This window comes from Micromonospora sp. NPDC007208 (genome assembly GCF_042869175.1).
GTDB classification, from domain to species: domain Bacteria; phylum Actinomycetota; class Actinomycetes; order Mycobacteriales; family Micromonosporaceae; genus Micromonospora; species Micromonospora foliorum.
Map to the genome: position 1 here is coordinate 1 of NZ_JBIAFG010000001.1, position 230686 is coordinate 230686.

Annotated in this window: 177 protein-coding genes and 3 pseudogenes (1 of these 180 cut by a window edge); 92 read left to right on the forward strand and 88 right to left on the reverse strand. The window is 71.8% G+C overall.

The genetic code is table 11. From position 1 onward, the window contains the following. Positions 1-143 precede the first annotated feature (143 nt). On the reverse strand, positions 144-908 hold the full coding sequence (locus ACFYL6_RS00005; RefSeq protein ID WP_387165472.1) for a FadR/GntR family transcriptional regulator: 765 nt from the start codon (positions 906-908) through the stop codon (positions 144-146). Between the two features lie 135 nt (positions 909-1043). On the opposite strand from ACFYL6_RS00005, the gene ACFYL6_RS00010 reads away from it, so the two are divergent. The 12 genes from ACFYL6_RS00010 (at position 1044) to ACFYL6_RS00065 (ending at position 14054) form a co-directional block, all read left to right on the forward strand. Further along, positions 1044-2330: an ABC transporter substrate-binding protein gene (locus tag ACFYL6_RS00010; protein WP_387165474.1), complete on the forward strand. Its 1287-nt coding sequence runs from the start codon at positions 1044-1046 to the stop codon at positions 2328-2330. 75 nt (positions 2331-2405) lie between these two features. Beyond that, on the forward strand, positions 2406-3359 hold the full coding sequence (locus ACFYL6_RS00015; protein WP_387165476.1) for a carbohydrate ABC transporter permease: 954 nt from the start codon (positions 2406-2408) through the stop codon (positions 3357-3359). After that, the gene (locus ACFYL6_RS00020) at positions 3356-4171 is read left to right on the forward strand and encodes a carbohydrate ABC transporter permease (RefSeq protein ID WP_387165478.1); all 816 of its coding nucleotides are present in this window, start codon (positions 3356-3358) and stop codon (positions 4169-4171) included. Before ACFYL6_RS00015 ends, ACFYL6_RS00020 begins: the two co-directional genes overlap by 4 nt. Before the next feature lie 6 nt (positions 4172-4177). After that, positions 4178-5326, forward strand: a complete 1149-nt coding sequence (dgoD, locus tag ACFYL6_RS00025) for a galactonate dehydratase (RefSeq protein ID WP_387165480.1) — start codon at positions 4178-4180, stop codon at positions 5324-5326. Positions 5327-5357: 31 nt separating this feature from the next. Next, a complete protein-coding gene (manD, locus tag ACFYL6_RS00030; protein ID WP_387165482.1) occupies positions 5358-6587 on the forward strand; it encodes a D-mannonate dehydratase ManD in 1230 nt (409 codons plus the stop codon). Beyond that, a complete protein-coding gene (locus tag ACFYL6_RS00035) occupies positions 6577-7167 on the forward strand; it encodes a gluconokinase (RefSeq protein ID WP_387165484.1) in 591 nt (196 codons plus the stop codon). Before manD ends, ACFYL6_RS00035 begins: the two co-directional genes overlap by 11 nt. Before the next feature lie 55 nt (positions 7168-7222). Further along, complete coding sequence (locus ACFYL6_RS00040; RefSeq protein WP_387165486.1) at positions 7223-8929, forward strand: ABC transporter transmembrane domain-containing protein; 1707 nt, start codon at positions 7223-7225, stop codon at positions 8927-8929. After that, positions 8926-10752, forward strand: coding sequence for an ABC transporter ATP-binding protein (locus tag ACFYL6_RS00045; RefSeq protein ID WP_387165488.1), 1827 nt, complete (start codon positions 8926-8928; stop codon positions 10750-10752). The genes ACFYL6_RS00040 and ACFYL6_RS00045 overlap by 4 nt, the downstream gene beginning before the upstream one ends. A 171-nt stretch (positions 10753-10923) precedes the next feature. After that, positions 10924-11502, forward strand: a complete 579-nt coding sequence (locus tag ACFYL6_RS00050; RefSeq protein ID WP_387165490.1) for a sigma-70 family RNA polymerase sigma factor — start codon at positions 10924-10926, stop codon at positions 11500-11502. Between the two features lie 17 nt (positions 11503-11519). Beyond that, positions 11520-12578 (forward strand): threonine aldolase family protein, encoded by a 1059-nt coding sequence (locus ACFYL6_RS00055; protein ID WP_387165492.1) that lies wholly within the window; start codon positions 11520-11522, stop codon positions 12576-12578. Positions 12579-12650: 72 nt separating this feature from the next. Continuing rightward, the gene (locus tag ACFYL6_RS00060) at positions 12651-13538 is read left to right on the forward strand and encodes a peptidoglycan DD-metalloendopeptidase family protein (protein WP_387165494.1); all 888 of its coding nucleotides are present in this window, start codon (positions 12651-12653) and stop codon (positions 13536-13538) included. A 54-nt stretch (positions 13539-13592) separates the two neighbouring features. Continuing rightward, positions 13593-14054 carry a hypothetical protein gene (locus ACFYL6_RS00065; protein ID WP_387165496.1) on the forward strand — a complete coding sequence of 154 codons (462 nt, stop codon included), beginning with the start codon at positions 13593-13595 and terminating at the stop codon, positions 14052-14054. A gap of 85 nt (positions 14055-14139) precedes the next feature. On the opposite strand, the gene ACFYL6_RS00070 is transcribed toward ACFYL6_RS00065, so the two are convergent. Next, the gene (locus ACFYL6_RS00070) at positions 14140-19602 is read right to left on the reverse strand and encodes a carboxyl transferase domain-containing protein (protein ID WP_387165498.1); all 5463 of its coding nucleotides are present in this window, start codon (positions 19600-19602) and stop codon (positions 14140-14142) included. A gap of 359 nt (positions 19603-19961) precedes the next feature. Here ACFYL6_RS00070 and ACFYL6_RS00075 point away from each other — a divergent pair, with 359 nt between their 5' ends. Beyond that, positions 19962-21218, forward strand: coding sequence for a phosphodiester glycosidase family protein (locus ACFYL6_RS00075; RefSeq protein WP_387165500.1), 1257 nt, complete (start codon positions 19962-19964; stop codon positions 21216-21218). Between the two features lie 162 nt (positions 21219-21380). Here ACFYL6_RS00075 and ACFYL6_RS00080 read toward each other — a convergent pair whose 3' ends face one another. Next, positions 21381-22454 carry a hypothetical protein gene (locus ACFYL6_RS00080; RefSeq protein ID WP_387165502.1) on the reverse strand — a complete coding sequence of 358 codons (1074 nt, stop codon included), beginning with the start codon at positions 22452-22454 and terminating at the stop codon, positions 21381-21383. A gap of 317 nt (positions 22455-22771) precedes the next feature. Here ACFYL6_RS00080 and ACFYL6_RS00085 point away from each other — a divergent pair, with 317 nt between their 5' ends. After that, positions 22772-23494, forward strand: coding sequence for a cellulose binding domain-containing protein (locus ACFYL6_RS00085; protein WP_387165504.1), 723 nt, complete (start codon positions 22772-22774; stop codon positions 23492-23494). Positions 23495-23549: 55 nt separating this feature from the next. Here the strand turns inward: ACFYL6_RS00085 and ACFYL6_RS00090 are convergent, their stop codons facing one another. Beyond that, the gene (locus ACFYL6_RS00090; protein ID WP_387165506.1) at positions 23550-24347 is read right to left on the reverse strand and encodes an SAM-dependent methyltransferase; all 798 of its coding nucleotides are present in this window, start codon (positions 24345-24347) and stop codon (positions 23550-23552) included. A gap of 366 nt (positions 24348-24713) precedes the next feature. Between ACFYL6_RS00090 and ACFYL6_RS00095 the strand changes: the two genes are divergently transcribed. The 12 genes from ACFYL6_RS00095 (at position 24714) to ACFYL6_RS00150 (ending at position 37884) form a co-directional block, all read left to right on the forward strand. Continuing rightward, a complete protein-coding gene (locus ACFYL6_RS00095) occupies positions 24714-25562 on the forward strand; it encodes a DUF1684 domain-containing protein (RefSeq protein WP_387165508.1) in 849 nt (282 codons plus the stop codon). 32 nt (positions 25563-25594) lie between these two features. Beyond that, positions 25595-26128 (forward strand): flavin reductase family protein, encoded by a 534-nt coding sequence (locus ACFYL6_RS00100; RefSeq protein ID WP_387165510.1) that lies wholly within the window; start codon positions 25595-25597, stop codon positions 26126-26128. Positions 26129-26169: 41 nt separating this feature from the next. Next, positions 26170-27078 carry a zinc-binding dehydrogenase gene (locus tag ACFYL6_RS00105; protein WP_387165512.1) on the forward strand — a complete coding sequence of 303 codons (909 nt, stop codon included), beginning with the start codon at positions 26170-26172 and terminating at the stop codon, positions 27076-27078. A 401-nt stretch (positions 27079-27479) separates the two neighbouring features. Then, positions 27480-29123: an ABC transporter substrate-binding protein gene (locus ACFYL6_RS00110; protein ID WP_387165514.1), complete on the forward strand. Its 1644-nt coding sequence runs from the start codon at positions 27480-27482 to the stop codon at positions 29121-29123. 1 nt (position 29124) lies between these two features. Next, positions 29125-30060, forward strand: a complete 936-nt coding sequence (locus tag ACFYL6_RS00115; RefSeq protein WP_387165516.1) for an ABC transporter permease — start codon at positions 29125-29127, stop codon at positions 30058-30060. A 5-nt stretch (positions 30061-30065) separates the two neighbouring features. Beyond that, on the forward strand, positions 30066-30953 hold the full coding sequence (locus tag ACFYL6_RS00120) for an ABC transporter permease (RefSeq protein WP_387165518.1): 888 nt from the start codon (positions 30066-30068) through the stop codon (positions 30951-30953). After that, positions 30953-32596, forward strand: coding sequence for a dipeptide ABC transporter ATP-binding protein (locus tag ACFYL6_RS00125; protein ID WP_387165520.1), 1644 nt, complete (start codon positions 30953-30955; stop codon positions 32594-32596). Before ACFYL6_RS00120 ends, ACFYL6_RS00125 begins: the two co-directional genes overlap by 1 nt. Beyond that, positions 32593-33798, forward strand: a complete 1206-nt coding sequence (locus tag ACFYL6_RS00130) for an LLM class flavin-dependent oxidoreductase (RefSeq protein ID WP_387165522.1) — start codon at positions 32593-32595, stop codon at positions 33796-33798. Before ACFYL6_RS00125 ends, ACFYL6_RS00130 begins: the two co-directional genes overlap by 4 nt. A 15-nt stretch (positions 33799-33813) precedes the next feature. Further along, a complete protein-coding gene (locus ACFYL6_RS00135; protein WP_387165524.1) occupies positions 33814-35169 on the forward strand; it encodes an NtaA/DmoA family FMN-dependent monooxygenase in 1356 nt (451 codons plus the stop codon). Beyond that, positions 35166-35681, forward strand: a complete 516-nt coding sequence (locus tag ACFYL6_RS00140) for a GNAT family N-acetyltransferase (protein WP_387165526.1) — start codon at positions 35166-35168, stop codon at positions 35679-35681. The genes ACFYL6_RS00135 and ACFYL6_RS00140 overlap by 4 nt, the downstream gene beginning before the upstream one ends. Beyond that, positions 35678-36742 carry an LLM class flavin-dependent oxidoreductase gene (locus tag ACFYL6_RS00145; protein WP_387165528.1) on the forward strand — a complete coding sequence of 355 codons (1065 nt, stop codon included), beginning with the start codon at positions 35678-35680 and terminating at the stop codon, positions 36740-36742. The genes ACFYL6_RS00140 and ACFYL6_RS00145 overlap by 4 nt, the downstream gene beginning before the upstream one ends. A gap of 17 nt (positions 36743-36759) precedes the next feature. After that, positions 36760-37884, forward strand: coding sequence for an LLM class flavin-dependent oxidoreductase (locus ACFYL6_RS00150; protein WP_387165530.1), 1125 nt, complete (start codon positions 36760-36762; stop codon positions 37882-37884). Positions 37885-37908: 24 nt separating this feature from the next. Here ACFYL6_RS00150 and ACFYL6_RS00155 read toward each other — a convergent pair whose 3' ends face one another. From ACFYL6_RS00155 to ACFYL6_RS00170, 4 genes are all read right to left on the reverse strand, one after another. After that, positions 37909-39027, reverse strand: a complete 1119-nt coding sequence (locus tag ACFYL6_RS00155; RefSeq protein WP_387165532.1) for a sulfite oxidase — start codon at positions 39025-39027, stop codon at positions 37909-37911. Positions 39028-39139: 112 nt separating this feature from the next. After that, positions 39140-39796 carry a response regulator gene (locus tag ACFYL6_RS00160; RefSeq protein WP_387165534.1) on the reverse strand — a complete coding sequence of 219 codons (657 nt, stop codon included), beginning with the start codon at positions 39794-39796 and terminating at the stop codon, positions 39140-39142. Beyond that, positions 39793-41088 carry a sensor histidine kinase gene (locus ACFYL6_RS00165; RefSeq protein WP_387165536.1) on the reverse strand — a complete coding sequence of 432 codons (1296 nt, stop codon included), beginning with the start codon at positions 41086-41088 and terminating at the stop codon, positions 39793-39795. Before ACFYL6_RS00165 ends, ACFYL6_RS00160 begins: the two co-directional genes overlap by 4 nt. Before the next feature lie 41 nt (positions 41089-41129). Then, entirely contained in the window at positions 41130-43094 is a 1965-nt protein-coding gene (locus ACFYL6_RS00170; protein ID WP_387165538.1) for a serine hydrolase domain-containing protein, read from the reverse strand. 349 nt (positions 43095-43443) lie between these two features. Here ACFYL6_RS00170 and ACFYL6_RS00175 point away from each other — a divergent pair, with 349 nt between their 5' ends. After that, on the forward strand, positions 43444-45525 hold the full coding sequence (locus tag ACFYL6_RS00175) for a PQQ-dependent sugar dehydrogenase (protein ID WP_387165540.1): 2082 nt from the start codon (positions 43444-43446) through the stop codon (positions 45523-45525). A gap of 51 nt (positions 45526-45576) precedes the next feature. Here ACFYL6_RS00175 and ACFYL6_RS00180 read toward each other — a convergent pair whose 3' ends face one another. Beyond that, positions 45577-47880, reverse strand: a complete 2304-nt coding sequence (locus ACFYL6_RS00180) for a BTAD domain-containing putative transcriptional regulator (RefSeq protein WP_387165542.1) — start codon at positions 47878-47880, stop codon at positions 45577-45579. A 299-nt stretch (positions 47881-48179) separates the two neighbouring features. On the opposite strand from ACFYL6_RS00180, the gene ACFYL6_RS00185 reads away from it, so the two are divergent. Genes ACFYL6_RS00185 through ACFYL6_RS00200 form a run of 4 tightly spaced genes read left to right on the forward strand, consistent with a single transcriptional unit; the run spans position 48180 to position 57301 of the window. After that, positions 48180-50726: an amino acid adenylation domain-containing protein gene (locus ACFYL6_RS00185; protein WP_387165544.1), complete on the forward strand. Its 2547-nt coding sequence runs from the start codon at positions 48180-48182 to the stop codon at positions 50724-50726. Continuing rightward, positions 50723-54019 (forward strand): amino acid adenylation domain-containing protein, encoded by a 3297-nt coding sequence (locus tag ACFYL6_RS00190; RefSeq protein ID WP_387165546.1) that lies wholly within the window; start codon positions 50723-50725, stop codon positions 54017-54019. The genes ACFYL6_RS00185 and ACFYL6_RS00190 overlap by 4 nt, the downstream gene beginning before the upstream one ends. Beyond that, positions 54016-57102 carry a type I polyketide synthase gene (locus ACFYL6_RS00195; protein ID WP_387165548.1) on the forward strand — a complete coding sequence of 1029 codons (3087 nt, stop codon included), beginning with the start codon at positions 54016-54018 and terminating at the stop codon, positions 57100-57102. Before ACFYL6_RS00190 ends, ACFYL6_RS00195 begins: the two co-directional genes overlap by 4 nt. Then, on the forward strand, positions 57095-57301 hold the full coding sequence (locus tag ACFYL6_RS00200; protein WP_387165550.1) for an MbtH family protein: 207 nt from the start codon (positions 57095-57097) through the stop codon (positions 57299-57301). Before ACFYL6_RS00195 ends, ACFYL6_RS00200 begins: the two co-directional genes overlap by 8 nt. A 58-nt stretch (positions 57302-57359) precedes the next feature. Here the strand turns inward: ACFYL6_RS00200 and ACFYL6_RS00205 are convergent, their stop codons facing one another. From ACFYL6_RS00205 to ACFYL6_RS00270, 14 genes are all read right to left on the reverse strand, one after another. After that, positions 57360-58127, reverse strand: a complete 768-nt coding sequence (locus ACFYL6_RS00205; protein WP_387165552.1) for a hypothetical protein — start codon at positions 58125-58127, stop codon at positions 57360-57362. A gap of 209 nt (positions 58128-58336) precedes the next feature. Continuing rightward, positions 58337-60472, reverse strand: coding sequence for an RNA polymerase recycling motor ATPase HelR (helR, locus tag ACFYL6_RS00210; protein WP_387165554.1), 2136 nt, complete (start codon positions 60470-60472; stop codon positions 58337-58339). A gap of 145 nt (positions 60473-60617) precedes the next feature. Further along, positions 60618-61826, reverse strand: coding sequence for a 2-oxo acid dehydrogenase subunit E2 (locus ACFYL6_RS00215; RefSeq protein ID WP_387165556.1), 1209 nt, complete (start codon positions 61824-61826; stop codon positions 60618-60620). Next, positions 61819-62832 carry an alpha-ketoacid dehydrogenase subunit beta gene (locus ACFYL6_RS00220; protein WP_387165558.1) on the reverse strand — a complete coding sequence of 338 codons (1014 nt, stop codon included), beginning with the start codon at positions 62830-62832 and terminating at the stop codon, positions 61819-61821. The genes ACFYL6_RS00215 and ACFYL6_RS00220 overlap by 8 nt, the downstream gene beginning before the upstream one ends. Then, entirely contained in the window at positions 62825-63763 is a 939-nt protein-coding gene (locus tag ACFYL6_RS00225) for a thiamine pyrophosphate-dependent dehydrogenase E1 component subunit alpha (RefSeq protein ID WP_387165560.1), read from the reverse strand. The genes ACFYL6_RS00220 and ACFYL6_RS00225 overlap by 8 nt, the downstream gene beginning before the upstream one ends. Next, positions 63760-64008, reverse strand: coding sequence for a phosphopantetheine-binding protein (locus ACFYL6_RS00230; RefSeq protein WP_238661465.1), 249 nt, complete (start codon positions 64006-64008; stop codon positions 63760-63762). The genes ACFYL6_RS00225 and ACFYL6_RS00230 overlap by 4 nt, the downstream gene beginning before the upstream one ends. Beyond that, positions 64001-65884, reverse strand: coding sequence for an HAD-IIIC family phosphatase (locus tag ACFYL6_RS00235; RefSeq protein ID WP_387165562.1), 1884 nt, complete (start codon positions 65882-65884; stop codon positions 64001-64003). Before ACFYL6_RS00235 ends, ACFYL6_RS00230 begins: the two co-directional genes overlap by 8 nt. A gap of 81 nt (positions 65885-65965) precedes the next feature. Continuing rightward, on the reverse strand, positions 65966-66997 hold the full coding sequence (locus ACFYL6_RS00240; RefSeq protein ID WP_387165564.1) for a 3-oxoacyl-ACP synthase III family protein: 1032 nt from the start codon (positions 66995-66997) through the stop codon (positions 65966-65968). Continuing rightward, positions 66994-68574, reverse strand: coding sequence for a hypothetical protein (locus tag ACFYL6_RS00245; RefSeq protein ID WP_387165566.1), 1581 nt, complete (start codon positions 68572-68574; stop codon positions 66994-66996). Before ACFYL6_RS00245 ends, ACFYL6_RS00240 begins: the two co-directional genes overlap by 4 nt. Beyond that, complete coding sequence (locus ACFYL6_RS00250) at positions 68571-68801, reverse strand: acyl carrier protein (RefSeq protein WP_328653637.1); 231 nt, start codon at positions 68799-68801, stop codon at positions 68571-68573. The genes ACFYL6_RS00245 and ACFYL6_RS00250 overlap by 4 nt, the downstream gene beginning before the upstream one ends. After that, positions 68798-70186 carry an MFS transporter gene (locus ACFYL6_RS00255; RefSeq protein WP_387165568.1) on the reverse strand — a complete coding sequence of 463 codons (1389 nt, stop codon included), beginning with the start codon at positions 70184-70186 and terminating at the stop codon, positions 68798-68800. Before ACFYL6_RS00255 ends, ACFYL6_RS00250 begins: the two co-directional genes overlap by 4 nt. An 11-nt stretch (positions 70187-70197) precedes the next feature. Then, on the reverse strand, positions 70198-76890 hold the full coding sequence (locus ACFYL6_RS00260) for a condensation domain-containing protein (protein WP_387165570.1): 6693 nt from the start codon (positions 76888-76890) through the stop codon (positions 70198-70200). Beyond that, positions 76887-77729 carry a thioesterase II family protein gene (locus ACFYL6_RS00265; RefSeq protein WP_387165572.1) on the reverse strand — a complete coding sequence of 281 codons (843 nt, stop codon included), beginning with the start codon at positions 77727-77729 and terminating at the stop codon, positions 76887-76889. Before ACFYL6_RS00265 ends, ACFYL6_RS00260 begins: the two co-directional genes overlap by 4 nt. 115 nt (positions 77730-77844) lie before the next feature. Then, on the reverse strand, positions 77845-78225 hold the full coding sequence (locus ACFYL6_RS00270) for a YccF domain-containing protein (RefSeq protein WP_387166802.1): 381 nt from the start codon (positions 78223-78225) through the stop codon (positions 77845-77847). Positions 78226-78384: 159 nt separating this feature from the next. Between ACFYL6_RS00270 and ACFYL6_RS00275 the strand changes: the two genes are divergently transcribed. The 3 genes from ACFYL6_RS00275 to ACFYL6_RS00285 all read left to right on the forward strand — a co-directional run bounded on the left by ACFYL6_RS00275 (position 78385) and on the right by ACFYL6_RS00285 (position 80414). Further along, entirely contained in the window at positions 78385-79152 is a 768-nt protein-coding gene (locus ACFYL6_RS00275; protein WP_387165574.1) for a glycerophosphodiester phosphodiesterase family protein, read from the forward strand. Position 79153: 1 nt separating this feature from the next. Then, positions 79154-79702, forward strand: coding sequence for an SLATT domain-containing protein (locus ACFYL6_RS00280; protein ID WP_387165576.1), 549 nt, complete (start codon positions 79154-79156; stop codon positions 79700-79702). Positions 79703-79826: 124 nt separating this feature from the next. After that, positions 79827-80414, forward strand: a complete 588-nt coding sequence (locus ACFYL6_RS00285) for a hypothetical protein (protein WP_387165578.1) — start codon at positions 79827-79829, stop codon at positions 80412-80414. A 40-nt stretch (positions 80415-80454) separates the two neighbouring features. Here the strand turns inward: ACFYL6_RS00285 and ACFYL6_RS00290 are convergent, their stop codons facing one another. The 11 genes from ACFYL6_RS00290 to ACFYL6_RS00340 all read right to left on the reverse strand — a co-directional run bounded on the left by ACFYL6_RS00290 (position 80455) and on the right by ACFYL6_RS00340 (position 95203). Next, positions 80455-82371, reverse strand: a complete 1917-nt coding sequence (locus tag ACFYL6_RS00290) for a glycerophosphodiester phosphodiesterase family protein (RefSeq protein ID WP_387165580.1) — start codon at positions 82369-82371, stop codon at positions 80455-80457. Between the two features lie 109 nt (positions 82372-82480). Next, complete coding sequence (locus ACFYL6_RS00295; protein WP_238659146.1) at positions 82481-83125, reverse strand: response regulator transcription factor; 645 nt, start codon at positions 83123-83125, stop codon at positions 82481-82483. After that, a complete protein-coding gene (locus tag ACFYL6_RS00300; RefSeq protein WP_387165582.1) occupies positions 83125-84342 on the reverse strand; it encodes a sensor histidine kinase in 1218 nt (405 codons plus the stop codon). Before ACFYL6_RS00300 ends, ACFYL6_RS00295 begins: the two co-directional genes overlap by 1 nt. 101 nt (positions 84343-84443) lie before the next feature. Continuing rightward, positions 84444-86984, reverse strand: a complete 2541-nt coding sequence (locus tag ACFYL6_RS00305; RefSeq protein WP_387165584.1) for an ABC transporter permease — start codon at positions 86982-86984, stop codon at positions 84444-84446. Continuing rightward, a complete protein-coding gene (locus tag ACFYL6_RS00310; RefSeq protein WP_387165586.1) occupies positions 86981-87733 on the reverse strand; it encodes an ABC transporter ATP-binding protein in 753 nt (250 codons plus the stop codon). Before ACFYL6_RS00310 ends, ACFYL6_RS00305 begins: the two co-directional genes overlap by 4 nt. 87 nt (positions 87734-87820) lie before the next feature. Continuing rightward, positions 87821-88498, reverse strand: a complete 678-nt coding sequence (locus ACFYL6_RS00315) for a cellulose binding domain-containing protein (protein ID WP_387165588.1) — start codon at positions 88496-88498, stop codon at positions 87821-87823. A gap of 134 nt (positions 88499-88632) precedes the next feature. Beyond that, a complete protein-coding gene (locus ACFYL6_RS00320; RefSeq protein ID WP_387165590.1) occupies positions 88633-89013 on the reverse strand; it encodes a DUF742 domain-containing protein in 381 nt (126 codons plus the stop codon). Beyond that, positions 88991-89440: a roadblock/LC7 domain-containing protein gene (locus ACFYL6_RS00325; RefSeq protein ID WP_238659150.1), complete on the reverse strand. Its 450-nt coding sequence runs from the start codon at positions 89438-89440 to the stop codon at positions 88991-88993. The genes ACFYL6_RS00320 and ACFYL6_RS00325 overlap by 23 nt, the downstream gene beginning before the upstream one ends. Further along, entirely contained in the window at positions 89437-91377 is a 1941-nt protein-coding gene (locus ACFYL6_RS00330; protein ID WP_387165592.1) for a nitrate- and nitrite sensing domain-containing protein, read from the reverse strand. The genes ACFYL6_RS00325 and ACFYL6_RS00330 overlap by 4 nt, the downstream gene beginning before the upstream one ends. Continuing rightward, on the reverse strand, positions 91374-93938 hold the full coding sequence (locus ACFYL6_RS00335; protein WP_387165594.1) for a LuxR C-terminal-related transcriptional regulator: 2565 nt from the start codon (positions 93936-93938) through the stop codon (positions 91374-91376). Before ACFYL6_RS00335 ends, ACFYL6_RS00330 begins: the two co-directional genes overlap by 4 nt. A gap of 5 nt (positions 93939-93943) precedes the next feature. Then, positions 93944-95203, reverse strand: a complete 1260-nt coding sequence (locus tag ACFYL6_RS00340; RefSeq protein ID WP_387165596.1) for an Hsp70 family protein — start codon at positions 95201-95203, stop codon at positions 93944-93946. Positions 95204-95504: 301 nt separating this feature from the next. Between ACFYL6_RS00340 and ACFYL6_RS00345 the strand changes: the two genes are divergently transcribed. From ACFYL6_RS00345 to ACFYL6_RS00355, 3 genes are all read left to right on the forward strand, one after another. After that, entirely contained in the window at positions 95505-96392 is an 888-nt protein-coding gene (locus tag ACFYL6_RS00345; protein ID WP_387165598.1) for an IniB N-terminal domain-containing protein, read from the forward strand. 115 nt (positions 96393-96507) lie between these two features. Continuing rightward, positions 96508-98364 carry a dynamin family protein gene (locus ACFYL6_RS00350; RefSeq protein WP_387166804.1) on the forward strand — a complete coding sequence of 619 codons (1857 nt, stop codon included), beginning with the start codon at positions 96508-96510 and terminating at the stop codon, positions 98362-98364. Continuing rightward, complete coding sequence (locus ACFYL6_RS00355) at positions 98361-99821, forward strand: hypothetical protein (protein ID WP_387165600.1); 1461 nt, start codon at positions 98361-98363, stop codon at positions 99819-99821. Before ACFYL6_RS00350 ends, ACFYL6_RS00355 begins: the two co-directional genes overlap by 4 nt. Before the next feature lie 115 nt (positions 99822-99936). On the opposite strand, the gene ACFYL6_RS00360 is transcribed toward ACFYL6_RS00355, so the two are convergent. After that, positions 99937-100227 carry a DUF1540 domain-containing protein gene (locus ACFYL6_RS00360; protein ID WP_387165602.1) on the reverse strand — a complete coding sequence of 97 codons (291 nt, stop codon included), beginning with the start codon at positions 100225-100227 and terminating at the stop codon, positions 99937-99939. 324 nt (positions 100228-100551) lie between these two features. Here ACFYL6_RS00360 and ACFYL6_RS00365 point away from each other — a divergent pair, with 324 nt between their 5' ends. Next, entirely contained in the window at positions 100552-104499 is a 3948-nt protein-coding gene (locus tag ACFYL6_RS00365) for a ThuA domain-containing protein (protein ID WP_387165604.1), read from the forward strand. A 110-nt stretch (positions 104500-104609) separates the two neighbouring features. Then, positions 104610-104927, forward strand: coding sequence for a hypothetical protein (locus tag ACFYL6_RS00370; protein WP_387165606.1), 318 nt, complete (start codon positions 104610-104612; stop codon positions 104925-104927). Between the two features lie 29 nt (positions 104928-104956). Here the strand turns inward: ACFYL6_RS00370 and ACFYL6_RS00375 are convergent, their stop codons facing one another. Then, positions 104957-105298: a hypothetical protein gene (locus tag ACFYL6_RS00375; protein WP_387165608.1), complete on the reverse strand. Its 342-nt coding sequence runs from the start codon at positions 105296-105298 to the stop codon at positions 104957-104959. Positions 105299-105351: 53 nt separating this feature from the next. Here ACFYL6_RS00375 and ACFYL6_RS00380 point away from each other — a divergent pair, with 53 nt between their 5' ends. Next, positions 105352-105804: a MarR family winged helix-turn-helix transcriptional regulator gene (locus tag ACFYL6_RS00380; RefSeq protein WP_387165610.1), complete on the forward strand. Its 453-nt coding sequence runs from the start codon at positions 105352-105354 to the stop codon at positions 105802-105804. 25 nt (positions 105805-105829) lie between these two features. On the opposite strand, the gene ACFYL6_RS00385 is transcribed toward ACFYL6_RS00380, so the two are convergent. Continuing rightward, positions 105830-106309 carry a septum formation initiator gene (locus ACFYL6_RS00385; protein ID WP_387165612.1) on the reverse strand — a complete coding sequence of 160 codons (480 nt, stop codon included), beginning with the start codon at positions 106307-106309 and terminating at the stop codon, positions 105830-105832. Positions 106310-106411: 102 nt separating this feature from the next. On the opposite strand from ACFYL6_RS00385, the gene ACFYL6_RS00390 reads away from it, so the two are divergent. From ACFYL6_RS00390 to ACFYL6_RS00405, 4 genes and pseudogenes are all read left to right on the forward strand, one after another. After that, positions 106412-107107, forward strand: coding sequence for a response regulator transcription factor (locus tag ACFYL6_RS00390; protein ID WP_387165614.1), 696 nt, complete (start codon positions 106412-106414; stop codon positions 107105-107107). After that, the gene (locus tag ACFYL6_RS00395) at positions 107104-108390 is read left to right on the forward strand and encodes an ATP-binding protein (protein ID WP_387165616.1); all 1287 of its coding nucleotides are present in this window, start codon (positions 107104-107106) and stop codon (positions 108388-108390) included. The genes ACFYL6_RS00390 and ACFYL6_RS00395 overlap by 4 nt, the downstream gene beginning before the upstream one ends. A gap of 28 nt (positions 108391-108418) precedes the next feature. Further along, positions 108419-108974, forward strand: a pseudogene (locus ACFYL6_RS00400) (DUF5872 domain-containing protein). 106 nt (positions 108975-109080) lie between these two features. Further along, a complete protein-coding gene (locus ACFYL6_RS00405) occupies positions 109081-109590 on the forward strand; it encodes a PepSY domain-containing protein (RefSeq protein WP_387165618.1) in 510 nt (169 codons plus the stop codon). A gap of 123 nt (positions 109591-109713) precedes the next feature. Here the strand turns inward: ACFYL6_RS00405 and ACFYL6_RS00410 are convergent, their stop codons facing one another. Next, on the reverse strand, positions 109714-111606 hold the full coding sequence (locus tag ACFYL6_RS00410) for an ABC transporter ATP-binding protein (RefSeq protein WP_387165620.1): 1893 nt from the start codon (positions 111604-111606) through the stop codon (positions 109714-109716). 159 nt (positions 111607-111765) lie between these two features. Further along, positions 111766-112404 (reverse strand): methyltransferase domain-containing protein, encoded by a 639-nt coding sequence (locus ACFYL6_RS00415; protein ID WP_387165622.1) that lies wholly within the window; start codon positions 112402-112404, stop codon positions 111766-111768. Between the two features lie 85 nt (positions 112405-112489). Between ACFYL6_RS00415 and ACFYL6_RS00420 the strand changes: the two genes are divergently transcribed. Beyond that, positions 112490-113740 (forward strand): DUF222 domain-containing protein, encoded by a 1251-nt coding sequence (locus ACFYL6_RS00420; protein WP_387165624.1) that lies wholly within the window; start codon positions 112490-112492, stop codon positions 113738-113740. Positions 113741-113855: 115 nt separating this feature from the next. Here the strand turns inward: ACFYL6_RS00420 and trxA are convergent, their stop codons facing one another. From trxA to ACFYL6_RS00435, 3 genes are all read right to left on the reverse strand, one after another. Next, the gene (gene trxA, locus ACFYL6_RS00425) at positions 113856-114203 is read right to left on the reverse strand and encodes a thioredoxin (protein ID WP_387165626.1); all 348 of its coding nucleotides are present in this window, start codon (positions 114201-114203) and stop codon (positions 113856-113858) included. Further along, entirely contained in the window at positions 114173-114565 is a 393-nt protein-coding gene (locus tag ACFYL6_RS00430) for a MerR family transcriptional regulator (RefSeq protein ID WP_366342129.1), read from the reverse strand. Before ACFYL6_RS00430 ends, trxA begins: the two co-directional genes overlap by 31 nt. A 123-nt stretch (positions 114566-114688) precedes the next feature. Further along, a complete protein-coding gene (locus ACFYL6_RS00435; protein ID WP_387165628.1) occupies positions 114689-115900 on the reverse strand; it encodes a chitosanase in 1212 nt (403 codons plus the stop codon). 268 nt (positions 115901-116168) lie between these two features. On the opposite strand from ACFYL6_RS00435, the gene ACFYL6_RS00440 reads away from it, so the two are divergent. Continuing rightward, on the forward strand, positions 116169-116657 hold the full coding sequence (locus tag ACFYL6_RS00440; RefSeq protein ID WP_387165630.1) for an RNA polymerase sigma factor: 489 nt from the start codon (positions 116169-116171) through the stop codon (positions 116655-116657). 47 nt (positions 116658-116704) lie between these two features. Here the strand turns inward: ACFYL6_RS00440 and ACFYL6_RS00445 are convergent, their stop codons facing one another. After that, positions 116705-118330, reverse strand: a complete 1626-nt coding sequence (locus ACFYL6_RS00445; RefSeq protein WP_387165632.1) for a glycoside hydrolase family 43 protein — start codon at positions 118328-118330, stop codon at positions 116705-116707. A gap of 323 nt (positions 118331-118653) precedes the next feature. Between ACFYL6_RS00445 and ACFYL6_RS00450 the strand changes: the two genes are divergently transcribed. Further along, positions 118654-119637, forward strand: coding sequence for a LacI family DNA-binding transcriptional regulator (locus tag ACFYL6_RS00450; protein WP_387166807.1), 984 nt, complete (start codon positions 118654-118656; stop codon positions 119635-119637). 20 nt (positions 119638-119657) lie between these two features. Here ACFYL6_RS00450 and ACFYL6_RS00455 read toward each other — a convergent pair whose 3' ends face one another. From ACFYL6_RS00455 to ACFYL6_RS00465, 3 genes are all read right to left on the reverse strand, one after another. Further along, positions 119658-120062: a YbaB/EbfC family nucleoid-associated protein gene (locus ACFYL6_RS00455; protein WP_387165634.1), complete on the reverse strand. Its 405-nt coding sequence runs from the start codon at positions 120060-120062 to the stop codon at positions 119658-119660. Between the two features lie 154 nt (positions 120063-120216). Beyond that, complete coding sequence (locus ACFYL6_RS00460) at positions 120217-120924, reverse strand: vancomycin high temperature exclusion protein (RefSeq protein ID WP_387165636.1); 708 nt, start codon at positions 120922-120924, stop codon at positions 120217-120219. A 351-nt stretch (positions 120925-121275) separates the two neighbouring features. Further along, a complete protein-coding gene (locus ACFYL6_RS00465) occupies positions 121276-122244 on the reverse strand; it encodes a ricin-type beta-trefoil lectin domain protein (RefSeq protein WP_387165638.1) in 969 nt (322 codons plus the stop codon). Positions 122245-122642: 398 nt separating this feature from the next. Between ACFYL6_RS00465 and ACFYL6_RS00470 the strand changes: the two genes are divergently transcribed. Further along, positions 122643-124703: a cellulose binding domain-containing protein gene (locus ACFYL6_RS00470; RefSeq protein ID WP_387165640.1), complete on the forward strand. Its 2061-nt coding sequence runs from the start codon at positions 122643-122645 to the stop codon at positions 124701-124703. Positions 124704-124849: 146 nt separating this feature from the next. On the opposite strand, the gene ACFYL6_RS00475 is transcribed toward ACFYL6_RS00470, so the two are convergent. Together ACFYL6_RS00475 and ACFYL6_RS00480 are read right to left on the reverse strand one after the other, a co-directional pair. Continuing rightward, complete coding sequence (locus ACFYL6_RS00475; protein WP_387165642.1) at positions 124850-127201, reverse strand: VWD domain-containing protein; 2352 nt, start codon at positions 127199-127201, stop codon at positions 124850-124852. Further along, positions 127198-127809: a hypothetical protein gene (locus ACFYL6_RS00480; protein ID WP_387165644.1), complete on the reverse strand. Its 612-nt coding sequence runs from the start codon at positions 127807-127809 to the stop codon at positions 127198-127200. The genes ACFYL6_RS00475 and ACFYL6_RS00480 overlap by 4 nt, the downstream gene beginning before the upstream one ends. 496 nt (positions 127810-128305) lie before the next feature. Here ACFYL6_RS00480 and ACFYL6_RS00485 point away from each other — a divergent pair, with 496 nt between their 5' ends. Beyond that, entirely contained in the window at positions 128306-129106 is an 801-nt protein-coding gene (locus tag ACFYL6_RS00485) for a helix-turn-helix transcriptional regulator (protein ID WP_387165646.1), read from the forward strand. Next, entirely contained in the window at positions 129097-129288 is a 192-nt protein-coding gene (locus ACFYL6_RS00490) for a DUF397 domain-containing protein (protein WP_387165648.1), read from the forward strand. Before ACFYL6_RS00485 ends, ACFYL6_RS00490 begins: the two co-directional genes overlap by 10 nt. A 70-nt stretch (positions 129289-129358) precedes the next feature. Here ACFYL6_RS00490 and ACFYL6_RS00495 read toward each other — a convergent pair whose 3' ends face one another. After that, positions 129359-132151 (reverse strand): M14 family zinc carboxypeptidase, encoded by a 2793-nt coding sequence (locus ACFYL6_RS00495; RefSeq protein WP_387165650.1) that lies wholly within the window; start codon positions 132149-132151, stop codon positions 129359-129361. A gap of 187 nt (positions 132152-132338) precedes the next feature. Here ACFYL6_RS00495 and ACFYL6_RS00500 point away from each other — a divergent pair, with 187 nt between their 5' ends. Further along, entirely contained in the window at positions 132339-132695 is a 357-nt protein-coding gene (locus ACFYL6_RS00500; RefSeq protein WP_387166810.1) for a hypothetical protein, read from the forward strand. A gap of 56 nt (positions 132696-132751) precedes the next feature. On the opposite strand, the gene ACFYL6_RS00505 is transcribed toward ACFYL6_RS00500, so the two are convergent. Both ACFYL6_RS00505 and ACFYL6_RS00510 read right to left on the reverse strand, forming a co-directional pair. Then, complete coding sequence (locus ACFYL6_RS00505) at positions 132752-134095, reverse strand: glycoside hydrolase family 18 protein (protein WP_387165652.1); 1344 nt, start codon at positions 134093-134095, stop codon at positions 132752-132754. A 147-nt stretch (positions 134096-134242) separates the two neighbouring features. Next, the gene (locus ACFYL6_RS00510; RefSeq protein ID WP_387165654.1) at positions 134243-134662 is read right to left on the reverse strand and encodes a PPOX class F420-dependent oxidoreductase; all 420 of its coding nucleotides are present in this window, start codon (positions 134660-134662) and stop codon (positions 134243-134245) included. Positions 134663-134802: 140 nt separating this feature from the next. Between ACFYL6_RS00510 and ACFYL6_RS00515 the strand changes: the two genes are divergently transcribed. Next, on the forward strand, positions 134803-135696 hold the full coding sequence (locus tag ACFYL6_RS00515) for an NAD-dependent epimerase/dehydratase family protein (RefSeq protein ID WP_387165656.1): 894 nt from the start codon (positions 134803-134805) through the stop codon (positions 135694-135696). A 1-nt stretch (position 135697) separates the two neighbouring features. On the opposite strand, the gene ACFYL6_RS00520 is transcribed toward ACFYL6_RS00515, so the two are convergent. From ACFYL6_RS00520 to ACFYL6_RS00530, 3 genes are all read right to left on the reverse strand, one after another. Beyond that, entirely contained in the window at positions 135698-136696 is a 999-nt protein-coding gene (locus tag ACFYL6_RS00520; protein ID WP_387165658.1) for a glycoside hydrolase family protein, read from the reverse strand. Between the two features lie 322 nt (positions 136697-137018). Next, positions 137019-139532 carry a right-handed parallel beta-helix repeat-containing protein gene (locus ACFYL6_RS00525; RefSeq protein WP_387165660.1) on the reverse strand — a complete coding sequence of 838 codons (2514 nt, stop codon included), beginning with the start codon at positions 139530-139532 and terminating at the stop codon, positions 137019-137021. A gap of 124 nt (positions 139533-139656) precedes the next feature. Beyond that, complete coding sequence (locus ACFYL6_RS00530; protein WP_387165662.1) at positions 139657-141273, reverse strand: family 16 glycoside hydrolase; 1617 nt, start codon at positions 141271-141273, stop codon at positions 139657-139659. Positions 141274-142107: 834 nt separating this feature from the next. On the opposite strand from ACFYL6_RS00530, the gene ACFYL6_RS00535 reads away from it, so the two are divergent. Continuing rightward, complete coding sequence (locus ACFYL6_RS00535) at positions 142108-144090, forward strand: polysaccharide lyase family 1 protein (RefSeq protein ID WP_387165664.1); 1983 nt, start codon at positions 142108-142110, stop codon at positions 144088-144090. 69 nt (positions 144091-144159) lie between these two features. Here ACFYL6_RS00535 and ACFYL6_RS00540 read toward each other — a convergent pair whose 3' ends face one another. Continuing rightward, on the reverse strand, positions 144160-145113 hold the full coding sequence (locus ACFYL6_RS00540) for an AraC family transcriptional regulator (protein WP_387165666.1): 954 nt from the start codon (positions 145111-145113) through the stop codon (positions 144160-144162). A gap of 224 nt (positions 145114-145337) precedes the next feature. Between ACFYL6_RS00540 and ACFYL6_RS00545 the strand changes: the two genes are divergently transcribed. The 4 genes from ACFYL6_RS00545 (at position 145338) to ACFYL6_RS00560 (ending at position 150321) form a co-directional block, all read left to right on the forward strand. Continuing rightward, entirely contained in the window at positions 145338-146882 is a 1545-nt protein-coding gene (locus ACFYL6_RS00545; RefSeq protein WP_387165668.1) for a flavin-containing monooxygenase, read from the forward strand. Between the two features lie 116 nt (positions 146883-146998). Continuing rightward, complete coding sequence (locus ACFYL6_RS00550; protein ID WP_387165670.1) at positions 146999-148198, forward strand: low temperature requirement protein A; 1200 nt, start codon at positions 146999-147001, stop codon at positions 148196-148198. Between the two features lie 158 nt (positions 148199-148356). Next, positions 148357-149253, forward strand: coding sequence for an acetyltransferase (locus tag ACFYL6_RS00555; RefSeq protein WP_387165672.1), 897 nt, complete (start codon positions 148357-148359; stop codon positions 149251-149253). A 75-nt stretch (positions 149254-149328) separates the two neighbouring features. After that, complete coding sequence (locus ACFYL6_RS00560) at positions 149329-150321, forward strand: alpha/beta hydrolase (RefSeq protein ID WP_387165674.1); 993 nt, start codon at positions 149329-149331, stop codon at positions 150319-150321. A 163-nt stretch (positions 150322-150484) separates the two neighbouring features. Here the strand turns inward: ACFYL6_RS00560 and ACFYL6_RS00565 are convergent, their stop codons facing one another. Further along, the gene (locus ACFYL6_RS00565; protein WP_387165676.1) at positions 150485-151573 is read right to left on the reverse strand and encodes an aldo/keto reductase; all 1089 of its coding nucleotides are present in this window, start codon (positions 151571-151573) and stop codon (positions 150485-150487) included. Between the two features lie 132 nt (positions 151574-151705). Between ACFYL6_RS00565 and ACFYL6_RS00570 the strand changes: the two genes are divergently transcribed. From ACFYL6_RS00570 to ACFYL6_RS00630, 13 genes are all read left to right on the forward strand, one after another. After that, positions 151706-152311 carry a TetR/AcrR family transcriptional regulator gene (locus ACFYL6_RS00570; protein ID WP_387165678.1) on the forward strand — a complete coding sequence of 202 codons (606 nt, stop codon included), beginning with the start codon at positions 151706-151708 and terminating at the stop codon, positions 152309-152311. Between the two features lie 223 nt (positions 152312-152534). Next, the gene (locus ACFYL6_RS00575) at positions 152535-154166 is read left to right on the forward strand and encodes an ABC-F family ATP-binding cassette domain-containing protein (protein ID WP_387165680.1); all 1632 of its coding nucleotides are present in this window, start codon (positions 152535-152537) and stop codon (positions 154164-154166) included. Between the two features lie 184 nt (positions 154167-154350). Continuing rightward, positions 154351-155454, forward strand: coding sequence for a LacI family DNA-binding transcriptional regulator (locus tag ACFYL6_RS00580; protein WP_387165682.1), 1104 nt, complete (start codon positions 154351-154353; stop codon positions 155452-155454). After that, entirely contained in the window at positions 155451-156386 is a 936-nt protein-coding gene (locus tag ACFYL6_RS00585; RefSeq protein WP_387165685.1) for a carbohydrate ABC transporter permease, read from the forward strand. Before ACFYL6_RS00580 ends, ACFYL6_RS00585 begins: the two co-directional genes overlap by 4 nt. A gap of 1 nt (position 156387) precedes the next feature. Next, on the forward strand, positions 156388-157227 hold the full coding sequence (locus ACFYL6_RS00590; protein ID WP_238667634.1) for a carbohydrate ABC transporter permease: 840 nt from the start codon (positions 156388-156390) through the stop codon (positions 157225-157227). A 40-nt stretch (positions 157228-157267) separates the two neighbouring features. Next, positions 157268-158560, forward strand: a complete 1293-nt coding sequence (locus ACFYL6_RS00595; RefSeq protein ID WP_387165687.1) for an ABC transporter substrate-binding protein — start codon at positions 157268-157270, stop codon at positions 158558-158560. Positions 158561-158564: 4 nt separating this feature from the next. Beyond that, on the forward strand, positions 158565-159734 hold the full coding sequence (locus ACFYL6_RS00600; RefSeq protein WP_387165689.1) for an ADP-ribosylglycohydrolase family protein: 1170 nt from the start codon (positions 158565-158567) through the stop codon (positions 159732-159734). After that, positions 159731-161098, forward strand: coding sequence for an ADP-ribosylglycohydrolase family protein (locus tag ACFYL6_RS00605; RefSeq protein ID WP_387165691.1), 1368 nt, complete (start codon positions 159731-159733; stop codon positions 161096-161098). The genes ACFYL6_RS00600 and ACFYL6_RS00605 overlap by 4 nt, the downstream gene beginning before the upstream one ends. Then, positions 161095-162033, forward strand: coding sequence for a ribokinase (locus ACFYL6_RS00610; RefSeq protein ID WP_387165693.1), 939 nt, complete (start codon positions 161095-161097; stop codon positions 162031-162033). The genes ACFYL6_RS00605 and ACFYL6_RS00610 overlap by 4 nt, the downstream gene beginning before the upstream one ends. Beyond that, complete coding sequence (locus ACFYL6_RS00615) at positions 162030-163988, forward strand: SUMF1/EgtB/PvdO family nonheme iron enzyme (RefSeq protein ID WP_387165696.1); 1959 nt, start codon at positions 162030-162032, stop codon at positions 163986-163988. The genes ACFYL6_RS00610 and ACFYL6_RS00615 overlap by 4 nt, the downstream gene beginning before the upstream one ends. Continuing rightward, positions 163985-165172: a CaiB/BaiF CoA transferase family protein gene (locus tag ACFYL6_RS00620; protein WP_387165698.1), complete on the forward strand. Its 1188-nt coding sequence runs from the start codon at positions 163985-163987 to the stop codon at positions 165170-165172. Before ACFYL6_RS00615 ends, ACFYL6_RS00620 begins: the two co-directional genes overlap by 4 nt. Further along, positions 165172-165993 (forward strand): HpcH/HpaI aldolase/citrate lyase family protein, encoded by an 822-nt coding sequence (locus ACFYL6_RS00625; protein WP_387165700.1) that lies wholly within the window; start codon positions 165172-165174, stop codon positions 165991-165993. Before ACFYL6_RS00620 ends, ACFYL6_RS00625 begins: the two co-directional genes overlap by 1 nt. 166 nt (positions 165994-166159) lie before the next feature. Next, positions 166160-166843, forward strand: a complete 684-nt coding sequence (locus tag ACFYL6_RS00630) for an alpha/beta fold hydrolase (protein WP_387165702.1) — start codon at positions 166160-166162, stop codon at positions 166841-166843. Positions 166844-166853: 10 nt separating this feature from the next. Here ACFYL6_RS00630 and ACFYL6_RS00635 read toward each other — a convergent pair whose 3' ends face one another. The 4 genes from ACFYL6_RS00635 to ACFYL6_RS00650 form a co-directional block, all read right to left on the reverse strand. Further along, on the reverse strand, positions 166854-167447 hold the full coding sequence (locus ACFYL6_RS00635) for a DUF305 domain-containing protein (RefSeq protein ID WP_387165704.1): 594 nt from the start codon (positions 167445-167447) through the stop codon (positions 166854-166856). A gap of 71 nt (positions 167448-167518) precedes the next feature. Continuing rightward, positions 167519-168433, reverse strand: a complete 915-nt coding sequence (locus ACFYL6_RS00640; RefSeq protein ID WP_387165706.1) for a DUF1996 domain-containing protein — start codon at positions 168431-168433, stop codon at positions 167519-167521. 233 nt (positions 168434-168666) lie between these two features. Continuing rightward, entirely contained in the window at positions 168667-169326 is a 660-nt protein-coding gene (locus tag ACFYL6_RS00645; RefSeq protein WP_387165708.1) for a C39 family peptidase, read from the reverse strand. An 887-nt stretch (positions 169327-170213) separates the two neighbouring features. Next, entirely contained in the window at positions 170214-172097 is a 1884-nt protein-coding gene (locus ACFYL6_RS00650; protein ID WP_387165710.1) for a Xaa-Pro dipeptidyl-peptidase, read from the reverse strand. 328 nt (positions 172098-172425) lie between these two features. On the opposite strand from ACFYL6_RS00650, the gene ACFYL6_RS00655 reads away from it, so the two are divergent. Next, the gene (locus ACFYL6_RS00655; RefSeq protein ID WP_387165712.1) at positions 172426-175767 is read left to right on the forward strand and encodes a S8 family peptidase; all 3342 of its coding nucleotides are present in this window, start codon (positions 172426-172428) and stop codon (positions 175765-175767) included. A 64-nt stretch (positions 175768-175831) separates the two neighbouring features. Here ACFYL6_RS00655 and ACFYL6_RS00660 read toward each other — a convergent pair whose 3' ends face one another. From ACFYL6_RS00660 to ACFYL6_RS00700, 9 genes are all read right to left on the reverse strand, one after another. Then, positions 175832-176314 (reverse strand): DUF2231 domain-containing protein, encoded by a 483-nt coding sequence (locus ACFYL6_RS00660; protein ID WP_387165714.1) that lies wholly within the window; start codon positions 176312-176314, stop codon positions 175832-175834. Between the two features lie 92 nt (positions 176315-176406). Continuing rightward, positions 176407-177633, reverse strand: coding sequence for an SGNH/GDSL hydrolase family protein (locus ACFYL6_RS00665; protein ID WP_387165716.1), 1227 nt, complete (start codon positions 177631-177633; stop codon positions 176407-176409). Next, a complete protein-coding gene (locus tag ACFYL6_RS00670; RefSeq protein WP_387165718.1) occupies positions 177633-180041 on the reverse strand; it encodes a glycoside hydrolase N-terminal domain-containing protein in 2409 nt (802 codons plus the stop codon). The genes ACFYL6_RS00665 and ACFYL6_RS00670 overlap by 1 nt, the downstream gene beginning before the upstream one ends. A gap of 80 nt (positions 180042-180121) precedes the next feature. Beyond that, entirely contained in the window at positions 180122-181948 is a 1827-nt protein-coding gene (locus ACFYL6_RS00675) for an alpha-galactosidase D (protein ID WP_387165720.1), read from the reverse strand. Between the two features lie 71 nt (positions 181949-182019). Next, positions 182020-183186 (reverse strand): ROK family protein, encoded by a 1167-nt coding sequence (locus ACFYL6_RS00680; protein WP_387165722.1) that lies wholly within the window; start codon positions 183184-183186, stop codon positions 182020-182022. Between the two features lie 93 nt (positions 183187-183279). Further along, positions 183280-183570 carry a LysE family translocator gene (locus tag ACFYL6_RS00685; RefSeq protein WP_387165724.1) on the reverse strand — a complete coding sequence of 97 codons (291 nt, stop codon included), beginning with the start codon at positions 183568-183570 and terminating at the stop codon, positions 183280-183282. Positions 183571-183703: 133 nt separating this feature from the next. Continuing rightward, positions 183704-184450, reverse strand: coding sequence for a metallophosphoesterase (locus ACFYL6_RS00690; protein ID WP_387165726.1), 747 nt, complete (start codon positions 184448-184450; stop codon positions 183704-183706). Between the two features lie 113 nt (positions 184451-184563). Then, a complete protein-coding gene (locus ACFYL6_RS00695) occupies positions 184564-185607 on the reverse strand; it encodes an SEC-C metal-binding domain-containing protein (RefSeq protein WP_387165728.1) in 1044 nt (347 codons plus the stop codon). Between the two features lie 82 nt (positions 185608-185689). Then, the gene (locus ACFYL6_RS00700) at positions 185690-186520 is read right to left on the reverse strand and encodes an NAD(P)H-binding protein (RefSeq protein ID WP_387165730.1); all 831 of its coding nucleotides are present in this window, start codon (positions 186518-186520) and stop codon (positions 185690-185692) included. A 103-nt stretch (positions 186521-186623) separates the two neighbouring features. Between ACFYL6_RS00700 and ACFYL6_RS00705 the strand changes: the two genes are divergently transcribed. Continuing rightward, complete coding sequence (locus ACFYL6_RS00705; RefSeq protein ID WP_387165732.1) at positions 186624-187550, forward strand: AraC family transcriptional regulator; 927 nt, start codon at positions 186624-186626, stop codon at positions 187548-187550. Between the two features lie 144 nt (positions 187551-187694). Continuing rightward, the gene (locus ACFYL6_RS00710) at positions 187695-189764 is read left to right on the forward strand and encodes a phosphocholine-specific phospholipase C (protein ID WP_387165734.1); all 2070 of its coding nucleotides are present in this window, start codon (positions 187695-187697) and stop codon (positions 189762-189764) included. 109 nt (positions 189765-189873) lie between these two features. Here the strand turns inward: ACFYL6_RS00710 and ACFYL6_RS00715 are convergent, their stop codons facing one another. After that, positions 189874-190866: a helix-turn-helix transcriptional regulator gene (locus ACFYL6_RS00715; protein WP_387165736.1), complete on the reverse strand. Its 993-nt coding sequence runs from the start codon at positions 190864-190866 to the stop codon at positions 189874-189876. A 104-nt stretch (positions 190867-190970) separates the two neighbouring features. Between ACFYL6_RS00715 and ACFYL6_RS00720 the strand changes: the two genes are divergently transcribed. Then, entirely contained in the window at positions 190971-191444 is a 474-nt protein-coding gene (locus ACFYL6_RS00720) for a VOC family protein (protein WP_387165738.1), read from the forward strand. A 45-nt stretch (positions 191445-191489) separates the two neighbouring features. Here ACFYL6_RS00720 and ACFYL6_RS00725 read toward each other — a convergent pair whose 3' ends face one another. The 10 genes from ACFYL6_RS00725 to ACFYL6_RS00770 form a co-directional block, all read right to left on the reverse strand. Continuing rightward, positions 191490-192731: a hypothetical protein gene (locus ACFYL6_RS00725; RefSeq protein ID WP_387165740.1), complete on the reverse strand. Its 1242-nt coding sequence runs from the start codon at positions 192729-192731 to the stop codon at positions 191490-191492. Between the two features lie 44 nt (positions 192732-192775). Further along, a complete protein-coding gene (locus ACFYL6_RS00730; protein ID WP_387165742.1) occupies positions 192776-193612 on the reverse strand; it encodes an aldo/keto reductase in 837 nt (278 codons plus the stop codon). Positions 193613-193622: 10 nt separating this feature from the next. Then, positions 193623-195413: a glycoside hydrolase family 15 protein gene (locus tag ACFYL6_RS00735; RefSeq protein ID WP_387165744.1), complete on the reverse strand. Its 1791-nt coding sequence runs from the start codon at positions 195411-195413 to the stop codon at positions 193623-193625. 69 nt (positions 195414-195482) lie between these two features. Continuing rightward, the gene (locus ACFYL6_RS00740; RefSeq protein WP_387165746.1) at positions 195483-195959 is read right to left on the reverse strand and encodes a hypothetical protein; all 477 of its coding nucleotides are present in this window, start codon (positions 195957-195959) and stop codon (positions 195483-195485) included. A gap of 360 nt (positions 195960-196319) precedes the next feature. After that, complete coding sequence (locus tag ACFYL6_RS00745) at positions 196320-196823, reverse strand: hypothetical protein (protein WP_387165748.1); 504 nt, start codon at positions 196821-196823, stop codon at positions 196320-196322. Between the two features lie 276 nt (positions 196824-197099). Further along, positions 197100-197303, reverse strand: a complete 204-nt coding sequence (locus ACFYL6_RS00750; protein WP_387165750.1) for a DUF397 domain-containing protein — start codon at positions 197301-197303, stop codon at positions 197100-197102. Between the two features lie 119 nt (positions 197304-197422). After that, positions 197423-197935: a Uma2 family endonuclease gene (locus ACFYL6_RS00755; RefSeq protein ID WP_387165752.1), complete on the reverse strand. Its 513-nt coding sequence runs from the start codon at positions 197933-197935 to the stop codon at positions 197423-197425. Positions 197936-198427: 492 nt separating this feature from the next. Further along, positions 198428-198820 carry a hypothetical protein gene (locus ACFYL6_RS00760; RefSeq protein ID WP_387165754.1) on the reverse strand — a complete coding sequence of 131 codons (393 nt, stop codon included), beginning with the start codon at positions 198818-198820 and terminating at the stop codon, positions 198428-198430. Beyond that, on the reverse strand, positions 198817-199998 hold the full coding sequence (locus ACFYL6_RS00765; protein ID WP_387165756.1) for a WXG100 family type VII secretion target: 1182 nt from the start codon (positions 199996-199998) through the stop codon (positions 198817-198819). The genes ACFYL6_RS00760 and ACFYL6_RS00765 overlap by 4 nt, the downstream gene beginning before the upstream one ends. A gap of 134 nt (positions 199999-200132) precedes the next feature. After that, positions 200133-200477 carry a type VII secretion target gene (locus ACFYL6_RS00770; RefSeq protein WP_387165758.1) on the reverse strand — a complete coding sequence of 115 codons (345 nt, stop codon included), beginning with the start codon at positions 200475-200477 and terminating at the stop codon, positions 200133-200135. A gap of 431 nt (positions 200478-200908) precedes the next feature. On the opposite strand from ACFYL6_RS00770, the gene ACFYL6_RS00775 reads away from it, so the two are divergent. Next, positions 200909-202843, forward strand: a complete 1935-nt coding sequence (locus tag ACFYL6_RS00775) for a Na+/H+ antiporter NhaA (protein ID WP_387165760.1) — start codon at positions 200909-200911, stop codon at positions 202841-202843. 92 nt (positions 202844-202935) lie between these two features. On the opposite strand, the gene ACFYL6_RS00780 is transcribed toward ACFYL6_RS00775, so the two are convergent. Beyond that, positions 202936-204336, reverse strand: coding sequence for an MFS transporter (locus ACFYL6_RS00780; RefSeq protein ID WP_387165762.1), 1401 nt, complete (start codon positions 204334-204336; stop codon positions 202936-202938). A gap of 112 nt (positions 204337-204448) precedes the next feature. Between ACFYL6_RS00780 and ACFYL6_RS00785 the strand changes: the two genes are divergently transcribed. Together ACFYL6_RS00785 and ACFYL6_RS00790 are read left to right on the forward strand one after the other, a co-directional pair. Next, positions 204449-205015 carry a TetR/AcrR family transcriptional regulator gene (locus ACFYL6_RS00785; RefSeq protein WP_387165764.1) on the forward strand — a complete coding sequence of 189 codons (567 nt, stop codon included), beginning with the start codon at positions 204449-204451 and terminating at the stop codon, positions 205013-205015. A gap of 169 nt (positions 205016-205184) precedes the next feature. Then, a complete protein-coding gene (locus tag ACFYL6_RS00790; protein WP_387165766.1) occupies positions 205185-209219 on the forward strand; it encodes a discoidin domain-containing protein in 4035 nt (1344 codons plus the stop codon). Positions 209220-209353: 134 nt separating this feature from the next. On the opposite strand, the gene ACFYL6_RS00795 is transcribed toward ACFYL6_RS00790, so the two are convergent. Continuing rightward, positions 209354-210049, reverse strand: a complete 696-nt coding sequence (locus tag ACFYL6_RS00795; protein WP_387165768.1) for an NAD(P)-dependent oxidoreductase — start codon at positions 210047-210049, stop codon at positions 209354-209356. 65 nt (positions 210050-210114) lie between these two features. On the opposite strand from ACFYL6_RS00795, the gene ACFYL6_RS00800 reads away from it, so the two are divergent. The 8 genes from ACFYL6_RS00800 (at position 210115) to ACFYL6_RS00835 (ending at position 219498) form a co-directional block, all read left to right on the forward strand. Beyond that, positions 210115-210696: a TetR family transcriptional regulator gene (locus tag ACFYL6_RS00800; protein ID WP_387165770.1), complete on the forward strand. Its 582-nt coding sequence runs from the start codon at positions 210115-210117 to the stop codon at positions 210694-210696. 151 nt (positions 210697-210847) lie between these two features. Next, positions 210848-212059, forward strand: a complete 1212-nt coding sequence (locus ACFYL6_RS00805) for an MFS transporter (RefSeq protein ID WP_387165772.1) — start codon at positions 210848-210850, stop codon at positions 212057-212059. A 117-nt stretch (positions 212060-212176) separates the two neighbouring features. Continuing rightward, positions 212177-213853 carry an ABC transporter substrate-binding protein gene (locus ACFYL6_RS00810; protein WP_387165774.1) on the forward strand — a complete coding sequence of 559 codons (1677 nt, stop codon included), beginning with the start codon at positions 212177-212179 and terminating at the stop codon, positions 213851-213853. Positions 213854-213859: 6 nt separating this feature from the next. After that, positions 213860-214816 (forward strand): ABC transporter permease, encoded by a 957-nt coding sequence (locus tag ACFYL6_RS00815; protein ID WP_091399352.1) that lies wholly within the window; start codon positions 213860-213862, stop codon positions 214814-214816. Next, positions 214813-215700 carry an ABC transporter permease gene (locus tag ACFYL6_RS00820; protein ID WP_387165776.1) on the forward strand — a complete coding sequence of 296 codons (888 nt, stop codon included), beginning with the start codon at positions 214813-214815 and terminating at the stop codon, positions 215698-215700. The genes ACFYL6_RS00815 and ACFYL6_RS00820 overlap by 4 nt, the downstream gene beginning before the upstream one ends. Beyond that, positions 215697-216713, forward strand: a complete 1017-nt coding sequence (locus ACFYL6_RS00825) for an ABC transporter ATP-binding protein (protein WP_387165778.1) — start codon at positions 215697-215699, stop codon at positions 216711-216713. The genes ACFYL6_RS00820 and ACFYL6_RS00825 overlap by 4 nt, the downstream gene beginning before the upstream one ends. Continuing rightward, positions 216710-217711: an ABC transporter ATP-binding protein gene (locus ACFYL6_RS00830; protein WP_387165780.1), complete on the forward strand. Its 1002-nt coding sequence runs from the start codon at positions 216710-216712 to the stop codon at positions 217709-217711. The genes ACFYL6_RS00825 and ACFYL6_RS00830 overlap by 4 nt, the downstream gene beginning before the upstream one ends. Then, positions 217708-219498, forward strand: a complete 1791-nt coding sequence (locus ACFYL6_RS00835) for a gamma-glutamyltransferase family protein (RefSeq protein WP_387165782.1) — start codon at positions 217708-217710, stop codon at positions 219496-219498. Before ACFYL6_RS00830 ends, ACFYL6_RS00835 begins: the two co-directional genes overlap by 4 nt. Here the strand turns inward: ACFYL6_RS00835 and ACFYL6_RS00840 are convergent. After that, positions 219495-220175: a GntR family transcriptional regulator gene (locus tag ACFYL6_RS00840; RefSeq protein WP_387165784.1), complete on the reverse strand. Its 681-nt coding sequence runs from the start codon at positions 220173-220175 to the stop codon at positions 219495-219497. The two genes, ACFYL6_RS00835 and ACFYL6_RS00840, sit on opposite strands and share 4 nt — an antisense overlap. A gap of 70 nt (positions 220176-220245) precedes the next feature. Here ACFYL6_RS00840 and ACFYL6_RS00845 point away from each other — a divergent pair, with 70 nt between their 5' ends. After that, positions 220246-220962, forward strand: a complete 717-nt coding sequence (locus ACFYL6_RS00845; RefSeq protein WP_387165786.1) for a YoaK family protein — start codon at positions 220246-220248, stop codon at positions 220960-220962. 3 nt (positions 220963-220965) lie between these two features. On the opposite strand, the gene ACFYL6_RS00850 is transcribed toward ACFYL6_RS00845, so the two are convergent. From ACFYL6_RS00850 to ACFYL6_RS00865, 4 genes are read right to left on the reverse strand one after another with little or no spacing between them, the layout of a single operon-like run. Next, positions 220966-221592 (reverse strand): response regulator, encoded by a 627-nt coding sequence (locus ACFYL6_RS00850; RefSeq protein WP_387165788.1) that lies wholly within the window; start codon positions 221590-221592, stop codon positions 220966-220968. After that, positions 221589-222839, reverse strand: coding sequence for a sensor histidine kinase (locus tag ACFYL6_RS00855; RefSeq protein WP_387165790.1), 1251 nt, complete (start codon positions 222837-222839; stop codon positions 221589-221591). Before ACFYL6_RS00855 ends, ACFYL6_RS00850 begins: the two co-directional genes overlap by 4 nt. 4 nt (positions 222840-222843) lie before the next feature. Then, positions 222844-223293, reverse strand: a complete 450-nt coding sequence (locus ACFYL6_RS00860) for an ABA4-like family protein (RefSeq protein WP_387165792.1) — start codon at positions 223291-223293, stop codon at positions 222844-222846. Continuing rightward, positions 223290-224216, reverse strand: a complete 927-nt coding sequence (locus ACFYL6_RS00865) for a hypothetical protein (RefSeq protein ID WP_387165794.1) — start codon at positions 224214-224216, stop codon at positions 223290-223292. Before ACFYL6_RS00865 ends, ACFYL6_RS00860 begins: the two co-directional genes overlap by 4 nt. A gap of 159 nt (positions 224217-224375) precedes the next feature. Between ACFYL6_RS00865 and ACFYL6_RS00870 the strand changes: the two genes are divergently transcribed. Together ACFYL6_RS00870 and ACFYL6_RS00875 are read left to right on the forward strand one after the other, a co-directional pair. Continuing rightward, positions 224376-224516, forward strand: coding sequence for a hypothetical protein (locus ACFYL6_RS00870; RefSeq protein WP_387165796.1), 141 nt, complete (start codon positions 224376-224378; stop codon positions 224514-224516). A 175-nt stretch (positions 224517-224691) separates the two neighbouring features. Continuing rightward, positions 224692-225864 (forward strand): lactonase family protein, encoded by a 1173-nt coding sequence (locus ACFYL6_RS00875; RefSeq protein WP_387165798.1) that lies wholly within the window; start codon positions 224692-224694, stop codon positions 225862-225864. Positions 225865-225960: 96 nt separating this feature from the next. Here the strand turns inward: ACFYL6_RS00875 and ACFYL6_RS00880 are convergent, their stop codons facing one another. Further along, positions 225961-226263: a helix-turn-helix transcriptional regulator gene (locus ACFYL6_RS00880; protein ID WP_387165800.1), complete on the reverse strand. Its 303-nt coding sequence runs from the start codon at positions 226261-226263 to the stop codon at positions 225961-225963. A 65-nt stretch (positions 226264-226328) separates the two neighbouring features. Here ACFYL6_RS00880 and map point away from each other — a divergent pair, with 65 nt between their 5' ends. The 4 genes and pseudogenes from map to ACFYL6_RS00900 all read left to right on the forward strand — a co-directional run. Further along, the gene (gene map / locus ACFYL6_RS00885) at positions 226329-227102 is read left to right on the forward strand and encodes a type I methionyl aminopeptidase (RefSeq protein ID WP_387165802.1); all 774 of its coding nucleotides are present in this window, start codon (positions 226329-226331) and stop codon (positions 227100-227102) included. A gap of 176 nt (positions 227103-227278) precedes the next feature. Continuing rightward, positions 227279-228016, forward strand: a pseudogene (locus ACFYL6_RS00890) (CDP-alcohol phosphatidyltransferase family protein); the annotation flags it as partial. A gap of 900 nt (positions 228017-228916) precedes the next feature. Next, a pseudogene (locus tag ACFYL6_RS00895) lies at positions 228917-229942 on the forward strand (sulfatase-like hydrolase/transferase); the annotation flags it as partial. Positions 229943-229977: 35 nt separating this feature from the next. After that, on the forward strand, positions 229978-230686 hold the 5' portion of the coding sequence (locus tag ACFYL6_RS00900) for an FkbM family methyltransferase (protein WP_387165804.1). It continues 92 nt past the right edge of the window; 709 of the gene's 801 nt are visible here — the first part of the coding sequence; the start codon lies at positions 229978-229980; the stop codon falls past the right edge of the window.

Here is a 230686-nt window from a genome sequence, read left to right on the forward strand (position 1 = left end):
CTGCGGGCCCCCGAATCGCGCCCCCCGGCCCCTCCTCCAAACCGGTTCCCGGCCCCCCCCCCCCCAACCCCCCGGGGGGGGGGGGCGCCCCCCCCCCCCCCCCCCCGGGGGGGCCCCCCCGGCGGGCCCCCCCCTCCTGTGGTCTACGCGCTTCGGTCGGGTAGGGCGGTCTGCTCCCACAGCGACTTCATCTCGTCGAAGGCCTGCTCCATCAGCTGCACCATCGCCTGCCGGGCACGCTCACCGTCGCGCCGCTGGATCGCCTGGGCGACGTCGGCGTGCATCTGGAGGGCCTGCTCGTGCGGGTGGTGTGGCATGAGGTGGTGCTTGTGCCGGCCGGTGAGCACCTCCGCGACCAGGTCCTGGAGCCGGACGAACATCTCGTTGCCGGAGGCGAGCAGGACGCGCCGGTGAAACTCGATGTCGAGGTGCAGGAAGCGCTCCTCGTCACCGGCCTCGCCGGCCGCCCACATCTTCGCCGCCAGCCCGACGAGGTCGCTCGCCTCGTCATGGCCGATCCGGCTGGCGGCCAGGAAGGCCGCGTGTGGCTCGACGGCGGTGCGCAGTTCGGTGATCGAGCGGAGCTGGGCCATCCGGCCGGCCGAGGCGAGGCGCCAGCGGATCACCTGCGGGTCGAAGACGTTCCACGCGCTCGCCGGCCGGATCATCACACCTACCCGTCGGCGCGCCTCGATGAACCCGATCGAGGCCAGCACCCGCAGCACCTCGCGGACGACCGAGCGGGACACGGCGTACCGGTCGACCAGCTCGTCGATGTTGAGGACCGATCCGGGTGCCACTTCGCCGCCGCAGATGGCGGTGCCGAGGTGTTCGAGGACGCGCGCGTGCAGCCCGGACTCGACGGGAAGGGCCGGGGCGGCTGCAACCTCTGGTGAGGACGGTTCCACCCAAAGATCATATCATTTGCATGTACCTCTTGAGGTAATCAGCTTATTCGGCCTAGCATCCCGATGTTAAGCGGATGTAACACCGAGGTAGCGGCTCTCTCGGGGGCGGCGGCCACGACAGAAGGAGAGACAAGCGTGCGACGTCGATCGATAATCGGCACTTCTCTGGCTGTGGTCGCCGCCATGGGCCTGGCCGCCTGCGGCGGCGATGGCGGCGGCGAGGACTCGAAGACCGTCCGCGTGACACTTGTCAACCACGTGTGGACAGAGAACATCAAGAAGGCCCTGCCGGAGTTCGAGAAGCAGTCCGGGCTCAAGGTCGAGGTCACCCAGCTCGGTGAGGACCAGCTCTCCGACCAGTACAACGTCAAGCTCAACGCCGGGTCCACCGACCTCGACGTGATGATGTACCGGCCCCTGCAGGAGGGGAAGCAGTTCGGCAAGAACAAGTACCTCGCCGACCTGAGCGAGAGGGTCAAGTCCGACAGCGCCTTCGAGTTCGGTGACTTCCAGGCCGGGCCGGTGCAGGCGACGACCTATGAGGACAAGGTCGTCGGGCTGCCGATCATCACCGAGCAGGAGGTTCTCTACTACCGCAAGGACCTGCTGACGAAGTCCGGCTTCACCGCGCCGCCCAAGACCCTCGACGAGCTCAAGGCGCAGGCCGCGAAGATCGAGGCCGACAACCCGGGCGTCGCCGGCTTCGTCGCCCGTACCGGCAAGGCCGCCGCCGTCACGCAGTTCTCCAGCTTCCTCTTCAGCTTCGGCGGCGACTTCGTGGACTCCAGCGGAAAGGCCACCGTCAACACCGAGCAGGCCAAGCAGGCGTACGCCTACTACGGCGGGCTGCTCCGGGACCACGGCCCGGAGAACATCAGCACCGACATGAGCTGGTCGGAGGCGATGGCGATCTTCACGCAGGGCAAGGCCGCCTTCTACACCGAGGCCAACTCGCTCTACAAGAACGCCACCGACCCGACCAAGTCCAAGGTCGTCGACTCCGTCGGCTTCGCCGCCTTCCCGGCCGGCCCGGCCGGGTCGAAGCCGTACAACATCCCGTCCTGGGCCCTCGGGGTGAACGACAGCTCGGAGAACAAGGACAACGCCTGGAAGTTCATCCAGTGGGCCGCCGGCAAGGAGCAGGCGCTGGCGCAGCAGACGGCCGGCGTACCCGGCGCCCGTACCTCGGTCTGGGCGAACCCGGCGGGTACCGCCTCCTACCCCAAGGATCTTGCCGAGGCCAACACGGTCAGCACCGCCAACGGCGTCGGGCACGACCGTCCGCTGGTGGTCAAGGTGGCCCAGGCGCGGGAGATCGTCGGCCAGCCGATCGTCGACGCGATCACCGGCAAGGACGCCGCCAGCTCGGCGGACACGGCAAACGCGGCGTTCCAGAAGTTCCTCGACGACGAGGCGAAGTAACCCACGCGCTGGGCGGCGGGGCCGACCGGCTCCGCCGCCTCGCCGGGACCTGACCCCTCCAACCCGGAGATCTCAATGTCAGCCGTTCTCACCCCCCGTACCGATTCGCCCGAGGCCCCCGCGGCGTCCCTGGACACGACGTCGGCCTGGTCGCGTTGGGCCAACGACCACCGCAAGTGGCTCTTCGCGGCACCCGCCATGGCGTTCGTCGCCGTGCTGATCATCTTTCCGGTGGCGTGGACCGGGTACCTGAGCCTGACCGACGCCGAGGGTTCGGTGCGCGCCGAGTCGGAGTTCATCGGCTTCCAGAACTACCTCGACGTGCTCACCGACACCGACCGGTTCTGGCCGGCGGTCTGGCGAACGGTCCTCTTCACCGGCGTCGTGTTGTTCTTCGAGGTCGTCCTCGGCATGGCGATCGCGCTACTGCTGTGGCGGCCCTTCCGCGGTGAGAAGTGGGTCCGCGTCGCGATCCTCCTGCCGCTGGTGGCCACTCCGGTGGCGGTCGGCATGATGTGGCGCCTGATCTTCGACCCGAACATCGGGATGGCGAACCAGCTGCTCGGCTGGATCGGCATCGGCCCCCAGCCCTGGCTGGCCGGGCAGCACTCGGCCCTGCCGACGACGATGTTCATCGACATCTGGCAGTGGACCCCGATGGTCGTGCTGATCCTGCTCGCCGGGCTCACCTCGCTCTCCGACGAGCCCCAGGAGGCCGCCCGGATCGACGGCGCCAGCAGCTGGCAGCGGTTCCGGCACGTCACCCTGCCGCTGCTGATGCCCACGGTGATCGTCGCCATCCTGCTGCGCGGCATCGACGCGCTGAAGACGTTCGACATCCTCTACGCCACCAAGGGGCGCGGCGGTGGGTCCTTCCACGAGGTCGAGACCCTCAACGTGTACGCGTACGGCCTCAGCTTCGACTACAACGACTACGGCGTCTCGTCGACAGTCCTCATCATCTTCTTCCTGATCATCATCGGGGTGATGTGGGCCCTCACCTATCGCAAGAAGGGGCTGGGCCGATGAAGCCGAGCAAGCCGTACCGGGTGTTCCGCACGTCGGCTCTGGTCGTCGTGGTCTTCGCGTTGATGGCGCCGTTGCTCTGGATGATCGCCGCGTCGTTCAAGACCAACGTGGACATCTACGACACCGCCAAGGCGTTCGCCTTCTCGCCCAGCCTGAAGAACTACGAGACAGTTCTCCAGCAGGCGAACTATCTCGAGTTCATCGGCAACAGCCTCTGGGTGGCGTTCGCGGCCACCACGCTCTCGCTCCTGCTCGGGGTGCCCGCCGCGTACTCGATGAGCCGGTTCAGCATGAAGAAGTCCGCGCTCGTCGTGCTCATGGCCCGGGTGATCCCCGGCGTCTCGCTCCTGGTGCCCTGGTACTACGTCTTCTCGAACCTGAAGATGGTCGGCGGCTTCACCGTGCTGATCCTGAGCCACATGTTCGTGTCGCTGCCGCTGATCGTCTACATCATGATGGGCTACTTCGACGGCCTGCCGGCCGAGTTGGAAGAGGCCGCGCTTGTCGACGGGCTGACCCACATCGGCGCGTTCCGGCGGATCACCCTGCCGCTGTCGGTGGCCGGCGTGGCGACCGCCGGGATCCTCTCCTTCATCTTCTCCTGGAACAACTTCATGTTCGCCCTGGTGCTCTCCGGCTCCGACACGAAGACGCTGCCCGTCGCGATCTTCGACTTCGTCGGCTACGCCAGCATCGACTGGGGCGGCCTGATGGCCGCGGCGACCGTGGTCACCCTGCCGATCATGCTGATCGCCCTGTTCGTGCAGAAGTACGTCGTCTCCGGTCTCACCGCCGGTGCCACGAAGGGCTGACCGGTCATGACGACGATCGCAAAGGTAGAGACTTTCCTGGTCGCGCCCCGCTGGCTGTTCGTCCGGATCGAGACGGAGTCCGGCATCGTCGGCTGGGGCGAGGCGACCTGCGAGGGCCGGTCCGAGACCGTGCGCACGGCCGTCCACCAGCTCAGCGAGCTGCTCACCGGTCGGGACGCGCTGCGCATAGAGGACCACTGGCAGGTGCTGACCAAGGGGTCCTTCTACCGGGGTGGCCCGATCCTGGCCAGCGCGGTCGCCGGTCTGGACCAGGCACTCTGGGACATCGCCGGCAAGCACTACGGCGCCCCCGTGCACCAGCTCCTCGGCGGGCCGGTCCGGGACCGGATCCGGGTCTACGGCTGGATCGGCGGTGACGAGCCCGCCGAGATCCGCGACCAGATCAGTGCCCGGATCGAGGCGGGCCTGACCGCGGTGAAGATGAACGCGTCCGGGCGGATGGGCCCGCTCGCCTCGGTCGCCGACCTCGACGCGGTGGTGCGACGGGTGGCCGTCGCCCGCGAGGTCCTCGGCGACGACCGCGACGTCGCGGTCGACTTCCACGGCCGGTTCACCCTCGCCAACGTCCGGCGGGTCGCCCCGCTGCTGGAGCCGTACCGGCCGTTCTTCCTGGAGGAACCGGTGGTGCCGGAGAACTCGCACCTGATCGGTGAGGTCGTCCGTTGCACGAGCACCCCCGTCTCGACGGGGGAGCGGCTCTACAGCCGGCAGGAGTTCCTGCCCGTGTTGCAGGCCGGCATCGCCGTGGCCCAGCCGGACCTCGCGCACGCCGGCGGCATCACCGAGGTTCGCAAGATCGCCACGTTGGCCGAGGTGTACGACGTACAGCTCGCCCCGCACTGCCCGCTCGGGCCGATCGCCCTCGCCGCCTGCCTGCAGGTCGGCTTCGCCACACCGAACTTCCTGATCCAGGAGCAGAGCATCGGCATCCACTACAACCAGGGCGCCGAGGTGCTCGACTACTGCCTCGACCAGACCCCGCTGACCTTCGTGGACGGGTACGTGCAGCGGTTGACCGCGCCTGGTCTCGGCATCGAGATCGACGAACACGCGGTGCGAACGGCCGACAAGCGCGGGCACGCCTGGCGCAGCCCGACCTGGCGGCACCCCGACGGCTCCTACGCGGAGTGGTGAGACCCCGACCGGTAAGAACGAAAGGCACCCCGTGAAGATCGTCGCAGCAGACGTCATCGTGTCCAGCCCCGACCGGAACTTCGTCACCCTCAAGATCACCACCGATGAGGGCATCACCGGCCTGGGCGACGCCACGCTCAACGGCCGTGAGCTCTCCGTCGCCTCGTACCTGCGCGACCACGTCGCCCCGCTGCTGATGGGGCGGGACCCGCACCGGATCGAGGACACCTGGCAGTTCCTGTACCGGTCGGCGTACTGGCGGCGCGGCCCGGTCACCATGGCGGCCATCGCCGCCGTGGACGTCGCGCTGTGGGACATCAAGGCCAAAGCCGCCGGCATGCCGCTGTACCAACTGCTGGGCGGCGCGTCCCGCACCGGCATCATGGCGTACGGGCACGCGTCGGGGCGGGACATCCCCGAGCTGTTCGACTCGATCCGCCGCCACCTCGACGAGGGCTTCCGGTCGATCCGCGTGCAGACCTCGGTGCCGGGGATCAACGCGGTCTACGGTGTGGCCGCGCAGCCCAGCTCCACCGGCCAGCGCTACGACTACGAGCCCGCCCAGCGCACCCCGCTGCCCGCCGAGGAGGACTGGGACACTCGCGCGTACCTGCGCCACCTGCCGTCGGTCTTCGAGGCGGTGCGTGGCGAGTTCGGCCCGGAACTGCCGCTGCTGCACGACGGTCACCACCGGATGACCCCGATCCAGGCCGCCAAGCTCGGCAAGGCCCTCGAACCGTACGACCTGTTCTGGCTGGAGGACTGCACCCCGGCCGAGAACCAGGAGGCGCTGCGGCTGGTCCGCCAGCACACCACCACCCCGCTGGCCATCGGTGAGGTCTTCAACACGGTCTGGGACTACCAGACCCTGATCCGCGAACAGTTGATCGACTACGTCCGGTCCGCGGTCACCCACACCGGCGGCATCACCGCCATGCGCAAGCTGCTCGACTTCGCCGCCCAGTACCAGATCAAGTCCGGCATCCACGGCCCCACCGACATCTCCCCGGTGGGTATGGCCGCGGCGCTGCACCTGGACCTGGCCATCCACAACTTCGGCATCCAGGAGTACATGAAGCACACGCCGCTGGCCAACGAGGTGTTCCGGCAGTCGTTCACCTTCACCGACGGCTACCTGCACCCCGGCGACCAACCGGGGCTCGGGGTGGAGCTCGACGAGGAGGTGGCGGCCCGGTTCCCGTACGAGCCGGCGTACCTGCCGTTCAACCGGCTCAAGGACGGCACGGTCCATGACTGGTGAGCGGCGCGGCCCCCGGCCCACCCGACACGTCGTGGTGATGGGCGTCTCCGGGGCCGGCAAGACCACTGTGGCGCGGGGGATCAGCGCCGCGACCGGGCTGACGTTCGCCGAGGCGGACGAGTTCCACTCCCCGGAGAACGTGGCGCGGATGCGCTCCGGCGTACCGCTGGACGACACCACCCGGTGGCCCTGGCTGCGGGACATCGCCGGGTGGATCGCCGATCGCAGCGCGGAGGGTCGCTCGACGGTGCTGGCCTGCTCGGCGTTGAAGCGGTCGTACCGGGACGTGCTCCGCCAGGGCCCGCTCCGGGTGGACTTCGTGCACCTGGACGGGCCGGCGGAGGTCATCCGAGCCCGGCTGGCCCGGCGCGAGGGGCACTACATGCCGGCCAGTCTGCTGGAGTCGCAGCTCGCCACGCTGGAACCGGCCGAGCCGGACGAGTCGGTGCTCGTCCTCGATGTCTCGTTGGCCCCGGAAGCCCTGGTCGCGGCGGCCGTCACGGGCCTCGGCCTGCCTGGTCCGGTGCCGGTGGGGGAGCACCGGGACCGCGCATCCGCAGGCGCTCCGGAGGCATGTTAGGTTAGCCTGCCCTAATCGTAAGTGGAGTCCCCGCCGTGCCCTCATCGATCCGAGCGTGACAGTCGCCGAGACCACCGGTGCTGTGGTGCTCCGTCGCGCGCTGCGTCGACAGCGCGCCCGGGTGGCCGCCGGCATCGCGCTGCTCTGCACCCACCAGGCCACCGAAGCCCTCGTCCCGGTGGCCATCGGCGTGGTCATCGACCGTGCGGTGGCCACCGGGGACGTCCGCGCCCTGCTGCTCTCGCTGGCCGGCCTGGCCGCCCTGTTCACCGTGCTCGCCTTCGCCTACCGGGCCGGCGCGCGACTGGCGTTCGCCGCCGTCGAACACGAGGCGCACGCCACGCGGGTCGAGATCGTCCGCAGCGCCCTCGACCCGCGTGGACGCCGGTCGGGCCTGCGCGACGGCGAGCTACTGTCCGTGACGGCCTCCGACGCCGAGCTGTCCGCGCTCGTCGTGCGGGTCGCGGGACTCACCGCCGCGGCGCTCACCGCCATCGTGGTCGCGGCCGTCGCGCTGCTCGTCGTCGACGTACCCCTCGGCCTCGGGGTGCTCATCGGCGTACCCCTGCTGGTCGTCGCCCTTCAGCGGATGGCGCCGCTGCTCACCCGGCGCAGCGCGTCGCAGCAGGAGGCGCTCGCCGCCACCACCGCCCTCGCCGTCGACCTCGTCACCGGCCTGCGCGTGCTGCGCGGCATCGGCGCACAGGACCACGCCGCCCGCCGGTACGCGGGGGCCAGCCGCCACGCGCTCGACGTCACCCTGCGCGCCGCCACCACCAAGGGCCTGCACCTCGGGCTCACCACCACCGTCAACGGACTCTTCCTCGCGACGGTCGCCGGAGCCGCGGGCTGGCTCGCGCTGCAGGGCCGGCTCACCATCGGTGAACTCGTCGCCGTGGTCGGGCTGGCCCAGTTCATCGCCGAGCCGGTGCAGACGCTCGGGTACTGCGTCCAGTTGTTCGCCATGGCCCGAGCCTCGGCGGGGAGGGTCGCCCGGGTCCTCGGCGCCGCTCCGGTGGTGCAGCCGGGTGACGCCGGACCGCCCGCCCCGAGCCCGTCCCGGCTCGCCCTCGACGGGGTCTCGTACGCGGGCCTCGACGACGTCAGCCTGCGCGTCCGCGCCGGGGAGATCCTGGGCGTGCTCGCCTACGACCCGAGTGAGGCCGAGGCGCTGGTCGCGCTGCTGGCCGGCCGGGTGCCCCGTGCGGAGCACCGGGGGACGCTCCGCGTCGACGGCGTTCCCGCCGACGAGTTGCACATCGACGCCGCGCGCGCCGTGGTCTTGGTCGAGCAGCATGACGTGGCGCTGTTCGAGGGGACGCTGCGCGCCAACCTCAGTGCCGGCGCCTCCGTCGACGACGAGGTCCTGCGTGCTGCCGTGCGGGCCGCCGCCGCGGAGGACGTGCTCGCCGCGCACCCGCACGGGTTGGACCGCCTGCTCACCGAACGCGGGGCGAACCTCTCCGGCGGGCAGCGGCAACGGATCGGGCTGGCGCGGGCGCTCGTCGCGGACCCGCCGGTGCTGGTGCTGCACAACCCCACCACGGCGGTCGACGCGGTGACCGAGGGGTTGCTCGCCACCAGGCTGACCGAGGCTCGCGGGGCGGGCACCCGCGGCACGGTGCTGATCACCACCAGCCCGGCGCTGCTGCGGATCACCGACCGGGTCGCGGTGATCGACCGGGGACGGGTCGTCGCCGAGGGTCCGCACGAGCGGTTGCTCGCCAGCGACGCCCGCTACCGGGAGGAGACCCTGCGATGACGTGCGAACCGATCACCCGGCACCTGCTGCCGACGGCCACCGGCCGGCAGACCTGGGCCGCCCTCCGTACCGAGCTGGCCCTCCTGCCCGGGCTCAGCGCCGTCGCCGGCACGTTGCTGGTCGCCGCCGCCGCGACCGGGCTGGTCGCCCCCTGGGTGCTCGGCCGCCTCGTCGACGACGTCATCGCCGGGACCGACACGCCACGGGTGATCGCCTGGGCCGGTGTGATCGCGGGCGCCGCCGTACTCGCGGGACTCCTCACCGCGGTCGGAGCGGCGGTCGCCGCGCGCCTCGGCGAGACCGTGCTGGCGAGACTCCGGGAGCGGGTCCTCGACCGTGCCCTGCACCTGCCGTCGGCCACCCTGGAACGGGCCGGGACCGGGGACCTGGTGGCCCGTGCCGGCGACGACGTGGCCGTGGTGACGAATGTGATCGCCACCAGCGGACCGGCCTTCCTCGGCGCGCTGCTGTCCGTCGTGTTGACCGCGGCGGGACTCTTCGCCCTCGACTGGCGACTCGGCGTCGCCGGGTTGGCCGCGGCCCCGGCGTACGCGGTGGCGCTGCGCTGGTATCTCAAGCGTTCGGTGCCCTACTACGCCCGCGAGCGGGTGGCGACCGGCGAGCGCGCGCAGGCGACGGCCGAGGCGTTGCGGGGCGCGGCGACCGTGCGCGCCTACCGGATGGAGGACGCCCACGTCGCGCGGATCGCGGAGCGCTCCGGCGTCGCCCGCGACCTGTCGCTGGAGATCTTCGGTCTCTACACCCGCTTCGGGCTGCGCATCAACCGCTCGGAGTTCGTGGGGCTCGCCGCCGTGCTGCTCGCCGGCTTCCTGCTGGTACGCGGCGACCTGGCCACCGTCGGAGCCGCCACCACGGCCGCGCTCTACTTCCACCGCCTCTTCAACCCCATCGGCCTGCTGCTGTTCGAGTCGGACTCGGTGTTGCAGGCCGGGGCCAGCCTGGCCCGACTCGTCGGGGTCACCACCCTGCCGGACACCGCGGCCCCCGCCGGCACCGAGCCCGCCCGTCCCGACCGGGCCGTACCGGCGGCACTGGAGGTGACCGTCGCGCAGCACCGCTACGACGACGGGCCGGTGGTGCTGCGGGACATCGCCCTGCGTCTCGCACCGGGGGAGCGCGTCGCCCTGGTCGGCGCGAGCGGCGCGGGCAAGAGCACCCTCGCCGGCATCATCGCCGGCATCATCGCGCCCACCGACGGCGCGGTGACCCTGCGCGGCGTGCCGCTGACACAGCTCGACGAGCACCGCCTCCGTCGCGAGATCGCCCTGATCAGCCAGGAGGTGCACGTCTTCGCCGGGCCGCTCGCCGACGACCTGCGCCTCGCCGACCCGGACGCCACCGACGCCGAGATCGCCGCCGCCCTCGACCTCGTCGGCGCCACCGAGTGGGTGCGGACCCTGCCGGACGGTCTCGCCACCGCGGTGGGGGAGGGTGGGCGGCAGCTCACCTCGGCCCAGGCCCAGCAGCTCGCGCTGGCCCGCCTCGCTCTCGCCGACCCGGCCGTCGCGGTCCTCGACGAGGCCACCGCCGAGGCGGGCAGCGCGGGGGCGCGCGACCTCGACCGCGCCGCCGTGGCGGCCACCGAGGGCCGTACCACGCTGATCGTGGCCCACCGACTCAGCCAGGCGGCCACCGCTGACCGCGTCGTCGTCCTCGACCAGGGGCGGGTCGCCGAGCACGGCACCCACGCCGAGCTGCTCAGGGCCGGGGGCGGGTACAGCCAGCTGTGGCGCTCGTGGAGCGTGCCCGACCTCGTGGTCCCGCGCGAACGCGAGAACGCGGACCAGCCCGTCCCGAGCTGAGCGGCCCCGGTTCCCGTCCCCTCGGACATCCGCGAAATCAGTCGAACGTGGGAACCCCGGGAACTTTTCCGGACCGGTCGGCGACCACCAGAGTGCGCGGCCGACCGGCGGCGTTCCGACGGCGGCATCTCGGCATCGAGGAGCGGCCCGTGGCACACAGGACGGTGGTCTGTGCGAAACGGCGTCGCTGACGACGACCAGGTGACCCGGTGGGCGCGGGAGGCGGGCCAGGGTGACCGGCAGGCCGCCACGGCGTTCATCCGGGCACTACAGGACCAGGTCTGGCGGTTCCTGTCACACCTGGCCGGGCCGGGGGAGGCCGACGACCTGACCCAGGAGACGTTCCTGCGGGCGATCCGCAACCTGCCCGGCTTCGCCGGCCGCTCGTCGGCCCGTACCTGGGTGTTCACCATCGCCCGGCGCGTTGCCGTGGACCACGTCCGGACGGCGGTGGCCCGGCCGAGGACGGCGTCGGTGCCGGACTGGCAGGCGGCGGCCGAGGCCGCCGGTGCGATCACCGGCGGTGCCGACGAGGGCGTGACCCTGCACCAGCTGATCGCCGGCCTGACCCGGGAGCGCCGCGAGGCGTTCGTCGCCACCCAGGTGCTCGGCCTGTCCTACGCCGAGGCGGCGGACGTCTGCCAGTGCCCCGTCGGCACGATCCGATCCCGGGTCGCCCGGGCGCGCGAGGATCTCGTCGCCGCCTGGCAGGCCGACACCGACCCGGGCCACGGGCGACGAACCGGCTGAAGGTGGATACTGCCGCAATGAGTGTGCGGCGTTCCCTGTTCCTGCACTCCGAGCTGCGCCGCCGACCGTACGACCTGCTGCGGTCGATGCTGGCCCAGGTCGACCCGGCCACGCCGCCGAACGGACCGGACGGGCCGGTGGCCGTCCTCGAACGGCGCGTGGCGTCCCTGCTCGGCACTGACGAAGCCCTCTTCTTCCCGTCCGGGACGATGGCGCAGCAGGTGGCCCTGCGCATCCACGCCGACCGCCGCGGCCGGCGGGCCTTCGCCGCCCATCCGCAGTGTCACCTGGAGGCCTGGGAGCAGCAGGGGTACGCCGTCGTGCACGGGTTGCGCTTCCAGCCCGTCGGCGACCGCCACCGGCTGATGACCCTGGCCGATCTCGCCTCCGTCGCCGAACCGCTCGCGGCGGCGGTCTGGGAGCTGCCGCAACGGGACATCGGTGGGCTGCTGCCGGAGTGGGACGACCTCGTCACGCAGACCGAAGCGATGCGTGAGCGCGGCGCGGCCGTTCACCTCGACGGCGCGCGCCTGTGGGAGGCCCAGACGTACTACCAGCGGCCGTTCGCCGAGATCGCCGCGCTGTTCGACACCGCGTACGTCTCGTTCTACAAGGGACTGCAGGGCGTCGGCGGTGCCGCGTTGGCCGGGGACGCCGCCCTGGTGGCCGAGGCCCGGGTGTGGCGCCGGCGGCTCGGCGGCGACGTCTACGACGCGTGGCCGCTGGCGCTCACCGCACTGCACGGCCTGGACACAGTGGTGCCCCGGCTGCCGGCGCACCGGGAGCATGCGGTGGCGATCGCGGCGGCCATCAACGCCGACGGGGTGGCCCGCGCCTTCCCGGACCCACCGCAGACGCCGATCTTCCACGTCCACCTCCCGGTCGGCCCGGACGCCGCGATGCGGGCCGCCGACGCCCTGCTCGCCGCGGACGGGGTGGAGTTGTTCGGGCGGGTACGGTCCGCGCCGGCCCCGGACAGGTGCTCGTTCGAGGTCAGCGTCGGGGAGAACGCCATGGACCTCGCCCCGGACGAGGTCGTCACGTTCCTCCACGAGCTGCTGCGCCACGCCACCTGACATTGATCCGTGCCACTGCGGCGGCTACCCTCGGCTGGTCCATGGTCAACTGCGACCGTACGGAGGCCGGCGATGAACCACGAACATCCACCCGTCTGCTGTGGCGGCGACGGGGAACGGCCGCCGACCGGGTTGAGCCGTCGCAGGCTGCTGCGCGGCACCGTGTTGACCACCGGTGCCCTGGCTGTCGGCGGTGTCGTCGGCCTGCCGGGGATCGCGTCCGCCGCACCCGTGATCTACAACCCGTTCGCCGGCTACCGGATCACCGGCACCTGGCAGGACCACCTCAACAGCGGTTCGCTCGGCGGTATCGACTTCGGGATGGGCGTCGGGACCAACCTGCCGGCCTGTGGCGCCGGCACGATCCAGAACATCCCGAACAACGGTACGGGCGGCCACACCGTCACCATCCAGCACGCGGACGGCTACCGCAGTCAGTACCTGCACCTGTCCCAGTTCCTGCTGGCCAACGGCACCGCCGTGAGCGCGGGCGCGATCGTCGGGCGGTCCGGTGGCGCGGTGGGCGCACCCGGATCAGGCAGCTCCACCGGCCCGCACCTGCACTGGCACATGATCAACCCGAGCGGCGTCCGCATCAACCCGCTGACCTACATCGGCCAGAACCCGGGTGGCGGCGGCCTGCCGAAGACGTCCACCGAACAGGACGGCATCCCCGGCACCGTCTTCTACAAGCGGATGCAGAACTGGTTGCGGATCACCTCCGGCTACACGGGCCCGATCGACGGCGTTCCCGGTGCGGGGACCTACGCGGCCCTGCAGCAGGCCATGCGCGGGTACGGCTACACCGGTCCTCTCGACGGCGTGCCGGGGACGAACACCTGGAAGGCCGTTCAGCGGCTCGCCTCGGGGTGGGGCTACACCGGCCCGATCGACGGGGCGATGGGGCCGAACTCGTGGCGGGGCTTCGCCCGGTTCCTCAACCAGAACCAGTGGGATTGACCCGCTCGATCAACGGAATGGACGAGGTGCGCCGCGCTTCCTAAGATCACGCCGGTGAACACCGAACCTCTGCACGTCGCGGGCGTAGCCGGCCCGATTGTCGTCACCACCAAAGCCTTCGGGGGGCGCCCTGCCGTCACCGTGGCCGGGGTGCCGGCCCCCAGGATTGGCAAACGCTACGCGTTGCCGACAGCGGACGGTGGTGTCGTCCAGGCCACGGTACGCACCGCCGTCGCCGACCCTTACCCGACCGTGGAGGTCAACGGTGTGCAGCACCGGACCGGGCCCTCGATACCGGTCCTCCTGCGCATCCTCGCCCTGCTACCGATCCTGCTGTTCACCGTCGGCGGGATCATCGGTGGACTGGTCGGGGCGTTCGGCGTCCTGGCGAACCTGACAGTTGCCCGCACCCGGATGGCACCCGCCGTCAAGGCGCTCGTCATGGTCGGCGTCGGTATCGCCACGGTCATCGTCTGGCTCGTCGTCGCCGTCGCGCTGAACGCGGCGCTCAGCTAGACCGCTCAGCGGACCACCCCCTAACGGTCAGCGCCACCGGTCGACGACCGGTGGCGCTGACGTTGGTGTGGGCGTACCGCCCGCGCTAACCCAGCCGGGTTTCGATGGCCTCGATGATGCGCGGACGCAGCTCGGCGGCGCGGATGACCGCGTCCACCGAGCCGACCTCGACGGCGCGGTGGATGTTGTGCACCCGGTCGAACTCCGCGGCCACCTCGCTGAGTTTCTCCGCGCGCACCGACGAGCGCAGCTCGTCGAGCTCCGCGGTCAGCGCGGCGCGTTCGGTGCCGGTCGCGGCGGCGGTGCGGGCCTCCAGGTCCCGTACCCGGGGGTCGGCCGCGGTACGGGCGTTGACGTCGGCGGAGAACACCACCGCGGCGGCGGGTGCTCCACCGAGCACCGAGGCGAACGAGCCCTCCAGCGCCAGCACCGTCATGTTCGGGTTCAACGCCTTCGAGAACACCACGAACGCACCGCCGTGGTAGCGCGAGATCACGCAGAAGACGATGGGTCCCCGGAAGTTGACGATCGCCCGGCCGATCTCGGCGCCGTACTCCAGTTGCAGCTTGCGCATCGACTCCGGTGAGCCGTCGAAGCCGGACAGGTTCGCCAGCACGACGAGCGGCCGGTTGCCGCTGGCCGCGTTGATCGCCCGCGCGGCCTTCTTCGACGAGCGGGGGAACAGCGTGCCCGCCGTGTACGTGTCCGGGCCGTCGGTGGGCGGGAAGCCGTGCCGCGGCACCGACCGGGACTCGATGCCGAGCAGGCAGACCGGAATGCCACCGAGGTGGACGTCCTGCACGACCGCGGTGTCCGCGTCCGCCATGCCGGCCCAGCGCTCCAGCACCGGGTGGTCCTGGTCGGAGAGGGCCCGCATCACCGTACGGATGTCGAACGGCTTCTTGCGGTCCGGGTTGGACTCGACGGAGAAGATCTCCCCGACGGTGGCGAAGGCGCTGCCCGCCACGTCGTGCGGGAAGTCGGAGATGTCGCGGTCGGTCGGGTCGGTGGTGACCGCCCGTCGGGGCGCGTCCTCGCCGGGCGCGACGTACGTGTGGTCGTAGTGCGCCATCACCACGTCCCGTGCGGCCGTCAGGTTCGGCGCCCAGTACTGCGCCTGCCCGTTCGGCCCCATCACCCGGTCGTAGCCGCCGATGCCGAAGTTGTCCTCGGCCGACACACCGCCGGAGAAGTCGAGCGACTGCTTGCCGGTGAGCACCATCGCCGAGTCGGGCGTCATCACCAGGATGCCCTTGGTGTGCATGAGCATCGTCGCCTCCGCGTTCCAGTACGGCTGCGCCCCGACGTTGATGCCCGCGACCACGATGTTGATCTCACCGCCGGCCTGGGTGAACTCGACGATCCGCTTGAGCGCCGCGGCCACCCAGTCCATGTTCTCCGTACCGGAGGTCATCGAGATCCGCGCGCCGGCGGAGAGCGCCCACCACTCCAGCGGCACCTGCATCCGCTCGGCCAGGTCCAGTGCGGCGATCACGCGCCGGCACTCCGGCTCGGACAGGGCGCCCAGCGACTTCGTCGGGTCGCCGAGCAGCACCACCCGGGTGACACCCTGCGGGTAGCGCTCGGTCGGCGTGGTGACCACCCCGGCCACGATGGCGGCGCCGTTGCGCCCCTTCGGCCGGTCCACCGGCACCAGCACGTGGTGGTCGTCGAGGTCGTACTCGACGAAGTCACCGAGCCGGCCGGTCAGCTCGTACGGGTACACGGTGTTGCGGCTGCTGGCCCGCAGCACCTTGAGCCGGTACTCGTCGAGGGGCTCGATCGGCTCGACCGGCGGCTCCCCGACGGCCAGCTCGGCGCCGCCCGCGGCGTCGAACGAGATCCGTACGGCGATCCTGGTCAGCTCGCCGGTCCGGCGGTCGCGCTGCCGCGCGATGAACAGGATCTCCTCCAGGCCGGCGCCCGCGGTCGTCGGGCGGACCCGCCCGGCGATCATCTCCATCTCCTCGCGGGTCAGCTCGCTCGGCGGCCACACGTAGACCACGATGCGGTTGGTGTTGAAGCGCGTCTTCGACGGCCGCCGCGACTGGGCGCGGCGGATCGAGTCGAGGCAGGTCGCGATGGCGTCCTCGGCCGTCGGCAGCGCGACCAGACGGCCGTCCTGCTCGCGAAGCTCGGTCAGGTCACGCACCTGCGCGAACGCGACGAGGCGCTCGTCGGCCCGGTTCTCCCGCGCCACGCACTGGAAGAGGTAGACCTCCTCGTCCGACGACGGCAGCCGGGTCAGGTCGAACTTGTGCAGCCGCTCCAGTTGCATCCGCTGCGCGATGTACGGGTGCAGCCCACGGATCAGTCGGTCCTCGGTCAACTGGGCGCCCGACGGGCGGAAGGTGAAGTGGTGGTGCATGACCGCCCCGCCGCGACCCGCGACGGTGGTGGTCACCCGACGGACCTGGGGCGGCAGCGGGTGCGCGGCGACGACCTCGGCCAGCGCCGCCGCCATCGCGTCGAAGTCCTCCGGCTGGTTCTCCCAGCCGAGGTAGATGTCGGCGTCCACGGAGTCCTCGCCGGTGGCCAGCTCGGCCAGCCCGCGCAGTGCGCTGCCCAGCGCGTCGAAGCTCACCGCGGCGGAGACCACGCTCGAGTCGGCGCGCTCGGCGACCACGAACGTGCAGTCGCCGACCGCGCGGGTACGCACGCTGGTGAGCGACCGGTTGCCGTAGTACCGCCGGGTCAGCACCTCCAACATCACCGCGTTGTCGAGGTGGTCGCGGACGAGCCGCTGCCCGAGCAGCCGGACCAGCGGCTCGGTGCTGCGCACCATCTCGGCGATGCGCTCGGCGCGGTCCGCCGCGTCCGGGTGCGCGTCCAGGTGCCGCAGGTGCCCACGGACCTCGGCGTAGACGCGGGCGCGGTTGCGGCGCAGCAGCGGCTGGGCGAACCAGGCGAACACCACGCCGCGGGCGAGGTCCGCGACCACGGGGAAGCGGACCTGCGTCGCGGCGATCAGCCGCTCCAGGGCGAGACCGGCCGGCTCGCGCAGCGTCTCGTCCGGCGGGGTCTCCCGCAGCCAGGCCCGCAACAGCGCCGCGACGACCTGCGCGTCCGCGGACGCACGCTGCTGGGCGAGGAAGATCCGGAAGACGGCGGCTTCGAGGGCGGGAGTGCGGTCCAGGTCGGTGACGCCGTACCGGCCGAGCGCCTTGCCGAGCCTGGTCTGGAAGGCCTCCGGCAGCCCGGCCCGCTCGACGTCGAGGCTCTGCAGGTAGGTGTGGAAGTACTCCCGGGCGCTGTGCACGTGCGCGGCGCCGCCGTCCTCGCCCGTCGGCCGGTTGCGGCTCAGCTCGGCGAGGTCGGCGAACACGTCGATGAGGTCGAGTTCGGCGGCCAGGGGCCGCTGACCGGCTTCGGTGGCCGCCCGCCGTGCGGTGAGGTAGTCGTCGAGCACCCGGCGGTCGTCGTGCGGGTCGACGTCGAAGCCGAGCAGCAGACCGCGAAGGTCCTCCTGACCGCGCCTGCTGCGCTCGTCCGCCGGGATGTCCGTGGTGGCGGTGGGCAGGTCCAGTTCGACGGTCTCGGTGCTCGGGTCGTCCGTGGTCTCCTCGGCGTCGTCCGCGAGCGGCTCCAGGCGCAGCAGCGGCGCACCGGCCTCCACCTGGCTGCCCACCGAGACGGCGCACTCCTTGAGCCGCGCCCGGAACGGCGCCCGCAGCACCGTCTCCATCTTCATCGCTTCCAGCACCAGCACCGGCGCGCCCGCCTCGACCTCGGCGCCGACCTCCAGTGGCGTGGCGACGACCAGCGCGGGCATCGGGGAGCGCAGGACGCCACCCTCGTCCCGGCTGACCCGGTGCGTCACGCCGTCCACCTCGACCAGGTGGGTCGGCCCGTACGTGCCGGTGAGCAGGCGGTAGCGGATGCCGTTGACGACGATCTGACCGGTGTGCCTGTCGAAGCGGTCGAGTTCGACGTCGGCGGTGCGCACCACCGGGCCGGTCTCGATGCCGACCCGGAACCGGTGCGCGCCGACGCGCGCCACCCGCGTGCGGTAGCCGACGCCGCGCAGCTTGAGGTCCAACGGTCGGCCGCTGGCGTGCTGCACCTGCGGGCGTCCGCCGGCCGCCGTCGACAGCAGCCGCTGCCGCTCGACGCGCTCCTCCTCCTCGTACGCCTCGATGGCGGCGGCGGCCAGGGCGACCGCGGAGTGGCGGTGCGTGACGAGCCGGCCCTCGCCGCGGACGCGGTCGATCCAGCCGGTGTCCGCGCTGGCGTCGATCACCTCGGGCTGGTCGAGCAGGTCGAGCACGAAGCTCTTGTTCGTCGCCCCACCCTCGATGATCACCGTGGTGTTCGCCATCGCCCGGCGCAGCTTGCCGAGCGCCTCGTCGCGGTCCCGGCCGTAGGCGATGATCTTCGCAATCATCGAGTCGAAGTCGGCCGGGATGGTGTCGCCCTCGCTGACGCCGGTGTCCACCCGGATGCCGGGGCCGCTGGGCAGGTCCAGCCGGGCGATACGGCCGGGCGACGGCGCGAAGTCGCGGTCGGGGTCCTCGGCGTTGAGCCGCGCCTCGATGGCGTGCCCGCGTTCGGCCGGCGGCGCACCTTCGAGCCGCCCGCCGGCGGCGACGTGCAGCTGTGCCTTGACCAGGTCGAACCCGGTGGTCAGCTCGGTGATCGGGTGCTCGACCTGCAGGCGGGTGTTGACCTCGAGGAACGCGAACAACCGGTCGCCGGGGTGGTAGAGGAACTCGACGGTCGCCGCGCCGCGGTAACCGACCGCCACGGCCAGCCGCTCGGCCGACGTCTTCAGCTCGGCGGCCTGCGCCGGGTCGAGCACCGGCGACGCCGACTCCTCGATGACCTTCTGGTTGCGTCGTTGCACCGAACAGTCGCGGACGCCGAGCGCCCACGCGGTGCCCTGTCCGTCGGCGATCACCTGGACCTCGACGTGCCGAGCCCCGGTGACCAGGCGCTCCAGGAACACGATGCCGCTGCCGAAGGCCCGCGCCGCCTCCTGGCTGGTGCGCTCGTACGCGTCGACCAGCTCGGCTTCGTTCCTGATCACGCGGATGCCGCGCCCGCCGCCGCCCGCGGTCGCCTTCAGCATCAGCGGGTAGCCGACCTCGGCCGCCGAGGCACGTGCGGCGTCCAGGGTCTCGACGGCGCCACGGCTCCACGGCGCGACCGGCACGCCGACCTCCTCGGCGATCAGCTTCGAGCCGATCTTGTCGCCGAGTTGGCGCATGGCGTGCGGGCTCGGCCCGACGAAGGTGACGCCGATCTTCTCGCACAGCTCGGCGAACGCCGGATCCTCGGCGACGAAGCCCCAACCGACCCACGCGGCGTCGGCCCCGGTCTCGGTCAGGGCGCGCTCCAGCACCGCCAGGTTCAGGTAGGGGCGGGCAGATGCCGGGCCGAGGTCGTAGGCGATGTCCGCTTCGCGGACGAACGTGGCGTTGCGGTCGACATCGGTGTAGAGAGCCACGGTTTCGAGCTGGATGCCGGTCTCCGCGGCCAGCTCGCGGACCGCGTGGATGAGCCGCATGGCGGCTTCACCACGGTTGACGATGGCGACACGGTTGAACACCCGAAGAACCCCTTAGCTAGACCTCGACCCTGCGTGCCGAGAGACGACGGCTCCCAGCAGTGATCACCTTTCCGCGTGGCGGCGGCCAGCGCTATGGCGCAACCACCGAACCCACCGTCCCTCAGTTGTAGGAAGTGCACAAAACTTTTTGGCACCCCCGGGACCGCGCCGACCTCCGTCGACCCGACCCGGCCGCTCCGGCAGTTGATCAGGACGGTGCGGGCGGTTCACGTCCGCAGCCTCCCGCGTTCACCCCCGGGTGATCGGCTGACCAGGAAGATCATCGCCGGCCCGGTCAACCGCCGGCCCGGCTCGACCATCCCGGCCCAGGCCAGGAACGCACCAGGAAAGGAGCGGCAATGAGGTCACCGCACCTCGTACGCCCACGTCTGGCGCTGCTGCTCGCGGCAGGGCTGACCACGCTCGTCACGCCGGCCGGCGTCGCCCACGCCGCGACCGCCACGGTACCCGCGACGGGCACCCCGATCACCATCACCTCGACCGAGCAGCTCGCCCCGGGCGTCACGTACGGCTCGTTCGAGGTGACCACGCCCCGGGGCGTGACCGTCGGTTACCTGCTCACGGCCGACCTGAAGAAGAACACGGTCTCCCTGGACCTGCTGCACCCCGACGCGGTGGCGCAGCGCACTGTCGTCTCGGCGATGACGAACCAGCAGGGTGCCGTCGCCGGTGTCAACGGCGACTTCTTCAACAACAGTGAGACGCACACCGGCGTCACCCCGACCTACTCGTCGTCCGGTCCGGAGATCGCCGACGGCGAGGAGTTGAAGTTCGCGGTGCCGACCGCGCAGCGTTTCGGCCCCGGCCTCGCCCCCGGCACCTCGACCCGCGACGTGTTCGGCGTCGGCGTGAACGGCAAGGCCCGCGTCGACACCCTGAGCCTGGACGGCGAGGTGCGCAGCGGGAAGGGCACGATCGCGCTGGGCGGCCTCAACCAGTACGCCCTCCCGGTCGGCGGCGTCGGCCTGTTCACCGCCGACTGGGGAACCGCCTCCCGGGTCCGGTCCACCTGCGGCACCGACACGAGCCGCAGCGACCCGTGCAGCACCCACACCTACGAGGTGACCGTCCGCGACGGTGTGGTGACCGCGGTGGGTCAGACGCCCGGCGCGGGCGCGATCCCGGCCGATACCCAGGTGCTCGTCGGTCGGGAGGGCGGCGCGGACGCGCTCGACGACCTCGCCGTCGGTGACCGGGTGCAGGTGCGCGAGAAGCTGGTCTCCGCCGGCAAACCGAAGCTGACCTTCGCTGTCGGTGGCGCGCCGATCCTGCGCGACGGTGCGCCGCTGGCCGGCCTGGACACCAAGACCGCCGCGGTACGCAGCGCGGCCGGAGTCAGCCCCGACGGTCGGACCGTCTACCTGGTCGCCCTGGCCGGCCGTGCCCCGGCCAGCGCCGGGTTCACGATCGCCGAACTGGCCGACCTGATGCGCTCGCTGGGCGCGGACGCCGCCGTGAACCTCGACGGCGGCGGTTCGAGCACGGTCGCCGTCCGCGAGCCGGGCCAGGCCGCGGCCACCGCCCGCAACAGCCCGTCCGACGGTACGGAGCGAATGGTCGCCAACGGCATCGGGATCTTCGTGGGCAAGCACTGATCGGTGCACCCGCTCGAATTCGCCCCGCCCGGTGGGCCGCCGTGACCGAGCTGGGGCAGGCGCTGGCGTCCTTCCTCTCCGACAACGAGAGCGATCGGGTGCGGGTGGGGTCGTCTCCCCGGTGACGGACCAGGACGGTCCGACCCCGGGGAGACGACGAGATCAGTCGACGGTCGGGGGTGCCGTCCTCGCCGCCTCGGCGAGCGCCGCAGCCGCCCCGGCGTACGGGTTGTAGCTGTAGGTGCGGGCCAGGCCGGTCGGCACCGTGAAGTACGCGGCCGACAGTTTCGCCGGGTCGCTGGCGATCTCACCCCGCGCCGGGGCGTCGTTGCCGTCGTCCCAGCCCCAGGGCGCGTTGGCCGAGTTGGTCGAACAGCTCCAGGTGCCGACGCCGCAGTCGCCGGACGTGTCACCGGCGAACGTGCCCAGACCGGCGAACAGGCTCGGGTTGGACCGCTGCGCCCACAGGCCGCCGGCGGCGAAGATGTCGATCAGCTGGTACCGCACGTCGCGGTCGTTGCCGCTGCTCGGCGTCTCGGCGACGGTGGACGGGTAGTAGACCAGGCCGTCGCCGTTGATGTCGTACTGCGGGTGTGCCTTGAGGCCGTGGCCCTGCGCCTCCTGCGCCGTCACCGGGTGCTGGAACGCGTCGTGCGGTGACGCCTGGAACCCCAGGGTGCCGTCGACGCTCTCCGCGCCGCTGGTCCAGGTGCTGCCGGTCGGCGTGTAGGAGAAGAAGTCGCTGTGCGCGACCGTGACGGCCGAGCGGAGAACGCCGTACGTGGAGCCGTCGCGCTCGATCGCGAACAGCGCGCCCTCACCGTCGTTCTCGTGCTCGGTCTCGAAGAAGGGGTGGTCGGTCCAGTCGCGAGGGTGGAAGAAGAAGTACGTGATGTACCAGTGGGTGCTCGTCTCCACGACGGAGTAGTACAAGTGCGCGGCGAGTGCCGTGCCGGCCTGGCCAGCCCGGTCCCAGTTGTTGCGTCCGTTCAGGTCGCCGTCGAAGTCGACCCGGGTGAGGTAGTCCGACTGCCCGCTGAGGGCGTGGCTGCCGGTGGCATCGACGTCCTGGTAGTGGATGGGCGCCCAGCGGAGGGCCAGCTCGGCCCGGCTGACGGCGGCACTGGCGGGGGTGGGTGCGGCCAGCGCGGCAGCCGCCAGCACCGCCGCAGCGCCTGCCGCGACCAGTGCCCTGACCACCCGGGGTCGCCGGGTCGCGTTGTTTGCGTCGAGCATGGTGTGCTCCCGTGTCCGAATGAATAGACCGTAATAGATCATTCGGGGCTCGGGGGCCCGGCGGGTGTCCCTGCGGCGACGAGAAAGCGGACGATGTTCGACGGGATCGGGATCGGGTTGTATCGATGCCCGCCGACTGCCATGCTGTGGTTCGGTCGTGCTCGGGGAGCCAGCGCGCACCAGATCTCCTCCGGCCCACGGGGCGCATGAGGTGGCCATGTCACCCGTGCCGGGCAGCCTCGTCGGCGACCGGAAACCCGAGCGCGGCACCGGCAACCACCTCGGTCATCGGTGCCCGGTAACCACGGAGGTACCGGATGCTTCGCATGTTCCTCGCTGTCACGACCATGGCGCTGGCCGCCTGGACCGGGACGACCACCGCCGCCGAGGCGACACCCACGCCCACGCCGTCGGCCACGCCGACACCGACCTGCCCACCAGCGATACCGATCAGCGCGAGCGTGGCCGGGGCCACCACCACCAGCCTGACCATCTCGTACGTCATCTTCTTCCGCCCGCCCTGCGGCTACGACCCGCCGATGACCGTCAGCCTGTTCACCAGCCGCGAGGACGCCCAACAGTGGCGGGCCCCGGTCGCCGAGGGCGTCTCCGGGCCGGAGCGCAACGGCTCGGTGACCATCGACGGGCTGACGCCCGGCACGGAGTACTGGTACCGCTTCACCGACGTCGAGGGCCGACGGGACCCGTACGTGATCGCCTCGGCCCGCACCACCTCGCTGACCTCGTGCCGGGCGACGGCCACGGTCGACGCCCACTGGGGCAGCGGCTTCGTCGCGACGGTCACGGTCCGCAACACCGGGTCGCTGCCGCTGGACCGGTGGCGCGTCTCCTGGCGGTGGTCCGGTGACGAGCGCATCCAGACGGTCTGGGGCGGGGCGGCCGAGACGGCCGGCGCCGACGTCACCGTTCGCAACGCCTCCTACAACGGGACGTTGGCGCTGGACGGGGCGACGACCTTCGGCCTGCTCGTGGCAAGCAGTGCGGTGCCCGAGGGCCTGACCCTGACCTGCGAGCGGTGAACGACGTCCGCCCCGCTCCGGCGCGATGGCGGGAGCGGGGCGGACGTCATGTCGGTCAGGGTTTGCGAGCCACCGCGCCGTAGGCGTCGATCCCGACGGCGTCGGACTCCTCCGGTCGCCACAGCGGAATCGGCACCAGGCCCGGCTCCACCATCGTCAGCCCGTCGAAGCAACTCTCGAGCTCCTCCGGGCTGCGCAGGATGTACGGGACTCCGCCGCTCTGCGCCAGCCGGTCGGCACCGGAGACCACCGCCGGGCTGGTGTTGGTGCCGTCCCAGAGCACCAGGTGGGAGCCGGACGGCACCACGTCCATCGTGCGCCCGACGATCGAGCGCACCACGTCCAGGTCGGGCTCGTAGCCCATCACGCCCATGTACATCACGGCGATGGGCTGGTCGAAGTCGAGCGTCTGCGCCGCCTCGGCGAGGATCTTCTCCGGGTCGTGGTAGTCGGCAGGTACGTAGGTGGTGACACCCTCCGACGTGGTGCTGGCCAGCAGCGCCCGCGCGTGCACCAGCACCATCGGGTCGTTGTCCACGTAGACGATTCGTGAGTCGGGCGCGATGCCCTGGGCGACCGCGTGCGTGTTCTGCATGGTGGGCAGTCCGGTGCCGATGTCCAGGAACTGCCGGATGCCCGCCTCGGCCGCGAGGTACCGCACGGCCCGCACCAGGAACACGCGCGACTGCTGCGCCATGAGGACGATCTCCGGGTAGACCTCGGCGACGGCGTCGCCGGCCGCCCGGTCGGACTGGAAGTTGTCCTTGCCGCCCATCCAGTAGTTCCAGATCCGTGCCGCGTGCGGCACGTCAGGCTGAAGCTTCGCGGAGAGTTCGGGGTCCGGGCCGGCCATGCCTGGCTCCTATCGGGGGGTCGTCAGCTGGAGGTCATCACAGCGGTATGCCCGGGATCGTACTCGGCCAAGGTCCACTGTCGACGTAGGGTCGGCGGCTGACGGCACTTCGCTCGACCGTGGGGCTTGAAATCCTACCTTCTTGGTAGGAAAATCGATCGCATGCCGCTCGTTCGGTTGTTCACCTCCCGCCGGGTCGTCGACCTGATGCGGGTCGCCGCGCAGCTCTGTCCAGGCGCGCCCATCCCCGCCTGAACGGGCTTTGGCCCTCGCCTGCCCGGTGTCCGCTGCCGGCTCCGCGACCGGCGCGCGACCGGTCATCCCGCACCCCGTGAGCGCGGAGGTGCACCCCGTCGAGGAGGACCTGTGACGATCAATGACGCCCCAACACCCACCGCCGTGGACCCGCGGCCCGAGTTCGACGAGGAATGGCGGCGGTGGCACCGACGCCACGAGGAGGCTCGTGCCGACCCGCACGGCTTCCTCGCCGTCACCGGTCTGCACTGGCTCACCTCGGAGCCTCAGCGTTTCCCCGACGTGCCGGGGGAGTGGCACACCGGCGAGGGCGGCCCGGTGGTGGTTCTCGGCGACGACGAGGAACTGACCGTCGACGACCAGCCGGTTCGGGGCCGGCACGTGTTCGGGCCGATCGCCGAGCGCGGTGGCGTCACCGTCGGCATCGAGGGTGGGGTGCTGGAGGTGGCCCGCCGGGGTGGGCACGACATCCTCCGTCCCCGGCGCCCGGATCACCCACTCCGTGTCGCCTACCGGGGCACTCCGACCTATCCGCCCAGCCGCCGCTGGGTCCTGAGCGGGCGCTTCGTGCCGTTCGACAACCCTCGGTCGACCACCGTCGGCGCGGCCGTGGAGGGGCTCAAGCACGTCTACGACGCCCCCGGTCGGATCGAGTTCGCCGTCGACGGGGTGCCGCTGAGCCTGACCGCGTTCGACGGCCACGTGCCCGGGAGCCTGTCGGTGCTGTTCACCGACGCCACCTCCGGCGTCACGACCTATCGGGCCAACCGGTCCCTGACGGTCGGCGCACCGGACGAGCAGGGGCGGCTCAGCCTCGACTTCAACCGGGCCACCAACCTGCCGTGCGCGTACACCGACTTCGCGACCTGCCCGCTGCCCCCGGCGGAGAACCGGCTGCCGATCGCCGTCGAGGCCGGCGAGAAGACCCCGTACGAGCGGCTGGCTGCCGACCGTTCGTAGGCCCAGTGGACCAACCCCTCGGGAGGATCGCCATGACCCAGTCCACCGACGCCCCGATCGACGCCGACGGCGACGCCCTACGGACGTTGCTGCGCCACCAGGCCAGCACCGTCACGGTGGTCACCGCTCCCGGCTCGCCGGCGGTCGGCTTCACCGCCACCTCGTTCACCTCGGTGTCGCTGGCGCCGCCGATCGTCTCGTTCTGCCTGAACCTCGGGTCGTCGAGTTGGCCCGCGGTCGCCCGTGCCCGCCACGTGGCCGTGCACCTGCTCGCCCACCATCAGCAGGAACTGGCCCGGACCTTCGCGACCAGCGGCATCGACCGGTTCGCGACACCCACCCGCTGGCGGGCCGGCCCGGAGGGGGTGCCGATCCTCGACGACACCCTGGCCTGGCTGTTCTGCCGGGTCGTCGACCGGGTGACCGTCGGCGACCACGCCGTGGTGCTGGCCGAGCCGGAGGTGCTCCGGCACGCCGACGTCGGTTCACCCCTGCTGTACCACCGGGGGCGCTACGCCGGGCTGGCCGGCGACCAGAACGCGGCGGTCCGCCGTCCCGCCGCCTGACCAGCGGTATCGCACCCGCTATCCACGATGAGGGGGAGGCCATGCGCGCGATCGTCGCCGCTCCGGACACGCCTGAGGGGTTCCGGCTGACGGAGGTGCCCGATCCCGTCCCCGGCCCCGGGCAGGTCCTGGTCGAGGTGCGGCACGCCGCCGTCAATGCCGGCGAGATCCGGCACCTCGGCGTCTGGCCGGCCGGGAGCGTGCTCGGGCACGACGCCGCGGGTTACGTGGCGTGCGGCGCGACCGACGGCTCCGGCCCCCGCGAGGGCGAGCGGGTGGTCGCCTTCGGGGCGGGCGCGTGGGCCCGCCTCGCGGTGTTCGACGTGGACAGCGTGGCGGTGGTCCCCGCCGTCGTCGACCTGGCGGAGGTGGCCGCACTGCCCATGGTCGGCCTGACCGCGCTGCGTACCTTGCGGTCGTCGGGCGCGCTCCTCGGTCGACGGGTGCTGATCACGGGGGCGTCCGGGGGCGTGGGTCGGGTCGCCGTCCAGCTTGCCCGGCACGGCGGCGCGTACGTGGTCGCGGCGGTGGGCTCTGCGGCTCGTGGCGCCGGGCTGGCGGCGCTGGGCGCGGACGAGGTGGTGGTCGGTCTCGGCGCGGTCGCCGACCCGGTCGACGTGGTGCTGGAGACGGTCGGCGGCCCCTCCCTGGTGACCGCCTGGGGTCTGCTGGCCCCGGGTGGGGTGCTGCACAGCATCGGCTGGGCGTCCGGCGAGCCGGCGGCCTTCCCGGTGAACTCCACGTTCGCTCCCGGCCCGGCACGGACGCTGCGGTCCTTCGGCGACGCCACCGCCGCGGGGCCGGATCTCGCGGTCCTGGCGGATCTCGTGGCACGTCAGGTGCTGCGCCCGCCGGTCGGCTGGCGCGGCTCGTGGCAGCGTCTCGGGGAGGCGGCCGACGCGCTGCGGGGACGCCGGGTGGCCGGCAAGGTCGTGCTCGACCTGGATTGAGGCCGGTGGCTCCCGGCCTTGACCCATCGGTCAGGCGCAATCCCTGCAAATCCTATAGCCTTAGTAGGTTATGCGTCAACGAATCGACGTCCACCCGTGCGATAGCCGACATCCGGCGCCGGATTCGTTGACACCGCGGGGCTCTGGAGGTGGACTCGGCTCATGTCCAGCGAGCTGCGGCTGACGATCCGCGGCCACATCGACTTCGGTCGAGTGTGGTCGAGTTCCTGTCTGGCCTGACCCGGCACCCTCGCCCGTAACCCGGCCCGCCGCACCGGCCCGCCGGGGTGGGGCGCACCGCCGCGCCGCCACCGCACCGACACCCGCACCGGCCCATGCCCCCTGCGCGGGGCCGGGTGTCGGCATCCCCGCATCCGCCTGCCTGGACAGGAGAACTCACCATGCCCGCACACCGTCTGCGAACCCTGGCCGCCCCCGCGCTCGCCGCACTGCTCGCCGTCGTCGCCGGCTGCTCCACCGGTGCCGCCCCGGCCGCCGAGGCCGCCGGCCAACCCCGCTCCGGCGGCACCCTCACCTGGGCCGTGGAGACCGAGCCGATCACCCTCAACCCCCACCAGTACGCCCAGGCCAAGGCCCGGCTGCTGGTCTGGAACACCTTCGAGTCCCTGCTCACCTACGACCAGCAGGGCAAGCTCGTGCCCTGGCTCGCGACCGGCTGGACGGTCGCGCCGGACGGGCTGACCTACACCCTGACGCTGCGCGACCGGGTCACCTTCTCCGACGGCACGCCCTTCGACTCGGCCGCCGTCAAGGCCAACATCGACAAGCTCCGGGAACCCGGGTACGCCCCGGCCGTCGCCGCCGTCCAACTGCGCAACCTCAAGGCCGTCGAAGCCGTCGACCCGCGCACCGTACGGCTCGTCCTCAGCGCGCCGGACGTGCTCATCCTCGACTTCCTGGCCTCGCCGCAGGGCGCGCAGATCTCCCCGACGTCGCTACGTCAGGCCAAGAACCTCAAGGCCGGCGGCACCGACGTGGTCGGCACCGGGCCGTTCGTGCTGGACCGCTACGTCCCCGGCCAGGAGCTGCGCTATCGGCGCAACGCCAGCTACGACTGGGCGCCGCCCACCGCGACGCACACCGGCCCGGCCTACCTCGACGGGATCACCTACCGGTTCCTCAAGGAGTCGTCGGTGCGCGTCGGCGCCCTCACGTCGAATCAGGTGCAGCTCATCGAGGGGGTGCCCGCCACGGATCAGCCGCTGATCACCGGCAACCGGACGCTGCGCCTGAGCCGCGAACTCAACTCCGGCTCCGCCTACTCGTACTACTTCAACACCTCGCACGCGCCCTTCGACGACCTGCGGGTCCGGCAGGCGTTCCGGGAGGCCGTCGACGTCGAGACCGTTCTCAGGTCCGTCTACCGCGACACCGCCACCCGCGCCTGGAGCGTGATCAGCCCGTCCAGTCCGCTCTACGACAAGCGCCTCGAAGGCGGCTACAGCGGCGACACCGCCACGGCGAACACCCTGCTCGACCAGGCCGGCTGGGCTGCCCGGGACGCCGACGGCTACCGGGTGAAGGCCGGCAAGCGGCTCACCGTACGGCTCGTGCAGTCGGCACCCTTCGTCCGGGACCGCCGCGACGTCCTGGCCCAGGCCGTGCAGGCCGCCGTCAAGCGGAGCGCGGGCATCGACCTCAAGGTGTCGCTTGTCGACCAGGGCACCGCCACCGACGCGTTCCAACGCAACGAGTACGAGGTCTTCGACAACTCCCGCGCCGACACCGACGCCGGCGCCGCGCTCAACCTGCTGCTGCACTCGAAGGGCGGCATCAACCGAACCCAGGTCAACGACCCGCGAATCGACCGGCTCCTGGAGGCCGGTCAGGCCGCCGCCGACCCGACGAAGCGCGCCGGCATCTACGCCGACCTGCAACAACAGGTCGTCGCCGACCAGGCCCTCCTGCTGCCCCTGTACGCGCCGGCCGACCAGATCGCCGCCAGCACCGGCGTCGGCGGAGTGCGCTTCGAGCCCACCGCCGGGGTGCCCGCCAGCGCGTACGACCTGTGGATCGGCAAGTGACATGAGCCGCCCACCCGTACGTGCCGTCGTTCGTCGGCTCGGTGCCGGCCTGGTGGTTCTCTGGGTCGCGGCCACCGCCGCCTACCTGGCGCTGCTGGCCGCCCCCGGCGACACCGTGGACAACATCGTCGGCGATGGTGCCGACACCCCGCAGATCCGTGCCGAGATCATCGCCGAGTGGGGCCTGCAGCGGCCGGCCGTCGTGCAGTACCTCGACTACCTCGGGCGACTCGGCGGCGGCGACCTGGGCCGCTCGTACCTGTTGCAACGCCCCGTCGCCGAGGTGATCGGGGAACAACTCGCCCCGACCCTCACCCTCGCGGTCGCCGCCGCCGGCCTCGGGGTGCTGCTCGCCCTGCTCGTCGCGGTGGCCACCGCCGGTGACCGGCGACCGTGGCTGCGCCGGGTCAGCTCCGGCACCGAACTGCTGCTGGTCTCCTCCCCACCGTTCCTGATCGGGCTCCTGCTGCTCAGTGTGCTGTCGTTCCGGTTCGGGCTCTTCCCGGTCTCCGGTGACCGGGGGATCGCCGCGTTGGTGCTCCCCGCCATCACCCTCGCGCTGCCCATCGCCGGACTGCTGGCCCAGGTGCTGCGCGACGGCATCGACAGAGCCCTCGACGAGCCCTTCGTGCTCACCGCCCGCTCCCGGGGCCTACGGGAACGAACGGTGTTGGTGCGACACGCGATGCGGCACGCCCTCCTGGCGGCCGTCAGCCTGGCCGGCTGGGTCTTCGGCATCGTGGTCGGTGGCACCGTCATCGTCGAACAGGTCTTCGGCAGGCCCGGCCTCGGCCAGGTCACCCTCACCGCGGTCACCACCCGGGACATGCCGGTGGTGCTGGCCGTGGTCACCCTCTCCGCCGCCGGCTACGTCGTGGTCAACACCGCGGCCGACCTGGCTTACCTGCTGGTCGACCCGCGTCTGCGAAGGAGCTGACCACGATGACCGTCACCCTGGGGCCCCCACTCACCGACGCCCCGGCGCCGACCCTCGCCGACCCGGCCAAGCGGGCCGTACGCCGACGACCCCGACCCCGGCCCGGCCTGCTCGCCGCCGGGGCGTACCTCACCCTGCTGGTCGTCGCCGCGGCCTGGCCGGCGGTGCTCGCCCCCGGCGACCCGCTCGCGGCCGACCCGCTCGCCGTGCTCAGCCCGCCCGAGGCAGCGCACTGGTTCGGCACCGACCACCTCGGCCGCGACGTCTGGACGCGGGTGGTGCACGGCGCCGGCCACTCGCTCACCATCGGTGTCGCCGCCACCGCCATCGCGGTGACCGGCGGGGTGCTGCTCGGCCTGCTCGCCGGTCTCACGCACCGGGTCGCCGACGAGGCGCTCAGCCGCACGTTCGACGCGCTGTCGGCATTTCCCATGCTGCTGCTGGCCCTGCTGTTCATCGCCATCGCGGGCCCCGGCACGGCCAGCCTGATCGTCGCCATCGGCATCGCCACCCTGCCGCACCACGCCCGCGTGGTCCGTGGTCAGACGCTCGTCGTCCGCCGTTCCGGCTATGTCGAACAGGCCGTCACCTTCGGCCGGTCCCGGCCCCGGCTGGTGCTGCGGCACGTGCTCCCCAACGTGGTCGGCCCGGTGCCGGTGCTCGCGGTGATCGGGCTCGGTGAGGCGATCCTGGCCGCCGCCGGGCTCAGCTTCCTCGGCATGGGTCCGCAGCCGCCGTCGCCGGAATGGGGCGCGATGCTCTCCGAGGGCCGCAACTACCTCCAGGTGGCCTGGTGGATCACCATCCTGCCCGGTCTGGCGGTCACCGCCACAGTGGTGTCGCTGACCGTCGTCGGCCGGCGCTGGCAGGCCCGCTTCGACGGGAGGCGCTGATGGCACCCCTGGTCACGGTCGAGGACCTGCACGTCGACTTCGACACCCCGACCGGCCCGGTGGCCGCGGTACGCGGGATCAGCTTCACCGTCGAACGGGGCGAGTGCGTGGCCGTCGTCGGGGAGTCCGGCTCCGGCAAGAGCGTCACCGCTCGTACCCTGGTCGGTCTCGCCGGCCCGGGCGCGCGGATCCGCGCCGCCCGGCTCGAACTGGCCGACCAGGACGTGCGGGGCCACCGGCCGCGGGACTGGCGGCGGGTCCGTGGCCGCCTCGCCGGGCTGGTGTCGCAGGACGCGCTGGTCTCCCTCGACCCGTTGCGCACCGTGGGCGCCGAGATCGGTGAGGTGCTCAGCACGCACGAGATCGTCGGTCGCCGGGAACGGGCCGGCCGGGTCACCCACCTGCTCGACGAGGTCCACCTGCCGGAGCCGGAGCGCCGGGCCCGGCAGTACCCGCACCAGCTCTCCGGTGGGCTGCGGCAGCGCGCGCTGATCGCCTCGGCGATCGCCGGGGAGCCGGCCCTGCTGATCGCCGACGAGCCCACCACCGCGCTGGACGTCACCGTGCAGGCGCAGATCCTGCGGCTGCTCGCCGAGCGGCGCGCCGCCGGGGTGAGTCTGCTGCTGATCAGCCACGATCTGGCGGTCGTCGCCCAGGTCGCCGACCGGGTCCTGGTGCTGCGTGACGGTCGGATCGTCGAGCACGGTCCCACCGAGCGGCTGCTGCGGGCACCGGCACACCCGTACACCCGGCAGTTGCTGGCCGCGGTGCCCTCCGCGACCTCGCGGGGCCGCCGGCTCGCCGCGACGTCGCCGGCCGGGGACGCACGGGCGGCGCTGCCCGCCCGGCCCCAGGTCCGCGCCGACGACACAGTGCTCGACGCGGCCGGCCTGACCAAGAGGTACGGCGAGCACACAGTCGTGCGGGACGTCTCCTTCACCATCGCGCGGGGCGAGACGCTCGGCCTGGTCGGGGAGTCCGGCTCCGGCAAGAGCACGGTCGCCCGGATCGTCGCCGGTCTGCTCGACGCCGACGCGGGCACCGTCACCTTCGAGGCGACGCCGTGGGCCGGCGTGCCGGAGCGGGCCCGCCGCCCGCTGCGGCGCAGGTTGCAGCTCATCTCGCAGGACCCGCTGAGCTCCTTCGACCCCCGCTACACGGTGGGGCGGGTCGTCGCGGAGAACCTCGACCCCGGCGTCGGTCACGCCGACCGTCGCGAGCACGTCGTCGACCTGCTGCGTCGCGTCGGTCTCGGCGCGGACCTGTTCGACAGGCATCCCCGGCAGCTCTCCGGCGGGCAGCGGCAGCGCGTCGCCATCGCCCGCGCCATCGCTCCCCGACCCAGCCTGATCGTCTGCGACGAACCGGTCTCCGCCCTCGACGTCTCCGTGCAGGCCCAGGTCCTCGACCTGCTGGCCGACCTGCGCGCCAGCGACGGCACCGCCCTGCTCTTCATCTCCCACGACCTGGGCGTGGTGCACCACCTCAGCGACCGGGTGCTGGTCATGCACCAGGGCGCGGTGGTCGAGCAGGGCCCGGTCGGCGACGTCTTCACCTACCCCCGACACGACTACACGCGGTCCCTGCTGAACGCGCTGCCCACGCTGGTCACCGCCGGCCGACCGGAAGAGAGACACCCATGACCGAGAAGAGCCTGCACCTGGCCGTGGCCCTCGACGGCCTCGGCTGGCACCCCGCCGCCTGGCGGCTCTCACACGCCGACGCGACCGCGCCGCTGACCGCCCGCTACTGGACCGCCCTCGCCGGCGAGGCCGAACACGCGGCACTGGACCTGCTCACCATCGAGGACAGCCTCGACCTCCAGTCGTCGCGGCCCGACGGCCCGGACGACCGCGTCGACGAGGTCCGGGGCCGCCTCGACGCGGTGCAGATCGCGTCCCGGCTCGCCCCGTTGACCCGGCACATCGGGCTGATCCCGACCACCAGCACCACCCACACCGAACCGTTCCACCTCTCCACGGCGATAGCCACCCTCGACCACATCAGCGGCGGGCGGGCCGGTTGGCGGCCCCGGGTCTCCGCGCGCAGGGCCGAGGCCGGGCACTTCGGTCGCCGTGACATCCCACCCCTGGACCTGGCCCGGCTCGACGAACCGGAAGCCGTACGGGTCATCGGTGACCTCTTCGCCGAAGCTGGCGACGCGGTGGAGGCCGTCCGCCGGCTCTGGGACAGCTGGCAGGACGACGCCGTGATCCGGGACGTGCCGACCGGCCGCTTCGTCGACCGGGAGCGGTTGCACTACGTCGACTTCACCGGCCGGTGGTTCTCCGTCAAGGGCCCGTCCATCGTGCCCCGGTCCCCGCAGGGGCAACCGCTCGTCGCCGCGCTCGCCCACTCGTCGGTGCCGTACGCGTTCGCCGCCCGGCACGCCGACATCGTCTTCGTCACCCCGACCGACCGGGAACACGCCGCCGCGATCGTGGCCGAGGTGCGGGCGACCGAGGAGACCGTCGGCCGGGCGGGCCCGCCGCTGCGGGTCCTCGCCGACCTGGTCGTGCTGCTCGACGAGACGTCGACGCTGGCCCGGCACCGCGGGACCCGCCTCGACGAGCTGCACGGCGCGGAGTTCACCTCCGACGCGTCCATCGTCACCGGCACGCCGGGCGAGTTGGCCGACCTACTCGCCGAGTGGCACCGCGCCGGAGTGGACGGTTTCCGGCTGCGGCCCGCCGTGCTCCCGGACGACCTGACCGCGATCACCCGCGCACTGGTGCCGGCGCTGCGCGACCGGGGCCTGTTCCGGGCCGGCTACCCCGCCGGGACGCTGCGCGACCTGCTCGGTCTGCCCCGACCGGCCAGCCGCTACGCCGTCGCGACCGCCTGAGCACTGGAGACCATCATGCCCAAGCAGATCATCCTGGCCGCGCACTTCCCCGGCGTGAACAACACCACCGTGTGGAGTGACCCCGCCTCCGGCAGTCAGATCGACTTCTCGTCCTTCGTCCACCTGGCCCGCACCGCCGAGCGCGGCAAGTTCGACTTCTTCTTCCTCGCCGAGGGGCTGCGACTGCGCGAGCAGCGGGGCCGCATCCACGACCTGGACGTGGTCGGGCGCCCGGACACGTTGACCGTGCTCGCCGCCCTCGCGGCGGTCACCACCCACCTCGGGCTGGCCGGCACCCTCAACGCCACCTTCCGGGAGCCGTACGAGCTGGCCCGGCAGTTGGCCAGCCTCGACCACCTCTCCGGCGGGCGGGCCGCCTGGAACGTCGTCACCACCTCCGACGCGTTCACAGGGGAGAACTTCCGTCGGGGCGGCTACCTCGACCGCGCGCTGCGCTACGACCGGGCCGCCGAGTTCGTGCGTACCGCGCGGCAGCTGTGGGAGTCGTGGCCGGCCGAGGCGATCGCCGGCGACCGGGACGGCGGCCGGTACGTCACCGAGGCCGCGCCCGGCGCCTTCGCCCACCACGGCGACCAGTTCGACATCGCCGGGCACTTCACGGTGCCCCGCAGCCCCCAGGTGCACCCGGTGATCCTGCAGGCCGGCGACTCTCCCGACGGTCGCGAGTTCGCCGCGTCCAGCGCCGACGCGATCTTCTCCCGGCACGGCACCCTGGAGGACGGCCAGGAGTTCTACCGGGACGTGAAGTCCCGGCTCGCCCGGTACGGCCGCCAACCCGACGACCTGTTGGTCATCCCCGGTGTCACGTTCGTGCTCGGCGACACCGACGCCGAGGCGCAGGAACGCGCCCACCACATCCGCCGGCAGCAGGTCAGCCCACAGACCGCGATCCTGCTGCTGGAACAGCTCTGGAACCGGGACCTGTCCGGGTACGACCCGGACGGCCCGCTGCCCGCCGAGGACCCGGACGTCTCCGGTGACGCGATCAGCCGAGGCCGGGCCGGCATGTATCCCGACCCGGTCGCCACCGCCCGGCAGTGGCGGGCACTGGCCGAGGAGAAGGGACTGGGCATCCGCGACCTGATCATCGAGGTGACCGGCCGGCAGTCCTTCATCGGCACCCCCCAGCAGGTCGCCGAGCGGATGAACCACTTCGTGCAGTCGGACGCCGCCGACGGGTTCATCCTGGTGCCGCACCTGACCCCGGGTGGGCTCGACGACTTCGTCGACCGGGTGGTTCCGCTGCTCCAGGAACGTGGCGTCTTCCGTGCCGAATACACCGGCACCACCCTGCGCGACAACCTGGGCCTCGGCCCTGCCCGCCCGGTCAGCCAGGTCGGTGCGGTGTGACCCCTCCGGCCACCGTCTGCCAGCGACGCTGGAACGACCCGGACGCCATCGCCCTGCGCGCCGCCATGACCGCGGAGATGCGCCAGCGGTACGCGGACCGACTCGCCGACCCGATCCACCTGCCGGACGCACAGGCGATCGCCCCGAGCTCGGTGGCCTGGACCGGCGTGGCGTACACCGCGGACGCCACCCCGGTCGGGCACGCCGCGCTGCGCTGGCACGGCGCCGACCTGGAGCTCAAACGGATGTACGTGCTGCCCGCGCACCGGGGGCGCGGCGTCGCCCAGGCGCTTCTCGACGCGATCCGGGAGACCGCCGGTCGGCTCGGCGCGGCGCGGATCGTGCTACAGACCGGTGACCGCCAACCCGACGCGGTCCGCCGGTACGAGATGGCCGGCTACCGGCCGATCCCGGTGTTCGCCCCGTACGACGTGTTGCCGTACTCCCGCTGCTTCGCCCTGGTGATGCGTCCGGCCCTGACCCTGCCCGCGAAAGTGACGGTCCCGGCGTGAAGTTCCTGCTGATAACGCTCATCACCCACCTGCCCGACCCGGTCACCGGCCACCAGAGGAGCACCACCGAGCGGTTCCGGGAGGTGGTCGACACGGCCGTCCTCGCCGAGGAACTCGGGTTCGACGGGTACGGCGTCGGCGAACGACACGAGCGCCCGTTCATCTCGTCGTCGCCGCCGGTGGTGCTGAGCCACATCGCGGCCCGCACCTCCACCATCCGGTTGTTCACCGCGGTCACCACGCTCAGTCTGCTGGACCCCGTGCGCGCGTACGAGGACTACGCCACCCTCGACCACCTCTCCGACGGCCGACTCGAACTGATCATCGGTAAGGGCAACGGCGCCGCGCAGGCGCAACTGTTCCACGTCACCGCCGAGGACCAGTGGGACCGCAACCGGGAGGGCTACGAGCTGTTCCGCCGGCTCTGGCGGGAGGAGAAGGTCACCTGGTCCGGGAGGTACCGACCGTCGCTCACCGAGGCCGAGACGTGGCCACGCCCGCTCCAGCAGCCCATCCGGGTCTGGCACGGCAGTGCCACCAGCCGAGACTCCGTCGACCTCGCCGCCCGGTACGGCGACCCGATCTTCTCCGCCAACGTCACCAACCCCATCGAGCCGTACGCCGAACTCATCCGCCACTACCGGGAACGGTGGTCGCACTACGGGCACGACCCGGCTGACGCCCTCGTCGGCGCCGGCACCGCGGGCTTCTACGTGGCCCGGACCTCGCAGGAGGCGATCGAGCGGTACCGGCCGATCTTCGACGCCCGGCTGGCGGCGTTCCGGCGGCTTGGCGTGCCGCCGGTCTTCGACACCCTGGAGGACGCCCTGGACCGCAGCTCGATCCTGGTCGGCAGCCCACAGCAGCTCGTCGACAAGGTGTTGCGCTACCACGAACAGTTCGGCCACGAGGTCATCCACCTTCAGGCCGACCACGACGGGCTGACCGACAAGCAGCACCGGGAGAGCCTGGAGTTGTTCCAGGCCGAGGTGGCGCCGGTGCTGCGCCGGGAGATCCCCAGCCGTCCCTTCCACCCGGTGACCGCGGCCGCCACGGCCTGACCAGAACGGGGACCACCATGCCCTCCACGCCTTTGTCCATTCTCGACCTCTCTCCGGTGCCCGCCGGCGGCACCGTCACCGACGCGCTCCGCAACACCGTCGACCTGGCCCGTCGGGCCGAGCAGTCCGGCTACCACCGCTACTGGCTGGCCGAGCACCACCTCGCCGCCGGGGTGGCCAGCTCCGCGCCGGCCGTGCTCATCGGGCAGGTCGCCGCGGCCACCAGCGCGATCCGCGTCGGGTCCGGGGCCGTGCAGGTCGGTCACCGCACCGCCCTGTCGGTGGTCGAGGAGTTTGGCACCCTCGCCGCGCTGTACCCCGACCGGATCGACCTCGGGCTCGGTCGATCCGGTCAGCGGCGCGTCGAGGCAGCCCGGGAGATCGCCGCCCCCACCCCCGCACCGGTCGAGGCCCGGGTGGTCGACGGACTGCTCATCCCGCCGCCGTTCTCGTACGCCCAGGTGCTCGCCTCACCACGCTTCGCCCTCAGCAGCGCCCTGCTGCATCAACCGGGTGCCCAGCCGCCACCCTTCGCCGAACAGGTGGCCGACGTGCTGGCCCTGCTGCGCGGCGACTACACCGACGCCGACGGTCTGGACGCGCACGCCGTGCCGGGGGAGGGCACCGATCTGCAGGTGTGGCTGCTGGGCAGCAGCGGAGGGGAGAGCGCCCAACTCGCTGGCGCGCTGGGCCTGCCCTTCGCGGCCAACTACCACGTCAGCCCCTCCTCGGTGCTCGACGCGGTCGCCGCGTACCGGGCCGCGTTCCAGCCTTCGGCCGCGCTCACCGAGCCGTACGTGGTGGTCTCCGCCGACGTGGTCGTGGGCGAGACGGACGACGCCGCACGACGGCTGGCCGCACCGTACGGCCCGTGGGTGCGCAGCATCCGCAGTGGCGAGGGAGCGATCCCGTTCCCGAGCCCGGAGCAGGCCGTCGCGTTGCCGTGGACCGACGACGACCGCGAGCTCGTCGCCGACCGGGTGGACACCCAGTTCGTCGGATCGCCCGCGACGGTGGCCGAGCGGCTACGGACCCTGCGGGACGTCACCGCTGCCGACGAGCTGCTCGTCACCACGATCACCCACTCCCACGCCGACCGGGTCAGCTCCTACGAGCTGCTCGCCAAGGAGTGGAACGACTGATCCGGACGGGTGGGGCGGCGGTGGTCAGTAGACCGTCACCGGGTGCCGGACGACACCGTCGAACAGGTACCCGAGCGCGTTGGGGCGGGCCTGGTCCGGTTGGCCGGCCCCGGTGACGTCGGTGGCCCGCGCCCGCAGGGTCCATCGGCCGGGCCGCGGCGGGCGCCAGAGCGTCGTCCAGCGCTGCCAGACGCCGCCCTCGTCGTCGGGGTCGAGGTCGGCGGGTCGCCAGGTCGCCCCGTCGTCGGTGCTGATGTCGACCATGCGGATCGGACCATTGCCGGACCAGGACCGGCCGGCGACCAGCACCTGCTCGCCGCTCGGGACGCGCACGTCCCACGGCAGCTCGAAGGCGCTCTTGACCACCGGGGTCGTCACGAGCCTGCCGTCGACCGGGTGGCCGGGCCCGAACATCCGGTAGAAGCGGGTGTTCCACGGTGAGGACAGGCGAGTCGCCGAGACCTCGATCGGGCCGACCCACTTGATCGAGGAGATGCCGATCCAGCCCGGCACCACCACCCGCACCGGGAAGCCGTGGTCGACCGGCAGCGTCTCCCCGTTCATCTCGTACGCCAGCAGCACGTCGTCGAGGGCCTTGGCGATCGGTATCGGGCGGCGCACCCGGCCGAGATTCTCCCCGCCGGTCACGAAGTCCGGGTCCAGGCCCTCGGGCTGCACGTCGACCGCGTCGTCGGTCAGCCCGGCATGGCGGAGGACGGTCGACAGCCGTACGCCCCGCCAGCGCGCCACCCCCACCGCGCCCAGACCCCACGGCACCCCCGGCGCGGGGTCGGACTGCTGGGAGGCGAAGAAGCGGCGACCGTTGCCCGCGCACTCCAGCAGGGCCGCGGTCTCCTCGGCGGGCATGGCGCGCAGGTCGCCGTAGTCGAACTCGACCGCGTCGGCGAGGGTCGGCGAGCCCCGCAGGCCGGTGCCGAACAGGCGCAGACGCCACGTGTCGACGTCCAGCAACGGACTCCGGGTGTGGTTGCGGACGAAGAACCGGTCGGTGGGGACCGCGAAACCCTGCCCCGCCAGGGCCTCCCACCGCATCTCGGCGTTGCCGTCGCGGAGGGTGAGCAGTCGGGGGGACAGCGGCTTGACGATCGTCGTGGCGGCGCGTGACGGGAGGGAAAGCGTCACCCGGGTCCTCCCTACGAATCGTTTGTTGGCAAGTCCTATTGAATCAATAGGACTTGCGGCCTGGCCAGCATGGCCTCGACGTGCGCGTGGCGAGACCTGTGCGGGGTCGCTGTCACCGGTGGACGACCCCGTTCTGGTACGCCCACACGACGGTCTGTAGCCGATCCCGTGCGCCGATCTTCGCCATGGCGCGCCCGAGGTGCGACTTGACCGTGCTGGTCTCGATGAAGAGCTGCTCGGCGATCTCGACGTTCGACAGGCCCTGCGCGAGCAACTCCACGATCTCGGTCTCCCGCGCGGTCAACTGGTGCGCCGCCGCCGCGTCCGAACGGGGAGCGGGCGTACGCCTGGCGAACTCCGAGATCACCCGACGGGTGACGGCCTGGTCGACGAGCCCGTACCCGCTCGCGAGGCGACGGATCGCCTCGATCAGCTCCTCGGGCTCACAGTCCTTGAGGATGAACCCGCTGGCGCCGGACTCCAACGCGCCGAATACGTACTCGTCGAGGTCGAAGGTCGTCACGACCAGCACCGCCGGTGGCGTCCCGGTCGCCTCGGCGACGATCTGCCGGGTCGCGGTGAGCCCGTCGCCGTGCGGCATCCGGACGTCCATGCAGATGACGTCCGGCTGCAGCCGGCGGGCCAGCTCGACGGCGGCGGACCCGTTCGACGCCTCGGCCACGACCTCGATCTCGCCGTCCTGCTCCAGGATGACGCGGAAGCCGGCGCGGACGACCGCCTGGTCGTCGACGAGCATCACTCTGATCATGCTGGTGCCTCTTCCTTCGGCCGGGATATGGCGGGGCCGTTCGTCGGGAGGGTGGCGGCGACCGACCAGCCACCGGCCGCCGTCGGGCCGGCGGTGAACGTCGCCCCGATCAACTGGGCGCGCTCGCGCATGCCCACCAGGCCGACGCCACCGGTCCGTGCCGCCGGTACGCGTCGCGGCGCGGCGGGTTCGTTCACCACCTCCAGCGACACCGAGCGGGGCTCGAAGCGGAGCACCACCCGCGCCGGCGCGCCCGGGGCGTGCTGGCGGGCGTTGCTGAGCGACTCCTGCGCGATCCGGTAGAGCGCGACGTCGGCGATCGGCGACACCTCGCGCTGCTCGCCCTCCCGGACGAACTCCACCGGGCCGGCGAGGTTGCCCGCGGTGCGGACGAGGTCGTCGAGCATGCCCAGCCCCGGCACCGGGGTGGCACCGTCGCCGCCATCGTGCCCCGGCCTGCCGCGCAGCACACCGACGACCAGCCGCAGGTTGTCCAGGGTCTCCTTGCCCTGGCTGCGGATCCAGGCCACACCGGCCTTCGCGGCCGCCGGATCCCGGTCGATCAGCCGCTCGACCGCCGCCGCCTGCACGACCATGCCGGAGAGGTGGTGGGCCGCCACGTCGTGCAACTCCCGGGCCATCCGGGAGCGCTCCGCGCCGATCGCCGCCTGGACCTTCGTGTGCTGCTCCCGGATCGCCTCGTCCGCCCGGACCCGGACCAACTCGACGTAGCGCCGGTAGGTGGCCACGTAGCCGCCGACGAAGGTCGCGCTGGCGTAGGTCAGGGCGCTCGCCGAGACGTACGCGACGGCCGTCAGCAGGTCCGGGGTCACCACGACGGCCGCCCCGACCGACTCCGCCACGACGACCGCGCCGACGGCCAGCAGCGCACGCCGAACCGGCAGCAACGACCCGACGGTGTACGCCACGACGAACGGGGCGAGGCCCCGGATGGTCGCCTCGGGCAGGGAGAAGCCGATGATGGGCAGTTGGAGGCCGACGACGAGCGCGAGGCAGAGCAGTGGCCGGACCCGACGCAGGCACAGCAGCATCGCCTGCGCGCAGCAGATGGCGACGAGCAGCCAGGCCCGCGCCGGGTCGAACGACACCCCGTCCTCAGGTGCCACGAACCAGAACAGCGCGGTCAGCAGGACGAACGTGAGGACGGTCAGCACCGCGGCCAGCAGGCAGTCCCGGGGGAACACTCCGGTCACCCCGAGCCGGGTGAGCCGTCCGTCGAGCCACTTCGTCAGTCGTGGTGTGCCGGGTTCGGTGTCGGCGTGGTCCCTCATGGGGTGCGCATCCTTGCTCCGGATCGTCCCGGGTCGGCGGGTCAGTAGGAGATGCTAGGCGCGAGCAGGTGGAACTCCACGGCGAACCAGCCCGCGCCGGCGAGAGCCAACAGGATCAGGCCGCTGGCGGTGATCCGCCGCCAGCCGAGGTGGCGTCGCACGTCGTCGACCAGCCGGACCGCGGCGGGCAGTACTCCGAGCAGACCGACCAGTTGCAGCACCTGAATGGTGCGCAGGACAGGCCCGGGAACGTCCTGCAAGCTCATGATGCTGCCGATGCTCAGCACCCAGCCGGCGAACGCGAGCAGCGTGCCGGCGACGGCGATCCGGCTCAGGATCCGCGCGGTGCGCCCCGCCCGCTCCCGGGGAGCACGGCCCAGCCGACGGCGGACGATCGCGCCGACCGGCCAGGACAGGACGGCGAGCAGCAGTACGACGGTGGACAGGGCCAGCACCGGAACGGCCACCATGGAGGCGCGGGCCGGCTCGACGGGCAGCAACGCGAACGCGGAGTCGAAACTGATCGCCTCGACCCGGTCGTCGGTCGCCCGCATGGCGATCGTGCGCTGCCCGCCGACCTCGCGCCAGACCCAGGGCGCCACCTCCTCGTAGAGGGCGGGGGAGTCCGACAGCGGGCCCGGCTCCACCAGCAACCGGTCACCGTCGGTGACGCTGACCGTGGTCCGACCCACCAGACCGATCGCCGTCAGGAAGTTGCTCTGAATCGCTCGCGAGGACTCGTACGTGCCGGCGGCCAGCGCGGCGTGCTTGGCGGTGGTCGTCGGGTCCACGCCGGCGGTCGGCTGGTCGTCGCGGGCGGGGAAGTAGCGGTCGGCGAAGCCGTTCACGACCGACTCGCGAAGCTCGTGGCTGTCCAGGGCGCCGGAGCCGTTGCTGTTGAGGGAGAGGAAGATGCCGGCCCGGTCGTCGGGGTAGATCTGCAGGTGGGAGTGGAAGTACTTGGTGTCGCCGCCGTGACCGAGGATCCGGTGGCCGTTGCGGTCCTCGGCGAAGAATCCGAGGGTCATCCGGGGCCCGTCGGCCAGCGTGCCCAGCGACGTCGCGTCGAGTGCCGGCCGCTGCATCAGCTCGCGGGTCGGTTGGTCCAGCAGGGGCGCGAAGCCCACCGGCTCGCCGAGCTGGGCGAGCATGAAACGCGCCATGTCCGTCGCCGGGGCGCTCAGCGCACCGGGCGGGGGCGTGCCGACGATCTCGAACGGCGCGGCGGGCCCGGCGGAGGTGTCGTACCCGTTGGACATCCGGTCGCGCAGCGCCGCCGGGAGGGGCTGCTCGAAGGTCGACGACGGCATGCCGGCGCGGTCCAGGATGTCGCGTTGGACGTACTCCTCGAAGCGTGTCCCGCTGACGCGTTCGACGACGTAGCCGGCGAGCGCGTTGCCGTAGTTGGAGTAGGCGGGGACGGTGCCGGGCTGGTAGATCTGCTCCGGTGGGTCGGTCATCAGGGCCCGACGCAGGTTGAGGTCGCCGCCGTGGGTGCCGATGAGGCCGGCGATCCGCTCCTCGAAGCCGGCGGTGTGGGTCAGCAGGTGCCGCAGGGTCACGGCCCGCTCGTAGTGGCGGGGCAGTTCGAAGTCGAGGTACGTCTCGACGTCGGCGTCGAGGTCGAGCTTCCCGCTCTGTACGAGTTGCAGCACCGCGGTGGCGGTGACCAGCTTCGACACTGATCCCATCCGGAACAGGTGCCGGTCCGGGTCGACCGGTACGGCCCCCTTGCCGCCGGCACCGGTGTCGGCGTACCCGTACCCCCGGGTCGTGATGATCTTGCCGTTGTTGACGACGGCGACCGTGGCCCCCGCGATGTCGGTGCGGTCGAGCGCGGCCGGCAGCAGCCCGTCGAGCCAGGCGTTGACGTCGGTGTCGGTCAGGGCGGAACCCGCCCCGCTCGCGACGGGCGCCGCCGGAGCGGCGATGGGCGGTGCGGGGTTGTGCTGCGGTGTGCCGCAGCCGGCGGCGCTCACGGCGAGGACGACAGCGGTCGCCAGCACCGCGCCGAGTCGGACGAGAGGCTGGTGTCGCCGGGATGCGAGAAGAAAGAGTGGGCGCATTGTCTGCCAGTGCCTTCCCAGGCGAACGGGTGTCCGGAGCAGGTCCGTACGGCGTCACCCGATGCCCTGGAACAAGCCTGTTCGAGGAATCGCGCTGATCCATCTGGCGCAGGACGGCACTGCGCCTACGACCTGAGGAGGAGAAGCGTCTGCACCGTTCGCCCCCCGATCGGGGGACATCGTTTGACATGTGCGCCGAACGCATCTTTGATGGTCGATGTACTTGTTCGGGGTGGTCGGACGCTTCGTCGTCCGGGTGGCCCGTCGACGCCCCGAGCCTGGAGGACGGATGCGAGTCGTCGCGCTGAGAAATTCTCGTCGCCCACGACGGCGGCTGTTGCCGGTGGCGATGGTTGCGGTGACGCTGCTGAGCCTGGCCGTCGGAGTGCCGGCGGCCGCCGCGGCACCGTCGACAGTCGTCGGTGTGGCCAGCGGTCGTTGCCTGGACGTGGTCGGCAACGTCAGGACCGCCGGTGCCGGCATCAACATCTACGACTGCAACGGGCAGGCCAACCAGGCGTGGACCCTCACCTCAAGTGGTGAACTACGGGTCTACGACGACACCATGTGCCTGGACGTCGTCGGCCAGGACACCACCGCCCCGGCGGCGCTGCAGATCAACGGCTGCAACGGCGGCGCCAACCAACGCTGGCGCATCACCACCTCCGGGACGATCGTCGGCGTCCAGTCCGCCCTGTGCCTGGACGTCAGCGGCGCGGGCACCGCCAACAGCACCACCGTCGGTCTCTGGACCTGCAACGGGCAGTCCAACCAGCGGTGGACGACGTCTCTCGGCAGCGCCGACAGCCAGCCGCCGACGGCGCCGGGCAGCCCGCGGGTCAGCGGCCTGACCTGCAACTCGGTGACGTTCGCGTGGAACGCCTCGACGGACAACGTGGCGGTGGCCTTCTACGACATCTACCACGACGGCCAGCTGATGACGTCGGTGAGTGGCACGACGCTCTCCACCAACCTGACGGTCGTGGCCGGGGCGACCTGGGGCCTGTACGTCAACGCCCGCGACGCCGCCGGCAACGTGTCGCAGGCGAGTGCCACCGTCTCGATCACTCCGCCGCCCTGCCAGGCCGACAGCCAACCACCGACGGCGCCGCAACAGCTCACCGGCACCGCGTCGGGCACCACTGTGACACTGCGCTGGACAGCGTCCACCGACAACATCGGCGTGCGGGCGTACGACATCTACCGGGCCGGCGCGAAGGTGGGCACGGTCACCGGCGCGCCGCCGGCGACCACGTTCACCGACAGCGGTCTGGCGGCGAACACCGCGTACCAGTACTACGTGGTGGCCCGGGACGCGCAGGACAACGCCTCGTCGCGAAGCGGCACCGCGACGGTGACCACCGGCGCGGCGTGCGCCAACCCGGTCTGCGGAGTGCGGCAGGTCACCACCGACACCGACATCCCGTGGGGTCTGGTGACGTTGCCGGACGGCAGCGTCCTCTACAACCGCCGCGACGCGCACGACATCATCCAGCTCAACCCGACCACCGGGGCCAAGACCAACCTGGGCACGGTGCCGAACGTGCAGAGCACCGACGGTGAGGGTGGCCTGCTGGGGCTCGCCATCTCGGCCAGCTACTCCAGCGACCGCTGGCTGTACATCATGCACACCTCGCCGAGCGACAACCGCATCGTCCGGATCAGGCTGGAGAACGGGCGACTCAACACCGCCAGCGAGCAGGTCCTCCTCACCGGTATCCGGCGGAACAAGTACCACGACGGTGGTCGCCTGCGGTTCGGCCCGGACGGCAAGCTGTACGCCAGCACCGGCGACGCCCAGAACGGCAACTACGCCCAGGACCGGTCCAGCCTCGAAGGCAAGATCCTGCGACTCAACCCGGACGGCACCGTCCCCTCGGACAACCCGTTCGGCAACTACGTCTGGAGCTACGGCCACCGCAACCCGCAGGGGCTGGCGTTCGACTCGCAGGGCCGGCTGTGGGAGCAGGAGTTCGGCAACTCGATCATGGACGAGACCAACCTGATCACCAAGGGCGGAAACTACGGCTGGCCGGCGTGCGAGGGCACCAGTGGCACCTGCGGTACCGCCGGGTTCATCGCGCCGGCGCGCACCTATCCCACCGCCGAAGGGTCCTGCTCCGGCATCACGATCGTGCGCGACGCGCTCTACGTGGCCTGTGCCCGGGGTGCTCGGATGTACCGCGCGGTGATCAGCGGCAGCAGCCTGACGAACGTGCAGACGTACTTCAGTGGCACCTACGGTCGGTTGCGGACGGTGGAGCCGGCTCCTGATGGAGGGTTGTGGCTGACCACCACCAACGTCGGCGACAAGGACAGCACCCCGAACAACAGCAACGAGAGGGTCCTCCACGTCACTCTCGGCAACTAGTTCCGACGTCCCCCGCGGGGCCGCCTCCGGGCGGCCCTGGTGGGGCGCGGGTCAGACCGGGTGCTTGCTCAGACTCTGGAAGCTCAGTGCCCGCTGGGTGGGGATCTCGGCATCCCCGAACTCCGTCGTCCAGGGCCGGGACAGCATGGCCGGCGCCCGCCACCGGGCCACCCGCGACCCCGGGCCGGCCGACGAGTCGGCGCGCGAACCGGACCCGGCCGACGTGCCCGGGGCGTCGGTGTGCGCCGGGTCGATGCCCAGCTCCCGCATCCGCTCGACGTACGCGCGGTAGCGCCGCTGTGCCTCACCGTGCCGGCCGGCGGCGCGTAACACCTCCACCAACTCCAGGTGCGCGTCCTCGTCGTACTGGTCCCGGTGCACGAGCCGCATCAGGTAGACGAGCTTCTGATCGGTGTCCGAGGTGTGTTGTGCCAGGGCCCGCAACACGCGGGTGTGCGCCACCTGTGCCTCCTCGCGCAGCGGTTGCGCCCAGTCCTCGTACGGGTCGTCGGCGAGGAAGTCCCCGCCGTACAGCTCGTCGGCGCGGATCAACATCCCGGCGGCGGTCGGGTGCCCGGCGCGCTGCGCGGCCTGCGCCTCCTCGGCGGCGGTGAGGAACGACTCGACGTCCACGTCGATCACGTCGAGGTCGATCGCCACCGAGCCCCGGTCGGCCAGCACCGCCCCCCGCCCGCTGGTGCGTTGCCCGGTGCCGAGCACGCGACGCAGGGTGGACAACAGCACCGAGAGCCGGTTCGCGGTCCGCGACGGCGACTCGTCCGGCCAGAGCAGCTCCATCAGCCGGGCGCGCGGCACCGCCCGGCCGCGATGTGCGACGAGGATCTTCAACAGGTCCCGGGCCTTCTTGGACTGCCATTCGCCGTACGGCACCACGGCACCGGCCCGGAACACCCGGAAGTCGCCGAGGGTGTGGATGACCACCGCCGGTACGCGCAGCGTGATGGCGGTGAGCCCGTCGGCGACGCCCGGGTCGAGGCGTACCCCGCAGCGGCGCAGCTTCTGCTCGGCCCCCTCCGCGCCGCGCCGAGCCTGCCGGCCCTGCAGTCGGGCCGCGATCAGTCGGACCGCGGCCTCCTGGGCCGGGTCGCCGAGATCCCGGCAGAGCGCGGCGGCGTCGTCGAGCAGGCCCGCGGCGGCCCGGGGGTCCTCCGCCGCCAGGACGGTGAGTTGCAGCGCCTCGATCAGGGTCGCTCGCCGCCGCCCGACGGTGGCGCCGGTACGGGCCTCGGCGGCGTCGAAGTGGGCCGCGTCGGTGTCGCCGCGCAGCAGCGCCACCCAGCCGCGGGCCAGCAGCGCGTACGGCCGGTCGGGTTCGCGGGCCATGGTGACCGCTCGTTCGGCCAGGTCCCGGGCGGCGCGCAGGTCGTCGGCGGCCCGGATCCGCGCCAACTCGGCGAGGATCAGGGCGCGGGACATCGGCCGGTGCTGCCCGTTGCCGAGGATGGCCAGGGCGCTCTCCAACGCCTTGCGGGCCTGGCGCGGCTCACGTCGGCGGCGGTGCACCATCCCGAGCGTGGTGAGGGAGAACGCCTCGTCGGCGCCGATCCCGGCCAGCTCCCGGAGGCGTTGGCCGGCGGCGCTGTCGGCGAGCGCCTCCTCCAGTCGGCCCAGCAGGCACTTCGCCGAGGCGGTGAGGGCCAGCGCGTAGGGCTCGTAACCGGTGTCCCCGGTCACCTCGGCCAGCCGGACGGCCGCCTCGGCGTGCCGCAGTGCGTCGGAGGCGTCACCGACACCGAGCAGGTAGCCGGCGAGGTCCAGATGGACCATCAGCCGGAACAGGCCGACGTCGGCGTGGCGCAGCCCCTCCGCCGGCTGCGCTCGCCGCCGTGCCGCCGACGCGTCGCCGGTCGCGGCGTCCAGCAGCATGGCCAGCCGGGCGTACGCCTCGTGGGCGGCGGGGGAGTCGCACCCGTGCGCGGCCTGGGCGGCCTCCTCGGCGTCGGTGGTGGCCCGTTCGATGTCGCCCTCGATCAGGTGGTGCACGGCGGCGTGGCAGTGCACCTGGACGGCGTGTGGGCCGGCCGCGTCGATCGGGATCATCGCCAACCGGGCGGCGGCCAACTGCGGTTCGCCGTCGAGGTGGTGCTGGAGCGCCACGCGCCAGATGTCAGCGAGCGGGGCGTCCGCCGGGTCGGGTGTGGCGGTGAGCAGGTCCGGCTGGATGGTGAGCCACAGGTGCGCGGCCGTGCGGTCGCCGATGTCGGCGAGGCGGCGCAGCGCACGCCCCGGATCACCGCCTCGGTGCGGTTGACCCGGTGCCGATGCCTCGCCCCCGCGGTGGTCGCGAATGGGCGTTGACGGGCGCAAGGCATGGTTGAGTCTGTCTCCGGACATCCACCACTCCTGTTTTCTCTCGTGGAGGCTCAGGTGAGTGAAGAGACAACCGGTCGTCCGTAGCCGACGCCCGGCGTGGCTTCCCCCCGGCACGATCATTGTCTTCATTGAGCATCATCGCCATAACCAAAAGAGTCGGTGTACTTACTGACTGCTATGCGGTATCGGCATAATGCCGCCCTCAGGATTCCCTCAGGCAGCCCCCACAGCACGTGCACGGCCCGTACAAGCAACCGGCACGGGTCCGCCGCAGAATTCCGGGCATTGCGTTTCGCCTGCCCGATCGGAGCTGAGATCCGATGTCCGAACAGATCGTCGCGCCCGACCTCGTCGCCTTCTGGCAGCGACAACTCGACGCCCTTCCGGAGCCACCGGACCTGCCCTTCCCGCCCGTGCCCGGAACGACGGCGGCCGGCGTGACGCTGCCGGGTGGCTCGTCCGAGGTGCTGGTCGACGCGCTGGCCGGTGTGTTCGGGTTGCTGCACCGCTGGACCGGGGGCGGCGACCTGCTCGCCGAGACACCGGCCGGCCCGGCCGCGCCGGGACGATGGCTGCCCGTGCGAGTGCGGGTCCCCGAGAATCCCACCTGGACGGAGCTGCGGAACCTGGTCCGGACGGCGTTGCGCGAGGCGCGGGCCCACGAGTCGGGGCTGCCCGCGACGGAGCATCGACCGGTGGTGTCGGTGGGCGTCGGGGCGCTGCCGCCGGGGGCGCGGGGCGTGCTGCGGCTGCTGGTCGACGACGCCGGATCGCCGACGGTCACCCTGACCCATCCGAACGCGGCGCTGATCGGGGCCACGCTGACCGTCCTGCTCGCACGGGCCGGGGAGCGGCCCGAGGCGCGCCTGTCCGACCTGCCGCTGCTCGACCCGGTGACGGAACGGCGGGTGCTGGCCGAGTGGAACGCCACCGACACCGCCTACCCCCGCGACCGGTCGGTGCCCGACCTGTTCGCCCAGTGGGCCCGGGAGACGCCGGACGCGCCGGCGCTGCGCCACGGCGACGAGGTGCTCAGCTACCGGGAACTGGACCGGCGTGCCAACCAGTTGGCGGGGCACCTGCGGCGACTGGGCATCGGCCCCGAGGCGCTTGTCGGACTCTGCCTCACCGACACCGCCGGGTGGGTGATCGCCGCCCTGGCGACGCTCAAGGTCGGTGCCGCGTACCTGCCGCTGGACCCCGGGTATCCGCCGCAACGGCTGGCACTGATGTGCCGCGACGCCGCGCCGGGAGCGATCCTGCACACCGCCGCGCTGGCCGACCGGCTGCCGGACGACGGGACACCGCGCATCGTCCTGGACCGGCTGCCGGCCGCCGCCGACCCGGCCGGTCCGCCGGAGGTGAGCATCCACCCCGACCAACTCGCGTACGTCATGTACACCTCCGGCTCGACCGGCCGGCCCAAGGGCACCGGGGTCAGCCACCGCAACATCGTCCGGTTGGTCCGCGACACGAACTTCGTCGACGTACGCCCCGACGACGTGATGGGGCAGGCCGCCACGATGTCCTTCGACGCCGCCACCCTGGAGGTGTGGGGGGCGCTGCTCAACGGCGCCTGCCTGGCCGACCTGGACATCAACGACGTGATCGTGCCGGACCGGCTGCGCGAGCGGCTACGCGCCACCGGCGTGACGATGATGTTCCTGGCCACCTCCGTGTCCCGACAGTTGGCGACGGAGGCCCCGGAAGCCCTGGCCGGGTTGCGTTACCTGACCTTCGGCGGGGAACAGGCCGACCGGGTGGCGGTCAGCCGGCTGCGGGCCGCCTGCCCGGACACGACACTTGTCAACGGGTACGGCCCGACCGAGGGCACCACCTACACCACGACGTACGACTGCGCCCGGCTCACCGCCGACGACCGGGTGGTGCCGATCGGTGGCCCGGTCGCGAACACTCGGGTGTACGTGCTGGACCGGTTCCTCCAGCCGGTGCCGCCCGGCGTGCTCGGTGAGCTGTTCATCGGTGGGGACGGGGTGGCTCGGGGGTATCTCGGCCGTCCGGAGGCCACCGCCGACCGGTTCGTGCCGGACCCGTTCGGGCCGCGCGGCGGGGGTCGGCTGTACCGCACCGGCGACCTGGTCCGGCAACGCGTCGACGGGTTGATCGAGTTCGTCGGGCGGTTGGACCACCAGGTCAAGATCCGTGGTTACCGGGTGGAGCCGGGCGAGGTGACCGAGGTGCTCCGCGGCAGCGGGCTGCTGCGCGACGCCATCGTGCGCGCCGACCGCGACGGGGCGGGCGACGCCCGACTGGTCGCGTACGTGGTGCCCGCCGACGGGGTGGACGTCGAGGCGGTCCGGGAACGTGCCCGGGAGCTGTTGCCCGATCACCTGGTGCCGGCCGTGTTCGTGGCGCTGCCCCGGCTGCCGCTCAACCGCAACGGCAAGGTGGACACCAAGGCGCTGCCCGCACCCGACGCGCTGGTCGTACCGGACGACAGGCCGGCCTCCGACGTGCCGCCCGCTCCCGAGGCGGCCCGGACCGACGACGAGGACGCCGGCCCGCGGGCCGGGACCGAGCGGACCGTGGCCGAGATCTGGCGGGAGGTGCTCGGTGTGCCGGTGCGTCGACGCGACGACGACTTCTTCGACCTCGGCGGCCGGTCGTTGAAGGCGACCCGGGTGCGGTCCCGGCTGTCCGCCGCGATCGGCGCGGAGGTGCCGTTGCGACTGATCTTCGACCACCCGACCGTCGCGGCTCTGGCCGCCGCGGCGGACGAGATCACCGGTGCCCGCGAGGCGGCGGTCCAGCCCTCCGGGCCGGTCGACGCGCTCCCGCCGGACGCCGCACCGCCCGCCGACCTCGCCGGCCTGCTCGACCAGTACGAGCACGGGAGCGCGAGATGAGTGCCGCCCTCACCCCGACCGGGCTGCGACAGCGCGTGGACGCGTTGCCGCCCGAGCGGCGGCGGGCCTTCCTCGCCGCTCTGCGCGCCGACGGTGACCGGTACGGGATCCACCCGCTCACCGCCGCCCAGGAGTGGATGCTGCTGCTGGCCCAACTCCACCCGGAGAGCCCGGCCTACCACGTCCCGTACCGGGTGGACCTGCGTGGCGACCTGGACGTGGCGGCCCTGCGCGCCGCGCTCGACCTGGTGGTGGCGCGGCACGAGGCGCTGCGCACGGTGTTCGTCCCGTTGGACGGGGAGCCGTACCAACTGGTCCTGCCGCCGAACGGCGTGCCCCTCGAGGTACGCGACGTCGCGGCCGACCGCATCGACGAGTACGCCGCCGCCGAGGCGGTCCGCCCGTTCGACCTGGCCCGGGGCCCGCTGCTGCGCGCCACGCTGTGCCGTACCGGCCCGGCCGACTGGTCGCTGCTGCTCTCCCTGCACCACGTGGTCTGCGACGGCTGGAGCATGGGCCTGCTCTTCGAGGAGTTGTCGGCGGCGTACGCGGCGGCGCGGGACGGACGGGTCGCGGCGCTGCCGCCGGTGCCGCGCGACGTGCCGGTCGCCCTGGCCCAGGACCGGCTGCTCGCCCCGGCCGAGCTGGCCCGGCGGCTGGGCTGGTGGCGCGACGCCCTCGCGGGTGCGCCGCCGGGACTCGACCTGCCCACCGACCGGCCCCGACCGGCGGAGCTGGAGGACGCCGGTCACGAGATCGAGTTCTCCTGGCCGCCTGAGCTGGCCGGCCGGGTCGCCGAGGCGGGGCGACGCACCGGCGCCACCCCGTACATGATCTTCGCGGCGGCCTGGGCGGCGCTGCTGCACCGGCACAGCCAACAGCCGGACCTGTTGCTCGCCACCCCGGTGGCGAACCGGCAGACCCTCGACAGCGAGACGGCGGTCGGCTTCTTCGTCAACACGCTGGTGCTGCGCAGCCGGGTCGACGGGGAGCTGACCTTCGCCGGGCTGCTGGACCAGCTGCGCGACACGGCGCTGACCGCGCTGACCGACCCGGTGCCCTTCGACGCGCTGGTGCAGGAGATCCGACCGGTCCGCGACCCCGGCCGGCACCCGCTCGCCCAGGTGATGTTCGCCGTCGAGGACGGCTGGGAGCAGCGCCTGACCCTGCCCGGGGCCACCGTGCTGGCCAGCGGCGAGACACACACCGGCACCTCCATGTTCGACCTGACGCTTACCGTCATCCCGTACGAGGGTCGGATCGACGGGCGGATCGAGTACCGGACCCGGCTCTTCGACGAGGCCACCGCCCGAGGGCTCGCCGACCAGCTCGCCACGCTGCTCACCGCCGCCCTCGCCGACCCGGACACCCCGGTGGCCGGGTTGCCGCTGCTGCACCCGGACGCCGGTCGGGACCTGGTCGACCGGTGGGCCGCCACCGCCACCGCGTCGGCACAGCAGCCACTGCTTCCCGAGTTGGTGACCCGGCAGGCCGTCGCCCGCCCCGACGCGGTTGCCGTGGCGTACCGGGAGCAGACGCTTACCTACCGGGAGCTGGACGTGCGGGCGGACCGGCTGGCCCGCGCCCTGGTGGCCCGGGGGGTACGGCCCGAGACCACGGTCGGGGTCTGCCTGCCCGCCGGCCCGGACTGGGTGGTCGCCCTGCTCGCCACGCTTCGGGCCGGCGCGGTCTACCTGCCCCTGGATCCACAGTTGCCGGCGGCCCGGCTGGCCTACCTGCTCACCGACTCCGACGCCGCCCTGGTGCTCACCGGGGCCGACGCGCAGCTCGCGCTGCCCGCCAGCGACGTGCCGCTGCTGCGACTCGACGAGCCGCTGCCGCCCACCGCCGGCCCGCTGCCGGGAACGGTCCACCCGGACGCCGCCGCCTACCTGATCTACACGTCCGGCTCGACGGGGCTGCCCAAGGGCGTCATCGGCACTCATCGCGGGCTGTGCAACCTCGCCGAGGCGCAGGCCCGGCTGGTCGGTGTCCGCGCCGACGACCGCGTCCTCCAGTTCCACTCGATCAGCTTCGACGTGTCACTGTCCGATGTGGTCACCGCGTTCACCGTGGGTGCGACGCTGCGCCTGCTCGGCCCGGACGAGCGCACCCCCGGCCCCGACCTGGCCGCCGCGCTCGTCCGGCACGGCGTCACCGTGGCCGACCTGCCCCCGGTGGTGCTCGACGCCCTGGACCCGGCCGGGGTGCCGGACCTGCGGGTGCTCACCGTCGGCGGCGAACCCTGCGCGCCGGACGTCGCCGCTGCCTGGTCGCGCGGCCGGCTCCTGATCAACGGGTACGGCCCGACCGAGGCCACGGTGACCGCCACCGCCGCGCGCTGCGCCCCGGACGGCACCGAACTGCCCATCGGCCGACCCCTGACCGGGGTACGCGCCTACGTGCTCGATGCCGAGCTGCGGCCGGTGCCTCCCGGCGTCCCCGGTGAACTGCACCTCGGCGGCGTCGGGGTTGCCCGTGGCTACCACGGCGACCCGGCCCTCACCGCGCGGCGCTTCCGGCCCGACCCGTACGCCCCGACGCGCGGGTCGCGGATGTACGCCACCGGCGACCTGGTCCGCTGGCGTGCCGACGGGCAACTGGTCTTCCTGGGCCGGGCCGACAACCAGGTCAAAATCAACGGCTACCGGATCGAGTTGGGCGAGGTGGAGGCCCGGCTGAGGCAGTGCGCCGGTGTGCGCCGCGCCGCCGCCGTGGTCCGCACCGACTCGCCCGGCGGGCGGCGGCTGGTCGGCTACCTCGTCGGTGACGACCTGCGGGTGGACGAGCTGCGCCAGGACCTGCTCCGGCAGCTGCCCCGATATCTGGTGCCGACGGCCTTCGTGGTGGTCGACGACCTGCCGGTGAACGCCAGCGGCAAACTCGACCCGTCCCGGCTGCCCGCCCCCGCCGTGACCCGCGCCGACCTCGGTGCCGCGTACGTGGCACCGAACGGGGACATCGAGCGGGCCGTCGCCGAGGTGTGGCGCGACGTGCTCGGGCTCGCCGACGTCGGCGTGCACGACAACTTCTTCGACCTGGGTGGCACCTCACTGCTGCTGGCCCGGGCCCAGGTCCGGCTCACCGACCGGCTGGGCCGCCCGGTGCCCGCCGTCGAGCTGTTCCGGTACCCGACCATCGCGCTGCTGGCCCGGTTCCTGGATGGCGGACCGTCGGTGGTCTCGCCACCCGCGGATCCGGCCGCCGGGCGCCGCCGCGACGAACGCAAGCAGGCCCTCGCCGAGCGGGCCCGACGTGCCCGTCCGGTGCCGGCAGGGGAGGGACGAGCATGACCGATCAGGAGACCGGACTGGAGATCGCCATCGTCGGGATGGGCGGCCGGTTCCCCGGCGCCGCCGACGTGGACGAGCTGTGGCGGCGGGTCCTCGCCGGTGCGGAGACCATCACCCGCTTCACCGACGCGGAACTGGCCGCCGCCGGGGTGCCCGAGGACGAGCGGCGCCACCCCGACCACGTACCGGCGCATGGCGCGCTGTCGGACGTCGACCGGTTCGACGCCGGCTTCTTCGGCTACTCGCCCCGCGACGCCCGGCTGCTCGACCCGCAACAACGACTCTTCCTGGAGTGCGCCTGGGCCGCGCTGGAGCGCTCCGGTCACCTCACCGGGGACCCGGACCGGCTGGTCGGGGTGTACGCCGCCGCCGCGGCCAGCGGCTACCTGCTGCACCACCTGTTCCGCAACCCGCACCTCGACTCGGTCAGCGAGTACGAGCTGATGCTCGCCAACGACAAGGATTCGCTGCCCACCCGGGTGGCGTACCACCTGGACCTGCGCGGCCCGGCCATGGCGGTGCAGACGGCCTGCTCGTCCTCGCTGGTCGCGGTGCACCTCGCCGCGCAGGCGCTGCTGGCCCGGGAGTGCGACGTCGCGCTCGCCGGCGGCGCGCACGTGCTGCTGCCGACCGGCACCGGCTACCGCCACGAGGTCGGCGGCATTATGTCCCGCGACGGGCACTGTCGACCGTTCGACGTGCGGGCCAGCGGAACCGTCGGCGGCGACGGCGTCGCAGTGGTCGTGCTGCGCCGGCTGGCGGACGCCCGCCGCGACGGCGACACCGTGTACGCGGTGATCCGCGGCTCGGCGATCAACAACGACGGCCGGGTGAAGGTCGGTTTCACCGCGCCCGGGGTGGACGGCCAGGTCGCGGTGATCCGGGCCGCCCAGGAGCTGGCCGAGGTCGAACCGGCGAGCATCGGGTACGTCGAGGCGCACGGCACCGGCACCGAGCTGGGCGACCAGATCGAGCTGCGGGCCCTCGCCGAGGCGTTCCGGGGCACCGCCGACGGCCGGTGCGCGCTCGGCTCGGTCAAGTCGATCCTCGGGCACCTCGACGTCGCGGCCGGGGTGACCGGCCTGATCAAGGCGGCGCTGGCGCTGCACCACCGCGTCGTGCCACCCAGCCCGTACTGCACCGAGCCGCATCCCGAGTTGACCGGCGGCCCGTTCCGGGTACCCATCGCCGCGCAGCCCTGGCCCGACCTCGACACGCCGCCCCGCGCCGCGGTCAGCTCCTTCGGCATCGGCGGGACCAACGCCCACGTGGTCCTCGAGGCCGTCGAGGCCGTCGAGCCCGTCGAGCCCGCCGACACCGACGCCTCCCACCTGCTGGTGCTCTCCGCCAGGGACGACGACGCGCTCGACCGCGCTCGCGCGCAGCTCGCGACCCACCTGGCCGAGGACCCCGACCTCCCGCTGGCCGACGTCGCGTACACCCTGCGCGGGTCCCGGCCGGAGCTCGGGCACCGGCTGGTCACCGTCGCCGCCACCGCGGCGGTCGCCGCCGCCCAACTCGCGGACCGGGACTCGGCGCTGGTCCGTACCGGCGTCGCCGCCGGCGCCCCGGCGGGAGTGGCGCTGCTCTTCCCCGGCCAGGGCGCGCAGTACGCCGGGATGGGCCGCACCCTGTACCGCACCGAACCCGTCTACCGGGCCGCCTTCGACCGCTGCGCGGACCTGCTCCGCCCGCACCTCGACGTGGACCTGCGTACCCTGCTCTGCCCACCCGGTGACCCGGTGCCCGCCGCGCCGGAGCTGGACGAGACCTGGCTCACCCAACCGGCCCTCTTCGCCGTCGAGTACGCGCTCGCCGAGCTTTTGCACCACCACGGCGTACGCCCGGCGGCCCTGGCCGGCCACAGCCTCGGCGAGTACGTGGCCGCGTGCCGGGCCGGCGTCTTCACCCTCCCGGACGCGCTCGCCACCGTCGCCGTACGCGGCCGGCTCATGCAGGCACAGGCGCCCGGGTCGATGCTCTCGGTGGACCTCCCCGCCGACGAGGTCGCGCCCCTGCTGCCCGCCGGGGTCGAGGTGGCCGCCGCCAACGCGCCCCGGCTCACCACCGTGTCCGGCACGACCGCCGCCGTCGCCGCGCTCGCCGTCGAACTGCGCGAGCGCGGGGTGGCCTGCCGGGAGGTACGCACCTCACACGCCTTCCACTCGGCCATGATGGAACCGGCCCTCGCCGGCTTCGCCGCGCACCTGCGCGAGGTGCCGCTGCGCCCGCCCACAGTGCCCGTGGTGTCGAACGTGACGGGCGGCTGGCTCACCGACGACGAGGCCACCGACCCCGCCTACTGGGTGCGGCAGCTGCGCCGACCGGTCAACTTCACCGCCGGCGCCGACCTGCTGCTGCGCCAGCGCTTCGCGTTGCTGGAGGTCGGCCCCGGACGCACCCTGGCCACCCTCGCCCGCCAACACGAGGCGGCGCGCGGCGTCCCGGTGTCGACCACCCTGCCCGCCGACCGCACACCGGCCGGCGAGGAGGCCATTGTCGCCCTGGCGGTCGGCCGGCTCTGGCTGGCCGGGGTGCCGGTGCGCTGGCCCGACGGCGGCAACGACGGACGACGGCGGGTGCCCCTGCCCACGTACCCGTTCGCCCGGCAACGGCACTGGGTCGAGCGGTTCCAGCCACAGCGGTCGGCACCCCTCGACACCGGCGACCTCGCGCCGGAGCCTACCCCGGCGGCCTCGCCACCCGCGCCGGTCGACGAGCCGTACGAGGTGGTGCGGCGGATCTGGATGGACCTGCTCGGGGTGGACGAGATCGGCCCGCACGACGACTTCTTCGAGCTGGGCGGGCACTCACTGCTCGGCACCCGGGTGGTGGCCCGGCTGCGCGACGCGCTCGGCGTGGACCTGCCACCGGCCGCGATCTTCGAGTCACCCACCCCTACCGCGCTGGCCCGTACCGTCGCCGCGCTGGCACGACCGACCGCCGACGTACCCCCGGCGGTTGCCCCACCCACGGACGGCGACCTGGCCGACCTGCTCGCGGAGATCCGGGCGTTGTCCCCGGAGAGTCTCGCCCGCGAGCTGCACCTGGCCCGACACGAGGAAGGAAACCGTGATGGCTGACGAGCAGCGCGTTCTGGTCAACGACGAGGAGCAGTACGCCCTCTGGCCCCGCCACAAGGAAATCCCGGACGGCTGGCGGGACGCCGGTTGCGCCGGCAGCCGCCAGGAGTGCCTGGACTTCGTGGCCCGGACCTGGACCGACATGCGCCCCCGCAGCGTCCGCGAACACCTGGCCGCCGAGACCGCCCGGCTGGGCTGAGCGGCAGCGCGGCCCGGTCCAGCGCCCGCCGGCCTGGGCTGCCTCGCCGAAACCCCGGTCAGTGGGTGTAGGTCGGCCAGTGCGGCTCGTCCCAGCGGGCCGGGTCCGGGATGCCGAGCAGCCTGATCCGGTGCAGTAGTTCCGGGTCGGTATCGACCATCCGCAGCCGGGCCGGGGCATGCTGGAGCAGCCAGGCGGTGAGCTCCGCGCGGAGGTTCTCCTCCTCGTCGTCCGTCAACTCCCAGGTGCTCCACGGCAGGTCGTCGCAGAGCAGGTCGTAGTCCCACTCTCCGAAAGCCTCGGCGAGCCGTTGATTCGCCACGGGGCTGTTCTCAGCCGCCCAGGCGCCAAGCCAACGGTCGAGCGCGCCGGAGGCTTCCGTGAGCATGGCCAGCACCGCGTACGCCGGGACTGCGGCGTCCGGGTCGGTGAGCGTGACGACCCACCAGGCGTCCAGGAACTCGCGAATCGCCGTCGACTGCTCGGCGGGCCACTGCTGCCAGCGGCCGAGCGCGAACGCCCGTCCGGCAAACTCCATGCTGCCCAGACGCTCCACCTCGCCGTTGACCAGCGCCGTGGCTAGTTGCGGCAGAATCCGGCGCAGCATGGCGGCGGGAAAGTCCCAGTCGCCGGCCCGGTAGGTACGGCGCAGCAGATCCGGGTCCAGCTCGACGTCCGGGGTCTTGAGCAGAGCAAGTTCCTCGGCGCTGCCCCAGTGGCACTCGCAGTTGCCGTCGTCGGGGTGGGCGGCCATGCCACGGAAGGTGGTGGCGAGATGGGCCAGTGCGGCGTCGAGCCGACGCCGTGGAGGCGTGGGTTGTGTCATGGAGACGCGCCTTCGCGGACTCCGGCGGCGCGCGGCAGCCGAAGAGCACGACGCTACCGGTTGAGTTGGCGACACGCCACAGTGATCCGGTCCACGCCCGGCGGGGCGCAGCCATGGCCTGGAGAGCGCTATACCACTGAGGTATAGATATTCCTCAGTGGTATAGCCGTCAAGAGCGAAACCCCGAAGCACCGCCGGGCTGAGCACCCTCAACCGCTGGTCAGCAGTACGAGTTGCTGGGTCGCCCGGGTCATCGCGACGTAGCGGTCGACAGCCCCTTCGATGCCGGTGCCGAAGGTCTCCGGGTCGATGAGGACGACCAGGTCGAACTCCAGCCCCTTGGCCTGCTCCGGGCTCAGTGACCGGACGCGGGCCGTGGGCGGGAACGTCGGGTCGCCGATGACGCAGGCGATCCCGTCGGTGTGCGCGGCGAGCCAGGTGTCGAGGATCGACCCCAGGTCGGCGACCGAGCCGTGGACGACGGGGAGCCCGTTGCCGCGGATCGAGGTCGGCACGTTGGCGTCGGGGAGCACGGCCCGGATGACCGGCTCGGCCTCCGCCATGACCTCCGCCGGCGTCCGGTAGTTGATGCTCAACGAGGCCACTGTGACCCGGTCCAGCCCGACCCGCTTGAGGCGTTCCTGCCACGACTCGGTGAACCCGTGCCGGGCCTGGGCGCGGTCTCCCACGATGGTGAAGCTGCGCGACGGGCAGCGCGCCAGCAGCATCTGCCACTGGGCGTCGGTCAGCTCCTGCGCCTCGTCGACGACGATGTGCGCGAACGGGCCGGCCAGCAGGTCCGGGTCGGCGTCCGGCAGCGCGGAGTCGTCGACCAGGACGTCGCGCAGGTCGGGTTGGCGCAGCATCGACAGCAGGCCCTCGCCGTCGTCGTAGGTGTCGGCGGCGAGCAGTTCGTCGACGACCCGGGCCATGTGCTCGCGTTCGACGGCGGCGGCCGGGTCGTGCCGACGGCTGCGCCCCGCGCGTTCCGCGTCGCCGAGTCGCTGCCGTGCCGCGTCCAGCAGCGGCAGGTCGGACACGGTCCAGGCCCGGGGCTCGTCGCGTTGCAGCGTGCGGACCTCCGCCGGGCTGAGCCACGGCGCGCACCTGCGCAGGTACGCGGGCACCGACCACAGGTCACCGACGAGTTCGGCCGCGTCGAGCAACGGCCAGGCGCGGTTGACAGTCGCCCGCAGTCCCCGGTTGCGCAGCAGCGAGTCGCGCAGCACGTCGTCCGGCTCCTCGCCGTCGTAGCGGTCGATGAGGATGGTGAGCAACTCCTCCCAGATCTCCTCGCGCGCCTCGTTGTGCGGGGTGCCCGGACCGGGCGCCCGGAACGCGTCAGCCCAGTCGTCGGCGCTCAGCCGGACGTCAGCGTCGCCGACCGTGATCGTCATCGGGGTGACCGGCGGTTCCTCGTAGAACCGGACGGCCGCGTCGACCGCCCGGACCAGCTCGGCCGAGGACTTCAGCCGGGCCACCTCCGGGTCGGTGTCGACGGTTGCCGTGGCCCCCTCGGGCACGAGGTCGCGCAGGGTGCAGGTCTGCACGTCCTCCTCTCCGAGGCTGGGCAGCACGTCGGAGACGTAGGCCAGGTAGGGCTGGTGCGGCCCCACGAAGAGCACCCCACCCCGGCGCTGACCGAGGCGCGGGTCGGAGTAGAGCAGGTACGCGGTGCGGTGCAGGGCGACGACCGTCTTACCGGTGCCCGGACCGCCGTCGACCACGAGGGCGCCAGCCGAACCCGCCCGGATGATGGCGTCCTGGTCCGCCTGGATCGTGCTGAGCACGTCGCGCATCCGGGCCGACCGGGCGCTGCCCAGGCTCGCGATGAACGCGGACTGGTCGTCGAGCGAGACGGCGTGCCCCACGAACCCGTCCGGGGTGAACACCTCGTCCCAGTAGTCGCTGATCCGGCCGCGGGTCCAGCGGTACCGGCGGCGGCTCGCCAGGCCCATCGGGTTGGCGTGGGTCGCGCCGAAGAACGGCTCGGCGGCGGGTGAGCGCCAGTCGAGCAGCAGCCGTCGGCCCGTGCTGTCGGTGAGGCCGCGACGTCCGACGTACACGGGCTCGGGGTTGTCCGCCTCGACCACGTGGCCGAGGCACAGGTCCAGCCCGTAGCGGCTCAGCGAGCGCAGGCGGGCGGTCAGCCGGCGGACCTCCTCGTCCCGGTCGACGGCCTGCCGGCCCTTGCCGCCGGGCGCCCGGCGCGCGGTGTCGAGGCGGTCGGACAGCTCCGCGGTCAGCTGCGCGAGACTCGCCGCCATGTCGGTGAAGTGCCGCTCGTCGTGGGCGATGAGCGCCGGGTCGGCCTTGGGGGCGAGGTGATCGGGAAGTGCGAACACGGAGGTAGGCAAAATATGACGTCCATTTCGGCAGAATCTGGCCTCGGCCGACGATTCTGCGTCATAAACGGGGTCTTGCCGCAAGCCCCCCAGTGCGGTATAAGTTAGAAGTGGCGGGAGACCAGGTGTCTCCCGTTTTTCGTGTTCACAACAGTTCGTCGGCCAGTTGGGCCGGCGCCTCCAACGCCGCCTTCACCGCCTGGAGGAAGGCCACCGCCTCCCGCCCGTTGACCACCCGGTGGTCGTAGACGGCGCTGAGGTTGACGAACCGGCGGGTGACGATCTGGCCGGCGCCGTCCAGGGCCAGCTCGTCCTGGGTGCCGCCGATCGCCACCACGCAGGTCTGGCCCGGGAAGACGATCGGCCCGGCGAGCACCACGTCCGGGTCGGTGTGCAGGGAGACCACGATGGTGCCACCGGCCAGCTCGCCGGCGCGGAAGCCGGTCCCGCCGGCCCGGGAGCGGAAGTCCATGAGCGTCTCGGCGATCTCCGCGCAGGTCAGCTCCTCCACGTCCCGGACCACCGGGATGAACAGCCCGGTGCCGACATCGATGGTGACGCCGACGTGCGCCGCCTCGGCGAGCCGTACGCTGCTGCCGTCGCCGGGGGCGGCAAACAGCAACGGGTGCTCCTCGCGCAGCTCACCGATCGCCTTCACCAGCAGTTCCGGCAAACCGACCAGGGTGCGGGTGGTACGGGTGAGCTGCCGGGCCACCGCGAGGGCGGCGTCGACGCGTACCTTGATGACGGCGAGTGCGGCCGGCACCTCCCGGTGCGACTCGGTGACCACCGCGGCCACCGCCCGTTGGGCCCGGGAGAGCGCGTGCACCGGGCGGGGGTCGTCCGGCTCCGGGCCGTCGCCGGCCGCGAGCGCGGCGGCCGCGGCCACCACCACCGGCTCGGTCGTCACCGCGGGCGCCGCCGACCGGTCGGCCAGCAGGCGTTCCACATCGGTACGCCGGACCACCGCCTTGCCGAGCGCGCGCAGCTCGTCGTCACCGAGACCGTGTGCGGCGGCCAATTCCCGGGCCGAGTCGGTGAGCACCGGCCCGCCCGGGTGGGCGTCGGGAGACTGCCCCGCCGGGGCGACCGTCGAGGCGAGGAAGCGCTGTCGGGCCTCCTCGCTGTCGAAGACGTGGCCGATGATGTCACCGGGGGCGCACTCCTGGTTGACCTCGGTGACCCGGTGCAGCACGCCGGTGTAGTCGCTGAGCAACTCCTCGGCCGCCTTGGAGGTCTCCACCTCGGCGATCGGCTCACCGGCCCGCACCTGCTCGCCGTCCGCGGCCAGCCAGTCGATCAGCACGTACGTCGTGTCGTTGTTGTTGAGCTTGGGAACGACCAGGTCAGTCACCGCTGACGACCTCCTTCACGGCCCGGTGGATGTCGGCGTCCTGCACCAGCACTGTGCGTTCGAGATGCGCGGCGGTCGGGATGACGCTGTCGGCGGAGTGCACGAGCCGCACCGGTGCCCGCAGGGCGCCCCAGAGCCGCTGGTGCACGACGTGCGCCAACTCCGCGCCCCAGGTGCCGCCGGCCGTGCTCTCCTCGGCCACCACCACCCGGCCGGCACGGGCGATCGGCGGCAGCAGGGTGTCCGCGTCCAGCGGCCAGAGGCGTGACGGCACCAGCACCTGGCAGACGATGTCGTCGCGCAGCAGCAGCTCCCGGGCCACCGACACGGCCCGCGCGGCCAACCCGCCGGGTACGACGAGCACGCAGTCGGCCTGCCCCGGGTCGTCCACCCAGACCCGGGCCACGTCGGCGTCCGGACCGATCAGGTCGTAGCGGAACAGCTCGTCGACCACGCCGTCGGCGTACATGCGGGTGGTGTAGAGAACCTTGTCCTCGAAGAGCAGCCCCGGCCGCCCGGCGGCGAGCATGCCGGCGAGGACCGTCCGGTTGTCGTGGAACGGCGACACCTCGTGCAGGCTCAGACCGGGGATGCCGACGAAGTGTTTCTGCGGGCTCTGGCTGTGCGTCGGGCCGTACCCCCGGTTGCCGCCGGTGGGGCAGCGCACCACCAGTCGGATCGGCACCCGCCGGCCGTACATGGCGGTCGACTTGCTGGCGAAGTTGAGGATCTGGTCGAACGCCAGCGCCACGAAGTCACTGAACATGATCTCGACGATCGCGCTCTGCCCCGCCAGCGCCAGGCCCCCGGCCACGCCGACGATGCCTCCCTCGCTCAACGGGGTGGACCGCACCCGGTCCGGCCAGCGCGTCGACAGCCCCCGGGTCACCTTGAACGCCCCGCCGTACGGGTCGACCACGTCCTCCCCGAGCAGTGTCAACCCGGGATCGTCGGCCAGCAACGCGTGCAACGCCTGGTTGAGGTTCTCCACCACCCGCTCAGCCACGGTCCGCCTCCGCCCAGCGACTCGCCGGTCGACCGGTGACCTCCCGGACCACCTGCGCCACGTACGCGCGTTGCCCCTCGTCGTGCGCGGTGAACTGCTCCGGGTACGCCTCGGCGTACCGGACGTACCAGTCGTGCGCCTTCGCGTACGCCAGCTCGTCGGGGCGGCGGTTGTCGTCGCCCTTGCTGTGCGGCCCCACGCGGTGGGTGAGCAGTTCCACCACGTACGGCGTGCAGCGTTCCCGGACCCGGCGCAGCACCGGCCCCAGCGCGGACCGGACCACCGCGGTGTCGGTGGAGGTGACCCGGAGGTGGTCCACCCCGAACGCCCGGGCCCGCCCGCCGATGCTGCCGGCGAGCTGCGCGGTGGTCGGCGTGGACTGGGCGATGCCGTTGTTCTCCACCACCAGCAGCAGCGGCAACCCCCACAGCGCCGCCATGTTCAGCGCCTCGTAGACCGCGCCCTCGCCCCAGGTGCCGTCGCCGAGGTAGACCAGCGCCAGCCGGCCCGGCTCGGCGCGCTTGAGGTGCAGCGCGACCCCGGCGGCCACCGGCGCGCTCTCGCCCTGCACCCCGGTCGACAGGTAACGGTCGCGTAGGATGTGCTGACTGCCGCCGACCCCGTGGCAGACCGCGCCCTCGCGTCCCATCACCTCGGCGAGCAGCCCGTGTGGGTCGTCGAACCGGGCCAGGTAGTGGCCGTGGCCCCGGTGGTTGCTGAACACGAAGTCGCCGTCGGTGAGCAGGGGACGCAGCGCGACCGGCACGTACTCCTGGCCGAGGCAGGTGTGCGTGGTGCCGTGCAGTTCGCCCCGGCCGAACATGTCCAGCAGCGCCAGCTCGAAGTGCCGGATCAGCAGCAGCAGGTCCAGGTCGACGTCGGCGAGCCGGGTCGGCGCGGTCGGCGGCGCCTCGGTGCGGGTGGCGGTCACCGGGCTGCCCCGTCCAGCTCGCCGGCGACCAGGCCGACCAGCTCGCCGACGGCGGTCACCGCCAGGTACGCCCGCAGGTCCAGCCGGACCCCGAGCTCGTCCTCCAGGGCTGCGAGCAGCCGCAGCGCCTCCAGGCTGGTCCAGTTGGTCAGCGTCGCGAACCGGACATCGGGCGAGAGCCGCTCGGCCGGTACGTCGGCGACCTGTTCGATGAGGTCCGCGACGGTGGTGAACAGATCAGGCACGGACGTCTCCCTCCTCCAGGGCGATCCACGCCGGCAACAGCCGGGGCGGTGGGTGCAGTGGCAGCACGTGCCGGGTGGTGCCGTCCTGTTCGGACGCCACGGTGAAACCGGCGGCGGGCCAGACCGCCCCGCCGGGCTTGTTGCGGGTGGTGGGTCGGAACAGCGCCTCCAACCGGGTGGCGCCGGTCGAGGCGGCCAGCTCCGCCACCCGGTGCAGCGCGGCCTGTTCGACGCCGCGGGAGAAGACCCGGCAACTGAGCACGAAGTTCTCGATCACCCAGGCGTCCGGGTCGCTCCGGTCGAGCCACACGCCGCCGACCAGCCCTTCGGCGCCGAACCGGTCGGTGACCTCGACGGTGAGCACCAGGTGGTCGGGTGAGGCGGCGCGCTGGCGGGTCTGCGCCTCGGTGTGCGCCCGTTCGGTCATGGTGAACTGGTTGGTGCGCAACCCGAGCTGGGTGACCCGGGGCAGGCTGAGGTCGTCCACCGGGCGGACGGTGACCCGCAGTTTCAGCTCGTGCAGGTAGTCCGTCGCCGAGTCGAAGGTGGCGGCGAAGCGTTCCCGGCCGCTGCGGGCCCGGTACAGCTCGGTGCGCTCGCGGTCGGTGGCGCCGGTTGCCAGCACGGTGAAGTGCCCCTCGGCGAGCAGTCTGCCGGAGAAGCCGGCCGGGTCGCCGGCCAGCTCCACCACCCGTACGGCGGGTAACTCGTGGCGTACCAGCTCGCACTCGAAGGGGCTGTCGTCGGCGAACACCACGGCGTCCAGGCCGAGGTTGAGGGTGCCGGCGAGCTGACGCAGGTTGTCGTCCTTACGCCCCCAGTTGACCGCCTGCGCCACGAAGTCGTCGGCCCGCAGCAGCAGATCCGGGTGCTGTGCGAACGCCTCGGTCACCAGGTCGGGGTCGTTCTTGCTGCACACCGCCAGCAGCACGCCCTGCCGGCGCAGCGCCAGGGCACGTCGCTGCACGTCCCGGTGGCAGTTGCCGGGGTAGTCGGTGCCCAGCATGATGCCGGCCAACCCGTCGTCGCCCAGCACGCCCGCCCAGAGCGTGTTGTCCAGATCCAGCGCGAGCACCTTCGCCGTCCGGCCTAGGACCGCCCGGCAGAAGGCGGCGGCCTCGTGGGCGTAGCGGCGTTCCACCGTGGGCGTCCAGGCCATGCTGGCGAACCGGTACAGGCGCTCGTCGCGCACCGGGCCGTCGTGGTCCACCAGCAACGTCTCCAGGTCGAGGGTGTACGCCGCGTCCCGTTCGCCCAGCTCCAGCAGTCGCCCGTTCAGCTCCCGCCAGACCCGTCCCAGCGCGGCCCGACCCCGGAAGCTGACCAGGCTGCGGTGCTCCAGCGGGGACAGCGGCACGGTGTGCAGCAGCAACGCGCCGTCACTGCGGGCGGCGTAGCCCCGAACGGCGGCCTCCAGTACGGCCGCCCGCTCGCCCAGCGCGTCGGCCAGGCCGCCCAGGTCGCCGGGGTCCCACTCGGCGGGCAGGAACCAGCCGTCGTGCAGCAGGCAGAGCGTGACGTCCGGCCGGAACTCGGCGAGCGCGGAGCCCGGGTCGCTGAGGTCGAGGACCACCTGGTCGAAGCCGGAGACGTGGATCTCGGCGGCGATACCGATGCGCAGCAACGCCACCCGCAGCAGTGGCTCGACCGTGCCCGGGGTGAACGTGCCGGTGATGGCGACCCGCAGCGGCCGGAGCGGGAAGTTCGGGCTGGCCAGCTTCTCGGCGGGCACGTCGGCGAGCAGTCTGCCGGCGGACGCGACGGTGGTGATCGCCGCGTCGTCCAGGTGGACCAGGCCGGGTGCCAGCTCCGGGTCTGCGGGCGCGTCGGGACGGCGTAGCCGGCGGATCCGGAGGAGGACCTCCTCGACTCTCATTCCGTCTTCCTTCCTCTCCCCGCCGGGCGGGGTCGTTGTCGGCGCGCCGGTCACGGCGCCGCCGTCGGTGGACACGGCCGGTCAGACCCGCAGCAGGGTGCAGACCCAGTGCATGCCACTGCCGGTGCTGGTCAGGGCGACGAGATCCCCGTCGGTCAGCTCGCCGGTGCCGAGGTGGTGCTCCAGCCCGATCAGTTGGTCGGCGCAGCCGACGTGGCCGTGCGTGAGGGCTAGCTCGACGTTGGTCCGCTCCAGCTCCACGCCGAGGTCCTTGGCCAACTCGGCGAACTGGCGGGCGTTGTCGTGGAAGTGCAGGAACCGGCGGACGTCGGCAAGCGTCACGCCGGCCCGGCCGCAGGCCGCCTCCACCACCTGCCGGTTGCGCTCCCGGATGGTGGCGACGAAGCCGAACATCTTCCGCACGTCACCGGCGAAGAACTCGTTGAGCCGGTCCGCCGGGTCACCGACGCGGGGAGTGTCGCCGTCCGGGGTGAACGGCCGCGCCGCGCCGCCGACCGGCATCCGCATGAACCCCGCGTACCGGCCGTCACTGATCGTCTCGCTGGCCAGCCAGCGGCACCGGCCGTGGTCGCGGACCAGCACCGCCGCCGCGGCGCCGTCGGAGAAGATGCTGGTGTTGACCTCCATCCGGTTCCAGTACGGCTCGGCGACCCGGTTCGCCCCGATCAGCAGGGCGGTTCGGTACTCCGGGTGGGTGGCGAACCGGCCGGCGACCGTGTCGAACGCGGCCACCCCACCGCCGCAGGCCTGGTTGAGCAGCACCGCCTCGGCCCGGTGCGCCCCGAGCCGCGCCTGGGTGTGGGCGGCCGGATCCCAGTAGAGGTACTCGGCCAGGTCGGGAATGGCCAGCACCACCAGATCCACGTCGGCGGCGGACAAACCGGCCCGGTCCAGCGCGGTGCCGCCGGCCACCACCGCGAGGTCGGTGACCCCGACGCCGGGCCCGGCCCGGTGAAACCCCCGGTACTCCCAGGACCGCACCCGGTCCAGGTCCTCGGTGTACGCGGCGGCGGCCGCCGCCACGTCGACCTGCTCGCCGAGAACGTGCGCCAGGGCGGCCACCCCGACGCCGACCGGCGGCGGCGCGCTCATCGCCGCACCGCCGTGACCCGGTCCGCCGCCGCCGTCTCGGCGTCCTCGTCGGCGCGGGCGGCGCGCAGCCGGACCCCCGGATCGGCGGGTACGACGGCGTCCAGGTCGGCCAGGAAACGTCGGGCGGTGCCGTTACGACCGGTGTCGGTCCAGCGGACCAGCACCTCGTTGACGCCGTCCAGCTTGGCGCGCCGGGCCAGCTCCCGGAGCACCGCCGCTTCGACGCCCTTGCCGAGCACCGGGCAGGAGAGCGAGAACACGTCGACAGTCCACATCTGAGCGGACCGGTCGAGCGCGACGAGCCCCGACGTGCCGTAGTCGCCGAGCCGGTCGCGTACCCGCACCGCCAGCAGGTCACCGGCCCGCTCGGCCAGCACGGCGGCCGGCGGGGCCGGGGCCAGGGCGAAGTCGTGCGCCCGTGCGACCACCTCGGCGACCTCGGCGACGGTGTCGGCGGCCACCGGTCGGTAGTCGACCTGGACGTCCAGGCCGGCCACGAAGTCGTCAAGCGACAGCGCGGTCGAGGCGGTGGTCGGTGCGGGTGTGCCACCGCTCCAGCGTCGGCTGGGCAGCCGATGGGTGAGCCCCGCCGCGCGTAGCTCGTCCGACCAGGTCTGCGGATCGGCGCCGAGCGCCACCCGGTACCCCTCGGTGGGGCCGGCGCCGGCCAGCACGAGCTGGTTCGGCGCGACGTCCAGCTCGGCGGCGATCTCGGCGAGCTGGTCGGCCAGCGGGCGGTCGTCGGTGACCCAGCCGTCCAGCACCGGCAGCAGCTCCACGGCGTCGCCGGTCGACCAGCACCCGGGGCCGCTGGCGCGCAGCGCCACGCGTACGCCCGCCTCGCGCAGCTCCCGCAGCGCCGGCAGCAGGTGCGCCGCACCGGCCAGCCCGTCGCCGTCGAGCACCAGCGCCCGGCAGACCGCGCCGAAGAAGCCACCCACCAGAGTGGACGCGGCGGCACCGAGCCGCCCGAAGACCTCCTCGACGTACGGCACCTTGGCGAACCGGAACAGCGCCGGGTGGTACGCCCGCCCGTCGCCCACCGCCCGCACCGCCTCGTCGGCGTCGACGAGCAGCACCCCCGGGTCCCCGGCCAGCCGGTCGCGCAGTCGCTCCCGGACCGCCGTGGCGCTGGCCGTCACACCGTCGGCGTGCATCCCGTCGGCCGGGCCGTGCGGGCGGATGGCGGGGACGGCCGGCAGCACGTACACCAGCAGTGCGCCGTGGCGACGCGCGGCGGTGACCGCCGCCTCCGCGCCGGCCACCAGCTCGGTCGCCCAGCCGGCGCCGGCCGGGCCGGGGTCGCCGGCCTCCTCCAGGCGTTGCGCCACCACCAGCACGTCCGGCCGGGTCTCGGCGAGGAAGCCGTCGGTGGCCAGGCACTGCTGCACGACCTGCTGGAACGGGCCGACGCTGAGGGTGGCGGGCAGCCCGGTGTCGTGCAGGCCCAACCCCAGGTACGGCACCAGCGGGTCCACCGTGTAGCTGGCCAGCAACGCCACGCGCAGTACCGGCTCCGGACGCTGCCGGGTGACGGCCTGCCAGCGGGTGCGCCGGGCGAGCAGGTCGGCGCTCATGCCGCCACCGTGCCCTTGGCCCGCAGCACGGCGCGCAGGTCGGCGACGCTGCGGACGTCGCGGATGTCCTCGAAGGCGAAGGAGAGCCCGTAGACCTCCTCCAGGGTCACGACGAGTTGCAGGTGCCGCAGGCTGGTCCAGGTGCCGATGGTTTGCGGTCCGGAGTCGTCGGTGACCTCGGCCGGGTCGACCTCCAGCACCCCGGCGACCACCTCGGTGAGCGTCACTTCGCCACCACCGCGCGGTCGTCGGTCAGCTCGTCGGTGCCGGTGGGTGCCGGCAGTGGCGCGGGCACGGCGGGGGTCTCGTCGTAGTCGGGCAGGTCGACCTCCATCCGGCGGATGCTGGGTGAGGCGAAGCCGGCCGCCGCGACGCCGATGCCGAACAGGCCGACGATCACGAAGATCAGGCCCATGCCGGCGCCCGGCCCGCTCCCCACCAACCAACCGAAGTACGGCACCCCGGGCCCGCCGTCGCGCATCATCGGCTCGAACCAGCGGTCCGCGGCGATGCCGGCCAGCGCGGTGCCACCCGGGTACGCCAGGTCCTCGATGAACTGCCGTGCGGCGAAGACCCGGCCCTGGTGCGACGGTTCCACCTTCTCCTGCCAGACGGACTGGGCGTACCCGTCGATGAAGGGGATGGACAGGTGCAGGAAGAGCAGGGCGACCGACCAGACGATGATGCTGTCCCCGACGCCGTAGATGATCCGACCGAGGACGCTGAAGACCAGGATGGCGATGAGCATCCGGCGGATCTTGTGCCGGGTGTTCGGTAGCAGCCCCAGCAGCAGGGCGCCGGCCACGCCGCCGACCGCGCCGATGGTCTGCACCAACCCGACCGCGTTGGTGCTGCTGTCGGTGCGGGCGAGGATCTGGGGCACCAGCAGGGCGAAGCCGACCGCCGCGAGCACGTTGATGGCGAACATGATCGCCTCCAGCCCGGTGAAGGCCCGGCTGGCCAGGATGTAGCGGAAGCCGTAGACCGTGTCGGACCAGAAGCCGCCGTCGTCCGGCTGGGCCGAGCGGGGCACCGGCGGCAGTTGCACCAGCAGCACCGCGCCGATCGCCACCACGTAGGACAGCGCGTCGATGAACAGAATGACCTTGATGTCCATCAGGCCGAGCAGCGCGGCGGCGAAGCCGGGGGCGAAGATCACCGGGATGGTCCGGACCGCGAACATCATCGCGTTGGCCCGCGGGTACTGGCCCTTCTCCATCATCACCGTGATGGTCGCCTGATACGCCGGCAGCTGGAACGCGAGGAACGCTCCGGTGACCAGGTTGACCAGGTAGAGATGCCACACCTCGACCGAGCCGCTGAGGAAGAGCAGCAGCACGACGGCGGTGGTGACGGCGGACCCGATGTCGCTGAGCACGATGGTCAGTCGCCGCCCCCACCGGTCCACAAGCGCGCCGGCGATCGGGCTGAAGATGACTGTCGCGCCGAACGCGCACGCCATCAGCATGGTCAGGTCGAAGGCCCGGCCGGTGGCGTCCCACACCCAGATGCTCAGGGCGAAGTTCGTCATCCGGGTGCCGAGCGCCGACAGCAGCTGGCCGAACCAGATCGTGGTGAACCCGGCGAACCGGGTCGGGCGTCGGAACGCCATGGGGTCTCCTCCTACTGCCGTGGCGGTTGCCCGTGGTTTCCGGCCAGGCGCAGCAGGCTGGTCCGGATGCCGTCGAGCAGGTGTTCAGCGGACCCCGACCGGAAGGCCGGGGTGGCGTAACTCAGGTCGACGCGGAGCCGGGGGCCGGTGAGCGACCCGGTCACGTCGAAGGGGAAGGGCCAGTGCCCGTCGCTGTCCTCGGTCGGCCCGAACGGCGCCGCGCAGACGTCGAGGAGTTGGTTGGCCGGGGCGACGTCGTCGAACCCGAAGCCACCCATGTAGTTCACCGCGACCATCGGCGGTGCGGTCGCGGCCAGCCTGGTGCGTACCTCCTCGTCGGGGCAGAGGTGGCGCAGCAGCCCGTAGCCGATGCCGTTGTCCGGCACCCGGGCGAGCTGCCGGATCACCGAGCGCACCGAGCGGGTCGGGTCGGCGGTGGAGGGCAGCTGCAACCGCAGCGGGTAGAGCACCTGGAACCAGCCGGTCGTGCGGCTCACGTCCAGGTCGTCGAAGAGCGCCTCGCGGCCGTGGCCGGTGGTGGCCACGGTCACCGCGCCGCCATCGGTGCGTCCGGCGATGGTGTCCGCCACCGCCCACACCAGCAGGTCCCGCACGCTGGCCCGCAGCCGCCGTGCGGCGGCGTGCACCCCGCTGGTGGCCACCTCGTCCAGCGTCACGGTGGCCAACCCCAGGTCGCCGAGGCGGAACGGCCCGGCCTCCGGCTCGTCGGCGAGTCGGCGCAGCACACCGTCGTCGGCCTGGGCGAGCCAGAACGGCAGCTGTTCGGCGAGCCGCGTCGAACCGGCGTACTCGGCCAGCCGCCGCGCCCAGGCGCGGTAGGACGTGGTCTTCGCCGGCAGTGCCGGGTCCTCGGCGCGTTCCAGTTGGCCGCAGAGGGTTTCCAGGTCGGCCAGGAGCAGACCGCGGGAGACGGCGTCCACCACCAGGTGGTGATTGACGATCAGCAGCCGGTCGGGCAGTTCCGGCCCGAGCCGGAAGTGCGCCACCCGGGTCAGTGGGCCGAGGCCGAGATCCAACGAGGTCTGCGCCTCGGCGCAGCGCGCCTGAACCGCCGCCTCCCGCTCCTGGACCGGCACGCCGGTCAGGTCGTGGCTGACGAACGGCACGGCGTCGGTCGGGTCGGCGTGGTGCTGCCGCCAGCTCCCGTCGGCGAGCCGGGTGAACCGCAGCCGCAGCGCGTCGTGCTGGGCGACCAGCCGGCGTACCGCCTCGCGGAGCAGCTCGGGCGGGAGCGGACGGGCCAGCTCCAGGTAGTAGGGGTGGTTGAAGAGGGCCGGCCGGGTCATCGTGGGGGCGAGCAGGTCGGTGAACCAGCGTTGCGCTCCGGTCAGCGGCACCTCGCCGCGCACCTCGCCCTGCTCGGCGTCGAACGCGGTCGCCGCCGGCTCGCCGAGGCTGGCGGCCAGGTCGGCGACGGTGGGGTGGCGGACGAGCTGGCGGGGTGTGACGTCGATGCCGGCCGTCGCGCAGCGGGCCACCAGCTGCATGGCGAGCAGCGAGTCGCCGCCGACGGCGAAGAAGTCGTCGTGGATGCCGAGCTGGTTGGTGCGCAGCAGCTCCGACCAGATCGCCACGAGCTGGTGTTCCCGTTCGGTGCGGGGGGCGGCGGCAGCCCGGTCGGCCGACCGCCGGTACCCGTCGGCGACGGCGACCCGCACGGCCGCCGCGTCGGCCAGCTCGGTGGCCACCTCGGCCAGCAGACCGGGCGCGAGCGCGTCGACCGGTTCGTCGGGGTCCGTCGAGCTGGCCGCGTCGAGTGACCAGAGGCCGCGCAGCAGCGGCGCCGGCCCGGTCTCCGGGTCGAAGGGCAGCGCCGGGGTGTCCGCGGGGCCGGGCTCGGTGGCCGGGTGCAGGAGCAGCGTCGTGGCGTCGACCGGCGGGGTCGGGGCGTACCCGATGATCCCGGCGGCGACCAGCGCGGACAGCTCCGGGGCCAGCGGCGCCGAGCTGAGCAGCACCTCGCGCCCGGTCCCGGCCTGGGTCGCGAGCAGCCGGGCCAGCTCCGCCTGGTGTGACACCGGCCCGGCCGGTACGACCAGCCGGCCGACCGCCGAATGCCGCACCGCGCGCCGCACCACCAGGGTCCCGGCGACCGCGGCCAGCTCCGGTGACCACTCGTCGCTCGCGTTCAGCTCCCGCACCCGGTAGCGCCGCGCCCACGCCTGCACCGACACGACGTCGAGATCGGGCCGGGCGTCGCGCAGCCGCCCGGTCAGCTCGGCGAAGAGCGCCTCCCACGGTGGCGTCCGGTAGGCCGGTGCGGCGGGGCAGACCACGATGGTCAGTGGGGCTTCGCTCCGGGCGCGGTAGACGTCCACCGCCGCCAGCAGCTCACCGTGGAAGTCGCGCAGCGCGACGGCCGCCGCGCCGAGCGGGCCGGGCACCAGCCGGTCGTCCCAGCGCAGCACCAGCACGTTGCGGTCCCGGGCGGTGGTCGCCAGGCCGGCGGCCGGGTCACGGAGCAGCCGCAGCAGCGCCCCGGACGGCAACTGGCCGAGGGTGTACGGCAGGCCGAGCAGCTGCGCCCAGAAGCGGACCGTCGCCGCCAGCTCGGGCAGCTCGACAGTGCCGCCGACCACCAGGCGGGGCGTCGCCGGCGCGGGCCTGCGCGGGGTCGCCGCGGGTCGTGTCGCGCCGCCGACCGGCTCGTCCGGGCGCCGCACCCCGTCGTCGAGCACCCGCCCCAGCCCGCTCAGCAGTCGGACCATCCGCTCCGGGACGAACAGGTCGGCGCGGTACGCCAGGTCGGCGTGCAACTCGTCGCCCTGCCAGGTGAGACTGAGGAACAGGTCGAAGTCGACCCCGACGCTCGGCACCTCCACCCCGGTGGCGGTCAGCCCAGCGAACTCTGGCACCTCGTCGGGGCCGTCGATGACGTTCAGCACGCACTGGAACAGCGGGTGGTGCGCGGCCTGCCGGGGCAGCCCCAACGCCTCCACGATGGACGCGAACGGCAATCCCTGGTGCCGGTACGCCTCCCGCGCCGTCCGGTACGCCCGGGCCACCAGCTGGCGGAACGTGGGCCGACCGGCCACGTCGACCCGCAGTGGCAGCAGGTCGGCGAAGCACCCGATCAGCGGCGCGAGTTCGGCCCGTTCCCGGCCCGCCGTGGGTACCCCGAGCACCAGGTCCGACTTGCCGCTCTCGGCGTGCAGCAGGGCGGCGAAACCGGCCAGCAGGACGGCGAACGGGGTGACGCCCTCGGCGCGGGCCAGCTCCCGTACGGCCGCACCGAGACCGGTGGCGAGTCGCTGCGACTGGTACCCGGCGACGTCGGAGCGCTCCTCGGGACGCGGGTGGTCGGTGGGCAGTTCCAACAGGGTCGGCGCGTCCCGCAGCCGATCCCGCCAGTACGTGAGGTGTGGCTCGACGGCGGTCGAGGCCAACCAGTCGCGCTGGTGGCGGGCGTAGTCGGCGAACTGCACCGGCAGCGGCGTCAGCGGCCCGTCGACGCCTGTGGCGTGGTGCGCGTACCGGGTGGCGACCTCGTCGAGCAGGATGCTCCACGAGGTGTTGTCGCAGACGATGTGGTGCATGCCGAGCAGCAGGTGCCAGCGGTGCTCGGGCAGCCGGACCAGGCGGGCCCGCAGCAGCGGGCCGGCGGCCAGGTCGTACCGGTGGGCGGCCAGGTCACCGGCCGCCCGCCGCAACGCGCGGGCCTGCTTCGACGTCGGCAACGCGGTCAGGTCCAGCGTCTCCAGCCACGGGTCCAGGTACGGCCGTACCACCGGCTCGGGCTCGCCACCCCGGTCCCGGAAGGTGGTCCGCAGCACCTCGTGCCGGGCCAGCACGTCGTCCAGGGCCTGGCGCAGCGCCGCCTCGTCCAGGTCGCCGCGCAGCTCCAGGGCGGCGGTGGTGTTGTGCCGGACCACGTCGTGGCCGAGCTGGTCGAGGGCCCAGAGTCGGACCTGCGCCGACGACGCGACGGCGGGTGCGCCGGGTGCGGCGGAGGTCAGCGGCGCGAGGGCGGTGGCGTCGGTGTCGGCGTCCAGCAGCGCGGCGAGCCCGGCCACTGTCGGGTTGGTGAACAGCGTGTAGAGCGACACCTCCCGACCGAACTCGGCCTGCACCCGGGACAGCAGGTGGGTGGCGAGCAACGAGTGGCCGCCGAGGCCGAAGAAGTCGCTGGTGACACCCACCTGCTCGACGCCGAGCGCGGTGGCCCACAGGTCGGCGAGTCGTCGTTCGGTCGGGGTGCGCGGCGCGACCGTCTCCGCGACGTCCGGCCCGGCCGTCCGGGTCGGCGCGGGTCGGCTCCGCTCGGCGACGGCGGCGGCCGTGCTCAACTCCTCGGCCAGGTACGCGGCCCGCTCCGGCCCGATCGGCGCGGCCAGTCCGGCGCCGGTCCGCGGCCCGGGCGCGGCCAGTCCGGCGCCGGTCCTCGGGTCGGGCGCGGCCAGTCCGGCGCCGGTCCGCGGCCCGGGCGGGTCCAGCGGCCAGACGTGGGCGAGGAATCGGCGCGCGTCGTCCCAGCCGGCGGGCACCGCCAGCGCCAGCAGGCCCGGGTGGTCGCGCCGGAGCGCCGCCACCGTCTCCGGGTCGGTGTCGAGCACCACAGTCGTCGCCGGGTCGGCGGCGGCCAGCGCGACGGCCAGACCGTCGGGCGGGCAGGCCCGTACCTCGTGGCCGGGCAGCGCCTCGGTGAGCCGGTCGACCGGCAGTCGTTCGCCGTCGACAAGCACCTGCCGGCCTGGCTGACCGGCGGCCCGGCGCAGCTCGCGCACCACGAGCGTGCCGAGGGCCGCGAAGTACTCGCCGGTGTACGGCACGTGCCCCAGTTCGTCGGCGCGTTCGTCGCCGACCTCGCTGACCGGGTAGGTGGCGGCGTGGTCGGCGGCCCAGACCGCGTGCACGCCCGGGGTACGCGCGGCCAGTGCGGTCAGCCGGTCGTCGAGCCGACTGTCGGCCGGTCGCCGGTCGACGCCCGGCGACGCGGGGCAGACCACCAGCAGCAGCGGGGCGTCACTGCGCCGCCGGTACGCCGCCACCGCCGCCGCCAGGTCGTCCATGGCGGCGTCGAGGGCCGTCTCGCCAACGCTGCGGTCCTGCCGGCGCAACCAGTCCTCCCAGCGCAGCAGGCACACGGTGGCGTCGGCCGGCGGCCCGGCGAGCAGATGCGCCACCAGTTGTCCGTACCCGACCAGCTCGATCGAGGCGGGCACCCGCAGGAAGCGCAGCCAGAAGTCCACCGGGTCGCGCACCGGGTCGACGGTGAAGGTGGCCGCCAGCGCGATTCGCTGCCGGTGCAACCCCGGCACCTGCGACAACGGCCGCTCCGGGGCGTCCGCCAGGGCGCGCAGCAGCTCCGGCAGCCGGCCCACCGTCGCGGCGATCGTCTCGTCCAGGTACAGGTCGGCGTTGAAGTCGACCGCGCCCTCGATCCGGTCGCCGTGCGCGGTCAGGCTGACGAAGAGGTCGAAGTCGGTGAGGCCGTTCTCGGCGGCCACCGGCGTGAAGGTGACGCCGGCCGCCTGCCGCTGCGCCACACCACCGTCGGTCATCGTGGCCAACACCTGGAACAGCGGGTTCACGCTCGGGTCGCGGACCGGGCGGACCTCCTCCACCACCCGCGCGTACGGGGCCTCCTGGTGCGCGTACGCCTCGCTGACCGTGCGGTGGACCCGGCGCACCAGTTCGCGCGCCGTCGGGTCGCCGCTCGCGTCCACCCGCAGCACCACCATGCTGGCGAAGCAGCCGATCAGCGGCTCCAGGTCGGTGCTCGCCCGACCGGCGGCCGGCATGCCGAGCAGCAGGTCGTCCTGGCCGGTGGCCTGACGCAACAGGGCGCTGAGCCCGGCCAGGACGACCGCGTTGACTGTCGCGCCGGCCGACCGGGCCAGCCCGCCCAGGGCCGCCGTCGTCGCGGCGTCGACAGTGAAGGGCAGGCTGCGGCCGCGGTGGGTCTGCACCGGCGGCCGGGGGCGGTCCGGCGGCAGCGTCGAGCGGGCCGGCGCGCTGGCCAGCCGCTCCCGCCAGTGCGCCAGGTGCCCGGCGAGTTCCCGTTCGGCTTCGGGCCGGCGGCGGGCGGCGACGTGGGTGACGAACCGGGTGGGCAGTGCCAGCAGCCCGGCCGGCACGTCACCGGCGAACTCGCCGTACCAGCTCACCACCTCCTCGACGAACACGCCGGCCGACCAGGCGTCGAAGACGATGTGGTGCGCGGCGACCAGCAGCAGGTGCTCGTCCTCGGCCAGCGCGAGCAGCCGGACGGCGAGCAGCGGGCCGGTGGTGAGGTCGAAGCGGATCGCCGCGTGGGCGGCGCTCTCCCGGTCGGCGGCGTCCCGCCGTTGCGCCGGCGGCAGCGCCGTCAGGTCGACCACCGGCAGCGGCACCTCGATGGCGTCGCGGACCCGCTGGGTGACGGCGACTCCATCCCGGCCGTTACCGTCGGCCGGCACGAAGACGATCCGCAGCGCGTCGTGCCGGGCCACCACCGCGTTCACCGCCCGGTGCAGCGCCGCGACGTCCAGCCGGCCGGTGATCCGCTCGGCGAACGGCACGTTGTAGACCGGGGTGCCGGGCTCCAGGCGGTCCAGGAACCAGAGTTGCTCCTGCGTGAAGGAGAGCGGGTAGGTGGTGGCGGCGTCCGGGCGCTGCGGACGAGCCTGGCGCAGTCGCAGCGCCAGCAGCTCCCGCTGCTCGGGGGTGAGGGCGGCGAGGTCCGGGTGCAGGTCCTGGCTCACCGGGTGCCCCCCTCGACGTCCGCGCCCACCGGCGAACCGCTCAACAGGCGGGCCAGCGGGGGAGGGGAGTCGTGCAGGTAGAGGTGGCCGCCGGGCACGACGGTCAGCGAGAAGCCGGCGGCGGTGCAGGCGGCCCAGCCGGCCATCTCGTCCGGCCTGATCAGGGGGTCGTCGGCCGCCGCCACCGCGTCCACGGGCAGCGGCAGTGGCGTCACCGTGGTCGGTCGGTACGACGCGACGACGGCCAGGTCGGCCCGTACGGTGGGCAGGATCAGAGCCAGCAGGCCGGCGTCGGCGAGCACCTCGTCGGACACCCCGCCGAGCTCACGCAGCCACCGGGTCAGCGCCGCGTCGTCGAGGTGGTACGCCGAGCCCACCGGTGCGCTGTCCTGTGGTGGGCGGGCCGCGGAGACCACCAGCCGCTGCGGTGCCGGGCCGCCCCGGGCGAGCAGGCGGGTGGCCACCTCGTACCCGATGAGGGCGCCCATGCTGTGCCCGAAGATCGCGTACGGGGGCGGAACCCGCTCGACGATCGCGTCGACAAGCGGCGGCGCTAGGTCGGCCATCGTGCTCAGCGGCGGGTCGGCCAGCCGCCGTTCCCGGCCGGGCAGCTGCGCGGTCCACACCTCCACGTCGTCGCCCAGCAGCCTCGACCAGGGCCGGTACGCCCCGGCGCCGGCGCCGGCGTACGGAAGACAGACCAGCCGCAGCCGGGCGGTCGGGCGTGGCGCGGCGCAGCTCAACCAGGCGGCGGCACCGGTCGGTCGGGTGGCGGTCGTCGGCGGTGGCATGCGAACCCCGTTCCTGCTCAGCACGGCGACGACGGGTGGTGTCGCCATGCCCGCACACGCTAGGAACCGCCCGTGACGGCGGTCTTAGCGTCGGATGAGGGTTAGCTGCGGTGTGTGCTGCGGGTGGCCGGGCGAGGTCCGTTGTGGAGTGACCCGGAGCGGGTCACGGTGCCTCGACGACCTCACGGCCGAGGGGCCAGAACGCGGCCGGCACGAGCTTGAAGTTGGCGATGCCGAACGGGATCCCGATGATCGTGACGCAGAGGGCGATGCCCGCGACGATGTGGGAGAGCGCGAGCCACCATCCCGCCAGCACCACCCAGAGGATGTTCGCCAGCCCGGAGCCGACGCCCGCGCCCGGCTTGGGCACCAGGGTGCGGCCGAAGGGCCACAGCGAGTAGACCGCGAGGCGCAGCGACGCGACGCCGAACGGGATGGTGATGACCAGGACGAAGCAGATCAGCGCGGCGATGCCGTAGCCGACCGCCAGCACGAGGCCACCGCCGAAGACGAGCCACAGCACATTCAGTACGAAACGAATCACCACTCCAGCATGAAACATGCTCGCCACCGGCAATGGCGGAAGCGAGTCGACGACGTCGCCCACCGCCGCCCCGGGGCCGGCCGCTGTAAGGTACGCGAAAACCCTTCCACGGCGTGCTCCGGAGGCGGTAGCCCGGTCCCGGAGACTCAGGAGGATCGCGTGTCGTCCGACGACCGTTGGCTGCTCGACACCCCGATCGCGCACCGCGGGCTGACCGGCGACAATCGACCCGCCAACTCGCTCGCGGCGTTCGAGGCAGCCGCCGATGCTGGCTACGCCTGCGAACTGGACGTGCAGCTCACCCGCTCCGGCGAGCTCGTCGTCGTCCACGACTACGACTTGACGGCGCTCACCGGTGCGCCGATCGCCACCGCGGAGCTGACCCCGGCCGATCGGCAGCGGCTCCGGTTGCAGGGCACCGACCAGCCGATTCCCACCCTGTCGCAGGTGCTGGACCGGGTCGCCGGTCGGGTGCCCCTGCTGATCGAGCTGAAACGGCCGACGCCCGCCCTCAACTTCGACCTCGTCGACGAGGTGCTGCGGCAGACCGCCGACTACCCGGGACGGTACGCGGTCGAGTCCTTCGACCCGTTGCTCGTGGCGGCGCTGCGGATCGCGGTGCGGAAGCTGCCGCCGCACCGCCGGGTGCCGGTGGGGCGCATCTGCGGGCTGCTGCGCACCGCCGGGCCGCTGACCCGGATGGTGGGCCGCAGTATGGTCAGCAACCTGGTCACTCGACCCGATTTCCTGGCCTACGAGGTGGACGCATTTCCGTCAGGTCTGACGGCCTGGTGGCGTCGACGCGGTGTTCCGGTGATTGCCTGGCCGGTCGCTTCGCCGGAGCGGGAGATGTTCGCCCGTCAATACTCCGACAACATCGTTTTCTCGGGCTATAGACCGTCGCAGGGCCAGCATCTAGCATCGTGACGTGTCTGTTGACCAAGGACAGAGCGGTCTGCTCGCCGAGTCGCAGAACGGGGCTCCCGGCGATCCCTTGCAGGTCTACCGCGCCTTGGCCGAAGACAGCGTCAACAAGCTCAGGGACCATTACGACTGGCGGGCGAAATGGCACCGTCGACTGTTTCGTTCCACCGGCATCCTGGTCATCGTCGTCAGTGCGTCGCTGCCACTGCTCGCCGGCTTCAGCTACCCGGGTAAGAACCTCGTAATCGCGGTATCGGGCGTCGTCATCGCCACGGCCACCGCACTTCGCACCTTTTATCAGTGGGATCAGATGTGGGCGCTGCTGCGGCGTACCCATTTCGGGCTCATCGAGGCGAGCAACCAGTGGAAGCTCGCTTTCGGTCGCGCCGAGGCGACAGCCGACCCGACAGAACGGGAGCAGCGCGCCTACGCGGCGACGGAGGCGCTGCTGGCCAAGATCGAAGGCCTCCGCAGTGCCGAGACGGAGAAGTTCTTCAGCTCGCTGGCCTTCCCGGAGGAATCCGCGCTGACCGGCAAGCCCTTCCGCCCCTGACGGCGACCCGCGACGGTTGGCGGGGCCTCGGGGTTGCTCCGTGGAAGACCTGAGACGAAATCCAGGGCGACCCGAGGGAAGCTCCCGGAGGTCGGCAGGCGTCGGCGGCCAGATGATGGCTGGCATGAAACGCGCTGCGCTCTACGTGATCGCCGGGCCGGTCGGCATCGTGGCCTACGGCCTGGTCCGGCTGTGGGGGAAATCCGACGGGGTGTACGGCCCCGGGCTCGACTGGCAGGCCGCGCACCTGGTCGCTCTCGCCGGCATGGTGTGTTTCGTCCCGGGTGTGCTCGCGTTGTCCCGCCTGCTGCCCCGCAGTCCGTGGCGCACCGGGGTGGTGGCCGGCACGTTTGTCGGCCTCGCCGCGACGATGGTGCAGTTCGGCGCGGACATCGTGGAAGGGCTCCTGGCCGAGGACCGGGCAGAGATGTCGAGGCTCGGCGCGGACTTCAAGGACATCCCCGGCGTCGAGGTGGCCTTCTACGACGTCGTACCCCAGCTCTTCTTCCTCGGCCTGCTCGTTCTGGCGGTGATGCTCGCGGTGCGACGGCGGCTGCCGTGGTGGAGTGTGCCGCTGCTCCTCGCCGGCATCGTCCTGCCGGCGGTCACCCTCGACCTGCTCCCCATCGGCGGCCTGTGCATGGCGATGGCGCTGGCCCCGGCGCTGCCGCTGCTGCGAGAGCGGGCCGAATCGCCCGTCGCCGTCCACTGAGGACCCCGGGTGGCGCGGGCCCGCGCCACCCGGAGAGCCGCTACTTCAGCGCGAGGGTACGGGCGTCGGCGGCGATGACGCTGGCGACCTCCGCCGGCACCAGCTTGCCGGCCTGCCGGTCGGCGTAGGTGGCCAGCTCGGCGTACTGGGCGTGGGCCAGCTTGGTGGTCATCGCGGTGACGGCGGCCGGGTCCGCGCCCGAGGTGAGGATCAGGTAGCCGAGGCCGGCCTGGCTCACCGTCACGGTGAAGGTGCTGGTCGCGGTGGCGGTGCCCTCCGGCCCGATGGCCTCGGTGGAGATGGTGTGTCGGCCGGCGGTCAGCGTGGCCAGGTCGAGCTTGCGCCCGGCGGCCGACTTCTTACCGTCCAGCGTGACGGTGACGGTGTCCGCGTTGGTCGCGGCTACCGCGATCACCGGGGACTGCGCCCGGTCCAGCCGAGCCCCGTTGGTCGGCGACGTGATCTGCACGGTCGGGTCGGCGGAGGGCCGCTGGACGAACGCCGAGTTCCAGCCGACCAGCTCCGCCGCCCGGTTGGTGATGATCGCGTCGGTGCCGATCCGCTCCAGCCGCTGCCACAGGCCGGCGGAGTCCATCGTCCAGGCCATCACGGCGACCCCGGCGGCGTGCAGCGGGGCGACGACCTCCGGCTTGGCCAACAGCGCGTTTCCGTCCGGGTTGTACGCGGTCAGGTGCAGCTCCTTCGCGATCGCCACCGGGTCGGCGTCCAGGGTGCTGCGGAGCAGGCCGAGCGGTAGCTCGGGGGCGATCTCGTAGGTGTACTTCAGGGCGTCGACCTCGAAGCTCTGGATGAAGACCCGGCCCATCATCTGCTCGTCCCGGATCACCTGGATGATCGTGGCGACCTCGTCGCGGGTGTGCTTGCCCTTGATCTCCACGAGCAGGTTGCCGCCCCGGGTCCGCAGGTCGGCGAGCTGCTCGGCGAGGGTGGGCACCCGCTCGCCGACGTACTGGGGGCCGAACCAGGAGCCGGCGTCGAGTGCCTTGATCTGCGCGGCGGTCAGGTCCCGGATGTTGCCGGTGCCGTCGGTGGTCCGGTCGACGGTGCCGTCGTGCAGGATGAACGGGATGCCGTCCTTGCTCGGCTGGACGTCGTTCTCGATCCAGTCGGCGCCGCCCTTACGGGCGATCTCCTGGGCGACGAGAGTGTTCTCCGGTGCGGCGGCGGACGCTCCCCGGTGGGCGATCACGGTGAACGGGCTGCCCTCCGGGCGGAGGTAGCCGTTCGGCGCCAGCTCGGTGACGGTGACGTCGTCGTACGACACGGTCGCGCCGTTGACGAAGAGCCCCTGGACGCCGTCGGCGGAACGCTGGAGGCTGCTGGTCCGCATCGCCTCCCGCCCGTCGAAGATCCAGCGGGCCTGGTTGCCGTGCACCTCGACGGCGACGCGCACGTCCCGGCCGGTGCCGGCGGCGGACGGGGCGGAGGCGGTGTTCGTCACGACCCAGGCGTTGGCAGTGGTCCGCTGGGCGAATTCGAGCCCGTTGGCGGCGGTGGTGCCGCTGCGCATGGTGGCGATCCACCAGGGGGTCGCGCCACTGGCGGGGACGTCGATGCCGAGCGAGGCCCAGCGGGTGGCGGCCGAGACCGATTCGAAGCGCATGGTCGCCTCGAGGCGGAAGTCGTTCAGGTGTCGGCCGAAAGTGATCTTGTTGTTGTCGCTGGAGCTGGCGGAGGTTCCGTACAGTCGGCCGTTCTCGACCTTCCAGGCGCCGTCGACCGCGTGCCAACCGGCGGGCAGCGAACCGGTCGAGAAGTTCTCCGAGACGACGACGCTGCCCGCTTCGGCGGTGGCGGGCGACGAGGTCGCGACGGCGACCGCGACGGCAGCGCCGGTGACGGCGAGGGCGGCGACGGCGGCAGCGGCCCGGGTACCCAGGGCGCCGAGGCGCGACCCGGCGCGGCGAGGCGACGGTGGTGCGGGTAGGACAGTCATGGTCGCGACGGTACGAAGCACGCCCGAATTCATGATCAATCCAGTGTGACCGTGGCCCGAACGCTCGATGTACCGACCGGGAGCAGGAGTCGGGTGTCGACCGGGGTTTCTAGTGATTGAGGTAGGCGAGGACCGCGCGGACACGCCGGTTGGCGTCCTCGGCGGGCGGCAGGTCGAGCTTGGCGAAGATGTTGGTGATGTGCTTCTCCACCGACACCGGCGCCAGGACGAGCGCCGCGCAGATGGCCGCGTTGGACAGGCCCTGGGCCATGAGGCCGAGTACCTCCCGCTCCCGTGCGGTGAGCCCGTCGATGCCGTGGTTACGGCTGTTGCGGGTGAACAGTTGGCGTACCACCTCGGGGTCGAGGGCGGTGCCCCCGTTGGCCACCCGCGTCACCGCGTCGAGGAAGTCGTCGAGGGCGGTGACCCGGTCCTTGAGGAGGTAACCGACACCGCCTCGGCCGTCGGCGAGCAGTTCCACGGCGTAGGCCCGTTCGACGTACTGGGAGACGATGAGCACCTTCGTGTCCGGGTCCGCGGCGCGCAGCGTCAGGGCGGCGCGCAGCCCCTCGTCCCGGAAGCCGGGTGGCAGCCGCACGTCGACGAGGGACAGGTCGGGCCGGTGCTCGGTGACGGCCGCCAGCAGGGCGGGTGCGGTGTCGACGGCGGCGACGACGGTGTGGCCGGTGTCGGTCAGCAGCCGCACCAGGCCGTCCCGGAGCAGCAGCAGGTCCTCGGCGATCACGATGCGCATCAGTGGGGCAGCTCCGCGGACAGGACGGTGGGACCGCCGGGTGGACTGGTGATGGTGAGCCGGCCGTCGAGTGCCTCGACCCGGCGGCGCAGGCCGTCGAGCCCGGACCCGGCCGGGTCGGCGCCGCCCTGTCCGTCGTCGGTGAGCGTGACGGTGACCGCACCGGCGCCTCGGACGAGGGTGACCACGCAGGTCTGGGCTTCGGCGTGTTTGCCCGCGTTGGCGAGACCCTCGGCGATGACGAAGTAGGCCGCCGACTCGACCGCTGGCGGATACCGCTGCTCCGGGTCGCCCCGGATCTCGACGGCGAGCGGGCTGTCGCCGGCCAGGGCGGCGACCGCGGCGTGCAGCCCCCGGTCGGTGAGGATCGGCGGATGGATGCCACGCACCAGCCGGCGTAGCTCGGTGAGGGCGTCGTCGAGTTGCCGACGGGCGAGGTCCACATCGGACGCGGCGGTCGCGCCGGTGGGAAGCTTGCGGGCGGCCAGCGCCAGTGTCATGCCGGCGGCCACGATCCGGGCCTGGGCGCCGTCGTGCAGGTCCCGTTCGATCCGACGTAGCTCCGCCGCCTGGGCGTCGACGACCCGACGGCGGGTCTGCGCGAGGCGCGCGGCCTCCTCGACCAACTGCCGGTGCGCGCCGGGCGCCAACAAACCTCGGGCGATGCGGGCCTGGGCCCGCCCGGCGGTCCGTAGCAACCACGCGGTGACCGGCAACAACAGCACGCCGAGCACGGTCAGGCCGAACCGACCCGGCACCGTCGTCATGAGCGGACGCATCGGGAAGGGCGCGTGCGGGTTCGGCACCGCCCACGCCCACAGCGGCGCCACGACGGCGGCGAGATCGACGACGGTGACCACGAGGGCGGCGATTCCGCCGGCCAGGCCCAGCGGGAACACCGCGACCAGCCAGGCCAGGTCGCGCCAGGTGGCGGGCTGCACGGCGACCGCACGGACCCGCTGCCGGATGGTGGCACCCTCGATCGGCAGGTACGGCGCGGCGATGGCAGCGCCGAGCACCCAACCTGCCCGGCGGCGCTCCAGGTCCGCGAGGCGCCGGGTCACCCAGGTCGCGCCGAGGAAGGCCGGGCCACCGAGCTGCGTGATCGACAGCAGGCCGACCCCGATGGTGGACGCCAGGCTCCAGCCGAGGCCGACGACGCCCGCGACGAGGCTGCTGAGCAGGTACGCCAGCGCTGAAGCCGTTGTGCGGATCATCGCGGCGATCCTATCGGCGGCACCGCCCCGGACCGCCGACCGGACTCGGCCCCGGAGGATCCGGACGACGAGCCCGAGCGGCGGTCCGGTCGGAAGCACCCTCAGCGCCCGTCGCCCAGGGCCGGCAGGCCGCGCCGACGCAACAGAACCCGGGCCGGTACGGCGCCCGCGACCAGCCCGAGCGCCGCGACACCGCCGAGCATCCCCGCGTACGTGCCGGCGTCGACGACGACCCGCACGGTGCCGTCCTGCGCCGCGCTGAACGCGCCGACCACGATCGCGGTGACCAGTGCGCCCAGCACCAGCCCGACGGCAACCGTGATCGTCGCCTCGCGGTCGACGAGCCGGTGCAGCTGCCCGGTCGTCGCACCGGCCAGCCGCAGATCGGCGAACTCGCGGCGCCGCGCGGCGGTGGCGATGGCGAACGTGTTGACGACGGCGATCGCCGTGAAGCCGAGGGAGATGACCACCATGAGTTCCCACGCACCCTGCTGGTTCTGGGCATCACCGGCTGGCGCCGCGCCGAGCGTCGGAGCCAACCGCAGGCCGGGCCACGACGCGGCGATCCGGTCCGGGACGTCGCCGCCGTAGCGCAGCCCGACCGTGCTGACCAGCCCGCGCGGGTCGTGTGCGGCTACCAGCGCCGCCGGCAGAACGAGGTCGCCGAAGCCACGGGCCCGGGCGTACACCCCGGCCAGGCGGAGGTCGACCTGATGGCCGTCGGCGAGCCATACCCGCACGTCGTCGCCCACCCGCCAGCCGTACTGGCCGGCCACGTACGCGCTGGCGGCGAACGCGCCGGGGCCTGGCAGCGTCCCGGAGCGCAGATCGAGGTCGAGCGCCGCCTCGGAGCCGGCGACCAGCAGACCCTGGCTGGCGAAGTCCTCGGGCTTGCCGCCCTGCTCCACGATCGCCCGGGTCGGCAGCGTCGCCGCCGCACCGGTCACCCCGTCCAGGGCGACGAGTCGTTCGACGGTGTCGAGCGGAAGGCCGCCGGGTGCCGTCACCTGTGCCGTCGCGGCCGCCGTCCGGTCCTGCTGCTCCCGCTGGGCCAACTGGCCCAGCAGGGCACTGTTGAGCAGCATGGTGGCGTTGATCGCGAACATCAGCACGAGCGGGACAGCGATCGCCGCGACCCGTCGCCGCTCGGCCCTGGTGACCAGGCCAGCCAGCCAACCGGTCGGGCCGCCGACGCCGACGAGGCGGGACACCGGTGTCGTCAGCGCCCGGACCAGCAGTGGGCCGAGGGCGGCGACCGTGCACAGCAGCAGGGCGGACGACACGAAACTCATGCCCATCCCCAGTGGCCCGTCGAGCGGAACGAAGACGAGCAGGGCGATCGCACCGGCGGTGGTCACCACCGCGACGGCGACCCGCGGGGCCAGCCCGCCGGTGGGTGCGTCGGCGGTCTCGGCGAGTGCCTGCGTCGGGGCGATCCGCACCGCTCGGCGGCCGGCGACCCGGGCACCGACGAAGGTCACCACCATCCCGGCCGCCGCGGCCGCGACGAGGACGAGCACGTTGGTCCGTACGACGAACTGGGCCGGCACCGCGCCCAGCTCCCGGAACCGGGCGGCGACCAGGTGGGCGAACAGCACTCCCAGCGGCGCGCCGGGCAGCGCGGCGGCCCCGGCGAGCAGGAGGCTCTCCACGCCGAGAAGGCGGCGCAGCTGACCGGGGGTCGCGCCGGCGGTGCGCAGCAGTGCCAGTTCGCGCAGCCGCTGGCGGACGCCGAGCGTCACCGTGCCGGTGAGGACGAAGACGGCCGCGAACGCCGTGATGCCGATGACGAAACCGAAGATCGAGATTGGGCCGATGTAATCCGGCAGAGCGCCGGGCAGGTCGGCCCGGACCCGGTCGGCACCGGTGAGCACCTCGTGGTCGCCGGCCACCTGCCCGACCGCGGCGCGGAGCGCGACCGGGTCGGCGCCCGGTCGGGCGAGCACGCCGACCGCGGTCGGACCGGGCAGCCCGGAAACCGTCGCCACCTCACCGTCGGCGACGAACAGCGCGCCCTGGGCGGGCAGCCCGTCCCGGCCGGCCGGCGCCGCGACGCCGGAGACGACCATCGTGCGGGCACCCGTCTTCGTGGTGACCAGCAGACGTCCGCCCACCGTGCTGCCCGACCGCCGGGCCAGGTCGGCGTCGATGACCACCTCACCCCGGCCGGGCGCCGCACCGCTGCGCAACAGGTACGGCGTCAGCGCCGCGGAGGCCCACCCGTGTCCGATCACCGGGGCACCGTCGGCGCCGCGCAACGGCCGGCCGTCCGGCGTACTCGTTTGGACCGGAAAGGCGACGTCCGCGACCGCCGCCGCGACACCCGGAAGGTCGCCCAGCCGGCCGGCGAGGTCGACCGGCAGCGAGCCGGCACCGGTGAGTCGCTCGGACTTGACCTTGCGCTTGACCTTGGATTTGTCCTTCTTCTGCGTGGTGGTGACCTTCTCGAGGGTGACGTCACGGCCACCGGACACGACGATCATCGCCGCCGCGAACCGGTCGGCCGGCGGCTTCGCCGTGAGCACGGAGGCGAGCAGCAGGCCACCGCCGACGAGCAGGGCCACCGCCAGCAGCGCGGCGAAGAACGTGCCGGCGTAGGCGCCGCGGTGCTGGCGCAGGGTGCCGAGAGCGAGCCGGATCATCGGACCGTCACCGCCATCATCTGCGCGGCGACCTTCTCGGCCGTCGGATCGGCGAGTTCCGCGACGATCCGTCCGTCGGCGAGGAACACCGCGCGGTCGGCCCACGCCGCGGCGGCCGGGTCGTGCGTCACCATGACGATCGTCGTGCCTGTCTGGTCCACGGCCTCACGCAGCAACCCGAGCACCTCGCGGCCGGTGGACAGGTCCAGCGCACCGGTCGGCTCGTCGGCGAAGATGACCTCCGGTCGGCTGGCGAGCGCACGGGCGAGCGCGACCCGCTGCCGCTGACCGCCGGACAGTCGGCCGGGTCGGTCGTCCTCGCGTCCGGTGAGCCCGACGCGCCGGATCACCTCCCGCGCCCAGCCCTGGTCCGGGCGCACCCCGGCCAGCCGTTGCGGGAGCAGGATGTTGTGCCAGACCGACAGCGACTCCATGAGGTTGTACGACTGGAAGACGAACCCGACCCGTTGTCGCCGGGCCTCGGTGAGTCGAGGTTCACGCAGCCCGCCGATGTCCTGTCCGGCGAGGAGCACCCGGCCGCTGTCCGGCCGGTCCAGGCCCGCCGCGCAGTGCAGGAGCGTCGACTTGCCCGAGCCCGACGGACCCATCACCGCGCAGAAGGAACCGGCCTCGAACCCGACCGACACCCCGTCCAACGCCCGCGCACCGCCCCCGCCGGCGTACGTCTTTGTCACGTCGAGTACTTCGACGACCAGCCCGCGAGCGGTGGTCCCATCGCTGTTTCGCATGGGGAAAAGCCTGGTCGAGGCGACCTTCCCGGACCACACGGCGACCCATGATCTCGACGGTGGGGAAACCCCTACCGTGGGAGCAGGTCAGTTCGACAGGCCGGAGCAGGCGACCCCGTCGATGGTGCACGCCTTGGGAGCGGAACCGGTCAACGATCCATTGACCCGGAACGTCACCCGGACCGAGGCGTTGCCGGGCACCTGGCCGGTGTTCGCTTCCGGCACGAACGTCCACACCGCGCCGTCCCGGCTGGCCTGTGCTCCCTCGACCCCACTGACTGCCAGCGACTCCCGGGGCAGGGTGACGACAAGCGTCCACCGCGGCGCCGGGACCGAGCCGGGATTGTTGATCGTCACGGTCGCGCCGTAGCTGAGCAGGGCGTTGTCCGTTATGGCGAAGTCGGCACCCAGGGCCGCCGGGGTGGGTTCGGCGGTCGCACCGGTCGGCGTGGGCCGGCCCGACGACGCGACGGCCGGTGGGACCGAGGAGGCCGAGGCGGGTGGGGAAGCGGGCACCGCCGGGCTGGTGACCGCCGGTCGCGCCTGCGCGCGGGGCGTACCGGACGGCGACCCGCCCACCTGCTCCACCCGCGGCGGTGGGTCGAGGGCCACCGGTGTCAGCTTCTCCGGCGTCCGCAGCACCCCGACGACGGAGACGGCCGTCGCGATCAGCACCCCGAGCGCCGCGATGACGGCCACCCAGGTGGCCCGCGAGACGTCCTCCTGGCCGGTGAGCACCCGCCGTGTGGTCGTGACGAGGGCCACGACCCGATCCAGCAGGATGATTGCCACGGTACGGCGTGGCTGGGGTGGTGTTGCCGGCACTGCCTGTCTCTCCTTCAGTTCGTCGCCGGGTGGGTGCCCACGATCCGTCCGGGTCGTGGATGGCACCTACCCGGTCACAGAGCGCGGAGCCCGACGAGTATCGCCTCGAGCAGGTCCTCGGTCGGCAGCTCCGACAGCATCGGCGGTTCGTGCGTCTCGATCAGCCCGGCCGCGAGCAGGTCGCCGAGCAGCACCCGGACTGTCCCCAACGGAAGGTCCAATTCGGCACCGACCTCGGCCACCGACACTGGATGGTGACACAGCTCGACGATCCGCGCCTGTTCGGGGAAGAGCGGTGTGGGGGGCGTGACCCCCCGCCGGGCGACGACCAGCGAGATCAGGTCGAACTTGCCGCGTGCGGGCGCGGTGCGCCCCCCGGTCATGGTGTAGGGCCGGGCGACCGGGCCCGCGTCGTCGTCGTACCACGCCTCGTCAGTGGTGCCGCTGGTGTGCACCAGTGTCCCCGATCGTCACCGAGGAGGCCGGGCCCAGAGTGATCGGCAGGTGCCGCTCGGCCTGCCCCACGAAGAGCGCCACCTCGTACGCCATGTCACCGACCTCGACGTCGTCACCGGCGATCCGCACGGTGAGGATGGTCCCGTTCGGGATGGTGGCGATGAACAGGAACGCTCGCGACATCTGCACCACGACCTGGCGCAGCCGACCGGCGTCGCAGGTGCGGGTGGCGGCCAGCCCCAACGCGATCAGGCCGGCGACCACCCCGGAGATCTGCTCGGCCAGCTTTTCCCCCACCCGCCGCGACCCGCCGAGCGGCAGCCCGTCCGGTGAGAGCACCACGGCGAACTCCGCGCCGTGCACCCGGTCGACCAGGCTGTTCAGGGCGTCGGTCAGGCCGTCCTCGGTGACCACTGCAGACGTCATTCAGGTCTCCTTGCTGTTCTCGCTACTGGCAACTCGACCGTGTCGAGGCTGGTCCTGCCGTGTCCCGAGCCGGTCGGCCCGGGGTGGCGGACCCGCGTCGGCAGCGCGCCGTCGCCGCTCGGGTCGGTCAGGTCGGTGCGGGCCGGTGGGTACGGGGTGTCGGGTGGTGCGCTGGCCGGTGTGCGGCCGGTGTCGGTGACCGTGACCAGTTGGGCGGGCAGGAGCACGATCGCGGCCGTCCCACCGCGCCGGCTGGGGCGCAGCGAGACGTGGGCGCCGCAACGGCCGGCCAGTACGGCCGCCGCGTACCAGCCGGCGCGGCCCGCGGGCGGGCCGTCCGCTGGCGGCTGGCCGAGCAGGTGGTTCGCCTCGGCCAGCGCGGCGGCGTCCAGGCCGGGACCGTCGTCGACGACGAGGACGGCGCACCCCTGCGGTCGTTGTTCGCCGCTGACCCGGACTGTGGTGTCCGCCCCGGAGAAGGCCAGGGCGTTCTCGATCAGCTCCGCCAGCAGGTGGATGACGTCCGTGACGGCCGGCCCCGCGAGCGACCAGGGCCAGTGCGGCGCGATCAGGACCCGGTGGTAGTCCGGCACCTCGGCGACCGCGCCGCGTGCCACGTCGAGCAGCGGCACCGGGCGTCGCCAGCGGCGGGCGGGTCTCGCGCCGGCCAGGGTGATCAGTTTCTCCACGTTGCGTCGGATCCGCGTGGTGAGGTGGTCGAGCTGGAACAGCTCGCCGTTCTCCTCGGTGGACCGCTCCCGACGTTGCATCCCGTCCAGCAGGCTGAGTTGTTCGCGCAGCAGGACCTGGTTGCGTCGGGTCAGCCCCAGAAACAGCTCCCGCTCTGCGTCACCCCCCGGCGTCGCCGGTTCCCGCGCCGGGGCCGGTGCGTCCTGCACCGGAGGGTCGGCGTCCGGCCTGGTCAGCTCGTTGGTCAGACGTCGGACGGTGCCCGCCCAGCTCAGCAGGAGCACGAGGACGACGATGAGGCCGAGCCCCACCACGGCCCCGGTACGCGCGATGAGAATGGCGGCACCCGGTGTGGCCCGCTCGACGCTGCTGCGGGCGGTGCTCGTCACCAGCGTCTGCAGCGCGCCGAGGGCGGCGTCCGCCGCTGCCCGCCAGGCCTGGAGGGTGAAACCGGCCAGGGCGTTGGTGCTGCCCGCCTGGAGCAGCAGCCGGTCCTCCAGGGCGAGCAGAGCCGCGAACTCGGGGCCGGTCGCGAGGCGCTGGTGCTCGTCCTGACCGGCGGGCGTAAGCCCGGCAGCGGCATCGGTGCGCGCGTACCGCTGGATGCTGACCAGTGCGGTCAGCCGACGCCGCTCGTCGACGCCGAGCCGTGCCCCGGTCAGGGCCGCGCTGACCAGGGTGTCCTCCCGGGCGAGCAACTCCCGGGCGCGGGCCAGCGCGATCACCGCGCGGGTGTCGGCGGCCAACCCGCTCTCGTACGCGCCCCACTCTGGGCCGTACACCCGGAAGGCGACGTCGATGACCTCGTCGTACCCGGCGGTGGCCGTGGCCTGGTCGAGCCGCCCGGTGTCCACCTGGGACCGGGTCGTGCCGAGGCCGTCGAGCCGTCGGACCAGCTCGCCGGCCCGGTCGCGGACCGTGCCGGCGCTGAGCAGCCGAAGGTCGCGCCCCTTCGTGAACTCGCGGATCTCGGCGGCGGCCCGGTCGGTGCCGTGGCGGGCCCCGACCAGCTCGGGCGTCGTCTGCCCCGCTTCGGCGAGCGTCTCGGCGGTGATCCGGCGTTCCGTCTGCAGGCTCAGTATCAGGCGGTCGATGGGCTGGCCCAGCGTGTCCGCCAGCGCCCGCACGCGCAGCAGGTCGACGGCATCCTGGGTGGACACGTAGGCCGCGTACGACCAGAGCGTGACCAGCACGGCGGCCAGCACGGCCAGCCTGGTCCGGATCAGCCGGACATCGTTACGGGTCATCGGCTCGTCCGCTGCGGCCACGGCTGCCCGGCGCTGTCGCTGGCCCGGTCGGCGACGAGGGTGCGCAGCAACGCCAGCAGCTCGGTACGGTTGGCGCAGTTCAGCCGGTTGCGCATCCGCGCCACGTGGTGTTCGACGGTCTTGGCCGAGATGAAGAGCCGGTCGCCGATCTCCCGGTAGGTCAATCCGGCCAGCACCAGCTCGGCGACCTCGTACTCGCGGTCGCTGAGCCCGTGCTGGGTGGGGCCGGCGACCCGTGCCGTGCTCGCGCCGGTCGTCGGTGTCTGCCCGGCGTGCCCGCCGGAGGGTCGTCCCTGCAACGCTCGGGCGCACTCCAGCAGGGTGGTCATCGCCCGGCGGTCCGCGGTGCGGATGGCGGCCTGCCCGGCGAGGCGGGCGCCGTCCCAGCACAACCCGGTGTCGTGCAGTCCGCGGGCGGCGGCCTCCACCCGGGTCGGGTCGACATCCCCGCGGAGCACCTCCACCCAGCTCTCCGCGGCGGCGGCGACCACGGCCGCGTACCGGCTGTGGCCAGCGGCGGCGAGCAACGCCGCGACGTGTTCGTCGGCGACCGTCGGCTCGCCGGTCAGGATGGCGGCGTGCAGCCCGCTCCAGTGCAACGGCACGCTCCACAGTGGTGGGTTGCCGAGACGGTCGAGCAGCGAACGCCCCTGGTGTAGGTACGGCTCCAGCCGCGCCAGGTCACCCAGCCGCGCGCCCGCGATGGCCAGCTCACCCAGCGGCAGCAGGGTGAACAGGTCGACCGGGTGCCGCACCACGGCCTCCAGCGCCTGCCCCCAACCCCGTTTGAGCGCCCCGAGGTCACTGTTGCGCCGGCCGATGCCCATCCGGATCGCGGCGGCGAAGAGCTGGTCGCGTGACTCCAGTTGCCGCCCGTCGAGCGTCACCGTGGCGAGGCGCTCGCCGGCGGCGTGGATATCGCCACGGACCATCAGGATCCAGGCCTGCAACAGCCGGTGGCGGCGGGCCATCAGCGGGCCGCCGACACCGGCGCCCAGGGCCCGGTGCAGCACCCGTTCGGCGATCTCCAGCTCACCGCAGTGCACCGCCGTCAACGCGGCGAGGGCCGCCGGGCTGTCCGGCAGCAGCGCCGCTCGGCCGTCCGGCTCCAGCAGCGCGGCGGCCTGCACGAGCGCGGAGAGCGCGGCGGTCGGCGGGCCGGTCACGCTCTCCCGTACACCGTTGGCCATCAGTCGGGCGGCGCTGGCGTGCAGGGTGGGCGGTTCGCCCGCCGGGTCACCCGCCGGTGACTCGGTGGTAGCGGCCAGCTCACCGGCGGCGAGGCCGCCGACGATGGCGAACGCCGCCGCCGAGGCGGTGCCGGACCACCGGAACAGCTCGACGCTGCGACCGACGTGACCACGGTGGGCCAGGGCGGTGGCGGCGACCACGGCGGCCTCGGAGCGCTCCGGGGGAGCGGCGGTGGCCAGCAGCCGGTCCGCCAGCCGAAGCGCGTCGTCGAGGTCACCGGCGAGCGCGGCGGCGAGCGCCTGCCGCGCGTTGGGCGGCTGTCCGGCCGCCGTGGCCGCCGCGAACAGTTCGGCGGCGAACGCCGGCTCGTCGGCCAGCGCCTCGTCCGCCGCGGCGGCCAGGGTCGCGGCCGGGCAGTCACCGAGCGCGCCGACCGCGAGCAGGGACCGGACCAGCGGCAGCACCGCGCCACCACGGGCGAGCTGCAACTCGGTGAGCCGGCGCCAGACCGCCGTCCGCTCGGTGGTGGGGCTCAGCGTCGCGACGGCCCGCCGGACGATCGGCGCGAGCCGGCCGTCGGCGCCGAGCAGCCCGGCCGCCCGGGTCGTGGCGATCAACTCGTCCACCCCGGCCGGGTCCCGACCCAGCAGCGCGCCGAGCATGCTCACCGGCAGCGCCCCGCCGGCCGCGACGGCGAGCAGCAGTCGTCGTACCGCGGTGGGCTGGACCTCCAGGTCCGGGCTGAATTCGAGGATGACCGACCGGGGTGGGTCGACCATCGCGCCGGTCCGGGTCTCCGCGCCGGCCAGGCCACGGGCCAGCCGTTCGACATCCCGGGGTACGCCGGCGGTCTGGGTGTGGACGAAGTCGACCAGATCGGCGGGGCGGCCCAGCTCGGGTGTGCCGGCGAGGTACGCGGCGGTCTGCTCCCGGGTGAACGGTGTGAGCAGCACGGCCTGCCCATCGCGTCGCAGGGCGTCGACCAGCTCGCTGCACGCCGCCGACCGCGGCCACGGGCGGTGGGCCACCACCAACCGGTGTCGGCGGCCGGCGACCAGACGCAGCAGCGCCTCGATCCGCGCGTCGTCGAGCAGGTGCGCGTCGTCGACCAGCACCACCGTGTCGGGGTCGACCGGCTCACCCGGCTCCGGAGCGGTCGTGCGTACGGCGACCCCGGCGCGCTGGTGAATGCGCTCCAACTCGGCGAGGAGCGCGGTCTTTCCGTGACCGGCCGGGCCGGCGACGCCGACGGCGAGTGGGCCGGTCGGATCCTGCGCGACCGTGTCCAGCAGCGCCTGCAACCCCTTGTCCAGGGTCAACCCTGGTGCGGCGAGGTCATTCATGATCATTGGGGTCATCCTTCGCGTCCCCGGGTCCGGGCCAGCGCCAGGCGGGACGGCTTCGGCAGTTCCAGTGGGAGGACCCGGACCGGGGGCCGCGGTGGCGGATCACCCGGAACGGTGTGGTGGGGGCGGCGTGGTGCCGGCAGGCCGGCCGGCCCGGCACCGCTGACCGGGGCCGCAACGCGGGCCGGCGCCGGTTGGCGGGGGCGTGGCGACACCACCTGACAGGCGGCCATCGCCGCCCCGGTGGCGGCGGTCAACTGGGCGTCCGGCTCCACCTCGACGGGCACCGGGAGGGCCGCGCTGATCAGCTCGGTGACGAGCGGGACCCGGGTGGAGCCGCCGGCCAGCAGAACGCCGTCGAGCTGCGCCGGAGTCAGGTCGGCACTGCGCACGGCCCGGAGCAGGAGGTCGACGGTGGCCTGCACCGTCGGGCGGATCATCGCCTCGAACTGCGCCCGGGTCACCGGCACCCGGGCCGGGCCGCTCGGCAGGGTCAGCACCACGTCGGCGGTCAGGTCGACGGTCAGCACCCGCTTGACCCGGTCACACTCCGCGCGCAGCCCACGCAGCGCGGCCTGGGCCCCGCGACGTCCGGTCGCGGCCAACTCCCGGGCCAGCACGGTACGGGAATGCTCGGCCAGCGCCTCGTCGAAGTCGGCGCCGCCGATCGAGTCGAGACCCTGCGGGGTGCCGAACGTCTCGTACGTGCCGCGCGCGGTGCGGCGCACCAGAGCCGCCTCGAAGCTGTTGCCCCCCAGGGCGTAGACAACGGCCGTGCTGCCCGCGAACCCGCGAGCGGCGTGGCTCTCGGCGACGGTGACCGTGCGGGGCAGCAACGTCACGTGCCGTAGGCCGAGGGCCGACAGTGCCCGGTGCAGCACCTCCCGTCGGTAGGGGCGCCACCCCGCCGGGTGGCTGAGCACGATCGCCTCGGCCGCCCCGCCCTCCAGGGCGTGGACCCGCTCCACCACCCACGCCGCCAACTCGGCGGTCAGGGTCTGCGGCGCGCACGGCTCGCCGCCGAGGAGCACCGGCACGTCGTCGCCGATCCGGTGGACGAAGTCGCGGGTGGTGCGGCTGCCGTCGTCGGTCGCGGGCTCGCCGACGTGCAGCGAACCATCCTCGGCCAGGCAGAGCACCGACGGCATGAGAGGCGAGCCGGCGCTCAGCGGGACGGCCTCGGGACGTGTCCAGGTCGCGCCGCGTCGTCGTGCGACCGCGGCGGCCGTGTTGCTGCTTCCGATGTCTATCCCCAGGACGTACGGCATCGTCTCTGTCTCTCCCCGTGAGTCGGCCGGTCGGTGGCGATGGCGTCGGCTGCCCGACGACCCACCCCCGGCGAACCCCGCGGGCTCCTACGTTCGTACCAGAGATCCATCCCTGGTCGGGACCCTAATCTCGTCGGGACGGTTTCCCCCTGTCCCCCTAACGTACGAGGTGGCGGAGCCCCTAGTTCAACCGGCCCGGATGCGGGCTCAGCCCCGATGCCCGGGGGTGGGCCCCGGCAATAGCGTCTTCACTGTCGACGTACGACACCCCGCCAATGCCACATCCGAGGAGAACCGGCACATGGACTCGCAGCAGACGCTCCACGACTTCGTGCTCGACCTACTGACGAACCCGGACGCGCGGTCGGCCTTCGACCTCGACCCCGAGGGTGCGTTGCGGGGCGCCGGGCTCACCGACATCACCGCCGCGGACGTGCAGGACGTCGTACCGCTGGTCGTCGACTACGCGCCGGGTGCGGGCCTCGCGCCGTTGACCTCGCCGGTCGAGCAGCTCGGGCTGGACCCGCTGCTCACCGACACCACCGACGTGGTGGGTCAGCTGCAGAGCGTGGCGCAGCAGATCAGCGTTACCAGCTCGCCCAGTGGCCTGGACGTCAAGGCCGGCGTGCTCGGCGCCATCGCGGTCGACCCGTCGACCGCCGCCGCCGGGGTCACCGTTCTGCCGGGCATCGGTCTGGGCATCGGCCCGTCCGGCCTCGACACCGACCTGGCCGGTGTCTCCGACGTGGCGCACACCCTCGACGCCGACGTGGTGCAGCCGGTGGACGCGATCGCGGACCCGGTGCTCGGGGACGTCACCAGCACCGTCGGCGACCCGACCGGTCTGCTCGGCGGCACTGACTCGAATCTGATCGGCGGCGACCTGACCGGTGGTGTTCTCTCCGGCACCCACGGTCAGCTCGGCGGGGTCGTCAGCTCTCTCGGTGTCGACGACACCCTCGGCGGGCTGGGCCTCGGGCACGGCGACGGTCTCGTCGGCGGCGTGGTCCCGCCGCTCGACGTGCCGTCGACGGTGGGCGGCGTGACGCACCAGGTGGACAGCCTCCTCCCCGGTGTCACCGACACGGTCGGTGACGTGACCGGTGGGGTCACCGACGGTGTGCTCGGCGACGACTCGCACGCCTCGTCCGATCACGGGCTGCTGGGTATCACCGGCGGCCTGCTCTGACCTGGATTTCCGGTCGGAGCGGAGGGCCGGATCGTCTCGGGCGATCCGGCCCTTCCCGGTTCCACATCCGGTCCCTCTTGATAATTAAGCCGAAATCCGCACACTTGGTGCGGTGATGGCCGGGATCTGGTTGGACGTGCTGGACGAGATCGCCCGCACATGCACTGCACACGGGCGTGGTGACCTACTCCAGACGGTGCGGCAGAAGCGTGCGCAACTGCTGGACCCGACGCTGCGTGTCCTGGTCATCGGCGAGCCGAACCAGGGCAAGAGTCAGCTGATCAACGCGATCATCAACGCTCCGGCCTGCCCGGTCGGGGACGGCCGTACGACCGTCCTGCCGACCGTGGTGCAGCACGCCGAGGCCCCCACCGCGGCGGTGGCGCAGTCGCCGCCACCAGCCCCGGGGCACCCCACCGGCACCGCCGCCGCGGTGACCGTCGAGCGGACCCCGGTGGCCCTCAACCAGGTCGCGGCAGGGGTGGCCGGCCTGGTCGGGCGTCGGCCGGGCGGTGGCCCGGCGTACGTCGAGATCGGACTGCCCCGCGCCCTGCTGGGTGCCGGGTTGGTGCTGGTGGACACTCCCGGCACCGACGAGGTCGCCGGTATCGGCGCCGCCGCCTCGGTCGCCGCGCCCGCCCGCGCGGACACCGTGCTGTTGGTCACCGACTCCACCCGGGAGCTGTCGGTCGCCGAGTTGAACATGCTGCTGCACATCATGCGTTCGCACCCGAACGTGATCGTGGTGCAGAGCAAGACCGATCTGGTTGCGGACTGGCGTACGGTCGCCGAGCGCAACCGGCAGCACCTCGCCGAGGCGGGCGTCCCGGCGACGCTGATCCCGGTCTCGGCCGCGCTGCGACTGCGCGCCGCCGCGGCCGACGACCGTGGCCTCAACGCCGAGTCCGGTTTTCCCGCGCTGATCGCCCGCCTGCAACGCGACCTGGCCGGCAAGGGCGACCACCTGGCCCGAGCGGCGGTGCAGACGGTGGCCCGGACGGTGGTGGAGCAGTTGGCCGCGCCGCTGCGCGCCGAGTTGGCGACCCAGCAGGCCGAGGAGCAGTCCGGGCCGATCTCCCGGTTGCACGCGGCGCAGCGCGAGGTCGACGAGTTGCGCCGGTGCTCCACCCGGTGGCAGAACACGCTGACCGACGAGATCACCGACCTGCTCGCCGACCTCGAGTACGACCTGCGCGACCGGACCCGACAGATCCTGCGCGCGGTGGACGAGGCGTTCGACACCGCCGATCCGTTGGTCGCCTGGGATACCTTCCAGGACTGGCTGGAGAGGAGCCTGGTGGAGGCGGCGGAGGCGAACCACGAGTGGTTGATCCAGCGCTGTGACTGGATCGCCCGGAGGGTGGCCGCCAACTTCGACCGGTACGGCTACGACGTGTTGCCGCCGTGGTCGATGACGATGCCGGACGACATCGGCGAGCGACTGCCCGAGCTGCAACGGCCGACGATCGACCGGTTCACCACCGGCCAGAAGCTGTTCACCGGCATGAAGGGCTCGTACGGCGGCATGCTGATGTTCGGTCTGGCGACCACCCTGGCCGGCATGCCGATGATCAATCCGGTCTCGGTCGGCATCGGGGCGCTGTTCGGCGGCAAGAGCATCCGCGACGAGAGCAAGCAGTTGCTCCGTCGCCGGCAGGCGACCGTCAAGACGGCCATCCAGCGGCATGTCGACGACTTCTTCGTCCGGATCATCCGTGACTGCCGTGATGCCGCCCGGCAGGTGCAGCGGATGCTGCGCGACCACTTCACGGGGTTGACCGAGGAGCTCCAGGAGGCCATCGTGCAGTCGTTCCGCAGCGCGAAGCAGGAGGCCGACACCGATGCCTCCCTGCGCGAGCAGCGGCAGCGCGAGATCCGGTTGAAGATGACCCGGTTGGCCGCGGTGTACGAGCAGGCTCAGCAGTTGACCGGTGCCCGGTCCGCCCCGTTGCTGCTGGAGCCGCAGGCATGACGGTGGGGGTGCGCCTGGACGAGGCGGCGTGGGGGTTGCTGCACCAGGCCATCGAGCTGTACCAGGACAATCCCCGGGCCGTCGCAGAGCTTCGGCATCAGGTGGCCCGGTTGGAGCAGCCGCTGCGGATAGCCATCGTCGGCCCGTGGCGATCGGGCAAGTCGACGGTGCTCAACGCGTTGATGGGGGAGGAGGTCGCGCCGGTCGAGCGGGCGGACGGGGCCTTCACCTGGTACGAGGACGGGGCCGCGCCGCGCGCCACGGCCTACCCGGTCGGGCAGCCACCGCAGGAGTTGGCAGTGGTGAAGTCGGCGACCGGGCTGCGGGTGGATCTGGGCTGGGGTGCGGGGGACGTGCGGGACATCGTGGTGCGGTGGCCGACGCGGGCGCTGCGGCAGATCACGCTGATCGACACCCCGGCGGTCACCGGAGGAGCCGAGCAGGGTCGGGTGCCGGTGTTGGAGCGGGTGCTGCGGGATTCGGACGCGGTGTTGTACCTGACCCGCGACGGTCGCGACAGCGATCTGCGGGTGCTGGAGTCGGCACGGGACAGTGCCGTCGGGCAGTCCGCCGCGGTCAACGTGATCATGGTGCTGTCCCGCGCCGACGAGACCGGCGGAGGTCGGATCGACGGTCTGCTCACGGCGCGCCAGCTCGCGCGCCGGCACTACCGCGACCCGAGGGTGAACGCGCTCAGCGTCAACGTCGTGGCGTGCAGTGGAATGATCGGCCTGGCGGGCCGGATGCTCGGCGAGTCGGACTTCGCCGCGCTCGCGACCCTGGCCCAGGTGCCCCGGGCGGAGCTGGACGTCCACCTCATCTCCGCCGACCGGTTCCTCCACGGTGAGCTGCCGGTGCGGCTGGATACCGAGGTGCGCGCCGCGCTGCTGGGCCGGTTCGGTGTCTTCGGTGTCCGGCTGGCGGCCACGCTGGTGCGCAGCGGGTTCGACAGCCGGGTGAAGCTCTCCGCCGAGTTGATTCGGCGCAGCGGTCTCACCGAGCTGCGCGAGTCGGTGACGCGCTGTTTCATCGATCGCCGCGACGCGCTGAAGGCCCGGTCGGCGCTGGCCGCGGTGGAGGCGCTGCTGCGGGCCGAGCCCACCCGGGGATCGGCCGAGCTGGTCGGCGCGGTGGAGCAGATCCTCGCCGGTGCGCACGAGTTCCGGGAGCTGCGCTTGTTGGTGGCGCTGCGCAACACCCGGCTGGGGTTCGACGCGGAGCTGGCCGCCGAGGCGCAGCGGCTGGTCGGCGGCGACGGGGTGGGCCTCGCGGCTCGGCTCGGTGTCGAGCACGAGGCCGACGTGCGGCAGCTCTGGGAGGTGGCCTCCGACGCGCAGTGGCGGTGGCGGGACCGGGCGGAGGATCCACTGCTGCCGCTGGCGCAGCGGCGCGGCGCGCAGGTCGTCGTCCGCAGTTGCGAGGGGATGATCGCCGAGCTGGTCGCGGGCGGACGCTGAGCGTCGTTGATCGCCGCTTCCGCGGCGGCGGCCGATGGTCGTCCCCGGGGTAACGGCCTTTGACACGCCTGAGGGGCGGCCGTGGTGGCCGTCCCTCGCACGCGTCGCGCCGGGCTCAGCGCGGTTCGTACGTCTGACAGTCCGCGATGTCCTGGCCCGGGCCCACCCTGATGGACGGCGCGTGGCACTCCAGTTCGGCGTTGTGCTGGCAGTCGGCCCGCTTGCAGGCACCGACCTGGGCGATGACGCGGTCCAGCCCGCCCTTCGCCGAGGTGTCGATGAAGGTGGCGCAGTTGGCGTTCTGCTGCCCGATGGTGATGGCGAACGCGTGGCAGCCGTCGTGGTTGTAGCCGCAGTCGGTGACCGTGCACTCGTGCACCCGCGGCATCTCCAGCATGTCGGTCATGGCGATCTCGCTTCCCGTCGGTGGTCACCCCCATACCCGGCCTCGACGGGACAACTCCCCACCAGCTATCTCTTTTGGGGAAGATTTGCATAGGCCAGCCTCGCCTAACCGCCCTTCCGCGGGTGGATCGCGGCCCCGAAAACCGTTATTCGATCTCACTCCGTACGGTCGCGCCTGACCTGCGGAGATAACGCTCTCACCGATGGTGGGAGAGTGCTTGACGCGCCCGTGATCGGAACGCAACGATGCATTCACATATCTCGTCCCACCACCGCCAGGCGTGATCGGCGCACGCCGTCCCTCGCACCGCGAAAGGACCCCACTGTGCGCAGATCCCTGAGATTGTGGCTCGGCCTCGCGCTGAGTGCGATCCTCGTGGCGGGCGGCATCGTCGCCGCGCCACCCACGGCCAGCGCCGCACCGTTCACCGTCCTGGTCTTCAGCAAGACCGCCGGGTTCCGGCACGGCTCCATCACCCCGGGCATCGCCGCGATCCAGCAGCTCGGTGCGGCAAACGGCTTCACCGTCGAGGCCACCGAGGACGCCGCCCAGTTCACCGACGCCAACCTGGACCGGTTCGCCGCGGTGATCTGGCTCTCCACCACCGGTGACGTGCTCAACGCCGCCCAGCAGGCCGCGTTCGAGCGCTACATCACCGGCGGCGGTGGGTACGTGGGCGTGCACTCCGCCTCCGACACCGAGTACGACTGGCCCTGGTACGGGGGACTGGTCGGGGCGTACTTCGCCTCGCACCCGGCCGAGCAGAACGTCACAGTGAAGGTCGCCGACCAGGTGCACCCGTCGACCGCGACCCTGCCGCAGCGGTGGAACCGGTTCGACGAGTTGTACAACTACCGCACCAACCCCCGGGGCAACGCGCACGTGCTGGCCACCCTGGACGAGAGCACCTACACGGGCGGGAGCATGGGCGCCGACCACCCGATCTCCTGGTGCCAGAACTACTCCGGCGGTCGAGCCTGGTACACGGGTCTGGGGCACACCGACGCGTCGTACACCGAGGCGAGCTTCCGGCAGCACCTGCTCGGCGGCATCCAGACGGCCGCCGGCGCGGTCGACGCCGACTGTGGTCCCACCGTCACCAGCAGCTTCCAGCAGGTGGAGCTGGCCAAGGGCGCGGCCGAGACCGGCGAGCCGATGAGCCTCACCGTCCTACCGGACCGGGGCGTGCTGCACACCTCCCGCAACGGCGTGATCCGGCACACCGACGCCGCCGGCAACACCAAGATCGCCGCCACCCTGCCGGTCTACACCGGCGACGAGGAGGGTTTGCAGGGCATCAAGGCCGACCCGAACTTCGCCGCCAACCGCTGGGTGTACGCCTACTTCGCCCCACCACTGAGCACCCCCGGCGGTGGTGCGCCGGCCACCGGCACCCCGGCCGACTTCGCCGTCTGGGACGGCGTCAACCGACTGGCCCGGTTCACCGTGAACGCGGACAACACCATCAACCTGGCCAGCGAGACGCTGATCCTCAACGTGCCGACCAGCCGGGGCATGTGCTGCCACGTCGGTGGTGACATGGACTTCGACGCGGCCGGCAACCTCTACCTGTCCACCGGTGACGACACCAACCCGTTCGACTCGGCCGGCTTCACCCCGATCGACGAGCGGGCCGGGCGCAACCCGGCGTTCGACGCGCAGCGCACCTCGGCGAACAGCAACGACCTGCGCGGCAAGGTCCTCCGGATCAAGCCGAGCGCGGCCGGCGGCTACACCATCCCGGCCGGCAACATGTTCGGCCCGGGCACCGCGCGGACCCGCCCGGAGGTCTACGCGATGGGCTTCCGCAACCCGTTCCGGATGAGCGTGGACAAGGCCACCGGCATCGTCTACCTCGGTGACTACGGCCCCGACGCGGGCACCGCCGACCCGAACCGGGGGCCGGCGGGCAACGTCGAGTTCGCCCGGATCGACCGGCCGGGCTTCTACGGCTGGCCGTACTGCACCGCCCGCAACGACGCCTACAACGACTACACCTTCCCGTCCGGACCGTCCGGGGCGAAGTTCAACTGCGCCGGTGGGCCGGTCAACAACTCGCCCAACAACACCGGCATCACCCAGCTGCCGCCGGCCGTCCCGGCCTGGTTGCCGTACGGCGGCTCCGGCTCGCCGCCGGAGTTCACCGGCGGTGGCCTGTCGCCGATGGGCGGGCCGGTCTACCGCTACGACCCGAACAACACCTCGCCCGTGGCGTTCCCCGAGTACTACGACGGCACCTTCTTCGCCGGTGAGTTCGGTCGCCGCTGGATCAAGAACATCAAGCTCGACGCGTCCGGCCAACCGTTGAAGATCAACCCGTTCCCGTGGACCGGCACCCAGGTCATGGACATGGAGTTCGGCCCGGACGGCGCGCTCTACGTGCTCGACTACGGCACCGGTTGGTTCAACGGCGACGCCAACTCGGCGCTCTACCGCATCGAGTACGCCCGCGAGGGCCGAGCACCCGTCGCCAAGGTGTCCGCCACCCCGACCAGTGGCACCGCGCCGCTGACCGTGGCCTTCTCCTCGGCCGGCACCCTCGACCCGGACGGCGACCCGTTCACCTACGCCTGGGACTTCGACAACAACGGCACCACCGACTCGACCGCGGCGAACCCGAGCTTCACGTACACCACCAACGGGACCCGCAGCCCGACGCTGACGGTTCGGGACACCACAGGCAAGACGGCCACCGCGAGCGTGGTCGTCACGGTCGGCAACAGTGCCCCGGTGGTCACCGTGAACACCCCGTTGAACGGGCAGACCTTCAATTTCGGGGACGCGGTGCCGTTCTCCGTCACCGTCACCGACGCCCAGGACGGTGCGATCAACTGCGCCCGGGTCAAGGTGAACTACGTCCTCGGTCACGACTCGCATGGGCACCAGCTCGGCAGCGTGCAGGGCTGTACCGGGGTCATCCAGACCTCGGCCGACGGCGAGCACGACACGGCGGCGAACATCTTCGGCATCATCGACGCCGAGTACACCGACCTGGGTGGGGGCGGCCAGCCGCCGCTGACCACGCACACCCAGGCCGTCCTGCAACCCCGGGTACGCCAGGCCGAGCACTTCGGTGACTCGTCCGGCGTCCAGGTCGTCGCCGGGGCGGCGGGGCACGGCGGCGCGGCGGTCGGCTACGTCGACAACAACGACTGGATCTCGTTCCGCCCCTACAACCTGACCGGCGTCCAGTCGTTCAGCGCCCGGGTCGGCGCACCGGCCGGTGGTGGCGGCACCTTGGAGTTGCGGGTCGACTCGCCCACCGGGCCGCTTGTCGGTTCGGCCACCGTCGTGGCCACCGGCGGGTACGCGAACTTCGCCACGGTCACCGGTGGGGTCACCGCCCCGACCGGCACCCGGACGCTGTTCCTGGTGTTCAAGGGCACCGGCCCTTACTTCGACATCGACGAGTTCACCCTCTCCACCAGCCCCGGCGGTCCCGGTCCTGACCCGGACCCGGACCCGGACCCGGACCCCGAGCCGGGCGCCAACCTGGCCCGGGGCAAGCCGGCGCGCGCGTCCAGCTTCGAGGGCGCGTTCGGCGCGGCCAACGCGTTCGACGGCGTGGCCGGCACCCGGTGGGGCAGCGCCTTCGGAGACCCACAGTGGATCGACGTGGACCTCGGCGCCTCGTACGCCATCAACCGGGTCAAGCTGACCTGGGAGGCGGCGTACGGCAGCGGATACCAGATCCAGACCTCACCGGACGGGGTCAACTTCACCACCATCCGTACGGTGAGCGGTGGTGACGGCGGGGTGGACGACCTGACCGGGCTCAGCGGGTCCGGCCGGTACGTCCGGCTGCTCGGCACCGCCCGGGGAACCGCCTGGGGCTACTCGCTGTTCGAGTTCGAGGTGTACGGCGGCACCGGAAGCCCGACCGGCGGCAACCTGCTGCTGAACAAACCCACGTCGACGTCGAGCAACGAGGGGGCCGACGTCTCCGGCGCCCAGGCGGTCGACGGCAGCCTCACCACCCGCTGGTCGAGCACGTTCTCCGACCCGCAGTGGATTCGGGTGGACCTCGGCAGCGCCACCGCGATCGGCCGGGTCAAGCTGAGCTGGGAGGCGGCGTACAGCAGCGCGTACCAGATCCAGACCTCGAATGACGGCACCACCTGGACCACCGTGAAGACGGTGACCGGGGCGGACGGCGGCGTGGACGAGCACACCGCGCTCGGCGCCAACGGCCGCTACCTGCGGATCTACGGCACGGCCCGGGGCACCGGATATGGCCATTCGCTCTGGGAGTTGGAGGCGTACGCGAGCTGAACCACCACCTGAGTCCGCCCCCACCGTCGATTCGGCGGTGGGGGCGGACTCGCCTCGATCACGTGATGCTCAGCAGCGCCGGTGGTCCCCTGACACCTACTCCTCATCAAGTGATCACGGGACGCCTGCGCGTGCTCCGCCCTGGCGGGCCGCTGGTGCTGACCAGCGAGTTGCTAGGCGTCGCCGTCATGCTCCTGCCGGTGGCAGCCCTCTCCCTGGTGATCGACAGCGCCCTCGCCGGTTGGGCCACCTCGACCATGCACATGGGACACGTCGTCCCCCTGGTGCCGGCGCACTGGGCGATGCTGGTGCTCGTCGCGCCGGTGACCTTCCTGGCTGGCGCGCTGCTCGTGCGACGTCGGGAAGAGACGCTGCGCATGGTCGCCCTCGTCCGCGACGCGGACCGTGAGCAGCCGATGGGCCGGTGACGCGGCCGGCTGCTGCCCCGGCCGTGCGGCTAACCATGACCGTCGCGGAACACCGCTCGGCTGAGATAGTGCCGGGACTGCTGATCGAAGCGTCCGAGTAGCTCACGGGCAGCAGGTGGGACAACGGAGGTTGACGGATCGCCGCCGGTGAATGCCGATACCGCGGCGAGGTCCGTGAAGGTCATGGCGGTGAGAAACTCGGTGCCCTCGGCGGGATCCAGCTCCTGGGGGGAGCGACGCAGCACCCGAAGCTCGCGTAGCCCGGCCACGCCCCGGGCGAGGATCGCGGGGGCGATGTCCTGCGTCAACAACCGCTCGTAGGCGTCAGCGAGAGCGGGCTCGGTCCACCCGCTCCACAGTCGAAGAATCATGACAGCATGCTGTCATTCTGGTAGTAGGCTGTCAATGCGCTAGCATGCTGGCAATGACGGAACGAACGCAGGACCGGGTCGACGCGTATCGGCTGCTGATGGCAGACGTGTACGAACTGGCAGGCGAGTCTCGGCGCTCCAGTGAGGAGCTCGCCCGGGAAGAGGGACAAACCGCCGCGCGATGGCACGTGCTGAGCGTGCTCTCCGATGGCTCCCGCACTGTCGCGAGCGCGGCCCGCAGACTCGGCCTCGCCCGACAGAGCGTGCAGCGAGTGGTCGACGACCTGGCCCGTGCCGGGATGGTGGAGCTGCACGACAACCCCGATCACCGCCGCGCTCCGCTGGTGACACTCACGGAGAAGGGGCTGGTTACACTCACCGCCCTACTGGAGCGCTCCGACGTTGACCGCCGAGATGCGGTGGACCGTGCCGGCCTCAGCGTTAGCGATCTTGAGAATGCTCGGGCCACGCTCCGGAGGTTGGTGGACACCCTGCGGAGCCGGTGAACCCACCTCGGTTGCTCAACGGTTGTCAGTCGTCGGCGACGGCCACCGGCTCCGAGCCGATGCAGCGCAGCTTCAACTCGTACTCCCGGGCCGCCCCCTGGAACGTGACCTCGACGTCGTCGTCCGGGCCCCGGTCCACGTCGCGGACCCGGTAACCCTGCGCGGGCGCCCAGGAGACGAGGCGTACGCCGCCAACACCGCACTCGGCCACGGCCGTGCCGCCGTCGGTGGCGAACCCCCGGCGGGCCCCGGAGTTGCCGCTCGGTGCCGCGCTCGACGCGGCGGGTGCGGTGCTCGCCGTGCCCGGCGCGGCCGAGGCGGTGGTGCCGGTGGGCGCCGGCTCCGGTGCAGCGAGGGCCCGCTCGATCTCGGCCGCGCTGCGCACCCCGCCCGGGGTGCCGGTGAGGCTCTCGCCCACCAACCGGATCGCGCCCAGGCCGATCAGGGTCGCGATGGCGGCGGTGGCCACCCACCCGGTGGCGACGAGGATCGAACGACGGCCCATCCCCTGACTATCCCCGATCCGTCCTTGTCGTTGGCACAACCGAACGATAAGGCGTGGTTAACGTGCGCCGCACCGCCGACGGTAGCGATTAGCCTGCCAGCTGTGGCCCGCCTGTTGCTCATCGAGGACGACCTGACGATCCGTACCCCGCTGATCCGGGCCCTGCGCGAACGCGGCCACGCGGTGGCGGCGGCCTCGACCGCGATGGCCGGACTCCGCGACGCGTTGGAGGACCGACCCGACCTCGTCGTGCTCGACCTGGGCCTACCCGACCTGGACGGCCGCGAGCTGCTGCGGATGTTGCGCGCGGTCAGCGCGGTGCCGGTCATCGTGGCCACCGCCCGCGACGACGAGACCGAGATCGTCCGGGTGCTCGACGCGGGCGCCGACGACTACGTGGTCAAGCCGTTCACCGCGGCGCAGCTCGACGCCCGCGTCCGGGCGGTGCTGCGGCGGGGACCCTCCGGTGCCGACGGGCAGGACCCGACGCTCGTCGTCGGCGGGCTCCGCGTCGACCCCCGGGCCCGACAGGTGACCCTCGACGGGGTCGCGGTCGAGCTGACGCCCCGCGAGTTCGACCTGCTGCACCACCTCGCCGGCCGACCCGGCCAGGTGGTCACCAAACGTGAGCTGCTCACGGAGGTGTGGCAGATCCCGTACGGCGGTGCCGACAAGACCGTCGACGTGCACCTGTCCTGGTTGCGTCGCAAGTTGGGGGAGAACGCCCAACAGCCTCGCTACCTGCACACCGTGCGCGGTGTCGGGGTGCGCCTCGAAGCCCCGCTGGCGCAGCCGTGAGGGCGCGTCTCGCGCTGCTGGTCGCCGCGGTCAGCGTCCTCACCCTCATCGCGTTCCTGGTGCCGTTGGCCCTGCTGGTCCGTACCGTCGCCGAGGACCGGGCCACCGTGCGGGCCACCGCCGACGCGCAGAGCCTGGTGCCGGTGGTCGGCACCGCCGACGCGGCGACCATCCGGCTCACCGTGGAGCAGCTCGCCGCGGAGTCCGGGCGGCCGGTGAGCGTCTTCCTGCCGGACGGCACGGTGCTCGGCGCCCAGACACCGCGTACGCCCGCGGTGGCCCTCGCCGCGCGCGGGCAGAGCCTCACCGGCGAGTCGGCGGCCGGCCGCGAGGTGGTCATCGCCGTGCAGGGTCGGGCGGACGGCACCGGGGTGATCCGGATCGCGGTGCCGCGGCACGAGCTGACCGCCGGGGTCACCCGGGCCTGGCTGGTGCTGGCGCTGCTCGGCGTGATCCTCGTGCTGATCGGGCTGCTGGTCGCCGACCGGCTGGCGCGCACCCTGGTCCGGCCGATCAGCGACCTCTCGGCCGTCTCACACCGGCTGGCCAACGCCGAGCTGGACGCCCGGGTCACGCCGGCCGGCCCGCCCGAACTGCGCGAGGTGGCCGGCGCGCTCAACCACCTCGCCGCCCGCATCCAGGTGCTCCTGGTGCAGGAACGCGAACAGGTCGCCGACCTGTCGCACCAGCTGCGTACGCCGCTGACGGCGTTGCGGCTGGAGGCGGAGTCGTTGCGGGACCCGGACGACGCCGCCCGGATCACCGCCGCCGCCGACGGGCTCGAACGCGCGGTCACCGGATTGATCCGGCAGGCCCGGTGGCGGCACACACCGGCGCAGCCGACCTCCTCGGACGCGGCGGCGATCGTCGCCGACCGGGTCGCGTTCTGGTCGGTGCTGGCCGAGGACACCGGCCGCGCCGTCACCCTCGACCTGACACCCGGCCCCCTTCCCGTCGGCGTGGCCGCCGACAACCTGACGGCGGCCGTGGACGCCCTGCTCGGCAACGTCTTCGCGCACACCCCCGACGGCACCCCGTTCGCCGTCCGGCTCGCCCGCGAGGCCGGTGAGGTGGTCCTCACGGTCGCCGACGAGGGCCCGGGCATGCCCGCCGGGGCGATCCGGCGGGGCGCCAGCGCGGCCGGGTCCACCGGCCTCGGCCTGGACATCGCCCGCCGGGCCGCGCAGGCCGCCGGCGGTCGACTGGAGGTGCGGGCCGGCCCGGGCGGCGGTGCGCGGGTGCTGCTCCGGCTCGGACCCTCGACGTCGCCGCGGGACGCATAGCCGCTGCGGTGCCGGGTAGCTGCCAGTCATGGCGCGGTATACGAAACCCGAGCTCAGGGAGCAGATCAAGGAAGAGGTCAAGGCCTCCGACAAGGGCGGCCGACCGGGGCAGTGGTCGGCGCGCAAGTCGCAGCTGGTCACTCAGGAGTACAAGAAGCGCGGCGGCGGATTCCTGGGCGAAAAGGACGAGCGGCAGAAGTCTCTGCAGCGCTGGGGCAACGAGAAATGGCAGACGAAAGAGGGCGACACCCGGGCCCGCAAGGACGGCACGACCAGTCGCTACCTGCCCAAGAAGGCCTGGGAGGAGATGTCGGAGAACCAGAAGCAGGCGACCGACACGAAGAAGCGCGAAGCATCCCGAACCGGCAAAGCAGTACGTCGCCAACACCGGGCCGGCCAAGCGAGCCCGTCGGGATGCCACCACGGCCGGCCGGATGTCGGAGATGTCGGTCGCGGAGGCGGCCAAGCTGGTCCGTGGCCTCGACACGCGACAGCTCAAGACCGCGCTGCGTAACGAGCGCGCCAGCAAGGACCGCAAGACCCTCGTCCAGCGGCTGGAAGCCGAGCTCAACCGGCGCGGCTGACCCAGCCCTCGACCGCCTTAACCCGCCCTTAGCCTCCGGACAGCGCGGTGCTATCCCGAACTGGCCGATCCTCGGAGTCGACAACCGAGGAAAGGTGGACACCACGATGAAGCGCACCAATCTGCTTCTGGCGTCGGTCGGCGGGTCGGCGGTGCTGGCGGTGGCCGGGGTCGCGCTCGGCGTCACCGCCGCGAACGACTCACGGACCGGCGGCACCGCACTCGCCGCGGCAACCGTCGCGCCGACGGCCACCGACGCGCCGTCGGCCGGCACCCCATCGGGTACGCCGTCGGCCGGCACCCCATCGGGTACGCCGTCGGCCGGTGGCGCGCCGGCGGGTGGCGCGGTCGACGAGAAGCGCGCCGGTGAGATCGCCCTCGCCAAGGCCGGTGGCGGTCAGATCGTCGAGGTCGAAGCCGAGCAGGAGCACGGCCGGCCGGTGTGGAGCGTCGAGATCGTCGCGGGCGACACCGAGCACGAGGTGGACGTCGACCGGGACAACGGTTCGGTGGTCAAGGCCGAGCAGGAGCCGGTCGACGACGATGACAACGACGATGACAACAACGCCGACGACAGGGACGACGACAACGACGACGACGACAACGACGACGACTGACCGAGGGCCACTGCCCACCCCGGGTGCTTCCCGGGGGAGGGGCGGCGCGTTGTGACGCGGTGGTCGGACCGTCCTTCCTGGACGGGCCCGGCCACCGCGTCCGTCTGCGGCGCGCGCGAACCGTCAGATGGCGACGCGTTGCTCCTGCACCGTCGGCTGGTCCTGGGCGAACTGTGTGCGGTACAACTCGTGGTAGCGGCCGCCGGCCGCGAGCAGGTCACTGTGTCGACCACGTTCGACGATGCGCCCGGCTTCCACGACGAGGATCTGGTCGGCCGCCCGGATGGTGGAGAGCCGGTGCGCGATGACCACGCTCGTCCGGCCGGTCAGGGCCTCGGCCAGGGCGTCCTGCACCGCCGCCTCCGAGGTGGAGTCGAGATGCGCGGTGGCTTCGTCGAGGATGACCACGCGCGGACGGGCCAGCAGCAGTCGCGCGATGGTGAGCCGTTGCCGTTCGCCGCCGGACAGGCGGTATCCGCGCTCACCGACGACGGTGTCCAACCCATCGGGAAGGCTGCGGATCAGGTCGTCGAGTCGGGCCCGGTGGAGCACCTCCCACATCTCGTCCTCGGTCGCGTCCGGTTGGGCGAACGCCAGGTTGGCGCGGATGCTCTCGTGGAAGAGGTGACCGTCCTGGGTCACCACGCCCAACGCCGTCCGGATCGACTCCGCCGACAGTTCGCGTACGTCGACGTCGGCGAGCTTCACCGCGCCGTCCTCGACGTCGTACAGGCGGGGTACGAGCTGCGCGATCGTGGACTTGCCCGCCCCGGACGAGCCGACGAGCGCCACCATCTGCCCCGCCTCGGCGCGGAACGAGACCCCGTGCAGCACTTCCTCGCCGCCGCGCGTGTCGAGCTTCGCCACGTCCTCGAGGGACGCGAGCGACACCTTGTCCGCTGAGGGGTAGCCGAACCGGACCCCGTCGAACTCGACCGCGACCGGTCCCTCCGGAAGGGGTCGGGCGTCGGCCCTGTCGAGGATCAGCGGTTTGAGGTCGAGAACCTCGAACACCCGCTCGAAGCTCACCAGGGCGCTCATCACCTCGACCCGGGCGCTGGCCAACGAGGTCAGCGGTGCGTAGAGGCGCGACAGGAGCAGCGCGAGGGCGACCACAGTCCCGGCGTCGAGGCTGCCCCGTAGGGCGTAGAGACCACCCAGCCCGTAGACCAGGGCCAGCGCCAGCGAGCCGACGACGGTGAGCGCGGTGATGAAGACCCACTGCAGCATCGCGGCGCGGATGCCGATGTCCCGGACGCGACGTGCCCGCGCCGCGAACTCGGCGGACTCCTCGGCCGGCCGCCCGTACAGCTTGACCAGGGTGGCACCGGGCGCGGAGAACCGTTCCGTCATCCGGGTGCTCATGGCCGCGTTGTGCTCTGCCGCCTCACGCTGCAACTGGGCGAGCCGCGAACCCATCCGGCGGGCCGGAAGAACGAAGATGGGCAGCAGGACGAGCGCCAGCAGCGTGATCTGCCAGGAGAAGGTGAGCATCACGGCCAACGTCAGCATCAGCGTGACGGCGTTGCCGACCACACTCGACAGGGTGTCGCTGAAGGCCCGCTGCGCGCCGATCACGTCGTTGTTCAGGCGGCTGACCAGCGCACCCGTGCGGGTCCGCGTGAAGAACGCCACCGGCATGCGCTGAACGTGGTCGAAGACAGCCGTCCGCAGTTGGACGATCAAACCCTCACCGATGCTGGCGGAGAGGAATCGCGTCACGAGACCCAGCCCGGCCTCGGCGAGGGCGATCACGGCGATCAGGACGGCCAACCGGATCACGACGCCGCTGTCGGCGCCGTCCACGATCGCGTCGACCACGCGGCCGGCGAGAACGGGCGCCGCCACAGTGAGAACCGCCGTCACCACACTCAACAACAGGAACCTGATGATCAAGGCGCGGTGTGGCCGTGCGAACCGTGCGATCCGCTTCAAGGTGGCGCGGGACAGCGGTCGCTCATCCTGCGCGTTCATCGCGTGGTGCAGGGACATCCACGCGGTAACTTCCATGCTCATGCCTTACCTCCGATACGGCAGGCTAGGACCTCACCCGAGCTTGAGGTCAAGTCAACGCGCGGGCTGCTTCATGTCGGCGCGGATCCGACCGAACACCCCACGTGGGTCGAGCCGTGGGGGCGGTCAGCGATCTCGATCATCGGGGCTCCTCTGTCTCCCTCACCGACGGGCGAAGACGAAGCCACCTCGGACGCTCGGGGCTTGGCGATGCGACATCTCCGCCTCGACAGTGAAGCCGGAAGCCTCCAACCAGGTCGCGACCCGGACCGGTGACCGGCGGTGCACGTAGACATTCATTGGATGCCCGCCGTAGCCCTCCGTCTTGAGCCTGCTGCCGTCGCCGGCGTGGAAGCCCAGCAGCAGGGCTCCGCCAGGCCGCAGCACCCGAAAGAACTCGGCGAAGACCGTGGGAACCTCGTCGTCGGGGACGTGGATCAGAGAGAACCACGCGAGCAGGCCGGTCAGGCAACCATCGGCCAGTTCGAGAGCCGTCATCGAGCCGACCTCGAACCGCAGGCCGGGGTGGTCCTGTCGCGCCACCTCGATCATCGCGGGCGACAGGTCCACACCGAACGCGTCCAGGCCGATGTCGTGCAGATGGGCGGTGATCCGCCCCGGACCGCAGCCGATATCGGCGACCGGCCCGTTCCCCTGGGCTCGTACCAGCTCGGCGAAGAGCGCCAGGATGCCCCGCTGGAACGGCTCGTCGGCGATGGCGTCCCGCAGCAGGTCGGCGTAACTGACCGCCACGGTGTCGTACGAGGTCCTGGTGTCGTCGAGCCAACCGGTATCGCGCATGCGATGCACGATAGCCCCGGCGTGGACAACAGCGATCGATCATGGCCACTGAAAGGATGTCGTACACCTGTTCTAGTCTCGGGTCATGGTCGAGGAGTTGGCGCAGGCAGACGAGGCGGTCGCCGCCTGCGTCGACGCCGCCGCCTGGGCCCTCCCGGAGCACGAGTTGGTCGCGGCGCTCGACGCCGCGCACCGCCTTCAGCAACGCCTCGCCGCCGTCACCCTCACCCTGATCCGCGAGGTCGACGGCCGCGGCACCGCCCGCGCGCAGGGCGCCTCCAGCACCACGGTGTGGCTGCGCGAACGCCTGCGACTCACCATCCCCGCCGCCCGCCGGCTCGTCGACCTCGCCGCCGCGCTGGACACCAGTAACCCCGGCATCCGACAAGCGCTGGCTGACGGCCGGATCACCCTCGACCAGGCGCGGGTCATCGCCGACACCGTTGAGACCGTGCACAGGTCGGCCGACGCCGAGACCGCCGACAAAGCGGTTGGTGTGCTCACCGACTGGGCCCGGCAGTTCGACCCCACCCTGCTGCGCAAACTCGGCACCCGCATCCTCGACCACGTCGCCCCCGACATCGCCGACGCCGCCGCTCAGGCCGCCCTCGAAGCCGAAGCACGCCTCGCCACCCGCGACCGACACCTCACAGTGTCCGAGCAGACCGACGGTCGCCTCCGACTCACCGCCACCCTCGACGCGGAGGCCGCCGGCCTGTTCCGCGCCGCCATCGACCCACTGACCTCCCCGTCCGGACCGGACGACCAGCGCTCTGCCGGGCAACGCCGCCACGATGCCCTCGCCGAGGTGTGCCGACTCGCCCTGCGGACCGGCGAGCTGCCCGACAGCGGTGGCGATTCCGCGCAGATCGTCGTCACCACCCCCTATGACGCGCTCACGGCAACGCTCGGCGCCGGCACCCTCGACACCGGCCTGCACCTCACCCCGGAAACGGTGCGCCGGCTCGCCTGCGACGCCACCCTGCTGCCCGCCGTCCTCGGCGGCGCCGGCCAACCACTCGACGTCGGCCGACAACGCCGCCTCATCACCGGCTCACTGCGCCGCGCCCTCGTCCTGCGCGACCGGGGCTGCGCCTTTCCCGGCTGCGACCGCCCGCCCCGCTGGTGCGCCGCCCACCACATCCGGCACTGGGCCGACGGCGGCCAGACCAGCCTCGACAATGCCGTCCTGCTCTGCGGCCACCACCACCGACACCTGCACCACAGCGACTGGACCGTCCAACTCGCCGGCGACGGCCACCCCGAATTCGTCCCACCCGCCTGGCTCGACCCCGAACAGGCCCCCCGCCGCAACCACTACCACCGACGAACGTAGGAGCAACCAGCCGATGCCGAGCAGCCCGGCGAGGGCTGGTGCCGCCACCGAGCGGACCGCCGGCACCACGCTCAACAGCAGGAGCCGGGAGGCGGCACTCGACCAGCGATGACGGTCACAGGCCGGCGTGCATGGTCAGGCTCTGCCGCAGGTGGAGTTTCGGCCTGGACCCGACGACCGAGCCGACGACCTCGCCCCGACGGAACACCAGCAGCGTCGGCAGGGACATGACTTTGTAGCGCCGGGTGGCCTGCGGGTTGTCGTCGGAGTTGAGCTTGGCGATGACCATCCGGTCGCCGAACTCCCGCGCCAGCTCGACGAGGCTCTTCTCGATCATCTTGCACGGCGGGCACCACTCCGCCCAGAAGTCGACCACGACGGGCCGGTCGCTGGCCAGCACCAGTTCGGCGAACGTGTTGTCGGTGACGGTGGTCAGGGAGCTGACGCTCGTTTCCTGGGGCATGTTTCCTCCCGGTGCGCGATGGCGTGGGTGAGCTGCGTGTGCAACTGCTGACGGACCGCTCCGAGCCGATCGAGGTAGTCGTCGACCTCGGCGAGCTTGCGTCGCAGCACCAGCACGGAATCCGGACAGACGTCGCCGGACGCGTTACCCGCTCGTAGACAGGCGACGAACGGACGGACGTCCTCGAGGCCGAAGCCGACGTCGAGCAGCGCCCGGATCTCCCGGACGACTCGCAGCTCCGCCTCGTCGTAGACGCGGTAGCCGTTCGCCGAGCGCTGCGGGTGTACCAACCCGTGAGCTTCGTAGTAGCGCAGCGTTCGGGTGCTCGTGCCTGCCCGTTCCGCCAGCTCGCCGATCAGCATCAGACCTCCTCGACCAGCCCGTCGCGACCACGCTAGACCTTGTCGCCAGCGTCAAGGCAAGCCTGCTCCCGGGCCCGGGCACGCCTCAGGGCGCCGCGAGGCGGCGCCCTGAGCGTCTGCGCGTCAGCCGATGCGGAACTGTTCGCCGTAGACGGCGAAGACCAGTGGGGTGTTCAGGTTGAAGTTGCCGTTGTTGAGGAACACCCGCTGGGCCGTGTCGACGCGGGAGGTGTCCGAGTGGGCCTCCTCCTTCTTCATCTCGATGACCCGCTCGTCGAGGAAGGCGTTGAGCCAGGTCCGCTCGTCGCCCCCCTGGGCTGGCGGCTTGGCCCGGTTCAGGGCGCGGCTGCGGATCTGGCGCATGCCCTCGTACCCGTGCATGACCGCCGCGTCGTAGTAGGCGAACTGACCGAGCGCCCGGACCTGGTCATTCTTGCCGTCGCGTACCGACGGGTTGAAGTAGACCCGGTCGCGTTCGGCCTCCTGCGCGGCCTGGAAGACCGGGTCGGTGGCCGCGGTCCGCCAGTCGCGGGGGAAGTTGGGGTCGAGACCGGCGTGCGACGGGGTGCCGTTGACGTTGCGCAGCGCCGGCAGGTAGCCGGCGAGCACGTTGCCCGGCTTGGTGCGGGTGTACGCCTCGACCAGTTCGAGCATGTCGCCGGTGCCGGAGCAGAAGCCGATGATGCCGGCGGTGTAGCCTCGCCCGTCGCCGATGTCCTCGATGTAGGAGAACTGCGCGCGCCAGTCGAGCGAGGAGTTCTCCGCGGCCGAGACGAGCTGCATGGCGACGTTCTTCTTCGCCGGGTCGTCGAGGTTGGTCCCGCTCGGGGTGGTGGGCGTGGGCGTGGGAGTGCTGCCGCCTCCCGGCAGGGTCCACCGCTGGTTCGTGGTGCCACCGCAGGTCCAGATCTGCAACCGGGCGCCGTTCGCGGTGCTCCGGTCGGTGACGTCGAGGCACTTGCCGGAGCCGGAGTTGACGAGCGCGCCGTTGCTGGCGGTCCACTTCTGCGCGCCGCTGCTGTTGCAGTCGTACAGCTGCACCTTGGCGCCGTTGGCGGTCGACGCGGCGGTGACGTCGAGGCACTTGCCGAGTGCCCGGATCGAGTTGTCGGTGTTGCCGACGGTCCACGTCTGGGCCGCGCTGCCGTTGCAGTCGTAGAGCTGGACGGGCGTGCCGTTGGCCGAGCTGGCGCCGGCCACGTCGATGCACTTACCGCCGAGGCCGGTGATCGGGCCGGCGGTCGCGGCGCTCGCCGACGGCAGGCCGTAGCCGACGGCGGCGACGCCGACCAGCAGGGTGCCCACGACGTAGGCGGCTGTTCTCTTGTGAACCATGGTGTTCCTCGGGGACGGGGCGGCGGGCCGCCAGCCGGTCGGTGGCCCGGCGCGACGGTTGGGCCCCGGCGGGCACCGCGAGCATCAGGAAACTGTATTAACAGATACCAGTACGTCGATTCCTCGTCAATCGGCGACCGCGAGGCGTGACGGTGCCTGTTCATCCCGTCGTTGGCGGGTCGTACCTGCCGGTGGCTATCGTCGGGCCGTAACTGATCTACGGGCCGGTCCATCGGAACCAGCACCGTCCGACGGACAGAAGATGGTCATGGAGTCGAGTCTGCGCGCTCGGGTGCGAGCCGGTGACCCCGGCGCGTTCGCCGAGCTGTTCGACAAGTACGCGCGCTCGGTGTACAACCACGCGTTCCGGCTGACCGCCGACTGGGCCACGGCCGAGGACGTCATGGCCGCCACGTACCTGCAAGCCTGGCGTTCCCGGGAGCGGGTCACCGAGGAGGGCGGGTCGCTGCGTCCCTGGTTGCTCGGCATCGCCACCAACGAGGCCCGCAACCACACCCGCAGCAACCGCCGTTACCGCAGGGTGGCCGCGGCGCTGCTCGCCTCCGACCTCACCCTGCCCGACCACGCCGACGAGGTCGCCGGCCGACTCGACGACCGCCGCCGCGATCGACGCGCTGGCCCGGCTGCGCCGGCCCGAGCGCGAGGTGCTGACCCTGTGCCTGTGGGAGGGCGGTCCGGCCACGGCTTCCGCACCACTCTCGGCCAGCTACGCGCCGTCGCCGGCCAGGCGAAGTAGGACGAGTGGGAACGCGGACGGCACCCACCGACGTGCCGTCCGCGTGGTCACTGCTCCCGGTAGGTGGCCAGGTCGAAGTCGGCGTGTACGCCGTCGCCGCCCAGATCCTGCACCCACAGGCCGAGGAAGGCCCCGGTGAAGCCCCACGCCGCCGGCTCACCGTCGATGATCAGCGCGGCGTGTTCGTCGGACAGGATGGTCGCGTCCAGCTCGATTGGCAGCCGCTGCCAACCGGCGCCGAGTTCGTAGTCGAAGCGCACCGCCGGCCCGTCGAACACGGCCCGTAGGCCGACCCGGGTGACGCCGCCGACATCGATGGTCAGCTCGGGGTACGCGGTGCGCCGCCCGTTGTCGGAGCTGAGCAGCTCCAGGACCGTCCGGCCGTCGTCGGCCCGGGTCAGGTAGAGGTGGTGCCAGTTGAGGGTGTTGTAGTAGGCGGTGATCCCGGCGAGCTGACGGTGGTCGGTCGGTTGGAACTCCACCACGGTTTCCAGCGAGCACTTCATCGCGCCGACGCGTCGCCCGACGAGGCTGGGGGCCTGTCGACCGACCGGCGACTGCCCGCCGTGGATGCGAAGGTGCGACGGGCGGCTGTGCAGGTCGACCCAGTCCGGGGTGGCCGGCCGGCGCAGCGTCGACCAGCACCGGCCCAGCTCGGGTGCGTCGAAGTGGTCCGTGTCGGGTTCCGCCGGCCACGGGTGCGCGGGCAGTTCGGGTGCGACGACCTCATCCGCGGGCACCCCTCCGGCGATCCGCGGCCAGCCGCCCGACGGCCACTCGACCCGCTGGATCGCGGTCTCCCGACCCAGCACGCAGTTGCCCAGCGGGGAGTACGGGCGGCCAACCAGGTGGGCCAGGTACCACTCGCCGCTCTGGGTGCGGACCAGGCTCCCGTGACCCGCCTTCTGCAACCGCAGGTCGGGCCGCCCGAAGGAGGTGAGCAGCGGCCCGTCCGGGTCCACCTCGTACGGTCCGAACAGCTCCCGGGACCGCGCCACGGTGACCTGGTGCTCCCAGCTGGTGCCGCCCTCGGCGGTGATGAGCCAGTACCACCCGTCGTGGCGGTACAGGTGCGGACCCTCGGTGACCCCGGCGGGGGAGCCGGTGAACAGGATGCGAGGGCTGCCGACCAGACGGCGCGTGGCCCTGTCGTACTGCTGGATCTCGATGCCGCCGAAGCGGTCGCGGCCGGGTCGCCAGTCCGCGCTCATGCCCAGCAGCCACGTGCTGCCGTCGTCGTCGTGGAACAGCGACGCGTCGAACCCGCGCCCGTGCAGTTTCACCGGGTCCGACCAGGGTCCGGTGATCTCCTCGGCGGTGACCAGGAAGTTCTGCGGATCCCAGTAGCCGCTGGCGAAGCTGGCCACGTCGCTGTAGACGAGGTGGAACTGACCGTCGTGGTACGTCAGGTCGGGCGCCCACACCCCGTTGGAGTCGCCGCATCCGCGCAGGTCGAGCAGGCGCCGGTCGGTGATGATCCCGCCGAGGCTGCGCCAGTTCACGAGATCACGCGAGTGGTGCACGAGCACGCCCGGATACCACTCGAAGGTCGAGGTGGCCAGGTAGTAGTCGTCGCCGACGCGCAGGATCGACGGGTCCGGGTGGAAGCCGGCGAGGACGGGATTGCGGATCGACCGGGTAGCGGTCGCCACGTTAGCGATGTCGGTCGACACGAGCGCTCCTCTGGGCGGGCTGGCGGTAACTTCCGGAAACTCGCGGTCCCCGGCCATTGAAGGTTGCGCCTACGTTAGCCGGTCTTTTCGCAATAGGACAGAGGTCTTGACCGTTGCGGCGACAGCTCGTAGCGTGCCGGCCATCGACCGGTATTACCGGCCAAGCATCGAAAGTTTCGGAAATCCACAGCTCCCACCCCGCCGGCCCAGTCGGCGTCCGGGTACCCCGTGAGACAACGCACCACCGCGAGCAGACCTGAAGTTTCCAGCAGGACGCAGGGGGGACCGTGGGCACGGACAACGGCCGAAACGTCACCATCGCCATGATCGCGCGGTTGGCCGGCGTCTCCGTGCCCACCGTCTCCCGGGTCATCAACGGCCGCTCCGACGTCGCCGCCGACACCCGGGAACGCGTCGAGGCGCTCCTGCACCGGCACGGCTACCGCCGCCGGTCACCGGCCCGGCGCACCGACGCCGCTCTCATCGATCTGGTCTTCAACGACCTGGACAGCCCATGGGCCGTGGAGATCATCCGTGGGGTGGAGGACGTCGGCCAAACCAACGGCGTCGGCACCGTCGTGTCGGCCATCCACTGGCGCATCTCCTCGGCCAAGCAGTGGCTCGACAACATGCGTACGCGCTCCACCGAGGGAATCATCTTCGTGACCTCGATGGTGAACCCACCGTTGCAGGCCGAGCTGCGCCGGCTCCACCTGCCGGTCGTCATCATCGACCCGGCCGGGGTCGACCCGCAGGAGTCACCCACCATCGGCGCCACCAACTGGGCGGGCAGTCTCAGCGCCAACCAGTACCTGATCAGCCTCGGCCACCGCCGCATCGGCTTCATCGCCGGCCCGCCGCACCTGATGTGCAGCCGGGCCCGGATGGACGGCTACCGGGCCGCTCTCGGCGCCGCCGGCATCCCCGTCGATGACGCCCTGATCCGCCCGGGCAACTTCTATCACGAGTCCGGCTTCACGGCGGGTACGCAGCTGCTGGCCCTGCCCGACCCGCCCACCGCCATCTGCGCCTCCAGCGACCAGATGGCCCTCGGCGTCTACGAGGCGGTCCGCAAACGGGGCCTGCGGGTGCCCGACGATGTCAGCGTGGTCGGCTTCGACGACCTGCCGGAGGTGCGGTGGTGCTCCCCACCGCTGACCACCGTCCGCCAGCCCCTGGCCGAGATGGGCATGCTGGCCGCGCGTACCGTGCTGCGCCTCGCCGGCGGCGAGAGGACCGAGAGCCCCCGGGTCGAACTCGCCACCGAACTCATCGTCCGCGACAGCGCCGCACCACCACGGTCGTGATCACCCTCAGTCGACGCTGTTCAGCGCTGATGTCCGCGGCCCGGGCCTTCGTCCGGGCCCAGGCGGCGCTGGTAGGAGTCGATGATGGCCTGCCCGGTAGGGTCGCCGTCACCAAGGGTCTCGGTGGTCGCCTCGGTGAGCCTCTTCAGCAGATCGGCGTGGGCGGCTCTGGTGGTCGCCATGATCTCGCGAGCGGTCTGGGCCGAGGAGTATTGCCGAATGCGCTCATCGAGCCGCAGGCCAATCAGCAAACCGCTCGCGTTGACCGTTACCTCGACCGAACGATCGGGGCTGGTGGCGGTGCCGGTCAGTGCCTGCACCTGCGTGGACAGGGCCTTTGCGCGGGCGGCCCGATCACTTATCGATGTTTCCCACTCATCGAGGCGGCGCCCTGCGGCGTCCAACGCGGCTTCGTCCGCCCACATGCTGACCCCCGGTCACATCGGCGGCCATCACCGCCTGTCAGCGCCACGTTACCAATCGGTGGCGTTGCGTGCCGTCTCCGGATTGCGTCGGCCCCTTGAGATCTTCGGGCCGACAATGCCGTTGTTATCCGCCGACCAGAAGCCGCGCCCGCGTTCAGTCGTCCCGCAGAGCGTCGTCGACGCCCGTCTCTCGGCGGCCGAGATGCGCCGGGTCCCGACCGGAGAGCAGATCCAGCGCGGCCTTCAGGCAGGCGCCGTTCTCCCGGGACGAACTGAACCACCACGTCTGGGCGTACCGCTTCGCGCTGTCGTCGCCCACGCCGTTCGCGTCGATGCCGAGGCGCCGGCACAGCGCCACGGCGCGCGGAAGATGGAACGACTGGGTCACCACCGTGGCCCGCCGCACCCCGAAGATCCGCTCGGCCCGCGCACACGAGTCGTACGTGTCGAAGCCGGCGTAGTCCGGCACCACCTTGTCCGCCGGTACGCCCCGCTGCACCAGCCAGCTCCGCATCGCGGCGGGCTCGTTGTAATCGGCGTTCATGTTGTCGCCCGACACGAGGATCGCCCGAACCTTGCCGGCGTCGAACAGTCGCCGCGCGATCTCCAGCCGGGCAGTGAGGACGGGCGAGGGCGTGCCGTCCGCGTCCACCTTGGTGCCCAGGACCAGCGCGACCGGCGCGTTCGGCACCTCGGCCTCGCCGTAGAGGTGGCCCTCCGCGATGTCGCGGATCCACGTCACGCTGACTACCGTGCCGCCGGTCAGCGCCACCGCCCCCGCCACGAGCGCGAGGACCGTTCGGCGGACCAACCGCCGGTGCTCCCCGTACCACCGTCTGGCCGCGCCGAATCGTCCCCGCATGCCGCAAGGCTATTCGGCCCACGCTCACGTCTGTCGTCGGCGTACAAGCGAAGCATCCCGAGCAGCAAACAAAGACTGTTGTCTATGGACAATCGCTCACTGTTAGCGCTAACGTGACGGACAGTCGTCGACACTCGAACAATCTCGGGCGGCTGCGACGGAGCTGTCGCCATCGACCCGAGACGTGCTGGACGACGATCGTGGCGTGGGGCGGGTGGCACGTGGCCGGCGCGAGACGGCCCGAGACCACCACCGGGCGACCCGCGCGCCACGCGGCCGAGGCATGAACGGCCACCGGAATTCCAGGGCACCGCAGCAGCCGGGACAGTCGCGCGACGACAACCGGCCCGCTCACCTGCCCAGCGCACGCCGCTGAGCAGGGGCCACACCTGGGTCGCCCTGATGACGACCGTCGGCACCCGCCCTGGCCGCCGGGTGGCGTCCCGCTGTTCGGAGTCCGGGCCCGAGCAGCGGGACGCACACCCGCACGAGCAACCGACGGGGTACGCCGACGTCGGTCACCGGGTCAGCTTCGGGTCCACCGCTGGCTGTTCGTGCCGTTGCACGTCGACGGACCGCAGGGGTGCCGTTGCCGGTTCCGGCGGCGTTGGGCGTCAGGCACAGACCGGACTGCACGCCGGTGACCGTGCCATCGGTGTTGACGTTCCACTGCTGGTTGGTGCCGCCGTTGCAGTCCCAGATGATCACCCGGGTGCCCGGTGAGGTCCCGGCGCCCTCGGCGTCCAGGCACTTCGTGCCGTACACCTGGAGTTGTTTCGTGGCGGTCGACGTCCACTGCTGGTTGGTGCCGCCGTTGCAGTCCCACAACGTCAGCTGGGTGCCGTTGGTCTGCGACCGGGACGGGACGTCCAGGCAGCGGTTGGCGCCGGTGTTGCGCAGCGGCGCCGACGTGCCGCCGGGTGGCGGCGTGGTGGGGCTCGTGGTGTCGAAGCCGAGGAACCGGATGGCCTGCGCGGCGTCGAAGGGGATGGAGTGGCCGTACCCCTGGAAGCTGATCGCTTCGACGGGCGCCGTGCCGCCGGTGCCCCCGTAGCGGGTACGGGTGGCGCTGGTCTGCGGGGAGTCGGTGAAGCTGGGGGTCTGCGACACGCCCTGCACGTTGGTCCACTGCTTGATCTGCTCGCCGAAGTTGACGTAGCTCAGGGTGGTGTCCGTGGTGCCGTGCCAGATCTGGAACCGGGGACGCTTGCCGGTGTAACCGGGGTAGGCGTTGCGGACCAGGTCACCCCACTGCTGCGGGGTCCTGACGATCCGTCCGCCGGAGCACTCGCTGTTCCACTCCGCGCCCCTTGATCTCATCGGCGGTTCCTCTGGTCGTGAGTCGGGGACCCGGCGTGAGCCACGGACGCTGATCGCCTCGCATCGACTGTGAGCGATAACATGCCGTTCGTCAAGTTGTAACGTATGACGTCTGTCGATCTCATGTCGAGCGTTCACGTCTTCCGCTCGGTGGAGAGTGGGTGCCACCACGCCTGAGGCACCTTGAGATTGTCGGACCGACAGTGCCATTGTGGTACGTCGATGAAGAGCCGCGCGCGGGGCTGACGTCCGTCCACTGGGCAACCGGGATCCAGGTGTGATCTCCGGGGGACGGTGACACAAGCGACGGACCAACAGTCGGTCGTCCACGAGTTCGCCCGTCACCGCGTCGCACCCTGACCGGCCGGGCGGCTCATCTGCGCGAAGGAACCCCGCCCATGCGTAAACCGAAGACCCGAGCAGCACTCCTGACGGGCCTGCTGCTCGCCGCGAGCGCCCTCGCCGGCGTCGATCCAACCACCGCCAGCGCGGCGGCCGACCCGGTCACCGTGACCGTCAACGCCCGCGCGGGTCTGGCGACCGTGCCGGACACCGCTCTCGGCGTCAACCACGCCATCTGGGACGCGAACCTCGGCACCGCCGAGACGTCGGACCTGCTCAGGGCCGCCGGCGTGCAGATGATGCGCTACCCCGGCGGCTCGTACGCCGACATCTACCACTGGAAGGACCACACTGCGCCCGGCGGCTACGTCGCGCCGGGGACAGACTTCGACACCTTCATGGCGGGGGTACGGCGCGTCGGCGCGCAGCCGATGATCATCGCGAACTACGGCACCGGCACGCCCGCCGAAGCCGCCGACTGGGTGCGGTACGCCAACGTGACCAAGGGCTACGACGCGCGCTACTGGACCGTCGGAAACGAGAACTACGGCAACGGCCACTACGGGTCCGCGTGGGAGGCGGACGACCACCCGGACAAGAGCGCGACACAGTACGCGAGGCTGGTCGTCGAGTACGCCGACGCGATGAAGGCGGTCGACCCGAGCATCAAGGTCGGGGCGGTGCTGACCATGCCGGGCAACTGGCCGGACGGAATCACCGCCGGCAGCGACCCGGGCCCGTGGAACCAGACCGTGCTCTCCATCGCCGGCCCGAAGATCGACTTCGTGGACGTGCACTGGTACCCGGGCGGCACCGCCGCCGAGTCGCTGGCCCGTGTCAACCACCTCCCCGACGCGACCTACCTGCTCCGGCAGCAACTCGCCCGGTACGCCGGCGCGAACGCCGACCGCATCGGCATCAGCTTCACCGAGCTGAACGTCGACGCCGGCCGAAACACGCAGCCGGCCGCGCTCTTCCTGGCCGACGTCTACAGCGGGCTACTGGAGAACGGCGTCTTCACCGCCCAGTGGTGGAACGTGCACAACGGCATGGGCACCGTGACGCAGGTGGCCGGCCAGACCGACTACGGCGACTTCGGGATGCTCTCCAGCGGCGCCTGCACCGAGGACGGCTCGGTCTGCCAACCGCCGCTGAACACACCGTTCGCGCCGTACCACGGGCTGAGCATGATGAAGCTCTTCGCGAAGACCGGCGACCAGTTCGTTCGCGCCGGCACCGACGAGCCCCTGGTCACCGCCCACGCCGTGCGTCGTGCCAACGGTGACCTCGCCGTGCTGCTGGTGAACAAGGACCCGGACAACGCCCACCCGGTCACCATCGACTACGCCGGGTTCACCCCGTCGGCCGTCGCGCCGACGGTCTCCACCCTCACCAACGGCGCCACCGGCATCGCCACCGCCCAGTCCGGCTCGGCGACCAGCCGGACGCTGCCGGCGTACTCGTTGACCACGCTCGTGCTGCGCCCGGCCGGCGCGACCGCCGGACGGCCGGCGGCACCGGGCCAGCCGACCGCGAGCGGCGTCACCGACCGCGCCGCGACGATCACCTGGCCGGCGGCCACCCCGGGCGGCAGCCCGATCGCCAAGTACGAGGTGTACCGGCAGCACGGCGCGGTCAGCGAGCAGCTCGGCGAGACGAGGTCCACCTCGTTCACGGTCGACAACCTCGTGCCGGGCAGCAGGTACACCGTCAACGTGCTGGCCCGCGACGCCGCCGGACGGGTGTCCTGGGCCTCACCGCCGCTCACCTTCGCCACCGGCAGCCCCGCCGACAGCCCGTGCACCGTCCGCTTCACCACCAGCAACGACTGGGGCAACGGCTACATCGGTGGCGTCGAGATCATCAACAACGGGGCCAGCCCGATCAACGGCTGGACGCTCACCTGGACCTGGCCCACCGGCTGGCAGCAGGTGAGCAGTGGTTGGAGCGCCACCTGGGAGCAGGTCGGCACCGCGGTGCGGGTCACGCCCACCACCGACAACCGGCAGATCGCCGCCGGCGGCACCGTGAGCGCCGGCTTCGTCGGCGCGTACGGCGGGCCGAACGTGCTGCCCACGGCGTTCACGCTCAACGGCACCGTCTGCGCCACCGGCTGACCGATTGGCCAGGGGCGGCGATGGTCAGGGCGCTCGGGTTGCCCCTGACGCGGTCCCCGAAGTGTGTGATGCCTGTGGGTCATCAGGATGACTCACAGGCATCACGCTCGTCCGGGAAGGGCCGGCGCCCACAACAGCCGCCGCAGTCAGAGCCCCTGACGCATGATGACCGTGGCCGAGCCGGTGTCGTCCGCCCACGGGTCGAGCACGAGGGTGTACGTGCCGCCCTTCGGCAGCGGACCCGTCTCGAACCGCCCCGTCCCGCCGATGACGCAGCCGCTTCCCACCGCGTCGCCGGCCGGGCTGTTCAGGAGCAGAATCCCGCACCGGTCGGGCAGGCTGGCGGCGGTCACCTCGACGACGATGCGACGACCGGCGTCGGCGGGGAACCGCAGCCGACTCACCGCGCCGGGCCGGCTGACGGTCACGGTGGCGGACCGACCGTCGGTGACGGTGACGGCCTGCTCGTCGGTGGCGTCGCGTAGCCGAACGTCCGCCGAGCCGGTGTCGGTGGAGGTCCCGTCGACCTCCAGCACGTACCGGCCGGTGGCCGGCAGGACGAACCCGTCAACGTGCCCCTGGCCGCCGATCACGCAGCCGCTGGTCACCTGTTCGCCGGCCGGGTCGCGCAGACGCAGCAGGTTGCACCGGTCCGGCAGGGTGGCGTCGGTGACCTGGAGGAAGACCTTCTGGCCCGCGCGCCCGTCGAAGGCCAGGCGGCTGACCGCACCCGGTTGGGCGAGGGTCGCCCGGACCGGGAGCCCGTCCAGCGTGAGCGTCTTCTCCTCGTCGGTCACCGGAACGACCCGTACCGTCGCCCGGCCGAGGTCGCCATCCCACGGGTCGAGCACCACCTGGTGGTCGCCGGTGGCGGTCAACGTGGTCGTGTCGATGAAGCCGACACCGGAGATGACGCACCCGGTGGCCAGCTCACGGCCCTGCGGGTCGAGCAGCAGCAACACGCCACAGCGATCCGGCACGGTGGCGGCGCGCACCTCCACGAAGATCTTCTGGCCGGCCCGGCCCGGCACCTTCATCGCGGCCGTGGTGCCGGCCCGGCTCACCTCCAGGTCGACGTCACCGGCAGCGGGCACGTCGCGCTGCGCGCGGGCGGCGTCCTCGGCGAACGCGACCTGCCCGGTGAGGCCGACGTCGAGCACGCAGTCGGCGAGGATCTGCGGATCGGTGACGCCGGCCCGTCGGCAGACGAGTTCGGCGGTGGCCCGGTTGGGCAGGTCCCCGACGGTGAGCAGCCGGTCCGGGAAACGCCTGTCGGTGAACGTGCCGGTGTTCTGCCCCGGCTCGTAGTCGAACAGCGACCGTTGCGCCTCGACGCGCCAACTGTCGGAGAAGCCGGGGTACAGCGCCTCGAACGTGGGTGGCTGCGCCAACCGCTTTCCGCCGCGCACGGTCAGGTCGTCGCCACGGTCACCGTCGTGGTCGCCGAGCAGACCCTCCAGCGTCCCGGCCCGTGCGGTGGGCGCGCTGACGCTCACGCTCAACCCCCACACCCCGATCGGCTGCGCGGTCAGCCGGGCGCCGTCCGGCCACTGCACGGTCACCGTGCCGTCTCCCCAGGTGGTGACGGTGCCGCCGCGCGGCAGCTTCACCCCGTCGGGCGCGGACACCGGCGCGGCGCCGTTCACCCGGACCGCCGGGCCGTCGGGTGTGACGTACACGCCGACCCGGTCGCCGGCCACCCGAACCGCGACGGCCGAGTTGACCGCCACCACCGAGCTGGCCGGAAACATCGTCTGTCGTACCTGGACCTCGAAGTCGTCGCTCGTCGAGCGGGTCAGCACGAACTCCCCGGCGGCCTGGAAGTCGTAGCGCAGACCGTCGTAGGTGAGCAGGTGCGGGTCGCCGTTGCTGTTCGCGCACCGGTAACCCTTGCCGATCACCGAGATCGAACAACCACCACCGCCGGGCGGTCGGGGCCTGGGCTGGTCGCAGTCCTTGCCGTTCGACGGCAGCGGCAGCCCGCTGTACGTCGTGCGCAGCGGCACCCCCACGGCCTTGCGGTACGCGTTCTCCGCCAACACCGCGTGCACCTCGCTGGGATCCACCTTGCTGGCCAACTGGCCGCCCTGGGTGCAGAACTGGCCCCGGTCGGTGTCGTTCACCTCGTCGAGGGCGTGGTTCATCTCGTGGATCAGGGTGGCGCACTGGTCCTCGGTGAAGCCGGAACCCTCGTCGTTCAGCTTCCGCCCGTCGTTCTCCGGCACCCAGTTGATCTGCACGTCGCTACCCGGGACGTACGTCGTGGTGCTGCTCTCCGAGCCGAAGATGGGCCTTCGGACCTGGATCTTCTTTCCCGAGCGTTCGAGTTCTTCGAGCACTTTGCCGTTGCCCGAGCTGCGGATCTGCCCGACGCAGCCCGCGTATTCCGTCTGCAGGTCAGAATTGACGCTGACCACGGCGGACGCCGCCTGGGAGGCCACGAGCACCAGCACGCCTGCCAGAACCAGACCCGTCCGGATCACGCGCATCCCGGTCATCCGCCCCTCACCTCGAACGCGACCGCGCCCTGCTCGGCCGTCGCGGTACAGGCATCCGCCGGCACACCCCGCAACGGCGCCCGCAGGTAGCCCAGCACCAGCCGGTACGCCCCGGGCTGGTCGACCGGCCACCAGGTGACGGTGGCGCCACCCCGCCCGTCCGGCGCGGAGGTGGTCAACGCCGCGCCGACCGGGCTCTGCGGGTCGCTGCCCAGCGTCAGCTCCACCGACCCGCGCGACGGCACCCGCACCAGGTTCTCGACCAGGTACGCGGTGAAGTCCCGGTAGTAGGCGGCGCCGCCGACCGCGGGTGCCACCGCCGTGCCATCGCGGGTCAACGACATGACCGTCACCGCCCCGTCCGGCACCCGGCTCAGTTGACACTCGGCGTCGCGGTTGTTGACCAGCTTCAGCCGCAGGCTGATCTGCTCACCCACCCGGTACGTCGGTTGCGCGGCGCGGACGGAGAGACCGACCGATGCCGCCGGGCCGGTGGGGGAGGCCGCCGGTCGGGACCGCCGGCACCCGACCGACGTGGCCATCAGCAGCAGGGCGAGGCAGCCGGCGAGAGCCGCCCGGCCCGCCGTCCCTGCTCGGGGTACGCCCATGGGCCGGGTGCCTCCTCCGGGTGCCGACGACCGTCGTCAGACCCCGGCCAGCCTGCGCCGCGAGTGGGGTGACCGCTGTCGTGATCCGGCCGATGGAATGTCCGCTACCCGACCCGGACGCCGCACACCGCGCCGCCGGCCACCGAGGTCCCGAAGGTCGCCCGCACCGGCAAGAGCGGCGTTGCCCGAACCTGAGCCAAGGGACCGGTGGCCTCCACGTGGTGCGCGCCGTCGACCTGCACCCGCCACCTTTCGCCGTCGAGCCGCCGCCGCACCACCAGATCTTGGACACTTTCCGTTACGTCGTAACGGAAAGTGTCCAAGATCTGCGCGGGTTCGAAGGGAAGCGCGGTCAGCTAGCGCGGTCAGTTGGCGCGCCGCGCGCCGACGGTGACACTCCGCTGGTGAGGCCGCTACGCTCAGGCAGTGGCTCGCCGGTTCGGTCCGAGCTGGCGAAGCATTCCGCTGGGTAGCGGGTAGTTGTGGGGAGTACCGAATGGCCGACTTGCCGCACCCGCTCGCCGCGTTCATCGTGGCCGAGATTCGCCGCGCCCGAGGGGCCGCCGGGATGACCCAGGATGCCTTCGGCCGGGGAGCCGGCTTCAGCGCCTCCCATGTCAGCGCCGTGGAGAGCGAGACCCGTGCGCTGACGATGGACTTCATCAAGGGCGCCGACCGGGCGTTCAAGAACGGCGGCCTGTTCGAGCGCATGGTCGCGAAGCTGGGGGCACCATCTTGGTTCCTGCCGTGGCTGGACGCCGAACGTGTCGCGACTCAGCTCCGGTCCTGGCAACCGTCCCTGATTCCCGGCCTGCTCCAGACCGAGTACTACGCCCGAGCGGTCATCCGCTGCGACGACACCCTCAGCGATGAGGAAGTCGACAAGCGGCTTGCGGCTCGGCTCGACCGGCAGTCGATCCTCACTCAGCCGAAGGCACCGCAATTCGTTGCGGTCATCGGGGAGGAGGTGCTGCGGCGAGCGGGCGAGGATTTTCGGGCGGTCATGGTCGGACAGATCACGCACTTATTGACTATGGCCGAGCGCCCGAACATCAGTGTCCACATCGTGCCGTGCGACGTGAGCATGCACGCCGGGCTGACCGGCCCGTTCATCCTGGCCCGGGCTGCCGATGGCAATTGGGTCGGCCAGCTGGAGAACCAGCTTGGCGGGGCGGTCATCGACAATGACGATGACGTGGCTACGCTTCTGTCGAAGTGGGAGACCGTACGGAACGAGGCCCTACCTCGGCGGCAGTCAACTGACCTGATGAAGGAAGTGGTGACGTCATGGACCTGATCGGCGCTACGTGGCGCAAGTCCACTCGCAGCGGCTCCAGCGGTGGCGACTGCGTCGAGGTCGCGGACAACCTGCCCGGCATCGTGGGCGTACGGGACTCGAAGGACCCCGAGGGGCCGGCGCTGGTCTTCGGGCCGGTGGCCTGGCGGGCGTTCGTCACCGAGGTCGCCCGGCGGTCGTAGCCGATCCCCGAGCGCGCCGAAGCGCCCGCCCCCCAGCCGAGGGGACGGGCGCTTCGCTGTGCGGGCTGCGTCAGCCGACCACCGACCGCAGGGGCACCTTCGCGTCGCGCAGCGCGCGTACCAGATCCCTGGCGAACGGGTGTTCGTCCGCCTGGAGTCCCTGCGGGTTCGGGATCACGACGTACGCCGAGCCGTTCTTCGTGGACGCCTGGGCGCCGGTGGTGAAGCGTTCGACGATCGCCCGGGTGCGGGCCAGGTCGCCGGCCGCCACCTGGATGGTGATCGGCCGCCACCCGCCGCCCAGGTCCGGCGTGACCGGCGCGGCGGCGGCGCTGGCGCGCGCCGCGTCGACCCCGGCGGAACGCCGGGCGTCGGGCGCGGCGGTCGTCGGGTAGAGCAGCGCGTTGGCGACCAGGTGCAGACCATTTTCGTTGTACGCGCGGAAGAGCGGATTGAACGCGAACAGCACCGCCCGACCGGCGCCGGTCGGCTCGTCGACGACGGCGGCCGTGCCCTTCAGTGTCTCCGCCCCGACGGTGTAACCGTTGGCCCAGAACGTGTCACCGGTCGGGTAGGTGAGCACGTTCGTCCCGGTGGTGCTCGGGGTGAGGATCGGGTCGCTGTTGTTGAACTCGAAGTCCTCCGCCGGGCGACCCAGCGCCACCGGGCTGTCCTGGTCGACGTCGACCCGCAGGTGCGAGCCGATCACCAGGTAGTCCGCCGGCTTGGTCTTCTCCGTGGTCGAGGTGAGCCCGGCGGCGCGGGCCACCCGGGTTCCCTCGTTGCGCAGCCCGAGGTAGGTGTGGCCCTGACCGATCCAGGCGCGCAGGTTGGCCTGCCCGGTGGCGGTCAGACCGCCGGTGGCGCTGCTGCCGTCCGGTACGAGCAGCACGGTCCGCCCGGTGAACGCCTCGGTGTTGTCGTTGATGTCAGCGGTGGTGACCGGTTTCAGGTCGAGACCCCACCGCTTGCCGAGCACGTAGCGGGCCTCACCGTGCGAGCCGGAGGTGGTGGAGATGCCGGTGCCCTGGAACAGCCCCACGTCGGGCAGGTCGAGGCGGGTGCCGGTGGGCCGGCCACCCGGGGTGAGGGTGACCCCGAGGGATTCGGCCAGCTCGTCCACGGTCCGGCTCACCTTCGTCGACGCGATGGCGACCCTGCTGGTCGTGAGGTCGCGGACCAGGGGGACGCCACGGCCGAGCAGGCTGAAGGTGAACTCCGCGGCGGCGGCCGAGTCGAGCGGGTACGTGTACGAGCCCCAGGGCCACGCCGTACCGGTGCGTCCGCCGGAGACCTTGCGGACCAGTTCGGCCCTCGGCCGGACGGTGTCTCCGGTGTAGATGGTGTTGATGCCCATCAGCAGCGGGTTGCTCCAGGACGATACGTCGTAGAAGTACGGGAAGGGGACGTACGGGTCCTCGCCCATGATGGCCTGGATCCAGTGCTTCTGCGGCTGGTCCATCGGGATCCAGTACGCGCCCTTGGGCACTGTCACGTTGGTGGCGCTGCGCCCGCCGAAGACCCGGGCGGTGGGCACCCGGGTGGCCTTCTGCACCTCGTACACCTCGACGTCCATCCGGCGCAGCCGCTCGACGAGCTGGCGGACGTCGGCGAGCTGCCGGTCGGGCAGCAGGAAGTACGAGCGGATGGTCAGGTCCGGCACCGGGAACTGGACCTCGTTGGTGGGTTGCACCACCTCGTTCGGCTCCAGGGTGCCCGCCCTGCCCTGGGCGAGCGCGTCGGTCCAGATGTCGAAGTAGCCGTCGAGCACCTCGCGCTTGTTGGCTGCGGCCCAGCCGAGCGTCGACCACTGGGTGTGGAACTGCTGCTGGACCCGGTCGGCCACGGCCGACGCGCTGCCCTTCTCGTACGTCATGCCGGCCGCGCCGAAACCGGTGGTCGGCACCGTGTCGCCGTAGCCCATGAAGAACATGTCGTACGTGTCGTAGTTGAAGTAGCACTCGGTGGTGACGGTCTCGTCGCAGGCCCCGTTGAAGCCGAAGCCGGCCTTGTTGGCCTCGCCGATCCGGTTGATCCAGTCCACCGCCTCACCGGCGATCTCGTGGTGGATCGGGTCGGCGTTGGGCGGGAAGAAGTACTGCCGGCCACCCATCTCGTGCGCGTCGATGAAGACCTGCGGCGGGTAGCGGCGCAGCAGTTCGAGCTTGCCGTCGGTCTCCTGCTGGGTGCGGGCGAACCAGTCCCGGTTCAGGTCGAAGCCGAACTCGTTCTGCCGGCGGGTCGCGTCGCGGCCGTCCGGGTTCTGGGTGGGGACGATGATGGTGACCAGGTTGTCGTTGCGCTGGGCGACCGCGCAGGACAGGCCAGCCGCCAACTCGTACAGCGTCTTGAGCGCCGCGTCGGCGCCGCTCTTCTCGCCGCCGTGCACGTTCGCGGTGACCCAGACGATGGCCGGGCTGTCCTTCGCCGTCCGGGCGGCCGTTCGCGCGCTGGTTCGGCGCGGGTCGCGCAGGTCCCGGACGTCGTCGGCGATCTCGCGTAGCGCGGCGGGCCGCACGTGGCGCTCGTTGGACACCACCGCGTACGGCAACGGTTGGCCGAGCACACTGGTGGTCATCACGCCGGTGACGACCCGGTTGGAGGCGCGGTCGACGGCCCCGAGGTAGGTCCGGACCTCGTCGTTGGTGACGACCCGTTCCTGCCCCGCGCCGAGCGGGAAGCCGAGCACGTTCTCCGGGCTCGGTACCGTGCTCAACCGGGCGGTCGGGTCGTCGCTGCACCGGGAGGGCTGGGCGGCGCTCGCGGCCGGTGTGCCGCCGAGCAGGGGAACCAGGCCGAGCAGGAGCGTGATCGTGGCGGCACGTGCCAGCCGCCGGGCGGGGACCATCCGGAACGGACGCATCGATGGGGCCATGAGTCGTGTTTCCCTTCTGGGGAACAACCTCGCAGTGGCCGGAGCCTATGAACCGCCGATACGGCGGTCAAGGGTTGATCGATATTGCCGACTACTCGGCGTGCCGGTCCCGACGCGGACTGGCAGGATGGTGGCGTGGGCCTGTCGTCGTCTGGGAGGAGGAGACGTGCCGGAGATGATCACGCTCTCGGTCCATCCGGATCTTCCATCCGCCGATGCTCGGCGTTCGCTGGCGTCCTGGCTGCGCGCTGAGGATCGGCTGCGGGAGGGGGTGACCACGACGTCCCCTGACGGGCCGGCGGCCGACCGCCCGGACGTCCTGCGGGTGGCGGCCAGCGACGCGGGCACCGCCATGGTGCTGGTGCAGGCGATCGCCGACTGGCTCACCCACCGCCGCGACGACGTGACGGTGAAGCTCACCCGGCCCGACGGATGGTCGGCCGAGGTGGACGTACACCGGGCTCGGGACATGGACCAGGTGACCGCGCTCATCGAGGCCGCGGTGCGCGCGGTGACACCCGCGCAGCGGTAACCGGCCCGCCGCCGGCCGAGAGGTCGGCCGGCGACGGGCCGGATGCGCACGTACGGCTACCAGGTGGTCAGGCCGATGCCGATCGTCTTGGTCAGCGTGGCGTTGTCGTCGTCGCCGTCGAGCGACCAGATCATGGCGCCGGCCAGGCCGGCCCGTCGGATGTAGAGCGTCTTCTGCAACACGACAGCCGGGTCGTCGTACGTCCAGAGCGTCGTACCGTCGAACAACCAGGCGTGCCCGGCGCGCAGGTCGCGGTGCACGGTGTAGCCGTTACCGGCCAGGGTCTTCAGCTTCTTGTAGTCCTCGTACCCGGCCTCGAAGGTGGCCGGCGCGGGCCCGGTGGCCGGCTGGAACAGGCCGTTGCCGCCGCCGGTGATGCCGGTCCAGCCGCGACCGTAGTAGGGGATGCCGAGCACGAGCTTGTCCCGCGGCGCGCCACGGGCGATCCACCCGTCGATGGCCACCTCGACGGAGAAGTCCGGGTTGTCCGGGGCGCCCGCCGGGACGCGAAGCGCCGACTGCTGGTTGGCCCGCGCGTCCCAGCCGCCGTGGAAGTCGTACCCCTGCACGGTGGCGAAGTCCAGGTACTTGAAGATCTTGCGACCCTCGTAGCCGGCGTCCATGGTGGCCGGGCTGGCCGGCAGGAACGCGGTAAGCGGGTGGTGCGCCCGGGTGGTGCGCCCGTACGCGTCGAGCTGCCGGCGGAACTCGGCGAGCAGTTTGGTGAAGTTCTCGCGGTCCTCCGGGCGAATGACGTTGCCGGGCTCACCCTCCCAGTTGGGCCACTCCCAGTCGAGGTCGATGCCGTCGAAGACGCCGGCCGCGGCACCCGGGCCGCCGGCGGCGCCGTCCCCGCCGGGCAGGTTGCCCTTGAGGTAGAGGTCGATGCAGGACGTGACGAACGCCCTGCGGGAGGCGTCGGTGCGGGCCGCGTTCGAGAAGTACGTCGACCAGCTCCAGCCGCCCAGCGAGATCAGCACCTTCAGTTTGGGGTGCTTGGCCTTGAGCTTGGCGAGCTGGCCGAAGTTGCCGTTGAGCGCCTGGCCCGGGGCGTCCGCGACACCGTCGACGCTCTCCTCGGCCGGGACGGGTCGCTGGTAGTCGGCCCAGGCGTCGCCCTCACCCGGACCGCCCTCCAGGTAGCAGCGGCCGTCCTCGCTCACGTTGCCGAAGGCGTAGTTGAGGTGGGTGAGGCGGCTCGCCGCCCCGGAGGTTTCGAGCTTCTTGACCGGGAAGGCCCGGCCGTAGATGCCCCACTGGGTGAAGTAGCCGACCCGGTGGTAGCCGGTGCTGCGCTGGTGGTTGTCGCCGGCGCTGGCGGCGGTGGGTGGAGCGGCGGTGACCAGCAGGGTCGCCAGGGCGACGACTGCGGTGAGACGGCGGTGGCGGAATGGTCGCATCGGCACACTCCCACGAGACATCAAGCAGAATTAGTAAAGAGACTTATCTGATTGATGAAGTTAAGCCGATCACCGTCCGGGGTCAAGGGCCACCCGGCCTGCCGCCCTGACGTGCTGCGGTCACGGCGACAGGGCGAGCGGCAGCGATCAGCCGACCTGGGCGTTGTCCTTCTGCGCGCCCCAACCGTGCCAGCGGTCGATCTCGATCAGGGCACTGACCCGGGCACGGTCCCGGCGCGGGTACGCGTTGCCCGTGTAGTGCTCCGACAACCGGTCGATGTCCGCGAGGCCCTCGTCGGCGCGCAGCTCGGCGACGTGCCCGATGATGCTGACGTGGGTGTACCAGCCGGCCTCGTCGAGCACGGTGAGCGACACCCGGGGGTCGTTGCGGACGTGCTCCAGCCGGCGGCGGCTCTCGTCCATGTTCACCAGGATCCGGCCGTCCTCCCACAGGTACCAGGTGGCGGCGGACACCGGCTGGCCACCGTTGCGGAGGGTGGTCATGACGGCGGGGTTCGGCTTCTGGAGCATGGCGACCGCGGCCTCGGGAAGCGGTGGCTTGGACATGAAGTCTCCTCGTCGCGACAACGTTTACCCCTGCACGTTACGCACCTACCCGCCCGATCGCGCTCTGATCGTGATCGCGGCGCGGCGGGCCGGGCCCACCCGGCTGCCGGGCTGACGCAGCCTGCGGCGAAGATGTGGTCATGAGCAATTCCGCACTGCCCAGGCGGGTCGTCGTCACCGGTGCCACCGGCAAGCTCGGCCGTGCCGTGGTCGCCCACCTGCGCGCCGTGGGCGTCGACGTGTTGGCGGTGGACCGCGCCGGCGGCCGTGACCCGCGCGACGTGAACGGCGAGTTCCTGCTGGCCGACCTGACCGACTACGGGCAGGTGGTGGAGGCCTTCACCGGGGGCGCCGACGAGCACGCCGGCGGTGTCGACGCGGTCGTGCACCTGGCGGCGGTCCCGGCCCCCGGGCTGATGTCGAACGCGACCACCTTCGCGAACAACTCCGCCGCGACGTACAACGTGTTCGCCGCGGCCCGGGCGGCCGGAATCAAGCGGGTCGTGTGGGCGTCGAGCGAGACGGTGCTCGGGCTGCCGTTCGACACCCCGCCGCCGTACGCGCCGGTCGACGAGGAGTACGCGCCACGGCCCGAGTCGACGTACTCGTTGAACAAGGCCCTGGAGGAGGAGATGGCCCGGCACTTCTGCCGGTGGGACCCGGAGCTGGTCATGGTGGGCCTGCGCTTCTCCAACGTCATGGACGTCGAGGACTACGCGCCGTTCCCCTCGTTCGACGCCGACCCGCAGCTGCGCCGATGGAACCTGTGGGGCTACATCGACGCCCGCGACGGGGCACAGGCCGTCGAGCGCGCGCTCGCGCACGACCAGCCCGGTGCCGACGTCTTCATCATCGCCAACGCCGACACCGTCATGACCCGGTCCAGCGCCAGCCTGATGGCCGAGGTCTACCCGGACGTCGAGATCCGCAAGGAGCTGGGTGAGCACGAGACGCTGCTCGGCATCGACAAGGCCCGCCGGGTGCTGGGCTACGAGCCGCAGCACTCCTGGCGGGACCACGTCGACCTGCTGTAGGTCAGCGCGCCGCCTGGTAGGCGCGGCCGACAGCGGTGGCGGCGCTGCCGGTACGGAACAGGCCGGTCTGGTCCTTGTCCGTGGCGGGCAGGCCGAACCACGCGTACCGCTGTAGCCAGGACAGCCCGCCCAGCATCCTGGTCGCCGCGGTGAGGAACGCGGCCTGCTGCGCCTGGGTGGGGAAGCGGACACCGTTGGAGAAGTCGATCAGGGCGAACTCGGTGAGCCAGATCGGCAGCTGGTACCGGTCGTGCACGGCCTGCAGGTACGACTTGAGCTGGTTGACCGCGTTGGCGGTGGTGAAGTCGCCGCCGTACCAGTGCAGGGCGATGAAGTCGACGCGGTAGCCGCGCTGCTTCGCCCCGGCCATGAACCGGTCGAGCCATTCGCCCGGCCGGTCGCCGCCCCAGGCCACTGCGGGGCTGCCCAGCGGAAGGCCGGTGGCCTGCAACTGCGGCCACAGCTCCAACGCCTGCTCGACGGTCATCTCCGCCTGACCCTTCAGGTCCGGCTCGTTGAACCCGAGCAGGTAGCGGCCGTTCTTCTTGGCCTGTTGCAGGTTGGTGGCGGTGACGCTCTTCGCCCCCCAGATCATCGGGACGAACTCGGCGCCCGTCGGGCTGGTGACGCCCGAGTGGGCCACGTCCCAGGTGTAGTACCAACTCGCCCCGGAGTTGGCCAGCGCCTGGCTGACGCCGTCGAAGGTCCACACCCCGACGCCCTTGCGCTTCGAGGTCGCTACCGGGACCGCCGGGGCGACCGGCCGCCCGGTTGTCGGCTTCGCCGTCGGCGTCGGCGTCGGGGTCGCCCCCGCCGGGCTCGTCGTGGCGACGGGGGTGGCCGTGCTGGCTGCGGCGGACGTGGGGCTGGTGGCCAGCGCTTCGTCGATCGCCTGCGGGGCCGCCGCGGGGGCGGGCGCCGGCCCGGTGGGCTGCATCACGACGACCACACCGGTCACCAGGACGGCGACCACGGCGGCCACGACGAGCGGCCACAGCACGCGCCTCGCGCCGCCCGGGAGGCGGCCGAGCAACCCACGTCGGGATTCGGCGTGGACGCCCCGACTTCCCCTCGCGGCGTCCGTTCCACCCTGACCGGCTGTGCGCATCGTCTCGACTCCTCCGTGTGGTCGCATCGCTACCCGATGCGGTGCTGGCGGGAGTCCCCGCCACCACCTTCCCCTCAGGAGACTCGCCGGCCGTACCCGAATAACAGTTTCATCGGCCGGGCAGCGCCGAATCTGCGTGGCCCAGGCGGTCTGACCGGCCGGCCGCACACGCAGGAGCGGGGCGGCGGTCGATGACCGCCGCCCCGCCGGTCGGTCAGACCGTGATGCGTCCGGCGCCGGCACCTGCGGTGACGGTCGCCTTCACACCGCTGGCGGCGTCGAGTTGGTAGGAATAGGGGATGGTGGCGACGTCCCCGGCGCTCTCCGGTGCCCCGGAGTTGACGAAGATGTTGTCGCGCTGGACGAGGTCGCCCGGGCCCGATTCGGCGTAGCCGACCGCGGTCGGTCGGGTCACGTTCTCGAAGTAGTTGCCCTCGACGAGCACGCCCGCGCCCATCGTGGACGCCACGCCGTAGTCCGCGCCGAAGTAGTAGTTGTTGAACACGTGCACCGGGTCACCGAACCGGACCCGGGGGTGCCGCTCCTTGCTGCCGTCGAACCAGTTGTGGTGGTAGGTCACCCGCAGGTGACCGATGTCGGCGGTGAAGCCGTCGTCGTGGCCGAGCAGCATGCTCTTGGTGTGGTTGGTGACCCGGTTCCACGAGACGGTGACGAAGTCGGACTCCCGCTTGATGTCCAACGCGCCGTCGTAGCCGCCGTCGAAGGTGTTGTGGTCGATCCACACGTTGCGCGAGTTCTGCACGTTGACCGCGTCGTCGTCCCAGCCCCGGAAGGTGAGGTTGCGGATGATGACGTTGGTTGCGCTGCTGACGTTCAGGCCGTTGTCCAGCGTGGCGTTGCCGACGCCGAGCACTGTCTTGTTGGAGCGGACGTCGTTCATCTTGTCCGGCATGGTGAGCGAACCCTGCACCCGGATGATCAGCGGTGCCGCCGACTCCAGGGCGTCGGCGAGGGCCGGTCCGTCGGAGACGGTGACCGTCTGGCCACCCGCGCCGCCGGTGGTGCCACCGTTCTGGGTGGCCCAGCCGACCAGGCCGGTCTGCGGTGGGGTGGTCGGCGGCGGGGTGGTCGGGGGAGGGGTCGTCGGGGGCGGGCTGGTCGGCCCGCCCGGCAGGCCGACCTTGCCGACCCCGGCCTGCGCGGTCACCACGGCCTTGATGTCGCAGGCGGTGGTGATGGTGTACGCGTACGGCGGGTTGGTCACGCTGCCGCCGGTCTCACCCGTGCCCGAGTTGATGAGGCAGTTGTTGCGGGCGACGAGCCGACCGGGGCCGGAGTCGGCCTCGGCCAGGTGGTACGGGTCGTCGACGTTCTCGAAGTAGTTGCCCTCCACGATCACGCCGGAGTTCTCCGTCGCGGCGACCCCGTAGTCACCGGTGTTGAGGTAGTAGTTGCTGTAGACGTGCACCTGGTCGCCGAAGCGGACGCGGGGGTTGCGCTGACGGGTCTCGTCGAAGAAGTTGTGGTGGTAGGAGACCTTCAGCCGCCCGGTGTCCTGCGCGGCGTTGCCGTCGTCGTGCCCGAGCAGCATGTTCTTGTTGGTGCCGTCGGCGTGGTTGTAGGACACCGTCACGTACGACGAGCCGCGCTTGATGTCGAGGCCGCCGTCCGAGCCGGTGGTCCAGGTGTTGTGGTCGATCCAGATGTGGTGGGAGAACATCTGCACGTTCATCGCGTCGTCGGCCCAGTTGCGGAAGTTGAGATTCCGCACGATGACGTTGTGCACGGCGTTCGCGGGCGGGCTGGTGACCGCGTTGTCGATCGGCAGACCGATGTTGAGGCCGCCGCCGGTGAAGCCCGAGTTGGCGCCGAGCCCGACGATCGTCTTGTCCGAGGTGACCTCGTGCATCGGGCCGGGCAGGGCGATCAGTCCGCTGACCTGGATGATCTTCGGGCCGGCCGAGGCGGCCTCGGCGATGAACTGCGCCGCGGTGGTCACCGTGACGGTCGGGCCGCCGGCCCCGCCGGTGGTGCCGTTCTGACCCCAGGCGTCGACCGAGGCCCAGCCGTCGGCCACGTTCGGGCCCGGGTTGCCGGGCGGGTCCGTCGGGTCGGTCGGGTCCGGCCCGGGGGTGGCGCTGGTGACCTGCACGTTGTCGAAGTTCGCGCTGGCGTTGAAGGTGGCGACGCCGATCCGGCCGCTGGCGAACTGGCTGTCGGTGGCCTCGGTCAGCAGCGTGCCGTTGACGTAGCCCTTCAGCGAGTTGCCGGCGACGTCGATCCGCAGCGTGTACGCGGTACCGACCGTCACCGTGGTCGCGGCGCTGTCCAGCGTGGTGCTGGAACCGCCGCTGAGCCGCTTGAGCTCGACGGTGTTGTTGCTGCGCAACGCCAGGTAGTAGTAGCTGGTGCTGCTCTGCGCCCGGGCCAGCAGCGCGACGAAGCGGTTGGAGCCGTTGAACGCGGTCGGCTTGACGGTGGCCTGGACCGAGTAGTCGGTCCAACTCGCCGTGCCGGCCAACGACCGGGCGTCGCTGCTGGTGCCGGACTGCCGGTAGACCCGGGAGCCGTCGGTGGCAACCGTCCAGCTGCCCCCGGACGCCGTCCATCCGGTGGCGTTGCCGTCTTCGAAGTCGTCGGTGAAGAGGGTGTCGGCGTAGGCACCGGTGGCGCCCATGCCGAGAGCGAGGGCGATCGCGGCGAGCGCGGCCCCGATCGTGAGCAGGAGACCTCGGCGATGCCTTCGCCAGGTGTCGGTGGTGTGCACGGAACCTCCTTGGTGGTGGTCTGCCCGGGAACGTGGGCGTGAAATCGATGTGCATCTATTCGTGAGAGCGGCGTCGTCCCTTGGTGACCGGGTCGGTGCTGGTCGACTGGCCTCGCCGCCGCTGCTAGAAGCCGAGCTTTCCGGTGCCGGAGCCGGCCGAGACGACCGACTTGATCGTGTTCGGATCGGTGACCGTGTACGGGTAGTAGGTGCTGGGCTCCTGCACCGAGCCACCCGCGTCACCCGGCTCGCTGGTGCCGGCGAGCACGTTGTTCCGGGCGATCAGCCGACCCTTGGAGCCGGCGTAGCTGATCGACCACGGCACCTCGACGTCCTCGAAGTAGTTGCCCTCGACGACGCAACCGGAGTTGAGCTGGCAGGCGACCCCGACGTCGGTGTTGTAGACGAAGTAGTTGTTGAACACGTGCACCGGATCGCCGAAACGGACCCGTGGATTGCGCTGCGGTGTCCGGTCGAACCAGTTGTGGTGGTAGGTCACCTTCAGATAGTTGGTGTCCTGGGCGGCGTTGCTGTCGTCGTGTCCGAGCAGCATGTTCTTCGTGTGGTGGTGGGTGTGGTTCCAGGAGACGGTGACGTAGCTGGCGCCGCGCTTGATGTCGATCAGCCCGTCATAGCCGTACGCCAGGTCGTTGTGGTCGATCCAGATGTGGTGCGAGAACATCTGCACGTTGATCGCGTCGTCCACCGTGTTGCGGAAGTTCAGGTTGCGGACGATGACGTTGTGCACCGCGTTGGCGGGCGGGCTGGTCGCGGTGCTCACCGGCAGGCCGATGTTCAGGCCCCCGCCGGTGATGCCCGAGCTGGCACCCACGCCGACGATCGTCTTGTCCGAGGTCACGTCGTGCATCGGGCCGGGTAGCGCGATCACGCCGCTGACCCGGATGTTCAACGCGCCGGTGGTGCCGATCGCGGTGAGGAACTCGGCGGCGGTGTCGACGGTGACGGTCGGACCGCCGGCGCCGCCGGTGGTGCCGTTCTGGCCGAGCGCGTTCACCGACGCGAAGCCGATCGGCGGTGCGCCCGGGTCCAGAGGCGGCTCGGTGGGTGGCAGTGTCGGCTCACCCGGCGGCTCCCCGGGCGCTCCGGTCTCGGTGTCCACCCGGACGTCGTCGAAGGAGGCGCTGGCGTAGGACGTGGCGAGCCCGGCGCGGCCGGCGGCGAAGGCGCTGTCGGTCGCCTCGACCACCAGCGCACCGTTGACGTACCCCCGCAGTGTCGTGCCCACGGCCTCCAGACGCAGCGTGGCCCAACTGCCGGTGGTCACGCCACCGGCGGCCGAGTCGAGCGCCACCGGGTCTCCGCCGGCCCGCCGCAGCAGTTGCACGCCGCCGCTGGCGGTGACCGCCAGCGCGTAGTAGCTGCTGCTGTTCTGTGCCCGGGCGATGACCCCGACGTGCCGGTTCGTGCCGCCGAACCCGGTGGGTCTGACCCGCGCCTGGACGCCGTAGTCCGCCCAGCCCTGGGCGGAGGCCAACGCCCGTGCGTCGCTGCTGGTGCCGGACTGCCGAAAGACCAGTGAACCGTCGGTCACCACCGACCAGCTGCCTCCCGACCGTGACCAGCCGGTCGAGTTGCCGTCGGAGAAGTCGTCGCTGAGCAGCGTGTCGGCGAAGGCGGGCGGGGTGGCGATGAGCACCGCTGTGGCGGCGAGCGCTCCGGCGGCGAGCGCCGCCGCGACCAGCCGGGGCGTCGGCCGGCCGCGAGGTTTCGTTGAAGACATCGTGGGCCTCCCTGGTGGTGGTGGTCTCAGATTTTCGTCGCCGTAACGGAAACGAAATGAGCCATACACGAACGGTAGGGAGATGCACTGGCGAGAGTCAATGAATTGAATGTGCAGGTATGTTGCAGGCTATTTGGGCAACACTTATTGCTCGGCCGCTGGCGGTCGAGTCAGCAGGCATTCAGCCCGATTTCCACCGAACGGCCGTGCCCATTCTGTGCAGCCGTAAGGTGCTGTTTGCGGGGCTGCTGGTGTTCAGTTGTCGATGCCCGAAGCGCTCTTTTCAGAATCCGTCGAGTGGTCGGGTGGAGCGGTTCAGTAGTGGACCCGGGCGGGTGGCGGCGCGGCGCGGGGCCATCCGGCGGGCGGATGGCCGGCGGGGGGTGAGAACGTCTCGGCCAACGGGCCTGACTGACACCGGCACCCACCTCCCGGACCTGCAAAGGTTTGCAGCGAAGTAAGCACAAGACCGAGAGCAACGTCAATGCCCTGCCGTGAACCTGCGGCATTTATCCGCGTTGGTGGGGGAGGGGGCCACCACGCCAAGCTGCGGCGGTGTCGAGATCAGCAACGTAGACCATGATCAATGCAACAACCGTTTGCAGGAAACGATGATCCGTTGATTGACATGAATTAATCGCCACGCCTAGCATGGGTGCCGGAAAGCGCTTTCCACCCTCGCACCCCACCGCCACGGATCGCCGGCCGATCCGGCGCTGGCCCGTGCCCGGCGACGCCGACGTCCAGGCGCGTCGCCGACCGGTTCGGGCTCGCCGCCGCGGCCCAGCGGACCACGCCCGGTCCGTGTTCCGTCCCGCGAAAGGCAGCAGCCACATGCTCTCCACGCCCGCTCGCCGCGTCCCGCCGCGCTGGTGGTCACCCGCCGTCGCCGGCCTCGTCGCCGTCCTGCTCACCCCGCCCGGGCTGGCCCAGGCCACCCCCACCGCCGCGTCGTCGACCCCGGCCGCCGAAGCCGTCGCCGGCCCCGCCGACGGCTTCGCCACTGTCGCCGCGCTCGGTCAGGCCGGCACCACCGGCGGAGCCGGCGGACCCACCGTCACCGCCACCACCGCCGCCCAGTTCCTCGACTACATCGCCCGGCCGGGGCCCTACGTCATCCAGGTCGCCGGCACCATCAACCTGCCCGCGGGCAGCAACGACGGAATGCACAACGTCGCCTCGGACAAGACCATCATCGGGCTCGGCGCCACCGCCACGCTCTCCGGCGGCGGGCTGAACATCGGCGTGCCGGTCGACGACGACGTCACCGCGCCGCCGACGAACGCCGTACACAACATCATCATCCGCAACCTGCACCTGACCGGCGCGAGCGACGACCTGATCAACGTGCAGATGTTCTCCCACCACATCTGGATCGACCACAACGAGTTCTCGAACGGCGATGACGGCGCGGTCGACATCAAACGAGGGTCCGATTTCGTGACCGTCTCCTGGAACCACTTCCACGATCACGACAAGACGTTGTTGCTGGGCCATGACGAGGACGCCGGACCGCAGGACATCGGCCGGCTTCGGGTCACCTACCACCACAATTTCTTCGACCGTTCCGACCAGCGCAACCCCCGGGTACGGTTCTCCGCCTTGGCGCACGTCTACAACAACTACTACTACGACAACAGCTACGGGGTCGCGTCCACCTACGACGCCGCAGTGCTCATGGAGAACAACTACTTCTACTCCGTGAACAACCCCGGCCGGGTGGACTTCAGCGGCGATCTCGGCCGGATCGTGGCCCGGGGAAACATCCTCGTCGCCTGCAACCATCCGATCGAGACCCGCGGCACCGTTCCCGATCCGCGCGGTTACTACCCCTACCAGCTCACCCCCGCCGCCGACGTCCCGACCACGGTTCCGGCCGGCGCCGGGGTGGGCAAGCTGTCGTCGACGCTCGCCGCTGCCGCGCCGAGCGCGGCGCCGGCCGGCCAACCGGACGGGTTCGCCAGCGTCGTCGCCCTCGGTCAGAACGGTACGACCGGCGGCGCCGGAGGCCCGGTGGTCACCGCGACCAACGCGGCGGACTTCCTCGACTACATCGACACCATCGGGCCGATGGTCATCCAGGTCAGCGGCGTGATCCGGATCAGCAGCAAGCAGGGGGTGCGGCCGCACAAGACGATCATCGGTGTCGGAAACGCCGAGATCACCGGGGGTGGGCTGGACTTCTACCGCTCGTACAACGTGATCGTCCGCAACATCAACTTCACCGAGGCCGAGGACGACGCGATCAACGTCGGCCAGAACTCCCACCACGTCTGGATCGACCACAACCGCTTCGCCGGCGCGATCGACGGCTCGGTCGACATCGTGCGGGGCGCCGACTACGTGACGGTTTCCTGGAACCACTTCGACCACGCCGACAAGAGCATGCTCATCGGGCACTCCGACGGCGCGGCGTCCACCGACATCGGGCACCTGAAGGTGAGCATCCACCACAACTTCTTCGACCACAGCCGCCAACGCCACCCCCGGGTCCGGTTCGGCGAGCCGGTGCACGTCTACAACAACTACTTCCTCGGCAACGCCCTCTACGGTGTCGCGTCGACGGAGAACGCCGGCGTCCTGGTCGAGGGCAACTACTTCCGGGACGTCCCGTACCCGCTGCACTCCGCGAGCGGGTACGCCGACAGCGGCCCTGGCCGTGCCGTGCAGCGCGGCAACGTCTTCGTCAACTCCGGCCAGCCCGAGACCGCCGGCACTGTCGTCGAGCCGCGTACCTACTACCCGTACCAGTTGGACCCGGCGGCAAACGTTCCGGCGCTGGTCACCGCGGGCGCCGGGGTCGGTCGGCTGACCTGACGCCCGCCGCGTCGTACCGTCGCCGGCGCCCAGCACGCGGCCGGGACGGTACGACGCGGAACGGCCCGGTCAGCGCCGCAGCGTCGCGGACGGCGACTCCCCGAATCGCGTCCGGTACTCGGTCGCGAACCGGCCGAGGTGCAGGAAGCCGTGTCGCAGGGCAACAGTCGTCACGGACGTCCCCGGCCCGGCCGAGCGGAGCGTGCGGCGCGCCGCGTCGAGCCGGCAGGCCCGCAGGTACGCGGTCGGGGTGGTCTGCAACTCACGACGGAAACAGTCCTGCAGCGTTCGTACGCTCACCCGTAGGGCCTCGGCGACGTCACCGACGGTCAGTGCCTCGCCGTGGTGCTCGGAGATCAGGGCGCAGGCCCGCCGGACGAGACGGCCGGGGTGGGCGTGGTGGCCCGGCTCGGCCAGCAGGTGCGAGTGGCTGTGCCGGTGGGCCAGCAACAGTTTGCCGATCAGCCCCTGCTCGAAACGGGCGGCGACCTGCGGGTGGTCGAACAGGGACGCGTCCGCCGGCTGCGACAGCTCGTCGGCGAGGAACGCCACCCCGCGCGCCCACGCCTGTGCGGTCGGCGTGGTCATGAGCATGCCGATGTCCAGGCGGACCGGGTCGTCCACTGGGTGGCCCAGCAGGCGGGCGAGTTCCCGGTCGACGGCGCGCCGGTCGGCGTAGAAGATCCGGTGGGGCGATCCCTCGGACCACCGCATGTCCGAGGGGTCGTACGGGGACAGGACCGAGGCGACGTCGGGGGTCGAGGTCACGGTCTGACCGGCGTGCCGGACCGTCGTACTGCCGGCGCTGGGGATCTGGACGAGGTAGAAGGTCTCCAGCGCGGGCGGTTGGATGCGGACCGCCTGCCCGTAGTCGAGGTCGATGACACCCACCCCGCCCGCCCGGCGAGCCGCCATCCGCAGTTGCACGCTGTGCACGCCCGGCTGTGGGGTGAGCCGGTGTGGACAGAAGATCCGGCCCACCTCGGCGCGAGCCCGGTCGACGTCGTCCGTGCGGACCGTCACCGCGTCCAATCCGACACCTCCCGGGCGTCCCGTCGCGCTGACCGTAAGGCGTGCGCGGGCTGGACCAGACCCGAAAGCCGTCGACCCGACAGGAAAAGGGCCGGCTGCGTACCGCGGATAGCGCCCGCGTCGTGCGGATAGCGACCGTCCCGGTCGGCTGGCTAGCGTGCGACCAACGCGGGCGGTCAGCGCCGGCACGGTTCGCACGTCCTTCGGAGGGAATCATGAGGATCGCCGTCGTCGGCGCCGGGTTCGCCGGTGTGAGCGCAGCGAAGGTGCTGCGGCAGAGCGGGTTCGACGTCACCGTGTTCGAGCGTGCGCCCGACGTCGGCGGGGTGTGGAGCCGTACCCGGCGCTACCCCGGCCTGCACACCCAGAACGACAAGGGCACCTACCACCTCTCCGACCTGCCGATGCCCGCCGACTACCCGCAGTGGCCGTCGGGTGAGCAGGTCCAGCGGTACCTGGAGAGCTACGTGGAGAAGTTCGGGCTGGCCAGCGCACTGCGCCTGTCCACGGAGGTCGCCTCCGCCGAACTCGTCAACGACGAGACCGGGTGGCTGGTCACGTCGCGGCCGGCGGGCGGCCAGGACCCGCTGACGGTGGAACGGTACGACCACCTGATCGTCGCCAACGGCATCTTCTCCGACCCGCTCGTCCCGTCCTTCGACGGGCACGCGAGCTTCGCCGCCGCCGGAGGGCGCGTACTGGCGACGGGGGAGTTCCACGACATCGAGGCGGCCCGAGGTAAGAACGTCCTCGTGGTCGGGTACGGCAAGTCGTCCTGCGACGTGGCGGTCCCGGTGAGCGAGGTCGCCGCCCAGACCCACGTGGTGGCTCGCCAGTTGCTCTGGAAGATGCCCCGCAAGCTCGGCGGCGCGCTCAACTACAAGTACCTGCTGCTCACCCGGATGGGTGAGGCGCTGTTCCGCTACCTGCACCTGAAGGGCTTCGAGCGGTTCCTGCACGGCCCGGGAAACGGCCTGCGCCAGCGCATGGTGGACAGCGTCGGCTCGGTCGCGACCCGGCAGTTCAACCTGCGCGAGCTGGGTCTCGTGCCCAACGGCAGTTTCGAGGACATCGCCCGCAGCACGGTCAGCCTCGCCACCGAGGGTTTCTTCGAGCGGGTCGCCGACGGCCGCATCACCGTGCACCGGGACCAGGTGATCACCGAGTTGCTTGTCGACGACGGTGGCCGGCCCGCCGCCCGCCTGGCCGACGGCACGGTGCTCGCCGCCGACCTGGTGATCTGTGGCACCGGCTTCCGCCAGCACGTGCCGTTCTTCGACGACGCGTTGCACGCCCGGCTCCAGGACGATGCCGGCAACTTCATGCTCTACCGGCAGATCCTGCCGATCGGCGTGCCACGGCTGACGTTCGCCGGTTACAACTCGTCGTTCTTCAGCCCGCTCAGCGCGGAGATGGCGGCGGTCTGGACGGCCGCGTACCTGCGGGGCGGGATCACCCTGCCGACCGAGGGCCGGATGCGCGACGAGGTGCGCGCCCGGCTGGCCTGGATGACGAAGCGCACCAACGGACGGCACGCTCGCGGCACGAACATCATCCCGTTCTCGATGCACAACGTCGACGAGGTGCTCGACGAGCTGGGGCTCAGCGTCGGTCCGCTGACCCGGGCCCGGCAGTGGCTGTTCCCCGTCGACCCCGGCTCGTACCGCAGGGTGACGGCGCAGATGATCCGGCGTACCGCCGACCGGGTATCCGCCATCAGCGACGAGGGCCCGATAAAGATGGATAAAGTGCGCAGATAGGGGATCAGGCGGGACCGGTCGGCGAGGGAGGCTCGGGGACGATGGCAGCGGAACAGGGTCACCACAGTGGTGTGCCCGTGCCGGCGGCCCTGGCCGGCTGAGCTGACCCGCCGTCCGTGCTGACGCGCACCGAGTTCTTTCGTGGGCTCGGGGACAGCAAGAGCCCGCGCTCGGCGACCGTCCTGGAACTGCTGTTCGACATCGTCTACGTCTTCGCGCTGGCCCGCCTCGCCGGGCGGGTCGCGGACGACCTGACCATCGTCCGGCACACGCTGCTGTCCGAGGCGGGCCAGACCGTCCTGTTCTTCACGGCGATGTGGATGATCTGGTCGCTCAACGCCCTGCTGGCGAGCACCTACGACCCCCGGCGCCCCGATCTGCAGGCAGTCCTGCTGGCGACGATGTTCGGCACGCTGGTGCTGGCCGTCAGCCTGCCTCAGGCCTTCGGCCAACGCGGCGTCGTCTTCGCCTGCACCTACGTCGTCATCCAGGTCGGCCGACCGCTCTTTCTGTCGTTCGCCCTGCGGGGTCACGCGGGTCGCGCGTTCGCCCTCCGGGTGCTGACCTGGCACCTGGCGTCCAGCGTGCTCTGGATCAGTGGCGGCATCAGTGGCGGTCTTGGTCGGGGCGTCTACTGGACCATCGCTCTCGCCATCGAGATGATCGGCGCCGCCACCACCTACCCCCTTCCCCGCATCGGCGGGAGACAGCTCACCAGCCTGGGGGTCACCGTCTCGCAGGAGCACCTCGCCGAGCGGTACAACCAGTTCTTCATGATCGCTCTCGCCGAGGTGGTGCTCGAGGCGGGCGCCGCGGTCAGCTTCCCCGGCTTCTCGACCGCGGGGACGATCACCCTCGTCGCCTCGTTCGTGGTGGTCGTCTCGTTCTGGCGGATCTACTTCTACCACGTCGGGTCCGGCCATGCCCCGACCCCGAGTGGGGAGGGAATCGAGCTGTCGCGGTGGGCGAGTTACAGCCAGCTGTTGATCGTCGGTGGCATCATCTGCACCGCCGTCGGCTTCGGCCAGGTCATCGAGGACCCGCACCCGCCGATCGACTGGGCTCTGGTGGCCATCATCTTCGGCGGCCCGGTGCTGTTCCTGATCGGGCGGAGCACCCTGGAGCGGGCGAACAAATCCACACCGCGGTGTCGGGTGCTGTACCTCGGCGCGGTGGCGCTGGCCGTGGCGGCCCCGGTGATGGTGCTGCTCCCGCCGGTCGCCGTCGCGGCCCTCGCGGCGGTGATCCTGGCCGGCATCACCGTGTTCGACCAGCGAGCCCACGCGCGCGGGTCGGAGACCAACCCGACGCTGTGAAACTCCATTGCGGGCCGGCGACCGCCGCGCGTATGGTCGTCGGGCACGCCGTCGAGCTGGGAGGAGGTCAGAACATGTCCGATGTTCTGCGCCCCCTCCGCGCTCCGGCGTCCGCGCGGATCTGACCCCGGGGCGCGCGCTTCCCGGAGGACCAACCCATGACTGATCTGGTCATTCGTCCGCTCGTCGCGGGCGAGGAGAACCTGTTCGACTCCATGCCCGATCCGCTACCCCAACTGCGCCAGGTCGCGTACGCCGACGGGATCGCCGGCGGCGGCTACCGGCCCGAGACCACCTGGGTCGCGCTGCGTGCCGGCCGGTTGGTCGGCCGGGCCGCCTGGCTCCTTCCACCGGGCGCCGTCGGTGCCCCCTGGCTGGACCGCTTCGACCTGGACGCCGAGCCGGAGGTGGGCGCCGAGCTGCTGCGCGCCGCCCACGAGGCGCTGGGCGGTCCCGGCCTGTACTACGCCGCGCTACCGGCGCACTGGCGGCGTCGACCCGAGGTGCTGGCCGCGGTGCGGGCGCCCATGGAGGCCGCCCGGCTCGCCGGGCTGGTCGAGCGGGGGGAGCGGCTCCGCTGTTCCTGGGCCGGCACACCCCTGCCGGCGTCCTCCGGGCGGTACGACTTCCGTCCGCCCGTCGACGTGGCGGAGATCAACGCCCTGGTCGCCACGATCGCCGAGCCGGACGTGCTGACCGGCGTCGAGATCGCGCGGGTGGTCGGCGGCGTCGACCTCGCCACCGACCCGCTGGCCTGGTTGGGCGAGAACACAGAGGAATGGCGCATCGCCCTGGCGGCCGGCAACCCGGTCGGGCTGGTCGGCACGGCCGGGGACGCCTGCTACCCGCTGCTGGCCTACCTCGGCCTCCTCGACGAGGCCGCCCGGCCCGAACTGCTGGCCGAGGCGGTCCGGGTGCTGGCCACCGGCGGTGCCCGCGAGGTCATCGCCGACGTGGAGTCCCACCGGGTGGCGGTGCTGGCGGAGTTGGAGCGGACCGGCTTTCGGCAGTTGCGCTCCAGGGTCGTCTTCGCGCCGCCGAACAGCCACGAATAGCTGACCGGGTGCGCCCGGTCACCCGGGCGCACCCCCTCAACCAGCGCCGAGCCCAGCCCCTGTCAGCATCTGACCATGCCGGAGATCATCGCGCTTCTCGTCGGCGGGTTGGCGCTCGTCATGGCGGCGGTCGCCGGGCTCTACCTCTGGCCGGTGGGCCGCCGTGAGCTACGGGTCGCGCCGGCCCGACCGTTCGACTTCGACACGGCCACCCGTGCCGCCGCGGCCATCATCGCCGCCGAGGCGGCCGATCCGGAGGTCCGACCGGAGTCACGCAGCCGCCTGCTGAGCCACGGCTCCCGTACCCGGCGGGCCGTGCTGTTGCTGCACGGATACACCCTCGCGCCCGAGCAGTACGCGGGGCTGGCCGAGGAGTTCTTCGACCGCGGGTACAACGTGTGGATACCAAGGGCGCCCCAGCACGGGACCGTCGACCGGCGGGCCCACCACCGGGTCGAGGCCGGTGAGCTGACCACGTACGCCGCGCAGGGATGGGCAGTCGCGGCGGCCCTCGGAGACGAGGTCGGCGTCGTGGGCATCTCCGGCGGCGCCGTGCTGGCCGCCTGGCTGGCCCAGGTGCCGGGCAACGCCGTACGGCACCTGCTGTTGCTGTCGCCGTTCTTCGGCCCGAACCCGCGACAGGCGCCTGCCTACGCGGTGAAACCGCTCATCGTGCTGTACGGGCGCCGCGTCCTGCGGGACCGCGTCACATCGCGCGGATACTCCCTCGCCGCCGTCACCCAGTACCTGACGATCGCCCGTACCCTGCCGAATCCGCCCCGGCGGACCGGTCTGCGGACCGCCGCGGTCGCGATCAGCCCGCTCGACGGCGTGGTGGACCTCGGGGCAGCGGTCGACGTGCCGCGTCGAATCGCCGACGCGAACGCGGTTCCGCTGCGGGTGTGCACCCTGCCGGCGGCGTTGGGCGTCGAACACAACACCCTCAACCTCACTGCCCTCGGCGCCGACGGCGACGAGTGGCGCCGGCGGTACGTAGCGCTCTACGAGGGTGCGCCGGCACCGCCCTCGACCCCCACGCCAACGAACGACGCGCCGATCCGTCGGTAGGGCCCCCGGCACCCCGCCCCGCCGGCCCCCGCCTCGCCGATCTTGCACTTGCGGTTGTCGACATGAGTGGGATGCCCCTTATGTCGGGACAGCAAGTGCAAGATCGGCGGGCAGGGCGCGCGGGGCAGGGGCGAGGGCGGGCGCGATGGTGCCTGGTGAGGTCCTAGTTGCCGTTGAACACCGACGGGGCGTAGCCGGCGGGCTTGTCGCCGATGCCGAGGCCGGGGCTGACCACCCAGGACTGGTACTGCGGGGTGAACATGGAGTAGAGCAGCGGAACCTTCGGTGCGCTCGCCTCGTCGAGCCGGCGGCGGGCGTCGGCCGGGATCTCGAAGTCGAGCGCACCGACGTTGCTGGCGAGCTGTTCGGCGCTGCTCGCCCCGATGACCACCGAACCGACGGCGGGCTGGGTGGCCACCCAGTTGATCGCCACCTGCGCCATGCTGCGGCCCAGGTCGGCGGCCACGCTCTCCAACGCCTCGATCACCTGCCAGTCGCCGGGGCTGATCTCCCGACCGGCGGCGTCCGGGTTGGTCAACCGGCCGGTCCCGCTCATGCCCGCACCGGTCCGCCGGTACTTGCCGCTGAGCAGACCCCCGCCGATCGGGCTCCACGCGGTGAGCCCCATGCCCAGGGTCTGGGCCATCGTCACGTGCTCCGCCTCGATGTCCCGGGTGACCAGGGAGTACGGCAGCTGCACGTTGATCATCGGGGCCAGCCCGTGCGCCTCGGCGTAGCTCTGCGCCCGCGCCGCGTACCAGGCCGGTACGTCGGAGAGCCCGGCGTAGCGGATCTTGCCGGAGCGCACCAGGTCGTCGAAGGTGTGCACGACCTCCTCGACCGGGGTGATCCGGTCCCAGGTGTGCAGCAGGTACAGGTCGATGTAGTCGGTGCCGAGCCGGCGCAGCGACGCCTCCACGGCCCGCATGATGTGCTTGCGACCGTTGCCGCTGGCGTTCGGGTCGGACGGGTCGACGGTGTTGGTGGCCTTGCTGGTGAGCACGAGCCGCTCGCGTACGCCGGCCCGGTCGATCAGGCGGCCGAGGATCTTCTCGCTCTCGCCAGCGGTGTAGAAGTCCGCCGTGTCGATGAAGTTCCCGCCCGCCTCCAGGTACTGCCGGAAGATCGGCTCGGCCTCCTCCTCGGTCTTGCCGTACGCGGCGTGGAACCCGCCGACGCCGAAGTTCATCGTGCCCAACGCCAGCCGGCTCACCCGCAGACCAGACCGCCCGAGCAGGTAGTAGTGGTTCATCGTGGTGCCCTCCCGATCGTGGTGTCGGCCCGCTGCGGACCGCGCGTTCCAGACCTTTGCTCGCCAAAAATGGACCTGCAAGTCCAAAAACCGAGGTAGGGTTGGACCCGCAGGTCCAGACCAGGAGGTCTCATGACACGGGCGTTGACCCGCAAGGGCGAGGCGACCCGGGCGCGGATCGTCGCCGGCGCCGCCGCCGAGATCCGCGAGCGCGGCGTCGACGAGGTACGCCTCGAGGATGTGATGGCCCACACCGGCACCAGCAAGGGCCAGCTCTTCCACTACTTCCCGGACGGGAAGGAGGGATTGCTGCTCGCGGTGGCCCAGCACGAGGCGGACCAGGTGCTCATCGACCAGGAGCCGATGCTCAGCAACCTGACATCCTGGCCGGCCTGGTTCGCCTGGCGGGACCGACTGATCGAGCGGTACCTCGCGCAGGGGGTGAAGTGCCCCCTCAACGGCCTGCTCGGCCAGACCGGCCGGCGGGCGCCCGGCGCGCAGGCGATCGTGACCGGGCTCATGTGGCGCTGGCAGACGGCGATCACCGAGGGCATCCGGCACATGCAGTCGACCGGCGACATCGACCCGGACCTCGACGCCGACCGGACCGCCGCGGCACTGCTCGCCGGCATCCAGGGCGGCGTGCTGCTGCTGCTCTCCACCGGGAAGATCGACCACCTCGAAGCCGTCCTCGACCTCACCCTCGACTCGCTGCGGGCCGGTGCCCGGACGGCCTGACCCGGGTCAGGATCCGCGCAGCGACCGCCGAGTTATTCTTGCGCCCGAGTTGTCGGAGATCGGAGCAGACGTGGCAGGTGACGACGACATCTCCGGGTGAGCACCCGGACCGGCCGCCGACAGGCGCGTGATCGCGCCTCTGTCGCCGCGGCCTCCGTCGTCATGTCCTGCTTCCGCCGGGGTGCCGGTGTGCGCCCCGGATCGTCGTTCTCCGAGGTTCCCCATGTCTGTTCGACCTGCTCTCATCGCCCATGACCTCGTGCGTGTCCACGGCGAGCGCCGGGTGCTCGACGGCGTCTCCCTGACCGCCGCGCCCGGCCACCGGATCGGCCTGATCGGCGAGAACGGCACCGGCAAGACGACGCTGCTGCGCGTCCTGGCCGGCGTCGACGTACCCGACTCCGGCACCGTCACCCGTCCACCGGACGTCGGCTTCCTGCACCAGGAGTTGCCGTTGCCGGCATCCACCACCATCGCCGCAGTCCTCGACGACGCGCTGCGCGAGGCTCGCGCCGACCTCGCCGAACTGGACCGGATCGGCGTCGCGCTCGCCGACTCGCCGGAGGGCACCGAGCAGCACGACCGCCTGCTGACCGCGTACGGCGAGGTGCTGGAGCGGGCGCAGGACCGCGACGCCTGGGACGCCGACCGGCGGGCCCGCACGGTCCTCGACGGCCTCGGTCTCGGCGGGCTGCCCCACCACCGGACGTTGGGCGCGCTCTCCGGCGGGCAACGGGGCCGGCTCGCCCTCGCGGCGATGCTGATCCGCCGGCCGAGCGCGCTGCTGCTCGACGAGCCCACCAACCACCTCGACGACGCGGCGGCGGCGTTCTGCGAGGAGCAGCTCCGTGCCATGCCCGGGGTGGTCGTGGTGGCCAGTCACGACCGGGCCTTCCTGGACGCGGTCTGCACCGATCTCATCGACCTGGACCCGGCGGTCGACGGGCCGGTCCGCTTCGGCGGCGGCTACACCGCGTACCTGACGGCGAAGCGCGCCGAGGCGCAACGGTGGCGGCGGCGCTACGACGACGAGCAGGCGCTCCTCGCCGACCTGCGCGAGGCCGCCGCCGTGACCGGGCACCAGGTCGCCCACGGTCGTGGCCCGCGCGACAGCGAGAAGATGGGGTACGGGCACACCGCCGGCCGTGTCCAGAACCAGATCTCCCGTCGTGTCCGCGACGCCGCCCGTCGACTGGAGACGATCGAGCGCGACCCCGTTCCGGTGCCGTCGGAGCCGCTGCGCTTCCATGCGCCGGCGCTCGCCGTCGGCGACAGCGACGGGGTCATCGTCACGGCGGACCGGCTGGAGGTTCCCGGCCGACTTCGGGTGGCGCACCTGGAGATCAGGTCCCGCGATCGGCTGTTGGTGACCGGCCCCAACGGCGCGGGCAAGTCAACTCTGCTCGCCGTGCTCGCCGGCCACCTGGCCGGTGCCGGAGCGCTCTGGCGACGGCCGGAGCTGCGGATCGGTCTGCTCGCCCAGGACAGCGTCTTCGCGGATGCGCGGCGGACGGCCCGGCAGGTCTTCGACGGTGCCGTCGGGATGGAGCGGGCCGAGGTCGTACCGCTGTCGTCCCTCGGACTGCTCGCCCCGGCGGACCTCGACCGTCCGGTGGCCGACCTGTCGGTGGGACAGCGCCGTCGGCTCGCCCTGGCGGTGCTCGTCGCCGATCCGCCGGAATTGCTCCTGCTCGACGAGCCCACCAACCACCTCTCGCCGACGCTCTGCGACGAGTTGGAGGACGCCCTGGGCGCCGGCCCGGGCGCGATCGTCGTGGCCAGCCACGACCGCAGACTCCGCTCCCGCTGGCCAGGCAGAAAGCTGTCGCTCCCGCCAACCCACCCTTCGACCTGAACCGTTGATCATGAAGTTATTGCCAAGACACGCCGCAGCGGAGGGCAATAACTTCATGATCAGCGCGACCGGAGTGGGGCGCACGGGGGTTGGAAACGTTTTCGTAACGGGGGGTTGACCTCTCCGCCACCTGCGGAGCAGACTCCCCGGAAACGTTTACAGCTATCGGGTGGAGGTGCCGGACGTGGGTCGTAAACGTTTACAGGAACCGGCGGATGGCCGGCCCACGGTGCACACCGTCGCCGCCCGCGCCGGCGTCTCCATCGCGTCCGCCTCGCGGGTGCTCAACGGCGTCGGCGGCAGCCCCGAGACGATCCGCAAGGTTCGCGAGGCGGCGGCCGAGGTCGGCTACGTGCCCAACGCGATCGCCCGGTCGTTGCAGTCCCAGCGCACCGGGCTCGTCGCGCTCGCGGTGGAGGACATCGGCAACCCGGTCTACGTGGAGATGATGCGGGCCATCGAGGCCGTGGTCGCGTCCTCCGGGCGGCAACTGCTGGTGCACGCCACCGGCGGGCGGATCGACAACGAGACCGCCCTGCTGCGACGGCTGGCCAACCGCTACGTGGACGGCATGATCGTCTCGCCGATCCGGGTCACCGACGAGCACCTCACCGCGCTTGTGGACAGTCCGGTGCCGGTGGTGGTCGTCGGCCAGCTCGGCGCGGACGCCCCGATCGACAACGTGCGTACCGACTCACGGCACGGTGTGGCGCTGGCCGTGGACCATCTCGTCGCCACCGGCCGACGGCGGATCGGCTTCGTCAACGGCCCGCTCGACACCGTCCCGGGCGCCGCCCGCGACGCCGGATTCCGGGCCGCCCTGGCCCGACACGGCATCCCGCTCGACGACGAACTGGTCGAGGTCGGCGACTTCCAGTACGCGGCCGGCCGCGCCGCCACCGAGCGACTGCTCGCCCGCGCCGAGCCGGACGCCCTGGTCTGCGCCAACGACCTCATCGCGGTCGGCGCGCTGCACGCCCTGCTGGCCGCCGGCCGCCGGGTCCCGCAGGACGTCGCCCTGGTCGGCATGGACGACACCGAACTGGCACGGATGATGTTTCCCCAGCTCTCCAGCGTCTCGCTCGGCTCGGCCGAGCGTGGTCGCCGGGCCGCCGAACTGCTCCTGCAACGCATCGCCGACGCCACCCTGCCACCGCGCCGCGAACAGGTGCCACCAAGCCTCGTCGTCCGCGCGTCCAGCGCCGCGACGCTGCCGGCCCCGCGACCCGCCACCGGGCCGGCCGGCCCACCGACCACCCACCCGTCCAGCGAAGGGGTGACCGCATGACCACCCTGGCCGAGCGGCCGGACGTCGAGCGGGCCGAGCCAGCCCGCCGGGCGAACCGGTTCCGCTCCGACCGCACCACCATCTACCTTCTGCTGCTGCCATCGCTGCTGCCGATCCTGCTGCTGTCGGTGTTCCCGCTGCTGCGGGGCATCTATCTCGGCTTCACCGACGCCCGCGCCGGACGCAACGTCGAGGTCAGCTTCACCGGCCTGGCCAACTACCGGGAACTCCTCGGCGACGAGCTGTTCTGGAACTCCTTCAAGATCGGCCTGCTCTGGGCGGTCGGGGTGACGGTGTTGCAGTTCCTGCTCGCCCTCGGGCTGGCGCTGCTGCTCAACCAGCAACTGCGATTCCGAGGTGTGGCGCGGGTGCTCGCCGTCGTGCCGTGGGCGATGCCGCCGGTCGTCGTCGGCATCCTGTGGAAGCTCGTCTACCACCCCGATGCCGGCCTGATCAACGAGTTCTTCCACCGCATCGGCGCCGACGGGTTGCGGACGAACTGGCTGGGCGACTTCAGCACCGCCCTGCCCGCGGTGATCATCGTGGGGGTTTGGGCGGGCATGCCGCAGACCACAGTCGTCCTGCTCGCCGGTCTGCAGGGTGTGGGCCGCGAACTGCACGAGGCGGCGGCGGTGGACGGGGCCAGCACCTGGCACCGGTTCCGGCACGTGACGCTGCCCGCGCTGGCGCCGGTGATCGTGGCGATCACCTCGTTGGACTTCATCTGGAACTTCAACTCGTTCGGCCTGGTCTACGTGCTCACCGCGGGTGGACCGGGCGGCAAGACGATGCTGCCGATGCTCTTCGCGTACGAGGAGGCGTTCCGCTACGGCAACTACGGCTACGCGGCGGCGCTCGGCAACGTCATGGTCGTGATCATCGTCGCGCTGCTCGCGGTCTATCTCCGTCGCCGGCTCAGGGAGGCGAACTGACATGTTCGGAAAACCGAGCCGCACGAGCCGGACGCTTCAGTACCTGGCGCTCGCCGGTTACCTGATCTTCCTCGGGTTCCCGCTGGTCTGGCTGCTCTCCACGGCGTTCAAGCCGCCGCGCGAGCTGGTACGCCTGCACCCGACGTTGATCCCGGACAACCCGACCCTGCAGAACTTCGTCCAGGCCTTCACCGAGCAGGAGCTGGGCCGGGCGGCGCTCAACAGCCTCCAGGTCTCCCTCGCCTCGGCGGTGCTGACCGTGCTGGTCGCCATGCCGGCGTCGTACGCGTTGGCCCGGTTCCGCTCCAAGCTCGGCACCGCCGCGCTGGGCTGGGTGCTGCTGTCCCAGCTCTTCCCGTTCGTGCTGCTGATCATCCCGATCTTCCTGGTGCTGCGGCAGGTCGGCCTGGCCAACACGCACGCCGGGCTGGTGCTGATCTACGTGGTCTGGGCGCTGCCGTTCGCGTTGTGGATGCTGCAGGGCTTCGTCCGCAACATCCCGAGGGAGCTGGAGGAGGCCGCCTCGGTCGACGGCGCGACCCGGGTGCAGGTCCTGCGGCGGGTGGTCTTCCCGCTGCTCGCCCCGGGCCTGGTCGCGACCGCGTTGTTCTCCTTCATCTCGGCCTGGAACGAGTTCTTCTTCGCGCTGGTGCTGATCAAGACACCGGAGCTGGCCACCCTGCCGGTGGCGCTGGCCCGGTTCGTCGGCATCGAGGGCACCGCTCGGCTGGGACCCCTGGCCGCCGGCTCACTGCTGGCCACGCTGCCCAGCCTGATCTTCTTCGCGTTCATGCAGCGCCGGCTGTCGTCCGGGTCGCTCGCGGGCGCGGTCAAGGGCTGACCCGTCCCCCCAACCACCACCACCAAGGAGGTAACCCCCCATGCTCCGTACCCGATTCCGTCGACTCGCGGCGGCCGCCGCGGTCACGGTCATCGGCCTCGGCGCGCTCACCGCGTGCGGTGCCGGTGACGACGACGAGGCCACCTCCGGCCCCGCCAAGCTGCGCTTCCTCAGCCTCGCCTGGCAGAAGGAGTCGTTGCAGGTCAACAAGGACCTGGTCGCCAAGTGGAACGCCGAGCACCCGGACATCCAGGTCGAGTACGTCCAGGGTGACTGGAACTCGGTGCACGACCAGCTGCTCACCTCGTTCGAGGGCGGCGACGCGCCGGACATCGTGCACTACGAGGCGTCCGCCATCGGCGAGTTCAGCAAGCAGGGCTACCTGGCCGACCTCTCCGACCTGCTCTCCAACGACCTGAAGGGCCAGATCGACAAGGGCATCTGGGACACCGCCACCGTCGACGGCAAGGTCACCGGCGTGCCGTTCCTGCTGGAGTCGCAGGTCGTCATCGCCAACAAGAAGCTGCTCGACGCCGCCGGTGTCGCGGTGCCGCCGGCCGACGGCGGCTGGACCTGGGACGAGTTCCAGGCCAACGCGCAGAAGCTCACCAAGCCCGGCCAGTACGGCGCGGCCTGGGCGCTGAAGTCGCCGACCAACCGGGTGCTGAACCTGGCGCTCAACTACGACGGCAAGTTCTTCTACGGCGACGGTGGCCGCACCGAGGTCAAGGTCGGTGACGCGGAGAAGGAGGTCCCGAAGCGGATCCACGACATGCTCTACACCGCCAAGTCCGCCTCCCCGGAGGCGCTCGGCATGAGCGGCGCGGACACCCTGCCCGGCTTCTTCGGCGGCAAGTACGCGATGCTGCCCGGCTCGGTGTCGCTGCGTCAGCAGATGGTCGAGCAGGCGCCGGCCGGCTTCGAGTGGGTCACCCTGCCCCCGATCAAGGGACTCTCCACCAAGCAGGCCGCCAACCCGCAGACGCTGTCGATCTCCGAGGACAGCAAGCACAAGAAGCAGGCCGCGCAGTTCCTGGAGTACTTCCTGAACCCGACAAACATGGCCGCCCTGGCCAAGGGTGACTGGCTGGTGCCGACCGGCAAGCAGGCCAACGAGGAGTTGGTCAAGCTCACCGCCGGCAAGCAGGGCTGGGACGTCGCCGCGGACAGCGCCGCGGACCTGACCGTCGCCCCGTTCCAGCAGGCCGACGGCTACCCGGAGTGGAAGACCAAGTACGCCACCCCGGCCCTTCAGCAGTACTTCGCCAACAAGATCACCCTCGATCAGCTCGGCACGCAGCTGGTCGACGGTGGCAAGCAGGTTCTGAGGTAACGACATGTCACTCTTGCTCGACACATCGGTCGGTTGCCTGGTCGGCGCCGCGGTCGGAGACGCCCTGGGCGGCGCCACCGAGACGGCGCTGCCCGAGCAGATCCGTACGCGCTTCGGCGGCTGGGTCGAGGGCATCGTGCCCCCGTACCACGCCGACTGGGCCACCGCGCGACCGCTCGCGCCGTACCACAAGGGCGACGGGCACATCACCGACGACACGTTGATGACCCACGCCCTGGTCCGCGCGTACGCGGCCAAACGCGACCACCTCGACGCCTACGACGTGGTGGAACTGCTGGTGCCCGACCTGATCGAGCGGGTGGTGTACATCCCCGACCTGGAGCGCGACGGGGTGACCTTCCACCGCCTCGCGGCCGCCGAACGGTGGCTGGTCACCCGACTGCACCACGCCCACGCGGACCCGCGCGAGGCCGGGGTCGGCAACATCGTCAACTGTGGTGCGGCCATGTACATGGCCCCGGTCGGCATCGTCAACGCGGGCGATCCGGCCGGGGCGTACGCCGAGGCGGTGGAGATCGCCGGCGCGCACCAGCACAGCTACGGGCGGGAGGCGGCCGCCGTGTTCGCGGCCTCGGTCGCGGCGGCCGCGACCCCCGGCGCGGGCGTCGAGGACGTCGTCGCGGCGGCGCTGGACCTGGCCCGCGACGGCACCCGCGCGGCCATCGACGCGGTGGTCAAGGAGGCCCGCGGCCACCACGACTGGAAGCAGGCGATCCCGGCGCTGCGGGCCGCGGTCGCCCCCTACGACACGGTGGGAGAGGAGTACCGCAGCCCCGGCCTCGGCGCCCGGCGACCCAGTCGCCTGCACGCCATCGAGGAGCTGCCGGTGGCTCTCGGCATGCTCGTGGTGGCCGGCGGCGACTTCCGGGCCGCGGTGCTCGGCTCGGTCAACTACGGCCGGGACGCCGACTCCACCGCCACCATGGCCGCCGCCATCGCCGGTGCGCTCGGTGGCGCCGACGCGGTGCCGGCGGAGTGGTCCGAGGTGGTCGCCACCGCCTCCAAGACCGACCTGGTGGAACCGGCCCGGGTGCTCGCGGCGGTGGCCGGCGAGGTCTTCGAGCGCGACCAGGCCCGGTTCGCCCGCCGGGCGGAGCGGTTCGCCGGGCTGGCCGCCGGTGCCACCCGGGAGCCTGGGGGCGAGACCCGGTGAGGATCACCTGGGTCCAGCCGGAGGACCTGCTGCCGCACGAGCTGGCGGCCAGCCGGGACGAGGGGCGCGACGTCGCCGCGATCGCCGAGCGGTGGACGGCGGCCGGCGGGGACCTGACCCCACCGGTCAGCGGGGCGTCGGTGACCCCGGCGTCGCCCGAGCTGCGGGCCCTCGCGACGGAACTGCTGGACGCCGCCGACGCGGTGCCCGCCGTCGACACCGCCGCCGAGGCCGACGACCTGGCCACGCTGCGCGCCGGCTGGCCGGCCACCTGGTCGCTGCCGACCGAGGCGGCGTACGACCGGCTGCACGGTGGTTGGCTCGGCCGGGCGGTCGGGTGCCTGCTCGGCAAGCCGGTGGAGAAGATTCCCCGGGAGGGCATCCGGGAGATCCTCACCGCGACCGAGCGGTGGCCACTGCGCGACTGGTTCACCGCGAAGGGACTCCCTGCCGACGTCGCCGCCCGCTGGCCGTGGAACCGGCGCAGCGCGCCGACCAGCCTCGCCGAGAACATCGACGGCATGCCCGAGGACGACGACCTGAACTACTCGTTGCTGGCCCTGCGCGTGCTGGAGACGCACGGTCGGGGCTTCACCAGCGCCGACGTGGCGCAGGCGTGGCTGGACTGGCTGCCCGCCGGGCGGGTCTTCACCGCCGAGCGGGTGGCCTACCGCAACCTGCTGCTCGGGCACCCGCCGCCGCAGAGCGCCCGCCGGCACAACCCGTTCCGAGAGTGGATCGGCGCGCAGATCCGCACCGACGTGTACGGCTGGGTCAACCCCGGCCGACCGGACCGCGCCGCCGAACTGGCGGTGCGGGACGCGACGGTCAGCCACGTCCGGGCTGGGGTGCACGGCGCGCTCTGGGCGGCGGCGCTGTCCGCCGCCGCGCCGGTGGCCGACACCGTGGACGAGGTGCTGGACGCCGCCGAGGCGGTGCTTCCGGCGGGTAGCCGGTTCGCCGCCACGGTCTGGGAGGCACGCGCCCTCGGCGCGGGGACCGACGACTGGGAGCGCGTGGTCGACGAGCTGTACGCACGACACGGCCACCTGCACTGGGTGCACGTCCGCAACAACGCGGCGTTGGTTGCCGCGGCCCTGGCCTACGGGCGGGGGGACCTGGAACGGTCGATCACCGCGGTGGTCAGCGGCGGCTGGGACACCGACTCGACAGGCGCGACCGTCGGCGCGGTGACCGGGGCGCTCACCGGCGCGTCCGGGCTGCCGGAGCGGTGGGTCGCCCCGCTGCGCAACCGGCTGGCCAGCAGCATCGCCGGCTTCGACGGGATCGGCTTCGACGAGCTGGCCGAGCGGACCCTCGCCCTGGCGCAGCCGGCGAGCAGCACGGAAGGGAGCGCCGCATGAGCGCGCGTGTGGCGGTCGTGGGCAGCAGCAACCTGGACCTGGTGGTCACGGCGTCGCGGCTGCCCCGCCCCGGTGAGACGGTGCTCGGGGAGAACTTCCGGACCGTGCCCGGTGGCAAGGGCGCCAACCAGGCCGTCGCCGCCGCCCGGGCCGGTGCGGCCTGCGACTTCGTGGGCGCGGTCGGCGACGACGAGTTCGGTACCCGGATGCGGGCGAGCCTCGTCGACGCCGGCGTGGACGTCCGTGGTCTGCGGACCGTCGCCGGCCCCTCCGGCGTCGCGTTGATCGCCGTCGACCGGGACGCGGAGAACTTCATCGTGGTCGCGCCCGGCGCCAACGGCACGCTTACCGAGCTGGACGCGGACGACCGGGCGACCATCGCGGCGGCCAACGTGCTGCTGCTGCAACTGGAAGTGCCGCTGGCCGCCGTGCTCCAGGCCGCGCAGTGGGCCCGGGCCGACGGCACCACAGTGGTGCTGAACGCCGCGCCCGCCGCCGCGCTGCCCACCGAACTGCTCGACCTGGTCGACGTACTGGTGGTCAACGAGCACGAGGCGGCGGTCGTCGCCCAGGTCGCCTCCGACGACCCACCGGTGCTGCTCGACGCCCTGCTGACGCTGGTTCCCCGGGTGGTGCTCACCCTCGGCGCGCGCGGGGCCGCGTACGCCGATCGACACGGCCTGCGTCTCGCGGTCCCGGCTCCGCAGATCGACGCGGTGGACACCACCGCCGCCGGTGACGCGTTCACCGGCGCGCTCGCCGTGGGCTGGGCCGAACGCGGCGGCGCCAGCAGCGAAGACACCGTCACGGGCAGCCTGCGCTGGGCCTGCGCCGCCGGCGCGGCCTGCGCCCAGCGGCCCGGAGCGTCCACCGCCCTGCCCGACCGGCCGGCCATCGACGCCCTCTACGACGCGACCTACCGAGGTGCACCGTGAGCTTCAACCCGTACGTCCCGCGCCCGATCGACCGGCCGACCGAGGTGCCGTTGGGCGGGCACGCCGACCTGAGCACCCTGGACGAGGCGAAGATCTTCGCCGCCCCGACCGACCAGGCCGACTGGCCGGCCTGGCGGGAGCAGATCGCCCGGTGGCGGGTCGACGCCCGGGACCGGATCGGCTACGTCGGCGAGCACTACGACGAGATCGCCGGTGACTGCTTCAGCGTCTGCCTGGCCTGGCTCTGGGACGAGACGCTCTACGACCACGAGCGCGGCGTCTTCACCGTCGACGCGTTCCTCGACGCGGCCGGGCGGGACTTCGGCGGCTTCGACGGGGTGGTGCTGTGGCACGCGTACCCGGTGATCGGCCTCGACGACCGCAACCAGTTCGACTGGTACCGGGACGTGCCGGAGCTGCCCGAGGTGGTGCGCGCGTTCCAGCAGCGTGGGGTGCGTGTCTTCGTCGACTACAACCCGTGGGACACCGGCACCCGGCGCGAGCCGGGCAGCGACGCCGAGGAGGTCGCCACGCTGGCCGGCAAGCTCGGCGTCGACGGGGTCTTCCTGGACACCCTCAAGGAGGGCGCCGGGGAACTGCGCGCCGCGCTGGACGCGGTGCGCCCCGGCCTGGTCCTGGAGGGCGAGAGCCGGGTGCCGCTGGCCCGCATCGCCGACCACGCCATGTCCTGGGCGCAGTGGTTCGCCGACTCCGAGGTCCCCGGCGTACTGCGGGCGAAGTGGTTCGAACGACGGCACATACTGCACCACACCCGGCGCTGGCACCGCGACCACCTCGACGAGCTGCACTCCGCCTGGCTCAACGGCGTCGGCGTGCTGGTCTGGGAGAGCGTCTTCGGTGTCTGGGTGGGTTGGAACGAGCGGGACCGCGCGGTGCTGCGGGCGATGCGCCGGGTGCAGACCAGCCACGCGGCGTGGTTGCGCGCCGAGGACTGGGTGCCGCTCGCCGACCATCCCGGCGACGGCCAGGTGTACGCGTCCCGCTGGACGCACGACGACGAGCCGCTGTGGACGGTGGTGAACCGTGGCGCGGACCACAACGGCCCGTGGCTGGTCACCGACCCGAGCGCCGACCGACACTTCGTCGACCTGGTCACCGGTGCCGAGCTGACCGTCACCGAGACCGCCGACGGCCGACTGGCGGTGGGCGGCCCGCTCCCGGCCGGCGCGATCGCGGCGGTGGCGCGCGGAGTCGCCGCCGCGCACCGGCACGAACCGCCGACCGGCGACCCGTCCTTCCCGGCCCGCGCCGCCGTGCGCGTCCGCACGCCGTGGGCGCCCCGACCGCAGGTGCCGCCGGGCCTGGTCGCCGTCGAGGGCGGCCGGCACGACCTGGTCGTCCGGCACCGGGTGCGGGAGACCGGGCTGTACGGCGAGGCACCCTACGTCGACGAGTGGAAACCGCTGCCGCCCCGGCTGCACCACCCCGGCACACTGCGCCGCAGTGTGCGGCTCGGCCGGTTCGCCATCGCCGTGCACGAGGTCACCCACGGCGAGTACGCCGACTTCCTGCGCGCCACCGGCTACGTGCCGGTGCGCCCGGAGCGCTTCACCGCCGGCTCCGGTCCGGCCGACGCCCCGGTGACCGGGGTCGAGCTGGCCGATGCCCGGGCGTACGCGGTGTGGGCCGGGCTGCGCCTGCCCACCGAGGACGAGTGGCAGGTCGCCGCCGAGGCGGGGCTGCTGGTGCGGCGGGAACCGCTGGTGTGGAACCTGACCGAGAGCGAGCACTCCGACGGACGTACCCGCTTCGTCATCCTCAAGGGCGGCGCCCAGTACCGGGCGGAGGGCTCCGACTGGTACCTCTACGGTGGCCCGCAACCAGCGGACGTCTCGGTGAAGCTGCTGCTCACCGGCGCCGGTCTCGCCCGCTCCGAACAGGTCGGTTTCCGCTGCGCGACGGACCTGCCGGAGGAGACGGAGGTGACCCGGTGACCGCGCCACTGGACGGGGTCACTGTCGTCGACCTGGCCACCCTCTTCGCCGGGCCGCTCGCGGCGGCGTTCCTCGGTGACTTCGGCGCCGACGTGATCAAGGTGGAGCATCCGGCCAAGCCGGACCCGTCGCGCGGCCACGGCCCGGCCCGCGACGGCATCGGGCTCTGGTGGAAGGTGCTCGGCCGCAACAAGCGCACCGTCACCCTCAACCTCTCCGACCCGGACGGCGCGGCGTTGCTGCGCCGACTGCTCGCCGACGCCGACGTGCTGGTGGAGAACTTCCGACCCGGAACCCTGGAGCGGTGGGGGCTCGGCCCGGCCGAGCTGCACGCGGTCAACCCCCGGCTGGTGATCACCCGGATCAGCGGGTTCGGGCAGGTCGGCCCGTACGCCCGCCGGCCCGGCTTCGGCACCCTCGCCGAGGCGATGAGCGGTTTCGCGGCAGCCACCGGGGAACCGGACGGGCCGCCCACGCTGCCCCCGTTCGGGCTGGCCGACTCGGTGAGCGCGCTCGCCGCCGCGTACGCGGTGATGCTCGCCCTGCGGGCCCGCGACATCACCGGCGCCGGGCAGGTGGTCGACCTCGCCATCATCGAGCCGATCATGGCGATGCTCGGGCCGCAGATCACCTGGTACGACCAACTCGGCTACGTCCAGCCCCGGCTGGGCAACCGGTCCAACAACAACGCCCCGCGCAACACCTACCGGTGTGCCGACGGACGCTGGGTGGCGGTCTCCACCAGCGCGCAGAGCATCGCCGAGCGGGTGCTGCGGCTGGTCGGCCGCCCCGAGCTGATCGACGAGCCGTGGTTCGCCACCGGCAGCGGCCGCGCCGCCCACGCCGACGAGTTGGACGCGGCGGTGAGCGCCTGGGTGGCGCAACGGGACCGCGACGAGGTGGTGGCCGCGTTCGAGAAGGCGCAGGCGGCGGTCGCGCCCGTCTACGACGTGCGCGACATCCTCGCCGACCCGCAGTACGCGGCGCTGGGCACCGTGCGCACCGTGCCGGACGACGAGTTGGGCGAGGTACGGATGCAGAACGTGCCGTTCCGGCTCGCCGAGACGCCGGGCGAGATCCGGCACGCCGGCCGACGGCACGGCCAGGACACCGACGCGGTCTTCGGCGCGCTGGGACTGAGCGCCGAGGAGTTGGTCGCGCTGCGCGAGCGGGGGGTGCTCTGATGCTGTTGAGCTGGCTCTACGTGCCCGGCGACCGCCCGGACCGGTTCGCCAAGGCGGTCGCCTCCGGTGCCGACGCGGTCATCCTCGACCTGGAGGACGCCGTGGTCGCTGGGCGCAAGCCGTACGCCCGGGACGCGGTCGCCGAGTTCCTCACCGAGGCGCACCCGGTGCCCGTGCAGGTCCGGGTCAACGAGCTGACCGGCCCGGACCTCGACGCCGACCTGGCGGCGGTGACCGGCCGACCCGGGTTGGCCGGGCTGCGGCTGCCCAAGGTCGAGTCGGCCGCGACGCTGGCGGCCCTCGCCGAGCGGGTCGACGTGCCCCTGCACCCACTGATCGAGTCGGCGCTCGGGCTGGAGGCCGCGTACCCGATCGCCGCAGCGCACCCCGCGGTGGCCTCGATCGGGCTCGGTGAGGCCGACCTGCGCTCGGACCTGGGGGTGAGTGACGACGACGGGCTGCTCTGGGCGCGCGGCCGGGTGGTGGTCGCGGCCCGCGCGGCCGGTCTGGCCCCGCCGGCCATGTCGGTGTACGCCGACGTCGTCGACCTCACCGGGCTGGCCGCCTCCTGCGCGACGGGTCGACGGCTCGGCTTCCTCGGCCGGGCGGCGATCCACCCCCGCCAACTTCCGGTGATCGTCGACGCGTTCCGGCCGGCCGAGCGGGAGGTGGCCCGCGCCGCAGAGTTGCTGGCCGCCGTGGCGGACGCGCACCAGCGCGACTCGGGAACCGTCGTCCTGCCCGACGGCCGGTTCGCCGACCGGGCGATGGTCGCCGCCGCCCGACGCGTCGTCGACCTCGCCGCCCGCTACGCCGCCTGAGCCCCGCCGGCCGTTCTTCGGCAGCGTCGTCCCTGTGGTCGCGCGGATCACGGCACCGACACCGGGAGTTCACCTGCGTCGGGTGGTCGGCGGGGCGGAGCCAGCTATCGTTGGCTCCGTCGGACACACTGTCCGGCAGTGTGTCCGATCAGTGAGAGCGCAGGCCATGACCTCGAACCGCCCCACCCTGCTGCTCGTCCACGGCGCCTGGCACCAGCCGGCCGTCTGGGACCGGCTCCGGGTCGAACTGGACGTCTTCGGCTACCAGACCCGGGCCGTCGACCTGCCCACCTCGGGGCCGGACGCCCGGGGCGGCATGCGGGACGACGCCGCCGCCGTCCGCAAGGAGATCGCGGCGATCGGCGGACCAGTCGTCGTCGTGGCCCACTCCTACGGCGGCATCCCGGTCAGCGAGGCGGCCACAGGACTCTCCGAGGTCGAGCACCTCGTCTACCTGACGGCGTACCAGCTGGACCGTGGCGAGTCGATGCTCAGCTTCCACGGCGTGCCGGACCCGGTCGAGACCGACGTGTTGATCGCGATCACCGGGGACCCGCGGACGGCGTTCTACGGCGACCTGTCGGACGCCGAGGCCGACGCTGCCATCGGCCAACTGGTCGACCAGCGACTGCGAGCATGCGTGGACCGGGTGAACGAGCCGGCCTGGCGCTCGATCCCATCGACCTACATTGTCTGCACCAACGACCAGGCCATCCCGGTGCCGCTGCAGGAGAAGATGGCCGCCCGGGCCACCAGCGTCCGGCGGATCGGATCCAGCCACTCACCGTTCCTGTCCCGTCCGGCTGAGCTGGCCGCGCTGCTCGACGAGATCGTCACCGCTCGCGGCTGAGCGCGCGCGGCTACCCGGGGTACAGGTGATCGAGTCGGGCGAGGTCGGCGTTGCCGGATCGGACCACGGCAGCCGCCAGCGCGACGGTCGCCGGCTGGACTCCGCTCTGCTGCTCCGAGGTGGCGACCCGGACCGACTGCGCGAGGTGTGCCCGCAGGTGCCCGGCGAGCAGGCGGTGAAACGGCTGCCCGCTGGCCGCCCGCAGCGCGGTCATCTCCTGCGCGGTGACCATGCCCGGCATGTCGTGCCCCTCGTGCGGATTCGTCGTCGGCGCGGCGGCCTCGGCCAGCAGTCGGTGGGCGCGGTCCAGCTCGGCGCGCCGGGTGGTCGCCACCTGGGCTGCCGTCCGCCGCCAGGCCGGGTCGGTGGTCCGCGCCGGCACCAGATCGAGTACGGGCAGCAGGCGTTCGGTCATCGCCACCGTCAGTTGCAGCCAGGCGATGTCGGTGGGGTTGAACGTCGTACCCGTGACGGCCGGCGCGGTCGTCGCCGGCGGCGCGGTCACGGGCGGTGTGGCGGTGCTGGCCGCGTCCCGTGGCCCGGCGCCGCAGCCGGCGACGAGCAGCACGGCAGCGAGCAGGGTGGACGCCGTCGGCTGGCGCATCCGACCTCCCTTCCGCCCAGGGCGGCGGGCCCGGATGACCGGGCCCGCCTCCGTGGGGTGAACCTGTCGGCTCAGATCGGTCGGCCGTCGTGACCGCACTTGATGACGGGACGGATGCAGTCCTGGACCCGGCGGGCCAACTCCGCCACCGGCCAGGCGTTGAAGAAGTCGCCGTGCATCGTGTAGCCCGGCCCGGAGGCCAGCCGGAACCGCGACGGGTCACCGGTGACCGGGTACCGGAGCACCTGGCGCAACTTCGGCACGTGCACCGGGTGGGTGCTCGGGCAGGCCTGGTTCACCGGGTACGCCAGGTGGCTCTTGTGGTCCGGCGAGTCGAGGTCCCGGCCGTTCCAGCACTGCGGGAAGTCCAGGTACGACTCCAGCATCGTGCCCGACGGGCAGTTGACGAAGTCCTTCGACGGGGGCACCTGCCCGGCGTGCAGGCAGGACCAACGGGCGATGCTGTCGTTCGGCCCGGTGGCCTTCGCGTTGCCGGCGACGAGCCGCAACCCCTGCGGGAACGGCTGGGTGTTCGCGACGACGTCGGCGCGTACGCCCTCGCCCAGGTAGTAGAACGTGGCGATCGCCGGCTCCACCGCGACGTTGTCCCGATACAGGGTCGGCACCCAGTACGACGAGACGTCCACCCGCGGGTTGCAGGTGGTCGGCGAGTTGACCAGGTCCGGGAGGGTGGTCTTGGCGTTCGTCACCGTGCTGCCGAAGAAGCTGTGCATGTGCGACGCCCCGGGCAGCCCGGGGAAGACGATCGGGTCGTCCGGCAGCCGGTGGCTGTAGGTGCAGTCGGCCGGGAACTCGGCGACCCGGATGGCGTTGGCGCCGAAGTCAGCGCCGGCCTGGCCGGGGGCGGCGTCGGCCCGGTTGGTGGTGGACACCAGGTACGTGCCGAGTAGCACCAGCAGGGCGCCGATCGCCGTGGCGAGGCGCAGTCGGCGGGGGATGCCGGAGAGGGGTGCGGCCCTGTCCATCATGACTCCTGTCGGGGACGGGTCAGGGACAGCTCCGACGCCGCCGCCGAAGGCATCGGAGTTGTGCCTGGCCAGACTTGGTGGTGGCCGATTGGGCCGGTGTGAGAGAGCGCTCTCACCGCCCCAGCTTCATCCTGAAGTCGACAATTGTCAATACGTGCCGCAGTTGGTGGAAATGACGACGAAGGGCCGGGCCCCGTGGTGGGGGTCCGGCCCTTCGGTCATGTGCGGTGTCAGCTGGTGGCGTAGCCGCGGGTGGCGATCCAGTCGGCGAGGTGCTCGACGCTGATCTGGTAGGCGGCCTGGTTGGGGTCGGCGGAGTCGGCGATGGTGACGGTGTTGCCGTTGTCGCGGTAGCCGACGACGCTGATGTAGTGCCCGCCCTCGTAGGAGTGGGTGGTGCCGTCGGTGTCGGTGCTGGTGCCGGCGATGTTGGCGACCACGGCGCGGCCGTCGTCGACGGTCTTGACGATGTCGGCGCGCAGGGTGTCGGTCTGCTTGCCGTCGGCGTCGGGGGTGCTGATCTCGACGGACCGGTAGGCGTTGGTCTTGCCGGTTTCCTTGTTCAGGACGGGGGTGATGTCGTTGATGGAGTTGGTGCCGGCCTCGGTGGTGCCCATCTCCTTGGCCATGTCATCGACGTTGATGTTCTTGCCCTGAACGGACAGGGCGTTTCGGGTGGCGGCGGGCCCGCAGTAGTAGAAGTTCGGCTGCGCCTCGTAGCGCACGCCCAGTTCCCGCTCACCGTGACCCTTACGGTCGGTCTGGGTTTGGGTGGTGGGCTTGGCGTCGGACGCGGCGTAGGCGGTGGTGACGGGGCCGGCGATGGCGCCTCCGGTGAAGGCGAGGCCGGCGGCGGTCAGGGCGGTCTTACGGATCAGATCGGTACGCATGATGGCGTGCTCCTCTGCATCGGGGGTGCCCCGCACACCACCTCAGGGGTGTGGCCGTGCGGGGAAAGTTCGAGGTGGGTTTTGCCCGGTGACCCGCGAAGGGGGTCGGCGTCGGGACAGGGTGTAACGGTTGCCGGTGGCGGATCATTCCGCCTATCCGCCGGCCGGCTGTGCTGCTGGGCCGTGCGGGGTTGGCCGTTGTGGTCCTCGGCCATAAAGGGTCGGCCGCTGTGGTCCTCGGCCGTGCGGGGGATGTAACCGGGGCGGCCTGCCGGATGTTCCCGGCGGCTGCCCCGCCCCACGACCCGAGAGTCGCGGTGGTCTGCCAGGTATAACGACCCCGGCCGGTCGCCGATTCCGCCGCCGGGGTGGCCCCGACCACCCGACATCCGACACCAAACCAGACAACCCGCCCACCCGGGCCAGCCGGAGAAACGGACACGGCGGCCACGACGGGTGATCGACTCGGGTTCACGGAAGTCGGGGTGTCGGGGTGCCGGGGATACCCCGACTTCATGAAAGCCGAGTGGATCATGCCGGTCTGCGCCGTTCGCGCGCCCCGGACCGGCCTGGGGCGGGGCTGAACGTGACGCGGACTGGCCCGGCCAGGGGGCAGAGCGCCGTGCGGAACCTCGCGCCCCGCATGATCGTGCTCAATCCAGGAAACAGGCCCCTCCCTGCGCCACGAGGCCACTACATCCAGGATCGAGCACGATCATGCGGGTTTCCCGGGTGCCGGGATGCCCCGACATCAAGGAAATCGAGTCGCTAGCGGTCGCCTGTGGCAGCACGCGCGGTGCGGTGCCGCAGCGGCGGAGTGGTCCTGACGTGCGGGTGGGGCAGCCCGAACGCGTCGGACTGCCCCACCCGGGAGTGCGGAGATGCGATCAGAACCCGAGGACGCTCCGTCCGCCGACCACCGGCAGTCGCAGCTCGCTGTCGTTCGGTGCGACCCGCAGTTCGGTGCCGCCCAACGGCAGCAGGGTGTACTCCTGGTCGCTGGAGAAGACGACCACGCCGATCCGGTGCCCCGCCGGGAAGATGTAGTCCTTCGGCTCCATGGTCCACCGGTAGTCGTACAGCTTGCCCTGCTTGACCGGCTCGGTGCGTGCGGCGCTCTTGCGGTTCTGCGGGTCCATCCACCCTCGCGTCACCACGGTCGGGGCGGCGGCCGACCCGGCCGGGCCGTAGTCGACCAGGTACGCGGTGAGGTTCGCGTCCGGCTTGTTGTCGATCGCCATCCGCAGCCGCATCTCCGGACGCCCGGAGATGCGCACGCTCTGCGTCAGCTCGGGGGAGCGGTAGGCGAGTCGGTTGGCGCTCGCGGTGTCCGGGTTGGACACGAGGGTGTCCGGGTGGATGGTCCGGCCCTCGTCGACGAAGCTCTGCTCGACCTTGGCCTTCGGCGGCTTGCCGGTGGTGAGGGCGCCGGGTGCGGTGGCGTCGGTGGCCGCGAAGCGTAGGCCGACCTCCCGCGCGGCCGGGTCGGGCCAGTTGGCGTATGTGGTGTAGGCGCGGTCCTCGCGCTGGAGCACCGCGGTCGGCTCGTCCATGATGCCGTTGCGTACGTTCCACAGCCAGAAGTCGAACCAGCGGTTCTCGGTCTGCTTGTACGTCCACGTCTGACCACTGGGCAGGGTCACCGACGCGCTGCTGCCCGGGCCGCCGTGGCCGCCCTGGTGCAGCCAGATCTTGCGGGGGACGTCGCGCTTGGCGAGCTGGTCCCACCAGCCGGCGAAGTGCTCTGTCTTGACGTTCCAGTCGTTGAGGCCGTGCACGACGAAGACGCTGGCCTTGACGTCGCTGGCGTCGAGGTAGTCGCGGTCGCGCCAGAACGTCGAGTAGTCGCCGGTGACCCGGTCCTGCTTCGCGGTGATCTGCGCGAGTTCGTCGGCGCAGGGTCCTTCGGCGCGGGCCTGCCCGGCGGTGTACTGGGCCAGGATGTCGAGGTCCTCGCCCTGGAACGTCCCGGGTGCGACCACCAGACCGTTGGCCCGGTAGTAGTCGTACCAGCTGCTGATCGCGGAGACCGGCACGATGGTCTTGAGCCCCTTGACGCCCGTGGTGGCCACCTGGTTGGGCAGCGTCCCGTTGTAGGAGACCCCGGTCATGCCGACCGCGCCGGTGGTCCAGCCGGCGGTGACCGGGGCGCCGTTCGCGTCGTACCCCTTGGCCCGGCCGTTGAGCCAGTCGATGACCGCCTTGGTGCCGAGCGTCTCGGCCTGGTCGCCGCTGGTCGGGCAGCCGTCCGAGTCGCCGGTGCCGACGCTCTGGCCGAGCACCACGGCGTACCCGCGGGGCACGTAGTAGTCGTCCAGCGAGCCGGGCAGGTTGGCCTTCGCCTGGGCCCGCTGCGCGCCGGCGTCGAGTGCGCGACGCCCGTCGCGGTCGGTCAGGCCGTTCTGCGGCAGGTCGTCGACCAGCACGCTCGGGTACGGCACATCACCCCAGGTGCCCTTGCGGTACGGGCTGTGCTCGAAGATGACCGGCACCTTGAAGCCCTGTGTGGCGGTTTCCCGGGGACGGGAGATGTCGATCGCCACCCGGTCCGGTCGACCGTCGTGGTCGGTGTCCACCGGGGTCTGGACGAACACCCGCTCCTCGATCGCGTCGGCGAGCGAGAACACCGGTTGGGTCATGCCGTCGCTGACCACGATGCCGGTGGGCGTGGTGGGCGTGGGCGGAGCCGCAGCCGCGGGTGGGGCTGCGCTGAGGACCAGAGCGCCGGACACGCCGACGCTCAGGAGTGCCAGATGACGGGGTCGACGCATGCGCGTCTCCCTTCGGTTGGGCTGGTTGCCGGGGGTCGGCAGGGGCCAATCTCGAAGATCCATTCGTCGTCATGCTAGGTCCGGGCCGGCGTCCCGTCGATCCCTTCGGCCGGGGACGCATCTGTGGTCCACACCGTCGCCACCGGTCCGGCGGGCGGCAATCGAAACGACATCGAACCGAGCCCGGTCGCGAAACAGCGCCGAAACCCTCAGCGCGCGGGCCGGAAAACCCCTTGTCGAGGGGTGCCCGGATGGTCCTTTCCCTGCATATGATCTTGCGGGAAGTCGCCCGAAGAGGCGGTTTCGTCCACATTAGACGAGGAGCGAAATGCTCAGAAAAACGCGGTGGCTGTTGGCCGTCGCCGTTACGGCCACGACGTTGACCGCCCTACCGGGCGGCACCGCCACGGCCGGACCCAGCGACATCGGTCAGACCGGCGCACCCGCAGCCTCGGCCGACGGGAAGACGCACACCGTCACCCTGCTGACCGGGGACGTGGTGACCGTTCGGGACACCGGATCGGGCTGCCCGCAGGCGACGGTGCGGCCGGCGGACGAGAACGCCGTGATCCGCCAGAGCTGCGGCCCCGACGGCCACCTGCACGTCATTCCCGCCCGCGTCGCGTCCCAGGTCGGTTCGGTCCTCGACCCCGACCTGTTCGACGTCACCACGCTGATCGCCGACGGCTACGACGACGACAACTCCGCCGAGCTGCCGCTCATCGTGCAGCCCGCCACCGCGTCCGCCCGGGTCGCCGCGCTCGGTGACGTGCTGTCGCTGCCCAGCATCGGTGCGGTCGCTGGCCGCGTACCCAAGAAGAGCCCGGCCACCGCGAAGCTCGCGACCAACTCGCTGCTCGCCGGCGCGAAGAAGGTCTGGCTCGACCGCAAGGTCCGGGCCACCGCCCTGGCCGGCGGTGGGCGCCCGGCCGGCCTGGACCGCAACCTCGACCAGATCGCCGCGCCGGACGCCTGGAAGGCCGGCTACACCGGCAAGGGCGTCCGGGTCGCGGTGCTCGACACCGGCGCCGACTTCACCCACCCGGACCTGGCCGGCCGGGTCGCCGAGCGGGCCGACTTCACCGCCGAGGGCGGTGACGCCGTCGACCACAACGGCCACGGTACGCACGTCGCCTCGACCATCGCCGGCACCGGCGCGGCCGCCCACGGCCAGCGTCGCGGCGTGGCGCCGGACGCCAAGCTGGTGATCGGCAAGGTTCTCGACGACCACGGCTCCGGCGACGACTCCGGCATCATCGCCGGCATGGAGTGGGCCGCCACCCGGGCCGACGTCATCAACATGAGCCTCGGCGGCAGCGACCCGGACGACGGCAACGACCCGCTCTCGCTCGCCGTCGACGGTCTGAGCAGGTCCACCGGTGCGCTCTTCGTCATCGCCGCCGGCAACAGCGGCGCCGCCATCTCCTCGCCGGGCTCGGCCGCCACCGCGCTGACCGTCGGCGCGGTCGACCGCGACGACAAGCTCGCCGACTTCTCCAGCCGCGGGCCGCTGGTCACCAGCAACGTGGCCAAGCCGGAGCTGGTCGCGCCCGGTGTCGACATCGTCGCCGCCCGGGCCGCCGGCACCAACCTCCAGGATCCGATCGACAGGTACTACGAGGCGATCAGCGGCACCTCGATGGCGAGCCCGCACGTGGCGGGCGCCGCCGCGCTGCTCGCCCAGCGCCACCCGGACTGGACCGGTGAGCGACTCAAGGCCGCCCTCGTCGGCGCCGCCGACCCGCTCAGCGGCATCGACCCGTACGCCGTCGGTGCCGGTCGGCTCAACGCGGCCCGGGCCCTCGGCGGCCCGACCAGCGACCAGCCCGTGGTCAACCTCGGCACCTTCGCCTACCCGCAGTCCGGGACCAGCGAGACGAAGCTGAGCTGGACCGGTGAGTCGACGGCCGTTCTCGACCTCGACGTGTCGGTCGTCAACCACGACGGCCAGCCGGTGCCGCGCGGCGCGGCGTCGCTCTCGACGAGCCGGCTGACGCTCACGCACGGCACCACCGCCGCGGCGACCCTGCGGGTCAACCGTGCGGCGCTGGCCGCCCGACCGGGCTTCTACCTGGCCACCGTCACCGCCCGTTCCGGCCGCAAGCTGGTCGCGACGACCCCGGTGAGCTTCTACGTCGAGCAGCCCAGCTACGACCTGACGATCCAGACGAAGCCGCTGCCGGGCCTGAAGGACGGCGCGGAGAGCTGGATCAACCTGATGGTCACCAACCTCACCGACCCGGTGATCTACTACGGCGGCGCGGGCGGTACGCCCGGAGACACCTTCACGCTGCGGGTACCGGCCGGCCGGTACGCGGTCCTCGGTTCCTCCGTCGCCTACTACGTCGACAGTGACGTGCTGGAGACGACGCTCGCCGCCGAGGCCGACCTGGACGTGCGCGGCGCCCGGACCGTGACGCTCGACCCGGCGCGGGCCAAGCCGGTGACGGCGACTGTCGACGGGGTGCCCACCACGCCCACCCGGACCGACTTCACAAACGTCCAGACCGCGCCGAACGGCCTGTCCTGGTGGCACCAGATCAGCGGGTACGGGACCAAGACGACGGTCCGCACCACCGCGCTGCCCAAGCCCACCGTCGGCTCCCGGCGCACCTGGGCGGCCGTCAACCTGGACTCGCCCACCGGCACCGCCAACCCGTACCGCTACAACCTGGTGCACGAGTACGCGGGCGGCGTGCCGGCCGACCCCGCCTTCCGGGTGAACAAGGCCGAGCAGGCCAAGCTGGCCCGGATCGACGAGCGGTTCCACCAGACGGATTCGCCGGAGATGTTCACCCAGCTGGTCCGTACCGGCACGACCCGCGACGGGGTGGGGGTCACCCAGACCCACGAGGGGAACCTGCCGCCGTACCGGACCGACTACCTCTCGCCCGACATCCTCTGGGCCGACCAGGGCGTCTACGGCGGACTGGCCGCCGACGAGGCACCCCGCAGCTACCAGCCCGGCAGCCGGCAGACCAAGATCTGGGCGCGTCAGCCCCTGCACTCCGACTGGTACGACGACCCGGCCGGCGCCGAGTGGAGCTGCGCCACCGCGCCGTCGCGGACCCGGGGCAACCTGCACCTCGACCTGGTGTCGCTGACCGACAAGCACCAGCGGGCCGACTGCCTGCAGGGCGAGGCGATCGGCGTGAAGCGCAAGCTGTCGCTGTACCGCGACGGCAAGCTGGTCGACGAGCGGTCCGGCCCGTACGGCGACTTCACCGTCGGGCAGTCGATGGCCGACTACCGGGTGACCCTCGACGTCGACACGAGCCTGATCCTGCCGATCTCCACTAAGGTCAACACCTCGTGGACGTTCCGGTCCGCCGGCCCCGACGGGACCGGGACCGTGCCGTTGCCGCTGCTCGCGGTCGACTACGCCCTGCCGATGGACCACAACAACCACCCGGTCGACGGAACGGCCGAGCTGGTCGTCCGGCAGGCGCACGGTGTGAAGGCGCAGAAGGTGACGTCGTTCCAGGTCTGGACCTCGACCGACGACGGTGCCACCTGGACGTCGGCCCGGGTCACCGGCAGCGGCGACAGCTACCGGGTCGCGCTGCCGAAGGCCACCTCCGGGCAGCCCGTCTCACTACGGGTGAAGGCCACCGCCAACGGCGGTAGCGGAATCGACCAGACCATCATCCGGGCGTACCACGCCGGCTGACCGTCGACACGGTGGTGCGGCCCGGCTCCGGTCGGGTCGCACCACCGCTCTGTGTCGCTGGCCGTCACTGGCCCTCCCACACCGCCTTCGCCCCGGAGTCGCCGGTGCGGACCACGTAGTACACGGTGACGGCGGCGGCCACCAACGACAACACCTGCAACGCCGGGGTCAGCAGCCGGGGGCGCGCACCCTCGGCAGGCCGCGGCGGGACGAGCCGGACCAGTGCCAGGGCCACGACTCCCAACCCGATGCTGGTGTAGAGCGTCATGTCGCCGAACTCCTGGTGCGCCTGCAGCTTCGGGAGGAACTCGGGCGTGACCCGGTTGGCGGCGCGCATCCGCTCGAGGAAGGCGTCACCGGAGAGCTTCGTCAGCAGAGCGGCGACCGGCGCACCCACGGCGAGCAGCCCCAGCACCCACCGGGTGTGCGGCCGGATCGGCGGGACGAACGCGTAACCGACAGTCAGCAGGGCCAGCAGCGGCACGAACGCCACCGCGGCGTGCAGCAGCAGAGGGTGGGCCGGGATGCCCATGAACTCCTCGAACATCGGCGTCTCCTCCGGTGACATCGGCCTGGACGTTGATCGTCCGCACCGGGACGCTATCGGTACCACGCGGGCGTGTCACCCCCGTCGATCGCTCACCTGTCGCAGCGCAGGGCGGCCAGGTCGACGGCGTCCGCCATCGCCTGCATGCCCTTGTCGTTCGGGTGGATGTGGTCTCCGCTGTCGAGGAACGGCAGCAGCGCCTGCGGGTCGTACGGGCTGCGGGTGATCCGGTCGAAGTCGACAACGGCGTCGAACACCCCACTGTGCCGGATCCAGTCGTTGACGCCCTGGCGCACGGCCTCCCCTGCGGCGTCGTACTCCGGCCAGCCCTTGTACGCCATGACCGTGGCGCCGACGACGCACCGGCCGGCCGCGTGCGCCCGGTCGGCCAGCTGCCGGTAGCCCGTGGTCAGGTCGTCCACGGTCACACCGGTGTGCGCCTTGATGTCGTTGATGCCCTCGTACACGAAGACCGTGTCGACCCCGGGCTGGGAGAGCACGTCACGATCGAACCGGCGCAGCGCAGCCTCCCCGGCGCCGTCGGCGAGCACCTTGTTGCCGGAGATTCCGGCGTTGGCCACGCCCCTGACCGGGCTGTCCGGCACGGCCTGGAGCCGTCGGGAGAGGTAGTCGGGCCAGCGCCGGTTCGCGTCCGTGCTGGACGCCCACCCGTCGGTGATGGAGTCGCCGAGGGCCACCACCGAGCCGGTCGCGGTGGACGTCCGCACGCTTACCGCGTCCAGCCAGTACCAGGAGGTCATCGAGTCGGTCCAGTTGGTCGCCGCCTCCTCGGCGGCGTGCTCACCGGCGGTCGCGTACGACGTCTGCAGGGCCATGCCGTGCCCGCTGGTCGGGCCCTGCGCGCCGGTGACGTAGAGGCTCACCACGAGATTGCTCTGGGCGGCCAGCCTGCCCGGCAGCGGGTCGCTGAGGATCGTCTCGCCGGCCGCGACGGTGACCGACGGCTGCCCGCCGAACGTCAGCCGCCGGTTGCTGCCCCGGACCAGCTCGGCGCCCTGCCGCTGCAACCCGGCGTACGCGCTGGCGAAGGTCACCGGGTGCTCGCCGAAGGCGTTGGTGAGGCGGATCCGCAGGGCGTCCCCGCCGACGCTGGTGCGTACCACCAGCCGGTAGCTGCGCTCGGCGGGCCCGGCGCCCTGCCGGTCGGCACTGGCGGCCCAGGTGACCGCGAAGTGCCGGCCGTCACCGACCGCCGGGTCTTGGCGCGTCCGCGCCTGCGCCGTCGACCCGACCAGGGGTACGCAGAGCAGCGCGGCGACGGCGGCGGCCACCCCGCGCCTGGCGAAGCCGGCCCGCATCAGAGGTTCCTCAGGGTGACCGACTCGCCGGGGCGCAGGGTGACCTGGCGGGAGCGGCCGTTGGCCAGCACGGTCGTGCTGCGGCCACCGACGCTTGTCAACCGCGCCTGGGTGACCCGCCCGTCGCGCCAGCTGAGGTCGGCGGTGAAACCACCGCGTACGCCGACACCGGCCACCGAACCGGCGGACGCCCAGGCGGCGGGCAGCGCCGGCAGCAACTCGACGTGACCGGGCCGGGAGTAGAGCAGCATCTCGATGATCGCGGCGGGGGTGCCGAGGTTCGCGTCGATCTGGAAGATGCCCCGGCCGGGGTTCGTCTCGTAGATGTCGAAGAGGTTCATGGCGCTGCCGTTGCTGCCGTTCGTCGACGGCCGCAGGTTGTTGACGATGAGCTGGTACGCCTTCTCCGCGTTCTTCAGCCGTGCCCAGCACAGGCTGCGCCACGCGTTGGCCCAGCCGAAGCTGTTCATGCCGCGGGCGGTGAGCAGGGCGGTGGCACCGGCGACGATCGCGGCGGGGGTGGAGCCGTCCGGGCGGATCCGGTCACCGGGGAAGAGACCGATCAGCGGGGAGAGGTGCCGGTGCGTGGTCTCACCGAGGTTGTCCGGTGACATCCACTCCTGCAACCAGCCCGAGGTGGGGCTGACCTCCGGCAGGTAGAGGCGCTTGCGGAGCGCGTCGACGCTCCGGGCGTGGTCGGCGTCGCGGCCGAGCACCCGGGCGGCGGTGTGGTAGTTCTCGAAGAGGTTCCACACCAGCTCCTGCGAGTAGGTGTTGCCCCGGGTGTCCTGCGGCCCGTGCTCGGCCGACCAGTCCCGGTCGGCGACCAGCACCTCGCGCGCGGCACCGGACGCGTCGGTGACGGTCGCGGTGACCAGTCGGGTCTCCCAGAACTCCACGGCACCCTTGACGACCGGGTAGATCTTCGCCAGGTAGGCGCGGTCCTGGGTGTACTCGTAGTGCTCGAACAGGTTCTGGCAGAGCCATGCGTTACCGCTCGGGTGCCACCACCAGCCGCTCCCGCCGTACGGGTTGGTGGAGAAGGCGACGGCCCAACCGGCGACCCGGCCGCTGGTGTTGCGGAACCGGTTGGTCGGAGTGTTGAAGAGTCGCTGGGTGACCTCGGTCCAGACCGGCAACTGCGAAACGCAGTAGTCCGCGTACGCGTCGAAGGTGTCGGTGAGGCCGGCCCGGTCGGCCGGCCAGTAGGTCATCTGGATGTTGACGTCGCTGTGGTAGTCGCCCATCCAGTCCGGGTCGTTGCCGTCCAGCCACGGGCCCTGCAAACCGATCGGCAGGCTGCCCCGCGACCCGGAGATCAGCAGGTACCGGCCGAACTGGAGGTACGCGGCCTCCAACTCCGGGTCGGGGACGTTGTCCCGCCAGCGCGCCTGCACCCGCTCCCAGGTGTCCAGTTCCCGTTGCGCGGCGGACGACGTGCCGAGGTCGATGGCGAACCGCTCGAACGCCGGTCGGACGTCGGCGACGTGGGTGTGCAGCAGTTCGCGGACCGAGGCACGCGCCGCGGCCAGGACCTTGTCCCGGGCCAGCCGTTCCGGTTGCGCCGATTCGTCGCGGAACCCGGTGGCGGCGGTCGGCGCGTAGGAGGTGCCGCCGCTGACGATGACGGTGAGGTCCCGGCAGTCGGTGAAGGAGATCGATGTCCCGGTTACCGCCACCGCCCCGGTGCCGCTGTACGCGGTGACGGCGGCACCGTAGCGCAGCCCGTTGGCGAAGGAGGCGCCGAACGACGCGTACCGGCCGGTGGGGTCGGCGGTGGTGGACTCGCCGTGGGTGCCGGCCAGGGCGACGGTGCCGGTGTACGTGCCGCCGCCCTCCGAGGTGAAGTGCAGGACGATGACGTCGTCCGGGCGGCTGGCGAAGACCTCCCGTCGGTAGCCGACCCCACCGATGTCGTACGCGGCGCTGACCAGCCCCTGCGCCAGGTCGAGGGTGCGGCGGTAGGCGTCCACCGCGCCGAGGTCGTGCCCGGGGATGTCGACGGTGAGCGTGGCCAGCATGGTGAGCGAGCCGAAGTCCTCGCGCCCGTAGGGGAACTGGCCGCCGCCGTCGAGCGTGTCGTTGCGGCCACCGGTCCAGAGCGTCGCATCGGTGATCGTCAGGAACTCCCGGGACGGGTCGTTGCTCGCGAGCGCCCCGAGTCGGCCGTTCCCCACCGGCAGGCCCTGCTCGATCATCGAGGTGGCCGAGCCGGGTGCCCGCCACCAGAGCTGGTTCCTCGCCGCGACGCTCGGGGCGAGCATCGGCGACGCGGTGGGACGCCGGGGCGCGGGCGTCGCGGCGAAGGCGGGTAGGCCGCCGAGTGCGGTGGCCGCGCCGGCGGTGGCGGCCAACGCGAGGAAGCCGCGACGGCTCGGGTGGTTGTCGCGCGTGCTGCGGATCTCCATGTCGGGTTCTCCAACCTGGGCGTTCGAGGGGATGCGCGCGCGGCGCGGCCCGGCTGTCGCGCCGGGCCGCGCCGGGCACGTCAGAGGGTCTGGGGTACGGCGATCCGGTCGATGTCGGGGGAGTACCAGGTGCCGCTGTCGAAGGTGATGGTGTTGACGCCGGCCTTCAGCGCCAGCTGGACGGAGACCGTCTCGACGGTGCCCCAGTCACCCGTGGAGGGGAACTTCAGGTAGCTGCCGTTGCCGCTGTTGGAGGAGACGTGCACCGACCGCGCGTCACCGCTGACGTAGGAGACGGCGACGGTGTAGATGCCGTCCTTGCGTACGGTGACGTCGTTGAACCGGACCGCGCCGCCGACGTAGAGGTTGCCGACCTTCTGACCGCCGGAGCAGGCGTCACAGCCGCCGACGGAGGCGTTGCCGGTCAGGGTGTTGACCGGAGCCTCCGCCTCGTAGCTGGTCGAGGTGAGCGCGGTCCCCGGCCGTACGGTGAACAACCGCGAGCCGTGCGCGGGCAGCGCCGCGGTGACGGCGTTCTTCTGCGTCCCGAGGTCGCGGCGGTTCCACACGTCCCGCACCGAGGCGTTGCCGGTGAACGCGAACGACGCCCAGTGCGCGGTGACCGACGCGGGCGCGTCGCCGAGGTTGAACAGCGCCACGGTGTAGCTGCCGTCCGGGTTCTTCGCCCCCCAGACCTGCTGGTCGCCGGCGGGGGTGACCGGCCGGGCTGGCGCGCCCCCGTTCTGGTCGATGGCGATGACCTCGCGGTTGGTCAGCAACGACAACCCGTAGTCGTCGAGGCGGGTGATGTCGTCCCCGGTGTACAGCGGCGACTTCGAGATCGCCCACAGCGTCGCGTACGACTGGCGCTCGGCCCGGGTGAGGCCGTCCATCTCGCCGTTGCCCACGTTGAGCGAGTCGAGGTCGTTCCACCCGCCGGGGCCGGCCTTGCGGCTCCAGGCCGGCGCGTCGTCGAAGCGGTCGTCGACCGAGTTCTCCCAGCTGACCAGGGTGTTGCAGTAGCACTCGACGTCGGTGTCGATGCGCCACCCGTTGGAGTACCGCTTCCAGTCGGCGGCGTGGTTGATGTCGAGCGACCAGGACAGTTCGAGGTGGATCGGGCGGCCGGCGGTGGCGATGGCCTTCTGCCAGGCGGCCACGTCGGCCACGTTGTCGTAGTTGTCGCCGGACTTGAACGAGCCCGGGCCGACCCCGTCGAGCTTCAGGAAGTCGTAGCCCCAGTCGGCGAACATCTGCGCCTGCGAGTCGATGTACCTCTGCGCGCAGGGGTTGTCGAAGTTCAGCTTGTACGCGCTGTCCCAGCCGTTGGTGGTGCGCAGGTCCGGGTAGACGATGTCGGCGGTGGTGCAGTCGGGGGCGTTCCAGATCGCCGCTTCGCCGTTGGCGTACGCCTCCTTCTCCAGCCCGACGGGCAGGTAGATGCCGGCCTTCAGCCCCTTGCCGTGGATGTGCTCGGCGACGGCCTGCATCCCGCGCGGGAACCGCACCGGGTCGGGGGTCTGCCGGGCGTACTGGTCGAAGCGCGGCACCCAGTCGTTGTTACGCCACCAGCCGGCGTCGATGTTGACGTACTCGTAGCCGTACGGCTTCAGCTTGGTGGCCAGGGCGTCGGCCTGCTTCAGGACGTTGGCCTCGGTGAGGTAGCTGTAGTCGCCGTCGGGGTTCAGGCCCGGGTACTTCGAGGACTGCATGGTCCAACTCGTCCACCCCATGAAGGGGCGCTGCACGACGTCCGCCGCGGCCGGCGTGGGGGTGGCTTGGGGTGCGGCGGTCGTCGGTGCGGCCTGGGCCGGGGCGGCGCCCGCGGCGAGGAGCACGCCCAGCGCCGCCGCGACGAGCGGCACCCGGGTGCGAGGCTGTTCGCGCGGAGTTGTCGGTGACGGCATGGTCAACCTCCTGGTGGCACGGTGGGTCGAGTCGAGCGCTATGGACGGCCAATGGCCGGGATGACGCCGGGTCAGGGGACGACGAGCGACTGGATGCTCACGGCCGCCGCCGCGCGGGCCCACTCCTCGAAGGGCAACGGGCGGATGGAGAGGGGGCACCGCGCGGCGGCGCCGAAGGCCTGCCGTTCGAAGCTGGCCCGGATGTGGCTGTCGAACAGGTCGTACGCGGCCAGCCCCTCACCGGAGACGACGATGCGGGTGGGACCGACCAGGTTCGCGACGGCCGCGATGCCGCAACCGATCGCGCCGCCGGCCCGGGCGAAGACGGCCCGCACCTGCTCGTGACCGGCGCGGGCCAGGGCCACCGCGTCGTCGATGGTGAGGTCGGGGCGGCCGGTGCGGTCCCGGGTTTGGGCCACGATGGCGTCGGTGCCGGCGATCGACTCGACGCAGCCGCGACCACCGCAGTGGCAGTCCGGGCCGGTGGCGTCGACGGTGAGGTGGCCGATCTCGCCGGCCACACCGTACGACCCGGAGACCAGGCGGCCGTTGACGACGAGGCCACAGCCGATGCCGGTGCCCACGGTGACCAGGGCGAACGACTCGGCGCCCACCCCCTCGCCGAACCAGTGCTCGGCGGCGGTGAGGGCCTTGACGTCGTTCTCCACGGTGACGGTGAGACCGGTGCGCTGGGCGGCGAGTCGACCCAGCGGCACGTCCCGCCAGTGCAGGAACGGCGAGTAGCGCACCAGGCCGATACCACGGTCGATGTCACCGGAGAGGGCCAGCCCGAGCCGGCGGACCCGGGTGCGGTCACCGGGGAACGCGCCGAACAGGTCGTCGGCGAGCCGGCCGACCTCGGTGAGGACCGCGTCGACGTCGGGGTCGTGCAACGGCCGGCGGGCGCTGGCATGGACCTGCGCGCGCAGGTCGCAGACCACGCCGATCACCTCGTCGGCGGTGATCTTCACGCCGAGGAAGAACTCGCGTTCGGCGCGTACCGCGAGAGGGCTGGCGGGGCGTCCGGCGCCCGGCCCGGAGCGCTCGGTGGCGGCCAGTTCGTGCAGGTAACCCAGGTCGATGAGCGGCCGGGCGGCCTTGGTGACGGCGGCGGAGGAGAGCCCGAGCCGGCGGGCGAGCGCGACCCGACTCACCGGCCCCTCGGTCAGCACCGTCGTGAAGACCGCCGTCGCCGCCGGTGGCCCGGCGAACGTACCGGTGTCGATCCCAGGAAACATGGACGAAATCTAAGGCGAATATTTAACTTCTTCAAGTATTGATTTGCCTCAGTGCTCCGTCCTAGAGTCGGCGATGCGCCGGCCACGGCAAACTCAGGTCGCCGCCGCGCGTACGCCGAGGCCGACCAGAAGCACGCCGGTCAGCCGATCGAGCGCTCGTCGCACCGATGCGGTGCGCAGCAACCGGGCGGCGGCACCCGAGACGACGGTCCAGCCGGCGAGCCAACAGGTGTTCAGCGCGGCGTGCGCCGTGGCGAGAAGCACCATCGGCACCAGCACCGGTCGGCCCGGTTCCAGGAACTGCGGTGCCAACGTGAGGTAGATGGCGGCGGCCTTCGGGTTTAGCACGTTGCCGAGCAACCCTTGCAGGTACGGGTGGTTCACCCGTCAGGGCAGCCTTCGGGCGGAAACCGTCGGTCGCCGTGCCGCCCCCAGACGACGGCGCGACGCGGACCAGAGCATCCAGAGCCCGAGCCCGACCAGACCAGGAAACCGAGCACCGCGACCCCGTGCATGCTCAGACCACCACCCGGTAGTGGGTGGTGAACAGTCCGGCGTCGTCGTACACGTGGAACGCGACGCCGGGCGGCTGGGTCTGGGTGGCCAACGGCCCCTCGCCCTCCCAGGGCATCCGCAGGGTGGAGACCACACCCGGCGCGATCCGCAGTGGACGGCCCGCGAAGGTGCTCGCGGCGGCGGTGTGGAAATGCCCGGTCAGCACGGCGACGACCTGTGGGTGGGCGGTGACGAGTTCGGCCAGGGGGTCGGCCGGCAGTAGCCGCATCGGATCGATGACCGGGTGGTGCAGCACCACCGGCGGGTGGTGCAGGGCGATGAACGTCGGCGTCCCGGCCGGCACCGAACCCAGCTCGCCGGCGAGCCAGGCCATCGTCTCGTCGTCCAGGTGACCGTCGTCGGCACCGGGCACGGAGGAGTCGGCGAGGAGGAAGACCGCTCCGGCCACGTCGCGGCGGGCGTTGATCGGGCCGGTGCCGCCGCGGTCGTCACCGAGCAGACCCTTGCGGTACGCGTCACGCACATCGTGGTTGCCGGGACACACCATGACCGGCAGCGGGGACTCGAAGAGCTTCGCGGCGGTCTCGTACTCGGCCACCTCGCCGTGGTCGGCGATGTCCCCGGTGATCAGGATCGCGTCGACAGGTCGTGGCAGGGCGTGCAGGTAGTCCATGACCCGGGCCGTCCGCTCGGCCGACCGGGGGTGGCTGTCGAGGTGGGTGTCACTGAGGTGCGCGATGACCAGCACGAAGTGTCTCCTAACGGCTATCAACATCAGAGCCGGCGGGGACGCTACTCTCGGCCAGGTTGGCCGCGCGCCGCGGCGGGCCGAGGCCGACCGCGGCGCGACAGCCGGCGCGGTCAGCTCCGGGAGCGCGGCAGGCAGTCCTTCTTGTACTTCAGGCCCGAACCGCACCAGCAGGCGTCGTTGCGCTCCGGTGGCCAGGCGATCCGTGCGCTGGGCCGCGCCGACACCTCGGCCGCGTAGCCGGCCCGGACCGCCGGATCGGCCGGATCGCCGCCACGTCGACCCGCGAACGCGGTCAACCCGGCCACTGTCGCGCCGAACACACCCAACCCGGCCTGACCGGCGCCTCTGAGCCGAACCAACTCCGTCTCCAACCGGCCCCGGTGCGCGTCCCAGTCCGGCCCGTACACCTCCGTGAGGGCGGGATGCTCCGCGAGCAGGCGATCGAACTCGTCCCGCGGCCAGAAGAGCAGGTCCGACTCGGCGTCCCGACGCTCCCCGGCCCGCCGCACGAGCTGGGTCTCCAGCCGGTCCGCCAGGTCGTCCTGCCGGTCGTGCGGCAGGTTCAGGTTTCGGCGTACCCGATGCCGCTGTTGCAACAGGAAGAAGGTCACACCGGGCGCGTCCGGCGGACCGAGATCGACCACCGGGTCGATCGTGGTGCTGGCCGGGCCGGACGCCGCGGCCGCCCGTTCGTTGAGCAGTGTGTCGACCGCCTCGCTCAGCCACGTCTCGGCGGTCGTCGAACGCCCACCGGCGTCCAGCGCGGCACTGACGTAGGCGGGGGCGTCGGGCTGCACGAGCAGCAACGGGCGCAACGCCGTCAACTCCGCCATCGCCTCGTCGTCGTGACCGCCGGCCCGGAACAGGGCGCGGGCCCGCAGCGCGCGGGCGAACCCGGCCCGAGGGTCGTCTCCGGACGGGTACGCCGCCAGGGCCCGCTCCGCGTACCGAAGCGCGGCCTCGGGCCTGGCCCGGATCTCCGCGATCTCGGCGGCCAGCGTCAGCGCGTCCCCGGCGTCGTCCGGATCTTCCAGCCGGCCCTGCTCGGCGGCCTCCGCGAGGTCGGCGGCGACACCGAGCGGATCGGCCGTCCCGAGCGCCGAGCGGCGAAGTTCAGCGAGGTCAGCCTTGGTGAGTTTCTCTCTCGTCGGCACGATCTCACGGTACGTCGGGGTGCTCGCGGTATGCGGGCAGATCACCTGTAACGCCGCTCTCATGCCGCCCGCCGGGCGCGGACTACGACCAGGCGCCGGCCGCCGCAGCCTGAGCGGCGTAGCTGTCGAAGTCCAGCGGCTCCCGTCCGAGAACCCGACGTACCCCGTCGGTCGGCTCGGCGAGATGGCCCGCCCGCATCCCGGCGAACAGGGCGTTCAGCGCCGTGGCCGTCTCCGCCGGGTAACCCTCGGCGAGCAGTTCGGCGTGGTACTGCTCCGGGGTGAGCTCCACGTAACGGATCGAACGGCCGCTCACCCGGGCGATCGTCGCCACCGCAGCGGCGAAGGTGAGCGCACGGGGGCCGGAGAGGTCGTACACCTGTTCGTGGTGACCTGGCGACGTCAACAGCGTCGCGGCCACGTCGGCGACGTCCTGGGCGTCGACGAACGGCTCCGCGGTGGCTCCCATCGGCAGGGCCAGCCGACCGTCGAGCAGCGGTTGGCGGAACAGGTCCTCGCTGAAGTTCTGACTGAAGTTGTTCGGCCGGATGATCGTCCACTCGATGCCGGACTTCCGCACCGCCTCCTCGGCGGCGACCATGCCGGGGGAGAAGTCACCGACCCGGTCGATCCCCCGGCCGGAGAGCGCCACGATGCGGCCGACACCCGAGTCGACCGCCTGGGTCACGAAGTCGCTGGCCAGCGCGGGGTCCTCCGGCGCGAGCAGGTAGACAGCCGAGGCGCCCGCCAGGGCCGGCCGCCAGGTGTCCCGCCGCGCCCAGTCGAACCGCACCTCACCGGAGCGCGAAGCGGCGCGGGCGTGCCGACCCGCCGCCCGCAGTGTCTGGACCAGCCGGCGACCGGTCTTGCCGGTGCCGGCCATCACGAGTGTCGAAGGTGCGTCCGTCGTCATGGCCACGAGTCAACCCGCCCGGTCGCGGGCGGGACATGTCCTGTCGTACGACGGGCATGTCCGATCGTCCGCGAGCTGTCCAGCGCGATCTATCGTCGATGTCATGGACCCGTTCGACAGTCTGCTGCGGGGTGTGCACGCCGAGGGCACGGCCTTCGGCCGGTCGGTGCTGACACCGCCGTGGGCGCTGCGGTTCACCGACGGCGCGCCGCTGACGCTCTGTGTCCCGATGCGGGGCGAGGGCTGGATCTCCCATCCGGAGAGCGACAAGCCGCGCCTGGTCCGGGTCGGGGAGGCGGCCACCGTGCGCGGGCCGGCGCCGTTCGTCTTTTCCGCCGAGCCCCGGTCGAGCTTCGAGCCCGGGGAACTCCGGGACGTCCGGCGCGGCCAGACCGGGGTGGTCGACGCGGTGGGCGCGGATCACAGCGACCGTCTCGTGCTGCTGGTCGGGGTCTACCACGTCCGGGGTCGGGTTCCCCAACGGCTGCTGGGCGCGCTGCCGCCGGTGCTCGTGGTGCCGGAGGACCAGGACTGCGCCGCGCTGCGCGACTACCTGGACGCCCAGCTCGACGCGGGCCGGCCCGGACGGCAGGTCGTGCTGGATCGACTGCTGGACTGGTTGTTGGTGTGCACGGTGCGGGACTGGTTCGACCAGCCGGAGGCCGAGGCGCCCGGCTGGTACCGCGCGCTGGGCGACGACACCGTCGGTCCGGCGCTGCGGGCCATGCACGACGCGCCGGGCCGGCCGTGGACACTGGCCAGCCTGGCCGCGCAGGCCGGGGTGTCCCGGTCCACACTGGCCAAACGGTTCACCGCGCTGGTGGGCGAACCGCCGCTCACCTACCTGACCGACTGGCGCATGACCCTGGCCGCCGACATGCTGGCCGAATCGACGGCGACTGTCGCCGCCGTGGCGCGTCACCTCGGGTACGCCGACGCGTTCGGCTTCAGCGCGGCCTTCAAACGCGTGCACGGCATGAGCCCGAGCGGGCATCGACAGCTCGCCCGCGTCGACGCCACGGCGGCGTGACCGGCAGTCGACAGCCGCTCTGCAAGGCCCTGAGCCGGTCGACGAGTGGCCGCAGAACCAACGAACTACGGTCATCTGCCGTCAACCCGCCGTCGGTAGCGTCCGGTCGCCAGTTTCCCGACCAGGTCGCACAAAGGCGGAGTTATGGGCACCGTGGATCGCCGTACGTTCCTCAAGGCGATGGGAGTTCCCGCGATCGGCGCGGCGCTCCCGTTGGACCTCAGCAAGGCGCTCGCCATCCCGGCGAACAACCGGACCGGCTCGATCAAGGACGTCGAGCACGTCATCATCCTGATGCAGGAGAACCGCTCCTTCGACCACTACTTCGGCACCATGCGGGGTGTACGCGGCTTCGGTGACCCCCATCCGGCGACACTGCCGTCCGGCAAGGACGTGTGGCACCAGCCCAGCGGGGCCGACGAGCTGCTGCCCTTCCGCCCCGAGGTGAAGGATCTCGGCCAGACCTTCCTGCCGGACCCGCCGCACGGCTGGAACGACGGGCACGCCGCCTGGAACGACGGCCGGTTCGACAAGTGGGTGCCGAACAAGGGCGTCACGGCGATGACCTACCACACCCGCCAGGACCTGCCGTACCACTACGCGCTCGCCGACGCCTTCACCGTCTGCGACAGCTACCACTGTTCGCTGATGGGGCCGACCGACCCGAACCGCTACCACATGTGGAGCGGCTGGGTCGGCAACGACGGCAAGGGCGGCGGCCCGGTCATCACCAACGCGGAGGCCGGTTACGACTGGTCCACGTACCCGGAGCGGCTGGAGCGCAACGGCATCTCCTGGAAGATCTACCAGGACGTCGGCACCGGTCTCAACGCCGCCGGGTCCTGGGGCTGGACGAACGACCCGTACATCGGCAACTACGGCGACAACTCGCTGCTCTACTTCCACCAGTACCAGAACGCGCAGCCCGGAACGCCGCTGGCCGACAGGGCCAAGACCGGCACCGAGGTCAGGACCCAGGGCCGCGACCCGGAGGCGCTGCTGGCCGACTTCCGCGCCGACGTCGAGGCGGGACGCCTGCCGGAGGTCTCCTGGATCACCGCGCCGGAGGCGTACACCGAGCACCCGAACTGGGAGCCGGCGTACGGCTCCTGGTACATCTCCCAGGTCATCGACATCCTCGCCGCGAACCCCGAGGTGTGGAGCAAGATGGCGCTCTTCATCACGTACGACGAGGAGGGCGGCTTCTTCGACCACGTGGTCCCGCCGACGCCCCCGCAGACCCGTGAGCACGGGCAGTCGACAGTGCCGACCACCAACGAGATCTTCCCCGGCGACGCCGACCACCCGGCCGGGCCGTACGGCCTCGGCATCCGGGTGCCGATGGTCATCGTCTCGCCGTGGACGCGCGGCGGCTACGTGAACTCGCAGGTCTTCGACCACACCTCACTGATCAAGTTCCTGGAGGCGCGGTTCGGGGACGGCCGGCCGGACCTGATCGAGAAGAACATCACCCCGTGGCGGCGAGCCGTCGTCGGCGACCTGACCACGGCGTTCGACTTCCGGCACCCGAACCGCTCGCGCGAGGTCAGGTTGCCCGACACCGACGATTTCAAGCCCGAGGATCTGGTCCGGCACCCCGACGAGGTGCCGGTCCCGCCGGCGGACCAGCGGCTGCCGAAGCAGGAGCACGGGGTACGCCCGGCGCGGCCGATCCCGTACACCCTGCACGCCGACGGGCGCCTCGGCGACGACTCGTTCCGGATCGACTTCCGCAACTCCGGCGGGGTCGCCGCGGTCTTCCAGGTCCGCCAGGCGGGCAGCGCGGACGCCCCGCGCAGCTACACCGTCGAGCCGGGCAAGCAGCTGACCGACACCTGGCCGGTCACCTCCGGGTACGACCTGTCGGTGCACGGACCGAACGGGTTCTTCCGCCGGTTCACCGACGGCCGGTCCCACCTCGACGTCACCCCCTCGTACGACGAGCGCGACTACAAGCTCGCCCTCACGCTGAAGAACCGCCTGTCGAAGCGGGTCGAGGTGACCGTCCGGGACGGGTACAACTCGCGTCCGGTCACGTTGTCGCTGCGCCCCGGCGAGACCGAGCGCGCCACCTGGGCGCTCGCCCGCACCCACGGCTGGTACGACCTGACGGTCTCCGTCGCCGGTGACGCCGACTTCGCGTACCGCTGCGCGGGTCATGTCGAGAACGGCAAGGACAGCATCAGCGACCCGGCCCTCGGCGGCCTGGTCTAAAGCGGTGTCGCGTCACCCGGGCCGCTGCCGGCCCGGGTGACGCGGGTCGCCTCGCTGTCGGCCCGCGGCCTCGTCGCGCAGCCCCGGACGTCCGTTGGTTGGAGGCTCATCACGGCCTCCGCCCGCCCGGACCCTCCGTTCCCGGTGGAGACACGGCGCGGCTGATCCGGTCGCCGAGCCGACGCAGGTGGTCGACCAGCTCCACTGGCTCGTGGACGGTGAAGTCGCACCCGAGAAGCGTGAGCCGGAAGGCGAGCCAGTCGACGGTGTCTTCCGGACTGTGCCACCGGCACGACGCGTCGTCGAGCGGCACCAGCTCTCCGGCGTGGTCGCCCAGCCGGGCAGCCGCCTGCTCAGCCGGCACCGCGAGCGTCGCCACCGCCCGGAAGACTGGCACCAGGCTGTGCAGCTGGTTGGTCACGAACGCGGACGCGTCGTCGGTCGGTAGCTCGCGGCGCGCCACCCGTACCCCCGTTGTGGAGGCGTGTTCGATGCGGTCGACGCGGAACGTGCGCCAGTCCTCGCGCTCGTTGTCGTAGGAGACGACGTACCACCGACGGCCCACCACGACGAGCCGGTGCGGTTCGACGAGCCGCTTGCTGACGCCACCATCGCCGTCGCGGTAGTCGAAACGGACCCGCTCGTGTGCCGAGGCCGCCGCCGCGAGGACGATGAGCTGCGTCGGGTCGACGAGCGACACCGCCGCCGCGGTCGACGACACGGTGGCCGCGGTGAGGGCGCTGACGTGGTGGCGCAGCCGCGGCGGCAGCACCTGCTGCAGTTTGGCGAGCGCCCGCACCGACGCCTCGGCGATGCCGGCGACCGGTTGCCGGGCGGCGGTGTGCAGGCCGACCGCGATCGCCACTGCCTCCTCGTCATCGAGCAGCAGCGGTGGCATCGCCTTACCCGCCACCAGCCGGTAGCCACCCAGCGCGCCCAGGCTGGCCTGGACCGGGTAGCCGAGCTCACGCAGCCGGTCGACGTCGCGGCGCACCGTCCGCGGGGTCACCTCGAGACGCTCGGCGAGTTCGCTGCCGGGCCATTCGCGGGGCGTCTGCAGAAGGGAGAGCAGTCGTAACAGGCGGGCCGGTGTGTCGCGCATGCTCCCATGATGGTCCTCGATCTAGGACAGGTAACAGCCTAGATCAGGTCTACCGTCGCCCATCTGGGTGCGCGAACGCCGCACCAGAATGAGGAGACGGACCGATGAAGGTTGTTCCCGACGGCTACCACACCGTGACCCCCTGGATCATCTCGCCGGGAAGCACGGGCGCTTTGATCGACTTCATCGTCGGCGTCTTCGACGCCACCGAACTGGGGCGCATGGAGGTGGACGGGGTGATCGGCCACGCCGAGGTGCGTATCGGGGACTCGGTCGTGATGATGTTCGACAAGCCCCAGTGGCCGGCCACGCCCGCCTTCCTGCGCCTCTACGTCGCTGACGACGCCGAGGTGCTCCGCCGGGCCGTCGCACACGGCGCGAGCGTCGTCACCGAGCCGACCGAGCTTTTCTGGGGCGACCGGGTCAGCCGCTTCCGCGACCCGATCGGCAACCTGTGGTGGATCCACCAGCGCGTGGCGGAGCCCACCGAGGAGGAGATGGGTCGACGGCTCAACGACCCCACGTTCACCACGGCAATGGAGTACGTCCAGGCCGCCGACTTCTCTCCCCACGGCTGACCGCGCGCGCCCGCCTTCCCCTGCACGGGTGGCGGTGCCGGCCGGCTACGGCACGCGTCCCAGGTACGCCAGCATCGCCTCGCGGCTGCGCGGCAGGCCGTACTCTCCGACGAGCATGGCCACGTTGCCGAACTCCTGCCCGTCGATCAGCCACGGCTCGGTCGACCGGCCCAACACCTCGGCGAGCCGTCGCTGCCGGGGCGGCAACACTGCGGCCGGCGTCCCGGCCGCTGCCGGACCGTCCGGGAACGCGAGGCGCAGCGCCACCCCCAGCACCGTCAACGACCGCTCGCCGCTGACGGTGGGCAGCCGGTCGAGCAGCGCGTCGAAGGCGCGGTCCTCGTGCTCCGAACCGAGCTGCCGCAGAGCGAGGCCCGCGTAGCCCCCGCGATCACCGTCGAGGAACGGCACCCACTCGCCCTCGGCCGGCCCGGTGCTGGCGTCGTCGGGTGACGCTGACACCCAGGCCAACAGCTCCTCGACGGTCGCCGCGTCCGCCGCCGCGCCGAGGACCCGGACCCGACCGACCGCGGCGGCCCAACGGAGCAGCGGGCGCGCATCGGCCAACCACCGAACGTCCGGCGCGGCACCCAGCAGCCCCGAGGCCACCAACATGGTGGCCAGCTCGCCGGGAGTTGACTCGACGCCCGGCTCCTCAGCGGCGTCGAGCGCGCCGGCCAGTGCGGAGACACTGCCGTCGGCCTCCTCCGGAAACCAGGCGAGGGCGTACGCCGCAACCGTCCGCACACCCGGATCGGAGTGCGTCAGCAGGGTGCGAAACACCGGAACGCCGGCGCGCACCGCGTCGTAGGTCGCCAACTCGACGTACGCCCACAGCCGACCCTGCTCCGCAGCGGACAGCGACTCGACGTACGTGTACTCGACGTACTCCTTCTTCGACTCGTCCGCGCCGGTCCACGGTGGCGGCTTCGCGGCCAGCAGCTCACGCCCACCCTCGGCGGCCCGGCGGTACTCGGCCACCGGAAAGCCCTCCGGCAGGACACCCTCGTCGTACCCGATCGCCAGGGCGCTCAGCAGCCCGAGCACCGCCGCCGGGTCCGGGGTGGCCGGATCGGCGAGCAGTTCCAGCAGGAACGGCACCGCGTACGCGCTCGCCTCGAACCGGCTGCCCTGGTGGAAGACGTTGGTGTAGAGGTCGCCCAGGGCCTCGTCCCGAGTGGCCGAGTCGGGGGAGAGCAGGGCCCGCAGCTGGTCGGGCACGTCGTCGGCCGCCCCGTAGGCGTGGCCCAGCCGCGCCCAGTCGATGTCGTCAAGTCCGTCGAGCACGCCCCATGCTCTCCCACCCCACCGACAGTCAGCGGGGGTGGTCGTCAGAACTCCTCGTACACCGCCGGGTCCTGGTCCGCGAGCCGCCCGTCCGGGCGGCCCAACGCGGTGATGGCCTCGACCTGCGCGTCGGTGAGCTTGATGCCGAAGACGTCCAGGTTCTCGGCCTGCCGCTGCGGGGAGGCGGCCTTGGGCAGCGGAATCACCTGACGGGCCACGTGCCAGGCGAGGATCGTCTGGGCCGGGCTGACGCCGTGCGCGGTCGCGATCTCCACGACGACGGGGTGCTCCTGCAGGTCGTTGCCACGACCGAGCGGGCTCCACCCCTGCACCAGGATGCCGTGCTCCCGGTGGTAGTCGATCGCCTCCTGCTGCGGAAAGTACGGGTGCACCTCGATCTGGTTGACCACCGGGGCGACCCCGGTCTCCGCCACCAGCCGCTCGATGTGCTCGGGCAGGAAGTTGGAGAGCCCGATGTGCCGAACGAGCCCGCGCTCACGCGCCTCGATCAGCGCCCGCCACGCCTGCACGTACAGGTCGACCTTCGGGTTCGGCCAGTGGATCAGGTACAGGTCGACCCGGTCGAGGCCGGTGCGGAACACACTCTCCTCGATCGTGGTCAGCGCCTCGTCGTAGCGGTGGTGCCGCCCCGGCAGCTTCGAGGTGACGACCAGCTCGTCCCGCACGTCACCGGCCGAACGGGCGGCCCGACCGACCGCGCCCTCGTTCTCGTAGTTCACCGCCGAGTCGATCAACCGGTAGCCCGCCCGGATCGCCTGACCGATCGCGTCGACACCCGCCGAGCCGTTCAGCCGGTACGTGCCGAGCCCGATCGCCGGCAGGGTCGTACCGTCGGCGGCCGTCAGGTGCGGAATCGTCATGATTGGGACCCTACCCGCACGTGGGGGCGTCTCGGATGGCGAGTGCGGCTTGGACGAGCGCGGCATGGGTCAGCGTCTGGGGGTAGTTGCCGAGGTGGGCACCCGTCGCGGGATTCAACTCTTCGGCGTAGAGGCCAAGCGGGCTGGCGTAATCGACCATGGCCCGGAACAGCTCGACGGCTTCGCGTCGACGCCCGGTGCGGGCAAGGGCCTGAACGAGCCAGAATGAGCAGGGCAGGAACGCGCCCTCGGTGCCGGGGAGGCCGTCACGTCCGGGCGGGTAGCGGTAGAGCAGTGGACCGCCGGCGGACAGCCTGTCCCGGATGGCGTCGATGGTGCCCCGCACCCGGGGTGACTCGGCCCGGTCCAGGTCGAGCAACGGCAGAACGAGCAGGGCCGCGTCGAGATCCTGCGAGCCGTAGCTGCGGACGTAGCTGACCGCCGTCGGGTCGAAGCCGCGCGTCCGGACCTCGGCGGCGATGGCATCTCGGGATTTCTGCCAGCGTCGACGTTGACGGTCCCGCAGGGGGTGCGTGTCGGCGATGGCCAGGGCGCGGTCCAGGGCGAGCCAGCCCATGAGCTTGGAATGGACGTGTTGGTGGGGCTCCCGTACCTCCCATATGCCGGCATCGGGCTCCTGCCAACAATCGGCGACCACGTCGGCGAAACCGCGCACCGCGCGCCACGTCTCGGAGTAGAGGCGGTGCCCGGCCTGAGCGAACGACCAGGCGGCGTCAATCACCCAGCCGTAGCCGTCGAGCTGGTGTTGACCGGCGGCATCGTTGCCCACCCGTACCGGAAGGCTGTCGAGGTAACCGGGCCAACCGGATAGTTCTCGTTCCGCTGGTACGTGCCTGCCGTGAAGGGTGAGCAGCGCCGGCAGGCGCGGCCGTTGCAACCGGCTGGCGTGCAACAGCCACGCGAGGAAACCGCGGGCCTCATCGGTCTTGCCGACGCTGAGGAAGGCGCTGACGCCGATGCTGGCGTCCCGGGGCCAGACGTAGCGGTAGTCCCAGTTTCGTCCCCCACCGGGATCCTCGGGCTGTGACGTGGTGGGTGCGGCCACCGGCGCTCCCGAGGGCGAGTAGGTCAGCAGCCGCAAGGTGAGCAGGCTTCGTACGACGTGTTCGCGGAAAGGTAGCCGCTCGTCGATCTCCGCGGTCCAGGCCCGCCATCGAGCCTCGTCCTCGATGAGCAGTTCCCAGGCGGCCGTCGGCTCGACGTGGATCACCGGTTCGCGGTGGGCCACAGCCAGTACGAAGGTGACCGGACGGCCTGGCCTGACCGTGATGGTGGTGGGCCGACCCGGTTCGATCCTGAAGGCGGGCGTGCTGTGCAGCGCGACCGCAAGCGCCCCCCACTCACACACGAGGGCCTGGCGCCGGTGGTGGGTTCGCGGCCGGCGGTGCCGTGCGCCAAGGCGGGGATCGAACTCCACCACCGCGTCGACCGCTGCCTGCTCAGCCGAGAGCCGTCGCACGATCAGGGTCGTGGGCAGCAGGCGACCGCTGACCTCGGCCACCATCGCCTCCGTGAGGCGGAGCCGGCCACTGCCGACCGACCAGGTGGTCTCCAGGGTGGCGGTGTGCTGCCGGTACCGTCGTTCGACGACCGTGGCCGGCCGGGCCGGGCCGACCCGGAACGTTCCGGCTTCCGTGCCCCCGACCAGTCGGCCAAACAGGGGATCGCCGTCGAAACGTGGTACGCAGAGCCAGTCCATCGCGCCGTCACTCGCGACCAGGGCGGCGGTGCGAGTGTCACCCAGCAGACCGTAGTCACTGATTGGTGGCCCATCAGCCATGGAGATCGCTCCCTGACGAGCCGCGCTGGCGAACAGCGTGCGTCAGACGGGGACAACAGGCGGGCGCGGTCACCTCGCTTGGAGGAGCAGACCGAGACAGGCCCCGTAGATGACGTGAACGACAGCCGTGACCAGGGGGGTCTGGATGCCGTAGTTGAGGGCGAACAGTCCGGGCGGCTCCAACACCGCCGTGCTGGCCGGTCCCGCCCGTTGCGAGGCCATGCGCGGGTGGACGCCGGGAAGCAGTGGAAGAATGACCGTCAGCGCGATCCCGACGTGCAGAATCCCGAACAGCGCCCCGATCCACCAGGTGGCGCGGTCCAACAGCGCGAACGTGGCCGCGTAGCCGAGAGCGAACCCCTGACCGGCGCAGAGGTGAAGGAAGAACCCGACGACCCGCGCCCGGTCGGGATCCTCGGTGACGAGGGTCCCGAGCACCAGGGGAAGGTCGAGCCGAGTGAGGCCGGCCAGTTGTGCGGTGATCATCGATGCGGTGAGCGCCGCGGTGGCGACCAACCCGAACAACGCCCATCCGGCCCAGTCCATCTCAGCAGTCGTCGACGCCGCGGGCGTTCTCAATCACGGTTTCTCACCATAAGCCACCGGACCTGTCGCGCTGACCTGCTCGCCCAGATGTCCCTTGACGAGGTGGCACCGGGTGGCGAGCGCTTTCGCACATGTCGTGCTGCCGAACCCAACCCGTCGGCAGCCCGGCCAGCGACTCGCTGTAGACGACGGACGGCCCCACGCCCAGCCGGGTACTGACGCACCGCACGAGACCGGCACTCGGACAGCTCGAAGAACCCTAGAGTGTCAATTTCGCGCGAATGCGTCAGCTCGATGCGGTAAGCCCAGAATGCTGAGAGCAATCGCCGTGCAGAATGAATTTCTAGGTGCGGCCGTCAGCTACAGCGTGACGATGACCGGCTGGATCTGGACGTTCTTGGTCAGCTGCTGCGGCGAGGGGACGGGCGTGCTGACCTTGACAGACGTGTTGTAGCCGTAGATGACGACCCCGTCGAGGTGGTTCGCGCCCGGCCAGTTCGACTCCAAGCGGACCGCCATTTGAGTCGGGAAGTTGGTTACCTCTTCGGCGCACGACCGGATCAGCACGACGCTCGGAGTGGCGGTCAGGTGGGTGGCCAGCATTTTGGCCAGCTTCTTGTAGGTCCAGCCCCAGTCTTTGGCGCCGGCTTCGGCGTCGCCGATCTCCTCGTCGTTGCCGTGCGCACGGATGCACAGCGGCTCGCCAGCCTGCACCCCGGCCAGGTAGGTGGCCAACTGCCGATCCGCCTCGGCCTGGGTGAGGCCGGCGTCGATGGGCAGGAGGGCGCCCCAGGCAGCCGCTCCCGAATCGGGCTCTGCAGATCGACCTCGGGTATTCGGATCCTGCGTCGCCACGATGAACATGACATTCTCCTTCGGGGTAGCCGCGTGTTTCAGAAGACCTGCAGAAGGCAGATTAGCGCGGCATTCGAAGAATGTTCCTGTCAGCTATCCGGCTCGAATGGATGCTGTCGTTGGTCGGACTGTTGACGGTCCTCAAGGGTCAGATTGAGTTACATCAGTCATCGACCCCGCAATTCCCGGATGTGCAATTGGCAAACAGTCGGTGTGGAACTCCCAGACGTTCGAGCCGCTGCCAGGAGCCTGTATCATGCCTGCACGTCGCAGGCGAAGCCGATCTCAGCCGGCGCGTCCGTCGCGTTTGGCAGTCGCGAGGAAGCCGGTCCAGGCCTGGGCGGTGAAGGTGAGGAGCGGTCCCCTGGGATCCTTCGAGTCGCGGACGGCGACAACCTCGGCGAGGTTCGTGGCGACCTCGATGCAGTCGCCGCCGTTGTCGCCGCTGCGGGTGCTCTTGCGCCAGACGGCGCCACTCAGGTCAGTCATGCCGCATCTCCCGAGCGACTCGCTTGATCATGTCCTTCGATTCTGCCTCGTCGAGGGTCAGCCGATCCAGCCCTCGCCAGACCGGCTCGTCGGCGGCCAACTCGTCGGGCGGACGCGCTTCAGCCGAGGCCGTGCTCGTCCAGGCCGGTGTTGAGGACCCAAGCGAGCGGCATGGTGGCCTGGATGACGTACTGGTCGCCGTCCAGGCGGTGCATGGTGACGGTCTGTGCCGAATCCTGATCGACCACCCAGTACTGAGGAATGCCGGCGGAAGCGTATTCGCTGCGCTTGGTTACCGTGTCGACGCCCTCGGAGCCGGGTGAAACGATCTCGACCACGAGAAGCACGTCGGCGACCGGCAGCCACACACCGTCTGCCTGAGCCTTGCTCCATACGACTAGGTCCGGAATCCGTCCGCCGACACCGCCGTCACGGCCCGGTATGCGCAACCCGACAGCTTGGGCGATGTGTTCCGCGGGGACACCCTGAGCGAGCCACACCATGAGCCGGGTCGCGATGATCGCGTGGTTGTAACCCGGCGGCGGCATGATCGAGACGACTCCCTCGGGGCTGATTTCGTACCGGTGGTTCTCGTCTGCGGCCATCATCGCCGTCAGGTCGTCGAGCGTCACGACAGGGGGCATGTATCTGCCAACCGCCTCTGAGCTCATGGACGCATCGTACCGGTTCGCGACGCGACGCCGGTGATGATGGGACCGCAGCGTGGCGTCCTGACTACCCTGGATCGCTCGTTCTGGGCAGCCCAGCTGAATTGGTTGCGTCTACTAGTTCCTGAAGATGACGAATGACGTCGACCTTGTGTTCGGTCTCCGGTAGTTGTCGCTCGCCAGCCGTCACCAGCCCGTTGCGCCAGTGGCTGACGATCTCCTGTGCTGCGGCGGGCACGTCGTCGATCCACATCGACCCGAGGTCGTTGTCGACGATCTCCTGCAGGTGGTCGGCGGTCTGCTGGGTCCGAGATGCCGTAGATCAGGAACTCCAGCGTCCAGTCGAAAAGCCCTCGGCTGCGGTCCAGTCGACGCCGGGGTTCAGCACGATGGGGCCAGCCATTACTTCCCCAGGACGAGTTGCTGCGGGACGTACGGGTGATACTTGGCGGGGCGTCAGTGGTATCCGAGGATCCGTGTCGCTTTCTCGCCGACCAGCCGGAGCTGATCTCCTGAGAGATCAGGCACATGGTAGTCATTGCCGCGCACTGTCTCGAGGAACTTCGTAGGCAGGCGCACATGGTATGTGGCGAGGTAGAAGCGCAGATCGTCGCGCCACAACCACTCGCCATCCGTAAGCACTGATGCACCTCCAACAAGGCGCCGGCCGCTACCGAGGACATCGATCTCCGCGCCCATCACGTCGATGAGGCCATGCCCACGGCGTAGATAGTCTTCGACCCCAAGCGCGTCGGGGAGTGGCTCCGCGTCGACGTGCGAGTGGATGCTCTCTACGTACACCTCGGCCGGGTTCGGTCCTAGTTCTCGAAAGAACCCCACAGTCTTCATTGGTGTCCCCTCGCTCGTGGTACGAAGACCTCCCAGGATCCGCCGCTCTCGACGACTGGAGCCTGAGGCTCAGTGGCCCATCGTTGCGTGCCCACCCGAGCCGTCGGGGCGAGCACGTTGACCCCGAGTTCGTCGGCGACCTGCTGACCGAGTGGTACCGCGTCGATGTCGGGCTTGACGGTGCCGGCATAGCAGGAGACCAAACGGAGGGGGCCGCCGTCATAGGCGGGATTTTCCCGAACCGCGGCGGCAATCTGGGCTGCGTTGGTGGCGTTTCCGTCCATGTGTGCTCCGTCTGCTGAAACCTTGCCGGGGACAAAGTACCCCTGGTCGGTGCCGTGCACGATGACGTCATGATGCCCATCAAGCGGCCGTACCTTGTCAAAGTTCCGCATCGTCAATTCGTCGTAGCCAATGCCGGTCGAGCGATCGGAGTGGTAGACCGGGTCTCCAGCGGAGAGGTAGGAATCGGGGGTCCGCTCCGGCGGCAGCGGCAGCGGCCGCGCCCTCGGATCGGCCCAGTCACGTCGCTGTCCCATCCGGTCGGCGGGCCCGACCCGAGTTAGTCGGCCCAGTACTTGCTTGAGTTTCTGGATGAGGTCGCCGAGCCGGCGCATCTCCGGAATCAGCCGTCGCAGGCTGGCCAGCAGCCCTCGCAACAACCGCGCGATCCGCGCACCCCAAGACGCCACCAAGGTCGTGACCTGCTCCACGACCAGCGGCACGGCCAGTCCGCCGGTGATGAGGAGTTCGCCCGCGTACACGATGATGCGGGAAACGCAGGTGGCGATGGCGTCGCGGACCAGGAGCCGGACGGCGGCCACCAGACCCGCGGCGCCTTCGGTGATCGCGGCCATGGTGTCGGCGCCCTGGGCGAGGCCGGTGATGGCCTGTTGCTGTTCGTTGGCCCAGGCTCGGTAGGCGGGGCCGGCGCTGCCGCCCCAGCCGGCGACGTCGGTGCGGACGGCACGAGCCAGCTCGGCGGCGTCGTCGCGGAGCGACCCGGCGACGTTGCGCCAGGTCTGGGCGTGTGCGGTGATTTGCGCCGGGTCACCGGCGAGCCAGTCCAGTGCCTCGCTGAGCGGCTTGACGTGTTCGATGAGCCAGGCGATTCCGTACTGGAGCAGGGCGCCGACCGGGTCGGAGACGAAGGCGAGGGCGTCCAGGCCCGCGCTCACGACGCCGAGGCTGCCGTCGATCCAACTGCCGGTGCGGACGCCCTGGGCGATGAGCTCGATGTCCTCGCAGATCCACATGCCCGCCCAGGCGCTGGGCGGGGTGTCCGCAGCGGCGGCGACGAGCGGGTTCGACATCACGGGTACTGCCGCACCTCATCGGGTTGGCGCTGCCGCACGCCGTCGAGCAGGTGTTCGGCGTGGGCGTCGGAGCTTCGGTAGCGGTCCGCCCCGACCCGCAGCTTGCCGGCGGTGTCCCGTACCGAAGCGGCGGCGGCGCCGATGCTGTCGACCAGGGTTCGCTGCAGTCCGTCGAGCAGCACCGGCATCATCGCGCAGAGTTGTCCGTAGGCGTCGGTGCCCAACCGGATGTGCTGGCCTGCCTGCTGGGCGGTGTCGAGAGTGCCGGCGCAGCGATCGAGGCGTGCGGCGTGGGCGGTCAGGTCGTCCGGGTCGACCTGGATGCCGTCACCACCGGGCATCGTCTGGTCCCTGGTCGTGGATGAGCCGTCTGCGGTACGAGTCGATGGTGACGTCGGCCCACATCTCGACCCTCCCCAGGGGACCACGGCCGGCTGCGACCGGCGACATCACCGGCACGCTACCAATCGGTGGCGCTGCGTGCATGCCCGCTGCCACCGTCGTTGCACCGCCTCGCCGATCATGGAGTTGTGGTGGGCGACAAAGCACCCGCCGTAGTGCCAAACAGGCACCACAACTCCATGATCGACAAAGCTAGAGCGCGATCTTGCACTTTCTGTCGCGACAAATGACGCAGAATCCCACAGTTCGGCGACTGAAACTGCAAGATCGACGCGATGGGGGCGTGCGGGGAGGCGCCGCGCGGTCGTGTTCGCGGGAGAGGAGTAGCAATCCGAACCACGTGGCGGTCAGGTCGACGAAGATTGTTCCCGTGACGAGCGACAACACGCCCCGGGCCTGGACCAGCCGGACCGTCTGGGACAGGCGGTTCAACGCCCCGCTGCGCTCGTTCCTGCGTACCGAGACCGGCGGCGCGCGGGTGGTGCTGATCGCCGCGGTGGTGGCACTGGTCTGGGCGAACCTCAGCGCATCGTCGTACGAGTCGGTCTGGAGCACCTCCTTCTCGATCCAGCTCGGCGACTGGCAGGTGTCACACGACCTGCGTTTCTGGGTCAACAGCGGGCTCATGACGTTCTTCTTCCTGGTCGCGGGGCTGGAGTTGCGCCGCGAGTTCGACATCGGCGAGTTGCGGGAGCGGCGTCGGCTGGCGTTGCCGATGCTGGCCGGGGTCGGCGGCATGCTCGTGCCGATCGCGATCTACCTCGCCATCAACGCCGGGCACACCACCGCTGCGGGCTGGGGTGCGGTGATGGCCACCGACACGGCGCTCGCGCTCGGCGCGCTGGCCGTCTTCGGGCCACGCTTCTCGGAACGGCTGCGTGGTTTCCTGCTGACCGTAGCCGTGGTCGACGATGTGGTGGCGATCGCGGTGCTGGCCATCGCGTACCCGCATCACCCCTCGCTGACGGCGCTCATCGTCGCCGCGGCGATCTTCGGCGTCGTACTGCTCGTCCGGGGCTACGGGGTGCGATTCGGGCCTGTCTACGCGCTGCTCGGGGTGGCGGCCTGGCTCGCCGTCTCGATGTCCGGTGTCGACCCGGTCGCGGTGGGCCTGGTGATGGGGTTGCTGACCTACGCCTACGCCCCCGGCCGCAGCGACCTGCAGCGGGCCAGCGACCAGTTCCGCCTCTTCCGGGAACAGCCCACCCCGCAACTCGCCCGGATGGCCCGGGCCGGGCTCACCTCGGCGCTGTCCCCGAACGAGCGGTTGCAGACCCTCTACCACCCGTGGGCGAGCTACGTGGTGGTGCCGCTCTTCGCGCTGGCCAACGTCGGCATCGTGATCGACGGTGACCTGCTGGCCAGGGCCGTGACCTCACCGGTCACGGTCGGGGTCGTGGTCGCGTACGTCGTCGGGAAGCCGGCCGGGATCGTGGCCACCGCGTGGCTGGTGGCCCGGCTCAGCGGCAACCGGTTCCGGCCACCCGTGGGTTGGGTTGCCGTCGCCGGGGTCGGCACGATCTCCGGCATCGGGTTCACCGTCGCGCTCCTGATCGCCACCCATGCCCTGAGCGGCCCGGCCCTGGACGAGGCGAAGTTCGGCATCCTCGTGGCGACGCTCGGCGCGTCACTCGTCACCTGGCTGGTGTTCCGCTCCGTCGGACGGCTCTCGCCGGCGCGGCGAACCCGCGCGCTGCTGGGCGTCACCGAGGGGATCGTCGACCTGATGCTCCCGGTCGATCCGGATCGCGACCACATGCGCGGGTCGCTGGATGCACCGGTGACGGTGGTGGAGTACGGCGACTTCGAGTGCCCCTACTGCGGGCAGGCCGAGCCGGTGGTCCGGGAGTTGTTGGCGGACTTCGCCAACGTCCGGTACGTCTGGCGGCACCTGCCGCTCACCGACGTCCACCCGCATGCCCAACTCGCGGCCGAGGCGTCCGAGGCGGCGGGGGAGCAGGACGCGTTCTGGGAGATGCACGACCTGCTGCTCGCCCACCAGGACGCTCTCAACCCCGCCGACGTGCTCGGCTACGCCGAACAGCTCGGCCTGGACCTCGACAGGTTCCGGGAGCACATGGTGAAGCGGATGGGCGTGGACCGGATCGCCGAGGACGTCGACTCCGCCGACCTCAGCGGCGTCACCGGCACCCCGACCTTCTTCATCAACGGCCGGCGACACCACGGCGCGTACGACATCGCCGCGCTCTCGGCCGCGGTGAAGGCGGCCTTCGCGAGCGCGAAGCTCCGCCCCGAGTACCACCCTCGCCATCGCGGACGCCGCGAGGCCGGACCGGCGAGCTGACCGCGCGATCGCGCGATCGTGCGGTCGTGCGGTCGTGCGGTCCCGAGCGAGCCAGGTGGTCGGCGAGCGCCGCGGTTCCCTCCCGAGGGCGTTCAGGTGGTGGGGAGAGCGGCGAGCCGGTTGGCGCGGCGGCCCGCGACGGCCACGACGACGGCGAGGGCCAGGGCGATCAGGAAGAAGACGTCCGCGCCGGTGAAGGCGGCGTGGAAGCCGGCCGTCGGGTCGGTGGCGGAGCTGGCCCGGGTGTACGCGATGGTGAGGATCGCGATGCCGAGTGAGCCGCCGAGTTGGTGGGCGACGTTGACGAGGCCGGACGCGGCGCCGGCGTCCTGCGGTTCGACCCCGGCGACGCCGCCCTGGGTCATCAGGATGATCGCGATGCCCTGGCCGATTCCGATCACCAGCAGGGGCAGCAGCACGTCCGGGAAGTAGGTGGAGTCGGCCGAGATGCGTGACAGCCACGCCATGCCGGCCAGCGCGACAACGAGGGACGCCACCAGCAGGACGGGACGTCCGAGCCGGTTCTGTAGGGGCCGGATGGCGTACACCATGGCGAAGAACATGCCGGTGATGGGCACGTACGCGAAGCCGGTCTGTAGGGCGCTGAGGTGCAGCACCTCCTGGAGGTACTGGCTGAGGAAGTAGAAGGTGGAGAAGGTCGCGCCGACGATGAGGATGCGCCCGGCGTACGCCCCGGAGCGCTCCAGGCTGTTGAAGAGGCGCAGGGGGGTGACGGGCTGCGGTGCCCGGTGTTCGATCAGCACGAAGGTGGTCAGGAGGACGGCGCCGAGGCCCAACGAGACGACGGTGCCCGGTGCGTTCCAGCCGGCCCCGGCGGCCTGGATGAAGCCGTACACCAGGGCGGTCATGCCGGCGGTGGAGGTCAGCGCGCCGCCGAGGTCGAACGTCCCGGCGCGGCGTTCGGTCTCGACCAGGAACCGTGGTGCGAGCAGCGCGATGGCGATGCCGATCGGCACGTTGACCAGCATTCCCCAGCGCCAGGAGAGCAGGTCGGTGAAGACGCCGCCGATCACGATGCCGACGCTGCCGCCGGCGCCGATGACCGCGCTGTAGAGGGCGATCACCCTGGCTCGGGCCCCCGGCTGGGGGTGGTCGGCGACCAGCAGCGCGAGCGTGGAGGGCACGGCGAGCGCGGCGGCGAGACCCTGCACGACGCGGGCGGTGATCAGCCAGCTGCCGCTCTGGGCGAGGCCGGCGGCGAGGGACGCCGCGGTGAACAGGGTGATCCCGGCGAGGAAGACGCGGCGGCGGCCGAGCAGGTCACCGGCTCGGGCGCCGAGCAGGAGCAGGCCGCCGAACGCCAGGACGTAGGCGTTCTGCACCCAGGAGAGCCCGGACTGGGAGAAGCCGAACTGCCGTTGCACGTGCGGCAGCGCGGTCGTGATGATCGAGGTGTCCAGCGTCATCATCAGCTGTGAGCCGAGGATGAGCGCCAGGGCGATCCCGCGACGGGAAGCGGGAGTCGGGGACATGGTTCCGCCTTCTTGGGGCTAGACTGATAGGAGACCTCCGAATAAATGGAGGCGCACTATCACTCTAGTGATAGCCGGCCTCCGGTTGCTAGCGCTGGGAGACATCGGCATCGTGACGGCCCTCACCCACCTGCGCGTGGCCCGCCCGCACCGGGCCGACGCCGCCCGCAACTACGACGCGATCCTGGCGGCGGCCCGGGTCGCCTTCGCCGAGCAGGGCGCGGAGGCTCCACTGGAGGAGATCGCCCGCCGGGCCGGAGTGGGCATCGCGACGCTCTACCGCAACTTCCCGACCCGGGAGGTGCTGATCGAGAACGTCTACGTCACCGAGGTCGAGGCGGTGTGCGAGACGGCCGGGGAGGCGGTGAGGCTCGCCCCCCGCGAGGGCCTCTACACCTGGCTGCGGCGTTTCGTGGAGTACATCGGGGCGAAGCAGCCGCTGGCCGCCGGCCTGAACCGGGAGTCCACCGCCTACCTGGAGTGTCGGCGGGCGCTCTACGCCGCCGGTGGGCCGCTACTGGAGCGGGCCCAGCGGGCGCGCGAGGTGCGCGCCGACGTGACGATCGACGACGTCATGCGCCTGACCAGCGCCATCGCCTCCGGGCACTTCCCTCGCGCCGACCAGCGCGAGCACGTGCTCACGGTCGCCCTGGACGGGCTGGGCACGCAGCCGGAGTGACCTCGGCCGCCCGCCCGCGCGTCGATGTCCGAAGTGGAACAGCTGCGGAACGTGTTCGGGGAATCACGGTGGACCCGGGCTCTTGACTCTCGGGAAACATCGGGCCACCATCTGACAACGTTGTCACAGACCCCCGTTATCTGACAACGTTGTCATGTCTGGAGGCAAGATGTCCGAGCCATCGCCGATTTCGCGGCGTACCTTCCTCTCCGCCGGCGCGACGCTGCTGGCGTCGGTCGGGGTGACCGCGGCCCTGCCGGACGCCCTCGCGTCCGCCGCCGTGCCGGCGCCGGCCGCCACCCCGGCCGCCACCGATCTGGCCCGGTACCGCCCGGTGACGGTCTCCTCGACCGACTACGCGCCGACGCCCGCCACCTTCGCCGTGGACGGGCTGCCGCAGGTCGGCGTCCGGGGGAGTGGATGGCGTGCCGCCAACGGCGATCCACAGTGGATCTCGGTGGACCTCCAGGCGCTCTGCCGGATCGAGGCCGTCTCCCTGGTCTTCGAGGCCACGCTCACCGACGGGCCGTTCGACGGCAACTACACCGACACCGACGGTGACGAGATCCTCTCCAGCGCCGCGACGGCGTACCGGATCGAGGTCTCCACCGACGGCCGTGCCTGGCGCTCGGTGTACGAGACCAGCGAGGGCCAGGGTGGCGTGCAGGCCATCAAGCTGCCCGAGCCGGTCACCGCCCGGTGGATCCGGATGACCGCCACGAAGCGCTCGAACAGCAACCCGGTCGGTCTCAACGGCTTCCAGGTCTACGGCGTACCGCTGGAAGGCCGGCCGAAGGCCGAGGGCTGGACCAGCTGGGAGGGCGGCAACACCGGCCCGGCCCCCGAGCTGAGGGTGGCCGCCGACGGTACGGTGCCGCTGGAGTCGGGCTGGTCGTTGACGATGGACGACTTCGCCGGCACCGCCGACGGCACCGAACTCTCCCGCGCCGGTGTCGACGTCCGTTCCTGGCTGCCGGCGACGGTGCCCGGCACCGTGCTGGGCACCCTGGTCGAGCAGGGCCACCTGCCCGACCCGGTGGGCGGCTTCAACAACATGCGCATCCCGGAGGCGCTGTCCCGGCACACGTGGTGGTACCGGCGCGCACTGCGGCTGCCGCGCGACCTGGACACCTCGGCCGGCCGGCGGATCTGGCTGGAGTTCGACGGGATCAACCACGAGGCGACCGCCTGGGTCAACGGCGTGCAGGTCGGCAGCGTCAAGCACCCGTTCGCGCGGGCGGCCTTCGACATCACCGACGCGCTGGCCGGTCACCGTGGCGAGCACGTCCTCGCCGTCCGGGTCACCCCGATGCCGCACCCGGGCACCCCCGGCGACAAGGGCCCCGACGGTCGTACCTTCCTTCAGTCGGCCCACCACTACCTGGACGCGCCGACCTACCTGGCGGTGTCCGGGTGGGACTGGATGCCCGCCGTCCGTGACCGGGTCACCGGCCTCTGGGACCACGTCCGGCTGCGCAGCACCGGCGCCGTGGTCGTCGGCGACCCGCACGTGCAGACCACGCTGCCCGACCTGCCCCGCACCGACACCGCCGAGGTCACCATCCGGGTGCCGGTCCGCAACGCGGCGGCCAGCGCCACCACGGTCACCGTCCGCGCGGAGTTCGACAAGGTACGCGTCGAGTCGACCGTGACCGTCCCCGCCGGCGGGAGCACCACCGTCACCTTCACGCCGGAGCGCTTCCACGCGCTGCGGCTGCGCAACCCCCGGCTCTGGTGGCCCAACGGCTACGGCGACCCCCACCTGTACGACCTCACGCTCACCGCCACCGTCAAGCGCACGGTCAGCGACCGGCGCGCGCTCCGCTTCGGTGTCCGCGAGTTCGGCTACGACTGGCACCAGCCGATCGTCATCTCGCCGCCCGGCAAGCCGGCGCTGGAGTTCGTCGACGGGGCGGCGACCCAGACCGTCACGTTCGACCGGCAGCGTGCCCGGCACGTGCGCATCCAGGCCGGCCAGCGCGCCACCGGTTGGGGTATCTCGATGTTCTCGCTGTCGGTGGCCGACGGCACCGGCCCGGATCTCGCCCTGCGCCGCGACGCCACCGCGTCGTCGTCGGAGAACGACGGCAACGGGCCCGGCAAGGCCGTCGACGGCGACGCGGCGACCCGCTGGGCCTCGCAGGCCGAGGACAACCAGTGGATCCAGGTCGACCTGGGCGCGCCGGTCGACTTCGACCGGGTCACCATCGTGTGGGAGCAGGCGTACGCGCTGGACTACCGCGTCCAGGTCTCCGCTGACGGGGACGTCTGGAACGACGTGACGTCGGTCAGCAACGACACTCCGTTGGGCAGCCGCGCCACCCAGGTCGAGACGTTCGCCAGTCAGACCGCCCAGCACCTGCGCATCCAGACCGGCGCGCGGGTGACCTCGTGGGGCGTGTCCATGTGGGCGCTGTCGGTGCAGCGGCAGGCCGAGCCGGACGTCGACCTGGCCCTGCGCCGGACCGCCACCGCGTCGTCGTCCGACAGCGACTCGAACGGCCCGGACCGGGCCGTCGACGGCAACCCCCGGACCCGGTGGTCGTCGAAGTTCGAGGACAACCAGTGGATCCAGGTCGACCTCGGCGCTCCGGTCAGCTTCGACCAGGTCACCATCGTCTGGGAGCAGGCGTACGCCCGCGACTTCGTCATCCAGGTCTCGGACGACGGGCAGCGGTGGACCGACGTGAAGTCGGTCAGCAACGCCGTCACCCAACTCAAGATCAGCGTGAACGGTGTGCCGGTCTTCGCCCGGGGCGGCAACTGGGGCTGGGACGAGCTGCTGCGTCGGGTGCTGCCCGACCGGCTGGCCGACACGGTCGAGATGCACCGCGACATGAACTTCACGATGATCCGCAACTGGCTCGGCAGCAGCAACCGCGAGGAGCTGTACCAGGCCTGCGACGAGCAGGGCATTCTGGTGTGGAACGACTTCTGGCAGGCGGGCGCGTTCCTGCCCAACCCGCCCGGCTACGTCGACATCGCCGCCGACACGATCCGGCGGTTCCGCCACCACCCGAGCATCGTGGTGTGGTGTGGCGCGAACGAGGGTGACCCACCGCCGATCGTGGACGCCGGGCTCAAGCAGGCCGCGGCCACCGAGCACCCGGAGATCCTCTACATCCCCAACTCGGCCGGCGGCATCGTCAGCGGCCACGGCCCGTACCACTGGGTGGAGCCGGCGACGTACAACAACAAGAACACCTACGACACGGGCGCGTTCGGTTTCCACACCGAGATCGGCATGCCGGTGGTGTCGGTGGTCGAGAGCATGCGCAACCTCGTCGGTGACGCGCCGGAGTGGCCGATCGGTGAGGTGTGGAACTACCACGACTGGTCGACCATCGGTAACCAGCGTGTCGGCACGTACCAGGCGGCGATCGACGCGCGGCTCGGTGAGTCCGACTCGCTCGACGAGTTCGCCACCCGGGCGCAGTTCGTCAACTACGAGAGCCACCGCGCCATGTTCGAGGCCTGGAACGCCAACCTGTGGCAGGACGCCACCGGTCTGCTGCTGTGGATGTCGCACCCGGCGTGGCACAGCACGGTCTGGCAGACCTACGACTACGACCTCGACGTGAACGGCGCCTACTACGGCGCCCGCAAGGGGTGCGAGCCGGTGCACGTCCAGGCCGACCCGGGCACCTGGCAGGTCCGGGTGGTCAACCACACCGCCGCGCCGCTCAGCGGGGTCACCGTGAGCGCCCGACGGTACGACCTGAGCGGCCGGTCGCTGGGTTCGCCCCAGCGTCAGCGGGTGGACGTGGCCCGCTCGGCCACCACGGCCGTCTTCCCACTCGCCGCGCCGGACGGCGGCGGACTGCACCTGGTGCGACTGGAGCTGCGGGACAGCCGGGACCGGCTGCTCGCGGAGAACACCTACTGGCGCTACGACAAGGCCGAGCAGTTGCGGGCGCTCAACGACGTGCCGAGCACCCGGCTGTCGACGTCGTCGAGCACCGTACGCGTCGTGGACGGGCGCAACACCGTCACCACGACGGTCCGCAACCAGGGCCGTACGGTCGCCGCGTTGGTGCGGCTCGCCGTGCGCGACCAGCACGGTAAGCGGGTGCTGCCGGCCCGCTACGACGACAACTACTTCTGGCTCCTGCCGGGGGAGAGCCGCGAGGTGCGGATCTCCTGGCCGGCGCGGCCCGGCCTCGCCCGCCAGGCCACGGTGACCGCCCAGGCGTACAACTCCTAGGCTCGGCCGGTCACCGTCGGTCACTTTCGTCGGAGCGGACGCGGCATTGAGCGGTATACCTCAATGGTATGAATATGACTCTGAGGTATACCGCTCACCAGCACATCGACATGCCGGGCCAGCCAACGCGACGGTCACTTCTTCTTCATGACGGCCTCACGCCAGATCAGACCGGCGATGCTCGGCCTCACCTCGGTGGTGATCACCGCCATCGCCCGACGGACGTACCGGTCGTCGGTCAACTGCGCCACCATGCTCGCCGCCAGGTCCGCGCGCGCCGTGAACAGGCCGTCCGCGACGTCCTCGGCCACCTGGTAGCGGGTGACGCTCGGGTGGTCGAACAGCCCGGACGGCCGGGTGATGGTCCAGTCCAGGTCGCTGTCGCGAACGAGGGACTCCATCCGCCGCATGTCCTCGTGCGCGGTGCGGCCCGCCCTGCGGTTGAACAGCGGGTCCAGCACGTTGTTGAAAAAGAACTCGCCGGTCGGGCGCCAGGTGGGATCCAGCACGCTGGAGCTGACGGTGATCAGGCGCTTGATCCCGTGGCGGTGCATGGCGGTCAGGATGTTCGCGTTGCCCCGGGAGTAGACGGTGATCGGCCTCGGGGTGAGGGGGACGCCCAGGCTGGAAAGGACGGCGTCGCCGCCAGCCACGGCCCGGTCGACGGCGTCGGGGTCCGCGACGTCCGCGCTGACCACGGTGAGGCCGGGGCGGGCTTGTACGGCGTGCGGGCGGCGGGTGACCGCGACGACCTCGTGGCCGGCGGCCAGGGCCTGCCCGGTGATCTGACGGCCGGTGGGGCCGGTGGCGCCGAAGACGACAGTGCGCATGTGTTCGCTCCTCGCTGGGGGTCGACGGCGTTGACCGTGCCAGCGGGGGAGAGCATTATTCAACCGTGTTGAATAAAACGCGGGGTCGGCCCCGCGGCAACCCCGACACCAAGGCCCGCATCACCGCGGCCGCCCGCGAGCTGTTCCTGGAGCACGGTTATCCGGGTACGACGGTCCGGGCCATCGCCGCCGCCGCTGGCGTCGACTCGGCGTTGATCAGTTACCACTTCGGCTCCAAGCAGGGCCTCTTCAGTCAGTCACTGAACCTGCTGTGCGTTGATCCCACCGCGCTCGACCAGGCTCTGCGGGGTGACCGGGACCAGTTGGCCGACCGCCTGCTCGACTCCGTCACCGGCCTGTGGGACGCTACCGGCCCGGTGCAGAGCCGGATGGCGGTGCAGCATGACGACACGATGCGCGCCCTGCGGGACTACCTGGACGGTGAGCTACGCCTCCGCATCGCTGAATTTCTCGGCGGGCCGGACGCCACGCGACGCGCCACCGCAGCGGTCGGCGTGCTCGGTGGGTTGATCTTCACGCGCTACCTGAACCCGATCCGTTCGATCGGTGCGCTCTCCCCGGTCGACGTCCGGCGGGTATTCGGGCCGGCGCTGCGTGCAGCCCTGTCCGGTCGAGCCCTGGGCTGAGCGCGCAGCCACCTGATGTGGTCGTTTCAAGCTGTTACCGCATTTCCGCCAAGGTCGAGACCCATGCTGTACGCGGGGACAGTAGGCCGCGACGGGGAGGTGCGGGAGTCGCCACCGCGCAGGCAGGGGTCCGACCCCGAGGGGACTGATCATGACCGACGCCAGCCGCGCCGGGGGCGCGACGCCTCGGTCCACGTCCGGCGCGGTGCGGGTCGCCTTCGCCTTCTGGATCACGCTCGTGGGCACCACCGTGCCGACCCCGCTCTACCCGCTCTACGAGCTGGAGTTCGGGTTCTCGTCGTTGACCGTGACAGTGGTCTACGCGCTCTACGCGCTGGGAGTCGTCGTCGGGCTGCTGGTCTTCGGCCGGCTCTCCGACCAGATCGGCCGCCGCCCGGTCATCCTCATCGCGCTGCTGCTCTCGGTCGCCGCCGACGCCGTGTTCCTGGCCGCCGTGGACCTGGCGATGATCATCGTGGGTCGGATCCTCGCCGGGTTGTCCGCCGCACTGATCATCGGTGCGGCGACCGCGGCGCTGGCGGAGTTGATCAGCCCTCGACACCCGAAGCGCGCCGCCACCGTGTCGATCTTCGCGAACCTGGGCGGCCTGGCCGCCGGCACCCTGCTGTCCGGGATCGTGTCGGACGTGGCCCCTGACCCGCTCCGGCTGCCCTGGGCCATCGTGCTGATCCTGGCGGTGATCGCGATCATCGCGCTGCGCGGGGTGCCGGAGACGGTCCGGGAGCGTTCACCGGTGACGCTGCGGGTGCAGCGCTTGCACGTGCCGGCGGCCATTCGCGGCGCCTTCGTCCGCTCGGCGCTCACCGCTGGCGCGGGCTTCGCCGCTCTCGGGGTGCTCACGTCGGTGAGCGGGCTGTTCCTCGGCATGGTTCTGCACGAGACCTCCCACACCCTGGCCGCGCTGGTCGTCTTCGTGGCGTTCGCCGGCGCGGCGTTCGGTCAGCTGTTGACCCGCGTGCTGTCCTCGCGCGCCGCGTTGGCCAGCGCCTGCGCCGGCCTGGTCGTGGGGGCGGGGCTGCTCGCGTTCAGCATGTGGATGGCGTTGCTGGCGACGCTGATGATCAGCGCGGCGATCATCGGGGTCGCGTCCGGGGTGGCGGTCGGCGACGGGATCGCGACGATCACGATGAAGACCGAACCGCAGCACCGGGCCGAGGCGGTGTCGACCTTCTTCGCCATCCTGTTCGCCATGCTCGGTGTGCCCGCGGTCGGGGTCGGTCTGCTGATCCAGACCATCGGGCTGCGCCCCGCCGGCGAGGTCTTCAGCGCGGTGGTGGCGGTGCTCGCGCTGGTCGTCCTGCTCAGCCTGGTGCGGGGCGGCCGGACTCGGCCCGCGAGCTGATCGCCGGCCCGGCCTGTTCAGGGCAACCGGGGTGCCTGGCGAGCCATTCACAGAGGTCTTGCGGCGGTCATCGTATACAACATACGCTCCCCGAATCGCCCACTTGAGGAGCTCTCCATGACGAACCTCTCCGTCCGCGACACGAACCTGCCCCGCCGGCGGGTGCTCCGGGCCGCCGTGGCGGCGGCCGCCGTCGTCTGCACGGTCGTCGCCTGCTCGCCGGTGTCGAACAACGAAGGCGGCAATCAGTCCGGCGGCGACCAGTCGGCAGGCCAGGATTCCTTCGGTACGCCCGCGGACCCGGCGGCCGTGAAGCAGGGCGGCAAGCTGGTCATCGCCCTCTCCGCCGAGCCCGACGCGCTGGACCCGACGCTGTCGAGAAGCCTCTACTCCCGTTACGTCTTCCAGGCGATGTGCCAGAAGCTCTACGACGTCAACGAGCAGGCGCAGGTCGTACCGCAGCTCGCGACGGCCCTGCCCACCACGAGCGGTGACGGCCGGACGGTGACCATTCCGCTGCGGCCCGGCGTGCGCTTCGCGGACGGCACGGCGTTCGACTCGGCCGCGGTGAAGGCCACCCTGCAACGCCACCTCACCAACGCCCGGTCGGCGCGCAAGAGCGAACTCGGCCCCATCGACGGTGTCGACACCCCGGACGCGCAGACCGTCGTCCTACGGCTGAAGCAGCCCTTCGCGCCGCTGCTCGGCGCCCTCGCCGACCGGGCCGGCATGATCATGAGTGCGCAGGCGCTGCGGACCCGGGGTGACGACTTCGCCTCGGCGCCGGTCTGCGTCGGTCCCTTCAAGTTCGCCAAGCGGGTGCCACAGAACTCGATCGAGGTGGTGCGCGACCCGAACTACTACGACGCCGGCAAGGTGCACCTGGACGCCATCTCGTGGCGGATCCTCACCGACGCCAGCATCCGCGCGGCCAACCTGCGCTCCGGCGACGCGCAGGTCGCCGATTCGGTCTCCACCCAGGACGTCGCCTCGCTCCGGCAGGACACGGCGGTCTCCGTCCTCCAGTCGCAGTCCCTCGGCTACCAGGGCCTGACCATCAACGTCGGCAACGTCGACGGCGTCGGCACCGCCGCCAAGCCGATCAACCGCCCCCTCGCCCAGAACGCCAAGGTGCGGCAGGCCTTCGAGCACGCCATCGACCGCAAGGCCCTGGTCGACGCGGTCTTCAACGGTCTGCACGCCGCCGCCTGCTCCCCGATCTCGCCCGCGAGCACGTTCTCGTCCCCCGAGGCGCAGACCTGCCCGGCGCACGACCCCGCCAAGGCCAAGCAGCTGTTGGCCGAGGCCGGCGTGCAGACGCCGTACACCGTGACGATGCTCGCCTCGAACACCCCCGACACGCTGCGCCTCGCGCAGGCGTTGCAGTCCATGGTGAAGGACGGCGGATTCGACCTGAAGATCAACCCGGTGGAGTACTCGTCGCTCCTCGACGAGCAGGACCGCGGCAACTTCGAGCTGCTGCAACTGGGGTGGAGCGGACGGATCGACCCGGACGCCAACATCACCAACTTCGTCGGCACCGGCGCCAGCCAGAACGTCGCCGGCTACAGCAACCCGCAGCTCGACAGCCTGCTGACCCAGGCCCGGCAGTCCGGCGACGTCGAGGAGCGCAGGAAGCTGTACGGGCAGGCGGTCACCCTGCTGCAGCAGGACGACGCCCTGATCTACCTCTACCGGCAGCGCAACCTGACTGCCGCCAGCAAGCAGATCCAGGGACTGCAGGTCTACCCGGACGGCGTGATCCGGGCTGCCTTCGCCGGCTTCACGAAGTAGGCAGTCGTGGCCCGATACCTGCTCACCCGCGCCTGGCAGTCGGCGCTGACCCTGCTGTTGTCGACGATCGTGGTCTTCGTCGGCGTGCGGGCGCTCCCCGGCGACCCGGCCCTCGCGCTGGCCGGGGAGGACCGCTCCCCGGAGGCGCTGGAGGCCATCCGTCGCCACTACGGGCTGGACCAGCCGCTGCCGGTGCAGTTCGCCCAGTACGTGGAGCGCATGGCGCAGGGCGACTTCGGGGTGTCGATCCGCACCGGTACGCCGGTCTCGTCGATGCTCACGACCGCCCTCCCGGTGACCGTCGAGCTGTCCGTGCTGGCGATCCTCATCGCGGCGGCGCTCGGGGTCGGCGCCGGGGTGCTCGCGGCGGTCCGTCGTGGACGTCCGGCGGAGTGGCTCGCCAACGGCCTGGCCCTGATCGGCCTGTCGGTGCCGCACTTCTGGCTGGGGCTGCTGGCGATCCTCTACCTGTCCGTGGCGACCGGGCTGTTCCCCGCCTCCGGCTTCGTGCCGATCCTGGAGGACCCCGTGGACAACCTGCACCACATCGTCCTGCCGGCCGTGATCCTCGGCACCGGCCTCGCCGCCATCATCATGCGGCAGACCCGGTCGGCGATGCTGGACTCGCTCTCCTCCGACTACGTGCGCACGGCGAAGGCGAAGGGCCTGCGACCGCGCGCCGTCATCACCCGGCACGCCCTGCGGAACAGCCTCATCGTTGTGGTGACCGTCGTGGGTCTCCAACTCGGCGGGCTGATCTCGGGCGCGGTCGTCACCGAACAGATCTTCGGGCTGCCGGGCTTCGGCAAGATGACCATCGACGCGGTGTTCCAACGGGACTACCCGGTGATCCAGGCCGTCGTCCTGCTCACCGCCGCGGCCTACATCGTGATCAACTTCTTCGTGGACCTGCTCTACTCGGTCATCGACCCACGCATCCGGGTGACGGGAGATCCGGCATGACCGTCCTCACCGTACCGATGGCGGAGACCGGCACCGCCAGCATCACCCGGCGTACCCGGGTGCTGCGGCGGCTGCGGCGCAACCCGCTCGCCGTGGTGAGCTTCGTGGTGCTCGCGTTGGCGGGCGTCATCGCGCTGCTCTCGCCCTGGCTCGCGCCGTACTCGGTCGACCAGACCGACTTCGCCCGTACGTTCGCGCCTCCCGGCACCGCCGGGCACGTGCTGGGCACCGACGACCTCGGCCGCGACGTCCTCTCCCGCATCATGCTCGGCGCGCGGGCGTCGTTGCAGGTGGGGCTCCTGGCGGTGGCCACATCGCTGGTCATCGGGGTGCCGCTCGGGCTCGCGGCCGGCTACTTCCGGGCCTGGGACGCGGTGATCTCGCGCTTCACCGACCTGCTGCTGGCGTTTCCGTTCCTGATCATGGCGGTGGGATTGGCGGCCATCCGGGGCGCCAGCCTCGGCAACGCAGCGGTGGCCATCGGCATCGCCCAGATCCCCGGGGTGATCCGGGTCGTCCGCTCGGACACGCTGCGCCTCAAGTCGCTGGACTTCGTCGCGGCGGCCGTCGTGGACGGCGCGAGCGACCTCTGGGTGCTGGCCCGGCACATCCTGCCGAACGCGACCTCGGTGATCCTGGTGCAGGCCACTGTCGCCATCCCGGCCGCGATCCTCGGCGAGGCGGTGCTGTCCTTCCTCGGCCTCGGCATCCAGCCCCCGGCGCCCAGTCTCGGCACCATGCTGGCCACCGCCCAGCAGTTCGCCGCCCGTGCACCGTGGGCGGCCGTCCTCCCCGGCGTCGTGATCATGGGTCTGGCGCTGGCGTTCAACGTCTTCGGTGACGCCCTGCGCGACGCCCTCGACCCGAAGGGAGACCGGCGATGACCACCGCCTCCGCGCCCGTGCTGGAGATCCGCGACCTGTCGGTGTCGTTCCCCACCGAGACCGGCACCGTCTCGGCTGTCGACGGGGTCAGCCTGGACCTCGCGGCCGGGGAGATCGTCGGGATGGTGGGCGAGTCGGGGTGCGGAAAGAGCGTCACCGCGATGAGCATCGCCGGACTGCTGCCGGGCAGCGCCCGGGTCACCGGTTCGGTGCGCCTGGACGGCAGGCAACTGGTCGGCGCCCGCGAGTCGGCCCTGCGTCGGGTCCGTGGCCGGGAGATCGCCTACGTCTTCCAGGAACCGATGACGTCGTTGAACCCGGTGCTCACCGTCGGACGGCAGATCGGGGAGGTGCTCCAGGTCCACGAACGGATGTCCCGACGGGCGGCGCGGGCGCGCGCCGTCGAGCTGTTGACGCTCGTCGGGATCCCGTCCGCCGCCCAGCGGGTCGACGGCTACCCGCACCAGCTCTCCGGCGGCATGCGCCAGCGCGTGATGATCGCGATGGCGGTGGCCTGCGGCCCGAAGGTGCTGGTGGCCGACGAGCCGACCACCGCGCTGGACGTCACCGTCCAGGCCGGCATCCTCCAGGTGCTGCGGGACCTGCGCGACCGGCTCGGCACGAGCGTCCTCATCATCACCCACGACCTCGGCGTGATCGCCGACATCGCGGACCGCGTCGTCGTGATGTACGCGGGGCGGGTGGTGGAACGGGCGCCGGTGGACGAGCTGTTCGCCCACCCCCGGCACCGATACACCGCCGGGCTCCTGTCGGCGTCACCGCAGCCGGGCCGGCACGCCGGCACGGACCGGTTGACCGAGATCCCCGGGCTGGTGCCCGTCCTGGCCAGCCAACCCGACGCCTGCACCTTCGCGGACCGGTGCCCGGCCGCCGACGAGCAGTGCCGGGCGGCCGCCCCACCCTTGGAGGGCATCGGCGGCCCCGACCACGTGGCGGCCTGTTGGCACCCCTGCACAACGGCACCGACGGCAGTTCAGGAGGCGAACCGATGACGCCGCAGCCGAACGCCCTGGAGATCACGGACCTGGTGATGCACTTCGGCCCGGTGCGGGCCGTGGACGGGGTGTCCCTGACCATCCCGCGAGGCCGGGTCACGGCCCTGGTGGGGGAGAGCGGTTCCGGGAAGTCGACGGTGGGCCGGTGCGTGGTGCGGCTCGTCGAACCGACCGCCGGGACGGTCCGGATCGCGGGCACGGACGTCACCCACCTGTCCCGACGGCGGCTGCGTCCGCATCGCGGCGCGGTGTCGATCGTCTTCCAGGACCCGGCCGCGTCACTGGACCCACGGATGCTGGTGGGCGAGATCGTGGCCGAGCCGCTGCGGCTCGCCGGCAAGCGGATCTCCCGGCGGGACCGGGACGCCCGCGTCGCCCCCCAACTCGAACGGGTGGGCCTGCGCGCCGAGGTGGCCCGTCGCTATCCCCACGAGTTGTCCGGCGGGCAACGGCAACGGGTCAGCATCGCGCGGGCCCTGATCTCCGAGCCCATGCTGCTCATCGCGGACGAACCCACAAGCGCGCTGGATGTGTCCGTGCAGGCGTCGGTGCTCAACCTCCTCGCCGACCTGCAACGCGACATCGGGTTCGCCTGCCTCTTCATCACCCACGACCTCTCCGCGGTCGAGTACCTGGCCGACGACATCGCGGTCATGTACTTAGGCCAACTCGTCGAGACGGGCAGCCGCGAGCGGATCTTCGCCCGGCCCGCCCACCCGTACACGCAGGCGCTGCTGTCCGCCGCGCCGGTGGCCGACCCGGTGCGTCAGCGCCACCGTCAGCCGGTGCTGCTCGGCGACGACCTGCCGTCCGCGCTCGACCCGCCGTCCGGCTGCCGGTTCCGGACCCGGTGCCCGCTCGCCTTCGACAGGTGCGCCACGGAGGTGCCGGCGCAGACCGCGATCGGCGACGGCATGGCCGCGTGCCACCTGGTCCGCCCGGACGGCACCGGTCCCGACGTTCGTGCCGCAGATCCCAGTGAGGTGTTGTCATGACGTTCACCACCCGACCCACGTTGCAGGGCACCTTCGGCATGGTGTCCTCCACCCATTGGCTCGCCAGCCAGGCCGCCATGGGCATCCTGGAGCGCGGGGGCAACGCCTTCGACGCCGCGGTCACCGCCGGGTTCGTCCTGCACGTCGTCGAGCCGCACCTGAACGGGCCGGGCGGCGAGGTGCCGGCCATCGTGGCCACCGCGCGGGACCCCCGACCGACGGTGCTGTGCGGGCAGGGGCCGGCGCCGGCCGGTGCCACCATCGCGCACTTCCGGTCCCTCGGAATGGACCTCATCCCGGGTGCCGGGCCGCTCGCGGCGGCCGTACCGGGCGCGGTGGACGCCTGGCTCCTGCTGCTGCGCGAGCACGGCACGCTCACCCTCGCCGAGGTGCTGGAGCCGGCGATCGGCTACGCAGGCGCCGGGCACCCGCTGGTGGGCCGGGTCGGTGACACAGTGGCCGCCGTCCGGTCGTTGTTCGAGGAACACTGGCCCACGTCCGCCGCGCTCTGGCTGCGCGGCGGCCGACCACCGGCCGCGGGCGAGTTGGTCACCAACCCGGCGTACGCGGACACCCTGCGCCGCCTCGTCGAGGCGGGACGGGCGGCCGGCGCCGACCGGGAGGCCCAGATCGAGGCCGCGCGTCGGGCCTGGAGCACGGGCTTCGTCGCCGAGGCGATCGACGCGTTCAGCCGGCGACCGTTCCAGGACTCCAGTGGCCGCCCGCACGCCGGGCTGGTCACCGGCGACGACCTGGCCGCGTACTCGGCGAGCTGGGAGGCGCCCGCCACCCTCGACTGGCACGGCTACTCGGTGGCGAAGACCGGCTTCTGGGGTCAGGGCCCGGTGTTGCTGGAGTCCCTGGCCACCCTGGACGCGCTCGACGACCCGGGCGCGTACGACCCGGGGACCGCGGCGGGCGTGCACGCCCAGGTCGAGGCGCTCAAGCTCGCCTTCGCCGACCGGGAGGCCTGGTACGGCGACGGCGTCGACGTGCCCGCCAAGGCGCTGCTCTCCCCGCAGTACGCGCGGGAGCGGGCCGCCCTGATCGGCGACCGCGCGTCGGCGGAGGTGCGGCCGGGGCGTCCGGACGGGGCGCAGCCGCGCCTGCCCGCCCACGTCCGAACCGGTGCCGCGCGGCGTACCGGGCCGACGGATGCCACGACGGGGGAGCCGACCGTGCAGTCGGACGGGGTGACCCGTGGCGACACCTGTCACGTGGACGTGGTCGACCGCTGGGGCAACATGATCTCCGCTACGCCCAGCGGCGGCTGGTTGCAGAGTTCCCCGACGATTCCGGAGCTGGGCTTTCCGCTGGGCAGCCGGTTGCAGATGTTCTGGCTGGAGGAGGGGCTCGCCTCATCGCTGGCGCCGGGCCGCCGCCCACGTACGACGTTGAGCCCGACGATGGTGCACCGCGATGGCGAGCCGGTGCTGGCGTGCGGCACCCCCGGTGGCGACCAGCAGGACCAGTGGCAGTTGCCGTTTCTGCTGCGCCATCTCGTCGGTGGGCAGAGCCTCCAGGAGGCCATCGACGCGCCGGCGTGGCACACGCTCAGCCTGCCGGGGTCGTTCTATCCACGGGACATCGAGCCGGGCGTCCTGGTGGTGGAGGACCGGTTCGACGAGGGCGTGTTGGCGGCGCTGCGGGCGTACGGGCACGAGGTGCGGGTCGCCGACGGGTGGAGCCTGGGTCGGCTCTGCGCGGTGACCCGTGACCCGGCGACGGGCGTGCTGGCCGCCGGTGCGAACCCCCGGGGCATGCAGGGCTACGCGTGCGGCCGTTAGCGGGCGCCGTAGCCGCCTTCGGCGTTCTCGTACGCCGCGGTGGAGGCCGCGTCGAGGTGGTCGAGTGCGGCCCGCTCGGCGCGGTCACCGTCGCCTGACTCGATGGCGTCGACGAGTTGGATGTGCTCGGCCCACGAGTGGGGGGCGCGTTCGGCCGCACCGAGCCGGAAGACCCACTGGACATGGAGGTAGAGCGACTTGGCGATCGACGACAGCCAGGGGTTTCCGCTGATCTGGAGGATGCGCAGGTGCAGCGTGCTGTTCAGCTCGGCGACCCGGGCCAGGTCCTGGCGCTGCGTCGCCTCGCGGCCCTGGTCGAGCAACGCGCGCAGGGACGCCACGTCGGCCGCGGTGGCCCGTTCGGCGGCCAGCCGGGCGGCCAGCGCCTCCAGGCGCTCGCGTACGACGAACATGTCGGTGATGGTCCCGCTGCTCGGTGAGGCGACGACAGCTCCCCGGCGGGGGAGGATCACGACGAACCCCTCCGCCTCGGCGACGCGCAGCGCCTCCCGGACGGGGTTGCGGGAGACGCCGAAGTCCTCGGCGAGCCGGTCCTCGGTCAGCCGTTCCCCGGGAAGGTAGTCGCCGTCGATGATGGCGGTCCGCAGCGCGGCGAGGACCTGATCGCGTAGCGGCAGGTGTTGCGCGCCGAGCTTGTCCCGTAGGTCTTCAGCCACCTGGTCGCCTCTCCGTGAACGTGTCCGGACAAAGTGTATACGAAGAACAATTATTGGAAGGTGGCCGACAGTGTCGAGCACAGCGCCCCGCGTCACCCGCCCCCGCGTCGCCCCACACCGGAGCGAGCGCCTGCTGCGGCGGCGGCAGGCGCTCGTCGTCGTCCTCACCTTCCTCACCGGGAGCGCCGACGCCCTCGGCTTCCTCGCCCTCGGCGGCGCCTTCGCCAGCGTGATGACCGGCAACATGGTCCTGCTCGGGCTCTCGGCCGGCCGGGGCGAGGCCGACCTGGCTCTGACGTCGGGCTGCGCCATCGTCAGCTTCATCGTCGGTGTCCTCGCGGGCGCCCGCGTCGTCGGCTCGGCGCAGCCCGACGATCCGGTCTGGCCCCGGCGGGTCACCTGGGCGCTGGTCCTGGAGCTGTCGGTGTTCGTGGTGTTCGCCGTCGTCTGGGAGGTCACGCTGCACACCCCGGACGCGCGCGTCCACCTGGCGCTGCTGATGCTGTCCGCGGTCGCGCTGGGCGTGCAGAGCAGTGCGATTCAACGCTTCGGTGTGTCCGGCCTGTCCTCCACGTACCTGACCGGCACGCTCACCAGCCTGATCGCCGGGGTGGCCGCGCGCAGCCCGTGGGCCAGCCTGCGCCCCAAGGCCCAGGTGCTGCTGGCCCTCATGGTCGGCGCGGCGGTCGGCGCCCTGGTCGCCCTGCACCTGCCGGTCGTCGCCCCGGCCCTGCTGATCGTGCCGCTGGCGCTCGTCATCGCCGTTTCCGCGCGGATGCGGGCCTGAGCGTCAGACGCCGCGAGCGAACAGGGCCAGACGTACCCGGTTGGGGCTGTCGGTCTTGGTCATCAGGCTGGTGATGTGGGTCTTGACCGTGGTGACGCCGATGTGGAGCTGGTCGGCGATCTCGGTGTTGGACAGACCCTCGGCGACCAGGTTGAGCACGTCCCGTTCCCGGGCGGTCAGGCCCGGCAGGGCCGGTGGTGACCCGGGGCGGGCGTGCACCGCGCGCTGCACGACGCGGCGCAGCACCTCCGGGCTGAACGGGCTGTCACCGACGGCGGCCCGGCGGATGCCGTCCAGCAGCTCGGTCGGCGGCGCGTCCTTGAGCAGGAACCCGCACGCGCCGGCGGTCAGTGCGGGGTAGAGGTGGTCGTCGTCGCCGAACGTGGTCAGCACCAGGACGCGGGTGGTGGGGCGTTCGGCGAGGATCCGGCTGGTCGCGGTGATCCCGTCGACGCCGGGCATCCGCAGGTCCATCACGACGACGTCGGGGAGGAGCCGCCCGGCCAGCGGAATCGCCTCCCGGCCGTTGTCGGCCTCCCCGACGACCTCGATGTCGGGTTGGGCCTCGCAGAGCATGCGCAGCCCGGCTCGGATGAGGTGCTGGTCGTCGACCAGCAGCACCCGGATCACGCCGGCTCCGGTGCGGGTGACTCGGCGGTGGCTTCCCGCTCGCGGGGCACCGCTCCGACCGGCGCGTCGGCGGACGCGGAGGCCCCGGCCGGAAGGACGGTACGTACCCGCCAGCCGGTGCCGGTCGGGCCCGCCTCCAGCCGGCCGCCGAGGACCTCGACGCGCTCGCGCATCCCGGTGATGCCGTGCCCGCCACCGGCCGGCACGCCCGCCGGCACCCCACCACGTCCGTTGTCGGTGACCTCCCAGTGCACGGAGCCGTCCCGGACGGCGACCACGAGGTGCGCGAGCGCGGACGTCCCCGCGTGTTTGGCCACGTTGGTCAGCGCCTCCTGGGTCAGTCGCAGCACCGCCATGCCGCGCACCGCGTCGAGTGAACCGATCGCCGGGTCGAGATCGGCCTCCACGGTGACACCCGCCTGCCGGGCCCGGTCGATGGACGCGCCGATCGCCGCCGGCAGCGCGGAGGGTTCGATCGCGGTCAGCGCCGCGTCACCGCGTACCCCGTCGGGGTTGCGCAGCACCGCGACCAGCCGGCGCAGCTCCGCGAGGGCCGCGGTGCCGGTGCCGTGCACGTCTTCGAAGACCTCGCCCACCCGGGGGTCCAGGTCGGTGAGCACGTGCCGGGCCACGCCGACCCGCAGGACCATCGACGCCACGTGGTGCGCGACGACGTCGTGCAGCTCGCGGGCGATGGCGCTGCGTTCGTCGGCGCGCGCAGCACGACTTTCCGACTCGTGCTGGCGTTGTTCGGCCACCGCCCGCTCCACGGCCTGCCGACTCAGCTCCCGGTTGGTGCGGATGACGAGACCGAGCAGCACCGGCACGCCGACCTCCAGGGCCAGCCCGACGACGCCGGAGGCGACCTGGCGGGCCGGGTCGCCGATCGAGTCGGTCAGGTCGACCACGACCAGCAGCGCGGCGGACAGCCAGATGGCCCGGGGCCGACGCGCCCGCATGGTGATCTCGAGCAGGGCCCAACTCGCGCCGACCTGGTTGATGGTGAAGTCGTCGACCAGGCGGATCGCGACCGCCAGCAGGGCGGCCTGCGCCAGCAGGTTGACCACCGGCCAACGGTGCACCGCCAGCCCCACGGTGAACGCGAGGACCGCGAGGATCCACTGTGTCGTCGTGGGGGTGCTGGCGGTGTGCGGAACGAAGAACAGGTAGCCCAGGCCGGCGAGATCGAGCAGCGCCATCCGCACGAGCGTGTCCCGCATGTCGAACAGTCGCCCCGGCCAGCTCACGTGGTCAGCCTAGGTGCTGCGGCCCGGTGGCGGTCGTCGGCCGCCGCCACCGGGCCCGGACCGCGAGGTAAGCGGCCAGGCCGAGCGGTCCGAGCAGGATGGTCAGCACCAGCACCGGAGCCATGACCAGCGCCGGCACCCCCCGTTCCCTGCTGTCCAACCACGCCCACCGCCCGACGAACAGATCGAACGCGATCATGTGCGCCCAACCCGCCGCCGCCCCGTCGGAGGTACCGAGCAGGTCGCGCACCCCGGCCAGGGTCGGCGACGTCACGGCCGGCAGCACGTCGCCGAAGGCCGGGAGCACCAGCAGCGCGTAGATCACCACGACCGGCAGCACGATCAGCGGCGAGGCGATGATCCGGGCGGTCCACGACCAGCGAGGCAGCAGGATCATCAGCGCCCAGAACGGCGCGGCCACCGCGAACGTCAGCGAGAACAGCGTCGCGGTCACGCGGCCAGCGCCAGTTCCGGGCGACGCTGGCGGACCAGCACCAGGCCGGTCGCGGTCGCCGTCGCGACCGCCAGGGCCGCGACCGCCGCGAGCGTGGTGGTGTCCGGCCGCAGCAGCGGCTGCCCGCGCAGGGCCTGCCAGGTCAACAGCACGGTGAGTACGCCGTACGCGCCGCCCGCGACGACCAGCAGATGGGCGCGGATGCGCTCGTCCCACCGCGTCGCGAACCGGCTCAGCAGGATCGCCAGGATCGGCAGCGCCTGGAGGGCGTGCAGCCCCACGAAGTGCCCGATCCGCAGGTCACCGCCGGTGGTGCTCCAGCCGACCACCGGCAACCCCGGCCCACCGTCGGGCACGCCGACGCTGTGCGCCCCACCGATGCCCTCGATTCCCGGGTCCTGCATCGGCAGCGCCATCGGCACCGCCGCGAGCATGCCCAGCAGGGACAGGCCGAGACCCCACCCGACCGCGGTCGCGGCGACCCGATCGGGGATCCGCTGGATCAGGACCACGATCCCGATGACCAGGTGCGCGAAGAACAGCACCATGATCGCCGCGCCCATCGCCGCGAACAGCGCGGTGTTCAGAGGCGTGCTGTCGTTGAAGTGGCTGGCCTGCCCGCGTACCACCTGACCTATGATCCACGCGTTCTCGACGACCGCCACGGCGACGATGACGACGACCGCCCTCTCGACGGCCCGGCTGCGTCGCGGCAGCAGGGAGAGCATCCAAGCGAGCGTCGCGCCGTAGAGCACGAACGACACCGCGAACTTGAACGGCTTGAGCCAGATCGGCGCCCCGGTGAGGACGCGCGGGTCGACGAGGATGCCGACCACCGCGACGACGCTGAGCAGCGCCATCACGGATACCAGGAACATCAGCGGGCGGTTCCAGCGCGTCGCCCGGCGCACAACGGTAGTCATGTCTGTAGATGTTCGTGGCCGTGCCCGTCGATCGCGTCCGACCCCGAGCCCCGGTTACGGCCGGTGGTCGGAGCGCGCCTCCTCCCTGGGTAGGAGACGAAACCGGGCGAGGCCCGTCGCCGGTGGTGGCATGCCGGGCTGGTCGAGCTGGCGATCGCGTTGGACAAGGCCGACCGGGTGCCCGAGTGGGGCGCCCGCCTCCGCGCGCTGTCCCTGACCCCGGAGCAGCGCACGCAGGTGGAGCAGTACGTCGCCGACCCGACCATCCTCGAACCCTGGTGGCGGTCCGACGCGACCTGAGCGTCGGCCTCAGCGCGCGCCCTATGCCACCTCTGGGCGTACGTCTGCCGATTCGACAGACCGGCACGAAATTACCGCTTTAGGGTAAGTGCGGCCAATGTGCCTAGCTGCTCCGATAGCTTTCGAAGGAGAGGAAAACTCGTATTCCTCCCTTCGGGTGCATAAGGAGTCAGTGATGAAGCGCAGTGTCGCGTTCGCGGCAGCCCTCCTGGCAGGTCTGACCAGCATCGGATCGATCCCCGGGACCGCCTCCGCCGATGGCGGTGGCCCCGGGTACCACGACGACCGCAAGGGGGGTGACTACCACCACGGCGACGAGGGCGCGGTCTTCGTCCAGACCAACAAGGCCGAGGGCAACACCATCAAGGTGTACGACCGCGACGAGGACGGCCGTCTCACCAAGGCGGGTGAGTACGAGACCGGCGGGCTGGGCGGCTTCACCATTGGCGCGCCGCTCGACGCGCTGGCCTCGCAGGGGTCCCTGGTTTACCACAAGGGGCTGCTGTTCGCCGTTAACGCCGGCAGCAACACCGTGACGGTCTTCCGCGTCGAGGGCACCAAGCTGCACAAGCTCCAGGTCATCTGGTCCGGCGGTCTGCTGCCGGTCAGCGTCGCGGCCCGTGGCGACCTCGTCTACGTCCTCAACGCGGGTGGCGAGGGCTCGGTGCAGGGCTTCGAGCTGCACAAGGACCGCCTGTCGCGGATCGAGGACGCCAACCGGTCGCTCGGGCTGCACAACGGCAACCCGCCCGCGTTCGGGACCGCCCCGGCCCAGGTCAAGATCGACCCGGACAGCGAGTTCGTCCTGGTGTCGACCAAGGGCGCCAACGTCATGTTCAGCTACGAGATCGGCCGCCACGGCGAGCTGTCCCGCAACCCCGTCATCAGCGACGCGGGGAACACGCCGTTCGGCTTCACCTTCGACAGCAGGGACTCGCTGCTGGTCACCGAGTCGGGTGCGAACGCGGTCAGCCGGTTCGAGCTGGAGGACGACGGCGCGCTCGACCAGGTCGGGCCGTCGGTACCCAACGGGCAGCAGGCGCCGTGCTGGATCCAGCGCGTCGGCGACTACTTCTTCGTCGCCAACGCCGGCAGCTCCACCATCAGCTCGTACCGGGTCGACGACGACGGCAAGCTCCAACTCGTCAAAGAGGTCGCCGTCGACACCGGCGGCGGGTCGATCGACATGACCACCAGCGACGGCTTCCTGTACGTGCAGAACGCCACCGCCGGCAACGTGCAGGGCTACGAGGTGGGCGAGGACGGGTCCCTGAAGCTCGTCACCACCGTGGAGGGTCTGCCGAAGTTCACCGACGGCATCGGCATGGAAGGCATCGCCGCCTCCTGAACGCACCACCCGCTGGTCCCGGTCGTCCATGACCGGGGCCAGCGTCGTCTGGTTGGTCGCCAGCCGACGCGTCGTGCCGCGCCAGCGGGGTCGAGACTACGAGGCCAACCGTTCGCGTGCGGTGCGAGCTGGGCGGGGGACTTCGGCACTGCCGTCCGCCCTGTTGATCTCCGACCAGACGGCGTCGAGGGAGAGGCCGAGGACGTCGGCGATCGCCGCGATGGTCGGAAAGGCGGGGGTGGCTATCCGGCCGGACTCGATCTTTCGAAGGGTCTCCGGCGAGACTCCCGCGTCCAGCGCGGTGAGGAGCATCGAACGCTCTCCGCGGGCGCGACGCAGGAGGGCGCCGAGGCGCTGTCCGCGTTCGAGCTCCGCGGGAGTGAGCGGCAACCTGACCATGCTCCGATTCTAGTACCGGGATAATATGGCCGGGATACTTATTGGTCGTCCGAGGAAGGCGCTGCATGATCGAGATCCTGAGCCCCACCGACGTGCTGCGAGCGAAGGACACCGGCGCGCTGGTCGCCGACATCCTCCAGACGTTGAAGAGCCGCTGTGTGGTCGGCACCAACCTCCTGGACATCGACCAGTGGGCGCAGGCCATGATCGTCGAGGCCGGGGCGCAGTCCTGCTACGTCGACTACGAGCCGTCCTTCGGGCGCGGGCCGTTCGGCCACTACATCTGCACGTCGGTCAACGACGCCGTGCTGCACGGGCTGCCGCACGACTACCCGCTCGCCGACGGCGACCTACTCTCGCTCGACCTCGCCGTCTCCCTGGGTGGAGTCGTCGCGGACTCGGCCATCAGCTTCGTCGTGGGCGACGTACGGCCCCCGGAGAGCGTCGCGCTGATCGAGGCGACCCAGCGCGCGTTGCAGGCGGGCATCGCCGCCGCCGGCCCCGGCGTTCCCATCGGTGACCTCTCGCACGCAATCGGCTCGGTCCTCAGCGCGGCGGGGTACTCGGTCAACACCGAGTTCGGCGGCCACGGCGTCGGATCGACGATGCACCAGGACCCGCACGTCTCCAACACCGGGCGTCCCGGTCGCGGCTACCGGCTGCGCCCGGGGCTGCTGCTGGCGCTGGAGCCGTGGGTCATGGCGGACACCGCCACGCTCGTCACCGACGCCGACGGCTGGACGCTCCGCAGCGCGACGGGTTGCCGGACGGCGCACAGCGAGCACACCATCGCCATCACCGACGACGGCGCGGACGTGCTCACCCTGCCGACGCCCTGACCCGTACGGGCGCTCATCGGTCGGCCGCCGACAGGTCGCCCAGGGTGGACGATTAACCGGCCACCGAAGGGGCAGGTCTCTCCGTGGTGCCCTGCCGGGTCGCGTTCAGAATGAACCGATCGGTCATATTTTCCGTGATGACGGTCAGGGTCACCCACCAGAGTCGCGGAGGCACGATGTCAACGGTTCGAACTGGTCCGGTCATCGGACTGCTCGCGCAGATCGTCCTGCTGGCGGTGCTGGCGGAGACAGTCGGTCTGGGCGCGGCGGGCTGGGTGGCGGGGCTGGCGTACGGGGCGGTCCTGTGCGCCCTGCTCAGCCGGGGGATGTCCCGCTCGGGCGCGGGTGCTCTGAGCCCGGCCGACCGGGTGACCCTGAGCCGGGCGATCCTCGTCGGCGGCGTGACGGCCCTGGCCGCCGACTCGTTCGGCCGGTCGGCGCCGGTCACCCTGATGGTCGTCCTCACCAGCGTGGCGTTGGCCCTCGACGCCGTGGACGGGTACACGGCCCGCCGCACCGGGACCACCAGCGAGCTCGGCGCGCGCTTCGACATGGAGATCGACTCCTTCCTGGTCCTGGTGCTCTGCCTGCACGTGGCCCCCGCGGTGGGTGGCTGGGTGCTCGCGATCGGCGCGATGCGGTACGTCTTCGTCGCCGCGAGCTGGGTGCTGGGGTGGATGCGCGGGTCCCTGCCGCCGCGCTACTGGCGCAAGGTCGTCGCCGCCGTCCAGGGCGTGGTGCTGACGGTTGCGATGGGCGACGCGCTGCCCGGGCCGCTGACGACCGTGGTGCTGGTGGCGTCGCTGGCGCTGCTGGTCGAGTCGTTCGGGCGGGACGTCGCGTGGCTCTGGACGACCCGTCACCTCCGCCGCAGCGTCGTCCTCGACACCCCGGGCAGCCAACACGCGCCGGGCATTCACGACGCCTCGGGCGCGATGGCCCACGCGAGCAGCCAGCCGAGACACAGCACCCCGAGCGCCGGCGTGGGGTTGGCCGGGCTGGGCTCGGGCCGGCCGGATGGGCTGCCCTGGTCGGACTGCCCCACGGTCGCTGTGGCCCGACGCGGGATCGCCCGCGTCTGAGCCGCCCGGATGCCGCGCACCAACAAAGATCATGGAAGGATGCCCGGGTTGTCGCTCATGACGCGCGTACGTCAGCAGCCGAGCCAGGAACGGAGGCCGATGAGGGCCGAAGTCTCGGACATCACCGCCAGCGACGGCACCGAAGCCGAGGGCCAGCCGAAGCGCTCCATCGCGGCCCGGCTGACCACCGTGCTGGCCGCGCTGCTCGTGCTGCTCGTCCTCACCGTGCCGTACGACTTCGGTCGGCTCAGCCCGGCGGGGTTCGTACGGATCCCCCTGGAGGCGCTGCTGGTCGTGGCCCTCCTGCTCGCCCTGCCGTCTCGTGGCAGCCGGCTGGTCGCAACGCTCGCCGGCATGGCGCTCGGCCTGCTCGGCCTGCTGAAGCTGCTCGACCTGGGGTTCTCCGCCTCGCTGAGCCGGGCGTTCGACCCGGTGCTCGACTGGGCGCTCGTCGACGAGGGGTTCGCCTTCCTCAGCGAGTCGTACGGTCGGCCCGCCGCCGTCGGTGCCGCGATCACCCTGGCGGTGGTGGTCGTGGGCCTGCCCACACTGGTCACGCTGTCGATGCGGCGACTGCGGCGGTTGGTGGTCCGGCACCGCACCGCGACCACCCGCGTCGTGGCCGCGCTGGTGGTCGTCTGGGTGGCCTGCGCCGCGTTCAACGTGCGGGTGGTCGAGGGCGTACCGGTCGCCGACACCTCCGCGACCACCCTGGCCAACGGGCACGGCTTCCAGGTGCGCCTACGCCTCGACGACCGCGAGACGTTCGGCGCCCTGATCGAGGCCGACAAGTTCGGTGACACCCCCGGCGACCAGCTCCTTACCGCGCTGCGCGGCAAGAACGTGGTCGTCGCCTTCGTGGAGAGCTACGGCCGGGACGCCGTCGAGGACCCGGAGTTCGCGCCACAGGTCGGTGCGGTCCTCGACCGCGGCACCAGCGAACTGGGCGCGGCGGGTTTCGCCGCGCAGAGCGGCTTCCTCACCTCGCCCACCTTCGGTGGCGGCAGTTGGCTCGCGCACGACACGCTGCTCTCCGGCCTCTGGATCGACAACGACCAGCGCCACCGCACCCTGCTGGCCAGTGACCGGATGACCCTCAACGGCGCCTTCCGGCGAGCCGACTGGCAGACCGTGGGCGTGATGCCCGCCGTCACCAAGGCCTGGCCGGAGGGCTCCTTCTTCGGCTACGACCGGTTCTACAACGCCAAGACGCTCGCGTACGGTGGCCCCAAGTTCAGCTTCGGCACCCCGCCCGACCAGTACACCCTGGCCAGCTGGCAGCGCCTGGAGCAGGCGAAGCGCGACGGCAACGTGATGACCGAGCTGGCGTTGGTGTCGAGTCACGCGCCGTGGACGCCCGTCCCGCCGCTGCTCGACTGGGCCGACGTCGGCGACGGCGCGGTCTACCGCGCGGCCGGCGCCGGCAGGTCGGACGACAAGCGCCGCAACACCGGCCAGATCCGGGCGGACTACCGGAAGTCCATCGAGTACACCCTCGGCACGCTCGTCTCCTACGTGCGGACCTACGGAGACGACGACCTCGTGTTCATCTTCCTCGGTGACCACCAGCCCGCCGCCGTCGTCACCGGCGAGAACGCCAGCCGCGACGTGCCCATCTCGATCATCACCCGGGACCGGGCGGTGTTGGACCGGATCTCCGGGTGGGGCTGGCAGGACGGTCTGAAGCCCGGGCCGCAGGCGCCGGTCTGGCGGATGGACGCCTTCCGGGACCGGTTCCTGACCGCCTTCGGGCCGTAACCCCGGCCACCTCTCTCACGGACTGGACCAGACAGATGACGGCAACCACCGACACCAGGATCGCCGCGCTCCGGACCGATCCGGCCCTGTCCCCGCTGCACCGGTCGCTGGACGTCTACTACGGCGATCCCGAGCGGGACGCGAGGATGGACGACTTCTACTCCCGCTTCGTCAGCCGCAGCGACCTCGTCTTCGACATCGGCTCCCACGTGGGCGACCACATCGGCAGCTTCCGTCGCCTCGGTGCCCGGGTCGTCGCCGTGGAACCGCAGCCGCTGTGTCTGCGCGCCCTGCGGGCGATCTACGCCGACGACGACCAGGTGACAGTGGTCGACGCCGCGTGTGGCGCCCTGTCCGGGCACACCCGGTTGCACGTCAACTCCGCCAACCCCACCGTGTCGACCGCCTCACCCGATTTCGTCCGAGCGGCGCAGGGCGCGGGCGGGTGGGAGGGCGAGGTGTGGGATGCCGACATCGAGGTCCCGGTGGTCACCGTCGACGCGCTGATCGAGACGTACGGCGTACCGACCTTCGCCAAGATCGACGTTGAGGGTTTCGAGGACGAGGTGCTGGCCGGCCTGAGCCGCCCACTGCCGGCGCTCTCGTTCGAGTTCACCACCATCGCGCGTGCGGTTGCTTACCGGTGCCTCGATCGCCTGACCGCCCTCGGCTTCGACGGTTTCGACGTCGCGTTGGGCGATGACAAGTCGATGACCTTCGAACGCTGGATGCCCGCCACCGACC

What these genes read in the sequence shown, in the direction of transcription:
- ACFYL6_RS00015 (WP_387165476.1), top strand. Translation starts at nt 2,406, where the DNA reads ATGTCAGCCGTTCTCACCCCCCGTACCGATTCGCCCGAGGCCCCCGCG.
- ACFYL6_RS00020 (WP_387165478.1), top strand. Translation starts at nt 3,356, where the DNA reads ATGAAGCCGAGCAAGCCGTACCGGGTGTTCCGCACGTCGGCTCTGGTC.
- dgoD (WP_387165480.1), top strand. Translation starts at nt 4,178, where the DNA reads ATGACGACGATCGCAAAGGTAGAGACTTTCCTGGTCGCGCCCCGCTGG.
- ACFYL6_RS00035 (WP_387165484.1), top strand. Translation starts at nt 6,577, where the DNA reads ATGACTGGTGAGCGGCGCGGCCCCCGGCCCACCCGACACGTCGTGGTG.
- ACFYL6_RS00045 (WP_387165488.1), top strand. Translation starts at nt 8,926, where the DNA reads ATGACGTGCGAACCGATCACCCGGCACCTGCTGCCGACGGCCACCGGC.
- ACFYL6_RS00055 (WP_387165492.1), top strand. Translation starts at nt 11,520, where the DNA reads ATGAGTGTGCGGCGTTCCCTGTTCCTGCACTCCGAGCTGCGCCGCCGA.
- ACFYL6_RS00060 (WP_387165494.1), top strand. Translation starts at nt 12,651, where the DNA reads ATGAACCACGAACATCCACCCGTCTGCTGTGGCGGCGACGGGGAACGG.
- ACFYL6_RS00075 (WP_387165500.1), top strand. Translation starts at nt 19,962, where the DNA reads ATGAGGTCACCGCACCTCGTACGCCCACGTCTGGCGCTGCTGCTCGCG.
- ACFYL6_RS00080 (WP_387165502.1), bottom strand. Translation starts at nt 22,454, where the DNA reads ATGCTCGACGCAAACAACGCGACCCGGCGACCCCGGGTGGTCAGGGCA.
- ACFYL6_RS00085 (WP_387165504.1), top strand. Translation starts at nt 22,772, where the DNA reads ATGCTTCGCATGTTCCTCGCTGTCACGACCATGGCGCTGGCCGCCTGG.
- ACFYL6_RS00090 (WP_387165506.1), bottom strand. Translation starts at nt 24,347, where the DNA reads ATGGCCGGCCCGGACCCCGAACTCTCCGCGAAGCTTCAGCCTGACGTG.
- ACFYL6_RS00100 (WP_387165510.1), top strand. Translation starts at nt 25,595, where the DNA reads ATGACCCAGTCCACCGACGCCCCGATCGACGCCGACGGCGACGCCCTA.
- ACFYL6_RS00105 (WP_387165512.1), top strand. Translation starts at nt 26,170, where the DNA reads ATGCGCGCGATCGTCGCCGCTCCGGACACGCCTGAGGGGTTCCGGCTG.
- ACFYL6_RS00110 (WP_387165514.1), top strand. Translation starts at nt 27,480, where the DNA reads ATGCCCGCACACCGTCTGCGAACCCTGGCCGCCCCCGCGCTCGCCGCA.
- ACFYL6_RS00115 (WP_387165516.1), top strand. Translation starts at nt 29,125, where the DNA reads ATGAGCCGCCCACCCGTACGTGCCGTCGTTCGTCGGCTCGGTGCCGGC.
- ACFYL6_RS00120 (WP_387165518.1), top strand. Translation starts at nt 30,066, where the DNA reads ATGACCGTCACCCTGGGGCCCCCACTCACCGACGCCCCGGCGCCGACC.
- ACFYL6_RS00125 (WP_387165520.1), top strand. Translation starts at nt 30,953, where the DNA reads ATGGCACCCCTGGTCACGGTCGAGGACCTGCACGTCGACTTCGACACC.
- ACFYL6_RS00130 (WP_387165522.1), top strand. Translation starts at nt 32,593, where the DNA reads ATGACCGAGAAGAGCCTGCACCTGGCCGTGGCCCTCGACGGCCTCGGC.
- ACFYL6_RS00135 (WP_387165524.1), top strand. Translation starts at nt 33,814, where the DNA reads ATGCCCAAGCAGATCATCCTGGCCGCGCACTTCCCCGGCGTGAACAAC.
- ACFYL6_RS00150 (WP_387165530.1), top strand. Translation starts at nt 36,760, where the DNA reads ATGCCCTCCACGCCTTTGTCCATTCTCGACCTCTCTCCGGTGCCCGCC.
- ACFYL6_RS00160 (WP_387165534.1), bottom strand. Translation starts at nt 39,796, where the DNA reads ATGATCAGAGTGATGCTCGTCGACGACCAGGCGGTCGTCCGCGCCGGC.
- ACFYL6_RS00165 (WP_387165536.1), bottom strand. Translation starts at nt 41,088, where the DNA reads ATGAGGGACCACGCCGACACCGAACCCGGCACACCACGACTGACGAAG.
- ACFYL6_RS00175 (WP_387165540.1), top strand. Translation starts at nt 43,444, where the DNA reads ATGCGAGTCGTCGCGCTGAGAAATTCTCGTCGCCCACGACGGCGGCTG.
- ACFYL6_RS00180 (WP_387165542.1), bottom strand. Translation starts at nt 47,880, where the DNA reads ATGTCCGGAGACAGACTCAACCATGCCTTGCGCCCGTCAACGCCCATT.
- ACFYL6_RS00185 (WP_387165544.1), top strand. Translation starts at nt 48,180, where the DNA reads ATGTCCGAACAGATCGTCGCGCCCGACCTCGTCGCCTTCTGGCAGCGA.
- ACFYL6_RS00190 (WP_387165546.1), top strand. Translation starts at nt 50,723, where the DNA reads ATGAGTGCCGCCCTCACCCCGACCGGGCTGCGACAGCGCGTGGACGCG.
- ACFYL6_RS00195 (WP_387165548.1), top strand. Translation starts at nt 54,016, where the DNA reads ATGACCGATCAGGAGACCGGACTGGAGATCGCCATCGTCGGGATGGGC.
- ACFYL6_RS00200 (WP_387165550.1), top strand. Translation starts at nt 57,095, where the DNA reads ATGGCTGACGAGCAGCGCGTTCTGGTCAACGACGAGGAGCAGTACGCC.
- ACFYL6_RS00205 (WP_387165552.1), bottom strand. Translation starts at nt 58,127, where the DNA reads ATGACACAACCCACGCCTCCACGGCGTCGGCTCGACGCCGCACTGGCC.
- ACFYL6_RS00235 (WP_387165562.1), bottom strand. Translation starts at nt 65,884, where the DNA reads ATGAGAGTCGAGGAGGTCCTCCTCCGGATCCGCCGGCTACGCCGTCCC.
- ACFYL6_RS00240 (WP_387165564.1), bottom strand. Translation starts at nt 66,997, where the DNA reads ATGAGCGCGCCGCCGCCGGTCGGCGTCGGGGTGGCCGCCCTGGCGCAC.
- ACFYL6_RS00245 (WP_387165566.1), bottom strand. Translation starts at nt 68,574, where the DNA reads ATGAGCGCCGACCTGCTCGCCCGGCGCACCCGCTGGCAGGCCGTCACC.
- ACFYL6_RS00255 (WP_387165568.1), bottom strand. Translation starts at nt 70,186, where the DNA reads ATGGCGTTCCGACGCCCGACCCGGTTCGCCGGGTTCACCACGATCTGG.
- ACFYL6_RS00265 (WP_387165572.1), bottom strand. Translation starts at nt 77,729, where the DNA reads ATGGCGACACCACCCGTCGTCGCCGTGCTGAGCAGGAACGGGGTTCGC.
- ACFYL6_RS00285 (WP_387165578.1), top strand. Translation starts at nt 79,827, where the DNA reads ATGAAACGCGCTGCGCTCTACGTGATCGCCGGGCCGGTCGGCATCGTG.
- ACFYL6_RS00290 (WP_387165580.1), bottom strand. Translation starts at nt 82,371, where the DNA reads ATGACTGTCCTACCCGCACCACCGTCGCCTCGCCGCGCCGGGTCGCGC.
- ACFYL6_RS00295 (WP_238659146.1), bottom strand. Translation starts at nt 83,125, where the DNA reads ATGCGCATCGTGATCGCCGAGGACCTGCTGCTGCTCCGGGACGGCCTG.
- ACFYL6_RS00300 (WP_387165582.1), bottom strand. Translation starts at nt 84,342, where the DNA reads ATGATCCGCACAACGGCTTCAGCGCTGGCGTACCTGCTCAGCAGCCTC.
- ACFYL6_RS00305 (WP_387165584.1), bottom strand. Translation starts at nt 86,984, where the DNA reads ATGATCCGGCTCGCTCTCGGCACCCTGCGCCAGCACCGCGGCGCCTAC.
- ACFYL6_RS00310 (WP_387165586.1), bottom strand. Translation starts at nt 87,733, where the DNA reads ATGCGAAACAGCGATGGGACCACCGCTCGCGGGCTGGTCGTCGAAGTA.
- ACFYL6_RS00325 (WP_238659150.1), bottom strand. Translation starts at nt 89,440, where the DNA reads ATGACGTCTGCAGTGGTCACCGAGGACGGCCTGACCGACGCCCTGAAC.
- ACFYL6_RS00330 (WP_387165592.1), bottom strand. Translation starts at nt 91,377, where the DNA reads ATGACCCGTAACGATGTCCGGCTGATCCGGACCAGGCTGGCCGTGCTG.
- ACFYL6_RS00335 (WP_387165594.1), bottom strand. Translation starts at nt 93,938, where the DNA reads ATGATCATGAATGACCTCGCCGCACCAGGGTTGACCCTGGACAAGGGG.
- ACFYL6_RS00340 (WP_387165596.1), bottom strand. Translation starts at nt 95,203, where the DNA reads ATGCCGTACGTCCTGGGGATAGACATCGGAAGCAGCAACACGGCCGCC.
- ACFYL6_RS00345 (WP_387165598.1), top strand. Translation starts at nt 95,505, where the DNA reads ATGGACTCGCAGCAGACGCTCCACGACTTCGTGCTCGACCTACTGACG.
- ACFYL6_RS00350 (WP_387166804.1), top strand. Translation starts at nt 96,508, where the DNA reads ATGGCCGGGATCTGGTTGGACGTGCTGGACGAGATCGCCCGCACATGC.
- ACFYL6_RS00355 (WP_387165600.1), top strand. Translation starts at nt 98,361, where the DNA reads ATGACGGTGGGGGTGCGCCTGGACGAGGCGGCGTGGGGGTTGCTGCAC.
- ACFYL6_RS00360 (WP_387165602.1), bottom strand. Translation starts at nt 100,227, where the DNA reads ATGACCGACATGCTGGAGATGCCGCGGGTGCACGAGTGCACGGTCACC.
- ACFYL6_RS00375 (WP_387165608.1), bottom strand. Translation starts at nt 105,298, where the DNA reads ATGATTCTTCGACTGTGGAGCGGGTGGACCGAGCCCGCTCTCGCTGAC.
- ACFYL6_RS00380 (WP_387165610.1), top strand. Translation starts at nt 105,352, where the DNA reads ATGACGGAACGAACGCAGGACCGGGTCGACGCGTATCGGCTGCTGATG.
- ACFYL6_RS00385 (WP_387165612.1), bottom strand. Translation starts at nt 106,309, where the DNA reads ATGGGCCGTCGTTCGATCCTCGTCGCCACCGGGTGGGTGGCCACCGCC.
- ACFYL6_RS00405 (WP_387165618.1), top strand. Translation starts at nt 109,081, where the DNA reads ATGAAGCGCACCAATCTGCTTCTGGCGTCGGTCGGCGGGTCGGCGGTG.
- ACFYL6_RS00410 (WP_387165620.1), bottom strand. Translation starts at nt 111,606, where the DNA reads ATGAGCATGGAAGTTACCGCGTGGATGTCCCTGCACCACGCGATGAAC.
- ACFYL6_RS00415 (WP_387165622.1), bottom strand. Translation starts at nt 112,404, where the DNA reads ATGCGCGATACCGGTTGGCTCGACGACACCAGGACCTCGTACGACACC.
- ACFYL6_RS00420 (WP_387165624.1), top strand. Translation starts at nt 112,490, where the DNA reads ATGGTCGAGGAGTTGGCGCAGGCAGACGAGGCGGTCGCCGCCTGCGTC.
- trxA (WP_387165626.1), bottom strand. Translation starts at nt 114,203, where the DNA reads ATGCCCCAGGAAACGAGCGTCAGCTCCCTGACCACCGTCACCGACAAC.
- ACFYL6_RS00430 (WP_366342129.1), bottom strand. Translation starts at nt 114,565, where the DNA reads ATGCTGATCGGCGAGCTGGCGGAACGGGCAGGCACGAGCACCCGAACG.
- ACFYL6_RS00435 (WP_387165628.1), bottom strand. Translation starts at nt 115,900, where the DNA reads ATGGTTCACAAGAGAACAGCCGCCTACGTCGTGGGCACCCTGCTGGTC.
- ACFYL6_RS00440 (WP_387165630.1), top strand. Translation starts at nt 116,169, where the DNA reads ATGGAGTCGAGTCTGCGCGCTCGGGTGCGAGCCGGTGACCCCGGCGCG.
- ACFYL6_RS00450 (WP_387166807.1), top strand. Translation starts at nt 118,654, where the DNA reads ATGATCGCGCGGTTGGCCGGCGTCTCCGTGCCCACCGTCTCCCGGGTC.
- ACFYL6_RS00455 (WP_387165634.1), bottom strand. Translation starts at nt 120,062, where the DNA reads ATGTGGGCGGACGAAGCCGCGTTGGACGCCGCAGGGCGCCGCCTCGAT.
- ACFYL6_RS00460 (WP_387165636.1), bottom strand. Translation starts at nt 120,924, where the DNA reads ATGCGGGGACGATTCGGCGCGGCCAGACGGTGGTACGGGGAGCACCGG.
- ACFYL6_RS00465 (WP_387165638.1), bottom strand. Translation starts at nt 122,244, where the DNA reads ATGAGATCAAGGGGCGCGGAGTGGAACAGCGAGTGCTCCGGCGGACGG.
- ACFYL6_RS00470 (WP_387165640.1), top strand. Translation starts at nt 122,643, where the DNA reads ATGCGTAAACCGAAGACCCGAGCAGCACTCCTGACGGGCCTGCTGCTC.
- ACFYL6_RS00475 (WP_387165642.1), bottom strand. Translation starts at nt 127,201, where the DNA reads ATGACCGGGATGCGCGTGATCCGGACGGGTCTGGTTCTGGCAGGCGTG.
- ACFYL6_RS00480 (WP_387165644.1), bottom strand. Translation starts at nt 127,809, where the DNA reads ATGGGCGTACCCCGAGCAGGGACGGCGGGCCGGGCGGCTCTCGCCGGC.
- ACFYL6_RS00485 (WP_387165646.1), top strand. Translation starts at nt 128,306, where the DNA reads ATGGCCGACTTGCCGCACCCGCTCGCCGCGTTCATCGTGGCCGAGATT.
- ACFYL6_RS00490 (WP_387165648.1), top strand. Translation starts at nt 129,097, where the DNA reads ATGGACCTGATCGGCGCTACGTGGCGCAAGTCCACTCGCAGCGGCTCC.
- ACFYL6_RS00495 (WP_387165650.1), bottom strand. Translation starts at nt 132,151, where the DNA reads ATGCGTCCGTTCCGGATGGTCCCCGCCCGGCGGCTGGCACGTGCCGCC.
- ACFYL6_RS00500 (WP_387166810.1), top strand. Translation starts at nt 132,339, where the DNA reads ATGATCACGCTCTCGGTCCATCCGGATCTTCCATCCGCCGATGCTCGG.
- ACFYL6_RS00505 (WP_387165652.1), bottom strand. Translation starts at nt 134,095, where the DNA reads ATGCGACCATTCCGCCACCGCCGTCTCACCGCAGTCGTCGCCCTGGCG.
- ACFYL6_RS00510 (WP_387165654.1), bottom strand. Translation starts at nt 134,662, where the DNA reads ATGTCCAAGCCACCGCTTCCCGAGGCCGCGGTCGCCATGCTCCAGAAG.
- ACFYL6_RS00515 (WP_387165656.1), top strand. Translation starts at nt 134,803, where the DNA reads ATGAGCAATTCCGCACTGCCCAGGCGGGTCGTCGTCACCGGTGCCACC.
- ACFYL6_RS00530 (WP_387165662.1), bottom strand. Translation starts at nt 141,273, where the DNA reads ATGTCTTCAACGAAACCTCGCGGCCGGCCGACGCCCCGGCTGGTCGCG.
- ACFYL6_RS00535 (WP_387165664.1), top strand. Translation starts at nt 142,108, where the DNA reads ATGCTCTCCACGCCCGCTCGCCGCGTCCCGCCGCGCTGGTGGTCACCC.
- ACFYL6_RS00545 (WP_387165668.1), top strand. Translation starts at nt 145,338, where the DNA reads ATGAGGATCGCCGTCGTCGGCGCCGGGTTCGCCGGTGTGAGCGCAGCG.
- ACFYL6_RS00555 (WP_387165672.1), top strand. Translation starts at nt 148,357, where the DNA reads ATGACTGATCTGGTCATTCGTCCGCTCGTCGCGGGCGAGGAGAACCTG.
- ACFYL6_RS00560 (WP_387165674.1), top strand. Translation starts at nt 149,329, where the DNA reads ATGCCGGAGATCATCGCGCTTCTCGTCGGCGGGTTGGCGCTCGTCATG.
- ACFYL6_RS00565 (WP_387165676.1), bottom strand. Translation starts at nt 151,573, where the DNA reads ATGAACCACTACTACCTGCTCGGGCGGTCTGGTCTGCGGGTGAGCCGG.
- ACFYL6_RS00570 (WP_387165678.1), top strand. Translation starts at nt 151,706, where the DNA reads ATGACACGGGCGTTGACCCGCAAGGGCGAGGCGACCCGGGCGCGGATC.
- ACFYL6_RS00575 (WP_387165680.1), top strand. Translation starts at nt 152,535, where the DNA reads ATGTCTGTTCGACCTGCTCTCATCGCCCATGACCTCGTGCGTGTCCAC.
- ACFYL6_RS00585 (WP_387165685.1), top strand. Translation starts at nt 155,451, where the DNA reads ATGACCACCCTGGCCGAGCGGCCGGACGTCGAGCGGGCCGAGCCAGCC.
- ACFYL6_RS00590 (WP_238667634.1), top strand. Translation starts at nt 156,388, where the DNA reads ATGTTCGGAAAACCGAGCCGCACGAGCCGGACGCTTCAGTACCTGGCG.
- ACFYL6_RS00595 (WP_387165687.1), top strand. Translation starts at nt 157,268, where the DNA reads ATGCTCCGTACCCGATTCCGTCGACTCGCGGCGGCCGCCGCGGTCACG.
- ACFYL6_RS00600 (WP_387165689.1), top strand. Translation starts at nt 158,565, where the DNA reads ATGTCACTCTTGCTCGACACATCGGTCGGTTGCCTGGTCGGCGCCGCG.
- ACFYL6_RS00610 (WP_387165693.1), top strand. Translation starts at nt 161,095, where the DNA reads ATGAGCGCGCGTGTGGCGGTCGTGGGCAGCAGCAACCTGGACCTGGTG.
- ACFYL6_RS00625 (WP_387165700.1), top strand. Translation starts at nt 165,172, where the DNA reads ATGCTGTTGAGCTGGCTCTACGTGCCCGGCGACCGCCCGGACCGGTTC.
- ACFYL6_RS00630 (WP_387165702.1), top strand. Translation starts at nt 166,160, where the DNA reads ATGACCTCGAACCGCCCCACCCTGCTGCTCGTCCACGGCGCCTGGCAC.
- ACFYL6_RS00635 (WP_387165704.1), bottom strand. Translation starts at nt 167,447, where the DNA reads ATGCGCCAGCCGACGGCGTCCACCCTGCTCGCTGCCGTGCTGCTCGTC.
- ACFYL6_RS00640 (WP_387165706.1), bottom strand. Translation starts at nt 168,433, where the DNA reads ATGGACAGGGCCGCACCCCTCTCCGGCATCCCCCGCCGACTGCGCCTC.
- ACFYL6_RS00645 (WP_387165708.1), bottom strand. Translation starts at nt 169,326, where the DNA reads ATGCGTACCGATCTGATCCGTAAGACCGCCCTGACCGCCGCCGGCCTC.
- ACFYL6_RS00650 (WP_387165710.1), bottom strand. Translation starts at nt 172,097, where the DNA reads ATGCGTCGACCCCGTCATCTGGCACTCCTGAGCGTCGGCGTGTCCGGC.
- ACFYL6_RS00655 (WP_387165712.1), top strand. Translation starts at nt 172,426, where the DNA reads ATGCTCAGAAAAACGCGGTGGCTGTTGGCCGTCGCCGTTACGGCCACG.
- ACFYL6_RS00660 (WP_387165714.1), bottom strand. Translation starts at nt 176,314, where the DNA reads ATGTTCGAGGAGTTCATGGGCATCCCGGCCCACCCTCTGCTGCTGCAC.
- ACFYL6_RS00665 (WP_387165716.1), bottom strand. Translation starts at nt 177,633, where the DNA reads ATGCGGGCCGGCTTCGCCAGGCGCGGGGTGGCCGCCGCCGTCGCCGCG.
- ACFYL6_RS00670 (WP_387165718.1), bottom strand. Translation starts at nt 180,041, where the DNA reads ATGGAGATCCGCAGCACGCGCGACAACCACCCGAGCCGTCGCGGCTTC.
- ACFYL6_RS00675 (WP_387165720.1), bottom strand. Translation starts at nt 181,948, where the DNA reads ATGCCGTCACCGACAACTCCGCGCGAACAGCCTCGCACCCGGGTGCCG.
- ACFYL6_RS00680 (WP_387165722.1), bottom strand. Translation starts at nt 183,186, where the DNA reads ATGTTTCCTGGGATCGACACCGGTACGTTCGCCGGGCCACCGGCGGCG.
- ACFYL6_RS00700 (WP_387165730.1), bottom strand. Translation starts at nt 186,520, where the DNA reads ATGACGACGGACGCACCTTCGACACTCGTGATGGCCGGCACCGGCAAG.
- ACFYL6_RS00705 (WP_387165732.1), top strand. Translation starts at nt 186,624, where the DNA reads ATGGACCCGTTCGACAGTCTGCTGCGGGGTGTGCACGCCGAGGGCACG.
- ACFYL6_RS00710 (WP_387165734.1), top strand. Translation starts at nt 187,695, where the DNA reads ATGGGCACCGTGGATCGCCGTACGTTCCTCAAGGCGATGGGAGTTCCC.
- ACFYL6_RS00715 (WP_387165736.1), bottom strand. Translation starts at nt 190,866, where the DNA reads ATGCGCGACACACCGGCCCGCCTGTTACGACTGCTCTCCCTTCTGCAG.
- ACFYL6_RS00720 (WP_387165738.1), top strand. Translation starts at nt 190,971, where the DNA reads ATGAAGGTTGTTCCCGACGGCTACCACACCGTGACCCCCTGGATCATC.
- ACFYL6_RS00730 (WP_387165742.1), bottom strand. Translation starts at nt 193,612, where the DNA reads ATGACGATTCCGCACCTGACGGCCGCCGACGGTACGACCCTGCCGGCG.
- ACFYL6_RS00735 (WP_387165744.1), bottom strand. Translation starts at nt 195,413, where the DNA reads ATGGCTGATGGGCCACCAATCAGTGACTACGGTCTGCTGGGTGACACT.
- ACFYL6_RS00740 (WP_387165746.1), bottom strand. Translation starts at nt 195,959, where the DNA reads ATGGACTGGGCCGGATGGGCGTTGTTCGGGTTGGTCGCCACCGCGGCG.
- ACFYL6_RS00745 (WP_387165748.1), bottom strand. Translation starts at nt 196,823, where the DNA reads ATGTTCATCGTGGCGACGCAGGATCCGAATACCCGAGGTCGATCTGCA.
- ACFYL6_RS00750 (WP_387165750.1), bottom strand. Translation starts at nt 197,303, where the DNA reads ATGACTGACCTGAGTGGCGCCGTCTGGCGCAAGAGCACCCGCAGCGGC.
- ACFYL6_RS00760 (WP_387165754.1), bottom strand. Translation starts at nt 198,820, where the DNA reads ATGAAGACTGTGGGGTTCTTTCGAGAACTAGGACCGAACCCGGCCGAG.
- ACFYL6_RS00770 (WP_387165758.1), bottom strand. Translation starts at nt 200,477, where the DNA reads ATGCCCGGTGGTGACGGCATCCAGGTCGACCCGGACGACCTGACCGCC.
- ACFYL6_RS00780 (WP_387165762.1), bottom strand. Translation starts at nt 204,336, where the DNA reads ATGTCCCCGACTCCCGCTTCCCGTCGCGGGATCGCCCTGGCGCTCATC.
- ACFYL6_RS00790 (WP_387165766.1), top strand. Translation starts at nt 205,185, where the DNA reads ATGTCCGAGCCATCGCCGATTTCGCGGCGTACCTTCCTCTCCGCCGGC.
- ACFYL6_RS00795 (WP_387165768.1), bottom strand. Translation starts at nt 210,049, where the DNA reads ATGCGCACTGTCGTCTTCGGCGCCACCGGCCCCACCGGCCGTCAGATC.
- ACFYL6_RS00805 (WP_387165772.1), top strand. Translation starts at nt 210,848, where the DNA reads ATGACCGACGCCAGCCGCGCCGGGGGCGCGACGCCTCGGTCCACGTCC.
- ACFYL6_RS00810 (WP_387165774.1), top strand. Translation starts at nt 212,177, where the DNA reads ATGACGAACCTCTCCGTCCGCGACACGAACCTGCCCCGCCGGCGGGTG.
- ACFYL6_RS00820 (WP_387165776.1), top strand. Translation starts at nt 214,813, where the DNA reads ATGACCGTCCTCACCGTACCGATGGCGGAGACCGGCACCGCCAGCATC.
- ACFYL6_RS00825 (WP_387165778.1), top strand. Translation starts at nt 215,697, where the DNA reads ATGACCACCGCCTCCGCGCCCGTGCTGGAGATCCGCGACCTGTCGGTG.
- ACFYL6_RS00830 (WP_387165780.1), top strand. Translation starts at nt 216,710, where the DNA reads ATGACGCCGCAGCCGAACGCCCTGGAGATCACGGACCTGGTGATGCAC.
- ACFYL6_RS00835 (WP_387165782.1), top strand. Translation starts at nt 217,708, where the DNA reads ATGACGTTCACCACCCGACCCACGTTGCAGGGCACCTTCGGCATGGTG.
- ACFYL6_RS00865 (WP_387165794.1), bottom strand. Translation starts at nt 224,216, where the DNA reads ATGACTACCGTTGTGCGCCGGGCGACGCGCTGGAACCGCCCGCTGATG.
- ACFYL6_RS00875 (WP_387165798.1), top strand. Translation starts at nt 224,692, where the DNA reads ATGAAGCGCAGTGTCGCGTTCGCGGCAGCCCTCCTGGCAGGTCTGACC.
- ACFYL6_RS00880 (WP_387165800.1), bottom strand. Translation starts at nt 226,263, where the DNA reads ATGGTCAGGTTGCCGCTCACTCCCGCGGAGCTCGAACGCGGACAGCGC.
- map (WP_387165802.1), top strand. Translation starts at nt 226,329, where the DNA reads ATGATCGAGATCCTGAGCCCCACCGACGTGCTGCGAGCGAAGGACACC.